At 69.3% G+C, this 230,686-nt stretch carries 204 protein-coding genes and 1 tRNA gene (1 of these 205 cut by a window edge); 70 read left to right on the forward strand and 135 right to left on the reverse strand.

The genetic code is table 11. The annotated features are described in order from the left end of the window. Nucleotides 1-415 (forward strand): HNH endonuclease signature motif containing protein (locus E4M00_RS13365; protein WP_135121017.1); only part of this gene is annotated, 415 nt, incomplete at its 5' end. A gap of 482 nt (nt 416-897) precedes the next feature. On the opposite strand, the gene E4M00_RS13370 is transcribed toward E4M00_RS13365, so the two are convergent. Further along, a complete protein-coding gene (locus tag E4M00_RS13370; protein WP_135121018.1) occupies nt 898-2,352 on the reverse strand; it encodes an NCS2 family permease in 1,455 nt (484 codons plus the stop codon). 133 nt (nt 2,353-2,485) lie between these two features. Here E4M00_RS13370 and E4M00_RS13375 point away from each other — a divergent pair, with 133 nt between their 5' ends. After that, the gene (locus E4M00_RS13375; protein ID WP_135121019.1) at nt 2,486-3,766 is read left to right on the forward strand and encodes a uracil-xanthine permease family protein; all 1,281 of its coding nucleotides are present in this window, start codon (nt 2,486-2,488) and stop codon (nt 3,764-3,766) included. A gap of 7 nt (nt 3,767-3,773) precedes the next feature. Here the strand turns inward: E4M00_RS13375 and E4M00_RS13380 are convergent, their stop codons facing one another. The 6 genes from E4M00_RS13380 to E4M00_RS13405 all read right to left on the reverse strand — a co-directional run bounded on the left by E4M00_RS13380 (nt 3,774) and on the right by E4M00_RS13405 (nt 10,049). Continuing rightward, on the reverse strand, nt 3,774-4,106 hold the full coding sequence (locus tag E4M00_RS13380; protein ID WP_135121020.1) for a peptidase: 333 nt from the start codon (nt 4,104-4,106) through the stop codon (nt 3,774-3,776). Further along, nucleotides 4,103-5,287 carry an inorganic phosphate transporter gene (locus E4M00_RS13385; RefSeq protein ID WP_135121021.1) on the reverse strand — a complete coding sequence of 395 codons (1,185 nt, stop codon included), beginning with the start codon at nt 5,285-5,287 and terminating at the stop codon, nt 4,103-4,105. The genes E4M00_RS13380 and E4M00_RS13385 overlap by 4 nt, the downstream gene beginning before the upstream one ends. A gap of 136 nt (nt 5,288-5,423) precedes the next feature. Then, complete coding sequence (locus tag E4M00_RS13390; protein ID WP_167756898.1) at nt 5,424-5,894, reverse strand: 8-oxo-dGTP diphosphatase; 471 nt, start codon at nt 5,892-5,894, stop codon at nt 5,424-5,426. A gap of 37 nt (nt 5,895-5,931) precedes the next feature. Beyond that, entirely contained in the window at nt 5,932-6,963 is a 1,032-nt protein-coding gene (locus tag E4M00_RS13395) for a 6-phosphofructokinase (RefSeq protein ID WP_135121023.1), read from the reverse strand. A gap of 151 nt (nt 6,964-7,114) precedes the next feature. Beyond that, nucleotides 7,115-9,241 (reverse strand): DEAD/DEAH box helicase, encoded by a 2,127-nt coding sequence (locus E4M00_RS13400; RefSeq protein WP_135121024.1) that lies wholly within the window; start codon nt 9,239-9,241, stop codon nt 7,115-7,117. Between the two features lie 232 nt (nt 9,242-9,473). Further along, the gene (locus tag E4M00_RS13405; protein WP_240037119.1) at nt 9,474-10,049 is read right to left on the reverse strand and encodes a GNAT family N-acetyltransferase; all 576 of its coding nucleotides are present in this window, start codon (nt 10,047-10,049) and stop codon (nt 9,474-9,476) included. Nucleotides 10,050-10,079: 30 nt separating this feature from the next. On the opposite strand from E4M00_RS13405, the gene E4M00_RS13410 reads away from it, so the two are divergent. Then, complete coding sequence (locus tag E4M00_RS13410; RefSeq protein ID WP_135121026.1) at nt 10,080-10,403, forward strand: metal-sensitive transcriptional regulator; 324 nt, start codon at nt 10,080-10,082, stop codon at nt 10,401-10,403. 53 nt (nt 10,404-10,456) lie between these two features. On the opposite strand, the gene E4M00_RS13415 is transcribed toward E4M00_RS13410, so the two are convergent. The 9 genes from E4M00_RS13415 to E4M00_RS13455 all read right to left on the reverse strand — a co-directional run bounded on the left by E4M00_RS13415 (nt 10,457) and on the right by E4M00_RS13455 (nt 19,830). After that, nucleotides 10,457-11,371: a glycerophosphodiester phosphodiesterase gene (locus E4M00_RS13415; protein ID WP_240037147.1), complete on the reverse strand. Its 915-nt coding sequence runs from the start codon at nt 11,369-11,371 to the stop codon at nt 10,457-10,459. 166 nt (nt 11,372-11,537) lie between these two features. Next, a complete protein-coding gene (locus E4M00_RS13420) occupies nt 11,538-12,113 on the reverse strand; it encodes an SRPBCC family protein (RefSeq protein WP_135121028.1) in 576 nt (191 codons plus the stop codon). Beyond that, nucleotides 12,110-13,609, reverse strand: coding sequence for an SDR family oxidoreductase (locus E4M00_RS13425; protein ID WP_135121029.1), 1,500 nt, complete (start codon nt 13,607-13,609; stop codon nt 12,110-12,112). The genes E4M00_RS13420 and E4M00_RS13425 overlap by 4 nt, the downstream gene beginning before the upstream one ends. Further along, nucleotides 13,606-13,839: a hypothetical protein gene (locus tag E4M00_RS13430; protein ID WP_056164057.1), complete on the reverse strand. Its 234-nt coding sequence runs from the start codon at nt 13,837-13,839 to the stop codon at nt 13,606-13,608. The genes E4M00_RS13425 and E4M00_RS13430 overlap by 4 nt, the downstream gene beginning before the upstream one ends. A gap of 65 nt (nt 13,840-13,904) precedes the next feature. Then, nucleotides 13,905-14,765, reverse strand: a complete 861-nt coding sequence (locus E4M00_RS13435; protein ID WP_135121030.1) for an aldehyde dehydrogenase family protein — start codon at nt 14,763-14,765, stop codon at nt 13,905-13,907. Next, a complete protein-coding gene (locus E4M00_RS13440; RefSeq protein WP_240037120.1) occupies nt 14,762-16,315 on the reverse strand; it encodes an aldehyde dehydrogenase family protein in 1,554 nt (517 codons plus the stop codon). Before E4M00_RS13440 ends, E4M00_RS13435 begins: the two co-directional genes overlap by 4 nt. 10 nt (nt 16,316-16,325) lie before the next feature. Further along, nucleotides 16,326-17,330: a deoxyribose-phosphate aldolase gene (gene deoC / locus E4M00_RS13445; protein ID WP_135121031.1), complete on the reverse strand. Its 1,005-nt coding sequence runs from the start codon at nt 17,328-17,330 to the stop codon at nt 16,326-16,328. Between the two features lie 55 nt (nt 17,331-17,385). After that, entirely contained in the window at nt 17,386-18,333 is a 948-nt protein-coding gene (locus E4M00_RS13450; protein ID WP_056164068.1) for a sugar-binding transcriptional regulator, read from the reverse strand. 261 nt (nt 18,334-18,594) lie between these two features. Next, nucleotides 18,595-19,830 (reverse strand): CynX/NimT family MFS transporter, encoded by a 1,236-nt coding sequence (locus E4M00_RS13455; protein WP_135121032.1) that lies wholly within the window; start codon nt 19,828-19,830, stop codon nt 18,595-18,597. A 23-nt stretch (nt 19,831-19,853) separates the two neighbouring features. On the opposite strand from E4M00_RS13455, the gene E4M00_RS13460 reads away from it, so the two are divergent. Then, nucleotides 19,854-20,519 (forward strand): maleylpyruvate isomerase N-terminal domain-containing protein, encoded by a 666-nt coding sequence (locus tag E4M00_RS13460; RefSeq protein WP_135121033.1) that lies wholly within the window; start codon nt 19,854-19,856, stop codon nt 20,517-20,519. Between the two features lie 85 nt (nt 20,520-20,604). Here the strand turns inward: E4M00_RS13460 and E4M00_RS13465 are convergent, their stop codons facing one another. From E4M00_RS13465 to E4M00_RS13485, 5 genes are read right to left on the reverse strand one after another with little or no spacing between them, the layout of a single operon-like run. Then, complete coding sequence (locus tag E4M00_RS13465; RefSeq protein WP_135121034.1) at nt 20,605-21,534, reverse strand: bifunctional riboflavin kinase/FAD synthetase; 930 nt, start codon at nt 21,532-21,534, stop codon at nt 20,605-20,607. Further along, nucleotides 21,531-22,058, reverse strand: coding sequence for a hypothetical protein (locus E4M00_RS13470; RefSeq protein ID WP_135121035.1), 528 nt, complete (start codon nt 22,056-22,058; stop codon nt 21,531-21,533). Before E4M00_RS13470 ends, E4M00_RS13465 begins: the two co-directional genes overlap by 4 nt. 27 nt (nt 22,059-22,085) lie before the next feature. Beyond that, nucleotides 22,086-22,454 carry a hypothetical protein gene (locus tag E4M00_RS13475; protein WP_135121036.1) on the reverse strand — a complete coding sequence of 123 codons (369 nt, stop codon included), beginning with the start codon at nt 22,452-22,454 and terminating at the stop codon, nt 22,086-22,088. After that, nucleotides 22,451-23,368, reverse strand: a complete 918-nt coding sequence (gene truB, locus E4M00_RS13480; protein ID WP_135121037.1) for a tRNA pseudouridine(55) synthase TruB — start codon at nt 23,366-23,368, stop codon at nt 22,451-22,453. Before truB ends, E4M00_RS13475 begins: the two co-directional genes overlap by 4 nt. Next, nucleotides 23,365-24,027 (reverse strand): TetR/AcrR family transcriptional regulator, encoded by a 663-nt coding sequence (locus tag E4M00_RS13485; protein ID WP_240037122.1) that lies wholly within the window; start codon nt 24,025-24,027, stop codon nt 23,365-23,367. The genes truB and E4M00_RS13485 overlap by 4 nt, the downstream gene beginning before the upstream one ends. 83 nt (nt 24,028-24,110) lie before the next feature. Here E4M00_RS13485 and E4M00_RS13490 point away from each other — a divergent pair, with 83 nt between their 5' ends. Beyond that, nucleotides 24,111-25,580, forward strand: a complete 1,470-nt coding sequence (locus E4M00_RS13490) for a DHA2 family efflux MFS transporter permease subunit (RefSeq protein WP_135121039.1) — start codon at nt 24,111-24,113, stop codon at nt 25,578-25,580. After that, the gene (locus E4M00_RS13495; protein WP_135121040.1) at nt 25,577-26,572 is read left to right on the forward strand and encodes a ketopantoate reductase family protein; all 996 of its coding nucleotides are present in this window, start codon (nt 25,577-25,579) and stop codon (nt 26,570-26,572) included. Before E4M00_RS13490 ends, E4M00_RS13495 begins: the two co-directional genes overlap by 4 nt. 126 nt (nt 26,573-26,698) lie before the next feature. On the opposite strand, the gene E4M00_RS13500 is transcribed toward E4M00_RS13495, so the two are convergent. Next, nucleotides 26,699-27,301: a nucleoside/nucleotide kinase family protein gene (locus E4M00_RS13500; RefSeq protein ID WP_135121041.1), complete on the reverse strand. Its 603-nt coding sequence runs from the start codon at nt 27,299-27,301 to the stop codon at nt 26,699-26,701. Between the two features lie 45 nt (nt 27,302-27,346). Between E4M00_RS13500 and E4M00_RS13505 the strand changes: the two genes are divergently transcribed. After that, nucleotides 27,347-28,210, forward strand: coding sequence for an HhH-GPD family protein (locus E4M00_RS13505; protein WP_135121042.1), 864 nt, complete (start codon nt 27,347-27,349; stop codon nt 28,208-28,210). Nucleotides 28,211-28,272: 62 nt separating this feature from the next. Here the strand turns inward: E4M00_RS13505 and rbfA are convergent, their stop codons facing one another. From rbfA to E4M00_RS13535, 6 genes are all read right to left on the reverse strand, one after another. After that, complete coding sequence (rbfA, locus tag E4M00_RS13510) at nt 28,273-28,764, reverse strand: 30S ribosome-binding factor RbfA (RefSeq protein ID WP_135121043.1); 492 nt, start codon at nt 28,762-28,764, stop codon at nt 28,273-28,275. A gap of 69 nt (nt 28,765-28,833) precedes the next feature. Further along, nucleotides 28,834-31,653, reverse strand: coding sequence for a translation initiation factor IF-2 (infB, locus tag E4M00_RS13515; RefSeq protein WP_135121044.1), 2,820 nt, complete (start codon nt 31,651-31,653; stop codon nt 28,834-28,836). Between the two features lie 83 nt (nt 31,654-31,736). After that, on the reverse strand, nt 31,737-32,000 hold the full coding sequence (locus E4M00_RS13520) for a YlxR family protein (RefSeq protein WP_135121045.1): 264 nt from the start codon (nt 31,998-32,000) through the stop codon (nt 31,737-31,739). A gap of 58 nt (nt 32,001-32,058) precedes the next feature. Then, a complete protein-coding gene (gene nusA / locus E4M00_RS13525) occupies nt 32,059-33,054 on the reverse strand; it encodes a transcription termination factor NusA (RefSeq protein WP_056164109.1) in 996 nt (331 codons plus the stop codon). A gap of 197 nt (nt 33,055-33,251) precedes the next feature. Further along, nucleotides 33,252-35,015: a proline--tRNA ligase gene (locus tag E4M00_RS13530; RefSeq protein ID WP_135121046.1), complete on the reverse strand. Its 1,764-nt coding sequence runs from the start codon at nt 35,013-35,015 to the stop codon at nt 33,252-33,254. 88 nt (nt 35,016-35,103) lie between these two features. Continuing rightward, nucleotides 35,104-35,733 (reverse strand): PadR family transcriptional regulator, encoded by a 630-nt coding sequence (locus E4M00_RS13535; protein ID WP_135121047.1) that lies wholly within the window; start codon nt 35,731-35,733, stop codon nt 35,104-35,106. A gap of 171 nt (nt 35,734-35,904) precedes the next feature. Between E4M00_RS13535 and E4M00_RS13540 the strand changes: the two genes are divergently transcribed. Both E4M00_RS13540 and E4M00_RS13545 read left to right on the forward strand, forming a co-directional pair. Further along, entirely contained in the window at nt 35,905-37,587 is a 1,683-nt protein-coding gene (locus tag E4M00_RS13540; protein ID WP_135121048.1) for a sensor histidine kinase, read from the forward strand. After that, a complete protein-coding gene (locus tag E4M00_RS13545; RefSeq protein WP_135121049.1) occupies nt 37,584-38,261 on the forward strand; it encodes a response regulator transcription factor in 678 nt (225 codons plus the stop codon). Before E4M00_RS13540 ends, E4M00_RS13545 begins: the two co-directional genes overlap by 4 nt. 108 nt (nt 38,262-38,369) lie before the next feature. Here the strand turns inward: E4M00_RS13545 and E4M00_RS13550 are convergent, their stop codons facing one another. Then, nucleotides 38,370-39,089, reverse strand: coding sequence for a hypothetical protein (locus tag E4M00_RS13550; protein ID WP_135121050.1), 720 nt, complete (start codon nt 39,087-39,089; stop codon nt 38,370-38,372). A gap of 109 nt (nt 39,090-39,198) precedes the next feature. After that, nucleotides 39,199-39,801, reverse strand: a complete 603-nt coding sequence (locus E4M00_RS13555) for a TetR/AcrR family transcriptional regulator (protein ID WP_167756900.1) — start codon at nt 39,799-39,801, stop codon at nt 39,199-39,201. 25 nt (nt 39,802-39,826) lie between these two features. Here E4M00_RS13555 and E4M00_RS13560 point away from each other — a divergent pair, with 25 nt between their 5' ends. Then, nucleotides 39,827-40,678: an alpha/beta fold hydrolase gene (locus E4M00_RS13560; protein WP_135121052.1), complete on the forward strand. Its 852-nt coding sequence runs from the start codon at nt 39,827-39,829 to the stop codon at nt 40,676-40,678. A gap of 67 nt (nt 40,679-40,745) precedes the next feature. Here the strand turns inward: E4M00_RS13560 and ispG are convergent, their stop codons facing one another. The 3 genes from ispG to E4M00_RS13575 form a co-directional block, all read right to left on the reverse strand. Beyond that, on the reverse strand, nt 40,746-41,900 hold the full coding sequence (gene ispG / locus E4M00_RS13565; RefSeq protein WP_193555589.1) for a flavodoxin-dependent (E)-4-hydroxy-3-methylbut-2-enyl-diphosphate synthase: 1,155 nt from the start codon (nt 41,898-41,900) through the stop codon (nt 40,746-40,748). Nucleotides 41,901-41,953: 53 nt separating this feature from the next. Beyond that, nucleotides 41,954-42,676: a hypothetical protein gene (locus E4M00_RS13570; RefSeq protein ID WP_135121053.1), complete on the reverse strand. Its 723-nt coding sequence runs from the start codon at nt 42,674-42,676 to the stop codon at nt 41,954-41,956. A gap of 122 nt (nt 42,677-42,798) precedes the next feature. Continuing rightward, nucleotides 42,799-43,572 (reverse strand): hypothetical protein, encoded by a 774-nt coding sequence (locus E4M00_RS13575; RefSeq protein WP_135121054.1) that lies wholly within the window; start codon nt 43,570-43,572, stop codon nt 42,799-42,801. A 208-nt stretch (nt 43,573-43,780) separates the two neighbouring features. On the opposite strand from E4M00_RS13575, the gene E4M00_RS13580 reads away from it, so the two are divergent. Beyond that, a complete protein-coding gene (locus tag E4M00_RS13580; RefSeq protein WP_135121055.1) occupies nt 43,781-44,965 on the forward strand; it encodes an acetyl-CoA C-acetyltransferase in 1,185 nt (394 codons plus the stop codon). A 19-nt stretch (nt 44,966-44,984) separates the two neighbouring features. Here the strand turns inward: E4M00_RS13580 and E4M00_RS13585 are convergent, their stop codons facing one another. Together E4M00_RS13585 and E4M00_RS13590 are read right to left on the reverse strand one after the other, a co-directional pair. Further along, nucleotides 44,985-48,803 carry a zinc ribbon domain-containing protein gene (locus tag E4M00_RS13585; protein ID WP_135121056.1) on the reverse strand — a complete coding sequence of 1,273 codons (3,819 nt, stop codon included), beginning with the start codon at nt 48,801-48,803 and terminating at the stop codon, nt 44,985-44,987. Nucleotides 48,804-48,885: 82 nt separating this feature from the next. Further along, nucleotides 48,886-50,313, reverse strand: a complete 1,428-nt coding sequence (locus E4M00_RS13590; RefSeq protein ID WP_240037124.1) for a M50 family metallopeptidase — start codon at nt 50,311-50,313, stop codon at nt 48,886-48,888. Between the two features lie 71 nt (nt 50,314-50,384). Between E4M00_RS13590 and E4M00_RS13595 the strand changes: the two genes are divergently transcribed. After that, nucleotides 50,385-51,305, forward strand: a complete 921-nt coding sequence (locus tag E4M00_RS13595; protein WP_135121057.1) for an NAD-dependent epimerase/dehydratase family protein — start codon at nt 50,385-50,387, stop codon at nt 51,303-51,305. 15 nt (nt 51,306-51,320) lie between these two features. Here the strand turns inward: E4M00_RS13595 and E4M00_RS13600 are convergent, their stop codons facing one another. Further along, nucleotides 51,321-52,403 (reverse strand): 1-deoxy-D-xylulose-5-phosphate reductoisomerase, encoded by a 1,083-nt coding sequence (locus E4M00_RS13600; protein WP_135121058.1) that lies wholly within the window; start codon nt 52,401-52,403, stop codon nt 51,321-51,323. A 67-nt stretch (nt 52,404-52,470) separates the two neighbouring features. On the opposite strand from E4M00_RS13600, the gene E4M00_RS13605 reads away from it, so the two are divergent. Both E4M00_RS13605 and E4M00_RS13610 read left to right on the forward strand, forming a co-directional pair. Next, nucleotides 52,471-53,226 carry a lysophospholipid acyltransferase family protein gene (locus E4M00_RS13605; RefSeq protein ID WP_240037126.1) on the forward strand — a complete coding sequence of 252 codons (756 nt, stop codon included), beginning with the start codon at nt 52,471-52,473 and terminating at the stop codon, nt 53,224-53,226. A gap of 34 nt (nt 53,227-53,260) precedes the next feature. Next, the gene (locus tag E4M00_RS13610) at nt 53,261-54,268 is read left to right on the forward strand and encodes a LasA N-terminal domain-containing protein (RefSeq protein WP_135121060.1); all 1,008 of its coding nucleotides are present in this window, start codon (nt 53,261-53,263) and stop codon (nt 54,266-54,268) included. Nucleotides 54,269-54,299: 31 nt separating this feature from the next. On the opposite strand, the gene E4M00_RS13615 is transcribed toward E4M00_RS13610, so the two are convergent. Further along, nucleotides 54,300-54,803 carry a CGNR zinc finger domain-containing protein gene (locus E4M00_RS13615; RefSeq protein ID WP_135121061.1) on the reverse strand — a complete coding sequence of 168 codons (504 nt, stop codon included), beginning with the start codon at nt 54,801-54,803 and terminating at the stop codon, nt 54,300-54,302. 112 nt (nt 54,804-54,915) lie between these two features. On the opposite strand from E4M00_RS13615, the gene E4M00_RS13620 reads away from it, so the two are divergent. Beyond that, a complete protein-coding gene (locus tag E4M00_RS13620) occupies nt 54,916-55,176 on the forward strand; it encodes a hypothetical protein (protein WP_135121062.1) in 261 nt (86 codons plus the stop codon). On the opposite strand, the gene E4M00_RS13625 is transcribed toward E4M00_RS13620, so the two are convergent. Next, nucleotides 55,146-55,619, reverse strand: a complete 474-nt coding sequence (locus E4M00_RS13625; protein WP_135121063.1) for an OsmC family protein — start codon at nt 55,617-55,619, stop codon at nt 55,146-55,148. The two genes, E4M00_RS13620 and E4M00_RS13625, sit on opposite strands and share 31 nt — an antisense overlap. A gap of 63 nt (nt 55,620-55,682) precedes the next feature. Between E4M00_RS13625 and gabT the strand changes: the two genes are divergently transcribed. Further along, on the forward strand, nt 55,683-57,044 hold the full coding sequence (gene gabT, locus E4M00_RS13630; protein WP_135121064.1) for a 4-aminobutyrate--2-oxoglutarate transaminase: 1,362 nt from the start codon (nt 55,683-55,685) through the stop codon (nt 57,042-57,044). Between the two features lie 2 nt (nt 57,045-57,046). Next, a complete protein-coding gene (locus tag E4M00_RS13635; RefSeq protein ID WP_420813451.1) occupies nt 57,047-58,036 on the forward strand; it encodes an asparaginase in 990 nt (329 codons plus the stop codon). A gap of 141 nt (nt 58,037-58,177) precedes the next feature. Here E4M00_RS13635 and E4M00_RS13640 read toward each other — a convergent pair whose 3' ends face one another. The 4 genes from E4M00_RS13640 to E4M00_RS13655 all read right to left on the reverse strand — a co-directional run bounded on the left by E4M00_RS13640 (nt 58,178) and on the right by E4M00_RS13655 (nt 62,414). Further along, the gene (locus E4M00_RS13640) at nt 58,178-58,996 is read right to left on the reverse strand and encodes an ABC transporter permease (RefSeq protein ID WP_420813455.1); all 819 of its coding nucleotides are present in this window, start codon (nt 58,994-58,996) and stop codon (nt 58,178-58,180) included. An 83-nt stretch (nt 58,997-59,079) separates the two neighbouring features. Further along, entirely contained in the window at nt 59,080-59,994 is a 915-nt protein-coding gene (locus E4M00_RS13645; RefSeq protein ID WP_135121065.1) for an ABC transporter permease, read from the reverse strand. Nucleotides 59,995-60,003: 9 nt separating this feature from the next. Then, nucleotides 60,004-61,200, reverse strand: coding sequence for an ABC transporter ATP-binding protein (locus tag E4M00_RS13650; RefSeq protein WP_135121066.1), 1,197 nt, complete (start codon nt 61,198-61,200; stop codon nt 60,004-60,006). A 2-nt stretch (nt 61,201-61,202) separates the two neighbouring features. Next, nucleotides 61,203-62,414, reverse strand: a complete 1,212-nt coding sequence (locus E4M00_RS13655; RefSeq protein WP_135121067.1) for an ABC transporter substrate-binding protein — start codon at nt 62,412-62,414, stop codon at nt 61,203-61,205. Between the two features lie 255 nt (nt 62,415-62,669). Between E4M00_RS13655 and ald the strand changes: the two genes are divergently transcribed. Continuing rightward, nucleotides 62,670-63,785: an alanine dehydrogenase gene (gene ald / locus E4M00_RS13660; RefSeq protein ID WP_135121068.1), complete on the forward strand. Its 1,116-nt coding sequence runs from the start codon at nt 62,670-62,672 to the stop codon at nt 63,783-63,785. A 75-nt stretch (nt 63,786-63,860) separates the two neighbouring features. On the opposite strand, the gene E4M00_RS13665 is transcribed toward ald, so the two are convergent. The 9 genes from E4M00_RS13665 to E4M00_RS13705 form a co-directional block, all read right to left on the reverse strand. After that, entirely contained in the window at nt 63,861-66,821 is a 2,961-nt protein-coding gene (locus tag E4M00_RS13665) for an FtsK/SpoIIIE domain-containing protein (protein ID WP_135121069.1), read from the reverse strand. A gap of 89 nt (nt 66,822-66,910) precedes the next feature. Further along, nucleotides 66,911-67,585 carry an FHA domain-containing protein gene (locus tag E4M00_RS13670; RefSeq protein WP_135121070.1) on the reverse strand — a complete coding sequence of 225 codons (675 nt, stop codon included), beginning with the start codon at nt 67,583-67,585 and terminating at the stop codon, nt 66,911-66,913. Further along, nucleotides 67,582-69,846: a transglutaminaseTgpA domain-containing protein gene (locus tag E4M00_RS13675; RefSeq protein ID WP_135121071.1), complete on the reverse strand. Its 2,265-nt coding sequence runs from the start codon at nt 69,844-69,846 to the stop codon at nt 67,582-67,584. Before E4M00_RS13675 ends, E4M00_RS13670 begins: the two co-directional genes overlap by 4 nt. A gap of 44 nt (nt 69,847-69,890) precedes the next feature. Beyond that, nucleotides 69,891-71,204, reverse strand: coding sequence for a DUF58 domain-containing protein (locus E4M00_RS13680; protein ID WP_240037128.1), 1,314 nt, complete (start codon nt 71,202-71,204; stop codon nt 69,891-69,893). Next, nucleotides 71,201-72,172 carry an AAA family ATPase gene (locus E4M00_RS13685; RefSeq protein ID WP_135121072.1) on the reverse strand — a complete coding sequence of 324 codons (972 nt, stop codon included), beginning with the start codon at nt 72,170-72,172 and terminating at the stop codon, nt 71,201-71,203. Before E4M00_RS13685 ends, E4M00_RS13680 begins: the two co-directional genes overlap by 4 nt. Before the next feature lie 20 nt (nt 72,173-72,192). Next, nucleotides 72,193-78,087: an Ig-like domain-containing protein gene (locus E4M00_RS13690; RefSeq protein WP_167756901.1), complete on the reverse strand. Its 5,895-nt coding sequence runs from the start codon at nt 78,085-78,087 to the stop codon at nt 72,193-72,195. Between the two features lie 32 nt (nt 78,088-78,119). Further along, the gene (locus E4M00_RS13695; protein ID WP_135121074.1) at nt 78,120-79,550 is read right to left on the reverse strand and encodes a serine/threonine-protein kinase; all 1,431 of its coding nucleotides are present in this window, start codon (nt 79,548-79,550) and stop codon (nt 78,120-78,122) included. A 142-nt stretch (nt 79,551-79,692) separates the two neighbouring features. Continuing rightward, nucleotides 79,693-80,505, reverse strand: coding sequence for a PP2C family protein-serine/threonine phosphatase (locus E4M00_RS13700; protein ID WP_082510051.1), 813 nt, complete (start codon nt 80,503-80,505; stop codon nt 79,693-79,695). 13 nt (nt 80,506-80,518) lie between these two features. Beyond that, entirely contained in the window at nt 80,519-81,736 is a 1,218-nt protein-coding gene (locus E4M00_RS13705; RefSeq protein WP_135121075.1) for an FHA domain-containing protein, read from the reverse strand. Between the two features lie 176 nt (nt 81,737-81,912). Here E4M00_RS13705 and E4M00_RS13710 point away from each other — a divergent pair, with 176 nt between their 5' ends. Genes E4M00_RS13710 through E4M00_RS13720 form a run of 3 tightly spaced genes read left to right on the forward strand, consistent with a single transcriptional unit; the run spans nt 81,913 to nt 85,267 of the window. Beyond that, nucleotides 81,913-82,395 (forward strand): Lrp/AsnC family transcriptional regulator, encoded by a 483-nt coding sequence (locus tag E4M00_RS13710; RefSeq protein ID WP_055903676.1) that lies wholly within the window; start codon nt 81,913-81,915, stop codon nt 82,393-82,395. After that, a complete protein-coding gene (locus tag E4M00_RS13715; RefSeq protein WP_135121076.1) occupies nt 82,392-83,816 on the forward strand; it encodes an aspartate aminotransferase family protein in 1,425 nt (474 codons plus the stop codon). Before E4M00_RS13710 ends, E4M00_RS13715 begins: the two co-directional genes overlap by 4 nt. 5 nt (nt 83,817-83,821) lie before the next feature. After that, on the forward strand, nt 83,822-85,267 hold the full coding sequence (locus tag E4M00_RS13720) for an NAD(P)/FAD-dependent oxidoreductase (protein WP_135121077.1): 1,446 nt from the start codon (nt 83,822-83,824) through the stop codon (nt 85,265-85,267). 56 nt (nt 85,268-85,323) lie between these two features. Here E4M00_RS13720 and E4M00_RS13725 read toward each other — a convergent pair whose 3' ends face one another. From E4M00_RS13725 to E4M00_RS13760, 8 genes are all read right to left on the reverse strand, one after another. After that, the gene (locus E4M00_RS13725; protein WP_135121078.1) at nt 85,324-85,968 is read right to left on the reverse strand and encodes a DUF2510 domain-containing protein; all 645 of its coding nucleotides are present in this window, start codon (nt 85,966-85,968) and stop codon (nt 85,324-85,326) included. 54 nt (nt 85,969-86,022) lie between these two features. Continuing rightward, a complete protein-coding gene (locus E4M00_RS13730; RefSeq protein WP_167756902.1) occupies nt 86,023-87,174 on the reverse strand; it encodes a DUF4192 family protein in 1,152 nt (383 codons plus the stop codon). A gap of 128 nt (nt 87,175-87,302) precedes the next feature. Further along, nucleotides 87,303-88,058, reverse strand: a complete 756-nt coding sequence (locus E4M00_RS13735; protein ID WP_167756903.1) for a class I SAM-dependent methyltransferase — start codon at nt 88,056-88,058, stop codon at nt 87,303-87,305. A gap of 101 nt (nt 88,059-88,159) precedes the next feature. Continuing rightward, nucleotides 88,160-90,229, reverse strand: coding sequence for an ABC transporter ATP-binding protein (locus E4M00_RS13740; protein WP_135121081.1), 2,070 nt, complete (start codon nt 90,227-90,229; stop codon nt 88,160-88,162). Then, the gene (locus E4M00_RS13745; RefSeq protein ID WP_135121082.1) at nt 90,226-91,962 is read right to left on the reverse strand and encodes an ABC transporter ATP-binding protein; all 1,737 of its coding nucleotides are present in this window, start codon (nt 91,960-91,962) and stop codon (nt 90,226-90,228) included. The genes E4M00_RS13740 and E4M00_RS13745 overlap by 4 nt, the downstream gene beginning before the upstream one ends. An 11-nt stretch (nt 91,963-91,973) precedes the next feature. After that, nucleotides 91,974-92,633 (reverse strand): TetR/AcrR family transcriptional regulator, encoded by a 660-nt coding sequence (locus E4M00_RS13750; protein WP_135121083.1) that lies wholly within the window; start codon nt 92,631-92,633, stop codon nt 91,974-91,976. A gap of 121 nt (nt 92,634-92,754) precedes the next feature. Further along, complete coding sequence (locus tag E4M00_RS13755; RefSeq protein ID WP_135121084.1) at nt 92,755-93,738, reverse strand: aldo/keto reductase; 984 nt, start codon at nt 93,736-93,738, stop codon at nt 92,755-92,757. Between the two features lie 91 nt (nt 93,739-93,829). After that, the gene (locus E4M00_RS13760; RefSeq protein WP_135121085.1) at nt 93,830-94,657 is read right to left on the reverse strand and encodes an MBL fold metallo-hydrolase; all 828 of its coding nucleotides are present in this window, start codon (nt 94,655-94,657) and stop codon (nt 93,830-93,832) included. Nucleotides 94,658-94,838: 181 nt separating this feature from the next. On the opposite strand from E4M00_RS13760, the gene E4M00_RS13765 reads away from it, so the two are divergent. Together E4M00_RS13765 and E4M00_RS13770 are read left to right on the forward strand one after the other, a co-directional pair. Further along, nucleotides 94,839-95,429, forward strand: coding sequence for a methylated-DNA--[protein]-cysteine S-methyltransferase (locus E4M00_RS13765; RefSeq protein ID WP_135121086.1), 591 nt, complete (start codon nt 94,839-94,841; stop codon nt 95,427-95,429). Then, nucleotides 95,426-96,031 carry a DNA-3-methyladenine glycosylase I gene (locus E4M00_RS13770; RefSeq protein ID WP_240037130.1) on the forward strand — a complete coding sequence of 202 codons (606 nt, stop codon included), beginning with the start codon at nt 95,426-95,428 and terminating at the stop codon, nt 96,029-96,031. The genes E4M00_RS13765 and E4M00_RS13770 overlap by 4 nt, the downstream gene beginning before the upstream one ends. A 42-nt stretch (nt 96,032-96,073) precedes the next feature. Here E4M00_RS13770 and E4M00_RS13775 read toward each other — a convergent pair whose 3' ends face one another. The 15 genes from E4M00_RS13775 to E4M00_RS13845 all read right to left on the reverse strand — a co-directional run bounded on the left by E4M00_RS13775 (nt 96,074) and on the right by E4M00_RS13845 (nt 108,982). Continuing rightward, nucleotides 96,074-96,823 (reverse strand): YaaA family protein, encoded by a 750-nt coding sequence (locus E4M00_RS13775; RefSeq protein ID WP_135121087.1) that lies wholly within the window; start codon nt 96,821-96,823, stop codon nt 96,074-96,076. Nucleotides 96,824-96,829: 6 nt separating this feature from the next. Beyond that, the gene (locus E4M00_RS13780) at nt 96,830-97,387 is read right to left on the reverse strand and encodes a P-loop nucleotide/nucleoside kinase family protein (RefSeq protein ID WP_235483182.1); all 558 of its coding nucleotides are present in this window, start codon (nt 97,385-97,387) and stop codon (nt 96,830-96,832) included. Between the two features lie 26 nt (nt 97,388-97,413). Next, a complete protein-coding gene (locus E4M00_RS13785; RefSeq protein ID WP_056164225.1) occupies nt 97,414-97,674 on the reverse strand; it encodes a F0F1 ATP synthase subunit epsilon in 261 nt (86 codons plus the stop codon). Nucleotides 97,675-97,676: 2 nt separating this feature from the next. Next, nucleotides 97,677-99,140, reverse strand: a complete 1,464-nt coding sequence (atpD, locus tag E4M00_RS13790; protein WP_056164228.1) for a F0F1 ATP synthase subunit beta — start codon at nt 99,138-99,140, stop codon at nt 97,677-97,679. Between the two features lie 44 nt (nt 99,141-99,184). Further along, complete coding sequence (locus E4M00_RS13795; protein ID WP_055817608.1) at nt 99,185-100,081, reverse strand: F0F1 ATP synthase subunit gamma; 897 nt, start codon at nt 100,079-100,081, stop codon at nt 99,185-99,187. Nucleotides 100,082-100,131: 50 nt separating this feature from the next. Next, nucleotides 100,132-101,769: a F0F1 ATP synthase subunit alpha gene (gene atpA / locus E4M00_RS13800; protein ID WP_135121088.1), complete on the reverse strand. Its 1,638-nt coding sequence runs from the start codon at nt 101,767-101,769 to the stop codon at nt 100,132-100,134. A 98-nt stretch (nt 101,770-101,867) separates the two neighbouring features. Next, nucleotides 101,868-102,665 (reverse strand): F0F1 ATP synthase subunit delta, encoded by a 798-nt coding sequence (locus tag E4M00_RS13805; protein ID WP_056164235.1) that lies wholly within the window; start codon nt 102,663-102,665, stop codon nt 101,868-101,870. A 4-nt stretch (nt 102,666-102,669) separates the two neighbouring features. Further along, nucleotides 102,670-103,230, reverse strand: coding sequence for a F0F1 ATP synthase subunit B (locus E4M00_RS13810; protein WP_056164238.1), 561 nt, complete (start codon nt 103,228-103,230; stop codon nt 102,670-102,672). A 26-nt stretch (nt 103,231-103,256) separates the two neighbouring features. After that, nucleotides 103,257-103,496, reverse strand: a complete 240-nt coding sequence (gene atpE / locus E4M00_RS13815) for a F0F1 ATP synthase subunit C (protein ID WP_056164241.1) — start codon at nt 103,494-103,496, stop codon at nt 103,257-103,259. A gap of 49 nt (nt 103,497-103,545) precedes the next feature. After that, nucleotides 103,546-104,343, reverse strand: coding sequence for a F0F1 ATP synthase subunit A (atpB, locus tag E4M00_RS13820; RefSeq protein WP_135121089.1), 798 nt, complete (start codon nt 104,341-104,343; stop codon nt 103,546-103,548). A gap of 189 nt (nt 104,344-104,532) precedes the next feature. Beyond that, a complete protein-coding gene (locus E4M00_RS13825) occupies nt 104,533-104,997 on the reverse strand; it encodes a Cg1360 family ATP-synthase-associated protein (protein ID WP_135121090.1) in 465 nt (154 codons plus the stop codon). 84 nt (nt 104,998-105,081) lie between these two features. Further along, complete coding sequence (locus tag E4M00_RS13830; protein WP_056164251.1) at nt 105,082-106,350, reverse strand: MraY family glycosyltransferase; 1,269 nt, start codon at nt 106,348-106,350, stop codon at nt 105,082-105,084. A gap of 3 nt (nt 106,351-106,353) precedes the next feature. Beyond that, on the reverse strand, nt 106,354-107,109 hold the full coding sequence (locus tag E4M00_RS13835; protein WP_135121091.1) for an L-threonylcarbamoyladenylate synthase: 756 nt from the start codon (nt 107,107-107,109) through the stop codon (nt 106,354-106,356). A gap of 113 nt (nt 107,110-107,222) precedes the next feature. Then, on the reverse strand, nt 107,223-108,044 hold the full coding sequence (locus E4M00_RS13840) for an ABC transporter permease (RefSeq protein WP_135121092.1): 822 nt from the start codon (nt 108,042-108,044) through the stop codon (nt 107,223-107,225). Then, a complete protein-coding gene (locus E4M00_RS13845) occupies nt 108,041-108,982 on the reverse strand; it encodes an ABC transporter ATP-binding protein (protein ID WP_135121093.1) in 942 nt (313 codons plus the stop codon). The genes E4M00_RS13840 and E4M00_RS13845 overlap by 4 nt, the downstream gene beginning before the upstream one ends. 133 nt (nt 108,983-109,115) lie before the next feature. Between E4M00_RS13845 and E4M00_RS13850 the strand changes: the two genes are divergently transcribed. After that, entirely contained in the window at nt 109,116-110,030 is a 915-nt protein-coding gene (locus E4M00_RS13850; protein WP_240037132.1) for a TetR/AcrR family transcriptional regulator, read from the forward strand. Between the two features lie 175 nt (nt 110,031-110,205). Beyond that, nucleotides 110,206-112,380: an RNA polymerase recycling motor ATPase HelR gene (gene helR / locus E4M00_RS13855; RefSeq protein WP_204773015.1), complete on the forward strand. Its 2,175-nt coding sequence runs from the start codon at nt 110,206-110,208 to the stop codon at nt 112,378-112,380. Here the strand turns inward: helR and E4M00_RS13860 are convergent. Both E4M00_RS13860 and prmC read right to left on the reverse strand, forming a co-directional pair. After that, complete coding sequence (locus E4M00_RS13860; protein ID WP_135121094.1) at nt 112,377-112,778, reverse strand: hypothetical protein; 402 nt, start codon at nt 112,776-112,778, stop codon at nt 112,377-112,379. The genes helR and E4M00_RS13860 overlap by 4 nt on opposite strands. Nucleotides 112,779-112,869: 91 nt before the next feature. Then, complete coding sequence (gene prmC, locus E4M00_RS13865) at nt 112,870-113,745, reverse strand: peptide chain release factor N(5)-glutamine methyltransferase (protein WP_135121189.1); 876 nt, start codon at nt 113,743-113,745, stop codon at nt 112,870-112,872. A gap of 118 nt (nt 113,746-113,863) precedes the next feature. On the opposite strand from prmC, the gene cysK reads away from it, so the two are divergent. Both cysK and epsC read left to right on the forward strand, forming a co-directional pair. Beyond that, on the forward strand, nt 113,864-114,799 hold the full coding sequence (gene cysK, locus E4M00_RS13870; RefSeq protein ID WP_135121095.1) for a cysteine synthase A: 936 nt from the start codon (nt 113,864-113,866) through the stop codon (nt 114,797-114,799). Between the two features lie 44 nt (nt 114,800-114,843). Next, nucleotides 114,844-115,416: a serine O-acetyltransferase EpsC gene (gene epsC / locus E4M00_RS13875; RefSeq protein WP_135121096.1), complete on the forward strand. Its 573-nt coding sequence runs from the start codon at nt 114,844-114,846 to the stop codon at nt 115,414-115,416. A gap of 12 nt (nt 115,417-115,428) precedes the next feature. On the opposite strand, the gene prfA is transcribed toward epsC, so the two are convergent. The 6 genes from prfA to lysA all read right to left on the reverse strand — a co-directional run bounded on the left by prfA (nt 115,429) and on the right by lysA (nt 123,802). Then, entirely contained in the window at nt 115,429-116,508 is a 1,080-nt protein-coding gene (prfA, locus tag E4M00_RS13880) for a peptide chain release factor 1 (protein ID WP_135121097.1), read from the reverse strand. Nucleotides 116,509-116,619: 111 nt separating this feature from the next. After that, nucleotides 116,620-118,767, reverse strand: a complete 2,148-nt coding sequence (gene rho / locus E4M00_RS13885; RefSeq protein WP_135121098.1) for a transcription termination factor Rho — start codon at nt 118,765-118,767, stop codon at nt 116,620-116,622. A 240-nt stretch (nt 118,768-119,007) separates the two neighbouring features. Beyond that, nucleotides 119,008-119,958: a homoserine kinase gene (gene thrB / locus E4M00_RS13890; RefSeq protein WP_135121099.1), complete on the reverse strand. Its 951-nt coding sequence runs from the start codon at nt 119,956-119,958 to the stop codon at nt 119,008-119,010. Further along, nucleotides 119,955-121,055, reverse strand: coding sequence for a threonine synthase (gene thrC / locus E4M00_RS13895; protein ID WP_056164287.1), 1,101 nt, complete (start codon nt 121,053-121,055; stop codon nt 119,955-119,957). The genes thrB and thrC overlap by 4 nt, the downstream gene beginning before the upstream one ends. 6 nt (nt 121,056-121,061) lie before the next feature. Next, entirely contained in the window at nt 121,062-122,381 is a 1,320-nt protein-coding gene (locus E4M00_RS13900) for a homoserine dehydrogenase (RefSeq protein ID WP_135121100.1), read from the reverse strand. Further along, nucleotides 122,378-123,802: a diaminopimelate decarboxylase gene (gene lysA, locus E4M00_RS13905; RefSeq protein ID WP_135121101.1), complete on the reverse strand. Its 1,425-nt coding sequence runs from the start codon at nt 123,800-123,802 to the stop codon at nt 122,378-122,380. Before lysA ends, E4M00_RS13900 begins: the two co-directional genes overlap by 4 nt. Nucleotides 123,803-124,068: 266 nt before the next feature. Here lysA and E4M00_RS18190 point away from each other — a divergent pair, with 266 nt between their 5' ends. The 3 genes from E4M00_RS18190 to E4M00_RS18265 all read left to right on the forward strand — a co-directional run bounded on the left by E4M00_RS18190 (nt 124,069) and on the right by E4M00_RS18265 (nt 128,577). After that, nucleotides 124,069-126,447, forward strand: a complete 2,379-nt coding sequence (locus E4M00_RS18190) for a helix-turn-helix transcriptional regulator (protein WP_135121102.1) — start codon at nt 124,069-124,071, stop codon at nt 126,445-126,447. Nucleotides 126,448-126,581: 134 nt separating this feature from the next. Next, nucleotides 126,582-128,417 (forward strand): glycosyl hydrolase family 18 protein, encoded by a 1,836-nt coding sequence (locus E4M00_RS13915; RefSeq protein ID WP_135121103.1) that lies wholly within the window; start codon nt 126,582-126,584, stop codon nt 128,415-128,417. 91 nt (nt 128,418-128,508) lie between these two features. Continuing rightward, entirely contained in the window at nt 128,509-128,577 is a 69-nt protein-coding gene (locus E4M00_RS18265; protein WP_135121190.1) for an excalibur calcium-binding domain-containing protein, read from the forward strand. Between the two features lie 28 nt (nt 128,578-128,605). On the opposite strand, the gene E4M00_RS13925 is transcribed toward E4M00_RS18265, so the two are convergent. Together E4M00_RS13925 and E4M00_RS13930 are read right to left on the reverse strand one after the other, a co-directional pair. Beyond that, nucleotides 128,606-129,385, reverse strand: a complete 780-nt coding sequence (locus E4M00_RS13925) for an LmeA family phospholipid-binding protein (protein WP_135121104.1) — start codon at nt 129,383-129,385, stop codon at nt 128,606-128,608. Nucleotides 129,386-129,423: 38 nt separating this feature from the next. Then, the gene (locus tag E4M00_RS13930) at nt 129,424-131,097 is read right to left on the reverse strand and encodes an arginine--tRNA ligase (protein ID WP_240037133.1); all 1,674 of its coding nucleotides are present in this window, start codon (nt 131,095-131,097) and stop codon (nt 129,424-129,426) included. Between the two features lie 71 nt (nt 131,098-131,168). Between E4M00_RS13930 and E4M00_RS17880 the strand changes: the two genes are divergently transcribed. The 6 genes from E4M00_RS17880 (at nt 131,169) to E4M00_RS13960 (ending at nt 135,511) form a co-directional block, all read left to right on the forward strand. After that, a complete protein-coding gene (locus E4M00_RS17880) occupies nt 131,169-131,792 on the forward strand; it encodes an iron ABC transporter ATP-binding protein (protein ID WP_167756897.1) in 624 nt (207 codons plus the stop codon). 67 nt (nt 131,793-131,859) lie between these two features. Continuing rightward, nucleotides 131,860-131,932, forward strand: a tRNA-Arg gene (locus tag E4M00_RS13940). 86 nt (nt 131,933-132,018) lie between these two features. Next, nucleotides 132,019-132,696 (forward strand): protein-L-isoaspartate(D-aspartate) O-methyltransferase, encoded by a 678-nt coding sequence (locus tag E4M00_RS13945; RefSeq protein ID WP_240037134.1) that lies wholly within the window; start codon nt 132,019-132,021, stop codon nt 132,694-132,696. A gap of 94 nt (nt 132,697-132,790) precedes the next feature. After that, nucleotides 132,791-133,624 carry an arginase family protein gene (locus E4M00_RS13950; RefSeq protein ID WP_240037136.1) on the forward strand — a complete coding sequence of 278 codons (834 nt, stop codon included), beginning with the start codon at nt 132,791-132,793 and terminating at the stop codon, nt 133,622-133,624. A 40-nt stretch (nt 133,625-133,664) separates the two neighbouring features. Next, nucleotides 133,665-135,119, forward strand: coding sequence for a dihydrolipoyl dehydrogenase family protein (locus E4M00_RS13955; RefSeq protein ID WP_135121107.1), 1,455 nt, complete (start codon nt 133,665-133,667; stop codon nt 135,117-135,119). Nucleotides 135,120-135,151: 32 nt separating this feature from the next. Then, nucleotides 135,152-135,511, forward strand: a complete 360-nt coding sequence (locus E4M00_RS13960) for a Fe-S oxidoreductase (protein ID WP_135121108.1) — start codon at nt 135,152-135,154, stop codon at nt 135,509-135,511. 133 nt (nt 135,512-135,644) lie between these two features. Here E4M00_RS13960 and E4M00_RS13965 read toward each other — a convergent pair whose 3' ends face one another. The 6 genes from E4M00_RS13965 to E4M00_RS13990 all read right to left on the reverse strand — a co-directional run bounded on the left by E4M00_RS13965 (nt 135,645) and on the right by E4M00_RS13990 (nt 142,202). Continuing rightward, nucleotides 135,645-136,667: an iron-siderophore ABC transporter substrate-binding protein gene (locus tag E4M00_RS13965; RefSeq protein ID WP_135121109.1), complete on the reverse strand. Its 1,023-nt coding sequence runs from the start codon at nt 136,665-136,667 to the stop codon at nt 135,645-135,647. Between the two features lie 48 nt (nt 136,668-136,715). After that, nucleotides 136,716-137,579: an ABC transporter ATP-binding protein gene (locus tag E4M00_RS13970; protein ID WP_135121110.1), complete on the reverse strand. Its 864-nt coding sequence runs from the start codon at nt 137,577-137,579 to the stop codon at nt 136,716-136,718. Next, a complete protein-coding gene (locus E4M00_RS13975) occupies nt 137,576-138,646 on the reverse strand; it encodes a FecCD family ABC transporter permease (RefSeq protein ID WP_240037138.1) in 1,071 nt (356 codons plus the stop codon). The genes E4M00_RS13970 and E4M00_RS13975 overlap by 4 nt, the downstream gene beginning before the upstream one ends. Then, nucleotides 138,643-139,695, reverse strand: coding sequence for a FecCD family ABC transporter permease (locus E4M00_RS13980; RefSeq protein WP_135121111.1), 1,053 nt, complete (start codon nt 139,693-139,695; stop codon nt 138,643-138,645). The genes E4M00_RS13975 and E4M00_RS13980 overlap by 4 nt, the downstream gene beginning before the upstream one ends. A 1-nt stretch (nt 139,696) precedes the next feature. Then, a complete protein-coding gene (locus E4M00_RS13985) occupies nt 139,697-140,632 on the reverse strand; it encodes a siderophore-interacting protein (RefSeq protein ID WP_135121112.1) in 936 nt (311 codons plus the stop codon). A gap of 142 nt (nt 140,633-140,774) precedes the next feature. Beyond that, complete coding sequence (locus tag E4M00_RS13990; protein ID WP_135121113.1) at nt 140,775-142,202, reverse strand: amidase; 1,428 nt, start codon at nt 142,200-142,202, stop codon at nt 140,775-140,777. Between the two features lie 95 nt (nt 142,203-142,297). Between E4M00_RS13990 and E4M00_RS13995 the strand changes: the two genes are divergently transcribed. After that, nucleotides 142,298-143,122, forward strand: a complete 825-nt coding sequence (locus E4M00_RS13995; protein WP_135121114.1) for an SDR family NAD(P)-dependent oxidoreductase — start codon at nt 142,298-142,300, stop codon at nt 143,120-143,122. 17 nt (nt 143,123-143,139) lie between these two features. On the opposite strand, the gene E4M00_RS14000 is transcribed toward E4M00_RS13995, so the two are convergent. The 7 genes from E4M00_RS14000 to E4M00_RS14030 all read right to left on the reverse strand — a co-directional run bounded on the left by E4M00_RS14000 (nt 143,140) and on the right by E4M00_RS14030 (nt 147,759). Beyond that, the gene (locus E4M00_RS14000; RefSeq protein ID WP_135121115.1) at nt 143,140-143,625 is read right to left on the reverse strand and encodes a VOC family protein; all 486 of its coding nucleotides are present in this window, start codon (nt 143,623-143,625) and stop codon (nt 143,140-143,142) included. Between the two features lie 27 nt (nt 143,626-143,652). Then, nucleotides 143,653-144,231: a GNAT family N-acetyltransferase gene (locus tag E4M00_RS14005; RefSeq protein ID WP_135121116.1), complete on the reverse strand. Its 579-nt coding sequence runs from the start codon at nt 144,229-144,231 to the stop codon at nt 143,653-143,655. A 23-nt stretch (nt 144,232-144,254) separates the two neighbouring features. Continuing rightward, on the reverse strand, nt 144,255-144,989 hold the full coding sequence (locus E4M00_RS14010) for a uracil-DNA glycosylase (RefSeq protein WP_135121117.1): 735 nt from the start codon (nt 144,987-144,989) through the stop codon (nt 144,255-144,257). A 52-nt stretch (nt 144,990-145,041) separates the two neighbouring features. Then, nucleotides 145,042-145,767, reverse strand: coding sequence for a Type 1 glutamine amidotransferase-like domain-containing protein (locus E4M00_RS14015; protein ID WP_135121118.1), 726 nt, complete (start codon nt 145,765-145,767; stop codon nt 145,042-145,044). A 234-nt stretch (nt 145,768-146,001) separates the two neighbouring features. Then, on the reverse strand, nt 146,002-146,505 hold the full coding sequence (locus E4M00_RS14020) for a phosphoribosyltransferase (protein ID WP_056164350.1): 504 nt from the start codon (nt 146,503-146,505) through the stop codon (nt 146,002-146,004). Nucleotides 146,506-146,515: 10 nt separating this feature from the next. Beyond that, nucleotides 146,516-146,863, reverse strand: a complete 348-nt coding sequence (locus E4M00_RS14025; protein WP_135121119.1) for a DUF1294 domain-containing protein — start codon at nt 146,861-146,863, stop codon at nt 146,516-146,518. Between the two features lie 113 nt (nt 146,864-146,976). Continuing rightward, a complete protein-coding gene (locus E4M00_RS14030; protein WP_193555591.1) occupies nt 146,977-147,759 on the reverse strand; it encodes an SDR family NAD(P)-dependent oxidoreductase in 783 nt (260 codons plus the stop codon). 63 nt (nt 147,760-147,822) lie between these two features. On the opposite strand from E4M00_RS14030, the gene E4M00_RS14035 reads away from it, so the two are divergent. The 6 genes from E4M00_RS14035 to E4M00_RS14060 all read left to right on the forward strand — a co-directional run bounded on the left by E4M00_RS14035 (nt 147,823) and on the right by E4M00_RS14060 (nt 154,928). Then, nucleotides 147,823-148,953 carry an acyltransferase family protein gene (locus tag E4M00_RS14035; RefSeq protein ID WP_135121120.1) on the forward strand — a complete coding sequence of 377 codons (1,131 nt, stop codon included), beginning with the start codon at nt 147,823-147,825 and terminating at the stop codon, nt 148,951-148,953. Nucleotides 148,954-149,068: 115 nt separating this feature from the next. Next, nucleotides 149,069-150,403, forward strand: coding sequence for a bifunctional o-acetylhomoserine/o-acetylserine sulfhydrylase (locus E4M00_RS14040; RefSeq protein WP_056164358.1), 1,335 nt, complete (start codon nt 149,069-149,071; stop codon nt 150,401-150,403). A gap of 155 nt (nt 150,404-150,558) precedes the next feature. Next, on the forward strand, nt 150,559-151,773 hold the full coding sequence (gene metX, locus E4M00_RS14045; protein ID WP_135121121.1) for a homoserine O-acetyltransferase MetX: 1,215 nt from the start codon (nt 150,559-150,561) through the stop codon (nt 151,771-151,773). A gap of 42 nt (nt 151,774-151,815) precedes the next feature. After that, nucleotides 151,816-152,979: a sensor histidine kinase gene (locus E4M00_RS14050; RefSeq protein WP_135121122.1), complete on the forward strand. Its 1,164-nt coding sequence runs from the start codon at nt 151,816-151,818 to the stop codon at nt 152,977-152,979. After that, a complete protein-coding gene (locus E4M00_RS14055; RefSeq protein ID WP_135121123.1) occupies nt 152,979-154,226 on the forward strand; it encodes a hypothetical protein in 1,248 nt (415 codons plus the stop codon). Before E4M00_RS14050 ends, E4M00_RS14055 begins: the two co-directional genes overlap by 1 nt. Before the next feature lie 48 nt (nt 154,227-154,274). After that, complete coding sequence (locus E4M00_RS14060) at nt 154,275-154,928, forward strand: response regulator transcription factor (RefSeq protein ID WP_268765590.1); 654 nt, start codon at nt 154,275-154,277, stop codon at nt 154,926-154,928. A gap of 182 nt (nt 154,929-155,110) precedes the next feature. Here the strand turns inward: E4M00_RS14060 and E4M00_RS14065 are convergent, their stop codons facing one another. After that, complete coding sequence (locus E4M00_RS14065; RefSeq protein ID WP_135121124.1) at nt 155,111-156,391, reverse strand: MFS transporter; 1,281 nt, start codon at nt 156,389-156,391, stop codon at nt 155,111-155,113. 379 nt (nt 156,392-156,770) lie between these two features. Between E4M00_RS14065 and E4M00_RS14070 the strand changes: the two genes are divergently transcribed. Beyond that, nucleotides 156,771-158,363 carry a cell wall-binding repeat-containing protein gene (locus E4M00_RS14070; protein WP_204773014.1) on the forward strand — a complete coding sequence of 531 codons (1,593 nt, stop codon included), beginning with the start codon at nt 156,771-156,773 and terminating at the stop codon, nt 158,361-158,363. Nucleotides 158,364-158,408: 45 nt separating this feature from the next. On the opposite strand, the gene E4M00_RS14075 is transcribed toward E4M00_RS14070, so the two are convergent. Both E4M00_RS14075 and E4M00_RS14080 read right to left on the reverse strand, forming a co-directional pair. Continuing rightward, complete coding sequence (locus E4M00_RS14075; protein ID WP_135121126.1) at nt 158,409-158,717, reverse strand: thiamine-binding protein; 309 nt, start codon at nt 158,715-158,717, stop codon at nt 158,409-158,411. 16 nt (nt 158,718-158,733) lie between these two features. Beyond that, nucleotides 158,734-160,149: a glycosyltransferase 87 family protein gene (locus E4M00_RS14080; protein ID WP_167756904.1), complete on the reverse strand. Its 1,416-nt coding sequence runs from the start codon at nt 160,147-160,149 to the stop codon at nt 158,734-158,736. A gap of 152 nt (nt 160,150-160,301) precedes the next feature. On the opposite strand from E4M00_RS14080, the gene E4M00_RS14085 reads away from it, so the two are divergent. From E4M00_RS14085 to E4M00_RS14095, 3 genes are read left to right on the forward strand one after another with little or no spacing between them, the layout of a single operon-like run. Beyond that, on the forward strand, nt 160,302-161,147 hold the full coding sequence (locus tag E4M00_RS14085) for an ABC transporter substrate-binding protein (RefSeq protein WP_135121128.1): 846 nt from the start codon (nt 160,302-160,304) through the stop codon (nt 161,145-161,147). Nucleotides 161,148-161,173: 26 nt separating this feature from the next. Continuing rightward, entirely contained in the window at nt 161,174-162,037 is an 864-nt protein-coding gene (locus E4M00_RS14090) for an amino acid ABC transporter permease (protein ID WP_135121129.1), read from the forward strand. Next, nucleotides 162,034-162,834, forward strand: coding sequence for an amino acid ABC transporter ATP-binding protein (locus E4M00_RS14095; RefSeq protein ID WP_135121130.1), 801 nt, complete (start codon nt 162,034-162,036; stop codon nt 162,832-162,834). The genes E4M00_RS14090 and E4M00_RS14095 overlap by 4 nt, the downstream gene beginning before the upstream one ends. A gap of 23 nt (nt 162,835-162,857) precedes the next feature. On the opposite strand, the gene E4M00_RS14100 is transcribed toward E4M00_RS14095, so the two are convergent. The 4 genes from E4M00_RS14100 to E4M00_RS14115 all read right to left on the reverse strand — a co-directional run bounded on the left by E4M00_RS14100 (nt 162,858) and on the right by E4M00_RS14115 (nt 166,704). Beyond that, nucleotides 162,858-164,357 (reverse strand): ferredoxin--NADP reductase, encoded by a 1,500-nt coding sequence (locus tag E4M00_RS14100; protein ID WP_135121131.1) that lies wholly within the window; start codon nt 164,355-164,357, stop codon nt 162,858-162,860. Next, nucleotides 164,354-165,220, reverse strand: coding sequence for an FAD:protein FMN transferase (locus E4M00_RS14105; RefSeq protein WP_135121132.1), 867 nt, complete (start codon nt 165,218-165,220; stop codon nt 164,354-164,356). The genes E4M00_RS14100 and E4M00_RS14105 overlap by 4 nt, the downstream gene beginning before the upstream one ends. After that, a complete protein-coding gene (locus E4M00_RS14110) occupies nt 165,210-165,698 on the reverse strand; it encodes a hypothetical protein (protein WP_135121133.1) in 489 nt (162 codons plus the stop codon). Before E4M00_RS14110 ends, E4M00_RS14105 begins: the two co-directional genes overlap by 11 nt. A 157-nt stretch (nt 165,699-165,855) precedes the next feature. Continuing rightward, nucleotides 165,856-166,704: an ADP-dependent NAD(P)H-hydrate dehydratase gene (locus E4M00_RS14115; RefSeq protein ID WP_135121134.1), complete on the reverse strand. Its 849-nt coding sequence runs from the start codon at nt 166,702-166,704 to the stop codon at nt 165,856-165,858. A 23-nt stretch (nt 166,705-166,727) separates the two neighbouring features. Between E4M00_RS14115 and E4M00_RS14120 the strand changes: the two genes are divergently transcribed. Then, the gene (locus E4M00_RS14120; RefSeq protein WP_135121135.1) at nt 166,728-167,372 is read left to right on the forward strand and encodes an HAD-IA family hydrolase; all 645 of its coding nucleotides are present in this window, start codon (nt 166,728-166,730) and stop codon (nt 167,370-167,372) included. 61 nt (nt 167,373-167,433) lie between these two features. Beyond that, nucleotides 167,434-168,531, forward strand: a complete 1,098-nt coding sequence (locus E4M00_RS14125; protein ID WP_135121136.1) for an NADH:flavin oxidoreductase/NADH oxidase — start codon at nt 167,434-167,436, stop codon at nt 168,529-168,531. Nucleotide 168,532: 1 nt separating this feature from the next. Here E4M00_RS14125 and E4M00_RS14130 read toward each other — a convergent pair whose 3' ends face one another. From E4M00_RS14130 to guaB1, 4 genes are all read right to left on the reverse strand, one after another. Next, nucleotides 168,533-168,910: a VOC family protein gene (locus tag E4M00_RS14130; protein WP_135121137.1), complete on the reverse strand. Its 378-nt coding sequence runs from the start codon at nt 168,908-168,910 to the stop codon at nt 168,533-168,535. A 47-nt stretch (nt 168,911-168,957) separates the two neighbouring features. Further along, complete coding sequence (locus tag E4M00_RS14135; protein WP_135121138.1) at nt 168,958-170,007, reverse strand: hemolysin family protein; 1,050 nt, start codon at nt 170,005-170,007, stop codon at nt 168,958-168,960. Further along, nucleotides 170,004-171,392, reverse strand: coding sequence for a hemolysin family protein (locus E4M00_RS14140; RefSeq protein ID WP_135121195.1), 1,389 nt, complete (start codon nt 171,390-171,392; stop codon nt 170,004-170,006). The genes E4M00_RS14135 and E4M00_RS14140 overlap by 4 nt, the downstream gene beginning before the upstream one ends. A 172-nt stretch (nt 171,393-171,564) precedes the next feature. Next, a complete protein-coding gene (gene guaB1 / locus E4M00_RS14145) occupies nt 171,565-173,004 on the reverse strand; it encodes a GMP reductase (protein ID WP_135121139.1) in 1,440 nt (479 codons plus the stop codon). A gap of 177 nt (nt 173,005-173,181) precedes the next feature. On the opposite strand from guaB1, the gene E4M00_RS14150 reads away from it, so the two are divergent. Beyond that, a complete protein-coding gene (locus E4M00_RS14150) occupies nt 173,182-177,027 on the forward strand; it encodes a multifunctional oxoglutarate decarboxylase/oxoglutarate dehydrogenase thiamine pyrophosphate-binding subunit/dihydrolipoyllysine-residue succinyltransferase subunit (protein ID WP_135121140.1) in 3,846 nt (1,281 codons plus the stop codon). Between the two features lie 90 nt (nt 177,028-177,117). Here the strand turns inward: E4M00_RS14150 and E4M00_RS14155 are convergent, their stop codons facing one another. From E4M00_RS14155 to E4M00_RS14170, 4 genes are all read right to left on the reverse strand, one after another. Continuing rightward, on the reverse strand, nt 177,118-177,765 hold the full coding sequence (locus tag E4M00_RS14155) for a Pr6Pr family membrane protein (RefSeq protein ID WP_135121141.1): 648 nt from the start codon (nt 177,763-177,765) through the stop codon (nt 177,118-177,120). Between the two features lie 10 nt (nt 177,766-177,775). Continuing rightward, the gene (locus tag E4M00_RS14160) at nt 177,776-179,986 is read right to left on the reverse strand and encodes an MMPL family transporter (protein ID WP_240037140.1); all 2,211 of its coding nucleotides are present in this window, start codon (nt 179,984-179,986) and stop codon (nt 177,776-177,778) included. Between the two features lie 84 nt (nt 179,987-180,070). Continuing rightward, complete coding sequence (locus tag E4M00_RS14165; protein ID WP_056164416.1) at nt 180,071-180,313, reverse strand: zf-HC2 domain-containing protein; 243 nt, start codon at nt 180,311-180,313, stop codon at nt 180,071-180,073. Then, on the reverse strand, nt 180,310-180,924 hold the full coding sequence (locus tag E4M00_RS14170) for a sigma-70 family RNA polymerase sigma factor (RefSeq protein ID WP_056164988.1): 615 nt from the start codon (nt 180,922-180,924) through the stop codon (nt 180,310-180,312). The genes E4M00_RS14165 and E4M00_RS14170 overlap by 4 nt, the downstream gene beginning before the upstream one ends. A 141-nt stretch (nt 180,925-181,065) precedes the next feature. On the opposite strand from E4M00_RS14170, the gene aroA reads away from it, so the two are divergent. From aroA to E4M00_RS14190, 4 genes are all read left to right on the forward strand, one after another. Further along, nucleotides 181,066-182,493: a 3-phosphoshikimate 1-carboxyvinyltransferase gene (aroA, locus tag E4M00_RS14175; protein WP_135121142.1), complete on the forward strand. Its 1,428-nt coding sequence runs from the start codon at nt 181,066-181,068 to the stop codon at nt 182,491-182,493. Further along, nucleotides 182,490-183,542 carry a ribosome small subunit-dependent GTPase A gene (rsgA, locus tag E4M00_RS14180; protein WP_135121143.1) on the forward strand — a complete coding sequence of 351 codons (1,053 nt, stop codon included), beginning with the start codon at nt 182,490-182,492 and terminating at the stop codon, nt 183,540-183,542. Before aroA ends, rsgA begins: the two co-directional genes overlap by 4 nt. 30 nt (nt 183,543-183,572) lie before the next feature. Continuing rightward, the gene (gene bcp / locus E4M00_RS14185) at nt 183,573-184,049 is read left to right on the forward strand and encodes a thioredoxin-dependent thiol peroxidase (protein WP_135121144.1); all 477 of its coding nucleotides are present in this window, start codon (nt 183,573-183,575) and stop codon (nt 184,047-184,049) included. 129 nt (nt 184,050-184,178) lie between these two features. Next, entirely contained in the window at nt 184,179-184,604 is a 426-nt protein-coding gene (locus E4M00_RS14190) for a hypothetical protein (RefSeq protein ID WP_135121145.1), read from the forward strand. Nucleotides 184,605-184,628: 24 nt separating this feature from the next. Here E4M00_RS14190 and E4M00_RS14195 read toward each other — a convergent pair whose 3' ends face one another. After that, on the reverse strand, nt 184,629-184,994 hold the full coding sequence (locus E4M00_RS14195; protein ID WP_240037142.1) for a hypothetical protein: 366 nt from the start codon (nt 184,992-184,994) through the stop codon (nt 184,629-184,631). Nucleotides 184,995-185,267: 273 nt separating this feature from the next. Here E4M00_RS14195 and E4M00_RS14200 point away from each other — a divergent pair, with 273 nt between their 5' ends. Further along, entirely contained in the window at nt 185,268-185,516 is a 249-nt protein-coding gene (locus tag E4M00_RS14200; RefSeq protein WP_055817493.1) for a WhiB family transcriptional regulator, read from the forward strand. 64 nt (nt 185,517-185,580) lie between these two features. Here the strand turns inward: E4M00_RS14200 and E4M00_RS14205 are convergent, their stop codons facing one another. From E4M00_RS14205 to E4M00_RS14215, 3 genes are read right to left on the reverse strand one after another with little or no spacing between them, the layout of a single operon-like run. Beyond that, nucleotides 185,581-187,074 carry a sensor histidine kinase gene (locus tag E4M00_RS14205; protein ID WP_135121146.1) on the reverse strand — a complete coding sequence of 498 codons (1,494 nt, stop codon included), beginning with the start codon at nt 187,072-187,074 and terminating at the stop codon, nt 185,581-185,583. Nucleotides 187,075-187,097: 23 nt separating this feature from the next. Then, on the reverse strand, nt 187,098-188,378 hold the full coding sequence (locus E4M00_RS14210) for a CpaE/TadZ family protein (RefSeq protein WP_193555592.1): 1,281 nt from the start codon (nt 188,376-188,378) through the stop codon (nt 187,098-187,100). A 2-nt stretch (nt 188,379-188,380) separates the two neighbouring features. Then, nucleotides 188,381-189,004, reverse strand: a complete 624-nt coding sequence (locus E4M00_RS14215; protein WP_135121147.1) for a hypothetical protein — start codon at nt 189,002-189,004, stop codon at nt 188,381-188,383. A gap of 130 nt (nt 189,005-189,134) precedes the next feature. Here E4M00_RS14215 and E4M00_RS14220 point away from each other — a divergent pair, with 130 nt between their 5' ends. Beyond that, entirely contained in the window at nt 189,135-189,437 is a 303-nt protein-coding gene (locus tag E4M00_RS14220; protein WP_056164435.1) for a helix-turn-helix domain-containing protein, read from the forward strand. A gap of 7 nt (nt 189,438-189,444) precedes the next feature. Here E4M00_RS14220 and E4M00_RS14225 read toward each other — a convergent pair whose 3' ends face one another. After that, nucleotides 189,445-190,047, reverse strand: coding sequence for a hypothetical protein (locus tag E4M00_RS14225; protein ID WP_135121148.1), 603 nt, complete (start codon nt 190,045-190,047; stop codon nt 189,445-189,447). Nucleotides 190,048-190,202: 155 nt separating this feature from the next. Between E4M00_RS14225 and E4M00_RS14230 the strand changes: the two genes are divergently transcribed. Next, nucleotides 190,203-190,688, forward strand: coding sequence for an Rv3235 family protein (locus tag E4M00_RS14230; RefSeq protein WP_240037144.1), 486 nt, complete (start codon nt 190,203-190,205; stop codon nt 190,686-190,688). A gap of 72 nt (nt 190,689-190,760) precedes the next feature. Here E4M00_RS14230 and secA read toward each other — a convergent pair whose 3' ends face one another. From secA to mtrA, 6 genes are all read right to left on the reverse strand, one after another. Further along, complete coding sequence (gene secA, locus E4M00_RS14235; RefSeq protein ID WP_135121149.1) at nt 190,761-193,562, reverse strand: preprotein translocase subunit SecA; 2,802 nt, start codon at nt 193,560-193,562, stop codon at nt 190,761-190,763. A gap of 160 nt (nt 193,563-193,722) precedes the next feature. After that, entirely contained in the window at nt 193,723-194,394 is a 672-nt protein-coding gene (gene hpf, locus E4M00_RS14240) for a ribosome hibernation-promoting factor, HPF/YfiA family (protein ID WP_056164447.1), read from the reverse strand. Between the two features lie 122 nt (nt 194,395-194,516). After that, entirely contained in the window at nt 194,517-195,248 is a 732-nt protein-coding gene (locus tag E4M00_RS14245) for a ComF family protein (protein WP_135121150.1), read from the reverse strand. A 95-nt stretch (nt 195,249-195,343) separates the two neighbouring features. Next, nucleotides 195,344-197,035 carry an LpqB family beta-propeller domain-containing protein gene (locus tag E4M00_RS14250; protein WP_135121151.1) on the reverse strand — a complete coding sequence of 564 codons (1,692 nt, stop codon included), beginning with the start codon at nt 197,033-197,035 and terminating at the stop codon, nt 195,344-195,346. Next, nucleotides 197,028-198,713 (reverse strand): MtrAB system histidine kinase MtrB, encoded by a 1,686-nt coding sequence (mtrB, locus tag E4M00_RS14255; protein ID WP_135121152.1) that lies wholly within the window; start codon nt 198,711-198,713, stop codon nt 197,028-197,030. The genes E4M00_RS14250 and mtrB overlap by 8 nt, the downstream gene beginning before the upstream one ends. Before the next feature lie 6 nt (nt 198,714-198,719). Continuing rightward, nucleotides 198,720-199,400 (reverse strand): MtrAB system response regulator MtrA, encoded by a 681-nt coding sequence (mtrA, locus tag E4M00_RS14260; RefSeq protein ID WP_056164459.1) that lies wholly within the window; start codon nt 199,398-199,400, stop codon nt 198,720-198,722. 133 nt (nt 199,401-199,533) lie between these two features. Here mtrA and E4M00_RS14265 point away from each other — a divergent pair, with 133 nt between their 5' ends. The 7 genes from E4M00_RS14265 (at nt 199,534) to E4M00_RS14295 (ending at nt 207,104) form a co-directional block, all read left to right on the forward strand. After that, nucleotides 199,534-200,802, forward strand: coding sequence for a hypothetical protein (locus E4M00_RS14265; RefSeq protein ID WP_135121153.1), 1,269 nt, complete (start codon nt 199,534-199,536; stop codon nt 200,800-200,802). Then, complete coding sequence (locus tag E4M00_RS14270; protein WP_135121154.1) at nt 200,799-201,479, forward strand: DUF4129 domain-containing protein; 681 nt, start codon at nt 200,799-200,801, stop codon at nt 201,477-201,479. The genes E4M00_RS14265 and E4M00_RS14270 overlap by 4 nt, the downstream gene beginning before the upstream one ends. After that, nucleotides 201,476-202,762 carry a DUF4350 domain-containing protein gene (locus tag E4M00_RS14275; RefSeq protein WP_135121155.1) on the forward strand — a complete coding sequence of 429 codons (1,287 nt, stop codon included), beginning with the start codon at nt 201,476-201,478 and terminating at the stop codon, nt 202,760-202,762. The genes E4M00_RS14270 and E4M00_RS14275 overlap by 4 nt, the downstream gene beginning before the upstream one ends. Continuing rightward, nucleotides 202,759-203,748 (forward strand): AAA family ATPase, encoded by a 990-nt coding sequence (locus E4M00_RS14280; RefSeq protein WP_135121156.1) that lies wholly within the window; start codon nt 202,759-202,761, stop codon nt 203,746-203,748. Before E4M00_RS14275 ends, E4M00_RS14280 begins: the two co-directional genes overlap by 4 nt. 3 nt (nt 203,749-203,751) lie before the next feature. Further along, entirely contained in the window at nt 203,752-205,083 is a 1,332-nt protein-coding gene (locus E4M00_RS14285; RefSeq protein WP_135121157.1) for a DUF58 domain-containing protein, read from the forward strand. Between the two features lie 85 nt (nt 205,084-205,168). Continuing rightward, entirely contained in the window at nt 205,169-205,615 is a 447-nt protein-coding gene (locus E4M00_RS14290) for a Fur family transcriptional regulator (protein WP_135121158.1), read from the forward strand. Then, on the forward strand, nt 205,608-207,104 hold the full coding sequence (locus E4M00_RS14295; RefSeq protein ID WP_135121159.1) for a catalase: 1,497 nt from the start codon (nt 205,608-205,610) through the stop codon (nt 207,102-207,104). The genes E4M00_RS14290 and E4M00_RS14295 overlap by 8 nt, the downstream gene beginning before the upstream one ends. 56 nt (nt 207,105-207,160) lie before the next feature. Here E4M00_RS14295 and E4M00_RS14300 read toward each other — a convergent pair whose 3' ends face one another. Continuing rightward, nucleotides 207,161-208,156 (reverse strand): stage II sporulation protein M, encoded by a 996-nt coding sequence (locus tag E4M00_RS14300; RefSeq protein ID WP_135121160.1) that lies wholly within the window; start codon nt 208,154-208,156, stop codon nt 207,161-207,163. Nucleotides 208,157-208,172: 16 nt separating this feature from the next. On the opposite strand from E4M00_RS14300, the gene E4M00_RS14305 reads away from it, so the two are divergent. Next, the gene (locus tag E4M00_RS14305) at nt 208,173-209,024 is read left to right on the forward strand and encodes an RDD family protein (RefSeq protein ID WP_135121161.1); all 852 of its coding nucleotides are present in this window, start codon (nt 208,173-208,175) and stop codon (nt 209,022-209,024) included. Nucleotides 209,025-209,138: 114 nt separating this feature from the next. Here the strand turns inward: E4M00_RS14305 and ahcY are convergent, their stop codons facing one another. Continuing rightward, the gene (ahcY, locus tag E4M00_RS14310; protein WP_420813453.1) at nt 209,139-210,614 is read right to left on the reverse strand and encodes an adenosylhomocysteinase; all 1,476 of its coding nucleotides are present in this window, start codon (nt 210,612-210,614) and stop codon (nt 209,139-209,141) included. Nucleotides 210,615-210,691: 77 nt separating this feature from the next. Continuing rightward, on the reverse strand, nt 210,692-210,910 hold the full coding sequence (locus E4M00_RS14315; RefSeq protein WP_135121163.1) for a DUF3499 family protein: 219 nt from the start codon (nt 210,908-210,910) through the stop codon (nt 210,692-210,694). A 46-nt stretch (nt 210,911-210,956) separates the two neighbouring features. Between E4M00_RS14315 and E4M00_RS14320 the strand changes: the two genes are divergently transcribed. Beyond that, nucleotides 210,957-211,400 carry a metallopeptidase family protein gene (locus E4M00_RS14320; RefSeq protein ID WP_056164491.1) on the forward strand — a complete coding sequence of 148 codons (444 nt, stop codon included), beginning with the start codon at nt 210,957-210,959 and terminating at the stop codon, nt 211,398-211,400. A gap of 55 nt (nt 211,401-211,455) precedes the next feature. Here E4M00_RS14320 and E4M00_RS14325 read toward each other — a convergent pair whose 3' ends face one another. From E4M00_RS14325 to E4M00_RS17885, 5 genes are all read right to left on the reverse strand, one after another. Next, nucleotides 211,456-212,907 (reverse strand): DUF5719 family protein, encoded by a 1,452-nt coding sequence (locus E4M00_RS14325; protein WP_135121164.1) that lies wholly within the window; start codon nt 212,905-212,907, stop codon nt 211,456-211,458. Continuing rightward, entirely contained in the window at nt 212,897-216,163 is a 3,267-nt protein-coding gene (locus E4M00_RS14330) for a glycosyltransferase family 2 protein (protein WP_135121165.1), read from the reverse strand. Before E4M00_RS14330 ends, E4M00_RS14325 begins: the two co-directional genes overlap by 11 nt. 110 nt (nt 216,164-216,273) lie before the next feature. After that, the gene (locus E4M00_RS14335) at nt 216,274-216,594 is read right to left on the reverse strand and encodes a WhiB family transcriptional regulator (RefSeq protein ID WP_082510074.1); all 321 of its coding nucleotides are present in this window, start codon (nt 216,592-216,594) and stop codon (nt 216,274-216,276) included. Between the two features lie 301 nt (nt 216,595-216,895). After that, nucleotides 216,896-217,867, reverse strand: a complete 972-nt coding sequence (gene galE / locus E4M00_RS14340) for a UDP-glucose 4-epimerase GalE (protein WP_135121166.1) — start codon at nt 217,865-217,867, stop codon at nt 216,896-216,898. Between the two features lie 86 nt (nt 217,868-217,953). After that, on the reverse strand, nt 217,954-218,112 hold the full coding sequence (locus E4M00_RS17885) for a hypothetical protein (protein ID WP_167756905.1): 159 nt from the start codon (nt 218,110-218,112) through the stop codon (nt 217,954-217,956). 88 nt (nt 218,113-218,200) lie between these two features. Between E4M00_RS17885 and E4M00_RS14345 the strand changes: the two genes are divergently transcribed. Next, complete coding sequence (locus tag E4M00_RS14345; protein ID WP_135121167.1) at nt 218,201-219,160, forward strand: GlxA family transcriptional regulator; 960 nt, start codon at nt 218,201-218,203, stop codon at nt 219,158-219,160. 120 nt (nt 219,161-219,280) lie between these two features. After that, a complete protein-coding gene (locus tag E4M00_RS14350; protein ID WP_135121168.1) occupies nt 219,281-221,314 on the forward strand; it encodes an acyltransferase family protein in 2,034 nt (677 codons plus the stop codon). A gap of 8 nt (nt 221,315-221,322) precedes the next feature. Here the strand turns inward: E4M00_RS14350 and manA are convergent, their stop codons facing one another. After that, the gene (gene manA, locus E4M00_RS14355) at nt 221,323-222,555 is read right to left on the reverse strand and encodes a mannose-6-phosphate isomerase, class I (RefSeq protein WP_135121169.1); all 1,233 of its coding nucleotides are present in this window, start codon (nt 222,553-222,555) and stop codon (nt 221,323-221,325) included. A 130-nt stretch (nt 222,556-222,685) separates the two neighbouring features. Here manA and E4M00_RS14360 point away from each other — a divergent pair, with 130 nt between their 5' ends. Further along, nucleotides 222,686-223,864, forward strand: a complete 1,179-nt coding sequence (locus E4M00_RS14360) for an acyl-CoA dehydrogenase family protein (RefSeq protein WP_135121170.1) — start codon at nt 222,686-222,688, stop codon at nt 223,862-223,864. A gap of 127 nt (nt 223,865-223,991) precedes the next feature. After that, nucleotides 223,992-226,082, forward strand: coding sequence for an acyltransferase family protein (locus E4M00_RS14365; protein WP_240037153.1), 2,091 nt, complete (start codon nt 223,992-223,994; stop codon nt 226,080-226,082). A 167-nt stretch (nt 226,083-226,249) separates the two neighbouring features. Here E4M00_RS14365 and E4M00_RS14370 read toward each other — a convergent pair whose 3' ends face one another. The 3 genes from E4M00_RS14370 to E4M00_RS14380 all read right to left on the reverse strand — a co-directional run. Continuing rightward, nucleotides 226,250-229,489 carry a glycosyltransferase gene (locus E4M00_RS14370; protein ID WP_135121172.1) on the reverse strand — a complete coding sequence of 1,080 codons (3,240 nt, stop codon included), beginning with the start codon at nt 229,487-229,489 and terminating at the stop codon, nt 226,250-226,252. Continuing rightward, on the reverse strand, nt 229,489-230,544 hold the full coding sequence (locus E4M00_RS14375; RefSeq protein WP_135121173.1) for a glycosyltransferase family protein: 1,056 nt from the start codon (nt 230,542-230,544) through the stop codon (nt 229,489-229,491). Before E4M00_RS14375 ends, E4M00_RS14370 begins: the two co-directional genes overlap by 1 nt. Nucleotides 230,545-230,655: 111 nt before the next feature. Then, a protein-coding gene (locus E4M00_RS14380) for a glycosyltransferase family 2 protein (protein WP_135121174.1) crosses the window boundary here: on the reverse strand, nt 230,656-230,686 show its final stretch. Its footprint extends 1,337 nt past the window's final position; the window shows 31 of its 1,368 coding nt (coding positions 1,338-1,368); its start codon lies off the right edge, out of view — the gene reads right to left on this strand; the stop codon is at nt 230,656-230,658.

A 230,686-nucleotide genomic window follows, 5' to 3' on the forward strand; every position in this document is an offset into this window, starting at 1 on the left:
CCTGCCCGTACTGTTCTCCTCGACCGGGCAACCGTTGAACCTCGGACGCGACGAACGCCTCTTCACCCGGGCACAACGCCTCGCGATCAGCATCCGCGACGGCGGCTGCATGGAACCCGGCTGCGACCGACCACCCTCCTGGACCGAGATCCACCACATCAGGCACTGGAAACGCGACCACGGGAACACGAACGTCGCCGACGGAATCCTGCTATGCCGCAGAGGTCACCTCCGCGTGCACAACGAGGGCTGGGAGATCACCCGCGACCAGCACGACCAGTACTGGCTCATCCCACCACCCCAGATCGACCCCACCCAGACTCCGCGCCTGATGAAGCCGAACACCCGGACGCAGATCACCCACCCCGTCACCCTCCCCGACGAGCTCGAACCCGCTGCCACCGCCACGGGGTAGAACTCCGCCCGCGCTCCGACCGCGCTCCGCCTGCGCTCCGTCTGCGCTTCGACCGAGCTGCGTCTGCGCTTCGACCGCGGACTCCGTCCGGGCCTCAGCGACCGGAACCTCCGCACCACTCAACGTCTACCCGCTCGCTGAGAGCCGAGCGAAGCGACCGCCCGAAGCGCGCGCCACGGCCACCACATCCGAGCCCGCACAGCCCATCTGGGGTCCCTCCCGACGTTCCCTGCCCCCGGAACCTGAAGTCTCGATTCAGTCCCCAGCACTCTGGACCCACGCAGCAACCAACGCAGGCCGCACGGTCCAACGTGACCCACATGTCAACAAGCGTCGGAACCCTCCACACCTCGGCGAACGTGCGCCCCTGCGAACGGGCGCCTGAGACGCAAGAAACCCCACTCCCGAAGGAGCAGGGGCTTCTCGACACCAACGCCGCACCCAGCGGCCCAGCGACCAGCGACCAGCGACCAGCTGACCGTCTACGCGAAGAGCGCCTCGATCGGCCCGCGCGCGAAGTAGATCAGGAAGCCGATGGCCACCACCCACAGCAGCGGACTGACCTGCTTCGCCTTGCCCGACAAGGAGCGCACGACGACCCAGGCGAGGAAGCCGGCACCGATTCCATTGGCGATCGAGTAGGTCAAGGGCATGATCACGACGGTGAGGAACACCGGCAGCAGCACCGAGAACTCGCTGAGGTCGATGCCCCTGATCTGGCTCATCATGAGCGCACCCACGATGACGAGAGCGGCTGCGGCGACCTCCTGCGGAACGATCGCGGCGATCGGGGTGAAGAACATCGCAGCGATGAAGAGCAGACCCGTCACGATGTTGGCGAAGCCGGTACGCGCTCCCTCACTGATGCCCGAACCCGACTCGATGAACACGGTGTTCGACGAGCTCGAGGTGAAGCCACCGGCGACAGCGCCGACACCCTCGACGATGAGCGCGGAACGAAGCCGCGGGAAGTTTCCCTTGTCGTCGGCGAGTCCGGCCTCCTTCGAGAGACCCGTCATCGTGCCCATGGCGTCGAAGAAGTTGGTGAAGACGAGAGTGAAGACGAGCATCAGCACGGTGAGGAATCCGACCTTGCCGAAGTCGAAGCTCACAGCACCGACGAGGCTGAGGTCGGGAAGGGCGAACCAGTTGCCCGGGATGACCGGAACCGACAGACCCCACCCGATCCCCGGGTTGGTGACGGCGCTGCCGAGGTGCCCGATGGCCTCCACGATGACGGCCAGCACGGTTCCGCTCACGAGACCGATGAGGATGGCGCCCTTGACCTTGCGAGCCATGAGAACACCCGTGAGAAGCAGAGTCACGACGAAGACGATCGCGGGCCACGTGGCGATGGAACCGCCGATGCCGAGGCCGACGGGCGGTGATGCGTTTCCGGTCGAGGTGACGATGCCGGCGTCGACCAGACCGATGAAGGCGATGAACAGACCGATACCGACCGTGATGGCGATCTTCAGCTCGTAGGGCACCGCGTTGAAGATGAGACGGCGCAGACCCGTGGCAGCGAGCAGGACGATGACGAGTCCGTTGATGACCACGAGGCCCATCGCCTCGGGCCAGGTGACCACTCCGACCACGCTGAAGGCGAGGAAGGAGTTGATACCGAGCCCGGCAGCGAACGCGAACGGCAGACGAGCGATGAGACCGAACAGGATCGTCATCACACCGGCGGTGAGCGCCGTGACGGCACCGACCTGACCGAAGTCGAGGGTGTTGCCGAGCACGTCGGGCTTGCCCGACAGGATGATCGGGTTGAGGATCACGATGTAGGCCATCGTGACGAAGGTCACGACCCCGCCGCGCACCTCGCCGCCGAAGCTGGAGCCACGGGCCGAGATCTGGAAGTAGGAGTCGAGACGGCCCTTGAGGCCGCCCTTGTCAGTCTGCGGCTCAGCCGTCTGGGTGCTCGAATTCACAGACCGATCCTAGAGGCAATCCAGACTGCTGGTGTACGTGGTCGCCGCAGCGGCTGCGGCATCCGTCCCCTCGATCTTCAGTAGCATCACAGCAGGCCTCTCGGGGCCCTCGGAAAGACGAAGAAGGAGCGAGATGGCCCTCCCCTGGACCCTGCACGGCGACGGCACGACGATGGGACCGACGGATGTCGTCCTCCCGGGTGAACGCCTGAGCTGGCCCCGCACAATCGGCCTCGGCATGCAGCACGTCGTGGCGATGTTCGGCGCCACCTTCCTGGTTCCGATCCTCACAGACTTCCCGCCATCGACGACGCTGTTCTTCTCGGGCATCGGCACGATCCTCTTCCTGCTGATCACGCAGAACCGACTGCCGAGCTACCTCGGGTCCTCGTTCGCGTTCATCGCCCCCATCGTCGCGGCCACGGCGACGGCCGGCACCGGCAGCGCCCTGTTCGGCATCGTGGTGGTCGGCGCCCTTCTGGCGATCATCGGCGGCATCGTGATCGTCACGGGCTCAGGCTGGATCGACGCCCTGATGCCTCCCGTCGTGTCGGGTGCGATCGTCGCGCTCATCGGGTTCAACCTGGCCCCCGCCGCCAAGGCGAACTTCACCGAGGCTCCCGTGACGGCACTCATCACGCTGGCGGCAGTCGTGCTCTGCACGGTGCTCTTCCGCGGACTGCTCGGCCGCCTGTCCATCTTCATCGGCGTGGTGATCGGCTACATCGCGGCCGTCGCCTTCGGCCAGGTCGACTTCTCAGCACTCGAGAAGGCGGCCTGGATCGGCCTGCCCGACTTCCGTTGGGCCGCGAATCCCTTCACCGATGCCGCCGCGACCTTCGGGGTGCTTCCGGCGTTCCTTCCTGTGGTGCTCGTGCTCATCGCCGAGAACGTCGGCCACATCCGCGGAGTCGCCCAGATGACCGGCGACCCGAAGGTCAACGCCCTCACCGGACGCGCACTGCTCGCCGACGGACTGTCGACGATGCTGGCCGGCTTCGGCGGCGGCTCGGGCACGACGACCTACGGCGAGAACATCGGCGTGATGGCGGCGACCCGTGTCTACTCCACCGCCGCCTACTGGGTGGCCGGCACCTTCGCCGTCCTGCTCGGACTCTCCCCCAAGATGGGCGCCCTCATCAACACCATCCCGGCGGGAGTGCTCGGCGGCGTCACGACGGCTCTCTACGGCCTGATCGGCATCATCGGCGTGAAGATCTGGGTCGACAACAAGGTCGACTTCTCCCGCCCGATCAACCAGATGACGGCCGGTGTGGCGCTCATCATCGGCATCGCCGACTTCACGCTGCACGCCGGCGCATTCACCTTCAACGGAATCGCACTCGGAACGATCGCCGCCATCGTGATCTACCACGTGATGAAGGCCATCTCGCGGGTGCGCGGAACAGGCTGATCGGCGCCTAGTGGTGGAAGTACGGGATGATCAGGTAGATGCCGTACAACACAGCGGCACCGGCGACGGCGAAGCACGCGTATGCAGCCCACAGGGCGAGGCGCTTCTGGCCGTCGGTCAACGGGTTCTTCTTCGCTGCCTTCTTCTGGCGCTTGGCCGCGGCCTTCGACTCCTCCGGCGTGATGACGGTGATGGCATCGGTGAAGGAAGCCGGCTCCACGAGCGGCGCGCGCCCTGAGGCGGCGAGCAGACGAAGGCCGAAGGAGTACGCGCTCACGACGATGGACGTCACGAGCAGCGAAGCCACGGCGACGAGGAGGAATGCCGACCAGTCGATCACAGGGACACCTTCTTGATCGGCTTCGGGTTGCGTTTGATCTTGACGGCCTCACCGGATGCCGCGACCTCGCTGGTGACGTTGTTCGCCGTGACGGCACCGTTCCGACGCGACTGCCAGAAGATCCCGAGGATGACGATGACGCCGACGACGGTGTCGATCACGATGCCGACGGTGCCGAGCTTGGTGATGGCTGCGGCGATCCCGCCGACGATAGCCGCGGACGGGAGCGTCAGCACCCAGCCGATGCCGATGCGTCCGGCTGTCGCCCAGCGCACGGTCGAGCCACGGCGACCGAGTCCGGATCCGATGACGGATCCTGAAGCCACCTGCGTCGTCGACAGCGCGAAGCCGAGGTTGGTGGAGGCGAGGATCGTCGTCGCCGTGCTGGTCTCGGCTGCGAATCCCTGGGCCGGCTTCACGTCGGTCAGGCCGGTGCCGAGGGTCTTGATGATGCGCCAGCCGCCCATGTAGGTTCCGAGAGCGATCGCCAGACCGCAGGTGATGATGACCCACGGCTCGATCACGCCGGTGTCGGTCTGGATCCCGGCGGCGATGAGGGTGAGAGTGATGATGCCCATGGTCTTCTGGGCGTCGTTCGTCCCGTGGGCGAGGGCGACCAGGGAGCTGGAGAAGATCTGGCCATACCTGAAGCCGTCTCGCCCGTCTGGCCGGGAGTCGTAACGACGGGTGATGGCGTAGGCGAGCTTCGTGGCCGTGTAGGCGACCAGTCCGGCGATGACCGGGGCCAGCAGCGCGGGGATGATCACCTTGTCGAGCAGCACGATCCAGTCCACGGGCTCGAGGCTCCACGCACCGACGATGGCAGCTCCGATGAGACCACCGAAGAGCGCGTGGCTCGAACTCGACGGCAGCCCGAACAGCCAGGTCGCCATGTTCCAGACGATGGCGCCGATGAGGCCGGCGAAGATGAGTTCCGGCGTGATGAGCACGCCCTCGGAACCCTCCTTGATGATGCCGCCCGAGATCGTGAGGGCGACAGCGGTCGAGAGGAACGCACCGACCAGATTGAGGATCGCCGCGAGACCGACGGCGACCTTCGGCTTCATGGCACCCGTGGCGATCGGCGTCGCCATCGCATTCGCGGTGTCGTGGAATCCGTTGGTGAAATCGAAGAACAGAGCCAGCACGATGACCAGCACGACGATCAGGGTGAGATCCACCGGCGTCTTTCTTTCAGGAGGAGACCCGATGAAGATTTCACCGGACGTTCACCGCTTCGCGGTTGTTGTCGATCATGAGCGCGATACCCACGACGATGCTCGCACCCTCGCGCGCCGAGGTCAACCTGAGCGACTGTCAGCTCTCCCCGACCACGGAAGACAGATCGGAACCGAAGGTGAAACTGCGTCGCACCGTGCCGCCCGCGAGCACGCCGGGCAGCCAGAATCGTGCGTCATCCCACATCAGATCGAGAGGAACGGCGTCCAGATCGAACCATTCCGGATCGAGCTCGTCGGATGCCGCCGGCTCACCCGACCACGATCGGCAGACGAAGACGGTCGACTCCTGGCTCCAGGCCTCGCGGTGCGGGAAGGAATAGCTGAGCAGGCCCCGCTCCTCGAGGGAGGCCGGATCGACGACCAGTCCGACCTCCTCGAGCACCTCGCGGACGATGGCTTCGGCGGCTGTCTCCCCCGGCTCGAGCTTGCCGCCGGGGCCGACGTACTTACCCTGACCGAGGCCGATCTTCTTGCGCCCGAGAAGCACGCGCGTGACGCCGTCGGCATCGGTGCGCAGGAGATAGCAGACGCAGACCTGGGGCAGCACGCTCAGTCGAATCAGGGAGTCGGACGGGTCGGCTGGCTCAACCGAAGAGGACGGCGGCCTCGTCGTACCGCGACGGCGGGACGACGTTGAGGGCGCCCGTGGCCTCGCGGATCGAGACGCGAGCGATGTCGGTGCCGCGCAGGGTCACCATCTCGCCCCAGGCCTCGTCGTGGACGGCATCCACGGCGGCCATGCCGAGGCGGGTGGCGAGAACGCGGTCGTAGGCCGACGGAGCACCGCCGCGCTGGATGTGGCCGAGCACCGTGGCGCGCGACTCGATGCCCGTGCGCTCCTCGATCATGGGCGCGAGGATCTCGGCGATGCCGCCGAGACGCGGACGGTTGAAGGCGTCGAGGCCCTTGTGCGAGTGCTCCGACTCCATGTCGCTGAGACGGAAGCCCTCGGCGACGACGATGACGGGTGCACGTCCGCGGTCGCGCACGCTTTCGACCCATTCGCAGATCTGCTCGATGGACTGCGGCTGCTCCGGTACGAGGATGGCGTGGGCGCCACCCGCCATGCCGGAGTGCAGGGCGATCCAGCCGACGTGGCGTCCCATGACCTCGACGATCATGCAGCGACCGTGCGAGTCGGCCGTGGTGCGGAGGCGGTCGATGGCCTCGGTCGCGATCTCGACGGCCGTGTCGAAGCCGAAGGAGTAGTCGGTGGAGGCGAGGTCGTTGTCGATGGTCTTGGGAACGCCGACCACCTTGATGCCACCCTCGTCGACGAGGCGCCGGGCCGCCGTGAGAGTGCCCTCGCCGCCGATCGCGATGATGGCGTCGATGCCGTTGGCGTCGAGCATCCGCTGGATGTTCTCGGGGCCGCCGCCGTCACCCTCGAAGGGGTTCGTGCGCGAGGAGTGCAGGATGGTTCCGCCCTGACGGGAGAGACCGCGCACCTCCTGGCGGGGAAGGGGGACGATGTCGCCCTCGACGACTCCGCGCCAGCCCCAGCGGAACCCGACGAACTCGGCTTCATGCGAGATGACTCCCCGCAGGACGGCGCCGCGGATGACGGCGTTCAAGCCGGGGCAGTCGCCCCCGCTCGTCAGAATCCCGATCTTCATAGCTCTCTGAGGCTCCTTGAATCAAACGTGTGCAGACGCCGCTTCATCGGGGCGAGGATGTCGCTCCGGAGTCTATCTGTGACCTCGCACCCGGCGCGAAATCAGCCGGGGGCGAGGCCGCAGACGTGTCTGAACCGTGATCGTGGGTCGGCTACAGCGTGCCGTCGAGCGCCTGGCGCAACAGGTGCTGCAGGGCGTCGAGCTGCACCGAGTCCGCACTCACGATCTCCTGGTCCGACCCGTCGAGCGCTCGGGCGGCGAGGCCCTGCTTCGCATCGATGAGTTCGGCGATCTTGGAGTCGATGGTGTGTGCCGCGATGATGCGCCAGGCCGTGACGGGCTCGTCCTGGCCGATGCGGTGCACCCGGTCGATCGCCTGGGTCTGCTCGGCGGCCGTCCAGCTGAGCTCGGCGAGCACGACGTTCGACGCCGCCTGGAGGTTGACGCCGACGCCGGCCGCCGTGAGCGAGCAGACGGCGACAGCCACCTCGGGGTCGTTGTTGAACGCGTCGATGGCAGCCTGGCGGGCGAGCGCCGACTGGTCCCCGCGCAGGGAGACGGTCTTGAGGTCGGCCTTCGCGAGGATCTCCTCGGCCGTGTCCATAACGTCGATGTGCTTCGCGAAGAAGACCACCTTGCCGACCGAGCGCGCGAGCTGGGCGGCGTAGTCCGCCGCCAGCGCGGCCTTCGCCTGACCGATCTTGCGCACCATGGTGAAGACGTTCTCGCCGCTCTTGGCCGACTTCGACTCCTCGAGCTCCGCCGTGGCGACGGCACGCACGAACGAGTCGTACTGGTCGTCGTCGAGCTGCCCGCGGGTGAGCTCGCGCGTGCGGAGGAGGGCGTCGAACCTGTCGCGCAGTCGGTAGCCCAGCTCGCGCTCCGCCTGACGGATGCTGCGACCCAGGTCGTCGTCGAGCTCGACAGGGAGATCGGCGATGCGCTTGGCCGGAAGGTCGGCTGCGACGTCCACCTTGCGACGACGCACGATGCCCATGTCGATGACGGCGGCACGGGCATCCGCGTAGAAGCCGAAGTCGGCGGGAGTGAGCCCCGTCTCCTCGAGCTTCTGCATGAGCTTCGGGGCCGGCTTGTCGCCGTCGATCCATCCGAGGAACTGCCAGATGGCCCGGAAGTCGTCGACGTCGTTGATGAGGGGGGTACCCGTGAGGGCGAGCAGCAGCGCTTCGCCTCCCGGCGCCTTCTGGCGGATGTGCTGCGCGAGCGCCAGCACGTTCTTCGAACGCTGCGATTGCAGGTTCTTGATGAAGTGCGCCTCGTCGACGACCATGCCCTTGAAGCCGAGCGTGGTGAGCCACGCCATGTGGCGGTCGAGCACGTCGTAGTTGACCACGACGACGTCGGCGAAGGCGTCGAGGGTCTGACCGTCGCCGTGGATGACCGTGGCGCGGCGGTGCGGCGTCCAGCGCTCCACCTCTCGGGCCCAGTTCATCTTCACGACGTTGGGAACGACGGCGAGCAGCGGATAGGCATCGGCGACGGATGCCGCCAGCACGCTCTGCGCCGTCTTGCCGAGTCCGGGCTCGTCGGCGAGCAGGAAGGTGCGGTGACCCTGGCGCACGCTCTCCACGAAGCGTGCCTGGTGCTTCATGATCTCCATGCCGCGCGGTGACAGGCGATCGATCTTCGGGGCCTCCGGCAGCGCCATCGTGGCGGCCTGGCCTCCCGAGCCGTACTCGAACGACTTGAACAGCGGCCCGAGGAGCTCCCAGTTCGCGAGGCGACGCACCGGCACGGCCGGGGCGGTCGGGCGCGAGAAGTCCGGGGCGAGGAACGGGTTGGCGAGCTGACGCGCCTTCACGGACTGCGGGATGACCTGGTTCGCCGCGGGAACGGGCTTGACCTCGGCCTCGCGGGTGATGATGAGCTCGTCGGGGCTGAGCTCGGCTCCGGATTCGAGGAGCCAGTCGCGGCGGAAGCGCTGCGCGACGGTCGAGACACCGGCATCCGGTTCCAACAGGGTGATCAGACTGGTGTCGCGCGCGGCGGTCTTCGCGAGGATCTGCGCGATGCCGTCGAGGCGCTTGAGCAGCTCGGCCCTGGCGGTCTCGTTGAGCTCCTTGTCGGCCTTGACTCGGGCGCGCTCCTCGCGCATGAGCAGCGCGATCACCTGGTACTTGGTGCGGTTAGTCGGTCCGAGCTTGCCGCCCTGGGCCTTCGCCTCGACCTCGCGCACCTTGCGGGCGAGGATGGGGATGATCGGGGCGTCGTCGTCGCGCGACCTCGTTCGGGTGCGCGTCGTTCGCTGATCGGGCATGTGTCCTTCCGTGGTGTCAGGTTCTCGTCATCAGGCCTGCCTGCTCGAAGGAGCCTGCTGCCGGCTGAGGAACGCCTGCGTGAGGAACCCGGACTCAAGCAACGCGCTGATACGCGGTCGAGACGGTGACGGGGTTCGTCGACGCGCGCCTATTCTACGCCGATCCGCGCAGGCATGGGCATCTCGGATGCCGCGCGTCGCCGGAGGCACCCCTCGAGTTCGGTCCTCGAGCTCAGTCCTCGTCGTGGAGGATGCGCTGGAACAGCAGGTGGTCCTGCCAGCGGCCGGCGATGCTCAAGTATCGCGGCGCCAGGCCGAACTGCTCGAAGCCCGAGCGGCGCAGCACGGTCTGCGAGCCGACGTTGTCCAGCAGCGTGCTGGCATCGATGCGGTGCAGGCCGCTGGCCCTCGCGGCCTCGCAGACGTGCCCGACAGCCGCCGTCGCAACGCCCCGGCCCGTCAGCTCACGATCGACCCAGTAGCCGAGGCTGCCGCTCAGGAACGGCCCCCACGTGATGCGGTTCACGGTCATGGTGCCGACGATGCGCTCGCGTTCGGGCTCGTGCTCGTCGCCGGTGCAACGCTCGATGAGCAGCCACGGCACGGCAGCGCGGGTGCTGTACTGCTCGATGGACGTCTGGATGCGCGCCTGCGCCGCCTCGACGGTGAAGAAGTCGTCGGTGCGAGCCGGCTCCCATCGGGCGAGGTGCTCGCGATTGCGGACGTACGCGTCGGTGAGGGCGACGGCATCCGTCTCGCGAAGCAGCCTCAGGAAGATCGAGCGTTCGGGGATGTCGAGAGGGATCACCCGATCGATTCGAGGAAGTAGCCTGATCGGGTGATCGACGACATCAAGAAGCGCGCCCTGCATCGCACCCGCATCCTCGAGGGCCAGTTGCGCGGACTCGAGAAGATGATCGAGAACGAGGACTACTGCGTCGACATCCTCACCTTGTCGCTGTCGATCCAGAAGTCGCTCGGCTCGCTCAACAAGCTGATCGTCGAGAACCACCTGCGCACACACGTCACCGACATGTTCGACGCCGGCGGAGACCAGCGCGAGGCCGCCATCGTCGAGCTTCTGTCGATCTTCGAGCTGCAGGCGCGATCGGCGGCCGCTGATGCCGCATCCGTCACCGGCGAGGGCACCGCGACCGCCTGATCACCGCCGGTCGCCCCTGGTCACGACTGTGGAGGAGCCGACGTCGGGGCCGCTCAGGTTCCACGGGCCGTCGAGGCGAACCAGGCGTCGAGCTCACTCGGCACGTCGGTGATGATGCCGTCGACGCCGAGAGCGCTGGCCTCGGCCCAGGTGTCATCGGAATTGAGCGTGTAGCAGAGCACCCCGAGGTCGGCTCCGTGCATGCGCGTCACGGCCTCGGGCTGCGCCGCGACCGACTTCGCCGTCGTAGCGATGGCGAGCACGCCGAACTTGCGTGCCATCGGCACCGGGTCGGCCGGGAGTTCACGGGCGAGCATGAGCCGCGGATACTGCGGTGCGACGAGCTGGATGTTGGCGAGGGTCTCGAGGCTGAACGACTCGAGCATGATGCGTCCCGACAGCGGCCGGCTCTCGAGCAGGTCGATCACGGTGCGCACCTCGTCGGCGCTCCAGATCGCCTTGAGTTCGATGAGCGCCGACTTCTCGGTCTTCGCGAGCGCGTCGAGGAAGGCCTCGAGGGTCGGGATGCGGGTGCCCGCGTACTCCCGGGCGAAGAACGATCCGGCATCCAACCTCTGCAGCTGCTTCAGCGTGCGGTCGCCCACGCTGTCCTTCTTCCCGGTCACACGCTCGAGGGTGGTGTCGTGGAAGAGAACGGGCACGCCGTCGCTCGTGAGCTGCACATCGGTCTCGACGAAGGCGAGGGCCGGATTGGCGAAGGCGGCCTCGAAGGCCGGCATGGTGTTCTCGGGGGCGACCGAGCGATCGCCACGATGCCCGGCGATGAAGGCCGCCTGCCCCGGAGCCCTGAGGCCACCGAAGACGTCGGCCGCATAGACGCCGCTCACCGACGGGACGACCGCGACGACGAGGGCGAGCCCCAGCACGGCGGAGACGGAGAGGAGGCGGAACCAGTGGGCGGCAGAGCGGATTCCGCGACGCGCGTTCGGGTCGCGGCGGGGGTGCACGGTCAACGGATCGGGTCCTTCCGGCTGCCGAGCGCCTCGTTGCGCCATGCAGGTGGATCGACCCTAACCCATTCGTTACCGTTTCGTTACCCGTCGTTCACCGCGGTCGGCGCCCCATTTCGGGGGTGCGACTGCATGCGCATCATCCGCTCGCAGAGGGCCGAGCTCAGCGGACGACGCGGGCGGCGTACTCCGCGTGGCGCTCCTGCCAGGTGGGCAACCAGCGCTCGAGCCAGGCATCCCAGTCCTGGCCCGTGCCATCGAGGGCCTCGGCGAGGTGGTCGAGGTGCAGGTGCCAGCCGGCGAGTGACATCGCGACGAAGCGCTCTTCCGCGGGGCGGATCAGGTCGATGAATCTCAGCCGGGTGCCGGCATCCGTCGCCCGGAGCTCCCAGCGCAGCAGTCCGTGCTCGGAGTTCGTGAACTCGAGAACATGCGGCGGTTGCCACACCGTCACGGCCCCCGGCCACCAGGCGCCGGCCTCGGGAGAGTTGAGCCAGCGCAGGTCGAACCGACCGCCGACCCCGGGCTCGATCCTCGCGTCGGCCCACCACAGGCGAGTGAGGGCAGGATCAGTGAGCATGGACCAGACTGCGTCGACCGGATGCCCGTAGTCACGCACGAAGCTGATGCGCCAGTCCTCGTCGACCCTCTCGACGGAGCCCAGGGTACCGACCGGATCGAGGGAGCCGACCGTTCCGTCGTCAGCGCCGTCAGGCTCCGACAGGTGTCGCCCGCTCATGTCGGTCTCCTCTCGGACCTCGGTCCCAGCGCCGCCTCGGTGATGCGGTTCGTCATACCCGAGAAGATGACGCCGTGGAACGGCCAGACCGCCCACCAGTACAGACGACCGGTCAACCCCTTCGGGAAGTAGATGGCGCGCTGGCGGTACACCGATCCGCCGCCCTCGGCGGGCTCGGCCGACATCTCGAGCCAGGCCCTGCCCGGCAGGCGCATCTCGGCACGCAGGCGCAGCAGGTGCCCGCGCTCGATCCGCTCGACCCGCCAGAAGTCGAGGGCGTCGCCGGTGTTCAGCGTGCCGGCATCCCGGCGTCCACGGCGCAACCCCACTCCCCCGACCAGCCAGTCCATCCAGCCGCGGATCGCCCAGGCGAGGGGGAACGAGTACCAGCCGTTCTTGCCGCCGACCCCCTCGATGACCCGCCACAGATCGGCCGGCGCTGCTGCGGTGCGCCGCTCGCGCACGTCGGTGTAGACGAGGGTGCCCGCCCAGTCGGGGTCACTCGGCAGCGGGTCGCTCGGCGCGCCCTCGACCGCGGAGTCGCGCCAGCTGGTCTCGACCTCTCCGTCGCGTTCCCGCTGCAGGGCCAGGCGAACAGCACGCCGGTAGCCGGTCAGCCCCTCGGCGGGCGGCGGGATGACGGCGTCGATGTCGTGTTCACGCACCACGCAGTCGACCTGCAGCGACTCGATGATGGGCACGGCGAGCGAACGCGGAATGGGCGTGACGAGGTTGACCCACTGCGAGGCCAGCCAGGGGGTGAGAACCGGGAGCGCCGCGATGGGCCGCTGGTGCAGGCCGGACTCGAGGGCGTAGCCGTTCATCATCTGTCCGTAGCGCAGCACATCGGGCCCGCCGATGTCGAAGGTGCGATTGACGCGGGCATCCACGGATGCCGCCTCGATCAGGTAGTGCAGCACGTCGCGCACGGCGATCGGCTGGATGAAGTTGCGCACCCACTTCGGCGCCGGCATGTAGGGCAGCACCTCGGTGAGGTGGCGGATCATCTCGAAGGAGGTCGAACCGGATCCGATCACGACTCCCGCCTGCAGCACGATCGACGGCACCCCCGATCCGATGAGGATGCGGCCGACCTCGACCCGCGACCGCAGGTGCTTCGAGAGCGGAACGCCGTCGGGATGCAGGCCACCGAGGTAGACGATGCGTCCGACGCCCGCCGCGAAGGCCGCATCGGCGAGGGTCGTGGCGATGGCGCGTTCCCGCGCCTCGAAGTCTCCGCCGCCGCCTCCCATGGAGTGGACGAGGTAGTAGAGCACGTCGGCGCCCTCGGATGCCGCACGTGCCGTCGCTGCATCCGTCAGGTCGCCCGTGACGACCTCGACCTGCTCGGACCACGGGACGTCGGAGAGTCGGTCGGGGTTGCGCACGACGACGCGCACCCTGAAGCCGGCGTCGATGAGGCGTGGGACGAGGCGTCCGCCGATGTAGCCGGTCGCCCCCGTGACGACCGCGAGTCGTGACGCGGCGGTCGTCACCGGCGCTCGTTGCCGCGCTTGTAGTTTCCGGTGGCCTTGGCGAGCAGCAGCTGCGCCGACAGCTCGTCGGCCGACGCCAACGAGGTGACGAGTCTGGCCGCCGACGGTCCGCTCACGGTGACGACGGTGCGACCTCCGCGGGCGACCAAGACCCGGCCGCCGCTCGTGACGCGATAGTCGAACGGGTCGCTCTCGAGGCGACCGCGAGCATCAGTTCCTCCGTTGGACATGATTCGAGCCTAAGCGCAGAACCCCCGAACGTGAACCCCGTTCGGGGGTGCGGCGAGGCAGGCCGCTAGATCAGGCCCTTCGTGTGCCAGACGGTCTTCGTCTCGGTGAACGCCGTGATGCGCCCGAGCGACGGAGCGGCGGCATCGGGACCGTTCTCGGGCTGGAGCACGCGCTTCAGAGTGTCGGCGGCCGAGATCTGCAGGTCGATCCACTCGAGGTCACCGGCGCCGACGAGGTCGAGCGCGTTCACGTCGGCGTGGCTGGCGAGCCACGGAGCGATCTCGGCGGGCGACCCGGTGAGGATGTTCACCACTCCCCCGGGAACATCGCTCGTGGCGAGCACCTCGGAGAGGCTGATGGCCGAGAGCGGCAGCTTCTCGCTGGCAACGACGACGACGGTGTTCCCGGCGACGAGCGCAGGAGCGACAGCCGACACCAGGCCCAGCAGGGACGAGTCCTGCGGCGCGATGATCGCGACGACTCCCGTGGGCTCGGGAACCGAGATGTTGAAGTACGGACCGGCGACGGGGTTGCCGTTGCCTGCGACCTGGGCGTACTTGTCGGCCCAGCCCGCGTACCAGACCCAGCGGTCGATCGCCGTGTCGACCTGGGTGGTGGCCACTGCCGTCGTGACGCCCTCGGCGTCGACGATCTCGGCGATGAACTGGGCGCGACGGCCCTCGAGCAGTTCGGCGATGCGGTAGAGCACCTGGCCACGGTTGTACGAGGTCTGTCCCGACCAACCGCTCACCGCGGCTCGGGCGGCCACGACGGCGTCGCGGGCGTCTTTGCGCGAGGCCTGCGCCGCATTCGCGAGGAACGCGCCCTTCGCGCTCACGATCTCGTAGACGCGACCGGACTCGCTGCGCGGGAACTTGCCGCCGATGTAGAGCTTGTAGGTCTTCGGCACGGCGAGGCGGGTCATTTCGCGGCTCCCTTGATGGCGGCGGGCGATCCCTGACGCTTGGGTCGGGTCGCATTTTCGAGGCTTCCGGAGTCCGTCGGCCTGCCGGCCGGCGGGGCTACCGCCTTTCTTGTCCCCTGCGGGGCCAAGTAGGCAGCGAGGCCGTGGCGACCGCCCTCGCGGCCGTAGCCCGACTCCTTGTAGCCGCCGAACGGCGACGCGGGGTCGAAGCGGTTGAAGGTGTTGGCCCAGACCACACCGGCGCGCAGCTTGTCGGCGACAGCGAGGATGCGGCTGCCCTTGTCGCTCCAGATGCCGGCTGAGAGTCCGTACGGCGTGTTGTTCGCCTTCGCGATGGCCTCGGCCGGAGTGCGGAAGGTCAGAACCGAGAGCACCGGTCCGAAGATCTCGTCGCGAGCGATGCGGTGGCTGGTGGAGACGTTCGTGAAGATCGTCGGCGCGTACCAGAAGCCGTTCTCGGGGATGGCGCAGTCGGCCTGCCAGCGCTCGGCACCCTCCTGCACGCCGATGTCGCTGAGCTCGCGGATGCGTTCCAGCTGCTCGCGCGAGTTGATGGCGCCGATGTCGGTGTTCTTGTCGAGCGGATCGCCGAGGCGCAGCGTCGAGAGGCGGTCCTTGAGGCGGTCGACGACCTCATCGTGGATCGACTCCTGCACGAGCAGACGGCTGCCCGCGCAGCAGACGTGGCCCTGGTTGAAGAAGATGCCGTTGACGATGCCCTCGACGGCCTGGTCGATGGGGGCGTCGTCGAAGACGATGTTCGCGGCCTTGCCGCCGAGCTCGAGGGTGAGCTTCTTGGGCGTTCCGGCGACCTGCTTGGCGATGGCGCGGCCCACGGCGGTCGAGCCGGTGAAGGCGACCTTGTCGACATCGGGATGCGCGACCAGCGCGGCTCCGGTGTCACCGGCGCCGGTGATGATGTTGACGACTCCCGGGGGCAGGTCGGCCTGCTGCACGATCTCGGCGAACAGCAACGCGGTCAGCGGTGTGGTCTCCGCCGGCTTCAGCACGACGGTGTTGCCCGCGGCCAGTGCCGGGGCGATCTTCCACGCGAGCATGAGCAGCGGGAAGTTCCACGGGATGACCTGTGCTGCAACGCCGAGCGATGCGGGGTTCGCGCCGAGTCCGGCGTGGTCGAGCTTGTCGGCCCAGCCCGCGTAGTAGAAGAACCACGCGGCCACGAGGGGCACGTCGACGTCGCGGCTCTCCTTGATCGGCTTGCCGTTGTCGAGCGACTCGGCCACGGCGAGCTCGCGGGCACGCTCCTGCACGAGGCGGGCGATGCGGAACAGGTACTTGCCGCGGTCGCTGCCCGACATGCGCGACCACACCTTGGTGTGGGCGCGGCGCGCAGCGGCGACGGCGGCGTCGACATCCGTCTCCGAAGCCGTCGCGATGGTGGCGATGTGCTCTTCGGTGGCCGGGGAGATGGTCTGGAACGGGGTGCCGTTTCCGGCTCGCCACTCGCCGTCGATGAACAGGCCGTAGTCGCTGCGGAGGTTGAGGACGGCGCGGGATTCGGGCGCCGGGGCGTAGTCGAGGAATGTCATGTCGCTTGCCTTAATCGATCGTCACGTAGTCGGGGCCGGAGTAGTGGCCTGTCGTCATCTTCTGGCGCTGGAGCAGCACGTCGTTGAGCAGGCTCGAGGCTCCGAAGCGGAACAGGTGCGGCGTGAGCCACTCCTCCCCGACGGTCTCCGCCACGGTCACGAGGTACTTGATCGCGTCTTTGGACGTGCGGATGCCGCCGGCGGGCTTGACGCCGATCTTCTGCCCGGTGAGCTTGTGCCAGTCGCGCACCACCTCGAGCATCGACAGGGTCACGGGGAGCGTCGCGGCCGGAGCCACCTTGCCCGTCGAGGTCTTGATGAAGTCGCCGCCCGCGAGGATGGCGAGCCAGGACGCCCGGCGCACGTTGTCGTAGGTGTTGAGCTCGCCGGTCTCGAGGATGACCTTGAGGTGGGCGTAGGTGCCGTCGGTACGGCGGCACGCCTCCTTCACGGCCACGATCTCGTCGTAGACGTCGCCGTAGCGGCCCATGAGGAACGCGCCCCGGTCGATGACCATGTCGATCTCGTCTGCGCCGGCCGAGACGGCGTCGGACGTGTCCTCGAGCTTGATCGAGCGGGAGGACCGGCCGCTGGGGAACGCCGTGGCGACGGCGGCGACCGAGATGCCACCGGCATCCGGGTCTCCGTGTGCCGAGCCGAGAGCCTCGACGGCGTGGGGAACCATGTCGCCGTAGACGCAGACGGCGGCGACGCGCGGCGTGCTCAGGTCGCTGGGGTCGGGCGTGAGCGCCTTGGCGACGAGCGAGCGCACCTTGCCGCGGGTGTCAGCACCCTCGAGGGTGGTGAGGTCGATGAGCTCGATGATCCTGTCGAGCGCCCACTTCTTCGAGGTGGTCTTGATGGAGCGGGTGCCGAGGCCGGCGGCCCGCTGCTCGAGGCCGACGGCGTCGACTCCGGGGATTCCGTGCAGGAAGCGGCGCAGGTTGGCGTCGGTGGCTTCGCCGCCGATCACTGAGAGCGCCTGCTCCCTCTGGACGATCTGGGTTCCGGTCATGGTGTTCCTTGCTTGTTGTACGTCGATGCTCTGAGTACGGGGATGCTCACTGTGGTCAGTGCTCGTCGAGCAGGCTGAGGGCGGTGGCCTCATCGGTGACGAGCACGGTGCAGAGGCCGCTGCGCACCACGGCGTTGGCGACGGCGTGCTTGCCTGCTCCGGCTATCACGGCGATGCTGCGGTCGGATGCGCGGAGCCTGTCGTGCGAGAGGCCGACGGTGCGCGCGTCGAGGCTGGGATCGACGATGTTGCCGTCGGCGTCGATGTATCGGCCGACGACGTCGCCGACAGCGCCCTTGCGGACGAGTTCGTGCACGTCGTCGACGGTCAGGTAGCCGCTGTCCACCAGCACGGAGTGCTCGTCGGCCGTGCCGGCCGAGTAGAGGTAGGCGTTGGCGGTCGCCGCCATCTCGAGCACGGCCGAGACGGCGCGGTCGCCCTCGATGGCGAGCTTGGTCTCGAGCCGCTCGAGAATGGCGGGGCTCGGCAGCAGGGTGGCCTGGCCGCCGGCCTTCTGGGCGATGGTGACGGCGGTGGTGGCCGCCGTGCCCGCTCGCCGGTTGAGGCTGACGCCGCCGTTGATCTGCACGACGTTGACGCCGGTCGACCAGCCGTCCTTGAGGTGCTCCGAGACCTCGTACAGGGTGCGACCCCACGAGATGCCGAGTGTGCGCGGGATCGGACGGATGGAGGCGAGGTAGTCGGCGGCGGCCTGGGCCGTGCGCGCCTGCAACTCCTCCTCGCCGGTGATACCGGCCGTGGAGACCACGATGGCGTCCTTGAGGCCGCGCTCCTCGCGGAGGCGGCGCTCGATGGGGAGCCGGCGGGCGCGCGGATGCACGATCTCGATTCGGATGAAGCCGTTGGTCTTCGCCTGCGCGAGGAGCCGACCCACCTTCCAGCGGGTGAGGCGGAGGATCGACCCGATCTCGTCCTGGGTCTTGTCCTCTTCGTAGTAGAGCTCGGCCGCACGGATGCTGAGCAGTTCGTCGGACTCGATCATCGGCCACCTCCTGCACTGCGTTGCCGTCCCCTCCAGCGTAGGCACGGCGGGTGCGCGTTTCAACACTCGTAGGCATGTTTGCTCATATGAGCAGGGATCGCTGGTTGAGTAGGCCGCGAGCGCAGCCCCCACCTGCTCGGTGAGGGCAGAGCGCAGCGACCGCCCGAAGCGCGTGCGGGAGGCGCACCGATGCGCTTCGACCGCGGACTTCGTCCGGGCCTCAGCGAGCGGGTCGGGCGGAGAGGCTGACGGCCGGGCGCCCTACGCGGAGCGACGACGCTGGCGACGCTCGTGCGCGTCCTCCAGCAGGTGCGGGCGCGCGACGACGACCCCGGCGAAGGCTCCGGCCACGGCCGTCGCCATGAGGAACACCAGCGGTACGGTCCAGCCGCCACTGGTCTCATGCAGGATGCCGACCACCAGGGGGCCGACGGCACCGATCGTGTAGCCGACACCCTGCACGAAGCCGCTGAGGGCCACCGATCCCGCGTGAGTGCGGGTGCGCAGGTTGATGAGAACGAGGGCGAGTGGGAACAGGAGCGGGCCGGCGCCGGCGAACGCCACCCAGAGCCACGTGGCCGTGGCCGGGACCAGCAGCAGCCCGAGGTACCCGACGATGAAGAACACCACGCCGGCGTAGACCAGGATGCCGACGTTGCGCATCCGTGTCGCCAGCCAGGGAATCAGCAGCCCGGCCGGCAACCCCATCGCGGCGAACAGCGAGAGCAGGACGCCGGCCTGTGCGGGCGTCGTGCCCGCTGTGTCGTCCAGCAGGCTCGGCAGCCAGGCGAACATCGCGTAGGCGTTGAGCGACGACACCGCGAACACGACAGCGAGCGCCCAGGCGATCGACGAGTGCCAGACCCGGCCCATGAGCGCCGACTCGGAGTGCTCGGCCTGCGGGTCGGCCGACCCGGTGCGGTGCCTGATGACGAGGGCCACCCACGGGATGAGGGCCGCGAACGCGAAGATGGCCCACATGCCGAGCGAGACCCGCCAGCCGGCGGAGTCCGCGACGGGCACGGCGACGAGCGCCGGGATGAACGTGCTGAAGCTCAGCAGCGTCACGTACACCGAGGTGACGAGCCCGACCCTGTCGGGGAAATACTTCTTCACCAACGGCGGCAGCAGCACATTGCCCACCCCCAGACCGGCGAAGGTGATCGCGCTGCCCACCAGCAGCAGCACCGCGTTGGGCGCGAACCCGCGCGCCAGGTGGCCGACCACCATCGCAATGATGGCGGCGATGAGCACGGGTTCGAGCCCGAAGCGCCTGGTGAACGCGGGCGAGAGGATGCCGAACACGGCGAAGCAGACCGGCGGCAGCATGCCGAGCACGCCGATGATGGTGGGCGTGAGCGCCAGTTCGGCGCTGATCTCGTCGACGATGGGCGAGAGCGCCGCGACAGCGGTGCGCAGGTCGAGGGCGACGAGGAAGATGCCGAGCAGGGCTAGGGTGCGGCCGGCCCAGAGCGGTCGCTGCTGGGTCGTCGTCACCGATCCAGTCTAGGCTGGCGGTCATGGCGGACTTCGCACGATACCTTCCGCTCAGCGCCAGGCCCCCGCAGGACGAGACCGGTGTCTCGAGCCACTGGGGCGCCGACATCGCCGCCGTTCTCGAGGCTGTCGCCGACCTTCTCGCCGTGCACTCGCCTGCAGCGCTCGACACCCCGAGCCTGCATCCGGGATGGAGTGTCCGCGAGGTCGCAGGCTACCTGTCGTGGCGTCTCGCGGTGCCCACGGGCGAACTGGTGCGCGCCACGTCGCTGGCCCTCGTCGAGAACGGCTTCAGCCAGCGCCGTGTGTCCGAGTCGTTCGCCCGTCGCGGTGCCGACCTCCCCGCCGACGAGCTCATCGCGGCCCTCCGCGCCATCGCCGTCGACAAGCGCGCCGACGTCGGACGCACGAGCATCCGCGAGCTCGCCATCGCCGTCGTCGGAGGCCTCGACATCAGCGGACCGCTCGGGGCCGTGCTGCCGCTCCGCCCTGCGGCATCCGGAGCCGTCGCCCTGCGACGAGCCCTGAACGGGCCCACCGAGATCAAGGCCGTCATCCGCGACCGCTCCCTCACGGCGACGGATGCCGAGTGGAGCTTCGGCCGCGGCCCGGCCATGCGCGACACGGCCGAGGCGATCCTGCTGTTCCTCTACGAGCGCAGCGACAGGGCACCGGGTTCCGGCGCCTGACGTCACCGTCGGCCAGTCCGACCGGCCGACTCAGCGCCAGTCAACTCGGCTCGGCTCGGCTCGGCTCAGCTCAGCTCAGCTCAGCTCAGGCCAGCAGTTCGCGGGCCGCGTCGACGTCGGACTGAATCTTCTCGATCAGCGCGTCGATGCCCGTGAAGGCCCACATGCCCCGGATGCGGTGGGCGAACTCCACCGTCACGACGTGGTCGTAGAGGTCGATGTCCTCGTCGATCACGTAGGCCTCGACCTGCTTGTGCGGTACGCCCTCGAAGGTCGGGTTGTTCCCCACCGAGATCGCGGCGGGGTAGCGAACGCCGCCGTCGATCAGGTGGCCGGCGTAGACGCCGTCCGCGGGGATGAGCCCCTCCGACTCCGGCGACAGGTTGGCCGTCGGGAAGCCGAGCTCGCGGCCGCGCGCCGCGCCGTGCACGACGACGCCGCGCACCGACGGCACGTGGCCGAGCAGGGCTTCGGCAGCCGCGACATCGCCCTCGTCGAGCAGACTGCGGATCCAGGTCGACGAGACGCGGTGCTCGCCGTCCGGACGCACGTCGTCGATCACGTCGACGGTGAATCCCGAGGCCGCTCCCAGCTCGCCCAGCAGAGCGACATCGCCGGCGCCCTTCGCTCCGAACCTGAAGTCGCTGCCGACGAGCACCCGGCGGGCACCGAGTCCCTCGACCAGCACCCGGCGGACGAACTCCTCGGGGCTCTGCGCGGCGAAGGCCTCGTCGAAGGCGACCAGCAGCGTCGCGTCGACGCCGGTCTCCCCCAGCAGTTCGAGCTTCTGATCGGTGCTCACGAGCGAGGCCGGGCACTTCTCGGGATTCAGCAGGGCCAGCGGGTTGCGGTCGAACGTCACCACGACGGCGGCGAGGCCGTCGCTGTCGGCGGTCGCACGAAGTCGATCGATGACGGCGCGGTGGCCCGCGTGCACGCCGTCGAACTTGCCGATGGTGACGACGGATGCCGGCCTGTCGGCCGGTACGGCGCCCAGGCCGTCGTAGACGATCACGCGGCGGCTCCCGACGCGCCCGGCGTCACTGCCGTCGAGGTCGCGGACGCCCCGGTCGTCTCGGGCGCCGGCCGGTGCTTCGCCAGCCACCACAGGCCGAGGATCGGGAGCACCAGCGGGATGAACAGGTAGCCGGCGCCGAACAGCGTCCAGACCGTGGAGGTGCGCCCGAACGGGTTCCCGGTGCCGGCGCCGAGGAGGTCGGGGGCGACGAGGGTGATGGTGCCGATGACGAGCACGCCGATGAGCTCGAAGCTGATGGCGATCCACGCGACCCGGTACCAGACGCGTCCGGGGGCGACGAGCGAGATCGTGGCGACGATGTACACGAGCGCGGACAGCCCCGACAGGGTGAATGCCACGGGAGCCTCGTCGTACCGCTCGATGATCTGCACGGCGGTGCGTCCGGTGGCGGCGAGCGCCAGGATGCCGTAGACGGCGACCAGCACGCGACCGACTCCGCTCATACGCGGCGTGGGCGGGGTGGCGGCATCCGCGCTGCGCGGGGCGATCGTGTCAGGCATGTCGCCTCCAATTATTGCAAGCGAAGACTACAGACCCTGCACGAACCAGATCTGGGTCATGCGGTAGACCATGATCGCCACGGCCAGGCAGACGACACCGATGACGACGGTGCTCCACCGCGAGCGCTCGATGAGCGCCCAGAAGCCGCCGGCTATGGGCAGCAGCGCGGCCGAGATGAGGTAGACCCAGTACTCGAGCAGGCTGCCGCTGGGCTCGTTGCCGACGAGCGGCGCCACGATCGAGATCACGACCTGCACGATGAGCAGGAGCTCGACGAGGATGAGAGGGCCCATCGTGAGGTCGCTGGGCTTGCGTCCGAGCAGGCCCAGGATGATCGCGAGCAGCGCACCGACCACGGCGACGGCGATCTGCACGCCCGCGAACCAGGCGATCACGAGGCGTCCGTCGGGGACGCGGCATCCGTCGGGAAGTTCACGATGCTCTTGTACGAGGCTCCGCGGAACTCGATGAGACCGACGAGGCGTCCGTCGGGAGCGATGGCGGCGAGGGTTCCGGATGCCGGTGCCACGTCGCCCTCCGGGGCGATGCGCTTGCCGTGGCCGAGGTCGATGGCCTGCTGCTCGGTGAGGTCGAACACGGGTAACAGCTGCCGCGCGGCATCGGCCGGCGGGATGAGCGCCGACGCGACGTCGACGGTCTCGAGCTCCCCGGCATCCGTCACCCGGAACGGACCCACCCGCGTGCGTCTGAGCGCCGTGAGATGACCGCCGATGCCGAGACCCATGCCGAGGTCGCGCGCGAGAGCGCGGATGTACGTGCCCGACGAGCACTCGACCCGCACCTCGAGGTCGAGGTAGCCGTCGACGGGCGTCGTCGAGAGCAGCTCGAACGCGGAGACCGTGACAGGACGCGCCTTCAACTCGACGGTCTCCCCCGCCCGCACCCTGGCGTAGGCGCGCTTGCCGTCGACCTTGATGGCGCTGACGGCGCTCGGAACCTGCTCGATGTCGCCGGTGAGGATTCCCATCACCCGACGGATGTCATCGGCCGTGACGGCGTCGACGGCTGAGGGTCTGGCCCGGCCGAGCTCCTGGCCCTCCGCGTCGTCGGTCGTCGTCGATGAACCCAGCCTGATCGTGGCCGTGTACTCCTTGTCGACACCGACGATGTAGGTGAGCAGTCGCGTCGAGCTCTCGATGCCGAGGATCAGCAGCCCGGTGGCCATCGGGTCGAGGGTGCCCGCGTGCCCGACCTTGCGCGTGCCGGCGAGGCGCCGCGTGCGGGCGACGGCGTCGTGGCTGGTCCACCCCTGCGGCTTGTCGAGGAGCAGGATGCCGCTGGAAGTCACGCCTTCGAGGGTATCAGCGCGGGGGTGCCTGCCAGCCCGTCGCGCACGAGGGCGAGCTTGTCCCCGAAGGTGCAGGCCAACAGCTCGATCGCGTCGGCGTCCTCGTCGAGACTCTCGGTGAGGCCGGTGGCGAGCAGGGTGTTGATGAGCATGCCCTCGGCGAGGAACTCGCGGATCTGTTGGGGTTCGAAACCGCCCTCGTTGCGGAGGGCCTTGTAGATGCGCATGAAGCCGGAGCGGGCGACGGGCCCGATGCGCGGATCGGAGCCGAGCATGAAGCCCTGCATCAGCGAGAGCATGATGCCGCGGTCCTCGATGAGGTCGACGTAGGCTGCGCCGATGCGGGCACTGACGGGGCGCGGGTCGTCGGTGTCTGCCATCGCGGCCCGGAACACCTCGAGGATGCGGTCGCCCGTGCGCTCCATCACCTCGACGAAGAGGTTCTCCTTGCTGCCGAACATGCGCACGACGTAGGGCTGGCTGATGCCTGCGGCCTTCGCCACCTGGTCGGTCGTCGCCCCCGCGTAGCCGAGCTCGCCGAACACGTTCGTCGCCGCGTCGAGGATGAGCTCACGACGTTCGGCGGCCGGGATGCGGCTGACCGGGAGCCGATCATCGACGGACGAGGACACGGGGGCTGAGCGGATCATGCTTGACATGTTATCAGTCGATAACTAATGTCCATCTTGTAATCATTCGATTACCTCTTCCGAATCCATCATCGCTCGAAGGACGACTCCCGATGTCTTCGCTCTCCGCAACCGCCCGTCGCGTGCCGACGTGGCTCGCCATCGTCGCCGCGAGCCTGCCCATGTTCATGGCGACCCTCGACAACCTCGTGATCACCAACGCCCTCCCGGCCATCCGCCTCGACCTCGGTGCCTCCATCGAGGAACTGCAGTGGTTCGTGAACGCCTTCACCCTCGCCTTCGCGACGTTCATCCTCGCGGCGGCCGCCCTCGGTGATCGCATCGGTCGCCGCACCGTCTTCGTGGCCGGCATCGTGATCTTCACTCTCGCCAGCGTGATGGCGGCCCTCAGCACCGAACCGTGGCAGCTCATCGCCGCGCGCGCCGTGCAGGGCTTCGGGGCCGCCGGCATCATGCCGCTCTCGCTCACCCTGCTCGCCGGATCCGTGCCGGCCAGACTGCGCCCGGCCGCCATCGGCATCTGGGGCGGCGTCGCCGGCCTCGGAGTGGCCGCAGGCCCGCTCGTCGGCGGCGCCGTCATCGAGGGCTGGAACTGGGAGGCCATCTTCTGGCTGAACATCCCGATCGGCATCATCGCGGTGCCCCTCGCGCTTCTCGCCCTGCCGAACACGCTGGGTGCGCGCCTGCGCGTCGACGTGGTCGGCGTTCTCCTCGCCGGCCTCGGCGTGCTCGGGATCGTCTTCGGCATCGTGCGCGGAAACGACGCCGGCTGGGACAGCGCCGAGGTGTTGGGCTCCCTGGGCCTCGGAACCGTCCTGTTCGCGGGCTTCCTGTTCTGGGAGTCGCGAACCGCAGCTCCCCTGCTGCCGCTGCGCCTGTTCCGCGACCGCAGCTTCTCCGTGGCCAACATCGTCGGCTTCGCGTTCAGCTTCGGCATGTTCGGCACCATCTTCATCCTGATCCAGTTCCTGCAGATCGTTCAGGGGGACTCCCCGTTGGTTGCCGCGGTCAAGACCATGCCGTGGACCCTCGCTCCCATGGTGGTCGCGCCTCTCGCCGGCCTGTTCTCCGCCCGCGTCGGCACCCGCGCGCTCATCGTGACGGGGCTCGCCTTCGAGGCGATCGCGCTGACCTGGCTCGGGCTCACCCTCTCGGCCGACGTGTCGTACGCCACCCTCGTGGCGCCGTTCATCGTCGCCGGTGTGGGCATGGGACTCGTCTTCGCCCCCAGCGCCACGGCGGTGCTGGCGTCGATGCCCGAGGCTGACACCGCCAAGGCGTCCGGCACGAACTCGACCCTGCGCGAGGTCGGCATCGCCCTCGGCGTCGCGGTCCTGACGGCGGTCTTCGTGGGTGCCGGCGGCGAGCTCACCCCGACCGGCTACGTCGACGCGGCCGTCCCGGCCGTGTTCACCGGGGCCGCGGTACTGCTGCTCGCCGTCATCGCGGCGCTGTTCCTCCCCGCCGGGCGAGCCACCCACGCGGCATCCGAAATCCCGGCGACGCCGACCGATGCCGCGTTCGAGACCGTCGTTCGAGAGGCCGTAACCTCGAAGGCATGAGAATCGGGATCATCGGGGCCGGCGCGCTCGGAGGCACCTTCGCGGTGCTGCTCGAACGGGCCGGCCACGAGATCCAGGTGACCGCCCGCGGGTCGGGGCTCGCCGCCATCCGGGCCGGGGGCATCCGGCTCTCGGGTGGTTTCGGCGATGGCCACGGGCATCCGGATGCCGCCCCGACGCTCTCGGGCGCGTTCGACCTCGTGCTCGTCAGCACGAAGGCGCAGGACGCTGAGGACGCCATCGCCGCGAATGCCGCCGCCGTCAACGGCTCCCCTGTGATCGTGGTGCAGAACGGCCTCGACGGCGTGCGCACGGCGAGCGGTCTGCTGCCGGACTCCGACTGCTTCGGGGCGCTGTCGATCATCGCGGCGAACTACACCGAACCCGGCGCCGTTCGGGTCACGACCCGTGCAGCCACCTATCTCGGGCGCGGCTCGGGGCCGGCCGACGCGGCATCGAAGCGCTGGGCCGCCGTGCTCTCGGAGGCCGTGCCCGTCATCGCCGTCGACGACTTCATCGGATCGCAGTGGACGAAGCTCGTCGTCAACATGCTGAACGGCCTGCCCGCCATCACGGGTCTCAGCGTGCAGGAGATCATCGCCGACAGGCATCTGCGACGCGTGCTCACGGCCAGTATGCGCGAGGCCGTGCGCACGGGCATGGCCCGCGGCATCCGGTTCGGATCACTGCAGGGCCTCAGCGACTCCAGACTGCGCTTCTTCTCACGACTGCCGCTTGCTCTCGGGCAGGCGTTGCCCCGCTCGATGGGCGTGCGCATGGGATCGGTGCCGAACCTCGGGTCGACCCTGCAGAGCCTGCGACGCGGACAGCGCACCGAGATCGACTTCCTCAACGGGGCGGTTGTTCGGGAGGCGGATGCCGCCGGCACGACGGCGCCGGTGAACGCCGCGATCGTGGAGATGGTCCACGAGGTCGAGGCGTCGGGCGCCTCGATCGGTCGCGACGAGGTGCTGCGGCGCATCGCCGTCTGACGACCCGCGTCACGGGGCCGCTCGCTGAGGGCCGAGCGAAGCGACCGCCCGAAGCGCACCGCCGGGCGAACACCAACTGCGCTTCGGCCGCGGACTCCGTCCGGGCCTCAGCGACCGGGACCCGCCTCAGCAGCTGTCGAGGAACAACCGGCGCGGCCTCGACCGCTCCGTGTTGTCGATCACGGCGGTCGCGAAGCGCCGCGGATGCTCCTTCACCGAGTACAGGATGTCGGCCTCGTCCGTCGGCTCGACGTCGAGGTAGGCGCTCCAGTTCCACAGCGGCCGCAGCTCGGGGCGGAGGGCGAAGCGTCCGTCGACGATGAGAGTGGCATCCGGAGGCCCCGTGATCCACTTCGGGATGATGCGGTCGTCGCGCGTCGGATCGAAGGCCTGGGTGACGAAGCCGGTGCTGCCCGCCAGGCGGAACGGCTCCAGCAGCACACGGCGCAGCAGCGAGTAGTCGAAGCCGTAGCTGTAATAGCGCTCGGCCGTCTCGGGCCCGAACGCGGCCTGCTCCTCACGCGAGCGGTGGAAGTGCTCGAGGCTCGCCCGGAACACCGGGTGCCCGCGTTCCGTGAAGACGGCGGCCAGGTCGTCGCCGAACTCGGTCTTGCCGCTGCGCACCGGCCCGTCGATCGCCACGACAGTGCGACCGCGCCCGTAGTTGTGCAGGATCTCGTCGGCGAGCGAGCGCAGATACCTGATGCGAGGGGTGGTGACGAGCTCCATGACCCGAGCCTAGTTCCGCTCGGGGGTTCACCTAGGCTGAAAGCGATGCCTCCCCTCGCGACCGCCGTCAACGACTGGTTCCGCAGCACAGCCCGCGACCTGCCGTGGCGCCGGCCGGAGTTCACAGCGTGGGGAACGCTGGTGAGCGAGTTCATGCTCCAGCAGACGCCGGTGAACCGCGTCATCCCGCACCTCGAGGCCTGGCTCGAACGCTGGCCCACCCCGGCCGATCTCGCCGCCGTCCCGCCCGGCGAGGCCGTGCGTGCGTGGGCGACCCTCGGGTACCCGCGCCGGGCCCTCTGGCTTCATCAGGCAGCCCAGCAGATCACGGAGCGGCACGGCGGGATCGTGCCCGCCGACGTCGCCGACCTCATCGCACTCTCGGGCATCGGCGACTACACCTCGCGGGCCGTGGCCGTCTTCGCCTACGGCGAGCGGCATCCCGTGGTCGACACCAACACCAGACGGGTGATCGCACGGGCTGTCCACGGGCGAGCGGATGCCGCTCCCCCGGCGAAGCGCGACCTCGCCGACATGGAGGCGCTCCTCCCGACGGACGACGCCGAGGCGCGCGTCTTCAACGCCGGGATGATGGAGCTCGGCGCCCTCGTCTGCGTGGCGCGCACGCCGCGCTGCGACGCCTGCCCCATCGCCGATCTCTGCGCCTGGCGCGCGGCCGGGTACCCCGAGTACGACGGCCCGCGCACGCCCGTGCAGAAGAAGTTCGCGGGTTCGGACCGCCAGGTTCGGGGGCTCATCATGCGCGAGCTGCGAGCCGCCCACGGTGCGGTGACGGATGCCGAGATCGCCACGCTCTGGACCGATGAGGTGCAGCTCGCCCGCGCCCTCACCGGCCTGCTGGCAGACGGCCTCGCGGTCTCGACGGCGAGCGGATACGTGCTGCCGTAGCGCCCGGAGACGACAGAAGCCGCCGACCCGATGGGTCGGCGGCTTCTGTACCTGCGCTGGGGCTAGCGGGCCTCGTCGGCGACATCGGCCTCGACGGTGGCGTCGGCCACGTCGAGATCCTCGTCGTCCTCGAGCTCGCGCGGCTTGACGTACGGGTCGGCGTCGCCGGCGTACTCCGCCGTGCTCGCCTGCTCCGTCGTCGCCGTGTCGCGCTCGCGGGCCTCCTTGAGGAGGCCTTCGATGAGCGCAGCGTTCTCAGGGATCGCGTCGAGCTGGAACTGCAGGCTCGGCGTGAGCCTGGCCGTGATGTTCCGGCCGACCTCGCTGCGCAGCATTCCGGTCGCGGCGGCGAGGGCCGCTGCCGTGTCGGTGCGCTCCTCGTCGGTGCCGTAGACCGTGTAGAACACCGTCGCGTGCTGCAGGTCGCCCGTCACCTGGACGTCGGTGATGGTGACGAACCCCATGCGGGGATCGCGCACGCCGCGCTCGAGGCGCTTCGCGATGATCACCTGGATGCGGTCGGCCATCTTCCTGGCGCGTGCCGGATCAGCCATGTCGTACTCCTCTCCACGGAAGCCACAGGGTGGGGGCCGGATCGAGGTCCGGCCCACCACGCACTGAGACTAGACCCGCGGCTTCTCCTTGAGCTCGATCGTCTCGATCTCGTCGCCGATCTGGATGTCGTTGAACTTGCCGAGACCGATACCGGCCTCGAAGTCCGTGCGCACCTCGGTGACGTCGTCCTTGAAGCGACGCAGCGACTCGATCGCGAGGTTGTCCCCCACGACGACGCCATCGCGGATGACGCGGGCCTTGGCGTTTCGGGTGATCGTTCCCGATCGCACGATGACACCGGCGATGTTGCCGAACTTCGAGGAGCGGAACACCTCGCGGATCTCGGCCACACCGGACTGGACCTCTTCGTACTCGGGCTTGAGCATGCCCTTGAGCGAGCTCTCGATCTCGTCGATCGCGTTGTAGATGACCGAGTAGAAGCGGATGTCGACGCCCTCGCGAGCGGCGCGCTCGCGCGCCTTCGTGTCGGGACGCACGTTGAAGCCCACGATGATCGCGTTGTCGATCGTGGCCAGGTTGACGTCGGACTCCGTGATCGCACCGACACCGCGGTGGATGATACGGAGCTGAACGCTGTCGTCGACCTCGATCTTGAGCAGCGACTCCTCGAGTGCCTCGACGGCACCGGAGACGTCACCCTTGATGATGAGGTTGAGCGACTCGACCTTGCCCTCTTCGAGTGCACGGGTGAAGTCCTCGAGCGAGATGCGCTTGCGGGCCTTGGCCAGCTGGGCGTTGCGCTCTGCGGCTTCGCGCTTCTCGGCGATCTGACGCGCGGTGCGGTCCTCCTCTGTCACGAGGAAGGTGTCACCGGCGCGGGGAACGCTCGAGAGGCCCTGCACCTGCACCGGACGCGACGGGAAGGCCTCGAGCACGGCATTGCCGTCCTCGTCTGCCATCGCACGAACGCGACCGTAAGCGGTACCGGCGACGATCGAGTCACCGACGCGGAGCGTACCCGACTGGATGAGCACGGTCGCCACGGCGCCGCGTCCCTTGTCGAGCTTGGCCTCGATGGCCACACCGCGGGCGTCCTTGTTCGGGTTCGCGCGCAGGTCGAGTCCGGCATCCGCTGTGAGCAGCACGGCGTCCAGGAGGTCCTGGATGCCGATGTCGTTGCGGGCCGACACGTCGACGAAGATGACCTCTCCGCCGTACTCCTCGGCCACGAGGCCGAACTCGGTGAGCTGCTGGCGCACCTTCTGCGGGTTGGCGTCGGCCTTGTCGATCTTGTTGACCGCGACCACGATCGGCACGTTGGCCGCCTGGGCGTGGTTCAGGGCCTCGATCGTCTGCGGCATGATGCCGTCATCGGCCGCGACCACGAGGATCGCGATGTCGGTGACCTGCGCACCACGAGCACGCATGGCGGTGAACGCCTCGTGACCCGGGGTGTCGATGAAGGTGATGGCGCGCTCGTGGCCCTCGTGCTCGGTCCAGACCTGGTAGGCACCGATGTGCTGGGTGATGCCACCGGCCTCGCCTTCGACGACGTTCGCCTTGCGGATGGCGTCGAGGAGGCGCGTCTTACCGTGGTCGACGTGACCCATGACGGTGACGACGGGCGGACGGATCTCGAGGTCCTCGTCGCCTTCGCCGTCGAGCTCGGCATCGAGGTCGATGTCGAAGCCCTCGAGCAGCTCACGGTCCTCTTCCTCGGGCGAGACGATCTGGATCTTGAAGCCCAGCTCCTCGCCGAGCACCTGGAAGGTGGCCTCGTCGAGCGACTCGGTCGCCGTGGCCATCTCACCGAGGTGGAACAGCACGGTGACGAGTGCACCGGGGTTTGCGTCGATCTTGTCGGCGAAGTCCGAGATGGATGCTCCGCGACGCAGACGAACCGGCGTGGTGCCGTTTCCGCGGGGAACGCTCACGCCGCCGAGCGACGGGGCTTCCCGCATCTCGAATTCGGCCCTCTTCGTACGCTTCGACTTGCGAGCCTTGCTCTTGCCGCCACCGCGACCGAACGCACCAGCGGTTCCACCGCCGGGGCCACGGCCACGACCGCCGCCACCCGCGGGACGCGGGCCGCCGAAGCCGCCACCGGCACCGGGGGCGCCGCCGCCACCGGGACGCTGGAAGCCGCCACCGGCCGGACGAGCGCCGGCACCGGCACCAGCGCCGCCGGGGCGCTGCTGGAAGCCGGGACGCTGGCCGAAGCCACCGGGACGCGGGCCCTGGCCGGGTCCGCCGGGGCGCGGTGCGCCGGGACGGGGAGCCGCGGGACGCGGGATGTTGCCCGGGGTGGGCGCGGGTCGCTGACCCATGCCCTGGGCGCTGGCGAACGGGTTGTTGCCCGGACGCGGGATGTTGGTGGGTCGCTGACCCATGCCCTGGTTCGACGCGAACGGGTTGTTGCCCGGACGTGCCGCGGGGGGCTTGGGGGCGCCGGGACGCGGAGCCGATGACGCGGCGGCCTCGGGTGCAGCCTCGGCTGCAGCCGGAGCAGCAGTCTCGGTCTTCGCAGCAGCAGCGGCGGCCTCGGCGGCAGCCTTCTCGGCAGCAGCCTTCTGCTCCGCCTCGGCCTGACGCTCGGCGACGGTCTTCGGCGCCGTCGGCACGGGGCCGGCGGGAGCGTCGGTCGCAGCCTCGACGGGAGCCGGGGCAGCGGGAGCCGGAGCCTTCGGGGCGGCCGGAGCCGGAGCCTTGGGGGCGGCCTTGGCAGCGGGGGCTGCCGGGGCGGGGGCGTCGTGCTTGGCGACGCCGGCAGCCTCGAGGGCGGCCTTCAGTCGGCGAGCGACCGGCGGTGCGATGCTCGACGACGGTCCCTTGACGTATTCGCCCATTTCCTTGAGCTTGTCAAGGGCGATCTTGCTGTCCACTCCGAGTTCGCTTGCGATCTCGTGGACGCGTGGATTTGCAGCCACAATTCTCCTGTTCTGGGCCTGCGCCCGAACAGGGGCAGACCATTAAAGACGGACGGGTCTCATTTCGAGCCGCTCATTAGTTGTCACTCATTAGTGATCACTGTGCCGTTCAGCCTGTTCTCTAAAGGGGATGCATCCAGGTTCCCGCTCACGCGCAGTGCACGCCCGAAAGCCCGCTTGCGGAGTGCGAGTTGGAAGCACGAGTCCGTCGGATGCAGCCACGCTCCTCGACCGGGCAGGACGGCGGTCTCATCGACCACGAGTTCTGATTTCCCGGCGACGATCCTCAGAAGTGAGGACCTCGGGGCGCGCGAACGGCATCCGATGCACGTTCTAACGGGTTCCACTTTACACCTATGGGCTGGGGGTCCGCCGTACCGGGACGACGGGCTCGGTCGAGGAGGACTAGTCCTCGAGGATCGAGTCGGGCTGGATGTCGATCTTCGCGCCCGTCAGCTTGGCGGCCAGGCGGGCGTTCTGGCCCTCCTTGCCGATCGCGAGCGACAGCTGGTAGTCGGGCACGAGAGCGCGCACGGCCTTGAGCGAGGCATCCACGACGTAGGCGCTGGTGACCTTGGCCGGGGAGAGCGCGCTGGCGACGAAGGTGGGCAGGTCGTCGGAGTAGTCGACGATGTCGATCTTCTCGTTGTTGAGCTCCGCCGTGACGGCGCGGACGCGCTGGCCGAGCTCGCCGATGCAGGCGCCCTTGGCGTTCACGCCGGGCTCCATGGCGCGCACGGCGATCTTCGAGCGGTGCCCGGCCTCGCGGGCCAGGGAGACGATCTCGACAACGCCGCTGGCGATCTCGGGAACCTCGAGCGCGAACAGCTTGCGGACGAGGGAGGGGTGCGTGCGCGACACCGTGATCTGCGGACCCTTGAGGCCCTTCGACACGCTCGTCACGTAGACGCGGATGCGGGAGCCGTGGGCGTAGTCCTCACCCGGAACCTGCTCCTCGGGCGGCAGGATCGCCTCGACGGTGCCGAGGTCGACGTGGATCATGCGCGGGTTCGGTCCCTGCTGGATCACTCCGGCGACGATGTCGCCTTCGCGTCCGCGGAACTCGCCCAGGATCGCGTCGTCGGCGATGTCGCGCAGACGCTGGTTGATGACCTGCTTGGCTGCGAACGCTCCGATGCGACCGAAGTCGTCGGGGGTGTCCTCGGCCTCGCCGATGATGTTGCCCTCGTCATCCGTCTCGGGGATGAAGATCGAGACGTGACCGCTCTTGCGGTTGAGTTCGACTCGCGCACCGGCCGGGTCGATGTGGCCGTGCGCGTTGGGGTTCACGTGCTTGAGATAGGCCGTGAGGATCGCCTGCTCGATGATGGTGACCAGTTCGTCGAAGGGGATCTCCTTCTCACGTTCCATCAGACGCAGTACGCCGAGGTCGATGTCCATCTCCGGCCTCCTCTATTCAGATCTCGTATTCATTTGTGGACACGACGTGGATGCGTCGAGCCGATCTTCTACGCTACCGGATTCCGGGGGCACTCGTCACCGTCTCCTCCGACCCGCACGCGCGCGGAACGGGACCGATGCGATCGCCCGCACGGTCCCGTTCCGGTCTCGCTCGTCATTGTCGACGAGCGGATGCCTCAGCCCAGGGCGTCGGCCACCTCGGTGATGGCGACGGGAGTGCGCTCCCCCGTCACCCGATCCCACAGCTCGACGACGCCCTCGGCGACGCCGCGGCCGGCGATCACGATCTTCGGGATGCCGATGAGCTCGGCGTCGCCGAACTTCACGCCGGGCGAGACCTTGGGGCGGTCGTCGTAGAGAACCGAGCGACCCGTGGCCTCGATGGCGGCGCAGACCTGCTCGGCTGCGGAGAACGCGGCCGGGTCCTTGCCCGTCGCGAGCACGTAGACGTCGAACGGCGAGACTGCAGCGGGCCAGACGAGGCCCTTGTCGTCGTTGTTGCCCTCGGCGATGATCGCGAGGATGCGGGTGACTCCGATGCCGTAGGAGCCCATCGTGACCGTGACCAGCTTGCCGTTCTCGTCCAGCACCTTGAGCCCGAGGACGTCGGCGTACTTGCGGCCGAGCTGGAAGACGTGGCCGATCTCCATGCCGCGCGCGAGCTCGACGGGGCCGGATCCATCGGGGGCCGGGTCACCCGCACGCACCTCTGCCGCCTCGATGGTGCCATCGGCGGTGAAGTCGCGGCCGGCCACGAGACCGAAGACGTGCTTCTGGTCGAGGTTGGCTCCGGTGATCCACTCGGTGCCGTCGACGACACGCGGATCGAGCAGGAACCGGATGCCTGAAGCCGACTCCTCGCCGAGCACGGCGCCGAGGGGCGACCATGGGCCGATGTACCCCTTGACCAGGGCGGGGTTCTTGGCGAAGTCGGCTTCGGTGGCCTGCTCGGCCTCGGCCGGAGCGAAGGCCACCTCGATGCGCTTCATGTCGACCTCGCGGTCGCCGGGCAGGCCGATGGCGACGAGCTCACGCGTGCCGTCGAGGTGCGTGAGCGCCAGCACGACGTTCTTGAGCGTGTCCGCCGCAGTCCACGCCCGACCGTCGGGGCGCGGGTACTCGGCGTTCGCGAGATCGACGAGGGTCGCGATCGTGGGTGTGTTCGGGGAGTCGAGCACGACGGCGGCGGGCAGGCCGTCGATGGGGAGAGCATCCGGAACCTCGGTGACGTAGGCCTCGACGTTGGCCGCGTAGCCTCCGGCCGAGCGCACGAAGGTGTCCTCTCCGACGACCGTCGGGTGCAGGAACTCCTCGCTCTTCGAGCCTCCCATGGCTCCGGCGTCGGCCTTCACGATGACGTACTCGAGTCCGAGGCGGGTGAAGATGCGCTCGTAGGCGTCGCGCTGGGCCTGGTAGCTCGCGTCGAGGCCGGCATCCGTGTAGTCGAAGGAGTAGGCGTCCTTCATGGTGAACTCGCGACCGCGGAGGAGGCCGGCGCGGGGGCGCGCCTCGTCGCGGTACTTGTCCTGGATCTGGTAGATCGACAGCGGCAGGTCCTTGTAGGAGTTGTAGAGGTCCTTGACGAGCAGGGTGAAGACCTCCTCGTGCGTGGGCGCGAGCAGGTAGTCGGCGCCCTTGCGGTCCTGCAGGCGGAACAGGCCGTCGCCGTACTCGGTCCAGCGCCCGGTCGCCTCGTAGGGCTCGCGGGGCAGCAGGGCCGGGAAGTGCACCTCGTGAGCACCGGCATTCGTCATCTCCTCGCGGATGATGCGCTCGATCTTCTCCTTGACCCGCAGGCCGATCGGCAGCCAGGCGAACACGCCCGGGGCCTGGCGGCGAATGTAGCCCGCCCGCACGAGCAGGCGGTGGCTGGTCACCTCGGCATCGGAGGGGTCTTCGCGGAGGGTGCGGAGGAAGTAGGTGGTGAGACGTGTAGGCACCCGGTCAGTTTACGCAGGCGCATCCGTTCGCCAGAACGACCCGGCCACCGCCTTGATGGCGGCGACCGGGTCGCGGGATCCCTCCGACTCAGTCGGCGAGGATCAGGTAGAGGGCGCGGCGCGCCTCATCGAGCTTCTCGATGGCGGCGGTGCGCTGGGCATCCGTCGCGCCGTGCCGGAACTGGCCGACGACGCCCATGAGGCGGCCGACGGTCTCGAAGAGCTCGGTGGCCGACTCGCTCGGGCGAGGAACCGAGGCCCACGCCTTCTCGAGGTCTTCGGTGTTCTCGGTGACGTAGGTGCGGCCCTCGTCGGTCAGGCCGAACTCGGTGCCGCGGCCCTCGCCCTTCGGGACGATGAGTCCCTCGTCGACGAGCTGCTGCAGCGTCGGGTAGACCGAGCCCGGGCTGGCACGCCAGCCTCCGTCGGTCTTCTCGCCGATCGCCTTCATGATGGCGTAGCCGTTCAGGGAGTCGTTCTCGCCGAGGAGCGAGAGGATCGCCGCCCTGACGTCGCCCTTGGGGCGGCGACGACCGCCGCCCGGACCGCCCCAGGCGCCGGCAGCGCCCCAGGGACCGAAGCCGCCGGGACCGAAACCGCCGGGGCCGAAGCCGGAGCCGCCCCGGCCACGGCCGCGGGGATCATCGTGGTGGAACCGAGCGCCCTCGTGGAGCTGGCGGCCGGTCGTGAATGGGTGTTCGAAATGTTCGCGTTTCATGAGCGCTGACATCCTTTCTCCCGTTGTCGGGAAAGGGTGGCTCTGTGAAGAGTCATCGCTGAACTTCAACGATGGGTTAACGATATATCGATGAATGATCTTTGTCAACTCCCCCCGATCATGTGAGGTCTCTCATCAGCGCGCCGAGCCGCGGGTCACGATAATTGGCGGATGGAGTCGATCCGACTGCGCGATGTCGCGCGCTCGGTGCGCATGCGCATCGTCGTGTCGATCCTCGTCGTCACGGCCCTCGGGATGACCGTCGCCGGCGTGGTGACGATCTTCGTTCAGCGGGAGCGGGTGCTCGCCCAGATCGACACCCGTCTCGCCGGAACAGCCGACGACATCAGGCTGGCCGCGACGACGGGCGATGCCGACGGCGAGCTGCCGTCGAGCGTGCGCGACCTGTTGAACACGGCGATGGCCCGCGTCATCCCCGACACCAACGAGAGCACCGTCGGGGTGATCGACGGGGCCGCCGCCCTGGTGCCGGCAGCCGATCTGCCGTTCCGACTCGACGACGACCCTGCATTCCTCGCCCGGGTGCTGGCCGATGCCCGGGGTGGCGAGGTCGTCGTCGGGACCATCGACGCCGACGCCGGGACCCTGCGTTACGTCGTCGTGCCGGTGTCGATCGAGGGCGACCCGCAGACCGGCCTCTACGTCTCGGCCTACAACGTGAGCGCTGAGCTGGCCGAGGTGCGCGACGCCTTCACCACCTACGCCATCGTCGCTGCAGGAGCCCTCGTCGTGATCGGCCTCGTGGGATGGTTCGTGTCGGGGCGGCTGCTCCGCCCCATCCGTTCCCTGCGCGAGACCGCCGCCCGCATCTCGGTCTCCGACCTCTCGGAGCGCATCCCGGTCTCGGGCACCGACGACGTCTCCGACCTCACCCGCACCGTCAACACCATGCTCGACCGCCTCGAGAACAGCTTCCTCAGCCAGCGCCGTCTGCTCGACGACGTGAGCCACGAGCTCAACACGCCGCTCACCATAGTGCGCGGCCACCTCGAGCTGATGGACGCCGATGAGCCCGACGAGGTGCGGGCCACCCGCGACATCGCCATCGACGAGCTCGATCGCATGGACAACCTCGTGGTCGACATCGGGCTGCTCGTGAAGAGCCGCAACCCGGACTTCGTGCGCGTCTCCCCCACCGACATCGCCGAGCTCACCGAGATGGTGCACCAGAAGGCGTCGATGCTGAGCGGGAACCACGCCTGGCTCCTCGGCGACGTGGCCGAGGTGGAGGCATCCGTCGACGCAGCCCGCCTCACGCAGGGTTGGCTGCAGCTGGCCGAGAACGCGGCGAAGTACTCCGCCACCTTCACCCCGATCGAGATCGGATCGTCGGTGGTGACGGATGCCGCGGGCCACCCGGCCGTCGAACTCTGGGTGCTCGACGAGGGCGAGGGCATCGCCGACGACGTGCAGGACCGCATCTTCTACCGCTTCACCAGGGTGCAGGAGGGTCGGGGAATCGACGGCTCCGGGCTCGGCCTCGCGATCGTGGCCGCGATCGCGGAGGCTCACAACGGGTCCGTGCAGCTCGAGAGCACCCTCGGCTCCGGGTCGCGGTTCGCCATCAGGCTCCCGCTGGCCTCGGTAGACGCACCACGGCGGGACGAGGACGCAGAGGACGACGAGGTGGTGTCCGCCGTCGCGGAGGTCGACCCCGTGCCGCCGCGCGCCGCCGAGGCCACATCCGTCGCCGTCGCCGTCGCCGAAGACGCATCGGAGCACGACACTGCTCCTCGGGACCACGCCCCCGTTCCGCACGAACACGATGACGGCGTCGACTTCGACGCCATCATCGGGCCGGGCACGGGATCCGGGAAGGGGCGTCGCCGATGAGCCGCATCCTGGTGGCCGAGGACGAGCAGCGCATCTCGTCGTTCGTCGAGAAGGGACTGCGCGCGGCCGGCTACGACGTCGTGACCGTCGCCGACGGCGAGTCCGCCATCGCCGAGGTGCGCAGCGGCGGCTTCGACCTGGTGCTGCTCGACATCGGGCTGCCCCGCCTCGACGGCTTCGAGGTGCTGCGGATGCTGAGGGCGGAGGGCATCGGCGTCGCTGTGATCATCCTGACCGCGCGCGACTCGGGCTCGGACACCGTCGCCGGCCTCGAGGGCGGGGCGAATGACTACATGGCCAAGCCGTTCCGCTTCGACGAGTTGCTCGCCCGCATCCGTGCACGCCTGCGGGATGCGATGCCGACGACGGATGCTGCCCTCGTCGTGGCGGGCGACCTCGAGCTCGACGTGCGCGCGCGGCGCATCACCGTCGGCGGCATGAGAGTCGAGCTGTCGGCGCGGGAGTTCGCGCTCGCCGAGGAGTTCCTGCGCAATCCGAATCGGGTCCTGAGCCGCGACGAACTGCTGCACACGGTCTGGGGCTACGACCACGACCCCGGAACCAATGTCGTCGACGTCTACGTGCGGTACCTGCGCAACAAGATCGGGGTCGCCTACTTCGAGACCGTGCGCGGGCTCGGCTATCGCTTCGCACCCTCGGGCGGGCGGCAGTGAACGCACGGTGCTGAGCGGTCGCCGACACGGGTGAGGGCCCGACACCGCAACCCGAATGCGATGCCGGACCCTGTGCAGCTCTCCGAGCGGGTCTCCCAGGACCGAGGCTCAGTCGCCGCTCCCATCGCGGCCCGTCTGGCCGCGATCATCGCCGCGGTGATGGCCGCCGTCTCGGCCCCCGCGGTCGTCTCGTGCGCCGCGATCGGAATCGCGGTCTCTGCTGTCGGCTCCGTCGCGATCCCGGTCACGATCTCCGTCGCGATCCCGGTCACCATCTCCGTCGCGATCGCCCCGTTCGAGTCGATCGCCGTCACGATGACGGTCGACGCCGGAGGAGTCCTCGTCGGCCGTCGGATCGGGAGCCGGTGCCGGGCTGCGGTCGGCCGTCCTGTCGGGGGGCTCGCTCTCACCGCTCGGCGGCACGGCGGCGACGGGCTTCGGCGGTGCTGGTCGGGCCGGAGGCTCCGTGACGGGGGCCGATGTATCGGGCGAGGCGTCGGGAAGGGAGCCGGCGGACGGGGCCACCACGTCGCCGCTGCCATCCGGCGGGATCACTCCGTCATCGACGGGGGCGACCTCATCCACGGGAACCGGATCGGCCACGACGGGAACGACAGCCGGCGAGTCGTCCTGCACGGCATCGGGGGTGGGCGTCGGCGTGGGCTCGGCGACGGGCTCCGCACCCGACACGGCGTCGACGCCGATCGTGTGGGCCGGAGACTCCCCCACCTGGAAGGCGTTCTGCAGCGCGACGACCCCGGCGGACAGACCACTCACGACCAGCACGGCGCCGGCAGCGAGCGCGACACCCATCGCCGGCTTGAACACTGGTGGCCTCCTCGTCAGAACGCAGTGCGTCCAGCTTGGAGGGCGAGCTCTCCGCTCGACAAGCCCCGGCGGTGAGAGTGTTCTCATGGCCGCGATGGGCCCGATGAGCTCACCCGACGAGCGGAGCGAGCAGTTCACGAAGGGCGCGCTCGGTCTCGTCGGGCGTGAGAGCCCCATCGAAGCGCAGGATGCGCCAGGTCGTCGCATCGCAGATCGCCACGACCTGAGCCAGTCGAACCCGGCGGGTCTCCTCGTCGGCCTCGGGGTCGAGATGGTCCTCGAACGCGCGTCGGCACCAGTCGACGTGGTAGGCACGTCCCCGGGCCACCAGCTCAGCGAGACCGGGGATCTGGGGCGCCTCGGAGTAGGTCTTCAGAATGAGCGAGCCGTACACCTCGTAGTGCTCGACGAGCGCGCTCACGGTGCTCGCCACCGACCTCTGGTCGCCGGCATCCCGAGCAGCCACGATGCGCCCGAACTCGCGTTCGACCACCGACGTCATGAGCCCGGCCTTGCCGCCGAAACGGCGGATCACGGTCTGAACCGTCACGCCGGCGTCGGCCGCAACGTCGTCGAGCCGGATGCGCTCGTAGGGCGTGCCACGCAGCCGGGCGAGCATGGCGTCGACGATGCGCTCGCCGGTGAGTTCCGCCGAATCCGCCCGGGCCGACATGCGGTACTCCCTGGATCCGGCCGACTCTCGCGATTTCATGTGATTCAGGCTAACATCAACTTTCATGTCAATCTCACTAACCCCGAATTCCCGTCTCCTCGAGATCCCGACCCGACTCGGTCGCCTCTCCGTGCGCCGCACCGGCCCCGATGACGGTGCACTCACGGTGCTCTGGTCGTCGATGTTCGTCGACAGTTCCACCTGGGACCGGATGCTGCCCCTCCTGCGACGCGCTCGTCCCGAACGATCGTTCATGTTGATCGACCCGCCCGGACTGGGCAGGAGCGAGCCGCTGAACCGTCGCAGCACCATCGCGGAGGCGGCTGCCGCGGCCCACGACGCCCTCGAGGAACTGGCGGCCGGCCGGCCCGTCGACTGGGTGGGCAACGCGTTCGGCGGGCACGTCGGCTACGAGCTCGCGGTCGAGCCAGGAGTGCTGCGCTCGCTCACGGCCATCAGCTCTCCCGTGGAGGCCATCTCGCCCGAGCTGCGGCGCCGGATCGAACTGCTCGCCCCGCTGCTGCGCCACGTCGGCCCCGTGGGTCCGGTGCGCTCGGCCGTGATCGACGCGATGCTGACAGAGCAGTCAGCCGCCGATCCGCGCCTCAGGAAGGTCGTCGTCGAGAGCCTCGGGCGCCCGGGACGGCGCAGCATGAGCTTCGCCCTCCGATCGTTCATCCTCGATCGCGTCGACGTGTCGCACCTGATGCCCCGCATCCAGGTTCCGAGTCTCTTCGTGGCCTCCGACGACCGCGGCGACTGGAGCCCCGCCGACGCGGAGCGCTCTGCGGCGGCGGCTGGACCGATGGTCCGCTCGGCCACGGTGAGAGCCGCACGCACTCTCGTTCCGCTCGAACAGCCCGAGGCCCTGGCCGCTGAACTGCTCGCGTTCTGGGATGGACTGCCGACGCCCTGAGCGCTGGCTCTGCGTCTGTGCGCGGGTCGGTGCCGACGACATGGCCGGCGACACCGAGGATCGGGAGTCAGCCCACGGAGACGACGGGAGCACCCGTCGAGGTGTCCGTCGCAGGCATCTCGGCGGCGAGGCGGTTGGCCTCGGCGATGAGGGTCGCGACGATCTCCGACTCGGGAACGGTCTTGATGACCTCTCCCTTGACGAAGATCTGACCCTTGCCGTTGCCGGATGCCACTCCGAGGTCGGCCTCGCGGGCCTCGCCCGGTCCGTTCACGACGCAGCCCATGACCGCGACGCGCAGCGGAACGCTCATGCCCTCGAGGCCGTCGGTCACGTCGTTGGCCAGCTTGTAGACGTCGACCTGGGCGCGGCCGCAGCTCGGGCACGAGACGATCTCGAGCTTGCGCTCGCGGAGGTTGAGCGACTGCAGGATCTGCAGCCCCACCTTGACCTCCTCGACCGGCGGCGCGCTGAGAGAGACGCGGATGGTGTCTCCGATGCCCTCGCTCAGCAGGATGCCGAACGCCGTGGCGCTCTTGATCGTGCCCTGGAACGCCGGGCCGGCCTCGGTCACGCCGAGGTGCAGCGGCCAGTCGCCGCGCTCGGCGAGCATCCTGTAGGCCTTCACCATGATGATCGGGTCGTTGTGCTTGACCGAGATCTTGAAGTCGTGGAAGTCGTGCTCCTCGAAGAGGCTGGCCTCCCAGACGGCGCTCTCGACGAGAGCCTCGGGAGTCGCCTTGCCGTACTTCTGCAGCAGGCTCGGCTCGAGCGAACCGGCGTTCACGCCGATGCGGATCGAGACGCCGGCCGCCTTGGCCGCTGCGGCGATCTTGCCGACCTGATCGTCGAACTTGCGGATGTTGCCCGGGTTCACACGGACCGCCGCGCATCCGGCGTCGATGGCCTGGAAGACGTAGTTCGGCTGGAAGTGGATGTCGGCGATCACCGGGATCTGGCTCTTCTTGGCGATGATCGGCAGTGCCTCGGCGTCGTCACGACTCGGCACGGCGACGCGCACGATGTCGCAGCCCGATGCGGTGAGCTCGGCGATCTGCTGCAGGGTGGCGTTGATGTTGGGCGTCGGAGTCGTGGTCATCGACTGCACGCTCACCTGGGCGTCACCCCCGACGAGCACCTTGCCGACCTTGATCTGGCGGGACTTCCGTCGCGGGGCCAGGACTTCGGGGACTTTGGGCATTCCGAGATTCACAGCGGGCACGATGCAATCCTACGCGGCGCTCGCTGGACACCCGCTGCGCGATGGTGCCGGTCTCAGACGCAGCCGTCGGTGTAGAACGGGACCGGGGCTGAGATGAACAGCACGGACTCTCCGCCCTCCTCGTGGGCGAGCTCCACCGCGAGCTGCGTCTCACTGCCGGGATCGTCGGCGAGCTCGGCAGCCGGGCCCGTGCACAGGGAGGGGTTCGCCGTGACGTCAGCAGCGGCCGAGACCGTGGCCCAGTCATCGCCGGCCGAGTAGCCCTGCACCGTCGTCAGGGCGATCTCGCCGTTGTCCGCGGCGTCGAAGTAGACGGCGACATACGGCAGGAACTCTCCGTCGGTGGCCTCGTTCTCGGCGCGCTTGGCCTCGTCGTAGTGCCGTTCATCGAGGGTGAAGGCACCCCAGGTGTGCAGGATGCCGCCGGGCGAGTGATTCGTCGCCGCATAGGTCTCGTCGACGGGATCGGAGCCGAACAGGGACGTCAACGTGGCGATGGCCTCTGTCGGCTCCTCCAGGTAGTCGATCTCGGCGACGACCGCGGCATCGGCCGAGCGCAGTTCGAGCACAGTCGGGCGCGCCACGAGAGCGACGACGGTCTCGAGCGGGTCGACGGCGGTGGGCTCCGGGGTCGGGGGGATCGTCGTCGGGGGCGGCGTCGTGGCAGCCGTCGATGTGCTCGCACCCGTCGGCGCTCCAGGTTCACCCGCGCACCCGGCGAGGGCGAGCGTCGCCGCCAGGATCGAGCCGATCAGCAGCGTCCGCCGTGCGGGCATGGGCCGTCCCCCTGAGTCAGCGGATGCTGCAGGTGTGGCATCCGTCGATGAATGATGACAGACCGCAGACTTCCGCTGCGCCACAGCCCTGATCTTAATGCGCCGCACGGGCCGATCGGTGCTCACGGGCATCCTCGGTCGCCGCCGAAGAGCTCCGGTGAGACGAGCCACAGGATGCCCGCGCCATCCTCGCTGAGCCGCGCTCCCACACCGGCCGTGATCGTGCGCTCGTAGCCCTCGTGCACGACGTCGTACCTGACGACCTCGACGGAGACGGCGTCGCAGCCCTCGATCCCGACGTCGGCCTGGTCCGAGATGGTCGACCAGTCGTCGCCCACATGGCTCCCCTGCACCGTCGTCAGATCGATGTCTCCAGTGGCCGGGGAATCGAAGTACACCGCGAAGCGGGGCCAGACGATGTCGTTGAAGTTCTTCGCCTCGCGGGCCACCTCGTCGTAGTGGCGCTCCTGCACCTCGAGGGCACCCCAGACGTGCGTCGTGAACGGCGGGAAGTGGCTGTTGCCGTCGTGGTCCTCCACGACCGGCGGCGCGCCGAACACCGCTGTCAGGGCGGCGACAGCGTCGGCGGGCGAGGCCATGTAGTCGAGGGAAGCCACCACGATTCCGTCGGGCGACCTCAGCTCCAGCGCCTCGGGGCGCATCACGATGGCGGTGACAGTGGTGAGAGGGTCGACCGGTGCAGGATCCGGAGTCGCCGTCGGAGTCGGAATCGCAGCCGGAGTTGGCGTCGACGTCGGCGTCGAGGACGCGACCGGGGTCTGCCCGGCCGCGGCCGATGTCGTCGGCTGCCCTCCCGAAGGCAGTCCCGCGCATCCGGCCAGGGCGAGCGCCAGCACGACCAGCACGCCCGCGTGCAGCGAACCCCTCGTGCGCATCCTGATCTCCCCCGTCGGCATGACTTCTGGGAGAATATTCGCAGGTCGGCGGTGAATTCTCGAGCAGTCACGAGTAACGATTCGGCGACGGCACCGACCTTCGTCCGATCGACCGACGCTCCTGATCGCCGGCGTCGATGTCGCCCCGGATCCGGGCTATCGTCGAAGGAGGCCGCACACCGGTCTCACAACGAAGGAGTTGCGATTCATGACCACGACCCAGGTCGTCATCCTGTCCGGTTCGCGTACCCCGCAGGGCCGGGTGAACGGCCAGTTCGCCGCCCTGTCTGCGGTGCAGCTGGGCACCATCGCCATCCGCGATGCCATCGAGAAGTCGGGCGTCGACGTGGACGACATCGACCAGGTGCTGATGGGCCAGGTGCTGCAAGCCGGCGCCGGCCAGAATCCGGCCAAGCAGAGCGCCGTCGCCGCCGGGATCCCGTGGCGGGTGCCGGCCATGACGCTCAACAAGGTCTGCCTCTCGGGGCTCGCCGCCGTCATCGACGCCGCCAGGCTGATCCGCCTGGGCGAGGCATCCGTCGTCGTCGCCGGAGGCCAGGAGTCCATGACGAACGCCCCGCACCTGCTGCCCGGATCCCGACGGGGCTGGGCCTACGGCGACGTCACCATGATCGATCACGCCGCGTTCGACGGACTGACGGATGCCTTCGACAGATTGTCGATGGGCGCATCGACCGAGGAGCACAACGGCCCACTCGCGATCAGCCGCACCGACCAGGACACCGTGGCTGCAGCCTCGCACCAGCGTGCCGGCGCCGCCATCGAGGCCGGCGTCTTCGCCGACGAGATCGTCGCCGTGAGCGTTCCGCAGCGGAAGGGCGACCCCGTGGTCGTCGCGACGGACGAGGGGGTGCGTCCCACCTCGACGGTCGAGACGCTCGCGGCCCTGCGTCCCGCCTTCTCCTCCAGCGGCACCATCACCGCCGGCAACTCCTCCCCGCTCTCCGACGGCGCGAGTGCGCTGGTCGTGGCGAGCCGCGAGTACGCCGAGGCGCACGGCCTCAGCTGGCTCGCCGTGATCGAGGCGTCCGGTCATGTCGCCGGACCCGACAACTCCCTGCACTCGCAGCCGTCGAACGCCATCGCCGCTGCCCTGACCAGGCAGGGGTGGGATGCGTCCGAGCTCGACATCGTCGAGATCAACGAGGCCTTCGCCGCCGTCGCCGTGCAGTCCACTCGCGACCTCGGCCTCGAGGCGGAGATCGTCAACGTGCACGGCGGAGCGATCGCCCTCGGCCACCCGATCGGAGCCTCGGGCGCGCGGCTCGCCCTGCACGCCGCCCACGAGCTGGCACGTCGGGGCTCAGGACGTGCAGCCGTGGCGTTGTGCGGCGGCGGCGGTCAGGGAGACGCCCTGCTGCTCTCGCGCTGAGGGTCCGGCGGGGCCGGGCTCAGGTGAGGTCGCGCATCCGCGCTGCCACACCCTTGTCCGACCCCTCACGGCGCTCGGACCCGACGGCGATCACGAGCAGCACGGCTCCGGCCGTGGCCAGCGTGATCCACCACGGCAGCGACTGGATGTCGCGGCCGAGCTGCACGGCGAACACCAGCACGTTCTCGACCGGGAGCACCACGAGCCCGATGATGAAGGGCGCGGCGAGCCTGCGGCGTGCTCCCACGAGGATCGCCGCCAGCGCGAGCGCGATCACCAGGATGGCGCGCCACGTCGTCGGGTCCGTCACCGTCGCCATCATCGACGGGACCAGCAGGACGATCAGTCCGGGGCCGAGCAGGCGCCACGATCCGCTGAAGCCCGTCGGCCAGGCGTTCAGGCGGCCGAGGACCGACGTCGATCGGGGTGGCGCCGACGCCGGGTCCGCAGCATCCGTCGCCCCATGCCCCATCGCCACGATGCCGGCGAGCAGCAGCCCCAGGGCGAGCGGGATCGAGAAGCCCTCCACCCGGAGGATCTCCCGTTCACTCCAGCCGGCGACGGACGTGCACCACGCCACGGCCCAGAGGAACCAGACCGGCGGCAACGTCGTCGCGTGCGATTGCGCGCGCACCGCCGTGATCACGACGAGGGCCAGCAGGAGTACGGCGAGGGTCCACAGGGTCCAGATCGAGAACGGGTCGTCGCGCACGGCCGTGATCGGGCCCGCGACCAGGTAGACGGATGCCGCGGCGTAGCCCCAGCGCGATCGGGCGCCGGCACGCACCAGAAGCCTTCCCGCCGTCGCGGCCAGCAGGCACGCGGCGACGGCGTAGCCGAGCACCGTCACCATCAGCGCGGCGTCGGAGATGCCGGGAAGCAGGTCGAACTCGAGGCCGTAGCGCATGCCCTGAACGGCGCCAGCGCCCGCGGCCGCGATGGCGATGACGGCCACGGGCAGGCCGAGAGCGGCGAGTCGCGTGCGGGGTTCACCCGACGGACGGGTGATGAGAGCCAGGAGGACCAGAAGTGCCGCTGCGGCACCGAAGAGGGCGAGCGTGCGCCACGGGGCTGCAGCATCGACTCCGGAGCCCGAGACGGCCAACGCCACGAGCGACGGGACGACGGCACTGGCCAGGCCCGTGGTGGCCAGAGGGACCCCGCGTCGGCCTCGTGCCACGAGGATCGTGCCGACGAGCGCCGCGACCAGTGCCGGAGGAAGGACGTAGGGTTCGACGACGTCGACACCCGCGATGGCCCAGCGGCACCAGAGGGCGCCGGTCCAGGCCGCAGCGGCGATCCACCAGCCGTAGCGACGTACCCACATCCCCGTGGCCGCGGCGCCGATGCCGATCACGAGCAGCACCACGAACGCCGTCTCGAGTCCGGCGACGCCGACGAGGGCGATGAGCACGGCGAGGGCTCCGGTGAGCAGCGCCGACCCCTCGATCGCCAGCCTCACCGCGCGGGCCTCGCGCGGGGCTGATCCCGCCCTCTCGAGAGCCGACTGGATGACGCCGGTGCTGGGCAGGACGGCGGCGACGATGACGGCGATGATCGGAAGGGCGACGGGAGATCCGCTCGTCGGGAGGAACGCGGCGCAGAGGCACACGACCACGACGGCGAGCGACGGAACGATCACGGCAGCGGCCACGGCGCGCACGAGGACGGTCAGGCCGGGACGCCGGGTCGTGGTGAGGGCGAAGGCGAGCAGCGCCGTCACTCCGGTGGAGAGGGCTGTCCAGGCGCTCCGCTCCTGCAGCACACCGGCGATGCCGACGAGGAACGGCACGCTGGTCACGATCAGCACCGCATACCAGGTGCCGGGCCGCAGCCACCGGGTGAGGGTGGCCGCGAGCGCCGCGAGGGCGGCGACGGTGGTGGTGAGGCAGAGCACCGGGACAGTGTCGAGGCCGGCGAGGTCGAGGGCCAGCCCGGTCACCACGAGGGCGTAGGCGAACCCGACGCCCATGTGCGCCGGACGGAGCACCACGGGCACGGTGTGGGCGAGCAGCACCGTGAGAGCGACCGCTGCGGCGCCGGCCACGACGGCGAGCCGTTGCTCCGGCCAGGACAGCACGACGGCGAGGACGAGCACGGCATGGGCGCCGACGATCCCCGGCAGGCGCAAGGCGAGTCTGGAGTCGCGCACGCGCGGCACGACCAGGAGTACCACTCCGGCGAGGGCGGCCAGCGCCAACGCCTCGGCCGAGCGCGCCCAGGGCTGCAGCTGCGACCAGGCGGGGAACGTCACGACGCCGACGGCGGCGATCCAGCGTGCGGCGACGAGGGGATCGGTCAGGATGCGCCACGGCTCGGCGGGCGAGAGCCGTGCCGCGGCCCAGATCGCCACGCCGACGGCGACGAGGCCGACCACCGCGGCGAGCTGCTCGGTCGCGTAGCCGCCGAAGAAGGTCCTCCCGAAGACCGCGTAATCGCCGTCATCGGAGGCCGCCCCTCCGATGACGGTCGCGATGGCTCCGCCGACGGCGACGGCGAACGCCGGGACGGCGAACAGCAGCGTCGTGACCAGCGTCCCTGTGCGGAGCGCCGTGCGGTCGACGGATGCCGCCGTCGGCACGACACTGATCGCGACGAGCACGAGGCCGGCGGCGACGGGAACGAGGGCGGGCCACCAGCGGCCGTCGCCGAGGTCGGGCGCCTGCACCAGTACCGCCAAGGCTCCGGCGCTCAGCACGCCGGCCAGGGCACTCCAGAACCTGGGCAGTCCCGAGCGGGCGCTGAGCAGGGCCAGTGCGGCGAGAGCGGCATAGGCGGCGGCGATGCCGACGGCCTCGGCAGTCGCCGTCGCGTTCCTCACGAAGGCGACCCAGGGCGCCTGGACCACGACGAGGAACACGACGAGCACCTGCAGCACCTGGAGCGCGATCCGATCGGCGGCGAGCGCACTGGTGAATCGTGCACGCAGGCGGCGGACGACCCGGTGCAGCACGACGGCGGCGAAGCCCACTCCGAGATGGCCGACGACGGCCCAGGCGCCGACGTCCACGACGGCGTTCACTCCGGTGTCTCCGACATCCGTTGCCGCATAGCCGAGGAAGGCCGGAACGACGGCCAGGCCCAGGAGACCCGCCCAGAGCCAGGTGCGCAGTCGCACGATCGCGGCCACCACGACCATCGTTCCCGACGCGACGAGCAGGCCGAGGGCAGCGAACCACCAGCCGCTCACGTTCTCGGGCGCGAGTTCGGAGAACGACCAGACGTCGAGCGCGACGAACACCATGCCGAGGCCGCCGATCGCCTCGGACGAGAACGTGAGGCCGCGCCGGGCCAGCAGCCAGGCTCCCCCGAGGAAGGCCGCAGTGCAGACGGCGATGATGACGGTGCGCGCCCCGAAGTCGAGGTCGGGGTTGAGGAAGGTGAACACGATCGCCGCGACGGCGACAAGGCCGGCGCCGGCGACGGCGAGAACCGACTGCAGGCTGATCTGGGAGTCGAAGCGGGCTCCGGATGCGGCGACTCGAGGAGGGACGACTCCTGGAACGACGGGGGCCGTGGCCCCGGACGCCACCGGAGGCGACGCGGCGACGGCGCTCGCGCTGGCGCTGGCGCTGGCGACGGCGCCCATGGCCACAGGCACCGGCGCACGCCCCGCGGCCGGCGCGGGCGCGGCATCCGGGATCTCCGCGATCGACGCCGCACGACGCTCGATGGCGAAGGCGGCCTTCTGCGACCAGCTCCAGGCGTTCTGCGCTGCGGCACTGCCGAGGTCGGCCCCGCAGGACGGGCACACGGCGACGCCGACGACCGAGGCTCCGCATCGCGGGCAGATCGTCGTGTCGAGCAGATATCGTGCGGCGTCGTCGCTCCAGGCCATGCCGGCGAGCCTATCGGCGGCGGGTGCCGCGGACCGGTGGCGACACCGCTCCGGTGCACGGACTCGGGGCGAGCCCTGAGGATCAGCCGAAGATGTTGATGGGCTTGACGATGTCGGCGTAGACCAGCAGCAGGCTCATGCCGCCGAGGATGATGACGACGGCGAAGGTGAGCGGCATCAGCTTGGCGATGTCGACAGGACCCGGATCGCGGCGCCCGGCCAGCTTCGCGAAGCCGCGACGGATCGCCTCCCAGAGGGCGCCCGCGATGTGACCGCCGTCGAGCGGGAGCAGAGGCACCAGGTTGAACACGAAGAGGGCGATGTTGAGCGAGGCGATGAGCCCGATGAGGCTCGCGGCCTTCGACTGGAGGGGGATGGTGTCGATGCTGGCGATCTCGCCGGCCACCCGGCCGACGCCGACCACGCTGATCGGGCCGTTCGGGTCGCGCTCCCCCGTTCCGAAGGCGGCCTGGGCGATGCCCACCATGCGCTCGGGCAGGTTGATGATGATGTGGGCGACCCCGGCGATGTTCTCGCCGACGGCGGGCAGCACTGCCGACGCCGGCTGCGGCACCAGCTCGCTGGCCGGACCGATCCCTACGAAGCCGTAGGTGGCCGTCTCCGGCTTGCCGTCCGCATCGAGAACGTTCTTGCCTGCGTCGTCGTAGACGTAGCGCTCGGCCGGCAGCGGCGTGACGGTGAGGGTCTGCTCGGAGCCGTCGCGCTCGACGACGACCACGAGGTCCCGGCCGGAGGACTCGCGGATGACGGCCGTCGACGCGTCCCAGCTGGTGACAGGCTCGCCGTCGATGGAGACGAGGCGATCGCCGGGCAGGAGGCCGGCGGCTGCGGCGGGAGAGGGAGCATCCGTCGACTCGCAGGTCTGCCGCTCGCTGGTCGCGGGGAGCACGCAGGCCGAGACGCTGCCGACAGTCGTCGACGCCTGCGCCGTGCCGAAGCCCATGAGCAGGACCGCGAACAGCACGACGGCGATCACGAGGTTCATGAACGGGCCGCCGAACATGATGATGATGCGCTTCCACACGGGGAGCAGGTAGAAGGCGCGGTGCTCGTCGCCCTCGGTGATGGTCTCGGCGCTGGCGGCCCTGGCATCGGCCGCCATGCGTCCGAAGTAGCCGCCCTTCTCCGCCTCACGGGCGTCGATCGAGTCGTCGAGGGCCGAGGTGACAGGCCCGGAGTCCGTGCGACCCTCCTGCACCAGCGTCTGGAAGAAGCCGGTGCCGCCCTCGCGCACCTTCTCACCCTTGTGCGGCGGGAACATGCCGATCATCGAGATGTAGCCGCCGAGCGGGATGGCCTTGAGGCCGTACTCGGTCTCGCCACGGCGCTTCGAGAAGATGGTGGGCCCGAAGCCGATCATGTACTGCGTGACCTTGACCCCGAAGAGCTTCGCCGGAACGAGGTGCCCCACCTCGTGCAGTGCGATGGAGACGGCGAGGCCCAGCGCCACGATGACGACGCCGAGGATGAAGGGCAGCACGGTTTCCACTCGCTCAGAGTAGCCGCGCGAAGCTTGGAAGGGGCTGGTGGCCGGCTGGACACCTTCGCTACGGTCGACGGATGCGTCACCTCGTCGTCGGACACGGACTGATCGGCTCTCTCCTCACGCAGGAACTCGTGGCGAGGGGGGACAGCGTCGTCGTCGCGACCCGCGACGGACGGGCCGTACCCGGAGCGACGTCGGCCACGGCCGATGCCTCAGATGCCGCGGCCCTCGGTGCCGCAGCCGTGGGCGCCGACACGATCTTCCTGGTGACGAATCCGCCCTACGACCGCTGGAGGGAGCAGTGGCCGCCGATCTTCGAGGCCGCGATCACGGCGGCAGCGGCATCCGGAGCCGCCCTCGTGGTGATGGGCAACCTCTACTCCTACGGCGTGCCGTCAGGGCCGATGACCGAGACGTCCCCTGAGACCACGACGGAGACGAAGGGGCTGGTGCGCCGCGACGGCTGGGCCCGGGTGCGCGAGGCCACGGAGCGCGGCGAGATCCGCGGGGTCGAGGTGCGGGCGAGCGACTACTTCGGGCCCGGTGCCGGGCGCAACGCCCACCTCGGAAGCGATTTCCTCGGCCCTGTGCTCGCCTCGAAGACGGCGCGCATCATCGGCGATGCCGACGCCGTGCACAGCTGGAGCTTCCTGCCCGACATCGTGGCGACGCTCATCGCGGCAGCGCACCACACCGGGCAGTGGGGCCGGGTCTGGCACGTGCCCAGCGGAGAGCCCCGCACGCGCACGGCCATCGTCGCCGAGGTGAACGCCGGCTGGGGCTCGAGCGGCAGCATCCGGCCGTATCCGACGGCGATGCTCAAGGCCCTCGGGCTGGTCAACGGCGAGATCCGGGAGATCGTGGCGTCGAGCTACCAGTTCCGCACGCCGTTCGTCATCGACTCCACCGAGACCGAGCGGCTGCTCGGGGTGTCGGCGACGCCGTGGTCGGAGGCGCTGCGCACGACGGTGGAGTCCCTGCGCACGGCCGGGTGAGTCGGGCCTGCCGGGTCAGCCTGCGATGAGCGCGTCGGCCGCGGCGCGGGCGTCGAGCTCGGCCTGTGCCAACGATTCGCGCGTGAGGCTGCCCGATTCCGGAGCGTGGGCGTCGACCACCCGCTCCACGGTGTCCACGATGTCGAGGAAGCCGATGCGGCCGGAGTGGAAGGCGTGCACGGCCTGCTCGTTCGCCGCGTTGAAGACCGCGGGATAGGTGCCGCCGGCGCGCCCCACCCTCTTCGCGAGCGCGACGGCGGGGAAAGCGACCTCGTCGAGCGGGGCGAACGTCCAGGTGTGAGCCTGGGTCCAGTCCAGCGGGACACCGACTCCGGCGACCCGGTTCGGCCAGTCCAGTCCGAGCGAGATGGGCAGCCGCATGTCGGGCGGCGAGGCCTGGGCGATGGTCGATCCGTCGACGAACTCGACCATCGAGTGGATGACCGACTGCGGATGCACCGTCACCTCGATGGCGTCGTACGGCACGTCGAACAGGAGGTGCGCCTCGATCACCTCGAGCCCCTTGTTCACGAGGGTCGCGGAGTTGGTGGTGACGACGAGGCCCATGTCCCACGTGGGGTGGGCGAGGGCGTCGCGAGGAGAGGCATCCGTCATCTCGGCACGAGAGCGACCGCGGAACGGGCCGCCGGACGCCGTGAGCACGAGGCGGCGCACCTCGTTCGGCGCACCGGCCAGGAGGGCCTGCGCGATGGCGGAGTGTTCGGAATCGACGGGCACGATCTGCCCCGGAGCCGCGATGGCCTTCACCAGTTCGCCGCCGACGATGAGCGATTCCTTGTTGGCGAGGGCGAGGGTGCGCCCGGTCTCGAGCGCCGCGAGGGTCGGACCGAGGCCGATGGACCCGGTGATGCCGTTGACGACGACGTCGGCGTCGACAGAGCGCACCATCTGCTCGGCCTCGATCTCGCCGAACGCCGTGTGCTCGACGCCGAAGGCCGCGGCCTGTTCTGCGACGCGGGCGCGGTTCGATCCTGCTGCGAGACCGACCACCTCGAACCTGTCGCGATGGGCGCCGATGACGTCGAGCGCCTGCGTGCCGATGGAGCCCGTCGAGCCGAGGATGATGATCCGCTTCACCTGCGTCACTCTACGCGGCCCTCCGTGCATGCTCACCGGCGCATGTAGTTCGGACTACGGTGAACGGATGGCCGACGAGGACACGACGACACCGCAGCCGATCCGTCGGCCGGGCTTCGTGTACGCACTCTGCAAGGCGCTGCTCTGGCCGATCGTGTGGCTCTACTTCCGTCCGCGGGTCAGCGGGCGCGCCAACGTGCCGCGCACCGGCCCGGTTATCTTCGCCAGCAACCATCTGTCGTTCATCGACAGCATCGCCATCCCGAGCGTCGCACCGAGGCGCCTGCAGTTCATGGCCAAGTCCACCTACTTCGAGGGCACCGGCATCGGCGGCGCGATCACGCGCTGGTGGTTCACCTCCATCGGCGTGGTGCCCGTCGAACGCGGAGCCGGAGCCGCCGGGCAGGAATCCCTCGAGATCGGCACCCGCATCCTCGAGAGCGGTGGGGCTTTCGCGCTCTACCCGGAGGGCACCCGCTCCCTCGACGGCAGGCTGTACAAGGGGCGCACCGGCGTCGCGTTCCTCGCCCTCACGACAGGGGCGACCGTCGTTCCCGTCGGCCTGCTCGGCACCGACAAGATCCAGCCCGTCGGGACGAAGTTCCCGCGTCCGCACCGCTTCACCGTGGCCTTCGGGGAACCGCTCGACCTGAGCGTGCACGGCAATCCCGATTCCGGACGGGCCCGGCGCCACGCGACCGACGAGATCATGGCGGCCATCCACTCCCTGAGCGGTCAGGAACTGGCGAACGCCTACAACGAGTCGCCGCAGCACGGCGTCGCGAAGCTCGTCGACCGCGTGCTCCCCCGCGAGCGTCGCTGAGGCATCCGTCAGGCGTCGCCGTTAGGGTCGAACGGTGACCAGCCCGACCCGCCCCCTCCTGCGCCGCATCTGCGCGGCCGTGGCCGCCGTCGTCCTGGCGGGTGTCGTGATCGCGGGCTCCCCCGCCCCCGACGCTCGGGCCGGCGGGTTCACCGCCGCCGGCGCCGTGTCCGGGCTCGGGGCGTCGACGCTCGCGGCTGTGCAGTCGCATCCGTTCTACGCCGCGGCCGTGGGGGCCGAGCAGACCGACGGAGACGACTTCGATCCCGGGCTGATCATCAGCGACTACAACTTCTTCAACAGTGCCGCCATGACCGAGGAGCAGGTGCAGGACTTCCTCGACTCCGCGCCGTGCAAGCCGCGCGACGAGTCGCCGTGCCTGCGCGACTTCAGCCAGGACACCACGTTCCAGGCCGCCGTCGAGCGCGGCCACTGCGACGCCTACCTGCCCGGGAAGGACGAGTCGGCCGCACGCATCATCACGAAGGTGGCTGCAGCCTGCGGCGTCAGCCCGCGCGTGCTGCTCGTGCTCCTGCAGAAGGAGCAGTCGCTGGTCACCCGGCCGAACGCCTCGGGTTATCTGCGGGCGACGGGGTACGGATGCCCCGACACGGCCGACTGCGACCAGAAGTACTTCGGCTTCTTCAACCAGGTCTACAACGCGGCCTGGCAGTTCCGGCAGTACACGCAGCATCCCGATCGCGCCTACAGGATCGGGGCCGTGCCGGTCGGCTTCAACCCCGATGCCGCATGCGGGTCGACCGTGGTGAAGGTCGCCAACCAGGCGACGGCGAACCTCTACAACTACACGCCGTACCAGCCGAACAAGGCCGCCCTGGCGGACCTGAAGGGCGAGGGCGACGACTGCTCGACCCACGGCAACCTGAACTTCTGGCTGCTGTACTCGAAGTGGTTCGGTTCCCCCGACACCGAGCCGTATCCGACGATCTTCGGACCGTGCGCGAACCTCGTCGGCGGGCAGCCCTGCGACGCGCCGCGCTGGGTGCTCGACGACGTGGAGGATCAGCGGCTGCTCGGATAGGTCGTCCGAGGGTGACCTCAGCGGGTCTTCATCAGCGGGGCGGCCCCGGGTTGTTGGCCCGGTACGTGCGCACCTTGGCCCGGTTCCCGCACACTCCCATGTCGCACCAGGTGCGCGAGCCGTTGCGGGACCTGTCGTAGAACGCCCAGGCGCAATCGTGCGCGTAGCAGAGCTTCACGCGCCGCAGCCGTCCCTCGATGCCGAGAGTGAGCGCGCTGGCCAGCACCGCTTCAGCCACCGTCGACGGCGTGAGCGTCACCGACCGAGCCGTGATGGCGACGCGTACGGGCAGGTCGGGGAGCTCGGCCTCCTCCCCGCTGGCCAGCGCACGCAGGGCGTTGCGCACGGCGAGCACCTGCTCGAGTCCGCCGGGGACGAACCCGCGTGCCGTGGCCCAGGTCGCCAACTCCCCCTCGGACGCGAGGGTGTCGGTCAGTTCCTCCACATCGAGGGTGTTGAGGAAGTCCACGAGGAGGTCCTCGTGCGCCGTCGCGCCGGAACCGTCACTCGTCAGCACATTCCCGCCATCCGTCATATAACCACTGTACATCGAATAGTGGTTACGGTACCGTGTAACTACCAATCAGGAATAGCTGGTTATCAGACCGAACCGACTCAGGGTCGGATACAGCAATGGAGCACTGATCATGAATCCCCTCACCCTTTGGGCCACTCGCGACGTGCGCGTGCTCGACCACAGCAGCGACGACGAGAACCTGCGTCACCAGCAGGTGAACGAGGCGGCCGAACTGGAACCCCTCGAGCGCGACGGCCGGTGGGCCGCCGCCATCCACCGCTGGGCCATGCAGGACGAGGCTGCCGCCCTCGCCGATCAGGCCGATGCCGCCCACGAGGTCACTCGGGCACGGCACTCCTCTCAGCTGCGGGCGCGCGTCTCCGGCTCGTGAGCCACCGGGAAGTTGACCGACGCCGCGATGAAGCACTTCTCCGACGCCTCGTGATGCAGGCTCGAGGCGAGCTCGATCATCGAGGCGTCGGCGACCTCCACTCGCGGGCGCAGAGTGACGCCCGTGACATGACCGCCGCCGTCGTGCGTCTGGCGCATCGTGCCGACGGCGGCATCCGAGTACCCCGTCACGACGACGCCATGGGTGACGGCGACGTGCAGGTACGACAGCATGTGGCACTGGGCGAGAGCGGCGAGCAGCATCTCCTCGGGATTCCAGCGGGCCGGATCACCGCGGAAGGCCGGGTCGGCTGAACCATCGATGGCCGGCTTGCCGGATGCCGTCACGAGATGCTCGCGACCGTACTCCCGGTACCCGCTCGTGCCGGTCCCCCGGTCGCCCTGCCAATCCACCGCAACGGCGTAGTGGTGGTCGAAATCCATGGCGTGAGCTCCGTTCTGCGTGCCTGCTGGCTGTCTCCTCGTCGAGGATAAGCTGGAGGCACCATGACTTTCACCTCTCTCGACGCCCCCGTCACCTCAGTTCCTCAGGAGCGCAGCATCGTCACGGCCGTTCCCGGCCCGAAGTCCCGGGAACTGCACGAACGACGCCTGGCGGTGGTCTCCTCCGGGGTCTCCTCCACGCTCCCGGTGTACATCGAGAAGGCCAATGGCGCCATCCTCGTCGACGTCGACGGCAACAGGTTCATCGACTTCGGTGCAGGCATCGGAGTCACCACCGTCGGTCACACCGAGGCGAGCGTCGTCGCCGCTGCAGCCGGCCAGCTGCAGGACGTGATCCACACCCTCTTCACCATCACGCCCTACGAGCAGTACGTGCGCGTCGCCGAACTGCTCGCCGAGCACACGCCCGGCGACTGGGCGAAGAAGAGCGTGCTCGTCAACTCGGGTGCGGAGGCCGTCGAGAACGGCGTCAAGATCGCCCGCAAGTACACCGGTCGCAGGGCCGTCGCCGTGCTCGACCACGCGTACCACGGCCGCACCAACCTGACGATGGCGATGAACTACAAGGCCATGCCCTACGCGACGGGGTTCGGCCCGCTCGCCGGCGACGTCTACCACGCTCCGAGCTCCTACCCCTATCACGACGGCCTCAACGGCGCCGAGGCCGCAGCCCGCACCACGACTTGGCTCGAGAAGGTCGTCGGAGCGAGCGACCTCGCCTGCCTCGTCGTCGAGCCCATCCAGGGTGAGGGCGGCTTCATGGTTCCCGCCGACGGCTATCTGCCCGCCCTGCAGGAGTGGTGCACGGCGAACGGCGTCGTGCTCATCGCCGACGAGATCCAGTCGGGCATGGCCCGCACCGGCCGCTACTACGCCAGCGAGCACTTCGGCCTCGAGCCCGACCTGGTGCTCACGGCCAAGGGCATCGCCGGTGGCCTGCCCCTGGCCGCCGTCACGGGACGTGCCGAGATCATGGACGCCGCCCAGCCCGGCGGACTCGGCGGCACGTTCGGCGGCAACCCCGTCGCCTGCGCCGCGGCCGTCGCCGTGTTCGAGGCCATCGAGGACAACGGTCTCCTCGCCGAGGGCGAGCGCATCGAGAAGACCCTCACGGCCGGGCTCGAGAAGCTGGCCGCCACCTACGACATCATCGGCGAGATCCGCGGCCGCGGAGCCATGATCGCGATCGAGCTCGTGCAGCCGGGCACCGGGTCCACGACCAAGGAGCCGAACGCCGCGGCCGTCACCGAGATCACGACGTGGGCCGCCCAGCAGGGCGTGCTGTTCCTGAGCGCGGGCACCTACGGGAACGTGCTCCGCTTCCTGCCCAGCCTGGCCGTCACCGACGAACTCATCGCCGACGGGCTGTCCGTGCTCGACGCCGCCCTCGCCCGGCTGTCCTGATCGTGACGGAGACATTCCACGTCGAGGACTCGGTCGAGATGGCCGTGGTCGAACGCAGCGGTTTCATCGAGTCGCGTCACGCCGGTTCGGCCGTCGTGATCTCCCCCGCCGGTGACATCGTGCGCACCCTGGGCGACATCGCGTCGCCCGTGTTCCCGCGTTCGGCGCTGAAGCCCTTCCAGGCCGTCGCCGTCATGTCGAGCGGAGTCACCCTGCGGGGCACCGATGCCGCCATCGCCACGGCCAGCCATTCCGGCACCGCACGGCACGTCGACCTCGTGCGCGGAGTCCTCGCGCGCGCCGGCGTGCCGGAGTCGGCCCTCGCCTGCCCCGAGGCCTACCCGCAGGACACGGCCGCCCGCGACGCCGTGGTGCGTGCCAACGGCGCGAAGTCGCCGCTGTACATGAACTGCTCCGGCAAGCATGCCGCCATGCTCGCGGCCTGCGCCGCCAACGGCTGGCCGCTCGAGGGCTACCTCGACATGGAGCATCCGCTGCAGAAGCGCATCCTCGACATCGTCGAGCGCTTCACCGGCGAACGGCCGGCCGCCACCGGGATCGACGGATGCGGGGCTCCCGTGCACGCGATCTCCCTCACCGCCCTCGCCCGCGGCATCCAGCGCGTCACGACGTCGACCCCGTCGTCGCCGTTCGCGATCTACCGCGAGGCCGGAGCACTCACTGAGGCCGTGCGGGAGCATCCGTGGGTCATCGCCGGACCGGGTCTCGGCGACTCCATCGCCATCGAGCGTCTGGGCGTGTTCTCCAAGTACGGAGCCGAGGGCAGCATCGTGATGACGGCGCCCGACGGGACGACCGTGGCCGCGAAGGTGCTCGACGGGAACATCCGTGCCGTGCACGCCGTCGCGCTGCGCCTGCTGGTGCAGGCCGGTGCTCTCGACGCCGAGGCCGTCGCGCCCGTGCTGGAGGAGCTCGATCTCTGGGTGACGGGCGGAGCCGGCCGCGTCGGACGCATCCGCGCGACGGTGTAGTTCCCTACCCGTTCCACCCGTTCGCCGAGGCCCGGACGGAGTCCGCGGCCGAAGCGCCTGGGGCGCCGCCATGGATGCGCATCGAACGCCGACTCCGTCGGGTTCTCAGCGAGCGGGTGGAGGATCAGCGAGCGGTGCGGGCTACCCCTGCTTCGCCAGCTTCCGCCGTCTGGCCGCCTGGGAGATCTGGGCGACGAGCACGAGCGCGATCGCGAACAGGAACACGGCCGACGCGATGACGTTCGCCTCCGCCGGGATGCCGCGCGACGCCGAGATGTAGATGTACTTCGGGAACGTCATCACCGAACCCGAGTTGAAGTTCGTGATGATGAAGTCGTCGAAGCTGAGCGCGAACGACAGCAGGGCTGCGGCGATGATCCCGGGAAGCAGCAGCGGGAAGGTGACCCGCAGGAACACCTGCGTCGGTGACCCGTAGAGGTCGCGGCCGGCCTCCTCGAGCGCCGGGTCGAGGCTCGCCACGCGGGCCTTCACCGTCACCACGACGAAGCTGATGCAGAACATCGTGTGGGCCAGGATGATCGTGAGCATGTCCTTCGGAACCCCGAAGGCGAGGAACTGCGCGGCCAGGCCCGCACCGAGAACGACCTCGGGGGTCGCCATCGGGAGGAACAGCAGCAGGCTGATCCCGGACCGTGCGCGGAATCTGTACCGCACGATCGCGATGGCGATCATGGTGCCGAGGATCGTCGCGACGACAGTGGCGACGACGCCGATCACGATGCTGTTGGCGAAGGCCTCGCAGACGGCGCCGTTCTGCACGGCGCAGACATTGAGCCACTTGTCGAAGGTGAACCCGCGCCAGGAGATGTTCGACTTGAGGGAGTCGTTGAAGCTGAAGATGAACGTGTACGCGATCGGGATCAGCAGAAAGATGAACGCCAGAATGGCGTAGGCCGGAAGGATCCAGCTGCTCGGCGACCAGCGTCGCGGTCGGGGCAGCGGAGCGCGCGACCCTCTGGCCGTCTCGGCGTTCTCGGTCTCGAAGAGGCCCGCGACGACGGTGCCCGCCTGTCCCTCACCGCTCACAGCAGTTCCTCCGTTCCGCTTCGCTTCACGTAGACGCCGACGATCACGAGGATCACGGCCATGAGGATGATCGACAACGCCGCCGCCGCCGGATAGTTCTGCAGCACCAGGAAGTTGGCCTCGATCACGTTTCCGATCATCTGCGTGTCGGCTCCTCCGAGGAAGTCGCGGCTGGCGTTGACGTAGTCGCCGGCGGCCGGGATGAACGTCAGCAGCGTTCCTGCCACGATGCCGGGCATCGAGAGCGGGATGGTCACCTTGCGGAACACCTGGAAGGGACTGGCGTAGAGGTCGCTTCCGGCCTCGAGGTAGCGGGTGTCGAGTCGCTCGAGCGTCGTGAACAGCGGCAGTGTCATGAACGGGATGAAGTTGTACGTCAGTCCGAAGATGACCGCGGCCGGCGTGCCGGTGAAGTGCGCATCCGGGGCCATCAACGACAACGCCTTGAGGCTCGTGATCACGAACGACTCATCGGAGAGCAGCTGCTTCCAGGCCAGGGTGCGCAGCAGGAAGCTGATGAAGAACGGGGCGATGACGAGCACCAGCATGAGGCTCTGCAGCAGCGGCCAGCGCCGGGCCTTCACCCCGATGAAGTAGGCCAGCGGATAGCTGAACGCGAGCGCGAAGACCGTCGCTGCGAGGGCGTAGCCGAAGGAGCGCAGGATGTGCGGCCAGTAGGCGTCGACCACCTGCACGTAGTTCTGCCAGTTGAAGGCGTAGTCGTACTGGCCGATGTCGCCGAATTCGCGCGGCGCCTGCAGCGAGGTGAGCACCAGCGACACCAGGGGCGTCAGGAAGAACAGCACCAGGTACAGGATGCCGGGCAGCAGCAGGAACAGCGCGATGCGGCTCTTCTTGCGCGGCGCGGGCTCGGCGACGACCGATGTGCTCGAGAAGGCGGCGAAGGCCACGGTCGCCCCCTAGTCCTCGAGTTCGGCGATGAGCGCCTCGCGACGCTGCGCCGCGATGGACTTGGTGTCGGTGTCGCCGGCGAACCGCTGCACCTCGTCTGGGACATCCGCCAGCCCGAAGGAGTGCTCGACGTTCCAGCTGATCCAGACGTCGTCGCCGACGTGGCTGATCGGGCCGAACTCGCGGTTCTGCGAGAACACGACGATGGTTCCGGCGCCGGGGATGGCCACCAGGTACTGGGTGCTCACTCCGGAGAACGACACGTCGATGACGCGACCGGGCCCGAGGACGTTGGTGCCGGAGTCCGCGGGAGGGGCATCGCGGTGGATCGCCAGCTTCTCGGGCCGGACGCCGACGGTGACGGCGCCGGCGTGACGCTGGGCCCGAGCGACCGGAACTGCGACCCGGATGCCGGCGACATCGACGGCGACGACGGCCGAGGTCGACTCGACGACCTCGCCCGTGAACAGGTTCGACTGCCCGAGGAAGTTGGCCACGAACGCGGTGTGCGGCAGCTCGTAGAGCGCCTCGGGGGCGCCCATCTGCTCGATCTGACCCTTGTTCATCACGGCGACGGTGTCGGCCATGGTCATGGCCTCCTCCTGATCGTGCGTGACGTGCAGGAAGGTCAGGCCGACCTCCTCCTGGATCGTCTTCAATTCGAGCTGCATCTGGCGGCGCAGCTTCAGGTCGAGGGCGCCGAGGGGCTCGTCGAGGAGCAGGAGCGCCGGACGGTTGACGATGGCGCGAGCGAGGGCGACCCGCTGCTGCTGGCCTCCCGAGAGCTGCTGCGGCTTGCGCGCAGCCAGGTGGTCGAGCTCGACGAGCCGCAGGGCCTCGTGGGCCCGGTTGACGGGGTCGGAGACCTTGCGGCGACGCAGCCCGAAGGCGACGTTCTCGAGGATGGTCATGTGCGGGAACAGCGCGTAGCTCTGGAACACCGTGTTCACGGGTCGCTGGTGCGGCTTGGTCGACGTGACGTCCTTGCCTCCGATGAGGATGCGTCCGGCCGTCGGCTCCTCGAGGCCCGCCACGAGCCGGAGCGTCGTCGTCTTGCCGCATCCGCTCGGTCCGAGCAGAGCGAAGAAGGACCCTGCCGGGATCTCGAGGTTGAGGTCCTCGATGGCCGTGAAGCCCGGGAACCGCTTCTGGATGCCGACCAGGGTGAGATCGGCGCCACTGTCGGCGAACTGCGATGCCGCCATGCTCAGGCGCCCAGCAGGATGGCCTGGAACTCGGCCTGGTACTTCTGCTCTTCGGCGCCCGTGAGGGTGCGGAACACGTGGGCCTTCGACAGGGTCGTCTCGTCGGGGAAGATGAGCTGGTTGTCGGCGAGCTCGGGGTCGATGGCGGCGGCGGCTTCCTTCGCACCGACGACCGGCGTGATGTAGTTCACCCACGCGGCGACCTCGGCTGCGACCTCGGGCTCGTAGTAGTAGTTGATGAGCTTCTCGGCGTTGGCCTTGCGCGGCGAGCCGATCGGGATGAGGAAGTTGTCGTTCCAGAGCGTTCCGCCGTCCGTCGGGATGGCGAACTCCCACTTGTCGCCCGCCTCGGCGTTGATCACGGTGATGTCACCCGACCAGCAGATGGCCGCCAGGGTGTCCTCGCTCTTGAGGTCCTCCAGGTAGGCGTTGCCCTTGATGTTGCGCACCTGGCCGTCGGAAACCTGCTTCTTGAGCTCGTCGATGGCGGCCGAGAACTCCTCGTCGCCCCAATCGCCGCTGATGTCGACGCCCTGCTCCAGCATGATGAGGCCCATCGTGTCGCGCATCTCGGAGAGCACGCCGACGCGGCCCTTCAGCGACGGATCCCAGAGGTCGGCGACCGAGGCCAGTCCGCCGGGCACCTTCTCCTTGTTCCAGCAGATACCGGCGAAGCCGCCCTGCCACGGCAGGCTCATCTCGCGGCCCTTGTCGAAGTCGACGTCCTTGAGCGCCGGCGTGAGGTTCTTCATGTTCGGGATGTTGGCCTGGTCGAGCTTCTGCGTGTAGCCGAAGCGGATCCAACGGGCGACCATCCAGTCGGTCAGGCAGACCGTGTCGGCGCCGATGTCCTGGCCGAGGGCGAGCTGGTCCTTGACCTTGCCGTAGTACGAGTTGTTGTCGTCGACGGCCACGTCGTAATTGACCTTGATGCCCGTCTCGGCGGTGAAGGCGTCGAGCGTGGGGTAGTTGCCCGCGTCGTCCTCGTCGATGTACGCCGCCCAGTTCGCCCAGTTGAGCGTCTTGTCCGTGGCCGACTCGTCGGGTGCCGCCGTCGGCTTCGCGGATCCCCCGGTCGAGCACGCGGCGAGGGCCAGCGCGGTCGCTCCCGCACCGGCGCCGGAGAGCAGCGCTCGCCTGTTCAGTTGCGAGCTCTTCGCCTGGGCGATGAGGGATTGGATCATCGGATCAGCGGGCAGCTCACGGGGCTTCACGGGCGGACTCCTTCACGGGTGGCACAGAACTGGTGGTACTCGTCTCGCGGCCCGCATTCTTCGCGGGTGGGTCGATATTCGCACACTGCGCGCGTGTAAGCACGGTTTGGTGATCAAATCGTTGGATTCGGCGCGGATTCCGTACGAAATCAGCACCTGCAGGGAGGTTAAAAGCATGTTTCCGATAGTTCGGCGCGCGTGTCGCTGGGTAGGCTGATCGGCGGGACAAGGGCGTCCCGTCAACGAAGGAGCGGTATGAGAGTCGCAGTCCCCACAGAGATCAAGAACAACGAGTTCCGGGTCGCCATCACCCCGGCCGGTGTGCACGACCTCGTCGCGCACGGCCACGAGGTGTTCATCCAGAGCGGTGCCGGCGCAGGTTCCTCCGTCCCCGACGAGGAGTACAGCGCCGCCGGAGCCCAGCTCCTCCCCGACGCCGCGAGCACGTGGGCCATCGCCGAGCTGCTGCTGAAGGTGAAGGAGCCGATCGAGAGCGAGTACCAGTACTTCCGCGACGGACTCGTGCTCTTCACATACCTGCACCTGGCCGCCGAGCCCGAGCTGACCGAGGCGCTGCTCTCGAGCGGCGTCACGGCGATCGCCTACGAGACCGTTCAGCTGCCCGGCCGTCAGCTCCCGCTGCTCGCCCCGATGAGCGAGGTGGCCGGCCGGCTCGCCCCCATCGTCGGCGCGAACGCGATGCTGAAGCCGAACGGCGGCCCCGGGCTGCTGGTGCCCGGCGTTCCCGGCACCGCCCCGGCACGCGTCACCATCCTCGGTGGCGGCGTCGCCGGCACCAACGCCCTGCAGATCGCGATGGGCCTCGGAGCCGAGGTCACCGTCCTCGACACCAACCTGTTCCGGCTGCGCGAACTCGACGCCCTCTACGGCGGCCGCATCCGCACCATCGCGTCGAACAGCTTCGAGATCGACAAGGCCGTCGTCGAAGCCGACCTCGTGATCGGCTCGGTGCTCCTGCCCGGGGCGAAGGCGCCCAAGCTGGTCAGCAACGAGCTGGTGTCCCGGATGCGCCCGGGCAGCGTGCTCGTCGACATCGCCATCGACCAGGGCGGATGCTTCGCCGACTCGCGCCCGACGACGCACGCCGACCCCACCTTCACCGTGCATGGCTCGCTGTTCTACTGCGTCGCGAACATGCCGGGAGCCGTGCCCCGCACCTCCACCTACGCCCTCACCAACGCGACGCTGCCCTACGTGCGCGCCGTGGCGAACGCCGGCTGGAAGGCCGCCCTGCTCGCCGACCCGGCGCTGGCGCTCGGACTCAACATCCACGCCGGCGAGGTCTACAACGCCGGAGTCGCTGCGGCGAACGGCCGCGAGGCCCTCGCTCCGGCGGACGCCCTGGCCTGACGCGCCCGGGCACAGGGTCCCGGGTCGAGGCCCGGTCCTGTGCGCGGCCGTCGCTCCAGGGTCCGGCCTGCGAAGTCACTCGTCGAGCCTGGCGCGACGGATGCCGCCCTCCGGTGCCTGCACCCACACGCGCCCCGCTCCGGCACGAAGTGGAGGAGGCAGCTCGCGCACGCGCGTGAGCTGCCTCACCTCACTCGTGCTGCAGCCGTCGAACACGAGGGTCGCCCGGGCGGCCAGAGCGGCGAACAGCGCGGGCTGCGCCTGCCACCCGTCTGGTCGCCCGACCAGTACAGGCCCCATGGCCGCCGAATGCACGGCGAGATCGGGGCGGGAGGCGCCCTCCAGCTGCCTGATCTCCCGATCCGGCACCAGTCTGCCGAGTCGCCGTGCGAACCGGTCGGGTCGGGACGACACAGCCAGCATGGGCCCGGGACCGACGGCGAGCAGCGGAGGCTCGGCCGGTGACAGCGGTGACAGCAGCAGCGATGACGGCGTCTCCGCCGCCGGATCGGGTGCCAGGACCTGCAGCCGAGCTCCTTCCCACACCCCGCGCCCGGGAGGAGCGGCCGGATCCCAGAGGTCGGCGCCGGCTCCGGCGAGCACATGCTCAGCACGATCGTCGCTGCGCAGCACGATCGTGCTGCCGAACAACCCGGCGACGGATCCGAGTGCGCCTGATCGCCGAACCGCCACGGCGATGCGGGCGGTGCCGCCGTGCAGCAGGTCGGCGAGGCGGTCCGAGGCCGCCTGGCGGTACTCGGCCGGCCAGCGGCCCGACACGGCGTCCCAGTCGTCGAGCAGCAGCATCCGCAGCTCTCCGCGTTCCGCCAGGTCGAGGGCGTCCCACGTGCCCTCGACGTCGGCCGGAACGACGTGCGCCCCCGGGCACTCGGCCGCGATCCGGGCGAGCACGCTGGTACGCCCCGACCCCCCGCCGCCCTGCACCAGGAGCGCGGGCCCCGACCAGCGGGCGACGGGCTGGGTCTGGAGCTCCGGGCGGTCGAGGAGGCCGATGACGACGCCGGGCGATGCCGCCGCGCCTCGTGCCAGCGCGTCGGCGAACGCCGGATGATCAGGCTGGAGCACCGGAGGGAGGGGCGGAAGCCAAGGGCGCTGCGGCTCGGGCGAGCCCCGTCGGGCGGTTCGGCGCGCGATGACGGCCAGGTCGCCTGGAGTCGTCGTCGCGACCTGGGCCTCGTCGAGGCGGCCATGGCGCGCGATGAGGCAGCGACCGGGCACGGCGACAGGGATCAGTGCCGCGGCCGGCGATCCGATCACCGCTGCACTGTCGGCGCCGTCGATGACGCGCAGGCTGATGCGCAGCGCGCAGTTCGCCAGCACCGACTCCCGCACGACGCCGGCCGGTCGCTGGGTGCAGAGGATGAGGTGCAGGCCGAGCGAGCGTCCGCGGGCGGCGATGTCGCTGAACAACGCGTGCATCCCGGGTTCGGCGCCGAGCAGAGCGGCGAGCTCGTCGACGACGATGACGAGCCGCGGGAGCGCGCGATCCGGCGGGAGTCCGTCGATGCCGGCCACCTTCGCGTCGGCGAGCACGGCCTCCCTGCGCCGCATCTCGGCGAGGAGGCTCTCGAGCACGCGTCGGGCGAGCGGAGCGTCGAGGTCGGTCACGACTCCGGCGCAGTGCGGCAGCGCACCGAGGATGGTTCCCGTCGCCCCGCCCTTGAAGTCGACGAGCAGGAAGGTGAATTGCGCGGCCGTCCGTCCCGCGGCCATGGCGGCGATCCAGGTGACCAGCAGTTCGCTCTTGCCGCTGCCCGTCGTTCCCCCGACGACGGCGTGCGGGCCGTCGGCCACGAGGTCGAGCACCAGCGGACCCGTCGGGCCCACGCCGATCACGCCGGCGAGCCCCGGGCCCGTCGGATGCTCGGGAGCCACGAACGGCAGCATCGTCGGCAGCGCCCTCGGTGCCGAACGCCGGGCGGTCAGCCCGAGCAGCCGCGCGTGAGCGCCGGCCTGCTCCGCTCCGACGAGTTCGGGCACCAGCCGCACCCTGCGCTCGGCGGGCGACCGCACGACCTCGGCGTCGACGGCGCTGCGCACGACGACGATGACGGCGCATCCCGGGGGAAGGAGGGCGATGCTGGGTGCTCCGGCGAGCACGACGGATCGCGCGGTCCCGCGCGTGCCGTCGTCGGTGGACGGAGGGATGCCGCGCCCCACGCCGGCATCCGATGCCTGCACGACGATCAGCAGCGGAACCCCGGCCGCCGCCGCGCCGTCCGCCCTCTCGGCGAGCGAGTGAGGAAGCTCGGCCGCCCAGCCCCACTCGGGCGTCGCCGGCGTCGCGACGCCCAGCCTGCTCGGCGGAACGGCATCGACGACCTGGAGCAGGAGTCCGCGGAGCACGGCACGCACCAAAGGCTCCGCCCCGACGACGCCGATGCCGCCACCGACGTCGACGGCGACAGGCATGTCGTCGATGGACCGCGAGGCCGCCACGGCGACAGCACGTTCGCGACTCACCGAGGCTCTGGAGCCGCTGGCGTCGCGTCGCCGACCGGAGGTGCCGAGGGCACCCGGATCGACGTCGGATCCGGCGTCACCCGCATCGTCGGGCAGCGCGCTCGTCTCGTCCCAGGCGATCGCGTCGGGGCTGGGCACCGTTCCGCAGCCGAGCACCACGGAACCAGGAGCCGCGGAGCGCCACCGGCGAGCGTCGTCGTCACCGGCGAAGAAGGTGTCGGAGGCGCTCGGATGCCGCTGCCAGGCCGAGCGACGGATGTTCCGTTGGCGCCGCGCGATCTGCTCGGTCAGCTCGCCGAGGGCGGCGTTGTGCTCGGCCAGCGCCCGTCGAGACGATCTCCGCCCCGAGCGGAGGGCGTCCGCGAGGCTCGCGAGGGCGATGACGGGCCCGAGCACGGCGAACAGCAGTGCGAACGGCGAGCGGGTGACGCCCCAGAGCGCCAGGGCCACGACGACGGGGGCGATGCTCGCGAGCAGGGGGAACGGGGCTCGTTCCCGCTCGGTGGGGCGAGGAGGCAGCCGCAGGGTGTCGGACGGGTGCAAATCGGTCACCCGGTGATGGAATCACCCCGGCACCGCCCCAGGACGGGGAGGGCTCCATCAGTGCATCGACGGAGTGTTCGAGGCGTGCGGGGAGGACGCTACGCCACGGTGAAGTGCTGCTCGCCGATGTCGACGCGAGAGCCCCGCGGCACGAGGTAGCGTCGCCCGGGATCGCAGCGCATCGGCGCCTCGCGCGGACGACGGATGATCGTGCCGTTGCCCGAGAACCTGTCGCAGACCCAGAGCTCGCCGTCGTGTTGGCCGAACTCGAGGTGCGTCTTCGAGACCGACAGTCCGCGATCGGCGACGGCGATGATCTCGTCGTGGTACTCCGTGGGTTGCGGCAGCGGGCGTCGCCCGATGAGGCCCGTTCCGGAGACGGCCCACTGCTCCCCCGTGCTGAAGACGAGCACGAAGGTCGCGGGCGGCGGGTCCGCCGGTGCCGGGTCCACCGGTGCTGGTTCGTGAGCACCTGCGGATGGGGTCGGAGGAACGGATGCCGCACTGCCGGCATCCGCACTGTCAGCAGAGGCGGGGGGTCCGGGGGCGAACGCGGAGTCCGCCGACACGGGAAGGGGGACGGGAGCCACGGGCGGGCCGACGACGACCTCGGGCGCGGCACCTCGTGGCCGCAGCGGCTCGATGATCGTCGTGTCTCCGGGGCGGGGATCCGGCCTGGTGCGGCTGCGTGGAGTCGCCGTCGTCGAACTGCCGCAGTCACCGCAGAACATGGCGCCCGGCGGGAGGACGGCACCGCAGATCAGGCAGTTCACTGGTGCTGTCTCCGTCCTTCACCCGGCAAGCGGAACGATCTGAGCGAGATCTTCGCGCGCAGCCGCTGCCAGCGCGAACGTCCCGCGTCGAGAGTACCGCGCAGTTCGTCCACCTCGTGCCAGACGCGATCGGCGTCGGCTGACGGAGGGGTCTCGGGTGCGAACACGGCCCTGTCGACGTCGCCGGCGAGCAGCAGCGGCCTGCTGCCTCCCACCACGGCGGCGTTCTCGGACCGGGTCGCAGCGGGCGACAGGGCGAAGCCGTGGTCGACGGCGAGATCGGTGAACTCTCGCCAACCGCCGGCGATCCGATCGACGGGGTCGCCCGCGCGGCGCCGGTACCGCCGTCGACGCACCTTGGCGGCGACGATGGCGAGGAACGGACTCACCAGCAGGGCGAGCGCCAGAGCGGTCCACGCGGCGATCCGACCGATCAGCAGAATGAGGGCGAGCGTCGGATCGGCCGGCGGATCGACATCGGTGGGGGCCGACTGCGGATCAGGTGCCGGCTCGGACACCTGCGGCTGTTCGAGCGGCGGCGGCAGCACGACCTGCGGGCGAGATACCGGAATCGGCTCGTCCTGCTCCTTGGGCGGCACCTCGCGGGGCTCCGGATTGGGGTCGAGACTCACCCACGAACCCGTCGAGTCCTGCACCTCGATCCACGCGGCGATGTCGTCGCCCGTGACGGCGACGGACCCGGTCGTGGACGTGATGCTGGGGGCGAAGCCGATCACGGCCCTGGCGGGGAAGCCGAGCATGCGTGCCATCACTGCTGCGGCTGCGGCGTACTGCTCCCCGTCGCCCAGCATCGGGATCTCGGTCGCCAGCTGCGTGAGCCTGTCGGCCGAGTGACCGGAGCGGCTCGGCGGCTCGCCCTCCAGTCCGTGGCTCACGTAGCCGTCGCGACGAATGCCCTCGAGCATCTGGGCGAGCTGCGTGCCCGGGTCGGCGGTCTCGTCGACCCAGTCCGAGAGCAGGGGCGCGAGGCCCTCGATGTCGGCCGGGAGCGGAGGGAGCACAGCCGTGCCGGGCTGGAGCGTCGTGAGGTCGGCCGGGGCTGGGGGGACCACGGCGTCCGCCCGATACTCATCGCCGTCCTCGAGCCCGCCGAGCACGGCTCCGGTCGCGGCGTTGTCGTTGTAGTAGAACGAGTCGGTGAGCCTGCCCGCCCGGTCCGAGGTGAACCTGATGCTCTCGAGCTTGCCGACGCCCGGCACCCAGACGCCCGTGTAGTCGCCGACGGTCACGTCGATGGAGACGGGCTCCCCCTCCACGGCACTCTGGTCGATGCGGAACGGAAGCCGGGTGAAGGAGCCTGAAGCACTGGCCACGGTGTCGCTGCCCACCGAGTAGACGATCCCGTCGTAGCTGTCGAGCGCGGCGATGCGGATGAGGCCGCCCGGCGGCAGCCCCGAGACGGTGAGCATCGTGCTGGAGGCGGCATCCGCTTCGAGGAAGCTCCTGAAGGCGGCGAGCGGACTCGGGTAGTCGCGAGGGTCGAAGGGCTGCTCGGTGTGACGTCGGGGCACCTCCCGCGCTGCCGCAGCCGGGTAGGCGACGGCGGCGAGAGTGCCACCGGCGACGGCGACGGCGACGATCACCGCAGAGCTCAGGACGGTGCGGGTCACCGCGATCCTCCGTCGGGCGGCGCTCTCCCGCACGCCGGATCCGCCCTGGGTCACCCGCGCGATGGCCTCGGCGCGGCGGCGGCGGTGCACCCACGCCGCCCAGAACACCAGCACGATGCCGAGGAGGAGGGCCGTCTCCACCGGTGCGAGCGCCGTGGTCGGACCGAGCAGGATCGCCAGGACGAAGAGGCCGAGAGGGGCGAGCACGGCGAACTCTCCCCGTCGGGCTCGCAGGGCCACGGACATTCCGACGGTCGTGGTCGCCAGCACGATCACCACCACGGGTACGAGCAGCGCCTGGTAGGAGCCGACGGGCGTCACGATCGTGAGCAGCTGCTTCCAGCTGAGTGCTGTTCCCGCGAGCAGGTCGATCAGTCCCTGCCACGACGGCAGCACCCAGAACAGTGCCTGGGACGGGACGCCCAGGGGCACGCCGATCACCAGGAAGGCGCCGACCGCGACCAGGAGCACGATCAGGGACGACCACCGCAGGACGGCGCCGAGGGTGCCGACGAGGCAGCCGACCAGCGCCGAGATCGCGACGGCGACGATGAAGGCCGCGCTCTGGTAGACGGGCCACAGCGTCGCCATCGCCACCCCCGTGGCGGCGAGCAGCATGAGCGCGTTCACCACGACGAGCTTGACTGGAGGACGAGGCCCCGCGGATGCCGCCATCACACCACCGCCGCCCTGGCGAGCGACTTCTGGAGGTCGTCGAGGTATCCGATGCTCAGCACGGTGAGTTCGGCGACCCGGCGCATCGCAGGCAGAGCACCGGGTTCGCAGATCACGGCGATGACGTCGACGCCGGACGGCAGCCCGGCCGCGGCCTGTCTCAGCTGGGCGACGGTGGTCGCCGACCCCGTGATGAGGAAGGCGACCGACGCGTCGGCAGCCCTCTCGCCTGCAACGCGGGTGAGCGCGACGATGTTCGTCGCGCCCGGGGATCGCTGCACGACGGTCAGGTCGTCGAGCAGGCGGATGCGGCTCGACGTGCGCAGCGCCCTGGAGGCGGGGTCGAGCCGCGTGGAGGCTGCGGCCCTGTCTCCGCTGGCGATGACCGAGACCGAACGCGCGTCGCGGATGGCGTGCACCCCGAGGGAGCCGGCCGCGCTCACGGCCAGCTCGAACTCCTCGTCGTCGGCGTAGTCGGATTCGGCGAGGCCGAGGACCACCATGATGTGACTGCGCCGGGTCTCCTCGAACTGGCGCACCATGTAGACGCCCGTCTTCGCCGAACTGCGCCAGTGGATGAAGCGTCTGTCGTCTCCCGGCGTGTACTCGCGCAGGGCGTGGAAGGAGACGTCGCTCGAGGTGATGGTGCGGGTCGCGGCTCCCTCCAGGTCCCGCACGAACCCGGTCGAGATCGCGGGGATGGCGATGGTGCGCGGATGCACGTAGAGTTCTGTGCGCTCGGCCCAGGTGAGCTCCCGCCGGAACAGGCCGAGTGGATCACCGCGGATGGTGCGCACGGGCCCGACGGGGATGACCCCGCGGCGCTCTGCCGCCACCAGGAAGATCTCGCTGGCCTCTGCTCCCCGCGGGATCCCGGGGATGTGGAACTCGGCCAGACCGTCGCCGATCGGCACTTCGACCCCGACCCCGGCGAGATGCCTGCGGGTCGGGTTGAACACCAGGACCTCGCCGGGGGCCTTCTCGCCGACGACGACCCGCCGAAGCGGCAGGGCCAGCCCGATGCGGAAGGAGTTGCGGCCCACGAGGTAGAGCGCCGAGAGGGCGAGAAGCACCGTCCCGGCCCAGGCCAGCGCGACGAACTCGGCCCAGCCGAGCAGGTAGCCGCCGACGAACCCGACGATCACGGCGATCACGACACTCCAGCCGAAGACGGTCATCGTCGAGACGAGGGCACGCCAGGACGCTGAGACTCCGCGTCGAATCGCGGCCAGTGCTGCGACGACGGCTGTGACCGTCTCGGCGAGCCTGCCCTCCCGTGGTGCGGTCCCCCGCGGTTCGGCGGACTGGCTCACACGGCGAGCCTGTCGCTCGGCGGCGGCGTCTCGATGAGCAGCTGGGAGATCACGTTCGAGGCGCTGACACCGTCGAACTCGGCCTCCGGGTCGAGGATGAGGCGGTGGGCGAGAACCGATTCGGCGAGGGACTTCACGTCGTCGGGGACCACGTAGTGCCTGCCGTTCGCGGCGGCGAGGGTCTTCGCGCTGCGGAGGAGGGCGAGCGCACCGCGCACGCTCACGCCGAGACGCACCTCCTGGGCATGCCGGGTGGCCTGGGCGATCCGCGAGATGTAGTCATTGATGCTCGGATCGACATGGACCGTGCGCACGGCCGATGCCATCTCGATGATCGTCGTCGCGGACACGACGGGCGGCACGACGACGTCGTGCGCCCGCTGGTCTGCGCCCTCGAGGATGCGCAGTGTCGACGCGTGGTCCGGATAGCCGATCGAGGCGCGCATGATGAAGCGATCGAGTTGCGCCTCGGGCAGGCGATAGGTTCCGGCCTGCTCGACCGGGTTCTGCGTCGCGATGACCATGAACGGCTGGTCGAGGACGTGCGTGATGCCGTCGATGGTGATCTGGCCCTCCTCCATCACCTCGAGGAGAGCCGACTGGGTCTTCGGGCTGGCTCGGTTGATCTCGTCGGCCAGCACGACGTTGGCGAACACGGGGCCGCGGTGGAACTCGAACGCACCCGACCTCTGGTCGTAGACGCTGACACCCGTGATGTCGCCCGGGAGCAGGTCGGGGGTGAACTGCACCCGCGAACTCGTGCCGTCGACGCTCTGTGCCATCGCCCGCGCGAGCGAGGTCTTGCCGGTGCCGGGCACGTCCTCCAGCAGCAGGTGGCCCTCGCTGAACAGCGCCGTGAAGGCCAGCCTGATGACGTGGGTCTTGCCGAGCAGCACCTGCTCGACGCCGGATACCAGACGGCCGAAGGTCTCGGCGAATGCGGCCGCGGCATCCGGGGTCATGGTCACAGCTGGTCCTCGCTCCGTCGTCACTGGGAATACGTCCTGGTCAGGCCGTCGATGGTGATCTCCAACCTTACGGGGACGGGCGGATCCGCGGCCGGGTCCAGGCCGGGAATCCGACACGTGGTCGGGGAATCCGCCGCGAACCACTCGGCGCCGTCAGCGTCGACGCCGCACCTGTAGCTCGCCGGATGGCCGTCGCCGTTCGCCGGGTCGTTCGTCCACGACCAGGTACCGTCGGTTCCGCCGTTCTCGGCGTCGGGCCGCGCGTAATCCCGTCCGGGGAGTTCCCAGGTCAACGAGGGCTGGGCGTCGGAGGGGGCGACGCCCGACCACGGGCCGCAGGTCCCCCACGCCGAGCATCCGCGCACCTGGAAGCGCAGGGTCTCTCCATAGGAACGGTCGAACAGCCTGCGCGGGACGCCTCGGCCCGAGAAGTCCTGCGCCGCCGTGACAGGCTCGCCCGCGGCATCCACCAGGCGGATCTGGAACGTGCTGGTGCTGGAACCGGCGCCGACACCGCGGATGACCAGATCCTGGGTGTACTCGAACGGCTCGACCGACGCGTCGATCGAGGAGATGGCTCCCGGTCCGGGGCGTACCACCGAGCCCGCCACCGCTGTCGCGGCGCAGCCGGCCCTGTTGTAGCCCCACACCACGAAGTTGTAGCTCGTGTCGTCGGCCGTCAGGCCCTCGAAGCGCGCAGAACCGGCATCGGCCGGCAGCGCCTGGACGGCCCCACGCGGCGGAGAGACCGTGCCGGGCGCCGGAGAGCTGACCGAGCACCCCGCCGAGCCTGTCGGCACCTCGGGCAGGGCAGCGCCCGGCGCCGTGTCGGCGAGACGCTGCACGTAGTAGCCCTGGATCGCGTCGCCGTTCGCCGCGAACGGCGCCCAGGTCACCGAGACGGCGCCCGAGCCCGCGTCGGACACCACGTCGACGGATACCGCCATCGGGGCGCCGAACGGCACGCCGGCACCCGATGCGCTGGTCCAGCTCGACAGTGCCGGGTAGGCGCCGTTGCGCGCACTCACGGTGAACGCGACCGTGCTGCCGTTGGAGAGGCCGCCCTGGTCGATGCTGCAGCGCCCTGCCGAGCAGATGTCGGCGGCGGCGAGCTCGCCGAGTTCCACTCCGCCTACGGCGACGACATAGCTGCCGACGGCCGTGCCGCCGCCGGGAACTCCGACGGCGTCCCAGCCGATGCGCAGGCCGCCGTCGAGCGGCGCGGCCGTCAGGCCCGTCGGTGCCGGCGGGACGACGTCCGACCAGACGGCCGTCGAGGTCTCGGCGGCGTCGGAGGAGCCGATGCCGTTCCGGGCCGTCACCCGCACCCGCACGGCGTTCGCCTCGCCGTTGCCCGGTGTCGCCAGCGTGCAGGTCGTGGCCGCGCACGCGGTCGACGACACGACGTCGCCGGTCGCGGCGCTCAGCAGCGACACGTCGTAGCCGCTGATCGCCGAGTTGTTGAATCCGGCCGCAGTGAAGGTCGTCGTGAGCACCCCGTCGCCGAAGCTCGTCACGGAGAGGCCGGTCACCGGGTCGGGCCGATCCTGCACGGAGATGCGGATGGTTCCCCACGCGTAGCGTGACGGATCGTCCGTCGCGTCGGCGATCTGGTACTGCAGGTTCGTGTCCACGGGCGCCGCCTGCTCGCTGACGCTCACCTGCAGGGAGGACTTGTCGGCGCTCGGCACGATCGTGACGCCGTCGGGCAGCGTCGACGAGTCGAGACCGGAGACCCTGAGTACGCGGAGCGGAGTGTCGGGGAACGGGTTCGTCGCCTCGTCGTTCTTCAGCACGTCGACCGTCGTCGTCGTGCCGCGCGGAGCGACGGCGGTGTCGGCCGCGGGAACGGCGATCGGAAGGGTGGACGGCACGACGCGCAGCACGATGCGGCCGGAGCTTCCGTCGTTCACGTCATCCCTGACGGATATGGTGACCGAGGTCTCGCTGCCGGTGTCGGCGCCCCTGTCGGCACGCAGTGTCAGCTCGTCGCCGTCGATGGAGGGGGTGGCGAAGCCGACGGGGGCGGGGTCCTCGACCGAATAGCGCAACTCGTCGAGATCGTCGGGGTAGGGGTAGCTCGTGAGGCCGGTCAGGCGGATCGTCTTGGACTGTCCGGGCTCGAACTCGATCGTGCCCCCGGCGAACGAGGGCGGCTGGTTCTCCCGGGGCACCACCGTGATCGGCAGCACGATCGTCGCGACGCGAGTCTTGTCGTCATCGCCGGCGACGGCATCCGTCACCTCGAACGAGACCGAGGCGGGTCCGAAGTACTTCTCGGCGCTGCGGAACCGGATCGTGTCGTCGTCGACGACCAGTTCGGAGCCGTCGGCGTGGGTGGCCCGCACGGTTCCCGAGTCGGTCAACCGCACCTGGCGTCCGTCGACGGCCACGACGTAGTCCTCGATGTCGATGGTGACGGATGCTCCACTGTCGACCTCGATCCGCGGTGCCGTGCGCTTCAGCTGCGGCAGGGCGTCGCCGTAGCCGGGGACCCAGATGAAGGCGTAGGCGGTGATGGTCGGGTCGTCGGGATGCGTGACGGAGAACGGGATGATCTGGCTCCTGGTGCCGACCTCCACCCGCACCCGCTCCGACCTCGTCACCGCCGCCGACGAGCCGAAGCCGGGGAGCACCCGCAGGGTGAGGTCCGTGGCCGGGCCGTCTGCGAAGAACACGTTCGCGAGGACGTCGACGTCGATGGTCTCGTGACCGAGCACGTCGGAGAGGGTGAGCACGGTGTCGCGCGCGATCGGACGCGACAGCGGGGCATCCGTGCGCGCCTGCACAGTGAGGAAGGTCGAGCTCGTCCCTCCGCGCGGGTTCTCGATCGAGTAGACGAAGCCGTAGCTGCCGGGATCGGCTGGGACGTTCACCTCGACGATGTCGTCGTCGATGCTCGCCGTGGCTGCGGCATTCGTCGAGTTCGGCTCGACCGCCGTCACGGCCAGGGCGCCGCCGTCGGGATCGGAGTCATTGGCGAGGACCCGGACCAGGACCGTCGATCCCGGCCTGGCCGCGACGACATCGGGAACCGCGATGGGGTTGCGCGAGCCGTCGAGCCTGGCGCTGATGCCGACACGCACCGGGCCCGTCGCCCTGGCTCCGAGGGAGTCGATGACGGAGTAGGTGAAGGTGTCGGTGCCGGTGCTGTACTCCCCCGACGTGTACTCGAGCCAGTCGGCTCCGGCATCCGTCACACTGCCCTTCTCCGGATTCGAGTCCTCGCCCAGAAGCTGCACGGAGTCGCCGTCGGGGTCGACGCCGACGAGGGGGACGGTGATGCGCACAGTGTCACCGGCGAGCACCCGCGCCGTGACGACCCGCGGAACCGGCGCCCGGTTCGATGCGCGATCGATCTCGCGGACCGAGATCGTCACCTCGCCGTTCGCGAACTGCCCGTCGGGGGCGTTCACCCTGTAGACCACCGTGTAGTTGCCCGGGGTGTCAGGCGCCAGGTAACGCAGAGTCTGCCCAGACGCGAAGGCGAGGCCGCTGCCGCGCGGTCGCTTCTGGATCTCGGCGTCGAGGGTCAGCGGATCGCCGTCGGGCTGTTCGTCGTTGGCCAGCACGGGGATGTCGATGGCGTCGCCGACCCGCACCGATGCCGTGTCGGGGTTCGCGATCGGCACCTGCCTGCGCTCCGGTTGCGGAACCTCGATCACGGTCACCCGGCCGTCGGCGTCGGCCAGGCCGTTGCTCACCCTGTAGCCGAACGACGCCGTCGCGTTCTCGAGAGGGCGTGTCAGCGTGATGCGCAACAGCCGCTGCTCGAGGATCTCGACCCGCATCCCGCTCTCGCGCGGGAGGTCGAGCACGCCGGTGAGCAGGAGCACACCGCCTCCCGGATCGATGTCGGTCGCCAGCACGTCGATCGTCGCCTCGCTCTGCGCCCTGACGAACGCGGTGTGCGGAACGGTGATGGGCACGAGGGAATCCGTGGGCCGGAGGGTGACATCGATGCGCACGATGCCCGATGCCGTCTCGACCCCGTCGGTGACCCCGTAGTCGACGTAGAACGTCCCGGCGGTCTCCGACGTGAACTGGAAGCTGCCTGCATCGAAGTCGGGCACGATGTCGACACCGGGCTTGGCGGGCACGCTGGCCAGCCGCACGGTGCCGGTACCGCCGTGGACGTGCGGAAGCGGCAGCACGGTCAGGCTCTCGCCGACGTGGCCGGCCGCCACGAACGGGTCGGCGATGATCGGCACGGTACCGGCCGGCATGACCTTGACGACGAGGGTGCCCGACCCGGTCTCCCGGCCGTCGGAGACCGCCAGGCCGACCTGCACCTTGCGCGTGCCTCCCGTGAGGTCGGTGAAGATGACCGTGCCGTCGGGTTTGAACGCGACGCGGTCGGATGCCGGGGCGATCGCCTCGGACAGGAACATGGCGTCTCCGTCGGGGTCGAACCAGTCGGTCAGCACCTGGGTCGAGACGCGCCCCTTGTCGGGCACGGCCGCCCGGGTGTCGTGGAGCTGTCGCGGGGGCGAGTTCTCCTCGTCGCTGCGCACGGTCACCGTGACGATGGCCTCGGCCCGGCCCCCGCGGCCGTCGGTCACCGTGTACCCGAACGTCATCGTCCCGGATGCCGTGGCGGGCAGAGTGAGCAGCAGCTGCTGGTTGCTGCTCACGATGTCGACCCGTCCGGCGTCATCCGACGGTTGGGTGACGTCGCTCACGGTCAGGACATCGCCGTTGGGGTCGTAGTCGTTCGCCAGAACGGGAAGGGTGGTCGACCGTCCCGGCCTGGCTCCGAACTCGTCGTCTTCCGCGACGGGCTTCTGCTGGTTCTTCTCGAACTCCGGCTCGATCTCGGGATCGTTCTGCTCAGTGGTCTCCTGCTTCGGAGTCTGGTCGATCAGCTCGTCCCAGTTGTCGATCAGCCTGTAGTCGTCCTGCACGGCCCAGGTGTCGCCCGACGCCGTGTCGTTGAGCACGACGACGCCGGCGTTCTCGCGGAATCGCAGGGTGAGACCGCCGGAGGCTCCGCCCAGCTCGCGGGTCGGCGCCGTCGTCGTGCCGCAGGCGTTCCAGGCGATGGCATCGGACCAGGCCGCGTAGCTGCATCCGCCCGCCACGATCGGAACACTCGGTGCTCCGGCCCTGTCGGTGACGAGCGACGACGGATTCCCGCTGCTGATCGGGATGGACAGCAGGCCACCCCGGTGGGCGAGCAGGATGGAGGTTCCCGCGCTCGATGCCTGCTGCAACTGAGCCTCGCTGCCGCTGGCCATGTAGGGCGCCAGATCGATCGTCCCCGTCGCCAGGACGATGGACCGCGACGAGCGGTCGAGAACGGCCCACGCGCCGCCGACACTCGTGACGGCGACGTCGGCCTCGGCGTCGATGCCCGACAGCAGCTCGGACTGCACGACGGTGCCGCTCGCCGTGTCGACGACGGACAGCGTTCCCGTGGCCGGAGTGAACGCCGTCATGCGACCGGAGTCGTCGACGCTCGTCACGGTGCCTGGCCCCAGGGAGAGCTCGGGCTCGGACGACGCGTCGAAGTCGTCGAGATCGCGGACGGGCTCGGTCCAGACATCGCCTCCTGCCGAGATCACGACGTCGTCGCCGGCGATCCGCACCTCGGAGTCCTCGGCCGGCGGGAGCGGGACCGTCTCGGCGACCGTGCTCGTGGCCGGGTCGATGATGTCGACGGCACTGGTGCGCCGATCGGTGACCAGCACCGTGGTGCCCGACTGCACGACGTCGATGTCGCGGTTCGCCGCTCCGATGACCGTGTCGAGCTCGAACACCTGCGTGTTGGCCCGCCCGACGACCTCATCGGAACTGTTGCTGACCCAGACCGACCCGTCACCCAGGTCGATGCGCTGGGCGGAGTACCCGCCGGACATGATCGCGACCGTCGTGATGAGGGCCGTGACGACGGTCCCGCTGGTCGCCGCGATCACCCCGGAACGGTGTGCGCCCAGCCACGATCGGATCATGGCGAATCGACCGCCTCGACCGCCACGCACTTCTCCGAACTCGGCGAGCCCGTGCGACCCTCCCGGCTGACGGTGACGGTGATGCAGACCTGGTCTGCTCCGGCTGCGGCATCGGCACTGAAGCTCGTGCCGCTCTGAGCGCTGGACTCGCCGCCGGTGACGGTGACGAGGTAGCTGTCGCCCGTGCGCAGGCCCGGGTCCTCCCAGGAGAAGTCGACGGTGCGGTCGGATGCCTGACCGGCGATGTTGCTCACCGTCGGGATGTCGGACGACGTCGAGCGCACGATGGCGATGGTGGCCGTGACGGCGAGGCCGAGCACCACGACCGAGATGGCGAGCATCGCCCAGACCAACCTGCGGCTCCTGCGCTCGGCGGCGGCCTTGCCCGGTGTGTCGCCGCTGGTGCTGCCGCTCCGCCCGATCGAGGTCGGCGTCGCGGTCATGGTGCGACTCACCGATTGCTTGCGGGTGCGCCTGCCGGCTCCGGCGGCGATCACGTTCGCCCCGCTGATGCGGGTGCGCTCCTCCATGTCGACCGCCGTCGCGATGGCCCAGTCGTCCATCGCCACCTCGATGGCGGTCTGCGGCAGGTCGAGTTCGGCCTCGACGGCCTGCAGTTCGCGGATGAACTCGAGCACGCTGCGCTGACGGTTCTCCGGGCGCCGCGACATCGCCCGCGACAACGTGAGTTCGAGTCGTTCGGGAACGTCGGCTCGTCCGATCGGCTCATAGCGGGCCTTCGTGATGCGGGCCATCAGCTCGGCGGCGGTGTTCTCGGTGCCGGGAACCTCGAACGGCGACCGTCCGGCGAGGAGCGAGTACAGGGTCGCGCCCAGCGACCACACCTCGGACGCGACGGTCCCCGACACGTCGTCCTGCAGGACCTCCGGGGCGGACCACGGGATCGAGAGCCCGACGGCCTCGGTCGTCTCGGCCTCGCCGAGCGTCGCCGCGATGCCGAAGTCGGACAGCACGGGATGCCCGTAGGCGGTCATCAGGATGTTCGACGGCTTGATGTCCCGGTGGAGCACGCCGGCGCGGTGAGCCGTCTCGACGGCGCTTGCGATCTTCACCCCGATCGACAGCACCTCGGGAACGGGGAGCGGGTCGGCACGGTAGCGCGTCGTGAGCGTGGCCGAGCAGTACTCCATGACGAGGTAGGGACGGCCGTCGCTGGAGACGCTGGCCTGGTACACCGTGAGGATCGACGGATGCGAACTCAGCTGGGCCATGAGGTTGGCCTCGGCCTGGAACATCTGCCGCACCTGGTCGTTCACGACCTCGCTCAGCAGCACCTTCACTGCGACCTGTCTGCGCGGCATCGACTGCTCGTACAGGAACACGTCGGCGAAACCGCCGGAACCGAGCACATGCACGTAGGAGAAGCCGGGAAGCGTGGGGGGCGTTGACGGAAGGCGTCGTGTCATAGTGGCCCCCTTCCTCCGTGCCCACGTCGGCAGACCATGGACGCCGCACCCCCACTGCGCATGCGCCCGCTTCCCCCCAATTGTAGGCACCTGCGCGTTGCGGCAGACCCCCTCGAACGGGGCGCAAGACCCGGGCGCATCGTCAGTGGTCGTGCGGGTTCGGGGCCGCCCCGGTCACTCCGATGACGTCGACCACGATGACGGTGACGTTGTCGCGGCCGCCGTTGGCCAGTGCGGCGTCGACCAGCTGTTTCGCGGCATCCGCCGGCGTCTCCGTCGACATCAGGAAGTGGCGCATGCCGTAGGGCGTGAGCTCCTTGGTGAGCCCGTCGGAGCAGACCAGGATGCGCGAGCCCTCCTCGACGGCGATGAGCCTGTAGTCGGGGATGGGCGCCTCGTGGAAGCCGACGGCGCGGGTGATGACGTTGGAGTGCGGATGCGTCTCGGCCTCTTCGCGCGAGATGTGGCCGGCGTCGACGAGCTCCTGCACGATCGAGTGGTCGGTGGTGAGCTGCTCGAGCACGCCGTGCGAGAGCAGGTACACGCGAGAGTCGCCGATGTTGAACACCAGCCAGGCGAGACCGGCCGTGGTCTGGGTGAGGGCGACACCGGTGACCGTGGTCCCCGTGCCGGAATCCGTGACGCCGCCTCCGCGGCCCATGTCGTCGACGGCGAGCCGCAGCGACTGCTCGATACCGGCGGTGTCGGCCGTCGGACGCCCGCCGTGCTCGGCCAGACGCGTGACGACGGCCGCGCTGGCGAAGTCGCCCGCCGTGTGCCCGCCCATGCCATCGGCGACGGCGAAGACCGGCGCCTGCGCCATGTAGCTGTCCTCGTTCGCCTCGCGGCGGTGCCCGGTGTCCGTGATGGCGGCCCACGCCAGCGTCACCGCGGCATCGACGGCACCCGGGATCTGCGCTGTGAACTCGGGCGTGCCCTGACCGATCTGCGTCACGTCCTCGGCCTTCTCATCGTCGGGGGTCGGTGGAGCACTCTCGGGAGTCCTCCAGCGCGGATATCGTCACGATTGTACCGTCACCGATGTGCACCATCGTTCCGACGCTCACCACCATCGACTGCCCGGGGCGCAGACGGATGCGCTCGGCATGGGGCGGAACGATGAAGGTTCCGTTGGTCGAGCGCTGGTCCGTCACCACGACGACGTCGCCCTCCCGACGGATCTCCACGTGAGTCGCCGACACCTCGCGGCTCGGAGACGGCACGTCGACGAGCCGTACATGCTCGCCCACGGCCGGCACGCGGCCGAGACGCGGACGCCGACCGATGAGGTAGACGGCGTCGAGTTCACGTTCATCGCCCTGGCCGATCCGGAGGCCGAAGCGCGGACGCGGGCGGGGCGGCTGCTGCGGCGTCGGCTGAGTCGGCTGCATCCCGCGCGCTTCGAGCAGCGCGCCCGGCTGGTGCTCGGGGCCAGGCTGGTGCGCCGCGGGCGGCATGTCCTCACCGACCTGCGGCTCCGCGGCGATCACCGGGGGGCGGGTTGCGGCATCCGGCGCCAACTCACGACGACGGGGGCGCAGCACGGTGTCGTGCTCGGCGAGTCTGCGGGGCCGGAGCACGGTGTCACCGACCGGTGCGGCAGCGGCAGCGGCATTGTCGGAGGCAGCGGCATTGTCGGCGGAATCGTCTTGCAATAGGCCCTCGACTCCGGCATCCGATCGGCCACCGGCCTCGACGGCCGGCGGCTCCCCCGGCTGCCAGTCCAGTCTGGCCGCGCTGCTCGGGCCGAGCCCGACCGGCTCCCCGATTCCGATCTCGGCGGGCCGGGGCACCGCGGAGCCGTCCTCGGCGATGACGATGGCCGTCACAGCGCGGAAGTCGGCCAGCAGCCAGGGCCTGATGCCGCGATCGCTGAAGCGGCGCGAACCGCCGACGGAGTACACGTCGACGACCACGTCGCCCCGGACGACCCCCGAGACGGGAACGCCGTCGCCGTCCGACGGGGCGCCGGCGACGACGAGGGCGAAGTCTGCGACGGCGCCCTCGCCCCCCAGCGGAACCAGGGAGACGAGCTCCTCCACGGTCACGGCACGCGAGGCGCGTTCGTTCAGGGCCGCGACGACGGCGGGGTCCGTTCCGGTGGGAATCGCGGCGACGAAGTGCTCACCGACGATGAAGATCCAGCGGGAGTGCGCGGCATCGCGCACGACATGGGCTCGACCCACCTCAGCCCTCCGCCCGGTGGTCGACGACGACCCTCTTCTGCGCACACACGCTCATGTCCCCATGCTAGCGGGCGCGTTCTTCCCGGATTCGGCGGGAAGCATGGAATCCGCAGCAACTCTCGGCCATATCGACGGATTCCCTTGCCGTCGGCCCACCACACTGCCAGAATCGAGCAATGAGCACCCAGCCCCGTGCGACGCCGCCGAAGCCCATGCATCTCGACGACGTCTCCAAGGCGATCATCGAGCAGCTGCAGACCGACGGGCGCCGCTCCTATGCCGAGATCGGCAAGGCCGTGGGCCTCAGCGAGGCCGCCGTGCGCCAACGGGTGCAGAAGCTCACCGATTCCGGTGTCATGCAGGTCGTGGCCGTGACGGATCCGATGCAACTCGGGTTCTACCGTCAGGCCATGGTGGGCGTTCGCGCCTCCGGCGACACCCGTGACCTGGCCGACAGACTGGCCGCGCTCCCCGAGGTCGACTACGTCGTTCTCACCGCGGGGAGCTTCGACATCCTGGTCGAAGTCGTGTGCGAGAACGACGAGGAGCTGATATCCCTTCTGAACTCGAGGATCCGCAGTCTCGAAGGGGTGCTCAGCACCGAGACCTTCGTCTATCTCAAACTCCACAAACAGCTCTACAACTGGGGAACACGATGACACTCAACACCTCCACCTCCGCACCGACCTCCTACGACGAGGCCGACCTGCAGCAGAAGGCCAAAGACCACCTCTGGATGCACTTCTCCCGGCAGTCGACCCTCGAGGAGTCCGGCGTGCCGATCATCACGCGCGGCGAAGGCCACCACATCTGGGACTCGAAGGGCAAGCAGTACATCGACGGCCTGTCCGGCCTGTTCGTCGTGAACGCGGGCCACGGTCGTCGGCGCCTCGCCGAGGTCGCCGCCAAGCAGGCGGAGGAACTGGCCTTCTTCCCGATCTGGTCGTACGCGCATCCGTCGGCCATCGAACTCGCCGACAGGCTCGCCGACTACGCTCCGGGCGACCTCAACCGGGTCTTCTTCTCCACCGGTGGCGGCGAAGCCGTCGAGACGGCGTTCAAGCTGGCGAAGTACTACTGGAAGCTGCAGGGCAAGCCCACCAAGCACAAGGTGATCTCCCGTGCCGTCGCCTACCACGGCACCCCGCAGGGTGCGCTGGCCATCACCGGCATCCCGGCCATGAAGGCGATGTTCGAGCCGCTCACCCCGGGTGGGTTCCGCGTTCCGAACACCAACTCCTACCGTGCCGAGGAGGCCGGCTTCATCGCCGTCGACTCCGGTGTCGACCCGCAGGAGCAGTTCGGCGTCTGGGCGGCGAACCGCATCGAGGAGATGATCCAGTTCGAGGGCCCCGACACCGTCGCGGCTGTCTTCCTCGAGCCCGTGCAGAACTCGGGCGGATGCTTCCCTCCTCCCCCCGGCTACTTCCAGCGCGTGCGCGAGATCTGCGACAAGTACGAGGTCCTGCTGGTCAGCGACGAGGTGATCTGCGCCTTCGGACGCATCGGCCACATGTTCGCCTGCGACGAGTACGGCTACGTGCCCGACATGATCACCTGCGCCAAGGGCATGACGAGCGGGTACTCCCCGATCGGCGCGACCATCATCAGCGACCGCATCTACGAGCCCTTCCGTCATGGCGACACGGCGTTCTACCACGGCTACACCTTCGGCGGTCACCCCGTCTCGGCGGCCGTTGCACTGGCCAACCTCGACATCTTCGAGGAGGAGAAGCTCAACGAGAGGGTGCGCGAGAACTCGCCGCTGTTCCGCGCGGAGCTCGAGACCCTGCTCGACCTGCCGATCGTCGGCGACGTGCGCGGTGACGGCTACTTCTTCGGCATCGAGCTCGTCAAGGACAAGGCCACCAAGGAGACCTTCGACGACGACGAGTCCGAGCGGCTACTGCGCGGCTTCCTGTCCAAGGCACTGTTCGACGCCGGGCTGTACTGTCGCGCCGACGACCGCGGCGATCCCGTCGTTCAGCTCGCTCCCCCGCTCACCACGGGGCCGGCCGAGTTCGCCGAGATCACCGGCATCCTGCGCGGGGTCCTCAGCGAGGCCTGGACGCGGCTCTGAGCCCGATGCCGACCGACCACAGGCAGCTGAGCTTCTGGTTCGACTCCCTCGCCGAGTCCGGGATCGACACCCTGGTGCCGCGTCCCGGGCTCGGCCGGGACGCCCGATACGACGTCTGCATCGTCGGCGGCGGGCTGACCGGACTGTGGACCGCCTACTATCTCGCGAAGGCCGATCCGTCGCTACGGATCGCCGTGCTCGAGAAGCACATCGCCGGCTTCGGAGCCTCCGGCCGCAACGGCGGATGGTGCTCGGCCCTGTTCCCGCGGTCGGCCGCGTCGCTCGAGCGCACGCACGGTCGTGACGCCGCCATCGCGATGCGCCGGGCGATGGTCGACACCGTCGACGAGGTCGGCCGGGTCGCGGCATCCGAGGGCATCGACTGCGACTACGTGAAGGGCGGCACCGTCGCCTTCGCCCGCGATGCCGTGCAGGATTCCGCTGCGCGTGCCGAGGTCGCCGAGGCCCGCGAGTTCGGTGTCGACGAGCTCGTGTACTGGGACGCCGCCACAGTGCGTTCCCGTTTCGGCGCCACGGCTGCTGCCGCGTCGGCGGGAACGGAGCGCGCCGGGGCGTCTGGCGCGTCCTTCGACCCCGCGTGCGCCCGGGTGCAACCGGCCAAGCTCGTGCGCGGCCTCGCCAAGGTCGTCGAGGAGCTGGGCGTCGACATCTTCGAGAACACCGAGGTCGACGACTGGGCGGCCCACAAGGTGCGATTCACATCGACGGATGCCGCAGGCGAGGCGTTCGACGGAACCGTGATCGCGCCGACGGTCGTCATCGCCGTCGAGGGCTACGGCGCCGGGCTGCCGCGCGTCGGGCGGCGGGTGCTGCCGCTCTACTCGCTCATGATCGCGACGGAACCGCTGCCGGATGCCGTCTGGGACGAGATCGGCATCGAACACGGCCAGACGTTCACCGACTACAGGCACCTGCTCGTGTACGGCCAGCGCACGGCGGACAACCGCTTCGCCTTCGGCGGGCGGGGAGCGCGCTACCACTGGGGAAGTCGGATCAGCCCCGACTACGACAGGGTCGACAGGGTCTTCACGCACCTGCGCGACACCCTCGTCGACCTGTTCCCCCAGGCCGCCGAAGCACAGGTGACCCATCGCTGGGGTGGCCCGCTGGGGGTGCCCCGAGACTGGCACGCCACGGCGTCCTTCAACCCGCGCACGGGCGTCGCGTTCGCCGGCGGCTACGTCGGCGACGGCCTGTCGACGACGAACCTCGCCGGCCGGACCCTCAGCGACCTCATCCGCGAGGAGACGACCGACCTCACCGGCCTGCCCTGGGTGAACCACCGCTCGCCGCTCTGGGAACCGGAACCCCTGCGGTTCGTGGGAGCGAACCTCGGCCTCGTGGGCATGGAGGTCGCCGACATCGAGCAGCGCACGACCAGGCGCCCATCGCTGGCGGCCAGGCTCATCGCTCCGCTCACCGGCCACTGACGGTGCACCGTGCGGTCGGCGCCGGTCGCACCGCCGCCGACCGCATCGCCGTGGCCCTACAGAGCGCTGGAGAACGTGGTCGAGTAGGAGTCCTGCATGACACCGACGACGACCGAGATCACGTAGCCGAAGATCACCACGAACGAGACGACGGTCACGGCGATCGCCGCCCACATCGGCGCGGTCCCCCGGCCGATCGCACGCTTCACCAGCACCGATCGGCCGATCACGTACACGAGCGAAGACAGGAATGCCCACGCCCAGTGGAACGGACGCGGGTACCCGTCCGCCACGAGCGAGCGGTGATCGAGATAGGCGAAGACGACGGTGACCCCGTAGAGCACCCAGCCGAACAGGGTCATCAGCAGGTAGGCCGGCGACGCGATCATCAGCATGGGAGACCCCGTGCCTGCGCCGGTCGTGCCCGCCTGCATGCCCGCCTCGATGTACGAGCGGAAGTCGATCAGGAAGAACGATGCCGACGACAGCACCGGCAGGAGCACGATCGCCCAGATCCAGATCGTGTACGCACGGGCTCCCTCTCGCGGGGCCCGCGCCGTCTCGGCGGCAGTCCCGGCATCCGGCCGGTGCGTCGCGGCGGTCCACTGGGTGCCGTCCCACCAGCGCAGCACGAAGCCGGACGGGTCGTAGGGGTCGGCGAACCAGCCCGGGTCGATGGACGACTGGGGGTGCGAAGTCATGGGGCCTCCTGATCGGACTCCGCACAGCCTAGGGTCCACCGGGCCGTCGGCCGGTCAGGGTGCTGCGGTCCGCGTGGCGTAGCGCACGGTCGACTCGTCGACGATGGGCACCTCGAAGGCCCACTCGGGAAGTCGACCGCCGTCGATCATGGCACCGATGAGAGACGCCAGTCCGTACTCGCGGTCGATCTCGAGGGCTGCAGCCACGAAGACCGAGGCCCGGGAGCTCTGCCCGAGCGCCCAGGTGAGCCAGGCGAGCATGGTGAGCGGAGCCACTCGCGCCGAGCGGGGGGCGCTCGCGGCGAGAACCCGCAGCAGGGCGATGGCCGCGTCGACGCGCTCGGGATCGGGTCGCGGCCCTTCCCCCCAGAGCAGCAGGCCGGTCGCAGCCTCCTCCGCGGGATCATCGAGGGTGCTGCGCAGTTGGTCCTCGAGGGCCTGCAGGCCGGCGAGGCGGCCGAACGCCCAGTGGATGATCGCGACGTCTCGGAACACGGGTCGCTCGAGCACCCAGAGCACGGCGGCGACGATGTCGGGCGAGAGCGAGTCCGGGCTGTGGGCCAGCAGGTACTCGAGGAACTCCGACAGCGCGAGGTCGGCGAGTTCGTAGGCACCGGCAGCCACGGCCCCCGCACCCGCGGGGTCGTCGCGCAGGCGACGCAAGCGCGTCGCGACCCGCTCCGAGCGTGCGAGGTCGACGGTCGGCAGCTCGGTGTCGCCCCGCACATCGGAGCGCACATCCATGCCCTCTGCGTCGGCGAGCCCGTTCACAGGCGATGCCGCAATGGCTCCCAGGGGACGCCCGCCGGCGGGCACGTCGGGATCGAGGAAGGACGCCCAGCCGTCTGCCGCCACGCAGAGCGAGTCGCGCACGTGGAAGTCGCTGATCTCGGCCCTGTGCACCAGAACATCCATGAAGAGGGCCTGCGGAACCGCATCCGTCGCACCGAAGCACTCGTCGGTGTAGGCGACGGGAACGACGGCATCGACCTCGGGGATCTTGCAGAGCATGCCGATCATCGAGGTCGCGAATCGCCTCAGCACCGCCAGCGGAGCAGCATCGGGAAGGTCGAACCGGATGGCCCCGCAGGTGCGCTTGCCACGGAAGGCGACCAGCACGACGCTGTTGCGGGGCTGGTAGCCGGTGAGCCGCGGGAGGAGGGCGAGGAAGTCCTGGCCGGCATCGGCCTTGATCACAGTGGGCATGCGCTCGAGCATCGTCGGATGCGGCTGGCGCATGCGCAACGCCCGCCGTGCTGGGAGGGGCGCTGAGAGCTTCCGAGCGTGGGGAGGAACGGCGGTCGGTGACCGCTCAGCGACCGATCAGCGACCGGTCAGTGACCGCTGACGCTCGCGCCCGTGCTCTCGACGGGATCCAGAACGCACACGACGTTTCCGGCGGAGAGCACGACCCGCAGGTCGGGGAAGTAGATCGCCTTGGCGACGGCCCCGGCGGCTCGGGCGAGGACACCGGCCGTCATGGCGTGAGCCCCGTGGACGAACGAACTGCGGAACCCGCGACGGATCGGGGCCCGCAGTGAACGGATGCCGAGCCCGACCTCGCCGGCGTAGTACTCCATCTTCAGGGCACCGATGGCGTTCACGTGCGTCGGGTCGCCGTTCTGGAACGGGTTGCCGAGCCAGGTGTCGGCGTTCGGATAGCGCAGGATCACCGTGCCGCCGGGACGCACCTTGCGGCGCAGGTCGGCGAGGAAGGCGATCGAGTGCTCCGGAGGAACGTGCTCGAACACGTCGAAGGCGGCCACGACGTCGAACCCGGCATCGGGGACCGAGTCGAGATCGTCGGACTGATGGGCCGCGAACCCGGCGCTGCGCGCGTGCTCTACGAGTTCGGGCAGAAGCTCGACGCCCGTGGCGTTCCAGCCCTGCGAACGGCAGTAGCTCAGGAACTCGCCGTTGCCGAAGCCGACCTCCAGCACGTCCTTGATCGGCGTGGTCGGTCTCAGGCGCCGCATCTCACGCGAGAAGTAGTCGACGTCGGCCGGGCCGATGCGGCCGAACGACCCTCCAGACCAACCCTTCCAATCCGTGTATCCCTCGGCCTGCTGTTGGCCGTTTCTTCTGGGCACGCATCCTCCGGCTGGATCTCGAACGCCGGGCGATTCCGGACGACACCATGCAACCATAAGTGCGCGGCGGGAGCCCGCTGGGCACCCCGCCGCGCACGGATTCAGGCCTCCTGCTCGACCGGGGCCTCGAACTGCGCGTTGTACAGCCTGTAGTACGCGCCCTGCGCCTTCAGCAGCTCGACGTGAGAGCCCTGCTCGACGATCGATCCGTTCTCCATCACGAGGATGACGTCGGCATCGCGGATCGTCGAGAGCCTGTGGGCGATCACGAAGCTGGTGCGATTGCTGCGCAACGCCGACATCGCCTTCTGCACGAGCACCTCGGTGCGGGTGTCGACCGAGCTGGTGGCCTCGTCGAGGATGAGGATCGACGGTGCGGCGAGGAAGGCCCGCGCGATGGTGATCAGCTGACGCTCGCCACTCGAGATGTTGCCGGCCTCGTCGTCGAGCACGGTGTCGTAGCCATCGGGCAGCGAGTGCACGAAGCGGTCGACGTAGGTAGCCACGGCGGCGTCGAGGATCTCCTCCTCCGTGGCATCCGGACGCCCATAGGCGATGTTGTCCCGGATGGTCCCGCCGAACAGCCAGGTGTCCTGCAGCACCATGCCGACCCGGCCGCGCAGGTCGTCGCGGGTCATGAGCGCGGTGTCGACGCCGTTCAGGGTGATGCGTCCGGAGTCGAGTTCGTAGAAGCGCATGATCAGGTTCACGAGGGTCGTCTTGCCCGCGCCGGTCGGCCCGACGATGGCGACGGTCGATCCCGGCTCCGCGGTCAGGTTCATGTGCTCGATCAGCGGCCTGTCGGCCACGTATCGGAACGACACGTCCTCGAACTCGAGCCTGGCGCCGCCCTCGTCGTCGGCATCCGTCGTCGTCAGAGCGTCGACGGGGTCCGGCTCCTGCTCGTCGGCGTCGAGCAGGGTGAAGATGCGCTCTGCCGATGCCACGCCGGACTGCAGCAGGTTGGCCATCGACCCGAGCTGGCTGAGTGGCTGGGTGAACTGCCGGGAGTACTGGATGAACGCCTGCACGTCGCCGAGGCGCAGGGTGCCGCCGGCGACCATGAGTCCGCCGACCACCGCTATGGCGACGTACACCAGGTTTCCGACGAACATCATGGCCGGCATGATGATGCCCGACACGAACTGCGCCCCGAAGCTCGCTGTGTAGAGCTCGTCGTTCTTCGCGTCGAACTGCACGTCGACCTCGCGCTGGCGGCCGAAGACCTTGACCAGCGAGTGCCCGGTGAAGGTCTCCTCGATGCGGGCGTTGAGCTCGCCCGTGTGCTTCCACTGCGCCACGAACAGCTTCTGCGAGCGCTTCGCGATGACGACGGTGATGAGAGCCGTCAGCGGGATGGTCACGAGAGCCACGAGCGCCAGCAGGGGCGAGATCGTGAACATCATGACGACGACGCCGACCACGGTGAGGATGCTGGTGAGCATCTGGCTGAGTGTCTGCTGCAGGGTCTGCGACACGTTGTCCATGTCGTTCGTCACGCGGCTGAGCACCTCACCCCGCTGCATCCCGTCGAAGTACTTCAGCGGCAGGGCGTTGATCTTGTCCTCGACGTCCCCGCGCAGCCTGTAGACCGTGCGCTGGATTGCCCCGTTCAGCACGTAGCCCTGCAGCCACATGAAGACGCTCGAGAGCAGGTAGAGCGCGAGCACCCCCAGCAGCACCATCCCCAGGGCCGAGAAGTCGATGCCCTGACCCGGCGTGAGGGTCATGGCGTTCACCATGTCGGCCTGCTGGGTGTCGCCGGATGCCCGGAGCTGGTCGACCACCTGGGCCTTCGTCGCGCCAGCCGGCATCTGCGACGACACGACCCCCTCGAAGATGATGTTCGTGCCCTCGCCGAGCAGCTTCGGGCCGAGCACGCTGAAGACGACGCCGATGATGGCGAGGATCGTGACCGTGATGACCGGCACGCGTTCCGGCCTGAGGCGCCCGATCAGGCGCTTGGCCGACGGCCAGAAGGTCATCGCCTTCTCGACCGGCATCCCGGCTCCGCCTCCGAACGGCCCCCGGCCGGAGCCGGGGCCGCGCTGGGGCGGCAGGGCCGGGCCGGGCGCAGCCGTCTCCTCCTCGGCGAACTCCACCTGCAGGTCGACGGGGATGCGTTCCACCTCGGGCTCGCCGGCAGCTGTCACGTCTCGGTTCTCGGTCATGCTGCTGCCTCCGCGGCGCTCAGCTGGCTCGACACGATCTCCTCGTAGGTGGGAGAGGTCTCGAGGAGTTCGGCATGGGTGCCGCGGTCGACGATGACGCCGTCCTCGAGCACCAGGATCTGGTCGGAGTCGATGATGCTCGTCACGCGCTGGGCGACGACGAACATCGAGGCGTCGCCGATGTCGTCGCGGAGCGCCCGTCGCACCCGGGCGTCGGTGGCGACGTCGAGCGCCGAGAACGAGTCGTCGAAGATGTAGATCTCCGGCCGTTTCACCAGCGCCCGGGCGATGGCGAGGCGTTGCCGCTGCCCACCTGACACGTTCGTACCGCCTTGGGTGATGGCGGCCTCGAGTCCGCCGGCCATCCGCTCGACGAAGCCCCGGGCCTGCGCCACCTCGAGGGCGTGCCACAACTCGTCGTCGGTGGCGTCGGGCTTCCCGTACCGGAGGTTGGAGGCCACGGTGCCGGAGAACAGGTAGGGCTTCTGCGGCACCAGGCCGATGCGGCTCCAGAGCAGGTCGGGTTCGAGCTCGCGTACGTCGACTCCGTCGATGCGCACGGTGCCCTCCGTCGCGTCGAACAGCCGCGGAAGCAGGTTCACCAGCGTGGTCTTGCCTGCGCCGGTGCTGCCGATCACCGCCGTGATCGTGCCGGGCTCGACCCGGAAGGTGATGCCGCGCAGCACGGGCTGCTCCGCTCCCGGGTAGGAGAACGAGACGCCGTCGAGCTCGATGGCGCTGTGCGCTGAGAGCTCGGTGACCGGATGCCGCGACACGACCACGCTCGATTCCGTGCCGAGCACCTCGGCGATGCGATCGGCGGAGACCGAGGCCCTCGGGATCATCACCGCCATGAAGGTGGCCATCATCACGGCCATGAGGATCTGCATGAGGTACTGGAGGAACGCCATCAGCGTTCCGACCTGCATCGAGCCGTCCTCGACGCGGAAGGCGCCAAACCAGAGCACGGCGACGCTGGAGACGTTGAGCACCGCCATGACGATCGGGAACATCAGCACCATCAGGCGTCCGGCCCGGGTGGCCGTGTCGGTGATCTCCGCGTTGGCCTTCTCGAAGCGCTGGGACTCGAGGGGCTCGCGCACGAAGGCCCGGATGACTCGGATGCCGGTGAGCTGCTCCCGCAGGACGAGGTTCACCCGGTCGATGCGCTTCTGCATGACCCTGAACAGCGGCACCATCCGCCTGACGATGAGGGCGACGGCGATGAGCAGCACGGGAACGCTGACGGCGATGAGCCACGACAGCTCGAGGTCCTGGCGCATGGCCATGATCACCCCGCCGATGGCGAGGATGGGGGCCGACACCAGCATGGTGCAGGTCATGAGCACCAGCATCTGCACCTGCTGCACGTCGTTCGTCGATCGGGTGATCAGCGACGGGGCGCCGAACTTCGACACCTCACGCTCCGAGAACGCCCCGACCTGGCGGAACACGCCGCGACGCAGGTCGCGTCCGACCGCCATGGCGGCACGGGCGCCGAAGTAGACGGCGGCGATGGCGCAGACCACCTGCGCGAGCGTGATGAGCAGCATCCAGCCACCCGTCGACAGGATGTAGGCGGTGTCGCCCGTCGACACGCCTTGGTCGATGATGTCGGCGTTGAGGGTGGGCAGGTACAGCGACGCCATGGACTGCAGGAACTGGAACACGATGACACCGGTGAGCAGGAGCCAGTACGGCTTCAGGTACTGCCGGAGAAGACGGAGGAGCATGCTGGTGCTTTCTAGGCGGAGGCCGGTGCGGGTGCGGGTGCGGGTACGGGTACGGGTGCCGGCGCCTCGGCGACCCGCTCGGGACGATGCCCGACGGTGATGCCGTGAAGCAGGAGGTCGGTGATGTCGCGGGCGGTGAAGGTCTCCCCCTCCGACAGGATCGGGTGGGTCATGGAGAGCGTCGTCAGCCTGATGAGGCTGGCGGCGCGGCGTGGAGCGATGCGCAGTTCTGCCCGGTGCGGCTCCAGGAGCGCGACGACGACGGGCACGACCGGATCGTCATCCGGGCTGCCCATCCGACGGGGCTTGTGCTTGTGGGGCGGGCCGAAGCCGATCGCCGCCATGAGCGAGAACATCTCGCGCACCCGGTGCTGAACGAGCTCGACGATCGCTTCGATCGTGGAGTCCAGGGAGAGATCGACCGGGATGGTCGAGATGGCCTCGACGATGGAGGACGTATCCATGTGCCGCTCGACGGCGGCGTCGATGATGGCCTCCTTGTCGTCGAACACCGAGTACACGGTTCCCTCGGCGATGCCAGCGGCCTCGGCGATCTGTCTGCTCGTCACGGAGCGGCCGTGCTGCAGCAGCAGGGGGACGACAGCGTCGAGGATGGCGGCTCGGCGCTCGTCGCGGGAGAGGCGTTTCGCGCGGCTCGACTTCTCGGTCATGGAGATGAGCGTAACTGAGTGAGTGCTCACTCAGAACCGACATCCGTTCGCTCTGAGCGAACAGGTGGCCCGGCCGTCGGATGCCCGGCACCGGGAGGTGCCGAACCGGACTGCGAGTCGCTCAGGCCTGCAGCGCCGCCGGATCGAACAGCGCCGAGATCTGCGCGAGGTCGTCGGGGGTCGGCTTCCACGACGTCGCCGCCTCGGCGTTCTGCACGATCTGCTCGGGACGCGTCGCTCCGGCGATCACGCTCGTGAGCGCCGGCTGCGCCAGCATCCAGCCGAAGGTGGCCTCGAGCATCGTGATCCCGCGCTCGGAGCAGAACTCCTGATACCTGTCCATGGTTCCCCACGGAGCGGAGTCTGCGAGGTGCTTGCGGATGCGCATGATCCGGCTGTCCTCCGGGCCGCCGGCGCGGGTGAACTTGCCCGTCAGCAGGCCGTTGTAGAGCGGGAACCAGGGCAGGAAGCCCAGGCCGAAGTGCTCGGCGGCCGGGATCACCTCGGCCTCGGCGGCCCGCTCGAGCAGGCTGTACTCGTTCTGGGTCGAGATGAATCGCGGATGCGAGCCCATCCGCGCCGTGAACTCCGCTTCCGCGATCTGCCATCCGCTGAGGTTCGACGATCCGATGTAGCGGACCTTGCCGGCCGTCACGAGGTCGTCGAGGGCCGAGAGAGTCTCCTCGATGGGAGTGCTCGGATCTGGCTGGTGCAGTTGGTAGAGGTCGATCCAATCGGTCTGCAGGCGGCGCAGGCTCGCCTCGACCGCGAGGCGGATGTAGCGCCGCGATCCGCGCGCATTCCAGTCGGGACCGTTCAGGCCGCCCATGTCCATGCCGAACTTGGTGGCGAGCACGATCTTCTCGCGCTTGCCTCCCCGGAGCGCCTGGCCCATCAGGGTCTCGCTGAGCCCACGCTCAGCACCGTAGATGTCCGCGGTGTCGAAGAGCGTCACCCCGGCATCGATGGCGGCATCGATGACCGCGGCCGTTCCGGCCTGGTCCTCACTGGCCGTCCCGGTGCGCCCGAAATTGTTGCAGCCGAGCCCCACGGTCGAGACGACGAGGCCGGATGGTCCGAGTGTGCGGTGTTCGATCGACGCCATGTCCCCAGCCTAGGCGGCGCCGCAGCCGGACGGGCGGGGTGCCGACGACGCCAGGCGTCGGGAAGCTGCGGGCGTCAGGAAGCCGCGGGGGTCAGGATGCCGCGAGCTGCGTGTAGCCGCGGATGACGGCGGGCTCGACCATCTCGAGCGGCATCCGCGAGGCACCGGCGGCACGCTCGGCCACGTACTCGACGGGCTCCCGATGGGCGAAGCCCACGCTGATGGCGTCGGCGACGGCCTGCAGCCTGTGCGCCTGCTCGTGCACGAAGGCGCGGTCGACGACGGCGCCGTGGCCGGGCACGACGAGGTCGGACTCCCCCATGTGCTCGGCCAGGTCGGCGAGCACGCGCGGCCAGCCGAGCGGGAACGACCCGGAACCGTACATCGGCGGCCCGGACTCCTCGACGACGTCGCCGACGATCCAGGTGCCGGCATCCGGAACGTGCACGACGACATCGGTGTCGGTGTGGCCGGGGGCGAGAGCGATGATCCGCACCGAGCGTCCCCCGAGGTCGAGGGTGTGCTCGTCGGTGACGAGCACGTGCGGAGGGGTGAGCTCGACGCCGGTCCAGTCGTACTGCGGGGATGCCGACGGGTCCGCCGTCCAGGCGGCCAGCCTTGGGGCCTCGAACTCGGCGTAGTGAGCGGGGATCCGGTGGTGCCCGATGATCGTCGCGGTGCCGGCGAACACCTGGTTGCCGAAGCTGTGGTCGTAGTGGGCATGGGTGTCGACCACCCAGCGGATGTCGCCGATGCCGAGGGCTGCGACGTCGGACGCGACCTCGGCCGCCTCCCGCGGGTTGCAGCGGGTGTCGACCAGCAGCAGGCCGTCGCTGCCGCGCACGAGCGTCACCGAGATGTCGAGGGGCTCGTAGCGGGCGACGAACAGTCCGTCGGCGATCTCGTTCCAGGAGGGCATGGTTCGATCCTACGGACCCGGCCCGACCTCGAGCCGGGGCTCCGCGCTCGTCGGGCGATCGTAAGTGTGATCGTGCGTGCGGTCGTCGGCACTCCTCCCCAGGAGCCGTCGTCGCGATCACTCTCCCCGCCATGTCTGTTTCCCGCGAGAGGGGCACGGATGCCGCGGGTAGATTCGTCTCATGACCACAGACACCCTCTACATCGAGCGCGTCGAGAGCCCCATCGGCCGCATCGAGATCACGAGCGACGGCGAGCAGATCACCTCGCTCTCGATCGAGCGCGACGGCAGGCTCCCTCACGACCTCGACGACGCGGAGTCCACCGCCGTCCTCGCGGAGGCCGCCCGCCAGCTCGGCGAGTACTTCGCCGGAGACCGCACCGAGTTCGATCTCCCCGTGCGCCTGGACGGAACGGAGTTCCAGCGGGCCGTGTGGGCCGAGCTCCAGCAGCTCGACTTCGGCCAGTTCACCTCCTACGGCGAGATCGGCGCGGCCATCGGGCGACCGGGATCCGGTCGTGCCATCGGTGGCGCCGTCGGCGCCAACCCCGTGCCCATCATCGTCGGCTGCCACCGGGTTCTCTCCAGCACCGGGCGGATCACGGGCTTCAGCGCCGGGGAGGGCATACCCACGAAGGTGTGGCTGCTCGATCACGAGAGCATCGGCCACACCGAGGTGGCCGGGGCGCCAGCGCCCCTGCCCGGAACCGAGCCGATCGCCCTGACCACGGCTCCGGAACCGGCCGCAGCGGCATCAGCGGTGGCATCGTGACCTTCGGCGCCTCCCCTGTGCCCGTCGTGCCGCCCACGGTCGTGGTCGGCGACGACGGCCTCGCGCGCTGCTCCTGGGGTGCGAACGACGCTGAGTACCGCCGGTACCACGACGAGGAGTGGGGCGTCCCCCGGCACGACGAGCGGCGCCTGTTCGAGAAACTGTGCCTCGAGGGCTTCCAGGCCGGCCTGTCGTGGATCACGATCCTGCGGAAGCGCCCGGCGTTCCGCGCGGCCTTCTTCGACTTCGACGTCGAGAAGGTCGGCGCCATGGGCGAACCCGACATCGAGCGTCTGCTGCAGGATGCCGGCATCATCCGTCACCGTGGCAAGATCCAGGCCACCATCGGCAACGCCCGCGCCACGCTTGCACTCGGCGAGAGCCTGTCGGAGTTGATGTGGGGGTTCGCACCGGATGCCACAGGCAGACGGCGCCCGCAGTCCTGGAGCGACGTGCCCGCCGTCACCGCGGAGTCGACGGCGATGAGCAAGGAGCTGCGCCGGCGCGGCTACAGGTTCGTCGGTCCGACGACGATGTACGCCCTCATGCAGTCGACGGGCATGGTCGACGACCACATCGCCGGCTGCTTCCGCGCTGCATGACGCACTCGGCCTCCGAAGTCGGGGCTCAGCGACCGTCCGGAGCTAGACGATCAGGGCGAGTTCGCCCGGCTTGCCCTCGATGAGCTCGAGCCTCCACCCGGCGCCCGACGCCCACTCGCGCAACTCGTCGACGGTCGCGAAGTCTCTGCCCGCCTGCATCAGCGCCCGGGTGAACGCACCCTTGGCGTGCTTGTTGAAGTGGTTGAGAGCGCGGCGCCGACCGTCGTCTCCGTCGGTGAGCACCCGCAGGTACACCGAATCGGGTCGCACCGGAGCAGGTCCGAGGGCTGCGTAGCCCTCACTGCGGAGGTCGAGGATCAGCCCGCCGACGGGCTTCAGTGCCCGGGCGATGGCGTCGCCCCAGTGCTTCTTGAGCGAGAGTTCGGGCAGGCGCGAGTCGTGCGACATCCTGTAGGCCGGAACGCCGTCGAGGGCGGCCACGGGGCCGAGAAGGGCGGAGTGCACGAGGAGGTGCTCGTGCGCGAAGGCACGCTCGGCCTCGCTCAGGCTCGGTGCGTCGAGGGCGTCGTAGACGACTCCCGTGTAGCGGTCGATCACGGACATCGTCGCCGACGTCGTGATGGTGCGGTTGCGGGCGACCTCACCGAGCTGCGTGCGCCCGAGCTTGAGGGCGGCGACGCTAGCCTCGGTGTCCCGGGCGAGGGACTTGAGTGCGCGAATCAGCGCGCGCCGCTGCGGCGCGAGCCGGGGGAACGCGAGGGAGGTCACGTCGAGGGGCGCGCCGGTGCCGCCGTCGCGCTTGGTCTCCGACGGGGGAAGAAGGATCAGCACCCGGGGTCAGCCGTGGATGAACGCCACTGCAGCGTCGACGTTCGAGCCCAGCGACTGGACGCTGTCGACGGTCACGCGCGGCATGGCGGCGCTGTGCCCGGTCCAGGACTCGTAGCCCTCGACGCTCTGCTCGACGGCGCGCCAGGTGAGCTCTTCGACGTGCGGGAGGTTGCGCACCCGCTTGGCGAGACGCTCCCTGTGCAGCTCCTCGTCGGAGCACACGACCTCGATGACCCGCAGTACGGCCTCGGTGCGGGCGGCGAGGTCGCGCCACTGCATCCGTGCCGGCTCGACGGCGTTGACGGCATCGATGATGACGCTGCGACCGGCGACGAGCACGGACTCGGCGATGGCCTCGGCGACGAGGTAGGCGGCGAGGCCGGTCGGCTGGTCGGCGTCGATGCCCGCGGAGAGGATGGCCGACTCGATCGGATCGACCGAGACCACCGTCGCGCCGATGCGGGCTCCGATGATCTCGGCGATGGTGGACTTGCCCGAACCCGGAAGCCCTGCCATCACGACGAGCTGCGCGACACTGAGGTCGCCGAACTGGCGGTCTGACACCGTCTCTCCCCCTGGAGCTCTACGACCTAGACGAGCGCAGCGCGCCGGGCGACGACCTGAACGGCGTTGCCCTCGACCGAGAGGAATCCGTCAGAGGCGTCGGCGACGAGCTTCTCGCCACCGACCAGCGTCAGGCGCACCTCGCCGTGAGCGAGGATCGCGAGCAGCGGCTCGTGACCCGGGAGGATGCCGATCTCGCCCTCGACGGTCTTCGCGACCACCATGCTCGCCTCGCCGGACCAGACTTCCTGGTCCGCCGAGACGAGACTGACGTTGAGGACAGCCATGGTCAGCCGTTGTCCTTCTGGATCTGAGCCCACTTCTCTTCGACGTCGGAGATCGAACCGACGTTGAAGAACGCCTGCTCGGCCACGTGGTCGAACTCGCCCTTGGCGATGGCGTCGAACGACTCGATGGTGTCCTTGAGCGGAACCGTCGAACCCTCGACACCGGTGAACTTCTTCGCCATGTAGGTGTTCTGCGAGAGGAACTGCTCGATACGACGTGCGCGCGAGACCGTGATCTTGTCTTCCTCGGAGAGCTCGTCGACACCGAGGATGGCGATGATCTCCTGGAGTTCCTTGTTCTTCTGCAGGATCTGCTTGACCGTGGTGGCAACGCGGTAGTGGTCCTCGCCCAGGTAACGGGGGTCGAGGATGCGCGAGGTCGAGGTCAGCGGGTCGACGGCCGGGTACAGACCCTTTGACGCGATGGCACGGGAGAGCTCGGTCGTGGCGTCGAGGTGCGCGAACGTGGTCGCGGGAGCCGGGTCGGTGTAGTCGTCGGCGGGAACGTAGATCGCCTGCAGCGAGGTGATCGAGTGTCCACGGGTCGAGGTGATGCGCTCCTGGAGCACACCCATCTCGTCGGCGAGGTTCGGCTGGTAGCCCACGGCGGAGGGCATGCGGCCGAGCAGCGTCGAGACCTCGGAACCGGCCTGCGTGAAGCGGAAGATGTTGTCGATGAAGAGCAGCACGTCCTGCTTCTGCACGTCGCGGAAGTACTCCGCCATCGTGAGCGCGGAGAGGGCGACGCGCAGACGCGTTCCCGGCGGCTCGTCCATCTGGCCGAAGACGAGGGCGGTCTTGTCGAAGACGCCCGCCTCCTCCATCTCGTGGATGAGGTCGTTGCCCTCACGGGTGCGCTCACCGACACCGGCGAACACCGACACACCACCGTGGTCCTGCGCGACGCGCTGGATCATCTCCTGGATGAGCACGGTCTTGCCGACGCCGGCTCCACCGAAGAGGCCGATCTTTCCACCCTGCACGTACGGGGTGAGGAGGTCGATGACCTTGATGCCGGTCTCGAACAGCTGGGTCTTGCTCTCGAGCTGGTCGAAGCGCGGGGGCTTGCGGTGGATGGGCCAGCGCTCGGTGATCTCGATGGTCTCGCCGGGCTCGCCGTTGAGCACCTCGCCGATGACGTTGAAGACCTTGCCCTTGGTGACGTCGCCGACGGGGACCGAGATGGCCGCTCCGGTGTCGGTGACCTCCTGGCCGCGCACGAGGCCGTCGGTGGGCTTCAGGGCGATGGCACGCACGACGTCGTCGCCGAGGTGCTGAGCGACCTCGAGCGTGAGGGTCGTGGTCTCGCCGTCGAGCGTGATGGTGGTCTGCAGAGCGTTGTAGACCGAGGGGATCGAGTCGTGCGGGAACTCGATGTCGACCACGGGGCCGGTGACGCGGGCGATGCGCCCGACGGCGCCGCCCGTGGCCTCAGCCTGGACTGGCGCGGTAGCGGTGTCAGTCATTGTTCTCTTCCTTCTGGGTACGTGTTCGTAAGAGTGTGGATGCGTTACTTCGAGGAGAGCGCGTCGGCTCCACCCACGATTTCGGCGATCTGCTGGGTGATCTCGGACTGACGGGCCTCGTTGGCGAGACGCGTGTAATCGCGGATGAGGGAGTCGGCGTTGTCGCTCGCGGCCTTCATGGCCTTCTGCGTCGCAGCGTGCTTCGCGGCCGAGGACTGGAGCATCGCGTTGAAGATGCGGCTCTCGATGTAGACCGGGAGCAGGGAGTCCAGCACCGTGGCGGCATCGGGCTCGAACTCGTACAGGGGCAGGACGACACCGTCATCCGGCTCCTCGACGCCTTCGACGACCTCGAGCGGAAGGAGGCGCACGATCTGCGGGACCTGGCTGATCATGCTGACGAAGCGGTTGTAGACGACGTGGATCTCGTCGACACCGCCATCCTCGGCATCCCGCAGGAACGCCTCGAGCAGCGCTTCACCGATCTCCTGGGCCACCTCGACCTCGGGGCTGTCGGTTCCACCGATCCACTGCTGCTCGAACGAGCGGCGGCGGAAGGCGAAGTATCCGACGGCCTTGCGACCGATGAGGAAGTACGAGACCTCCTTGCCCTGGCTGCGGAGCAACTCGGAGAGCTGCTCGGCCTCGCGGAGCACCTGCGAGTTGAACGCGCCGGCGAGGCCGCGGTCGCTCGAGAAGATGACGACGGCTGCGCGCTCGATCTTCTCGGGCTCGGTGGTCAGCACGTGGTCCACGTTCGAGTGGGTCGCCACGGCGGAGACCGCGCGCGTGATCGCTCGCGAGTACGGCGTCGATGCAGCGACGCGCGCCTGTGCCTTCTGGATGCGTGATGCGCTGATCAGCTCCATCGCACGGGTGATCTTCTTGGTCGTCTGGGCAGACTTGATCTTCTGCCGGTAGACCCGAAGTTGCGCTCCCATGTCTCTCCTGGTTTCTAGGGTTCGTCAGTCGGTCGGATGGAGGGTCAGCGTTACCGCTTGACCTTCACGATCTTCTCCTGGTTGACGTCTTCCTCGGCGGCGGCCTCGAACTTCTCGCTCCCGACCGAGGCGAGGGGCTTGCCCTCACCGGTCTGGAACTCGAGCTTGAAGGCGTCGACGGCGGACTCGAGGGCTGCGGTGGTGTCATCCGAGAGCACGTTGGTGTCGCGGAGCGTCGAGAGCACCTCGGTGTTGCGACCGAGGTAGTCGAGCAGCTCGCGCTCGAAACGCAGGATGTCCTCGACGGGGACCTCGTCGAGCTTGCCGTTGGTTCCGGCCCAGATCGACACGACCTGGTCCTCGACGGGGTACGGCGAGTACTGCGGCTGCTTGAGGAGCTCGGTGAGGCGGGCGCCACGGGCGAGCTGACGGCGGCTGGTCGCGTCGAGGTCGGATGCGAACATCGCGAATGCCTCGAGCGAGCGGTACTGCGCGAGCTCGAGCTTGAGCGTTCCGGAGACCTTCTTGATGGACTTGACCTGGGCGTCACCACCGACGCGCGACACCGAGATGCCGACGTCGACAGCGGGGCGCTGGTTGGCGTTGAAGAGGTCGGACTGCAGGAAGATCTGGCCGTCGGTGATCGAGATCACGTTGGTCGGGATGTAGGCCGAGACGTCGTTTGCCTTGGTCTCGATGATCGGCAGGCCGGTCATCGAGCCGGCACCCAGCTCGTCGGAGAGCTTGGCGCAACGCTCGAGCAGACGCGAGTGCAGGTAGAAGACGTCACCCGGGTAGGCCTCGCGTCCCGGCGGACGACGCAGGAGAAGGGAGACGGCGCGGTAGGCCTCGGCCTGCTTCGACAGGTCGTCGAAGATGATGAGGACGTGCTTGCCGCCGTACATCCAGTGCTGGCCGATGGCCGAACCGGTGTAGGGGGCGAGGTACTTGAAGCCGGCGGGGTCGGATGCCGGAGCGGCCACGATCGTGGTGTACTCCATGGCTCCGGCGTCTTCGAGGGCGCCCTTCACCGAGGCGATGGTCGAGCCCTTCTGGCCGATGGCGACGTAGATGCAGCGAACCTGCTTGTTGACGTCGCCCGACTCCCAGTTGGCCTTCTGGTTGATGATCGTGTCGATCGCGATGGCCGTCTTACCGGTCTGGCGGTCGCCGATGATGAGCTGGCGCTGGCCACGGCCGACGGGGATCATGGCGTCGATCGCCTTGATGCCGGTCTGCAGCGGCTCGTGCACGCTCTTGCGCTGCATGACGCCGGGCGCCTGCAGCTCGAGTGCGCGACGGCCCTCGGCCTCGATGTCGCCGAGGCCGTCGATCGGGTTGCCGAGGGGGTCGACGACGCGACCCAGGAAGTTGTCACCGACGGGGGCGGAGAGGACCTCACCCGTGCGGGTGACCTCCATGCCCTCCTCGATGCCGGAGAACTCGCCGAGCACGACGACGCCGATCTCGTCTTCGTCGAGGTTGAGCGCGAGGCCCAGCGTGCCGTCCGCGAAGCGGATGAGCTCGTTGGCCATGACGCTCGGGAGGCCCTCGACGTGCGCGATGCCGTCTGCGGCATCCGTCACGTGGCCGACCTCGGTCGCTGCAGCAGCGCCGGGCTCGTAGGCCTTGACGAAGTCCTTGAGCGCGTCACGGATCTCATCGGGGCTGATGGTGAGTTCTGCCATGATCTTCCCTTTTCTGCACGAGGCGTACAGGTTCTTGACTGTTCGACGTTCTGAGGAGAGAGCGTCGTTGTTCTGTTGTTCTTCGACCGGCCCGAGGGCTAGCCGGCAAGCTGGAGTCGCACGTCGTCGAGACGCTTCGCGACGCTGCCGTCGATGATGTCGTCGCCGACCTGCACGCGCAGGCCTCCGATGACGCTCGGGTCGACGACCTGGTTGATGCGCAGGTCCCGGCCGTACTTCGCCGACAGGCCGGCGGCGAGCCGCTCGACCTGAGCGTCGCTGATGACCGTGGCCGAGGTGACCGTGGCCACCGCGTAGCCGGATTCGGCTGCGACGACGGATGCCGCGTAGCGAACGAGTTCGCCGATGCGACGGCCGCGAGGCTGCTGCACGAGGTGGGAGAGGATCACGACGGCCTGCGTCGACGCCTTGCCCGCGAGCAGGGTGTCGACCAGGGACGCCTTGGCCTCGTTGGAGCCGAGCTTCGAGCTGAGAGCCAGCTCGAGTTCGGCGTTGGAGGAGACGGTACGGCCGAACGCGAACAGCTCGGCGTCGACGTCGGTTCCCGCAGGGCTCGATGCGGCGACGACGCGGAGCCCGAGGTCTTCGATGCCCTCGAGCACGTCGTCGGCGTCCGACCAGCGCGCAGCGGCGACCTCGCCCAGGAGGGCGAGGGCGGCCGGCGTCACGGTCGATGAGAACACGCTCGAGACGAGCGCCTTCTTCGCCTCGGGCTCCGCTCCGTTGTCGGAGAGAGCCGTGAGCAGCTGCGGTGATGAGCCGATGACGCGGGCGGCCGCGAGCAGCGCCTCACCCGTCGCCAGGTCGGCTGTTCCGCCCTGAGCGGTCAGGGCAGCCCTCGCCGAGACGAGGGCCTCTCTGGTCGCTGATCCCATGGGACTACTTCTTTCCTGCCGAGGCGGACTCGCTGGACTCGAGGTCCGCGAGGAAGCGGTCGACGACGGCGCTGGCCTTGGTGTCGTCGGCCAGGCTCTCGCCGATGACGCCGGAGGCCAGGTCGATCGCGAGCGTTCCGACCTCGGTACGCAGCGACACGACGGCGGCCTGACGCTCGGCCTCGATCTGCGCCTGGGCAGTCGTGGTGATGCGCGTGGCCTCGACCGTGGCCGAGTCCTTCGCCTCTGCGACGATCTTCTTGCCGTCCTCGCGAGCGGACTCGCGGATCTTGCCGGCCTCGGCGCGGGCGTCGGCGAGCTGGGCCGTGTACTGCTCGAGAGCAGCCTCGGCCTGGCGCTGCGCCTCGTCGGCCTTGGCGATGTTCCCCTCGATGGCCTCGGCACGCTCGTCGAGAATCTTCTTGACGGTGGGGAGGATCTTCACCCAGAAGAACACCAGGATGATCGCGAAGCAGACAGCCGACCACACGATGTCGTACAGCTCGGGGATGAACGGGTTGACCGTTTCGCCTTCTTCAGCAGCGCGCAGGAGCAGCGAGTGCATTCCTGACTCCGTTTCGATTAAGGGGATTACGCCGGGAACGGAATGAACGCGACGGCGATGGCGATGAAGGCGAGCGCCTCGGTGAACGCGATGCCGAGGAACATGAGGGTGCTGAGGCGACCCTGGAGCTCAGGCTGGCGCGCGACGGACTCGATCGTCTTGCCGACGACGAGACCCACACCGATGGCCGAGCCGATGGACGCGAGACCGAAGGCGATCGGGGCGATGCTGCCGTTGATGTCGGCGAGGATGGATACGGGGTCCATGTGTGGAGTTCCTTCCGGGAGTGGAGAAGTCGACGGGTGTCGGCTTCGGTTAGTGCTCTTCAGCCAGAGCGAGCTGGATGTAGACGGCGGTGAGAAGCGTGAAGACGTAGGCCTGCAGCACACCGACGAAGAGTTCGAAGATCGTGAAGGCGAAACCGAACGCGAAGGTTCCAACGCTGAACAGGCTGTACCAGCCGCCCGCGGTGAAGAGGAAGAACGACGTCGCCGAGAAGCAGAGCACGAGCAGCATGTGCCCGGCGATCATGTTCATGAGAAGTCGGAGCGCCAGGGTGACCGGCCGGAGGATGAAGGTCGAGATGAACTCGATCGGCGTCACCACGGCGTAGATCGGCCACGGCACTCCGGGCGGGAAGAGGGAGTTCTTGAAGAACGACGCCGGGTGCTTCTTCACGCCGGCGTAGATGAACGCGACATAGGCGACGAGCGCCAGAAGGAGCGGCAGACCGATCACGCCGGTTCCGGCCATGTTGAGGCCGGGCACGATGCCCGTGAAGTTCATGGCGACGATGGTGATGAACATCGCCGTGAGCAGGGGAAGGAAGCGAGTGCCGTCCTTCTTGCCCAGCAGGTCTTCGGCGATGTTGACCCTGATGAAGCCCAGGAGCATCTCCACGATGCTCTGGCCACGTCGGGGAACGACGGTCATCTTGCGAGTCCCGAGCCAGAACAGCACGAGGATCACGATCGTGACGAGAATGCGGATCGCCATGATCCGGTTGATCTCGAAAGGCGTTCCCTCGAACAGGAAGCCGGGCGGGAAGAACTCGTCCAATGACGGACCGTGGAATCCACCATCGTCGGTGGCTGACGGAACCAGCAGGTTCACAGCGGTAACTAGCAGCGCTATCTCCTGTTTCGGGGCGTGGAGCTCGGCTCTCGCGACGACGAATGATGGGGGTGATCCCGAACGACTCCGGTGCCATGCAGGCGAAAGGAGTGGGAGAAGCGGAACCGTTCTCTACTCTAGCAATACTTCGGCGATCCCTCGAACCGCTCGGCCCTATGGGACCGCCAATCAGCGCCGGAGTTCGGCTTCTCCGACGTATGGGATGCGACCGCGCACGAAGACGACGACGTCGACGATCAGCGACCCGAGCACTCCGGCGATGAGGCAGAACGCGAGGGTGACCGGCTCCAGCCACGGCTGCGTGCGGAGCGAGTAGACCAGCACCAGGAAGGTGACGAACTTCACCATCCATCCGCCCATCACGATGCCGAAGTACAGACCGATGAGGTCGGGCGCGGAGGCGTAGCGGTTCGCGACCAGGATCGTGACGATCGTGATGCCCATCAGCAGGAGCGCCAGGACGCCTCCGAGGATCGCGCTCCACACTCCGATCGGACCGAAGATCAGGCCGGATATGAAGGCCCCGACCACCGCCACCGTGGCCGCGACGGCCACTCCCCAGACCAGCGCACGGCGGAGCACGGAATTCGGCGTCGGCGAGACGAAAGCGGGCGCGGGCGTTGAATCACTCATGGCATCCTCGGGGGAATCGGGGGTCGGTCCAGTGTACCGGCGGGTTCCTGGGCGTCCCTCGGCGAGGGACCCGGGGTCGGCGCCTCAGGAGGAGGCTGTCGGGGTGCGGAGGGATGCTCCGTCGAGCTCGGCGGGAGTGATCGCATCCGCAGCTTCGTCGAGCGGATCCTGAGGCGCGAGCTCCTCGGCCTCGGGGGTGTCGGCCTCGGCCGACTGGCTGGCGGCCTCGATGGCCTTGCGGCGGCTGAGCGGGGCCAGCGTGAACAGCGTGCAGGCGAAGAAGCCGATGATGAGGAACATCGTCGCCCAGAGGGTCGAGAGCCCGAAGAAGGTCGGGAGCACGAAGTACAGCAGGCAGCTGATCGACGCGACAGCGGTCCAGCTGTAGAAGATCAGCACGGCGTGCAGGTGCGAGTGCCCCATGTCGAGCAGGCGGTGATGCAGGTGCTTGCGGTCGGCGCTGAACGGCGACTTCCCGGCCCTGAGCCTGCGGATGACGGCGAGCCCGAAGTCGAGCAGCGGGATGATCAGCACGGCGAACGGCAGGATGATCGGGATGAACGCCGGCAGGAGCTGGGCGCTGCCGAGCTGGGCCGGATCGATCTGCCCCGTGACGGCGACAGCCGAGGTCGCCATGAGGAGTCCGACCAGGAGGGCGCCGGCATCGCCCATGAAGAGCTTGGCCGGATGCCAGTTCAACGGCAGGAATCCGGCGCAGACGCCCACGACCAGCACGGCGATGAGTGAGGCGAGGTTGAAGTAGTTGAGCGGCGACGTCTGCTGCACGAGCAGGTAGGAGTAGAGGAAGAAGACGCCGTTGGCGATGAGGGCGACGCCCGCGACGAGGCCGTCGAGCCCGTCGATGAAGTTGATGGCGTTCATGACCAGCACGATGGCGAAGATCGTGATGATGACGCTCATCCAGCTGGAGCCGACGGTGATTCCGCCCCCGATCGGCAGCGAGTAGATCTGCACGCCCTTCCAGGCGACGAGGCCCGCGGCGATGAACTGCCCGGCGAGCTTGGTCATCCAGTCGAGGTCCCAGATGTCGTCGGCGACGCCGATGAGCACGATGAGCAGGGCTGCACCCAGGATCGCGAGGATCTGCTCGGGGTTGGCGAACACGATGCGCAGCGTCGGGAACCGGGCCGAGACCAGCCAGGCCGCACCGAATGCAGCGACGATGCCGATGAACATCGCAACACCGCCGAGCCTGGGGGTTGGCCTGGTGTGCACGTCGCGTTCACGGATCTTCGGGTACAGCCGGTACTTGTGGCTCAGCCTGTAGACCACGATCGAGAGGGCGAACGTGACGATGGCCGCCACGAGCGCCAGCACGATGAACAGGGTCACGGGCTACTCCGCCGGCTCGGCGGAAGCGGGAGCGGGCTCGGACCCGGATGCCGCGTCGGGGGCGGTGGCCGCCTCGGCCAGGGCGTCCCCGACGATCGACTGCACGGCCATCCGCGAGATGACGCCCTCGCGCACGATGTGCAGCTTTCCGCCGCGCTGCAGTGCCGTCGCGTCGACGATGGTCGACCCGGCTGCCGCTGTCGCGATCCCCTCGGTGCCGTACGCGGTGCCTGCAGCGCCGCCGTCGAGGTACACGTCGATGGAGTCGCCGAGGGACGCGGAGGCCGTGGCAGCGTCGAGCGCCGAGGGCTCCCCCGTGCGGTTGGCCGATGACACCGCCAGCGGACCGGTCTCGCTCAGCAGTTCGAGCGCGATGGTGTTGGCCGGCATCCGGAGCGCGACGGTGCCCCTCGTCTCTCCGAGGTCCCAGTTCAGTGAGGGCTGGGCGGTGAGGATGACGGTGAGTCCGCCGGGCCAGAACGCCTCGACCAGCGCGCGCACCTCCTCGGGGACATCGGCGGCGAGGGCATCGAGCGTGGGGATGCCGGGGATCAGCACGGGCGGAGGCGAGGTGCGGTCGCGCCCCTTCGCATCGAGGAGTTTCTGCACGGCCTTCGGATCGAAGGCGTCTGCCGCGATGCCGTAGACGGTGTCGGTGGGGATGACGACGAGACCGCCGCGACCGATGGCAGCGCGCGCGAGGCGCATACCGGTGAGCAGTTCTGAGTCGACAGAGCAGTCGAAGAAACGTTCAGGCATTTGGCACTGATTCTAGGACGTGCCGCTGACGGGTGCCGACCCGACGCTCCCCCGGCGAACTCACGGCCGCGATCCGGGAGATCCCGGAGCGCGGCCGTGGGTTCATCGGCCGATCAGTGCCGGCGCGCCCGTCGGGTGAACAGCCAGGTGCCCCACACGTACGATCCCGCGATGATGAGCGCGCACCATCCGAGAGCCCACCAGGGGTCGGTGCCTAGATCCGTGCCCATCAGCAGGCCACGGATGGTCTCGATGATGGGCGTGATCGGCTGGTTCTCGGCGATCCACTGCAGCCACTCCGGCATCGTGTCGGTCGGCACGAACGCGCTCGACAGGTACGGCAGGAACAGCAGCGCGAATCCGTAGCCGCTGGCCGCCTCGACGTTTCCCGCCGCCAGGCCGATCGCCGCGTACAGCCAGGTGATGGCGAGGATGAACAGCGCGATCACGCCGACCGCCGCGATCCACTCGAGCACGTTCGCCGTCGGACGGAACCCGAGGGCCAACGCGACGCCGATGACGACGGCCGTGGCGAGGAGGTTGCGGGCCAGGCTCGCGACGACATGACCCGTGAGCACGCTGATGGCGCGCAACGGCATGGCCCGGAACCTGTCGATGATGCCGTTGGTCATGTCGTTCGCCACGTCGACGGCCGTCGACGACGCCCCGAATCCCGCGCAGAGCAGGATGATGCCCGGCACGACGTAGTTCACGTAGTTCCCGTCGGGCTCGATGGCGTTGCCGAACACGAAGGTGAACAGCAGCATCAGGATCGTCGGGAGGACTATCGCCATGATCAGCGCGTCGATGTTGCGCATGGTGTGGCGGAGGCTCCGCACGATCATGGTCGTGGTGGTGACGGATGCCGACGGTCGGCGCCCCGCCCGCGCGGGGACCTGCTGTCCCGTCGTCCTGGTGATGGTCGCGGTGCTCATGCCGCCACCTCCTCTCGGTTGTCGGTTCTGTCGGCGGTGCTCGTCGGGTCCTCGGCATCCGTCGCCACCCGGTGCCCGGTGAGGGCGAGGAAGACGTCGTCCATGCTGGGCTTCCTCACGACGATCCGCAGGGTCGCCGACGCCGGATCGGCCGCGATCACGGCGAGGGCGGCCTCGAGCCCTGCGACAGTTCCGTCGGTCGGGAGCTCCAGGAGCAGGGAGTCGTCGAGGTCGCGCAGTTCGACGACCTCTCCCCCGACGCGGGCCTTGAGCTCGGTCGGAGTGCCCTCGGCGACGATGGTGCCGCCGTCGAGCACGAGGATGCGGTCGGCCAGGGCGTCGGCCTCCTCGAGGTACTGCGTGGTCAGCAGGATCGTCGTGCCGCGCTCGGCGAGTTCTGCGATCATCCGCCACAGCTCCTGCCGGCTCCGGGTGTCGAGTCCGGTCGTCGGTTCGTCGAGGAACACCACCGGTGGATCGGCGACCAGGCCGAGGGCCAGGTCGAGCCGTCGGCGCATGCCGCCCGAGTAGCTTCCGACGCGTCTGCGTGCGGCATCCGTCAGGTCGAAGCGATCGAGCAGCTCGCTCGCGCGCTGCCTGGCTCCGGCCGAGGTGAATCCGGACAGCCGGGCGAGCATGCGCAGGTTCTCCTCTCCGGTCAGCACCTCGTCGACGGCCGCGTACTGGCCCGTCAGGCTGATGGCCTCGCGCACGGCTTCGGGATCCGTGGCCAGATCGGCTCCGGCCACGACGACGGTGCCCGAGTCGGCTCCGGTCAGGGTCGCCAGGACGTTGATGAGGGTGGTCTTGCCGGCGCCGTTCGGCCCGAGGAGGGCGACGATGCTGCCCGTCTCGATGCTCAGGTCGACGCCGTCGAGGACGGTGGCGTCGCCGTAGCTCTTGCGCACGCCACGCACCTGGATGGCTGGTGCAGTCATAGTTCACAACCTTTCGGTGTAGCGGATAAACTCTGGTGTACGGCGTATGTTTGTGTGTATGCCATACACGTCTGTTTAAGTGATACACAGTTCTAGGATGAGTGTCAACCCTCGAGTCGAAAGGCGGCGCATCGTGGCCGATGTCGAAGAAGCGCTCCCCCGCGGGATCGCGCTGACCTGGGGCGTGGCGGAGAACCCGCAGCGCGGACCCAAGCGCGAGCTCTCGATCGAGCGCATCGTCGAGACCGCCATCGAGATCGCGGATGCCGAGGGGCTCGGCGCCGTCTCCATGAGCCGCGTCGCCACCACCCTCGGCTTCACGACGATGTCGCTGTACCGCTACGTGACCAGCAAGGACGACCTGCTCGTGCTCATGGAGGACACGGCGTCGGAGATGCCGATCCCTGCCGAGGACGACACCGTGCCGTGGCGGGACGGCGTACGCCGCTGGGTCCTCGCCGTTCGCGGCGTGTACCGCGATCACCCCTGGATCGCGCGGGTTCCCGTGCGCGGGGCGCCGATGACGCCCAACAACCTGCTCGCTGCCGACTGGCTGCTGCGGGAGCTCCGCCCGCTCCCTCTCGACGACTCCGAGAAGATGTCGAGCCTGCTGCTCCTGACCAGCTACGTGCGAGCGACCGCGGCACTGGAGGCCGACCTCACGGAGGCGACCGCAGCCGGCATCGCCGAGACCGCCGGGATGCAGGCGGCGCTCACCGCCCTCGTCACTCCCGAACGCTTCCCCGACCTCAGTCGCATCGTGGCAGGCGGCGGCTACACCGGGGCGCCGGTGCCCGGGGTCGCCGACGACTTCACGTTCGGTCTCGAGCGCATCCTCGACGGCATCGAGTACCACGTGGGGAATCCTGATGCCCCGCTCGCGGACACCGGCGCCGTTCCGTCCCTCGACACTCTCGAGATCCCCCGCGACAAGGCCGTGCGCGAGGCGGCGAAGGCCCGGCGGGAGGCCGAGGCGAGGGTTCGCGAGGCGAAGAAGCGCGAGCGCGAGGAGATCAAGCGGGCCCGGGAGCGAGCGGCCAGGGGCTAGGGCACCGACGCCCGGGGCGGCATCCGTTCGCCCGCATGACGGCGTGAAAAAGGAGTGCGATCGAACCGCTCTCCACTTTCAGAATATACGGGGCAGGGGGCCTTGCCGCAAGAGCCCCCTGGCAGCGCATACTGGTCGACCGAACGCGAGTCCACCCGAACCTGGAGCTGCCCTGATCGAGACAATCCGCCCCGTCTTCGACCTTCCCGACCACCTCTCCCCGAAGGCCGATCCGGCCCTCATCGCCGACGACGAGCGACACTTCGCCGCCATCGCCCGGACACTCGAGCAGTCGATCGCCGAGCTCTCAGCCAGGCTCGACGAGACGCGGCTGCGCCCGGGCGGCGGAGGCGAGGCCGCGCTGGAACGCGATCTCGAGATCCACCGCATCACGGCGCGGCTGCGCACCCTGCGCCGGTTCGGGCTCGACCTGTGCCTGGGGCGCATCGTCTCCGCGGAGCATCCGGAGCCCGTCTACATCGGTCGGGTCGGGCTCACGGATGCCGACGGCCGCCGCCTGCTCGTCGATTGGCGATCGCCGGCGGCCGAGCCGTTCTTCGGCGCCACCCACGCCACACCGATGGGGCTCGCCAGCCGGCGCCGGTACCGCTGGGCGAACGGCCGGATCGGCGACTACTGGGACGAGGTGTTCACGCCTGAGGAGCTGGCCGACCACGCAGGGGCCAGACGCGCCGCCCTCGACGACCAGTCGGCGTTCATCGCCAGCCTCGGCAGCGACCGATCGAGCCGCATGCGCGACGTGCTCGGCACCATCCAGGCCGACCAGGACGCGATCATCCGCGCCGGGTCGCGCGGCGCCCTCGTCGTCGACGGCGGTCCGGGCACCGGGAAGACCGTCGTCGCGCTGCACCGATCGGCGTACCTGCTCTACTCGGATCCGAGGCTGGCCCGCCACCACGGCGGCGTGCTGTTCGTCGGTCCGAGCCTGCCCTACCTCGACTACGTCGCCGACGTCCTCCCCGGCCTGGGCGAGGACGGTGTCGAGACCTGCACCCTGCGCAGCCTCGTGCAGGAGGGGGGTGATGCCGGCATCGAGAACGACTCCCGGGTGGCAGCGCTCAAGGCCTCGGCGACGCTGCTGCGGGCCGTCGAGGCTGCCGTCGACCACTACGAACGGCCCCCGACGCGGGCGATGACGGTCGAGACGCCGTGGGCGGACATCCACCTCTCTCCCGAGGACTGGGCCGAGGCCTTCGCCGCACCCGAGGCCGGCACCTCGCACAACGACGCGCGCGATCAGGTCTGGGAGGAACTCCTGGGCATCCTCACCGACAGCCACGGCGACGACGAGATCGCTCCCCACCTCGTGCGCCGCGCGCTCGAGCAGAACAGCGGGCTGCGCGGAGCGTTCACCGCGGCCTGGCCACTGCTCGATCCGGCCGGTGTCATCGGCGACCTCTGGAGCGTTCCGGCGTACCTGCACGCGAGCGCCCCGTGGCTCACCTCTGCCGAGGTCGGCGCGCTTCAGCGACCCGAGGCGAGGGCGTGGACGGCATCCGATCTCCCGTTCCTCGACGCTGCCCGGCGTCGCATCGGCGACCCGGAGGCATCTCGGCGTCGGCATCGGCGCGACGTCGCCCTCGCCTCGGAGCGCGAGTACCGCGACAGGGTGATCGACGACCTGATCGCCGCCGACGACTCCGAACTGAAGCTCATGACGATGCTGCGCGAACAGGATGCGCAGAACAGCCTGGTCGACGAGTCAGCTCTTCCGGGCACGGATCCCGACCTGCTCGCCGGCCCCTTCGCGCACATCGTCGTGGACGAGGCCCAGGAGCTGACGGATGCCGAGTGGCAGATGCTGCTGGCCCGGTGCCCGTCGCGCAGCTTCACCATCGTCGGCGACCGCGCCCAGGCCAGGCATGGATTCGCCGAGTCGTGGAGGCAGCGGCTGGAACGCGTCGGCATCGCCCAGGTCACGCTGGCCTCGCTGAGCATCAACTACCGCACGCCCGCGGAGGTCATGGCCGAGGCCGAGCCCGTCATCAGGGCCGCGCTGCCGGACGCCAACGTGCCGACGTCGGTGCGCAGCACGGGCATCCCCGTGGCGCACGGCGCACTCGCTGACTTCGATGCGATCCTCGATGGCTGGCTCGCGGAGGGCGGCGACGGAATCGCCTGCGTCATCACCCGCGACCTCGACGAGGCCGCCGTCAGGCCGACTCCCCGCATCCGTTCCCTGACGCCGGAGCTGGCCAAGGGCCTCGAGTTCGACCTGGTGGTGCTCGTCGACCCCGACACCTTCGGCACGGGCATCGAGGGCGCCGTCGACCGCTACGTGGCGATGACCCGCGCGACCCAGCGGCTCGTCATCCTGACGAGCGCCTAGCCGGCGAGCGAGTCCGGGCCCGGGAGGACGTGAGCATCGCCCTGGAGCGGGCGCAGCCTGTCGGCCACGGGGAACGGGGCGCTGTAGTACACGGCCGTCGCCGTGACATCGCCCCAGTCCTCCTTCTTGACCAGCACGTGTTCGGTGGACACCTCGACGATGCGCACCCGCAGCCAGTGGGCGTCGCCGTCGTCGTCGAGAAGCAGCTCGAACGGCTCTGCGAGGTAGCCGAGGCCCGTCGACTCGAGCGTCTCCTCGGCGGTGAGCCAGTCGACGGCATCGGTCACGACGCGACCGAGGAGGTCGATCACGACGAAGCCGTCGCCGTCGGGGCGCATCCACCCGAGCAGTTCCCTGTCGCCGCGGCGGTGCTCGATCCAGTCTGAGGGAGAAGGCATGGAGTCGAGGCTAGCAACGGCGGATGTCGATCATTCACGGCGGCGGGCGGCGGGCGGCGGCGTGGTGTCGCATACCGGCGGCCCCGCGCGTCTAGCGCAGCGCCGTCGTCGCGCGGTCGCGGAAGGTCAGGTCGCGGTGATGGGTGATCGAGCGCCAGCCGTCGGTGGCCAGGATGGCGGCGATCGCGGCCGACTGGTGCTCGGCATGCTCGATCACCAGCACTCCCCCGGACCTGAGCAGGCGCAGGCCGGTGCGCGAGAGCGCCGGGATGACCGAGAGTCCGTCGTCGCCCCCGTAGAGCGCCTCATCGGGATCGTGCAGGGCGACCTCGGGGTCGGTGGGGCGCAGGCTCTCGGGGACATAGGGCGGATTCGACGCGACGACGCTCACAGCGCCGTCGAGCTCGGGAAGTGCGTCGGCCAGGTCCGCGGCCACGAGCGTCGTGTTGTCGCCGCCGAAGTCCCGGATGTTGCGCTCGGCCCAGACGCGGGCCTCGGCCGAGCGCTCCACGGCGTAGACCCGAGCGTTCGGCACCTCGGTCGCCAGGGCGAGGGCGATCGCGCCGCTGCCCGTTCCGAGATCGACGGCGATCGGGGCCGGGGCGGCATCGGCACGCAGGGCGTCGATGGCGAGCTGGGCGACCATCTCGGTCTCGGGGCGCGGGATGAAGACTCCGGGTCCGACGTGCAGCTCGAGGGCTCGGAACGGCGCCAGGCCGGTGATGTGCTGCAGAGGTTCCCGGGTGGCCCGGCGAGCGATGAGCGAGCGGATGCTGCCGGCATCCGTCGCCGACACCGTGCCGCCCGTGATGAGACGGGCCTGCAGACCGCCGCGGCTGAGCTCGAGCACGTGGCCGAGCAGAAGCTGCGCGTCGATCTCGGGCGAGACGACGCCCGCGGCATCGAGCGTGGCGACGGACTCCTCGAGCAGTTCGCTCAGGGGAAGGCCCTCGTCGCTTTTCGTCATATTCACGTGAAGGAATGTAACGCACTCGCCTGAGCGCGACCGGCGGACGTAGTCTGAACGAAGCCGCGCTTCGTTCCTTCGGCGCCGTCGATGCGCCAGTGTCGTGAAAGGTCACCCCATGTCGCAGATCTACTCGAGCATCACCGACGTCGTCGGGCGCACGCCGCTCGTTCGCCTGAACCGCATCACCGAGGGCGCAGGCGCCACAGTGCTGGCCAAGCTCGAGTTCTACAATCCGTCTGCCAGCGTCAAGGACCGCCTGGGCGTCGCGATCGTCGACGCCGCCGAGGCATCGGGCGACCTCAAGCCCGGCGGCACCATCGTCGAGGCCACGAGTGGAAACACCGGCATCGCCCTCGCGATGGTCGGTGCCGCACGCGGATACACCGTGATCCTCACGATGCCCGAGACGATGAGCACCGAGCGCCGCGCGCTGCTCCGCGCGTACGGAGCCGAACTCGTCCTGACCCCGGGCTCCGAGGGCATTCGCGGTGCCGTCGCCAAGTCCGAGGAGATCGCCGCTGGCATCCCCGGCGCGGTCCTCGCCCGCCAGTTCGAGAACGAGGCGAATCCCGAGATCCACCGCCGCACGACGGCGGTCGAGATCTGGGACGACACCGACGGCGAGGTCGACATCTTCGTGTCGGGCATCGGCACTGGCGGCACGATCACCGGCACCGGCCAGGTACTCAAGGAGCGGAAGCCCACGGTGCAGGTCGTCGGCGTCGAGCCCGAGGAGTCGGCGCTTCTCACCGGCGGGAGCGCCGGCCCGCACAAGATCCAGGGCATCGGCCCGAACTTCATCCCGGAGATCCTCGATCGCGAGGTCTACGACGAGATCATCGACGTGAACATCGCCCAGTCCGTGGCCATGGCCCGCCGCCTCGCGGTCGAGGAGGGCATCCTGGGCGGCATCAGCTCGGGAGCCACGGTGCACGCCGCTCTCGAGCTGGCGAAGCGCCCCGAGAACGCCGGCAAGACCATCGTCGTCATCCTGGCGAGCTATGGCGAGCGCTACCTCTCGACCGTGTTGTTCGAGGGTCTCGTCGACTGAGCGGGTCGCCATCGGACATCCTTCGGCGGCCGTAGGCTGGGGCCATGGGATTCTTCGCCGCGCTTCGTGAGGATGTCGCGACGGCTCGCTCGCACGATCCGGCTGCGCGCAGCAGCATCGAGGTGTTCCTCGCGTACTCCGGCCTGCACGCCGTGTGGGGCTATCGACTGACGCACCTGCTCTGGGTCGCCGGCTTCCGTCTGCCGGCCCGACTGCTCTCGCAGCTGCTCCGGTTCCTCACCGGCGTCGAGATCCATCCGGCCGCCACCATCGGACGCCGGCTGTTCATCGACCACGGCATGGGCGTCGTGATCGGGGCGACAGCCGTGCTCGGCGACGACGTGATGCTGTATCACGGCGTGACCCTGGGCGGGAAGAGCCGACACCACCGGCGCGATGAGAAGCGGCATCCGACCCTCGAAGACGGCGTGACAGTCGGCGCCGGCGCCAAGGTCCTCGGCGACATCACCCTCGGAGCCTGGTCGACCGTCGGCGCGAACGCCGTCGTGACCAAGGACGCGCCGCCGAACTCGCTGCTGACCGGGATCCCGGCGACCATCAGGCCGGCGGATCCCGACGCCACCGAGTCGGCCCGAGGCGTCGTCTACGACGTCTGAGCGACCAGCGACCTAGCTCTGGTCGCCGATGTCGGCGAGCCTGGCCTCTTCATCGGCCTGAATGGCCGACTCGATGATCGGCTCGAGCGCGCCATTCATGACCGAGTCCAGGTTGTAGGCCTTGTAGCCGGTGCGGTGATCGGCGATGCGGTTCTCGGGGAAGTTGTAGGTGCGGATGCGCTCCGAGCGGTCCATCGTGCGGATCTGGGTCTTGCGGGCCGCACTGTCGAGCTCGGCCTGCTCCTCCTGGCGACGCGCGAGGATGCGGGCGCGCAGCACGCGCATGCCGGCCTCGCGGTTCTGCAGCTGGCTCTTCTCGTTCTGCATCGCGACCACGATGCCGGTGGGAAGGTGCGTGATGCGCACGGCGGAGTCCGTGGTGTTGACGGACTGGCCGCCAGGACCGCTCGAGCGGTACACGTCGATCTTCAGGTCGTTCTGGTTGATGTCGACCTCTTCGGGGGCGTCGACCTCGGGGAAGACGAGAACACCGGTCGTCGACGTGTGGATGCGTCCCTGGGACTCGGTGGCCGGAACGCGCTGCACCCTGTGGACGCCTCCCTCGTACTTGAGGTGGGCCCAGACCCCCTGCGACGGGTCGGTCGCATTGGACTTGATGGCGACCTGGACATCCTTGTAGCCGCCGAGATCGCTCTCGGTGCGCTCGAGGAGCTCGGTCTTCCAGCCCTTGGACTCGGCGTAGTGCATGTACATGCGCAGCAGGTCGGCGGCGAACAGCGCGCTCTCAGCTCCGCCCTCTCCGCCCTTGATCTCCATGATCACGTCGCGGCCGTCGTCGGGGTCGCGCGGGATGAGGAGACGACGCAGCTTCTCCTGGGTCGTCGCGAGCTCCTCCTCGAGGGCGGGGATCTCCTCGGCGAAGGCCTCGTCCTCACGGGCGAGCTCGCGGGCTGCGGCGAGGTCCTCGCCGGCCTGGATCCACGCCGTGTTGGCCGCGGCGATCTTCGAGAGCTCCGCGTAGCGGCGGTTGACCTTCTTGGCGCGCGCGGCGTCGGCGTGCAGCGCCGGGTCGGCCAGCTGCTCCTGCAGATCAGCGTGCTCGTCGAGCAGTACCTTCACCGAATCGAACATCTCGAGACTCCTGTTGTTTCACCTGCGTGAGAGTGGACGTTGTCGGGGGAAAAGCCGAAGGTCCTGCGCGTCGGCCACTCTCGTTCCGATGCGCAGGACCCTCTGAAGACGCTAGTGCTCGCCCGTGTGCCCGTTGGTGCCGTTCTTGCCGACCTGCATGAGGAACTCGACGTTGGACTGGGTCTCCTTGAGGCGCCCCAGAACGGCCTCGAGTGCCTGCTGCTGGTCGAGACCGGCGAGGGCGCGGCGCAGCTTCCAGGTGATCTTGACCTCATCGGCGCTCATCAGCATCTCCTCGCGGCGGGTGCCGGAGGCGTTGACGTCGACGGCCGGGAAGATGCGCTTGTCGGCGAGCTGGCGCGAGAGGCGCAGCTCCGAGTTTCCGGTGCCCTTGAACTCCTCGAAGATGACCTCGTCCATCTTGGACCCGGTCTCGATGAGCGCCGTGGCGAGGATCGTGAGCGATCCACCGTTCTCGATGTTGCGAGCAGCCCCGAAGAAGCGCTTCGGCGGGTAGAGCGCCGAGGCGTCGACACCACCGGAGAGGATGCGTCCTGAAGCCGGAGCCGCCAGGTTGTAGGCGCGGCCGAGGCGGGTGATCGAGTCGAGCAGCACGACGACGTCGTGGCCCAGCTCGACGAGGCGCTTCGCACGCTCGATGGCGAGCTCGGCGACGGTGGTGTGGTCCTCCGCCGGGCGGTCGAAGGTGGAGGCGATGACCTCGCCCTTCACCGTGCGCTGCATGTCGGTGACCTCTTCAGGGCGCTCGTCGACGAGAACGACCATGAGGTGGACCTCGGGGTTGTTGATCGCGATGGCGTTGGCGATCTGCTGCAGCACGATCGTCTTGCCGGCCTTGGGCGGCGCGACGATGAGGCCGCGCTGGCCCTTGCCGATCGGCGACACCAGGTCGATGATGCGCTGGGTGAGCTTGGTGGGCTCGGTCTCGAGGCGCAGGCGCTCCTGCGGGTAGAGCGGGGTGAGCTTCTGGAAGTCGACGCGCGCTGCGGCCTCGTCGACGGACTGGCCGTTGATCGAGTCGACCTTGACGATCGCGTTGTACTTCTGGCGGCCGTTGCCGTCGCCCTCGTGCGGCTGGCGGATGGCGCCGACGACGGCGTCTCCCTTGCGCAGGTTGTACTTCTTGACCTGGCCGAGCGAGACGTAGACGTCGCTCGGGCCCGGCAGGTAGCCGCTCGTGCGCACGAAGGCGTAGTTGTCGAGGACGTCGAGGATGCCGGCGACAGGGATGAGCACGTCGTCGTCGTTCAGCTCGGGCTCGAACTCGTCGCCCGCAGCACCGCCGCGACGCTTGCGGTCGCGGTAGCGGCTGCGGCCGGAGCGGGAGTCGCCCTCTGCCGCCTGACGCTGGCTGTCGCGCTGGCTCTGCTGGCCGTTGCCGTTGCCGTTCTGGCGCTCGTCGAGGTCGAGCTTCTGGCCCTGCTCTGCAGGCTGGTTGCCCTGCTTCTGCTGGTTCTGGTTGCCCCGGTCGTTGCTGTTCTGGTTGCCGTTCTGGGCGTTGGCGTTCTGGCCGTTGCCGTCCTGGGCCTTCTCGCCACGGCCACCGCGGTTGCGGTTGCGGTTGCGGCCCTGACGCTCGCCCTGCGGCTTCTCGTCGGTGGACTCGGCGGCCTCGGTGGACTCGACGGCAGCGGGGGCCTCGGTGGCCTCAGCGGTCTCGGTGGCCTGAGGGGCGACCTTGACCTGCTTGCGGCGCTGGCCGCGCGGGGCCTCGCCGTCCTGGGCCTTCTCGGGGTTGTTGTTGCGGGCTGCGACGGCGTCGAGCGCCGGAACCAGGCTGTCGAGGCCGGTTCCGCCTGCGGTGTTCACGTGGGCGCCGGCGGCCGTCGAGGCCGTGGTGGCGCGGCGCGAGCCGCGACCACGGGTCACGGCGGGGGCTCCGGTCACGGTGAGGGCTGCGGCCGGAGCCGGGGTCTCCTCGGTGAAGGAGACGGGTGCCTGCTCGGCGGCGGGGGCCGCTGACTGCTCGGCGGCCGGGGCAGCTGCGGGCTCGGCGGGGGCATCCGTCGTCGTCGACGAGGCCTCGGGCGCGGCCGGAGCGGCGATCTCGGGGGCAGCGGCGGCGCTCTCGCCGGCTGCGGGCTGGGCGTCGACGATGGCGTCGACGAGCTCGCCCTTGCGGAGCTTGGAGGCACCGGGGATGCTGAGCTGGGTCGCGAGAGCCTGGAGCTCGGCGACGCGCAGCGTGTTCAGCTGGGTGCGGGTTGCCACGGTCTGAGTGGCGTTGACATCAGTCACGGGAGTTGGTCCTTTCGCCTGGCGGGAATCCGTCCAGGGGAGCTGGTCACCGAGCTGCGTGTCGCGATTTCGACATGGAAACGCGACAGGCGGGTGGCGCGATGAGAGCAAATGAATTGCGGGGAATTGCACCGGTCCAGTCGGTTCGCTTTGCTGTGCGGAACCTTGACGGGTACGGGCTCAGTCTAACACCGTGCCGGAGGATGCCCTGACACGCGAACGCGGGTCATCAGGGGATCCTCAGGCCGACGCGTTCACCGAGCCCTTGAAGTCGACGGCCAGATGGAGTGCCTGCCACGGCGTCTCGGACACCGAGGCGACGAGATCGGCCGCACCGAGGCGCTGCCCCGGGTCGCTCGCGAGTACGAGGATCGACGGTCCGGCGCCCGACACCACGGCCGGGTAGCCTGCGGCACGGAGGGCGACGATGAGGGCGTTGGTCTCCGGCATGGCTGCGGCCCGGTAGTTCTGGTGCAGCTTGTCCTCGGTGGCGGCGAGCAGCAGCTCGGGGCTCTGGATGAGGGCGGCGACGAGCAGCGCCGAGCGCGAGACGTTGAAGACGGCGTCTTCGTGCGGAACCGACTCCGGCTGCAGGCTGCGTGCGAGGGCGGTCGACATCACGTGCTCGGGAACGAACACCACGGGTGAGACGCCGCGGTGAACCATGAGCTTCTTGTGCTGCGGGCCCTCGGGCGTGGTCCACGCGATGGTCAGGCCGCCGAAGAGTGCGGGCGCCACGTTGTCGGGGTGGCCCTCCAGCTCGGTCGCGAGGGCCAGGGCGTCGTTGTCGGAGATCTCGACGACGCCCTCGAGGATGCCCTTGGCAGCCATCACGCCCGAGACGATCGCAGCACCGGAGGATCCGAGGCCGCGCCCGTGCGGGATCGAGTTGCGGGCCTCGAGGCGCAGGCCGGGAAGCGCGTAGCCGTAGTGCGCAAGCACGTGGGCGATGGAGCGCACGACGAGGTGCGACTCGTCCGTCGGCACCTCACCGGCTCCGACGCCCTCGACGTGGATGTCGACGCCGGGAGCAGGAAGCACCTCGACGACGAGTTCGTCGTAGAGGGCGAGTGCGAGTCCGAGGGTGTCGAAGCCGGGGCCGAGGTTCGCGCTGGTGGCCGGCACCTGCACCGAGACCCGACGACCGACGAGCTCGGGGGCGAGGGAGTTCAGCGTCACGGCGGCGGTCATGCCTTCGCCAGGCCGAGGACGTCGGCGATCTCTGCGGTGTCGACGGCGACGCTCTCGGGCTGGATGTCGGAGCCGTCCGCCGTGCGGAGGGCCCACTGCGGGTCCTTCAGGCCGTGGCCGGTCACCGTGAGCACGACGGTGGCGCCCCGGCCGATCACGCCGGCCTCGGCCTGCTCGAGCAGGCCGGCCACGCTGATGGCTGAAGCGGGCTCGACGAAGATGCCGACCTCGGAGGAGAGGATGCGCTGGGCCTCGAGGATGCGGGCGTCGTCGATGGCTCCGAAGTAGCCGTCGCTGTTCTCGCGAGCAGCGATGGCCAGCTCCCACGATGCCGGGTTGCCGATGCGGATGGCGCTGGCGATGGTGTCGGGGTTCTTGACGACGTGGCCGAGCACGATCGGTGCGCTGCCGGCGGCCTGGAAGCCGAACATGCGCGGCATCTTGGTCGTGACGCCGCGCTGCAGCTCCTCGGAGTACCCGCGGTGGTAGGCCGTGTAGTTTCCGGCGTTGCCGACGGGGACGATGTGGAAGTCCGGCGCCTCGCGCAGCACCTCGACGACCTCGAACGCCGCGGTCTTCTGACCCTCGATGCGATCGTTGTTGACCGAGTTCACGAGGTGCACCGGGTAGTTGTCCGCGAGCTCGCGGGCGATCTCGAGGCAGTCGTCGAAGTTGCCGCGCACCTGAAGCAGGCGGCCGTTGTGGGCGATGGCCTGGCTGAGCTTGCCCATGGCGATCTTGCCCTCGGGCACGAGCACGGCCGCGGTGATCCCGGCGTGGGCGGCGTACGCGGCAGCCGACGCGGAGGTGTTGCCCGTCGACGCGCAGATGATGGCCTTGGCGCCGGCCTCGACGCCCTTCGTGACGGCCATGGTCATGCCGCGGTCCTTGAAGGAGCCCGTGGGGTTCATGCCCTCGAACTTGACCCAGACCTGGGCGCCGGTGCGGGCCGACAGCGCCGGTGCCGGCAGGAGGGGCGTTCCGCCCTCACCCAGCGTGACGACGGGGGTGGCATCCGTCACGTCGAGACGATCGGCGTACTCGCGGATGACTCCGCGCCACTGGCGGGACTCGCGGATCTGCGGGGTGGTGCTCATGAGGGATTACGCTCCTTCAACTCGGAGGACGGATGCGACGCGGGCGACGACGCGGTTGGCAGCCAGGTCCGCGACGGTCGCGGCGAGCGCGGCCTCCCGGGCTCCATGGGTGCCGATGACGAGGATGGCGGTGGACTCTCCGCCGGGGGTCGCCGTGGCGACGGACTGTTCGACGGTCTCCACCGAGACGCCGTGCTCGGCGAAGACGCCGGCGATGGTGGCGAGCACCCCGGGCTCGTCGATGACGTCGAGGGTGACGGCGTAGCGCGTCGTGGCCTTGCCGATCTCGAGCACCGGGAGGCCGGCGTGCTTCGACTCGGTGAGGCCGGGACCGCCGACGACGTGACGGCGGGCGAGCGAGACCAGGTCGCCGAGCACGGCGGACGACGTCTCGACTCCCCCGGCACCGGCGCCGTAGAACATGAGGGCTCCAGCCGCCTCGGCCTCGACGAACACGGCGTTGTTGGCACCGTGCACGGCGGCCAGCGGGTGGCTGCGCGGCACCATGGCTGGGTAGACCCGCACCGAGACGCCCTCGACCCCGCTGTCGGGATCGATCAGGCGCTCGCAGATGGCGAGCAGCTTGACCACGTGGCCGGAGTGCGCGGCCGAGGCGATCTGGGCCGCGGTGACGGCGGTGATGCCCTCACGGTGCACGTCGTCCACCGAGACCTCGGTGTGGAAGGCGAGGCTGGCGAGGATGGCGGCCTTCTGCGCGGCATCGTAGCCGTCGACGTCGGCGCTCGGGTTCGCCTCGGCGAGGCCGAGCTCCTGGGCTGTGGCCAGGGCGTCCTCGAGGCTGTCACCCTGGGTGTCCATGCGGTCGAGGATGTAGTTCGTGGTGCCGTTGACGATGCCGAGGATGCGCTTGACCCTGTCGCCCGCGAGGCTCTCGCGCAGCGGACGGATGATCGGGATGGCCCCGCCGACGGCCGCCTCGTAGTAGAGCTGGGCTCCCACCTGCTCGGCCGCGGCGAAGAGCTCGGGTCCGTGCGTGGCCAGCAGGGCCTTGTTGCCCGTGACGACGTCGGCACCGGAGTTCAGCGCCTGCAGGATGTACGTGCGGGCCGGCTCGATGCCGCCCATGAGCTCGATCACGACGTCGGCGCCGAGGATGAGCCTCTCGGCGTCGGTCGTGAGCAGCTCGCGCGGAAGGTCGACGCTGCGCTTGGCGTCGACGTCGCGCACGGCGATGCCGATGAGGTCGAGGCTGGCGCCCACGCGGTGCGCCAGTTCATCCCTGTCCTCCAGCAGCGACCGCGCGACCTGTGCTCCGACGGATCCTCCGCCGAGCAGGGCGACGCGCAGTGAACGGTAGGCGATCATCGGGCTCCCTCGAGTGCGTCCGTCCCGGCGGGCGTCGGCAGGGGGATGCCGGCGTCGCGCGAGAGGAGATCGGCCTCGGTCTCACCGCGCACGATGATGCGCGCAGCTCCGTCGCGCACGGCGACGACGGCTGGGCGGCCGAGGTGGTTGTAGTTGCTGGCCAGCGACCAGCAGTAGGCCCCGGTCGCCGCGACGGCGAGGAGATCGCCCGGTCGCACGTCGCCGGGCAGGTAGTCGGCGTCGACGACGATGTCGCCGGATTCGCAGTGCTTGCCCGCGACCCGCACGAGGGTGGGAGCGGCATCCGTCACCCGGCTCGCGATGCGCGCCGTGTAATCAGCTCCGTAGAGCGCGGGGCGGGCGTTGTCGCTCATGCCGCCGTCGACGCTCACGTAGGTGCGCACGCCGCCGTCGACCTCGACGGGCTTGACCGTTCCGACCTCGTAGAGGGTGATGCCTGCGGGTCCGACGATGTAGCGGCCGGGTTCGATGGCGATGCGGGGAACCGGGATGCCGTGGCTCGCGCACGCCGCGCCGACGGCCTCCGCCATGCCTGCGGCGATCTGCTCGATGGGCGTGGGCTCGTCGGCTGCCGTGTAGGCGATGCCGAAGCCGCCGCCGAGGTTGAGCTCGGGCACGTCGCCGTCGGTGAGGAGTTCGGCGTGCACGGCGATGAGGCGCGAGGCCGACTCGGCGAATCCGCCGGCGTCGAAGATCTGCGAGCCGATGTGGCAGTGCATCCCGAGGAAGCGGAGCTCGGCACGGTCGCGGATGGTGGCGACGAGGTCGGCGGCGTCGTCCAGGGGAACGCCGAACTTCTGGTCCTCGTGCGCGGTGGCGAGGAAGTCGTGGGTGTGGGCGTGCACTCCGCTGTTGACGCGCAGACGCACGGCCTGCACGCGACCGGCGCGGGCTGCGGCATCCGCCACCCGATCGATCTCGATGCGGCTGTCGATGACGATGGTGCCGACGCCGACCGAGACTGCCCGCTCGATCTCGGCGATCGACTTGTTGTTGCCGTGGAAACCGAGGCGTGCGGGGTCGATGCCGGCGGCGAGGGCGACGGCCAGCTCTCCGCCCGTGCAGACGTCGATGTTGAGTCCGGCCTCGGCGACCCAGCGGGCGACCTCGGTGGAGAGGAAGGCCTTGCCCGCGTAGTAGACGGCGACGGATGCCCCCACCGCGGCGAACGCCGAGCCGAAGGCGTCGAGCACACGGCCGGCGCGAGCACGCACCTGCGCCTCATCGGTCACATAGAGAGGAGTGCCGAAGCGCGCGGCGAGCTCGGCGGCGTCGACCCCGGCGATGACGAGACGCCCGTCGTCGTCTCGCGCGGCCGAGTCGGGCCAGACGCCGGCGGCGAGCGCGTTGGCGTCCACGGGCACGTCGAGCCACGCTGGGGCGGAGGGACGGGTGGCCACTAAAGGATCCTCGCAGTGGGGATGACAGACGGATGACACTGCGCGGCGAGCGAACCCGGATTGGTCCCTGAAGCCGTGACGGCAGTCGCCCGATCGAGCAGGGCGTCAATACCCGAGGAGTCTATCGAGTCGCCTTCCCGGCCTACGAATCGATGACGGCCGGTGCCGCAATCGTTACGGCGGGACATTGGGGGTGGCCTGTTTTGTAAACCTCACTAACATAAGAGGGGGGTGGCTCAGGGACGGTCGACCCCGGGAGGAGTCCCATGAGCGCAGCGGCACGGATCGACGCTGCGGAGGGGCTCGCGCTCCTGCGCTCCGACGGTCTCCTCGTGGCTCCCCACGTCGCCGGCTTCCTCGTGCGGGCCGTCGACGGCGACCCGGCCGCCCTGCGGGAGTTGGCGTTCGTGCTCGACGCGCGGCAGCTGATCGGGGCGCGAGCCCTCCCCGACCCACTTCCTGTGACCCCGCGCATCGAGCAGCTCCACGGAGCACGACTCGACGCTCTCTCGCCCGCCGATCGTCGCACTCTGCTCATCGCGGCCGTGAGTGTGGTGAGCCGCACCGGAATCCTGCTCGGCGCATCGGGCGCCACGATCGACGGCCTGGTGCATGGGGAACTCGTGGGAGCGCTGCAGCTGGTCTCCGGCCGCTTCGCCGTGGCCGATCCGCGCGTGCGCGCGCTCGTGCACGAGCGCGCGAGCCTCGCGGAGCGCACCGAGGCCCACGCCGCCCTCGCCGTCACTCACGAGTCACGGGCGGACTGGGACCTGGCCGCCTGGCACCGGTCGCTGTCGGCCCTGGCCGGAGACCCCACCCTCGCCCCGCGTCTGCTGGCACTGGGACGCTCGGCCCTCGCCGCGGGCGACGGGGTCTGGGCTCTGGCGATCGCCCGCGAGACCGCGAGCCATGCGCGCGGCGACGACCTCGTGCGGGCCGTCGCGCTGGCCGGGGCGTCCGCACTGCACGCCGGCCACGTCGACGATGCCGTCGAATGGCTCCGGCAGGCCACGGCGTCACCACGGCTGACGGATGCTGCCGCGAGCCTCGGCGCCTACACCCGGGCCGTACTGCTGGCGGAGGGCTTCATCCCCGAGGACGAGCTGCTCGCCTTCGCGGCGAACGCTCGGGCCGCCGCCGACGCGGGCGCGGAAGCGGAATCATCGCGCCGTGTGGCCGAGAGCCTGGCCGAGGCTTTCGATACCGCCGCGTCGCTGTTCGCCGAACGAGGCTCCCGCCGGGGCGTCACCCGCATGCGCCGAGCCGCCCAGGAGACCAGGCACGACGCGGGGATCGACCGCCCGGACCGCACGCGGTCGGCCGCCGAGGACTGGGCCGACGCCCTCGCTCCCCGACCGGCATCCCGTGCCTCCGAGGACGTGCCGGCCGCCCCGGCTCCGGGCCCCGACCACGTCGTCGGCTTCTCGACCCGTGCGTGCGCTGAAGCCATCGGACTCGCCAGGGCCGAGAGATTCGGCGATGCCAGAAGGGTCGTCGCGCGGGCCGTCGTCGGTCAGGCCTCGATCCCGACCCCGTTCCGCGCACGCGCCGACCTCCTTCCGGCTGCTCCTCGCGCCTCGGCGCTGATCGAGGCAGAGCTCGTGGTCGTGCGCGCTCTCATCGACTGCTGGGCTGGCCGGCACGCCCGCGCGGCGGACGACCTGCGCGAAGCCGCCCTGCGCCTGCCCGTCTCCCTCGTCTGCGGCGGGATCGCCGCCGCATTGCTCCTGCGTCTCGAGGCCTTCCGCGCGGCGTCGCCCGGAGCACCCGGAGTCGAACCCGATCCCGTGGCGGCCGCCGTCGCCGAGACGGCTCCGGTCGCCGGGCAGGAGGCCGACCGCGTCGAGCACCGCATCGATCAGGCCGTCACGGCGTGGCTGGCCGGAGACATCGGCTCCGCAGCCTCGCACCTGCTGGTCACGGGTTCGACCACCAGGACCGGACGCGGTGCCGTGTTCCCCCTGCCCGGCATCGACGACACCGTGGTGCTGGCCGAGGCCGGGTGGACCCACGCCGCCCGGGCGAACCTCGCCGCACTGCACGGGAAGTCCGGCGGCGAACGCAGCGCCGACGCCAACGCCGACGCGATCATGGGGTTCGCCCTGCACCGGGCGGCGGCGGTGCTCCGCGCCGAACTCGCCCTCGACGACGTGGCCGATCGCTCCGCGCGGATCCGTCGAGCGGAGGAGTTGAGTGCGCGGCTGCCATCGCCCTTCGATCGCGCACGCACAGAGCTGGCGCTGGCCCGAGCCCTGCTCGAGACCGGCGACGACCACCGCGCGCAGCTGCGCCTCGTGGCGGCGGCCGAGCACTTCCGAGAGGCCGGTCACGAACGGCTCGGCCTGGTGGCGGCCGGGTTGGCGTCGCGGCAGGCCGGTCGCTCGATGCGAGAGGAGCATCCGTCGCCCCACCAGCAGAAGGCGGCGCAGGCCGTCACGATTCCCCGCACCTGGGCGGCCGAGCTGACAGCGCGCGAACGCGACGTGGCCGAACTCGTCATCCGCGGCCGGTCGAATCGCGACGTGGCAGATGAACTGCACCTCGCCGTGCGCACGGTCGAGGTGCACCTGGGACGGGTGTACGCGAAGACCGGTGTGCGCTCACGCACCGAACTCAGCTACCTGGCACTACGTAGTTCCCCGTAGTCGTCCCCCGCCCGGGGGTCGAACCATGTGGATTCTCCCGATCCGCCGACAGCTCGGTCGCTCCTACCGTTGGCTCACCGCTCGCGACCCGAACGCAGCGTGCTCTCCCCACATCACACGACAAGGGACCACGCATGAAAACATCACGTACGACACACCAGGGCCGAGGGCTCCGACGCATCCTGGGGGTGGCAGGCGCCGTCGCCGGGGCCGCACTCATCGCGTCGTCGCTCACCACCATCACGGCCACAGCAGCACCGACGGCCGTCTCGGCCGCAGCCTCGGAACTGAATGGATACCGCAACGTCGGGTACTTCGTGCAGTGGGGCGTCTACGCCCGCGGCTACAAGGTGAAGCAGATCGACACCTCGGGCACCGCAGCCAACCTCACCGCGATCAACTACTCCTTCGGCAACATCAAGAACGACACGCTGAAGTGCTTCATCGCCAACAAGGCCCAGGGCACCGGGCCGACCGGGTCAGACGGGGCCGGTGACGCCTGGGCCGACTTCGGCATGGGCTACAGCGCGGCCGACTCCGTCTCCGGGGTCGCAGACACCTGGGACCAGCCGCTCGCCGGCTCGTTCAACCAGCTCAAGCAGCTGAAGGCCAAGCACCCGAATGTGAAGCCGATCATCTCGCTCGGTGGCTGGACCTGGTCGAAGAACTTCTCGAAGGCAGCGGCGACGGATGCCTCCCGCAAGGCTCTCGTCTCCTCGTGCATCGACCTCTACATCAAGGGAAACCTCCCGGTCATCGACGGACGCGGCGGCACCGGTGCTGCCGCCAACGTCTTCGACGGGATCGACATCGACTGGGAGTGGCCGGGCTCGCCGAACGGCCTCGAGGGCAACTACGTCGACACGGCCAACGACGCCCGGAACTTCAAGGCGCTGCTCAAGGAGTTCCGCACCCAGCTCGACGCCTACGGAGCCACCATCGGCAAGCACTACACGCTGAGCGCGTTCCTGCCGGCGAACACAGCCGACATCGCCTCGGGCGGATGGAACGACCCCGAGATCTTCACGTATCTCGACTACGGCAACATCCAGGGTTACGACCTCTGGGGAGCCTGGGATCCGACCCTCACCGGCCACCAGGGCAATCTCTACAAGGACCCGGCCGACCCGCGCCCGAAGAAGTTCGACGTCGACACCGCCGTGAACGCCTACATCAACGCGGGCATCAAGCCCTCGCAGCTCGGACTCGGCCTCGCCGCCTACGGGCGCGGCTGGCAGGGTGCGACGAAGAGCACACCCTGGGGACCCGCGACGGCTGCAGCCCCCGGAACCTATGAGGCGGGCAACGAGGACTACGACAAGCTGAAGACGCTCGGAACCGAGTACTACGACGCCGCTGTGGGAGCGGCCTGGCGCTACGACGGCAACCAGTGGTGGTCGTACGACAGCCCGCGCACCATCGCCCAGAAGGCCGACTACATCGTGGCCAAGGGGCTCGGCGGTGGCATGTGGTGGGAGCTCTCCGGCAACAAGGACGGCAGTCTCGTCGGCACCCTGGCCACCAAGCTGAAGGCGGCGAAGACGGGTCCGGTGACCACGCCGACGACGCCCACGACACCCCCGACGACCCCGCCCACCACTCCGCCGACGACGCCTCCCACGACGCCGCCGACGGCCTGCTCGGCCCCGGCGTGGAGCGCGACGGCCGTCTACACGGGCGGTACCGTCGTCAGCTACAGCGGCAACGAGTACACGGCGAAGTGGTGGACCCAGGGCAACACCCCCGGATCATCCGACCCGTGGTCGCTGACGAAGTCGTGCACCACGACGACCCCCACGACCCCGCCGACGACTCCGCCGACGACTCCGGGCGCCAACGCCTGGAGCGCGACGGCGGTCTACGTCGCCGGTGCAACCGTCACCTACGGCGGCCTCACCTACAAGGCCTCCTGGTGGACGCAGGGCGACACCCCCGGCACCTCGCCGTGGGGTCCGTGGAAGGTGGTCTGAGTCGCCCGGATGAGCTCGTGATCCAGTGACGACTGTGGGCGGATGCCGGCGATGAGCCGCGGCATCCGCCCACAGTCATGTCCGACCCCAGATCCTCCGTCACGCCAAGAACACGAAGTCTGACCGCGACAAGGACGGCATCGCCTGCGAGAAGCGCTGACCGCACCCGCTGTGCGCGGATCGAGCCTCTAGGAGCAGGTTCCCGTCTGCGCCAGGTCGGCGATGACCAGGTCGCCCGCCTGGAAACGGACGGTCACGGAGTCCGTTGCAACCTCGGCACCGGTGAGGTCCACCCCGGCCGGGATCTGGTCGGCGATGCAGAACGACACGGTGTTGTCGGCCAGGACTGCGTCGATCAGGCCCGAGATGTCGATGGAGGCAGACCCTGCCGCGAGCTCCCCCGAGGTCGGCGTGAAGACCAGGGAGTCGGCCGTCGTCGACGGCTGAGCCGTGAGCGTGAAGGTCAACGGGATGCCGATGAAGGTCTGCGACACCGAATAGGTGACGGTTCCGTCACCCAGGGTGATGTCGGCGTCGGTGCCGTTCTTCTGAAGCAGGCTGTCGAGGCCGGCCTGGTCGAACGCCACGCTGCCCGTGACGGTGTTCACGGGCTTGCTCATGTCGGTCGGCACGCCGTTGGCCTGGATCGTGACGTCGAGCGGGGTGCCGTCGAAGGCGATCCCCTCGGCGTCGACGTGCACGGATTCGAACGATCCGCCGAGGTACTGCGCGATGACGCTCGCCCCGCCGATGGTCACGTCGATGTCGTCGGGCGAGACCGTCGTGCCCTCCTCGGAGCTCAGCTTCTCCGCGAACTTCTCCGCGACGAGCCGCTCCCCCGTGCTGCGCGCGATCGAATCGGCGATGAAGTAGGCGGCGACGAGGGCCGCCACCAGGACGACGAGCACGATGGCGACCACGATCGGCCAGCGCCTCCGGGCCTTCGGTGCGTCGACTGCTGCTGTCATGGAGTCCCCCGTGTCGAGTCGAACGTTGCGTGCCGTCGTTACATGCGATCCGGTGCCGAGACGCCGAGCAGGTCGAGGCCGTTGCGGATCACGATACCGGTGGCGTCATTCAGCCACAGCCTGGTGCGGTGCACGTCCTCGACGGCACCGTCGCCGAGCGGGATCACGCGGCAGTTGTCGTACCAGCGGTGATAGAGCCCGGCGACCTCCTCGAGGTAGCGCGCGACGCGGTGCGGCTCCCGCAGCTCGGCCGACTGGGCGACGATGCGCGGGAACTCCTGCAGCGCGCCGAGCAGAGCCGATTCGGTCTCGTGCTCCAGCAGTTCGGGAGCGAAGACGCTGCGGTCGACGCCCGAGCTCGCGGCGTTGCGCCCCACGGCCGCCGTGCGGGCGTGCGCGTACTGCACGTAGAAGACGGGGTTGTCATTCGTGCGGCGCTGGAGGATCTCGGGGTCGATCGTGAGGGGCGAGTCGGCCGGGTAGCGCGCCAGCGTGTAGCGGAGGGCATCCGTTCCCAACCAGGCCTGCAGGTCGTCGAGCTCGATGATGTTGCCTGCGCGCTTGGAGAGCTTGGCCCCGTTGATGCTCACGAGCTGCCCGATGAGCACCTCGACGTCCTTCTCGGGGTCGTCTCCGGCGGCGCCGGCGAGGGCCTTGAGGCGGTGCACGTAGCCGTGGTGGTCGGCACCGAGGAGGTAGATCTTGTGCGCGAAGCCGCGGTCGCCCTTGTCGAGGTAGTACGCGGCGTCGGCGGCGAAGTAGGTGTAGACGCCGTTGCCTCGACGGATGACGCGATCCTTGTCGTCGCCGAAGTCGGTGGTGCGCACCCAGACGGCGTCGTCCTCGTCGAAGACGTGGCCCTGAGCCCGCAGGCGCTCGACGGCGGTATCGATAGCGCTCAGTCCGTCGTCGTCGACGGCGTGTAGGCGGCGCTCGCTCGTGAACACGTCGAAGTGGACGTTGAAGCGCTCGAGCGACGCACGGATCTCGCCGAGCTGCAGCTCGTAGGCGATCTCGCGGGCCACGTGCAGCGCCTGCGCATCATCGAGCTCGAGCAGCTTCGGCTCGCGATCGAGCACGCGAGCGGCGAGGTCGGCGATGTAGCTGCCCGGGTAACCGCCCTCCGGCGTCGGCTCGCCCTTGACGGCCGCGAGGATGGACAGACCGAAGTTGTCCATCTGGTTGCCGGCGTCGTTGATGTAGTACTCGTTGGAGACGGATGCGCCCGCAGCACGGAGCACCCGGCTGATCGAATCGCCGAGGGCCGCCCAGCGGGTGTGGCCGATGTGCAGCGGACCGGTGGGGTTCGCCGAGACGAACTCGAGGTTGATGGCGGGACCGGCGAGCGCGGTGCTGTGCCCGAAGGACGCGCCGGCGTCGACGATGGTCTGGGCGAGCGCGCCGGCCGCTGCGGCATCCAGTCGGATGTTGATGAAACCCGGACCGGCGACCTCGACCGAGGCGATGCCGTCGACGTCGCTGATGCTCGAGGCGAGTTCCGCCGCGAACTCGCGGGGGTTCATGCCGAGGCGCTTCGCCAACTTCATGGCGATGTTCGACGCCCAGTCGCCGTGGTCGCGGTTCTTGGGGCGCTCGAGGGTGACATCCGACAGCTCGATCGTCACGTCGGCGTCGGAACCCGCCGCGCGTCGTCGTTCGAGCAGGGAGTTCACCTGGTCGAAGAGGGCCTGGGAGAGTTCGAGCGGAGTCACGACTACCGATCTTACCGTCGGGCGCGGTTCGCTCAGCGTCAGCGCAGATCGGCGTTGGTAGGGTTCTGCCCATGCCCAGCCGACTGCACAGCGCCTCCATCGTCGCTCTCCTTCCCGCCGTCCTGGCGGTCGGTCTGCTGGCCGGCTGCACGCCGGACGCCGGAACGCCGAACCCGTCGACATCCGCACCGTCCGATTCGGCGACGGGCGGCGCCTCGGAGGAGCCGACGACCGACCCCAGCCCCACCCCGACGGTCCCAGCCGGCACGCCTATCACCATCGGCTGCGACGAGCTGCTGACGACCGAGGACGTGTACGCCTTCAACCCGAACTTCGGTCCCGCGGCCGACTACACCCCGACGGCGGACTCGGCAGTGGCTGCAGCCGCCGCCGACAACGGCCTCGCCTGCGGCTGGAGCAACCAGAGCAGCGGGGAGCTGATCGAGGTCGCCGTGGCCAAGCCAGACCCCGCCCAGCTCGTGACGGTGAAGCAGAACGCCGCGGCCACGATGAACGCCGTTCCCACCTACGGCACTCCCCCGGCCGTCGACGGGTTCTTCTCGCAGTCGCAGGACACCGGCACCGTGCAGGTCTTCACCGAGTCCGGCTATTGGGTGGTCGCCCGCTCGACGGCGTTCTTCGAGCCGGGCGATGCCGTCGGCATCATCACGCCGGCGCTGTCGCACCTGCCGTAACGGTCGGAACGAGGGCCCCGCGGTCGGCGTCGACGGCGTCGTGCATGGGGTATTCTCGTTCGAGTGCGCCTCCGTAGCTCAGGGGATAGAGCGTCGGTTTCCGGTACCGTAGGTCGGGGGTTCGAATCCCTCCGGGGGCACTGTCGTGAGACGCCCGATCCGTCATGGATCGGGCGTTCTCTCGTTCCCAGGCCGACTCCGGGTGCAGAATCGATGGAGAGCCATCGTGGACGGACGCCTCTCATCCGACGACATGGTGTCGCGGCAACTCGAGGCCCGCGGCATCCGGGATCCCGCCGTGCTCGCAGCCATGCGCACGGTGCCGCGTGAACGGTTCGTGCCGCAGGAGCTGATCGCCCACGCCCACGACGACAATCCGTTGCCCATCGGCTCCGACCAGACCATCTCGCAGCCCTACATCGTGGCGCGGATGCTCGAGGCCGCCGAACTGGACCCGACAGCGAGGGTGCTCGACGTCGGGACCGGCAGCGGGTACGCCGCCGCCGTCTCCGCCGAGCTCGCCTCGGACGTCGTCTCCATCGAGCGCATCCCCGAACTCGCGGATGCGGCCGCTCGGCGCCTGCGGTCGCTCGGCTACGCCGACATCACCGTGCTCGTCGGCGACGGCACGCTCGGTGCGCCGGAGCACGCCCCCTTCGACGCGATCATCGCCGCCGCAGCAGGATCCGACATCCCGCCGGCCTGGGTGGCCCAGCTCGCGCCGCACGGACGGATCGTGCTGCCCATCGAGGCGGCATCCGGCAGCCAGGAACTCATCGTCGCCACGGTCGGCCACGACGGCAGGCTGGTACGCCGCGGCCTGGGAGCCGTGCTGTTCGTCCCGCTGATCGGGGAGGCCGGCCTGAAGCGAGGACGCCCCGGCGGGCGCCATCGGCGGGCATGACGAGTCGCGGTGCAGCGTGGCCCGCAACGGGTGCGCGTGCACGCCTGCCGTCGTCGCTGCGCCGAAGGGCATCCGAAGGGGCATACTGAGGATCGTGCCGGCGACGTTCGTAGTGGTTCCCCAGTGGCAGGGCTCGGTGTCAGCCCGAGCCATGAGACTCATCGACGGCGCGGAAGCGATCCGCGGCGACCTGCCGTCGTCCGCGACCCGCTCCGTCGAGGTTCCGACCGGCGCCGGTGAGGCGCTCGAGACCGGCATCTCGCGGTTCTCCTCCGTGCTGCGGGTGCGCGATCGCCTGCGCGAGACGCTGGCCGAACTCGAGGGCCCCACCGTCGTGATCGGCGGCGACTGCGCTGTCTCGCTCGCCGCGGTCGAACGGGCTGCGGCATCCGGAGACGACCTCGCGGTCATCTGGTTCGACGCCCACCCCGACCTCAACACTCCGGAATCCAGCCCGTCGGGAGGGTTCGGCGGCATGGTGCTGCGCACCCTGCTCGGTGACGGCGCGGAGGAGCTCGTCCCGCCGGAGGGCTCACGCGTGCGCGCCGATCGCCTCGTGCTCGGCGGCGTGCGCGACGTCGACCTGGGCGAGGAGCTGTACATCGCCGGGAACGGCATCCGTTCGCTCACCGTCGACGAGTTGTCGACTCCGGATGCGCTCGTCGCGGCGCTGCTGGCGACCGGCGCGAGCCGCGTGTACGTGCACATCGACCTCGACGTGCTCGACCCTGCCGCACTCAGCGGGCTCGACTACCCCGAGCCCTTCGGCCTCTCCGTCGAGACCCTGACCACGTTGATCGGCGCGGTGCGCGCGCAGGCGACGCTGGTGGGCGCGACGATCGCGGGATTCGCCCCGGCGACGCCGGCGGATGCCGCAGACGACCTCCCCGCGATCCTGCGGATCATCGGGTCGCTCACCCGCGGCTGAGCGCCCTGTCAAGCACTCCCGACCGCACTAGGCTGCCGACATGACGACGCGCGCGTACGACCTCATCATCATCGGAGCCGGGCCCGTGGGCGAGAACGTGGCCGATCGAGCGGCCTCCGGCGGCCTCTCGGTCGTGATCGTGGAGGCCGAACTCATCGGCGGCGAGTGCTCGTACTGGGCCTGCATCCCGTCGAAGGCGATCCTGCGGCCCGGCGCGGCCATCGCCGCGGCCAGGCGCGTGGGAGGAGCGGCCGAGGCCGTGTCGGGCTCGATCAACGTGGCCGCCGTGCTGAAGCGCCGCGACTACTGGGTGAGCGACTGGGACGACAGCGGGCAGGTGGAGTGGCTGCAGGGCGTCGGCGTCGACCTGGTGCGCGGTCACGGCCGCATCACCGGTCCGCGGACCGTGTCGGTGACAGGCCCCGACGGATCGATCACGTCCCTAGTCGCCCACCACGCCGTCGTCGTGAGCACGGGCTCCGCGGCGCTGATACCCGACGTGCCCGGGCTCGCCGAGATCGAGCCGTGGACCAGCCGCGAGGCCACGGGCGTGCAGACCGTTCCGAAGCGCCTCGCGATCCTCGGGGGCGGCGTCGTCGCGGCCGAGATGGCCACGGCCTACGTGTCGTTCGGCACCGAGGTCACGCTGATCGCCCGGAGCGGGCTGCTGGGCGGCCTCGAGCCCTTCGCCGGCGAGGCCGTGCTGGCCGCGCTGCGCGAGGCCGGGGCATCCGTTCACCTCGGACGATCCATCGCCTCCGCGAGCCGCACCGACGCCGGCGAGGTGGAGTACACCCTCGACGACGGCACCGCACTGGTGGCCGACGAGCTCCTCGTCGCCACGGGGCGCACGCCGCGCAGTGAGGACCTCGGCCTCGAGACCGTCGGGCTGAAGCCGGGCAGCTGGCTCGACGTCGATGAGACCCTGCGCGTGCTCACCCATGGCAATCCGCAGCTCGAGGGCGGCTGGCTCTACGCCGTCGGCGACATCAACCACCGCGTGCTCCTCACGCATCAGGGCAAGTACCAGGGCCGGGCCGCCGGAGACGTCATCGTCGCTCGGGCCAAGGGCCTCGCTCAGGACGGCGGTACGTGGGGTGTGCACGCCGCGACGGCCGACCACCGGGCCGTGCCGTCCGTGGTGTTCTCCGATCCCGAGGTGGCATCGGTCGGGCTCACGGCGGATGCCGCCGAGGAGGCGGGCCTGCGCGTGAAGGTGCTCGACTACGACCTCGGCGCCGTGTCGGGCTCCGGCCTGCACGCCGACGGCTACGCGGGCCAGGTGCGCGCCATCGTGGATCTCGACCGCGAGGTTCTGGTGGGCATGACCCTGGTCGGTGCCGACGTCGCGGAGATGCTGCACGCCGCCACCATCGCCATCGTCGGCGAGGTGCCGATAGCGCGGCTCTGGCACGCGGTCCCGGCCTTCCCCACCATGAGCGAGGTGTGGCTGCGCCTGCTCGAGGCCTACGGCCGCCCGACGGCCGAGGACTGAGGTCGGGCCCCAGCCGCGCCTAGGCTGAGGCCATGAAGCGCATCCTCTTCGACTCCCGGTTCAGCCGCCTGGGCTACCTCTACGGCACCACCGTCGGGTTCGCCTGGGGCTTCATCTGGAGCACGGGGCGCGTGGAGAAGCGCGAGGGGCTCTGGGTGTTCCGCGGTCTGCCGAACTGGGCCTATCGTCGGGGCGGCGTCTGCGTCGGCGGCTGCTATCTCACCGGACAGAACGTGACGGATGCCGTTCTCGAGCACGAGGCCGTGCACAAGCGGCAGTGGCAGCGTTACGGATTCCTCATGCCGGTGCTCTACCTGGTCGCCGGCCGCGACCCGCTGAAGAACCGCTTCGAGATCGAGGCTGGTCTCGAGAAGGGCGGCTACCTGCGCTAGGTGAAGCCACCGCTGGTCGAGTAGTGACCGAGCGCAGCGAGGACACGTATCGAGACCACCCTCACGAGTGATCTCGATACGCCGGCTCGCTCCGCTCGCGGGCTACTCGATCAGCGGAGGCTGCTGGAGCAGGTCAGCTCTTGGCGGCCGCTGCGCTCAGCGATGCCACGAGGTCGTCGAGGCCCCACGTGAGCGAGAGCGCCGTGGGCGGGGAGACCGCCGCGATGAACTCGGTTCCGACGACCTGGGCTGCGGCTCCCCGGCCGACGGCCGGCAGGGCCTTCGTCGTCGGCGTGGTGAGGAAGGCGTCAGCCTCCTCCTGGGTGTCGGAGTAGCTCAGGATGATGTCGCTGTCGAGCTTGTCGAGCTGCTCGTAGCTCAGCGTGTAGTAGAACGGGGCCTCACCGTTGTCGAGCTCGTCGACGGACGGCGCGTTCTTCAGGCCGAGGGCCGAGAGGAACTCGACGCGCGGGTCGGCCGACTTGTAGACGTAGAACGTTCCGCCGACGTCCCACACGGCCGCGATCGTCTTGCCGTCGAGCTCGGGGTGGGCCTCGGCCTGGTCTGCCAGCGTCTTGTCGAGGTCGGCCAGCACGGCGTCGGCCTCGGTGGACTTGCCGAGGGCCTCGCCCACGGTCGAGATGACGTCACGCCAGGGGGTGGTCCAGGCGTCGCCGGTGTAGGCCACGACGGGAGCGATGTCGCTCAGGGTGTCGTACTGCTCCTGCGTGACGCCGGAGTACGGCGCGAGGATGACGTCGGGCTCGGCCTCGATGATCTCCTCGTAGGGCACGGTCTCGCCGTCATCGGTGAGGAGCGTGGGCGTCTCGGCACCCAGCTCCTCGAGCTTCTTCGCGACCCACGGCAGAACGCCGTCGGCGTTGGCGCCATAGCTCTGCTGCGCCATCGCGACGGGCACGACGCCGACGGCCAGCGCGGCCTCGGTGCTGCCCCAGCCCCACGTGGCGACGCGGGTGGGAGCCGCCTCGATCTCGGCGGTGCCGAAGTTCGACTCGAAACTGACGGGGAAGGCATCGCTCGACGCTGCAGTGGTCTCGTCGGAGCCCGACGGGGAGGCGGCGCATCCGGAGAGGACGAGAGCTGTCGCTGCAGCTGCAGCGAGGGCCACGTGGCGGATGCGGGGTCTGAAGGGCATGGAGGTCTCCCGGTAGAAAGTGGGGTGTTTAGGGTAGCCTACCCTAATTCAATCGGCGCGATGGTGCCGACCTATGGGGATGACGAGGGGCGACCCGGCGACGGGATCCGTCGTCACGACGCAGTCGAGGTCGAACGCCGCCCGCACGATGTCCGCCGTGATGACCTCGGTCGGAGTTCCCTGCGCCACGATGCTGCCCGACGACATCACGACGAGGTGATCCGCGTACCGCGCTGCGAGGTTCAGGTCGTGCAGCACCATGACGACGGTGGCGCCGCGATCGCGGTTGAGATCGGTCAGCAGGTCGAGCAGTTCGAGCTGGTGGGTCGCGTCGAGGAAGGTCGTCGGCTCGTCGAGCAGCACGATGTCGCTGCGCTGGGCGAGCACCATGGCGATCCACACCCGCTGGCGCTGACCGCCGGAGAGCTCCTCCACCCGGCGGTCGGCCAGCTCGAGGGTCGCCGTCGCTGCCAGTGACTCCGCCACGATGCGGTCGTCGTCGCTGGAGCGCGAGCGGAACCAGCCCTGGTGCGGATGCCGCCCTCGGGCGACCAGGTCCGACACGAGCACTCCGTCGGGGGCGACGGGCTGCTGCGGCAGCACAGACACCACCTTCGCGACGTCGCGCGGCGAGAGGCCGCCGAGGTCGCGGCCGTCGAGGGTGAAGGTGCCTGCGGTCGGACGCAGAAGACGCGCGAACCCGCGCAGCAGGGTGGACTTTCCGCAGGCGTTCGGACCGACGATGACCGTGATGGCGCCGTCGGGCAGCGCGAGGCTGAGACCGTCGACGATGGTGCGGTCGTCGTAGCCGAGCGAGACGGCCTCGGCCCGCAGGTCGTGGGCACGACGCTCCGGCGCCGATGCCGTTCGCCCGGGAACGTCGGGGTCGGGAGTCTGGGGTGCTGACGTCATCCGTCGGTTCCCTTCCGGTTGCCGGCTGCGATGAGCCAGAGCAGATAGGGGGCGCCGATGAGCCCCGTGATGATTCCGACGGGCACGCGCAGGCCGCCCGGGAGCAGGTGCTGGCCGATGATGTCGGCGAACACCACCACGGCGGCACCGACGAGGGCGGACGCGACGAGAGCCGCTCCCCCGTTCCGCACCAGCGACCGGGCGATGGGCGCCGAGACGAGGGCGACGAACGCGACGGGTCCGGCGAGGGCCGTGCCGACGGCGACGAGGGCGACTCCGAGCACGATCATGGCCGCCCGGGAGCGGGTGCTGTCGACGCCGAGGGCCCGTGCGGTGTCGTCGTCGAGCTGGAGCACCGGCATCCGTCTCGACAGGGCGACCACGAGGGCGAGCAGCACGACCAGGCTCGCCGCGGCGGTACCGACCTCGGGCCAGCTGGTGTCTCCGATGCCGCCGATCATCCAGACGAGGGCCTCCGATGCGCCGCGCACGTCTGCACGGGTGAGCAGGTAGCCGAGGGCTGCCTGCACCAGCGCCGCCAGCCCGACACCGATGAGCACGAACCTGTAGCCGACCAGTCCGCCGCGCCAGGCGAGCGCCCACATGAGGGCGGCGATGCCGAGGGCGCCGACGAAGGCCGCGATGCCGAGGGCAGCGCCGGTCTGCCCGAGCACGAGCAGGGTGAAGACCGCCGCGAGGCTCGCGCCCCCGGTGACGCCCAGGATGTCGGGGCTGGCCAGGGTGTTGCGCAGCGTGGTCTGGAAGAGCGCGCCGGCGAGCCCGAACGCGACGCCGGCGACCAGGGCCGTCGTCACCCTCGGCAGGCGCAGCCTGAACACGATGAGCTCCTGCACGCGGGTGCCCTGTCCGACCAGGGTGGCGACGATGTCGGCCGGGGAGAGTCCGGACGCTCCAAGCGAGAGGGCCGTGATGACGCCGAGAAGCACCACGGCCGCCAGCGCCACGCCGACGACGAGGGTGCGGCGGCGTCGCCGCATCCGCCCTCCGACGACCTGAGCGATCCCCCGTTCGATGACTCCGGCGCCGACGCCGGTCACGGCGCTCACATGCCCGCCAGACGCGCACGGCGCACGATGGCGATGAGCATGGGCGCGCCGATGAAGGCGACGACGATGCCGACTTCGAGCTCGGCGGGTGCGACGAGCACGCGGCCGATCACGTCGGCCACGAGCAGCAGGATGGGGCCGAGGGTGAGGCAGTACGCGAGGATCCAGCGGTAGTCGGGTCCGGTGATGCGCCTGGCCACGTGGGGGACGACGAGGCCGACGAGCGCGATGGGACCGGCGAGTGCCGTGGCCGTTCCGGCGAGCACGACGACGGCCAGCGCCGCGAGCACGTGGGTGACGGCCGGTCGCTCGCCGAGACCCCGGGCCACATCGTCGCCGAGGGCCAGCAGGTTGAGCCGGCGCCCCAGCAGCAGCGCGAGCACGAGGCCGACGACGAGGAACGGCCAGAGCGCCCCCGCGGTGGCCAGCTCCCGACCCGCGAGCGAGCCGACCGACCAGAACCTGTACTGGTTCAGGGTGTCGAGATCCGAGATGAGCAGCAACGTGATGAGCGGGGTCGCCGTCGCCATCACGGCGGCACCCGTGAGCGCGAGCTTCACCGGGGTCGCGCCGTCGCGTCCGCTCGACCCGATGACGAACACGACGACCGCGGCGACGGCGGCCCCGACGAAGGCGAACCAGATGTAGCCGTCGGGGTTGGAGATGCCGAGGGCGGAGATGGCCACCACCACGGCGAGGGAGGCGCCGGCATTGATGCCGAGCAGCCCGGGGTCGGCTATCGGGTTGCGGGTCACGCCCTGGATCACGGCGCCGACCAGGGCGAGCGCCGCTCCCGCCATGATGCCGATGACGGTGCGCGGAACCCGGAGCTCGCGGATCACGAGGTGATCGACGTTGCCGGCGACGGGAGCGACCAGGGCGTTCCAGACATCCGTCAGCGAGACCGCCCTCGTGCCGATGGTGAGACTGGTGACCACGACGCCGATGAGGATGACGACGGATGCAGAGAAGACGATCCAGCGCAGGGCTCGTCGTCGGCGCGCGCCGGTGAGGGCGGGAGCGGCCCCCGCGGCGATGGTGGTGGTCACGTCAGTCGAGTTCGGCGCGACCGAGACGCCAGTAGCCCATGAAGGCGACGGAGCGACGGTCGAGCCCGGCCTCGCTCACGAGGAAGCGACGCAGCGTCTTGATGACCGATGCCTCGCCCGCGATCCAGGCGTAGAACTCACCATCGAGGCTGTGGCCCTCCGGCACGTCCCACAGCATCTCGCGGTCGACGTCGATGTCGTCGAGCGGCGTCGGGGCGTCATCGGGGTGGCCCTGCGCCGTGCGCACGGTCCAGTCGCGAACAGCGGGAATGAGGGCGCCGCCCTGCGGGATGCCGCCGCCGCGGGGGTGCCAGCGCACACTGACTCCCGCTGGAGCGACGACGCTCAGCGCGTCGGCCGGGGTCGGGATCTCGATGATCGCGCAGCCCTGCGCATCGGCCGGGAGGCTCTCGAGGATGGCGCAGATGGCCGGAGCCGCCGTCTCGTCGCCCGCGAGCAGCACTCTGCGCACGTCGCCGGGACGCCAGTCGATTCCGAGGGTCCGGCCGGGGCTGAGCTCGTCGGGGCCGACGATGAGCGATTCGTCTCCCACCTGCACCGACGCAGCCCAGGCCGATGCCGGACCGGTCTCGCCGTGCATCGCGAAGTCGACGTCGACCTCGCGCAGTTCGGGTCGCACTGCCCGCACCGTGTAGGTGCGGAAAGGGTTGCGGTGCTCCTCGGGCAGCTCGCGCCAGGCGCCGTACCAGTCGGACTCGTGGGGGAAGTGCGCGAAACCGGACTCGGCGAGCGGCAGAACGATCTTCACCCGCTGGTCGAGGCCGGCAGTGCCGAAGTCGCCCAGGTCGTCGCCCGAGAAGGTCAGGCGCACGAAGTGCGGACTCAGTCGACGGATGCCACTCACGGTGACTGCGAAGGCGCGATACGCGGGTCGCGGTTCGACGACCGCCTCGGCCTGGCTCTGTGAGGTAAGCATTACCTAAGTCTTACACACCCTCAGCACCGCTCGCTGAGCGGTGCACTGAGGGACCGCGTGACGGCCCCGAAGCGGGCCGAGCGAAGGGATCACCCGAAATGCGCTTCGACCGGATTGCGTCCGGGCCTCTGCGGGCGGGATCTCACCAGACCGGCGGATGCCGATCCTGCCAGCGCAGTCGCCGCTCGAGCTGGGTGCCGATCGCCAGAAGAGTCGCCTCTCCCCCGGGGCGGCCGATGATCTGCACTCCCATCGGCAGGCCGGCCTCGGTCTGGAGGACGGGGAGCACGATCGCAGGCAGGCCGGACACGTTGATCATCGACGTGAACGGGGTGTACAGCACCTGCTGCACGAAGTTGCGATCGCCATCGGATTCGTCGTACCAGCCGACGGGCCTCGGCGTCATGGCGAGCGCGGGAGTCAGCACGGCATCGAACGACGACAGCTGCCGGATGAGCGACCGCTCGAAGGCCGTGAGCACGGCGAGCGCCTCGGCCAGCTCGCGAGCCTGCAGTGAGCGGCCCCGGCCGACCAGCCAGCGCGTCAGCGGCTCGAGCAGGGCGAGCTGCTCCGGAGTCTCCGCCGGGATCGACGCGGCACCCGCCTGCCAGAGCGTGCGGAAGGCCGGCGCGTAGCTCTCATCGGGCTCGAGAGCCATCTCCTCGATGCCGTGCCCCATCTGGGCGAGGGTGGCCACGGCCAGGTCGAGGGCGGCGAGAGCCTCGGGTTCGATGAGCACGTCGTGGGCGGTGTCCCACGCCGAGGTGGTCATGACGCCGAGCTGGAATCGGCCTTCACCCCTGGTCGCAGCGGCGAGGAACGGTCCGTCCGGTTCCGGGGCGCGGAGGGCGAACGGATGCTCCGCACTCGAGCCGTCGGGCGTCACCAGGGCGTCGAACAGCAGGGCGGCATCCGTCACGGTCCTGGCGATGGGCCCGGCGACGACCAGCCCGCCGAGCGAGTCGATGCCGCTCTGCGAGGGCACCCGGCCCCGCGAGGGCTTGAGCCCGACCAGGCCGCAGGCCGCAGCGGGGATGCGGATGGAGCCGCCGCCGTCAGAGCCCGGGGCGAAGGGCAGCAGGCCGGCCGCGACTGCTGCGGCGGCCCCGCCGCTGGAGCCACCCGCGCCGAGGGTCGTGTTCCAGGGATTGCGGGTGACGCCCGCCGCCAGGCTCTCGGTATAGGCGGGAAGTCCGAACTCGGGGCTGGCGGTCTTGCCCAGACTCACGCCGCCGGCTGCGTCCATCGCCTGCACCACGGCATCCGACTGCTCGGGCACGTAGTTCGCGAACAACCTGGAGCCGAACCCCGTCGGCACGCCGGCCCGTTGCCAGAGATCCTTGTCGCCGATCGGCAGACCCCAGATGGGAGCTGTGCGGCGATCGGATGCCTCGAGGGCACGAGCACGCTCGAGGGCTGCATCCGGAGTGACCGTGACGAAGGCGCCGACCTCCCCGTCGATGCGCGCTAAGCGTTCGAGGTAGTGCGCGGCCAACTCGGTCGGCGACGTCTCCCCCGACTGCAGCAGCGTCCATTGTTCGATTGCCGTGTACTCATGCAGTTCCCCCACACGGCGAGCCTACTGGGGCTTCTGTGACGGGCTCTCACAGTTCAGGGCACCGGCGCACGACTCGGCGCACCCGGCGGTCACCGTAGGCTCGACCCATGGCACGCCAGCACTTCGACCCCATGGGAACCACAGCCGTCATCACCGGTGCGAGCAGCGGGTTGGGGGTGGAGTTCGCGCACGAGTTCGCCCGACGCGGAGCCGACCTCGTGCTCGTCGCGCGCAGACAGGAGCGGCTCGAGGCCCTCGCCGTCGACCTCGCCGAGCGCTACGGCACGGAGTCCACCGTCATCCCGCTCGACCTGACGGCCCCTGATGCCGTCGACGAGCTGGTGCGCGACATCGAGTCCCGCGGCATCCGCGTCGGCAGCCTCGTCAACAACGCCGGGTTCGCCAGCTACGGACGCTTCGGCGACATCGACCGCAAGCGACTGGACGATGAGGTGCAGCTGAACGTGTCGGCGCTGACCCAGCTCTCCCGCGCGTTCTGGGGTCCGCTCACCGCCCACAGCCGCACCTCGCCCGGCAACGGCGCCCTCGTCAACATCGCGAGCGTCGTGGCATTCCAGCCCGTGCCGTTCATGGGCGTCTACGCGGCATCGAAGGCCTACGTGCTGAGCCTCACCGAGGCTCTCTGGTACGAGGCGAAGGGCACCGGGCTCAAGGTGACGGCGCTCTGCCCCGGCCCGACGGCCACGGAGTTCACGGAGGTGGCCGGCAACGGCGACCTGTTCTTCCGCAACCCGCAGACCGCAGAGCAGGTCATCCAGACAGCCTTCAAGGCGCTCGATGCCCGCTCGACGCCACCGTCGATCGTGAGCGGCGTCAGCAACGCCGCCGGCGCCTCGCTCGTCGGACTGGTGCCCAAGCGATCCCTGCTGACCGCGCTGGGCCGCGCGACGACACCGAAGCCGCGGGTGTAGGCGTCAGGGCTCCCGGCTCAGGGTTCCTCGAAGACCGTGATGTGCAGGTGAGCGGGGGCGTCGAAACGCGCATTGAGCGAGCGCCATGGCGTCCTGACGGGCGGGGCGACGACGGATGCCCCGGCCTCGGCGAGCTCGTCGGCCACGGTGGCAGCATCCGCCACCTCGAACGCCAGCCTGATCTGCGGAGCCACCTGACGGCCGACCTCGACGTCGTCGATCATGCGCTTCTGGGCCGGGTTCGCGATCTCGAGGGTGGCGCGGCCCGCATCGAGGATGACGACCCGCGCTCCCCCGTCCGCTTCGTAGGCCTCCTGCTCGGGCATGCCGAGAGCGTCGCGGTAGAACGCCAGCGCCTGCTCGAAGTCCTCGGCCTCGACCACGACGCGCAGCTGCAGCACGCGACCGGCAGCTGAGGGAGCGGCATCCGTCGCAGCGCCCGGCGTCGTTCCCGGCGTAGCGCCCGTCAGGGCATCCGTGCCGTCATCCGCTGCATCAGGCATGACCACTCACCTCGGATTCTCGGATCGCTACTTGAGGCTCTTCTGCATCATGACGGTTCCGAGCCAGCGGTCGAACTTGTAGCCGACGCGGCCCATGCGGCCGATCTCCTTGAAGCCGAACTTCTCGTGCAGGTGGAGCGAGGCGCCGGCGCCCTGGTCGGCGATGACGGCGATGATCTCCTTGAGACCGGCCGCCTTCGACTTCTCGATGAGCTCGGCCAGGAGCGCCTGCCCGAGTCCTTTGCCCGCGGCCGCCGGGCCCAGGTAGATCGAGTTCTCGACGGTGAACCTGTAGGCGCGCTTCTGCTTCCACGGAGCCACGAGGGCGTAGCCGAGGATGATGCCGCGCGGCGACTCGGCGACGAGGAACGGCATGCCGAGCTTGGCGAGGTAGGCGTACTTGGTCTTCCACGCCCGCAGCGTCATCGGCTCGGTGTCGAAGGTGACCGTGCTGTTGGCCACGTAGTAGTTGTAGATCTCGCGGATGTGCGGAAGATCGGCCGGCTTCGCGTCGCGCATCGAATACTCGAACGGCGGCTCGTCGGATGCCGGTTTGCGCAGGTGCGGCGGGAGGGTGCGCCGGGGCTGGTATTCCTCTTCGAGCATGGTGACAGGCTACCTCCGGAGAGTCAGAACAGCGCCGTGTCGCCGCCGGCGGCGCTGGCCCCGGGCAGGCTCCAGTCCACCGGCTCAGCACCCTGCTCGACGAGCAGGGCGTTCGCCCGGCTGAACGGCTTCGACCCGAAGAATCCGCGGCGCGCCGAGAGCGGGCTCGGATGCGCCGACTCGACGACGGGCGTCTCCGCGAGCAGCGGCGTGAGGCTCGCGGCATCCTTTCCCCACAGGATGGCGACCAGGGGGCTGTGGCGTGCGACGAGGGCGCCGATGGCGCAGTCCGTCACGCGTTCCCAGCCGCGACCCCGGTGCGAGCCGGCCTCACCCGGTCGCACCGTGAGCACCCTGTTGAGCAGCAGCACGCCCTGGTCGCTCCACGCCGAGAGGTCTCCGTGGGGCGGCGTCGCGATGCCGAGGTCGTCGCGCAGCTCGGTGTAGATGTTGCCGAGGCTGCGTGGCAGCGGGCGCACGTGCGGGTCGACCGCGAAGGACAGGCCGATCGGATGCCCCGGCGTCGGGTACGGGTCCTGACCGACGATGAGCACTCTCACCTCGGACAGGGGCGCCCGGAACGCCCGGAGCACGTTCTCGCCCGCCGGGAGGTAACCGCGGCCCTCCGCCGTCTCGGTGCGGAGGAAGTCCCCGAGCCCGGCGAGGTCGTCTGCAACGGGCGCGAGGGCTGCAGCCCAGCCTGCGTCGATGAGCCCGGCCTCGGCCAGTTCGGGGAGCGACAGGGCGGCGTCGGTCATGCGACGGACGCGGGGAGGGCGAGGATGGTCACTCGGTGTGCTCGGTTCGGACTCACGCGCCGAGGGTACTTACCAGCACCCCGGTCTCGGCCGGGATCGCGCGCCAGACACTGCCGGCGCCCGAGACGACCAGACCGCCCTCGCCCATGCCCACGACGAGCACGGTGTCCTCGTCGATGGCGACACCGCCGTCGATCAGTCCGGCCTCGGCGGCGGCGATGAGCCTGGGGACGGTGCCCCACTGGGCAGCGTGCACGTCGATGGAGACGTCGAGGAGCCCGATGCCCTGCTGCACGGTGACCTCGTCGAGGTCTTCGGATGCGTCCTCCGGGCAGACAGCGACGTCGCCGATGCGCCAGCCGCCGACGATCGCACGCTCAGCGGCGATGGCGGATCCGGCGGAGAAGCCGAGGTAGGGAACGCCGGCCGCCACCTGGCGGCGGATCTCGTCGGCGAGCGGCGCGACGGCGGCGTTGTAGGCGGGCGTCAGTCCGCCGCCGATGACGATGCCGTCGACGTCGGTGAGTGCCGTGGCCGGAAGCTCAGCGCCCTCGGCGATGGTTGTGACGTGCGCGTCGAAGGTGCCGCCGGCCGACAGCACGGAGACGAGCTTCTCGGCGTGCTCCTCGGCGTCGCCGGTGCGCACGGCGATGATCGCGATGCGCGGGTGCTCGCGCCCGCTGCCGAGGCCGCGTTCGAGCGCCTCGATGATGAACGCGCCGTAGACCTCGGGCGCTGAATCTGGCGACCAACCGCCGCCGACCAGGTGAACACTCATGCGTCGAGCCTAACGGCGCGGGACCGACCGTCGCCGGTCTCGTCGACTCTGTCGTTCGAGTGGGTGCCGCGGACCCAGACCGAAGTTCTTGCGGGTGTGAAGCCCGCCGCACCCACGGGAACTGCGGGCTCGATGTCGGGAATCAGCAGCTCGATCAACGGCGCGAGGATGCGCGCTTCGGACGCCGACTCCGTCGGGCCCTCAGCGAGCGGGAGCAGGAGCGATCGGGAGCAGCTAGACGGTCACCGGAGGCTCGGCCGACCAGGGGAACGTGATCCAGTGGTCCGTCGCCTTATAGGAGAAGTCGGGCACGAGCACGGTGCGGGGCTTCGTGTACAGCGCCGCGGTGCGCAGGTCGCATCCGGTCTCCTCCAGGATGCCGACGACCTTCGCGAGGGTGTGTCCGGAATCCGACACGTCGTCGACGAGCAGAACGCGCTTGCCCGCGAGTGAGGGCGCATCGAGCATCGGTCCGGACAGGACCGGCTCGGGAAGGCGCTCATCGACGCCGGTGTAGAACTCCACGTTGATCGATCCGCAGTTCTTCGTGCCGAGCGCGTAGGAGATGGAGCCGGCCAGCAGCAGTCCACCGCGGGCGATGGCGATCACGACCTCGGGCTGGAAGCCGCTCCGCAGGATCTCCTCGGCGAGTCCGCGTGATGCCAGGTGGAACGCATCCCACGTGAGCACCTCGCGCTCGATCTGGTCGGTTCCGGCATCGCCCGCATCGAAGGTCATGCACTCGAGACTAGCGACCGAAGACGAGCGGAGTGGTCACGACGACGAAGGCGATGACGTTCACGATCACCGTCGCCCAGAACCGCAGCCTGAAGCTCCTCTTCTGCGTCTTGTGCCTGAACACGGTCTGCGCGACGACGGCCCCGGGCCAGCCTCCGAGCACGGCGACGAGGTGCAGGGTCGCCTCGGGGATGCGGCGTCTGCCTGCGACGGCTGCCCGCTTGTCGATGCCGTAGAGCACGCACGACAGCGCGCTTCCGGCGACATACAGAGCATCGACGTACAACGGCACCGACCACAGCAGGAGCACCACGACGTAGAACACGGCGAAGGCGACGAGCCAGACCCAGCCGGCCACCTCGGGTCGCCGCGACCGGGACGACCTCGATGCAGCCGACCTCGATGCTGACGACCTTCCGGCTCCCGGATGCCGCTCTCCGACGCCGCGCGAGGTCGAGGCGCCCACGCCCCTCAGCCCTCGCGGACGTGAAGCGGACCGCGAGCCACGAGGTGGGGCGCCGACTGGGCGACGGGCTTGATGACGATGAGGTCGAGGTCGACGTGCGCCGGCCGTTCGACGGCGTCGACGATGGTCTCGGCGACGTCCTCCGCGCTCAGCGGGTGCTCGACGCCGGCGTAGACGGCATCCGCTCGCTCCTGGTCGCCGCCGAAGCGCACGAGGGCGAACTCGTCGGTCTTGACCATGCCCGGCGCCACCTCGATGACGCGGATGGGCTCGCCGTTCAGCTCGAGTCGCAGCACCTCGGTCATGGCGTGCGCCGCGAACTTGGCCGCGTTGTAGCCGCCGCCGCCCACGTAGGCCACGTGTCCGGCGATGGACGTCACCGTCAGGATGGTCGCCCCGCCGCCCTCGGCCGCGACGGTGGAGCGGAGAAGCGGGAGCAGCGCGCTGGTCACGCGCTGCACGCCGAGCACGTTGATCTCGAACATCCAGGCCCAGTCGTCAGGATCGCCGTTCTCGACGGAGTCGAGGCCCTTGGCCCCGCCGGCATTGTTGACGAGAGCGTGCACGGGGCCGGTCGCGGCGAGGTGATCGCGCAGCGCGTCGACGTCGGCCTGCTTCGTGAGGTCGGCGACGACGTACTCGGCCCCGGTCTCGGCGGCGAGCGCCTCGAGCCGGTCGGCGCGGCGGGCGACGCCCACGACCTCCCAGCCGTGGGAGCGGAACAGGCGAACCGTCGCCGCTCCGATTCCCGAACTCGCACCGGTGACAACCACTCGCCTCATCTGCATGCTCATATTCTGACAGCTGCATCGACGCCCCTGCGCGGCATCCCACGCTGCAAGAATGAACGGATGACCGTGACTGCTCCCCCGAACCGGAAGCCGCGTGCCCCGCACCGCGTTCCGCTGTGGGACAACGCCCGCTGGCTCGCCATCGCGCTGGTCGTGGTCGGTCACGGCATCCTGCCGCTCATCGCGGATTCGGATGCCGCCTACGCGGTCTACCTCTTCATCTACTCCTTCCACGTGCCGGTGTTCGTGGCCGTGAGCGGCTACATGGCCAAGGCGACGTCGCCGGGCACCAGGCAGATCAAGCGCCTGCTCACCGACATCGTCGTTCCCTACGTCATCTTCGAGACCATCTGGACGACGATCCGCTGGCTGCTCGGCGGGCAGTTCGTGCTGGACTACGCCACGGCCAGCTGGACCCTCTGGTTCCTCATCGCCCTCGCCCTCTGGCGGGTGCTTCTCCCCTACCTCGCTGTCCTTCGCTACCCGCTCATCATCACCATGGCCATCTCGGTCTTCGCCGGCTACTTCGCCGCCATCGACGCGACGCTCGCCCTGTCGCGCACCATCGGACTGCTGCCGTTCTTCGTCTTCGGCTGGGCCCTCCGCCAGCGCCAGATCACCGGTCGCTGGCTCGCTCTCCCGCCACGCGTCATCTGGCGGTGGCGGGCTGGCGCCCTCGCCCTGTTCCTCGCTCTCGCCGTGACGATCGCGGTGTTCATCGAGCCGCTCCGCGACCTGAAGGTGCGCCGCTTCCTGCTCTACGACGAGCCGTATCCCGTCATCGGCTATCCGGAGTGGTGGGCCGGCGGCATCCGTCTCGGCCTCATGATCTTCGCGATGGTGCTGGCCATAGCGTTCCTGATGCTGTTGCCGCGGAAGCCCACGTGGTTCACCGCCCTCGGCGGAGCGACCATGTACATCTACCTGCTGCACTCGTTCCTGCTGTTCCCGCTGCGGGAGACCGGCGTGCTCGATGGACCCCAGCCGTGGTGGGTGCTGCCGGGCATGATCCTGCTGTGCCTGGCGATAGCGCTGCTGCTCTCGCAACGGTTCATCAGGCGCGTGTTCAGGCCGCTGGTGGAGCCGCGGGTCACGTGGCTGTTCAGGCGGGAGGCTCCTCCGGCGTCGACCCCGAAGGAGACGCTGCACCTGCCCCCACCCGTCGCTCCGCCGGGCCCTCCTGCTTCCTGAACGGATGCCGCCAATCCGGTTACCGCGTGTGTCGGGTGCCGTTGCCGGTCGTGGACGCCGCTCCTAGGCTCGCCACGAGCGGTGGATGGACCACCGGCCTCGAAGGAGAAACCCGATGAGCAACGACAAGGCCGCCTGGGCATTCGAGACGCAGCAGGTGCACTCTGGAGCAGCGCCAGACCCCGTCACCAACGCGCGCGCCACCCCGATCTACCAGACCACCTCCTACGTCTTCAACAACGCCGAGCACGCGAAGAACCTCTTCGCCCTGGCCGAGTTCGGCAACATCTACACCCGCATCCAGAACCCGACGCAGGCCGTCGTCGAGGAGCGCCTCGCCGCGCTCGAAGGGGGCACCGGAGCTCTCCTCGTCGCATCGGGCCAGGCCGCCGAGACCTTCGCCGTGCTGAACATCGCGCAGGCCGGTGACCACATCGTGTCGTCGAGCTCGATCTACGGCGGCACCTACAACCTCTTCAAGTACACGCTGGCCCGCCTCGGCATCGAGACGACCTTCGTCGAGAATCAGGACGACGCCGAGGAATGGCGCCGCGCGGTTCGCCCGAACACCAAGCTGTTCTTCGCCGAGACCATCGGAAACCCGAAGATCAACATCCTCGACATCTCGCTGGTCTCCGGGATCGCCCACGAGGCCGGAATCCCCCTCATCGTCGACAACACCATCGCGACGCCGTACCTCATCCGTCCGTTCGAGCACGGCGCAGACATCATCGTGCACTCCGCCACGAAGTTCCTCGGCGGCCACGGCACCGTCATCGGCGGCATCATCGTCGACGGCGGAACCTTCGAGTGGTCGAAGAACGTCGAGAAGTTCCCCGGCCTCACCGAGCCCGACCCGTCGTACCACGGCGCCAGCTACACGGCGGCGGTCGGCGACGGACTCGCCTACATCATCAAGGCGCGCGTGCAGCTGCTGCGCGACCTCGGTTCCGCGATCGCCCCGGCGAGCGCGTGGCAGCTCATCCAGGGCATCGAGACGCTGTCGCTGCGCATCGAGCGTCACGTGCAGAACGCCCAGGAGATCGCGGAGTGGCTCGACAACCACCCCGAGATCGCCTCGGTCAACTACTCCGGCCTGCCGTCGAGCCCGTGGTACGCGGCAGCCAACAAGTACGCCCCCAAGGGCGTCGGCGCCGTGCTGTCGTTCGAGCTCAAGGGCGGCGTCGACGCCGGCCGTGCCCTCGTCGACAACCTCGAGCTGTTCAGCCACCTCGCCAACATCGGCGACGTGCGCTCGCTGGTCATCCACCCCGCGTCGACGACGCACTCGCAGCTCACCCCCGAGCAGCAGCTCACCACCGGCGTCACGCCGGGCCTGGTGCGTCTCTCCGTGGGCATCGAGAACGTGGCCGACCTGATCGCCGACCTCGAGACCGGCCTCGCTGCGGCTCGCAGCGTGACCGTCGCCTCGATCGCCGCCGACCGCTAGGCCGCATCCGACGCCCCTTTTCTGGAAAGCGAGGAGTTTCTCGCCGAACCGGCCCCTGAACGCTCAGGACGGCCCGTTCAGGCGAGAAACTCCTCGCTTTTCAGTACCCCGTAACAAAACCGGCGAACCGACGCGCACGGGGCAGACTGGAGAGCATGGACTGGCAGACCCCGGCGGACTTCGAGACCGCGAGCCTCATCACCGAGGCTCAGGCTCGAGCGCTCGCCGGGAAACCCCCGGTGACCGGGGCCTGGCATGAGAGCGACCATCTCGGGGACCGCCGCTTCGTCCCCGTCGGAAGCCTCGAGCTCGAGCGCGGTGGCACGCTGCCCTTCGCCAGGCTCGCCTACGAGACCTGGGGCACGCTCTCGCCCGCGCGCGACAACGCCGTGCTGGTGCTGCACGCCCTGACCGGCGACAGCCACGTCTTCGGATCGGCGTCGGCCGGCCACGTCACCAGCGGCTGGTGGAACGGGGTCGTCGGTCCTGGAAGACCCATCGACACCGATCGCTGGTTCGTCGTCGCCCCCAATCTACTCGGCGGCTGCCAGGGGTCGACGGGGCCGGCATCCCTCGCGCCCGACGGCACCGAGTGGGGCTCGCGCTTCCCGTACCTCACCATCCGCGACCAGGTCGCAGCGCAGGTCGCCCTCGCCGATGCCCTCGGCATCGAGCGATGGGGCGTCGTCGTCGGCGGATCGATGGGCGGCATGCACGCCCTCGAGTGGGCCATCACCCATCCGGACCGGGTGGAGCGCCTCGCCGTGCTGGCCGTGCCGCCCGCGCTCACGGCGGACCAGATCGCCGCCAACTCGTTGCAGCTCGAGGCCGTGCGCATGGACCCGAACTTCCGCGGCGGCGACTACTACGACGGCGACGAGGGCCCGGCGACCGGGCTCGCGCTGGCCCGCCGGCTCGCCATGCTCAACTACCGCAGCTCCTCGGAGCTCAACGACCGCTTCGCCCGCAGCTGGCAGAGCGGAATCTCGCCCCTGGGCGACGGCGGCCGCTTCGCCGTCGAGAGCTACCTCGACTTCCACGGCAACCGTTTCGTGCGCCGCTTCGATGCCAACAGCTACATCACCCTCGTCGACGCCATGAACTCGCACGACGTCGGCCGCGGCCGTGGAGGGGCGGCATCCGCCCTGTCCGGCATCACGGCGCTCACCCTCGTGCTCGGCATCTCGAGCGACAGGCTCTTCCCCCTCGCCGGCCAGGAGGTCATCGCCCGCGCCGTGCCGAACACCCTCGACGGCGATGAACCCGTGGTGATCGACTCGCCCTTCGGGCACGACGGATTCCTCATCGAGGAGGATGCCGTCGGGCGACACCTCCTGCGCCTTCTGGATGCGACTGCCGCCCGACGATAGGGTGTGGATGTTCCACCCATCCCCCACAGCCAGGCAGGTGTCATGCAGCGCATCCTGAAGGAACGGGATCGACTGCTCCGCAGGACGGCCCGGCTCAGCGGGCTCATCTGCACAGCGGTCGCGATCCTCACCCTGTGCATCCCCGGAGCAGCGGACACCGTCGCGCTCGGCATCGCCCTGTCGCTTCTCGGCGTGATCACCGTCGGGCACTACCTGCTCGGCGTGTCCGGGCGACTGCGCTGGTTCTGGCTGGTGCTCGTCGCCGGCCTCGGCGCCATCTACGCCGTGAACTCGAGCAGCCTCGGCGCGAACGCCGCCTCGCTCACGGCCGTCGCCATCATCGGGGGCGGCGTCATCGCATCGGGCGCGATCGTGCTGCCGGTGAGCGCGCGACGCGTCGTCGTGCTCGTGGTCTCGTTCCTCATCACCTTCGGCCTGGCCGCCATGTCGACGGTCGGGCTCGGCCTCACCCTCCCCTACGTCGAGATCTTCGTCGTGGCCGGCTGGATGAGCGCCACGCTGCTCGGCTGGTGGCTCGGACTCAGCGTGCCGCGCGTCATGCACCGCATCGCGAGCGTCGGCCGCGCCCACCGCAGCGAGCGCCAGGCCAGCGAGCGGGAGGCGCAGCGGCGCCAGGACGCCAGACTGCTGCACGACACCGTACTCGCGACCCTCACCCTCCTCGCCCACTCCGGGGTCGGCGTCAGCGAGAACGCTCTGCGCCTCCAGGCCGCCGACGACGCCCGGCTGCTCAGGCAGCTCAGGCTGGGCGGCAAGCCGATGCCGCGCACCTCGGGCGTCTACACGCTCGAACCCGTGGCCGAGACGGCGCTCGGCACGACACTGGAGTCGGTCAAGCAGCGCTTCAGCCGCATGGGCCTCGAGGTGAACTGGCACGGCCACGGTCAGGTGCTCCTGCCCAGCAACGTGCTCGACTCCTTCCTGGGCGCCCTGGGCGAGTGCCTCGAGAACGTGCGCAGGCACGCCGAGGTCACCGAGGCCGACGTCACCATCACCGACGACGAGACCACCGTGCGAGCGATGGTGACGGATGCCGGTGTCGGGTTCGCCCTCGACCAGGTGGCGGCGGAACGCCTCGGCTTCGCGGAGTCCGTGGTGGCCAGGTTGCAGGACGTCGGCGGGAACGCCCGCCTGTTCTCCTCCCCCGGATCGGGAACGACCGTGGTCCTGGAGGTGCCGAAGTGATGTCCAGCGTCGAAGAGAACACCCTCGGCGTCGTCGTCGGACGCGAGAACCTCCCGCGCCGCACCCGGGCCTTCCGGCGGCCGGAACGCACGGTCAGCACCACGCGCGCGAACCAGCACGCCCTCGGCGGTCGTCACCTCACCGTCGGCACGAGCCTCGGCGCCGCCCTCATCGCACTGTTCCTGCTCGGGCTGTTCCTGACGCAGGTCGGGCGCATGGAGCATCCGAGCTACTCCGTCGTGGCGTGGGGGCTGCTGCTGGTCATCGTCGCGTCGACGACGGCCATCGTGCACGGCCTGTCGCGCCAGATGCCGCACTGGCTGTTCGCGGCCGACCTGGTCGGCGGCGTCGCCGTCATCGGGCTCGACCTCTACGGCGTCTGGGGGTCGGAGTCCGGGTCCATCATCCCCACGGCGGCCCTCGCCGTGCCTGCCCTGCTGCTGGCCATCGTGACGCTGCGCGAGACCGTGCAGATCCTCATCGCCGACGTCGCCATCGGCATCATCCTGCTGCTGGCCGCCGCCGCGGAGGAACGCCCCGACGTGCTCACCCTCGCCCCCGAACTCATGATGATCGCCATCGGTGTCGGTCCGGCACTGCTCGGAGTCGCCGTCGTACGCTCCTACCGCCGCATGGTGCAGCTCGAACTCGACCTGGTGCTCGTGCAGAGCACCGTGCAGGCCCCACAGCTCACCGTCGGCATGCTCGCCTCCGAGGAACTCACCCGCCTCGACGACGACGCCGAGGAACTCTTCGACGACGTCGCCGGCGGGCGCCTGCCCCTGCCCCTCCCCCTCGAGGCGTCCACCCGCGCCGCTTCGCTCGCGACCGAACTGCGCCTGCACCTCATCGAGGGCCGCAAGGAGACCTGGCTGCGCCACGCGGTCTCCGAGAGCGAGTTCCTGGCACCGGCCGTCACGATCGACGACCCGTCGAGCCTCGCCGGCGTGCTCACCCCGCCCCAGCGCGACGCTCTCCTGCTCGTGCTCTGGCTGCTCGTCAGCGACACCGACCGCTGGGGTGCCACGGTGCACCTCATCTTCGGCCCGACGCACCCGCCGAGACTGGGGGCGTACCGCACCGTTCGCTTCCCTCTCGTGCTCGAGACCACGGGCGTGCTGCGTCGGCGTGTGGATGCCGCAGCGTGGGAGGCCATGGGAATCGTCGGTCCGCACATAGACTCCGTTCGCGACGGCAGTCTGCGTGTCGAGATCGACTGCACAGTCGACGGCGCGTCTGACACGTAAGGTAGTGACGGATTCGCCGCGATGCAGGCGAACCATGAGGAGGACACAGTGGGTAGTTCAGGACCGATCCGGGTAGCACTCGTCGACGATCACCGCATGCTGCTCGGAGCACTCACCGAGTGGATCCGCAACGCTGCAGATGACATCGACATGGTCGCCGCCGTGACCACGTGGCCCGAGCTCCTCACCCACTCGGCGTTCCCCGTCGACGTCGTGCTGCTCGACCTCGACCTCAAGGACAACATCCCGATCTCGCTCAAGCTCGCGACCCTGAAGACCACGGGCGTGCGCACTGTTCTCATGAGCACCTACTCGGAGCCCGCCGTCGTGCGTCAGGCGCTCGACTCCGGCGCGCTGGGCTACCTCGTCAAGAGCGAGGAGGCGAACATGATCGCCGAGGCCATCCGCGCCGCGTACGTCGGGGAGTCCTACATCTCCGAGGAGCTCGACCTCGCCATCAACTCCGTCGCCGCCGGTGACGCCCCTCGCCTGTCTGCACAGGAGCGCCGCGTGATGGCCCTCTACGGCGCCGGCGAGCCCGTCAAGGCCGTCGCGTACCAGCTCGGCATCTCCGAGGAGACGGCCAAGAGCTACCTCAAGCGCATCCGCGAGAAGTACCGCCAGGCCGGCTACGACGTGGGCACCAAGGTGGCCCTCCGCAAGCGCGCCATCCACGACGGCATCCTGCTGCAGACCGACTGATCACGCACGGGCCGCACCCCTCACCGGAACAGGCCCGATCCCACGCATTCTCCGAGAGCAGGCCCACTGGGCCTGCTTTCGCCGTTCCGGCCTGTTCTCGGGCGAACGGATGCGGCGAAGCGGCGGATGCTGCGGCGCGAACGGATGCCGCCCGCCATCCATGCGTCGTGACGACGCTGCGGCTACGCGGCCTCGCCGATCGTGCTGAGCGACGCCGTGCCGTAGGGCACCTCGACGCCGCGAGTGCGTCGGACCCGGTCGATGGAGAAGGTCGCGACGGCCAGGAGGAGCCCGGCGACGCTGAGCCCGAGGCCTATCCAGATGGGGGCGACGTACCCGAGGCCCGCGCCGATGGCGATGCCGCCGAGAAGAGCTCCGAGAGCGTTGCCGATGTTGAGGGCGGAGTGGTTGAGGGCTGCTGCGATCGACTGGCTGTCGCGCGCCACGTCCATGAGACGGGTCTGGATGATCGGCGACAGCGCCGCCGACGTGCCTCCGACGAAGAACACGCCGGCGAGGAGCCCGGCGACGCTCGAGACCGTGAAGCCCATGATCACGAGCGCGACGATGAGGATCATGAAGAACAGGTACATCGAGCGTCGGACGCTGTGGTCGGCGAGGCGCCCGCCCACGATGTTGCCGATGGTCATGCCGATGCCGAACACGACCAGCACCAGCGGGACGGCGGATTCCGGCAGCCCCGTCACCTCCGTCGCCATCGGGGCGACGTAGCTGTAGACCGCGAACAGGCCGCCGAAGCCGATGGCCCCGATGGCCAGGGCGAACCACACCTGCAGGCGGGTGAAGGCCTTGAGCTCGTTCTTCATCGTGGCCTTCGGATCGCCCGCCTGCCACGGCACGGCGAGTGCCACGGCCACGAAGGTGAGGGCGAAGATGCCGGCGACCACGAGATAGGCCGTGCGCCATCCGTAGAGCTGGCCGATCCACGTGATGGTCGGAACGCCGACGACGTTCGCGATGGTGAGGCCGCTCAGCACGAAGGCCACGCCGCGTCCGCGTTTGCCCGGCCCCATGAGGCTCGCCGCCACGAGCGAGGCGATACCGAAGTAGGCGCCGTGCGGGAGAGCGGCCACGAAGCGGGCGAGCAGCACGAGTTGGAACGACGGCAGCACGGCCGACGCGATGGTGCCGAGGGTGAAGGCCGTGAGGAGGGCGAGCAGGAGCTGCTTGCGCGGCCAGCGCGCTGCGGCCGCCGCGATGGTGGGCGCGCCGACGACGACGCCGAGGGCGTAGGCCGAGATCAGCAGGCCGGCCTGCGAGTTCGCGGCCGCGGGATCGGCCGCGTAGAGAGTCGGCAGCAGGTCCCCGGCGAGGTTCGGGAGCAGACCCATGGCGACGAACTCGGTCGAACCGATGCCGAAACCGCCCAGCGCGAGAGCGAGCAGGGCCAAACGGGTACGGGCCGGCGACAGAGTCGTCGGCCCGGCAGCATCGAGGGTCACCCGTCAACTGTAGCGCGAGAATCGAATCGATTCGACTCGGGCCCTTCGAGCCGCGCTCGACTGCGGCAACTCCCGCGACTCGCCCACTTTCGTCGCTCTCGGGCGGTACGTGGACGACGGATGCGACGAAGTCGGGCCAGTCGCCGACTGAGGACTGCGGGCGAGCGGATGGGGACCACGTCGGGTCATCCCGGCGCGTCATGGTGAACCCGTCATCTCCGGCGCTCGCTCGCGATAGCATCCAGCGAGTTCACGACGAGGGGGCCGCATGAAGGTGCAGATCGGGTTGTCCGGCGGGGCGGAACACCACGGGTCGGGTGCAGGGTCCCGACCGTCCGGTTTGCGCTGCAGCACTGCCAGAATCCGGCTCACGGCGATCGTGCTCGCCGTGGCGGCCGTTGTCTCCGTCTTGGGACCGTTACCGGCATCTGCCGTCGTCGTGGACGCAGGATCCGGCTCTTCACGTGCAGCGGGCGAGGGCTGGATGCCGGTCTCAGGGACTGTGCGCGGACGGACGACCTCCGGCACCGTGCCCATCCCGGGGGCGACGATCAGCTTCTACGACGGCGCGTACCCAGTTGATTCCGGTTGGAGCGGCGCTGATGGGGCCTTCACGATGTCGGCCCACCGGGGACAGCACCACGTGAAGGTGGAAGTGCCAACCCGGTGGGCGAGCCAGTGGTACGGAGGGGCCGTTCTGCAAGAGGACTCGACTATGGTCACCGTCCTCGATGGGTATGGTCTGGAGGGCCTCAAGAGCCTCGACTTCGTTCTCGAACCCCGCGGCTCGCTCTCGGGATCTCTCGTCGGTGAGCGGGGGAACACCAACGTCTCGGGAACCGCCACGGCCTTCGTGAAGAGCGCCTCCACGGGCAAGTGGACCGCCGCCGCGACTGCCCGGATCGAGAAGCCGCATTATTCGTTCGATAACCTCGCCCCCGCGAGCTACCGGATCGGATACACCTTCTACGCGAAGTTCTCCAACGAATTCTGGCCGAAAGCCCGGACCGTGGGTACGGCTCGAACCATCACCATCGATCCCGGCGAAGCGGTCGAGGATGTGGACTCCGTCCTCACCCAAACGCACCTCACGGTCTCTCGAATCGGCGGGCGCGACCGCTTCGAAGTCGCGGCCAAACTCTCCCACTACTTCCCCGCTACCGCCGGCGGCGCTGTGCTGATTGCGAACGGGCTCGGATACGCAGACGCTCTTGCGGCAGGCGCGGCAGGGGCGCTGCGAAGCGCGCCGCTGCTGCTCGTCACGCCGACCGGTATTCCTCAGTCGACGAGGACCGAGCTGAAGAGACTCGCTCCGAGCAGAATCATCATCATCGGCGGAACGGCATCGGTCTCGGCCGGCGTCGAAGCGGAACTCCAGGGCTACGGTGGCTACGTGTCGCGGTTGAGCGGCGCGGACAGGTATGGGACGTCGAGGGACGTGGCGCGGTGGGCGACGCGAAGCACTCACAGGCTGTATCTCGCCACTGGCCTCGGGTTCGCGGATGCGCTCTCTGCCGGTCCGATCGCCGGCCTGCTCGGCTCACCTCTTGTCCTCGTCAACGGGGCATCGACGACGGCAGACCCTGCGACCCGACAAGTGATGAAGGACCTGGGGGCAGCGCACCTCTCGGTGGTGGGTGGCGCCGGTGCGATGAATCCGGGGATCGCGCACTCCTTGCATGCGTCGACCACGACCGTGTACGGAGGTGCCGACCGATACGAGACGTCTCGCCTCGTCAACGGCATCCTGGGTGCCGACACCGCATTCCTGGCCGTCGGCGACAATTTTCCGGACGCTCTCAGCGCTGGTCCCGCCTCGAACCAGATCTCCGCCGGAATCTACCTCGTGCATCACGAATGCATCCCTCAGGCGACCATGGACATGATCGATGACAAGGGCATCACCAACATCGTTCTCCTCGGAGGCGAAGCCGCTCTCAGCTCGCGTGTCGCCGAACTTGCGAGATGTTAGGGGCGTCCAAAACGCCTTCCGCAGTCGATTGCGGGATTGAACCGTCTACCCGTCGTTCTCCATCGCGGCCTCGAGGCGCTCCACCTTCGCGGTGAGCTCGCCCGAGTATCCGGGGCGGATGTCGGCCTTCAGCACCAGGGAGACCCGCGAACCGTACTCGGCCACGGCATCCGTCGCGTCCTTGATCACGGCGAACACCTCGTCCCAGTCCCCCTCGATCGTCGTGAACATCGAGTCGGTCTGGTTGGGCAGGCCGGATTCGCGCACGATGCGCACAGCGGCTGCGACGGCGTCGTGCACCGAGCCGTCGGCGCGGCCGGTTCCCGATGGAGCGACGGAGAATGCGACGAGCATGATGGCCTCCCGAGCCTCAGTCGGCCGCGTCTGGCGACCGGCTTCCACTCTTCCAGACCTCGGCACCGGATGCCGCTCCCGATGCTGCATCGAGACCGCCGTCCGGATCCCCGTCCGCCTCCGCCTCCCCCACCGCATCCGACTCGCCTTCCGCATCCGACGCCGCCTCGTCATCGAGAGCGACCTCGGCGTGCGAGCCGCTGCGCCACACCATCACGACGGCCCAGAGGAGCAGTGCGACCTCCAGCAGGTTGCGCAGCGTCAGCAGCGCGACGGCCAGCGGATGCGCGACCAGCAGCCAGCCGTAGAAGAACGGGTAGATGAGCTGCGTGAGCCCTGCCAGCACGAGCGCCATGATGGCGGGGACCGCGTAGCGCCGTCCCCGGTAGACGAGGCCGATCACGATGGGAACGGCCAGCCAGCAGATGAACTGCGGCGACCCCACCTTGTTCACCACGATGAAGGCCGTCACGAGGGCCAGGGCGAGGGGCGGGAACAGCGCGACGAACGGCGCCCGCTGCAGCTGGGCCCTGATCCCGATGGCCACGATCACGCCGACGACGAGCACGAGCAGGGGCGTCATCATGGCGCTCGCGAACTCGGTTCCCTGCCCCGTGACCTGGTACGTGAGGATGTCGTGGTCGTAGTACACCCGTGAGGTCGGGCTGCCTGCTGCGGCCTGCCACATCCAGATCGTGCTCACCGGCGACTCGATCTGCAGCCCGCGCCCCGTCTGCTCGGTGATGAAGCTGAACACGTTCCACCCGCTGCCGAGCACGAGGCAGATCACCACGATCAGCACGCTCGTGCCGGCTGCGGCCACGAGGATGCGCGCCCTCTCGCGTGAGGCGATGAGAAGGGCCGCGATGACGGCGGCCGGCCAGATCTTGATCCAGGTGGCTATCGCCAGCAGTACCGAGGCGAGGCGCGGCCGACCGGCGACGAGCAGCACGGCGACGAGGGCTATCGGCACCGTGACGGCGTCGATGCGCCCGACCGCGATCGGACCGAGCAGCAGCAGGAACCCGAGCCACCACCACGCCGGCACGACCCGGGCGACGGCACCACGGCGCAGCCCGATGAGCACGGCGAAGCCGACGGCATTCAGCAGCACGATCAGTCCCAGCCAGGTGTACACGTAGAGGTCGAAGCCGAAGAGCGCGGCCAGCTCCATCGGCAGGATCGCCAGGATCGGATAGACGAACGGCCCGTCGATGCCCACGACGTAGCCGCTGAGGTCCGCGGTCTTCATCCAGGTCGTGTACACGAGCGTCACATCGCCGAGGGGCAGGCCCGGCCCGGTGAGGGCGAGCCACACCAGTTCGGCGTGCACGAGCACGAACGCCGCCCACAGCGCCAGGCGGTTGCCGAGCGCTCTGCGCAGCGTCGATTCGGGAGCCGGCGGAGCGACGGATGCGGGAATGCCGGCCATGGCGCTCATGCTATCCGCAGCATCCGACCGCCCGATGCACGCTGCCGGCGCCCTTCGATATCACTTGTGTCACAGGACGACGCGATTCGTCATCGGGCTCCGACGGATGCGGCAAGCTTGAGACTCCCCCTCGATTTCGCCAGGAGACAGTCATGCCCCGACGCACCATCCGCACCCGTGCTCTCGCACTCGCCGTCGTCACGGCGGGCATCGTCGCGTTGAGCGGATGTGCCGGTGCCTCATCGGATTCGGCGTCCGAGAGTGGCTACGTCACCGACGGCAAGCTCACCATCGGAACGGCCGAGCCCGCGTACTACCCCTGGGTCATCGACGACAAGCCCGAGTCGGGTGAGGGCTTCGAGTCCGCCGTCGCCTACGCCGTCGCCGGCCAGCTCGGCTTCGCCGACTCCGACGTCGTGTGGGTGCGCTCCACCTTCGACGAGGCCATCGCCCCCGGCCCCAAGGACTTCGACTTCAACCTGCAGCAGTTCTCGATCACGGATGAGCGCAAGCAGGCCGTCGACTTCTCCTCGCCGTACTACGAGACCACGCAGACCGTGATCACCATCGCGTCCTCGCCCGCCGCCGGCGCCACCTCGATCGCCGACCTCAAGAAGTTCTCCATCGGCGCCCAGACGGGAACCACCAGCCTGACCGCCGTCGAGGACGTCATCAAGCCGGACTCGCAGGCGCAGGTGTTCAACTCCAACGACGACGCCAAGCTCGCGCTGCAGAACGGCACCGTCGACGCCATCGTCGTCGACCTGCCGACCGCCTTCTACCTGACCGGCGCCGAGCTCGACGGCGGAAAGATCATCGGCCAGCTCCCCCAGGCCGAGGGCACGACGGGTGACCAGTTCGGCCTCGTGCTCGCCAAGGACAGCCCGCTCACGGCGAGCGTCTCCGAGGCCGTCGACGCCCTCCGCGAGGACGGCACCCTCGACGAGCTGGCCACGAAGTGGCTCGGCTCCGAGGACACCGCCCCGGTGCTGAAGTAGTCGGGCGCACCAGTACTCTGTAGCGCATGAGCACCACCGGGATCGATGCCCGGCCGCCGAGTTCGATCGAGCTCGACCGCCGGGCATTCCGTCGTCAGCAGACGACGCGGTCCACGCTGATCGCCATCGTGAGCACCGTGGTGTTCGCCGTCGCGGCGTGGATCTTCGTGATCAACACCCCCGGCTGGAGTCGGGTGCAGCAGACGTTCCTCAATTGGGACGTCGCCGTGGCCGCCTTCCCGCGTGTCATCGAGGGTTTCTGGCTCAATGTGCGCGTGCTCATCTACTCCGTCATCGGCGTCGGCATCGTCAGCCTGGTGCTCGCCACCGTGCGCACCCTGCGCGGCCCGATCTGGTTCCCCCTGCGCGCCCTCGCCGCGGGCTACACCGACCTGTTCCGCGGCATCCCCCTCATCATCGTGCTGTACCTGGTCGGCTACGGCATCCCGGGCCTCGGCGTCTTCCCGCGGATGCCCGCCGAGTTCTGGGGAACCATCGCCCTGGTCACCGTCTACTCCGCCTACGTCTCCGAGGTGTTCCGCGCCGGCATCGAGGCCGTGCACCCGTCGCAGCGCCTCGCTGCGCGCTCCCTCGGCCTCAGCTACAGCCAGAGCATGCGCCGGGTCATCCTGCCCCAGGCCGTGCGCAAGGTCACGCCTGCGCTCATGAACGACTTCGTCGCCCTGCAGAAGGACGTCGGACTCATCTCGGTGCTCGGGGCCGTGGATGCCGTCCGCGCCGCCCAGATCGAGACCGCGGCGTACTTCAACTTCACGCCCTACGTCGTGGCCGGCCTGCTGTTCTTCCTGCTGGCGCTGCCGATGATCCGCTTCACGGACTGGTACACGGCGCGCGTGCGGCGGCGTGAACAGATGGGGAGCATCGTATGAGCCTCATCGAACCCGGCTCGGGGCCCGGCTCGGGACCCGGCTCGGGCGCTGCCACCCCCGATGCAGCGCCGGTGCTCCGACTCGTCGGCATCCGGAAGTCCTTCGAGGGCACCGAGGTGCTCCGCGGAATCGACCTCACCGTGCACCGGCACGAGATCGTCGCGCTCATCGGCGCCAGCGGATCGGGCAAGTCGACCCTGCTGCGCACGGCCAACCTCCTCGAGCAGATCGACGACGGCCAGATCTTCCTGGGCGACGACGACATCAGCGACCCGCGGGCCAAGGCCGACCGCATCCGTTCCCGCATCGGCGTGGTGTTCCAGCACTTCAACCTGTTCCCGCATCTCAGCGTCCTCGACAACGTCACCCTGGCGAGCCGGGCGGTTCACCGAGCCTCCCGGGTCGAAGCCGAGCGACGCGGTCTCGAGCTGCTGGATTCCATCGGACTCGCCGACAAGGCCCGCGAGTTCCCCGACAGGCTCTCGGGCGGCCAGCAGCAGCGCGCCGCCATCGTGCGCTCCATCGCGACCGACCCCGAACTCCTGCTGCTCGACGAGATCACCAGCGCGCTCGATCCCGAACTCGTCGGCGAGGTGCTCGACCTCGTGCGCGAGCTCGGCCGCGGCGGCACCACCATCCTCATGGCGACGCACGAGATGGCCTTCGCCCGCGACGTGGCGCACCGGGTCGTGTTCCTCGACAAGGGCGTCGTCGCCGAGGCCGGCCCGCCTGCCCAGCTGTTCGAGCACTCCGAGAATCCGCGCACCCGGGAGTTCCTGGCGCGCTTCACGGCGTAGGGAGGCCGCTGGGCCCGGCGCGCTCAGTACCCGCTGAACGCGTCCGTCGTCACCGACCGGCCGCCCTGGCGCGCGAGCGCGGAACGCACGCTGTCGACCATGCGCGGCGAGCCGGACACGAAGGTGCGCCGAGTGCGCCAGTCGGGCACGGCGGCATCGAGCATGGCGTGGTCGACGCGCCCGGAGTGAGCACTCCACCCTGCCGGCAGCTCGGACCCCGAAGCTCCGACCACGACGACCGCGGCCGCGGACTCGGCGATGACCTCCCTGTAGGCGATCTCGCTCGACCCCGCCGCATACACGAGCACGACGTCGCGACGGCGACCGGCCGCGCTGTCCGAGGCGAGCTGGCTGGCGAACGGCGTGATGCCGATGCCGCCGGCGATGAGCAGCACGGGCTCCGAGTCGTCCTGAGGCAGCAGGAAGTCGCCGCCGACGGAGGTGGCCCGCACGATCGAGCCTGGGGCGAGGGAGCTGAGGGCGCGCTTGAACGTCGAGGGCTTCTCGGGCATCCGCATGGCGATGGTGATGCGTTCCGCATCGTCGGGCGGGGAGGAGATGCTGAAGACGCGACGCGTTCCGCGGGAGTCTGCACGGCGGTGCGGAACGGCGAGCTCGAGCGACTGCCCGGCCTGGAAGGCCACGGGTCGCTCCGGCGCGAAGACGTACTCGACGATCGTCGGTGTCGGATGCCGAGCCTCGACGAGGCGCAGCCTCACGGCCCGGCGCTGGCCGAACGCGAAGGCGATGGCGTTGCCGACGATGAGAGCGAGCTCCGGCGTCATGGCGAACGGCCCGACGGCCAGCGGGATCGAGAACAGCACGCCGACGACGCCTGCGACCAGCAGCTGCTGCCAGCGCCGCGGCGGCAGGGTGAGCGGCTCGCTCAGCATGAATGCGGCCAGGAAGACCACGGGGAACGAGGCGAGCACGGTCCACGCGGCGGCGCCGGCATCCGTCCCCTCGAGCATCAGGCGCCCGGTGCAGAGCACGCCGGCCACGGCCACGAACACCACGGCGACGGCGAAGCGACGCGTGCGCCACAGCACCAGGAAGCCGCCGATCAACACGATCGGCAGGAGGTACGAATTGGCCACCCACCACACCGACGAGCCCAGCTGCGTGAACGCGATGATCACGGCGGCGACGGCGGCCGGATTGAAGATGTGCCTGCCGCGTACGGCGAGAACGTACTTCGACGCGGTCGCGAGCACCCCCGTGAGGGCGAGCACGCCGAGCTGCGTCGGATCCTCAGACGGCCAGAAGAGGAAGAAGAGCAGCAGTCCGGTGATGACCGAGGACTCGAGGTGGGCCGGCGAGCGCACGATGCGCCCGGCGATCCAGCCCGATGCGGCGACGGAGCCGACGGCGACGAGGAGGCTGAGTGCCAACTGCGTCGGCGTGTAGAACAACAGGCCCGTGGCCGAGAGGATGAACGCCACGACGGCGATGGCGCCGAGGCTCAGCGTCATCAGCCTGTAGCCGCTCACTCGACTGAGCGAGGAATCGAGCAGTCGTCTCATCGGAACAGCTCCCCGGGGAATCCGGACGAGAGCTCGGCTCGCCCGTCGGTCAGCATGCGCACGTGCTCGAAGTCGACGTACCCGGCCAGCTGGTCCGCTGGGGTGAAGAACAACGCCGTCGCGACGGCGTCGGCGACCATCGCGGTCTCGGCCGTCACCCAGGTGGCGACCACCTCGTCGACCGGTTCCCCGGTGCGGGCGTCGAGAACGTGGTGCAGGCCGGAACCCCAGGCCCTGCGATTGCTCGCCGAGGCGCACAGTGCTCCATCGGCGAGAGTCGCGATGCCGATCGCCTTCGTGGTGTCGTACGGATGCTCGAGGGCCACGCGCACCGGCTCGCCGCCGGAGTGCCGCAGGTCGCCACTGGCATCGACCACGATCTGCTCGACCCCGTCCTGCTCCAGCAGGTCGACGATCATGTCGACCAGCAGACCCTTGCCTGCGGCTCCGATGTCGAGTTCGAGAGGCTGCCGGGTGCGGAGCCGCGTGCCGTCCCAGTCCATCCGGTCCCAGTCGGGACTCGCGAGGGTGCCGGCTCCGGGAACGAGCGAGTAGCCCGCCCCGTACCCGAGGTGGCTGAGCGAGGCGCCGACGAGGGGCGACATCGCGCCCGCCGTGGCCGCGTGCATGGCGGAGTAGAGCTCGACGAGCGCCGGCGCCTCGTCGGGGAAGGTCCACTCCCCCGAGCGACTCGCGACCTCGGTCACGAGCGAGTCGGGACGGAAGCGCGACCACGTGCGGTCGAAGTCCTCGATGACGGCGTTCATCCGCCGGACGGTGTCCGCCGCGATCGGGGCGCGCGAGTCGACCTGCCAGCCCGTTCCGATCGCCTCGAAGGCGAGCGTGGCCGACTCAGCTGGCATCGCTGCGGATCGTGTCGAGGGCGGCGTTGAAGCCGCCGCTGGTGAGGGAGGATCCCGCCACCTTCGAGACGTCGAGGCTGTCGATGTCCTTGCCGACGACCTCGGCCGAGATACCCGAGATGAAGGCGCTCTGGTACTGCTTCGAGTTGCCGCTGGTGGCCGAGCCCGTCACGTCGACGGCGGTCACGACGTCGTCGGCGAGCGTGATGGTCACGGTGACGTCCTCTCGCCCGCCGGGAGTGGAGTACTCGCCCGTCGCGGTGTAGTCGCCGTCGGTGTAGGTGCTCGAGGTTGCTGACGAGTCGGTGTCGTTCGCATCGGTTCCGGTCGACGGTGTGGTGGTGGAGGTGTCGCCGGAGCCCGTGGACGGGGCCGCCTCGGCCTCGGCCGACTGGTCGGTGGCGCAGCCTGCGAGCGAGCCGATCACGACGGCTCCGGATGCGATGGCGATCGCTGTTCTGCCGATTCGTGTGTTCATGTTTGTCACCTTCTCCTCACCCCGTCAGGAGCGACATGCTCGGGATCACGCCATCGGTCCCGGTTGTATTCGACCGTATGCATGTTCCCTATGGGTCAGCTGTGACTCCTCGACGAGTCGACTGACAGCTCTCGTCGAGCTGCGGATGCGTGTCGGGTCAGTCGCGCAGCAGCGCCGCGATGGCGGCCGGAACGTGCTCGGCGACGTCGAGTGCCGTGATCGGCCCGCCACCGGACGCGAGATCGGCCGCGCGCGAGTGCAGGAACGACGCCGTCGCGGCGAGCGCCGGCAGGGCGAGAGCCGGGTCGCGGGCGATGCGCTCGGTGTTCGTGGCGAGCAGCGCGCCGAGGATGCCGGCCAGCACGTCGCCGGTTCCGGCGGTGGCCAGCCAACCCGGCGCATCCGTCACGGCATAGCTCGGGGACCCCGGTGATGCCACGTGCGTGGTCGACCCCTTCAGCAGCACGGTCACGGCGAACTCGTCCGCCGCCCGGGCCGCCCAGGTCGCGGCATCCGCCCGGATGGCATCGAGCGTCGCCTCGGTACTCCGAGGGGAGAGCAGTTCGGCGAGTTCACGGGCATGCGGGGTGATGACAGTCGGACCCGTGGCGTCGGGCGCCAGGTCGAGCGCCCCGGCGTCGAGCACCGTCGGCACTCCCTGGGCGAGGGCCTGCTGGATCTCCCCGCCGAGCACGAAGGTGCGCCGGCCGGCATTCATGCCCGATCCGATGAGCCACGCCTGCACACGTCCGGACTGGGTCACGATCTCGGGACGCCGGGCGAGCACGATGCCGCCGACGGCCCTCGGGCCCGTGTACCGCACCATCCCGACACCGGTGCGCGCGGCGGCCTCCACACCGAGCACAGCTGCGCCGGGATAGTCGTGGGACCCCGTGATCACGCCGAGCACGCCCCGGGAGTACTTGTCGTCGTCGGCAGTGGGGACGGCGATCCACTCCCGAGCGTCCTCCGCCGTCCAGATCAGGCGTTCTGCGGAACCGGTCATGCTCTCACGATAGGTTGCAGGGGATGAATGGAACAGCCTCGAACCCCATCCACCTGCCCGGCCGCGTCGTCGTCTTCGACTACGGCGAGGTGATCTCCTTCTCCCCCACGCCCGAGAACCGCCGCGACCTGCTCGAGGTGGCCGGCATCGATCCGACGAACGCCGAGGTGTTCTGGGAGGCGTACGAGGCCGGCCGTCAGGCTCTCGATCAGGGCACGCTGTCGATCGCCGACTACTGGGCCGGCATCGCCGCCGCCACCGGGGCCTCATGGTCGCCCGCCGAAGTGCACTCCATCTGGGCGATCGACTTCGTGGGCTGGCTGAGCGTCAACCCCGGAACCGCCGCCGTGCTCGAGGACCTCGCCGCCGGCGGCACCAGGCTCGCGCTGCTCTCCAACGCCGGGCGCGACTTCTCCAGCTACTTCCGCAACGGCTCCTTCGGCCCCCTCTTCGAGACCGTCGTCGTGAGCGCGGAGGTCCTGGTCGTGAAACCGGATGCCGCCATCTACCGTCACACTCTCGACACCCTCGGAATCACTCCGGCCGAGATGGTGTTCATCGACAACAAGGCGGAGAACGTCGCCGGCGCCGAGGCCCTCGGCATCACCGGCCACGTGTTCACCTCGGCCGACGGACTGCGCAGCTTCCTGGAGGAGCTCGCGGCCTGACCGCATCCGTTCCCCCAAGTTCACCCCTGTCCGACAGCTCGCCTCGACTCCCGGAGTTCCCTTGTCAGCACTGTTCCAGCCCATCACCGTGCGCTCGCTCACGATCCGCAACAGACTCTGGGTGCCGCCGCTCTGCCAGTACTCGGTGACGAAGAAGGATGGCGTGCCGCACGACTGGCACCTGGCCCACCTCGGGGCCATGGCCATGGGCGGGGCCGGTCTGGTCATCGCCGAAGCCTCGGCCGTGGTTCCCGACGGCCGCATCTCCGACGAGGACACCGGCATCTGGAACGGCCAGCAGGCGGCTGCCTGGGCGCGCATCGTGTCCTTCATCCACACGCAGGGCGCTGCAGCCGGCATCCAACTCGCCCACGCCGGCCGCAAGGCGTCGACCTGGCCGGAGTGGGGCCACGAGCAGCACGGCAGCATGGCACCGGCCGACGGCGGCTGGCAGACCGTCTCGGCCTCCGACCTCGCCTTCGGCGAATACGCGGCGCCCGAGGGACTTGATCGCCCCGACATCGCCGTCATCGTGCACGCCTTCGCCGAGGCCGCTGCGCGCTCGAAGCGGGCCGGCTTCGACCTCGTCGAGATCCACGCCGCCCACGGCTACCTCGTGCACCAGTTCCTCTCCCCGCTCAGCAACCTGCGCACCGACGAGTACGGCGGATCGCTCGAGAACCGCGCCAGACTGCTCCTGGAGATCGTCGCAGCGGTCCGTGACGCCGTCGGCGACGACTACCCGGTGCTCGTGCGCTTCTCGGCAAGCGACTACGCCGACGGCGGCTGGGACGAGGAGCAGACCGCCGTGGTGGCCGGCTGGGCGCAGCAGGCCGGAGCCGACCTGTTCGACATCTCCAGCGGGGGCAACATCGCGAAGGTGCGCATCCCGCTCGGTCCGGGGTACCAGGTGCCGTTCGCCGAGTACGTGAAGACGACGGCGGGGGTCCCCGTCGCCGCCGTCGGCCTCATCACCACGCCGCAGCAGGCTGAGGAGATCGTGGCATCCGGGCAGGCGGATGCCGTGCTGCTCGGCCGCGCCCACCTGCGCGACCCGCACTTCGCCCTGCGCGCCGCCGACGAACTCGGCGTCGAACTCGATTACTGGCCGCCGCAGTACGTGCGCGCGAAGCCCGCCGTGAGCGGTGGGACGTGGTGAGTCAGCCGCTCCGCTGACCGAGGGCGATGATGTTGCCCTCGCTGTCGGTGAACCAGGCCGCCTTCTCGCCGTCGAGGTCGGCGATGCCGTCCACGGTCCTGAGGCCGGGCAGGTCGTAGTCGGCGAAGACGACGCCGACTGCGCGCAGCTCGGCGACGGACGACTCCAGGTCGCCCACCTCCACCATCAGGGCGGTGTTCTGAGCCGTTCCGGCGAACGTCGTCTCGTACAGGTACACGGACGTGCCGCCGACCGTGTACATGAGCCCACCGGCGTCCTGGCCGTCGGGCTTCCAGCCGAGCTTGTCCTCGTAGTACTGCCGCGCGCGATCGAGGTCTGAGGCGGGGAGGACGGCGGCAGCGGATTTCGCAGTCAACATGAGCATTCCTTCTGTTGAGCCCCGCTCCATGGTACGCCCGCAGGCGGTCAGCGGCTCCGTCGAGTCGCGTCCTGCACCTCTCCGACGAGTTCCTCGATGATGTCCTCGAGGAACAGCACTCCCGTCGTGCGCCCCTCGGCATCGAACGCCTGGGCCAGGTGCGCGCCCGTGCGCCGCATCGACGCCAGGGCGTCCTCGAGGTCCGTCCCCTCGTACATCGAGGCCAGCTGACGGATGCGCTTCGGCGGAACCGGGCGCTCGGGCTGGTCGTCGCTCGTGAGGTCGAGGTCGATGACGTCCTTGAGGTGCAGGTAGCCCGCCGGCGTCCCGTCCTCGTCGATCACCAGGTAACGGGAGAACCCGTGCTTGGCGACGGCGCGCTCGAGCGCTGTCGGCGTGAGGGTCTCGGGGAGGCTGACCACCTCGTCCAGCGGCACCGCGACATCCCGGACCTTCTTCGTCGTGAACTCGAAGGCGGCGTTCAGCGCACCGTTCGAGTCCTTCAGAACTCCCTCGCGCTTGGACTGGCTCACGATCGTGGCGACCTCCTCGAGGGTGAACGTGCTGTTCGCCTCCGACTTGGGCTCGACGCCGAGCAGACGCAGCGATCCGTTCGCGACGGCGTTCAACGCGCCGATCACGTGACGGAAGATGCGGGCGATGAAGACGAGCGGGGTCGCCAGCAGCAGCACGGCCTTGTCGGGGGCCGTGAACGAGAGGTTCTTCGGAACCATCTCGCCGAGCACCACGTGCAGGTAGGTCACGATGACCAGCGCGATGATGAAGGCGACGGTGCCGATGACCTCCTCCGACCAGCCGGTGAGGCTCAGCGGACCCTCCAGCAGGTGGTGGATGGCGGGCTCGGAGACGTTCAGGATCACGAGCGAGCACACGGTGATGCCGAGCTGGCAGGCTGCCAGCATGAGCGTCGCGTGCTCCATCGCCCAGAGCGCCGTCTTCGCGCGGCGGCTGCCCTTCTCGGCCAGGGGCTCGATCTGGGAGCGGCGTGCGGAGATGACCGCGAACTCCGATCCGACGAAGAAGGCGTTGACGACCAGCAGCACGGCCAGCCAGAGGATTCCGGCCCAGTCGTTCATGAGCGCGCCCCCTTCCTGTCGGCGGCTCGCGCCGGAACGTCGACCACGGCCGGCTTGGCGGGCTTGACGGGCTTCACGCCGTCGACGTCGGCAACGGGGGCCACCTCGGATTCGTCGGGGGTGAAGCGCAGCCTGTCGATGCGCCGGCCGTCGAGACGCTCGACCGTCAGCTCGCCGCTCTCGATGAGCACGGTGTCTCCGACGACGGGGAGTCGGCCCAGCTCGCTCATCACGTATCCGGCGACGGTCTCGTAGGTGCCGTCCTCGGGAACGATCAGGTCGGTGCTCTCGCGCAGCTCATCGGGGCGCAGCATGCCCGGGAAGCTGATGGCACGGCCACGGCGCACGATGCCGGCGCGTGACCTGTCGTGCTCGTCGGCGACCTCGCCGATGAGCTCCTCCACCAGGTCCTCCAGCGTCGCGACGCCGGCGGTCCCGCCGTACTCGTCGACGACGACGGCCATCTGGTAACCGCGGCCGCGCAGTTCGGCGAGAAGCACGTCGAGGCGCATCGTCTCGGGAACGCGCAGTGCCTCGGACTGCAGGGCCGACACGGGAACGTCGGCACGGCGGGAGCGGGGCACGGCCATGGCCTGCTTCACGTGCACGAAACCGACGACGTCATCGACGTCCTCGTCGATCACGGGGAACCGGGAGTGACCGGTCTGCGAGGCGAGCTCCAGCACGGCATGGGCGGATTCGGCGCGCTGGATGCTGACCAGTCGCGGGCGGGGAGTCATGACGTCGGATGCCGTGTGGTCGGCGAACAGCAGCGTGCGGTTGAGCAGGCTGGCCGTGTCGCGCTCGAGCACGCCGGCGCTCGCCGAGCGGCGCACCAGGCTCGAGAGCTCCTCGGCCGTGCGGGCGCCGGACAGCTCCTCCCTGGGCTCGACTCCCACCATGCGCAGGATGCCGTTGGCGCTGCCGTTCAGCACGATGATCGCCGGCTTGAACACCCAGGTGAACGCCGTCTGGAACGGGATGACGAACTTCGCCGTCTTCAGCGGCAGCGCCAGGGCCAGGTTCTTGGGGATCAGCTCGCCGAGGATCATCGACAGCAGGGTGGCGAGGGTCACGGCGACGATGGTCGACGCGACGACGGCGACGGCATCCGGGATGCCCCACCCCTCGAGCGTCGGAGCAAGCAGCGAGCTGATCGCGGGCTCGAACATGTAGCCGGTGAGCAACGTCGTGATGGTGATGCCGAGCTGCGCACTCGAGAGATGCGTCGACGTCTGCGCCAGGGCGGAGATGGTCATCTGCAGCCGGGTCTCGCCGCGCTCGCGGCGCGCCTCGAGATCGGCTCGATCGAGGTTGACCAGCGCGAACTCGCTGGCAACGAAGAAGCCCGTGCCGACGGTCAGGATGAGGCCGATGCCGAGCATGATCCACTCAGACACGGGCGACACCTCCGCAGTTCACGGGCGAGGGTCTATGGCCGGGGGTGCTACTGGGCGGGTCATCCATTGTCAGCCGAGTATATCCGGCTCGGATGCGACATTCCCCTGCGAAGAGGCGCTCTGCGCTGTCGCCTTTCGGCCGCGCGGCGCCATAGGGCTACCAGCTGACCGGCAGCGCCTTGCCCTCCTCGTAGCCGGCGGCCGACTGGATGCCGACCAGCGCGCGGTCGGAGAACTCGGCGAGCGAGCGGGCGCCGGCGTACGTGAAGGAGCTGCGCAGTCCGGAGGTGATCATGTCGAGGAGGTCCTCGAGGGAGGGCCGCAGCGGGTCGAGGTAGATCTTGCTCGACGAGATGCCCTCGGCGAAGAGTTCCTTGCGGGCGAGGTCGAACGCGTCGAGGCGGCCGAAGCGCTCGCGCACGGCCTTGGTCGACGCCATCCCCCAGCTCTCCTTGTACAGGCGACCCCCGCCGTCGACCGCGAGCTGACCGGGGGCCTCGATGGTGCCGGCGAACCACGATCCGATCATGACGGATGACGCTCCGGCGGCGAGCGCCAGTGCCACGTCGCGTGGGTAGCGCACCCCGCCGTCGGCCCAGACGTGGGCGCCGAGCGAACGCGCGGCCTCCGCGGTCTCGAGCACGGCCGAGAACTGCGGGCGCCCCACCGCCGTCATCATGCGGGTGGTGCACATGGCGCCGGGACCCACACCCACCTTGAGGATGTCGGCTCCAGCGTCGACGAGATCCTTCACGGCATCCGCCGTCACGATGTTGCCGGCGACGATCGGCAGGCCGAGGCCGAGGGCCTTCACCGTGCGGATCGCCTCGAGCATGCCCTCCTGGTGGCCGTGGGCCGTGTCGATCACGAGCACGTCGACACCGGCCGCGGCGAAGGCCTGCGCCTTGGTGGCGATGTCGCCGTTGATGCCGAGGGCGACGGCGACCTGAAGGCGGCCGTCGGCGTCGAGCGTTGGCGAGTAGATGGTGCCGCGCAGCGCACTCTTGCGGCTGAGCGTCCCGACGACCGCACCCCGCCTGAGCACGGGCACGAACTCGAGGTCGGCGGCGAGCATCAGTTCGAAGGCCGCCCGGGCGCTGTCGACGTCCTCGGCGTCGATGGCCGTGATGCGGCCGTGCAGCAGGTCGCCGAGTCGGGCGTCGGGCAGCGCGGTCTCGAGGCGAGCTGCGGCGATGGCGCCGAGGTAGGCGCCGTCCGCGTCGTTCAGGACGATGCCGTGCCCCTGCACCGCCGGAACCCTGACGAGGGCGTCGGCCACGGTGTCGTCGGGACTCAGCACGAGGGGGGTGTCGAACTCCACGGGCTGGTCCTTGACCCACCGGATGGCGGCGTCCAGCTCCTGCAGGTTCATGTCCTGGGGAAGGACTCCGAGTCCGCCGCGGCGGGCGAGCGTCGCCGCCAGACGGGGACCCGTGACCGAGTTCATGTTCGCCGACACGATCGGGATCGTGGCGGCGGTGCCGTCATCCGGGGCCAGGGAGACGTCGAACCGGCTCTTCAGCTCAGAATGGCTGGGCACGAGGAAGACGTCAGAGTAGGTGAGGTCGTGGGTCGGCGCGGTCCGATAGAACTCCATGCCTCCCACGCTAGACCTCGGCACAGCCTCCTGCAGCCCTGCGAACGAGCAGATGCCTCATTCGGGGGAACCGAGCCGCCGGTAAAGAGGATTAGGCTTGTCACGGTGCGTGCTCGTCGTCTGGAACGGCGGGTTGACAAGTTGCAGGGAATCAACGGAGAGAGTGGGCGATCGGCTGTGTCGAGCCAATTGACCGGAGCAAGTTCAGACGAAGCGGCATCGGCCGAGTTCGGAGCCAATGAATGGCTCGTCGACGAGATGTACGAGCAGTACATCGTCGACAAGAACTCCGTCGATGAGGCGTGGTGGCCGGTCCTCGAGACCTACCACTCCCAGACGCAGGCCAAGGCGGATGCCGCAGCCCGTGCGACCGCCGATGCTCCGAGCGTCGACGCTCCGACCGGTGAACAGGCTGCCCCCACGGGCGAGGCCCCCGACAACGTGCCGGCGGCATCCGCTGCACCGGCGGCCCCGGAGACCCAGTCGGCACCCGCGGCCCAGGCAGCTCCCGCGGCGGCACCGGCGGCCCAGGACACACCCGCCTCCGAGTCGCGACCGCTCACGGCTCCCATCCCGATCATCGGTTCGCAGCCGGCGGCCCGCACCACGTCGGTCGCGCCGAAGCCGCTGCCCGTTCCCGCGGACGTGCCCATCACGAGCCCGCAGGCGGTCATCAAGGACGGCGCCGTCGAGGCACCGCAGGACGAGGTCTCGCCCCTGCGCGGCATGGCCAAGAGCCTGGCGACCAACATGGACGCCAGCCTCACCGTGCCCACGGCCACCAGCGTGCGCACCATCCCGGCCAAGCTGATGATCGACAACCGCATCGTCATCAACAACCACCTGAAGCGCTCCCGCGGTGGCAAGATCTCCTTCACCCACCTCATCGGATGGGCACTCATCCAGGCCCTCAAGGACTTCCCGAGCCAGAACGTCTACTACGAGGACGTCGACGGCAAGCCGTCCATCGTGAAGCCCGCCCACATCGGCCTCGGCATCGCCATCGACATCCCGAAGCCCGATGGCTCGCGTGCCCTGCTGGTCCCGGCCATCAAGCGTGCAGACACTATGACCTTCGGCGAGTACCTCTCGGCCTACGAGGACCTCGTGTCCCGTGCGCGCCAGAACAAGCTCACGGCCGACGACTTCAAGGGCGCATCGATCTCGCTCACGAACCCCGGCGGCATCGGCACGGTGCATTCGGTGCCCCGCCTCATGCGCGGCCAGGGCTGCATCATCGGCGCCGGCGCCCTCGAGTACCCGGCCGAGTTCCAGGGCTCCAGCGAGAAGACCCTCGCCGGCCTCGCCATCGGCAAGACCATCACCCTCACCAGCACCTACGACCACCGCGTCATCCAGGGTGCCGGGTCCGGCGAGTTCCTCAAGATCGTGCACGAGCTGCTCACGGGCAAGCGCACCTTCTACAGCGACATCTTCGCCGCCCTCCGCATCCCGTACGCCCCCATCGAGTGGGCGCCCGACATCAGCGTCGACATCGCCAGCGCCATCGACAAGACGGCTCGCGTGCAGGAGCTCATCAACGCCTTCCGCGTGCGCGGCCACCTCATGGCCGACATCGACCCGCTCGAGTACGTGCAGCGCTCGCACCCCGACCTCGACATCTCCAGCCACGGACTCACCTTCTGGGACCTCGACCGCGAGTTCGTCACCGGCGGCTTCGGCGACAAGCGCTCCGCGCTGCTGCGCGACATCCTCGGTGTGCTCCGCGACTCGTACTGCCGCACCACCGGCATCGAGTACATGCACATCCAGGACCCCGCCCAGCGTGCCTGGGTGCAGGCGCAGGTCGAGCGCAAGTACGAGAAGCCCACCCACGACGAGCAGATGCGCATCCTGGGCAAGCTCAACGAGGCCGAGGCCTTCGAGACGTTCCTGCAGACCAAGTACGTCGGCCAGAAGCGCTTCAGCCTCGAGGGCGGCGAGTCCACGATCGCCCTGCTCGACCAGATCCTCCAGGGCGCTGCGGAGGACGGCCTCGACCAGGTCGCCATCGGCATGGCCCACCGCGGACGCCTCAACGTGCTCACGAACATCGCGGGCAAGACCTACGGCCAGATCTTCCAGGAGTTCGAGGGCCACATGGCCGGCTCCGGATCGGGTGACGTCAAGTACCACCTCGGCACCGAGGGCACCTTCACCGGCGCCAACGGCGAGGAGATCGGCGTGTACCTCGCCGCGAACCCGTCGCACCTCGAGGCCGTCGACGGCGTGCTCGAGGGCATCGTGCGAGCCAAGCAGGACCGCAAGCCTGTCGGCACCTTCTCGACCCTCCCCATCCTCATCCACGGCGACGCCGCCATGGCGGGCCAGGGTGTCGTCGTCGAGACCATGCAGATGTCGCAGCTGCGCGCCTACCGCACCGGTGGAACCATCCACCTCGTCGTGAACAACCAGGTCGGCTTCACCACGCCGCCCACCGAGGGTCGCACGTCGATCTACTCGACCGATGTCGGCAAGACCATCCAGGCGCCGATCTTCCACGTGAACGGCGACGACCCCGAGGCCGTCGTGCGGGTGGCCCAGCTCGCCTACGCGTACCGCCAGGAGTTCCACCGCGACGTGGTCATCGACCTGATCTCCTACCGCCGCCGCGGTCACAACGAGGGCGACGACCCCTCGATGACCCAGCCGCTGATGTACAACCTCATCGAGGCCAAGCGCAGCGTCCGCAAGCTGTACACCGAGGCTCTCGTCGGTCGTGGCGACATCACCGAGGAGGAGTACGAGCAGGCGCACGCCGACTTCCAGGACCGCCTCGAGCGCGCCTTCCAGGAGACTCACGCCGCGCAGACCACCCCGATCACGGCCATCGGCGAGGACGACCAGAGCGACGCGTCCGGCGAGCCGGAGACCACCGGCGTCTCGGAGCAGGTCGTGCACCTCATCGGCGACGCCTTCAACAACAAGCCGTCCGGCTTCACCGTGCACAACAAGCTCCAGCAGCTGCTGCAGAAGCGCCTCGACATGAGCCGCAACGGCGGCGTCGACTGGGCGTTCGGCGAGCTGCTCGCACTGGGCTCCCTGCTCACCGAGGGCACGCCCGTGCGCTTCGCCGGCCAGGACGCCCGCCGAGGGACGTTCGTCCAGCGCCACGCGGTTCTGCACGACCGGACCAACGGCCAGGAGTGGCTGCCCCTCGCCAACCTGTCGCAGAACCAGGCCAGGTTCTGGATCTACGACACGCTGCTCAGCGAGTATGCGGCCATGGGCTTCGAGTACGGCTACTCCGTCGAGCGGGCGGATGCGCTGGTGCTGTGGGAGGCCCAGTTCGGCGACTTCGCCAACGGTGCGCAGACCATCATCGACGAGTTCATCTCCTCGGCCGAGCAGAAGTGGGGCCAGCGCTCCAGCGTCGTGCTCCTGCTGCCGCACGGCTACGAGGGACAGGGTCCCGACCACTCCTCGGCGCGCATCGAGCGCTTCCTGCAGCTCTGCGCCGAGAACAACATGACGGTTGCGCGTCCCTCGACGCCGGCGTCGTACTTCCACCTGCTGCGTCGGCAGGCCTACATGCGCCCGCGTCGCCCGCTCGTGGTGTTCACCCCGAAGGCCATGCTGCGCCTGCGCGGTGCGACCAGCGAGATCGCCGACTTCACGAGCGGCCGGTTCGAGCCCGTGATCGACGACGTGCGCATCGATGACAAGGCGGCCGTCAAGCGCGTCCTGTTCATGGCGGGCAAGGTCTACTACGACCTGCGCACCGAGCTCGAGAAGAACCCGAACCCCGAGATCGCCCTCGTGCGCCTGGAGCAGTACTACCCGCTCCCGGCCGCGGAGATCAAGGACGTCGCCGCGCAGTACCCGAACGCCGAGCTCTACTGGATCCAGGACGAGCCCGAGAATCAGGGCGCGTGGCCGTACTTCATCCTCGAGACCAGCAAGCTGGGCCCGCGGCCCGTCGGCGTCATCTCGCGTCCGGCATCCGCAGCCCCCGCAGCGGGTTCGGCCAAGCGTCACGCGGTGGAGCAGGCCGAGCTCATCAAGCAGGCGCTCACGCTGTAACGTGCGGCGACGCGTTCACGCGTCGAGCACGAGAAGAGGCCGGTCCCGTCAGGGAGCCGGCCTCTTCTCGTTCCGCCATCGCGCGCGGGATCAGGCGACGGATGCCTCGTCCCGGCGCACGCGCGCGGCTCCGAGGGCGTTGCCCAGCCAGCGGATCAGAACCGCCAACACGAGGAAGCCGACGATCATGACCGCGCAGTACGCGGCCACTCCCCCATAGCCGTTCTGGATCACCGGACTGAAGAACGGGTACGGGTAGAAGTCGGTGATGGCACCGCGGATGAGCGAGTACGCCACGTAGACCGCCGGGAAGATCATCCAGTAGAGCACCGAGCTCCACGGCAGCGGGCGGCGCGGCGGCCAGATCAGCCAGTCGACGACGGCGGCGATCGGCACGATGAAGTGCACGACGGCATTCACCCACGGGATCAGGCCGCCCAGGTCCACATCGCGCAGCAGGGTGTTGAAGACCAGGCCGACGAACGCGATGTAGACGACGGATGCACCCCGCACGGCGACGTCCGACATGCTCGGTGCGACACCGCGCAGCAGCCTGACGGCGCTCACGATGAACACGATGCTGACGATGATGTTCGAGAGGTTCGTGAAGTAGCTGAAGAAGTTCAGGATGCTGTGCCCCTGCGGCACCGTGACCGCGAAGAACTGCACCCCCACGGCCGTCAACGACAGGGCGGCGAAGAACAGGCGGAAGACGGCGGCGACGATCCGAGAACCCATGGCTGAGAATCTATCGCCGCTCGGCCGTCTCCGGCTGCTCGGCGCGCGCCAGCTTCGACGGCCACCAGACGGCGCGCCCGATGTCGTAGGCGAGGGCGGGCACCAGCAGCGAGCGCACCAGGAAGGTGTCGAGCAGCACGCCGAAGGCCACGATGAACGACAGCTGCACCAGGAACAGGATCGGCAGGACGCCGAGGGCGGCGAAGGTCGCGGCCAGCACGAGGCCGGCGGAGGTGATCACGCCGCCCGTCACGACCAGTCCGCGCAGCACGCCCTCGCGGGCGCCGTGCACGATCGCCTCCTCGCGCACCCTGGTCATGAGGAAGATGTTGTAGTCCACCCCCAACGCCACCAGGAAGACGAAGCCGAACAGCGGGACAGTCGGATCGGCCCCCGCGAAGCCGAAGACGCCGTTGAACACCACCGCGGAGACGCCCAGCGCGGCGCCGAACGAGAGCACCACCGTGGCGATGAGCAGCACCGGCGCGACGATCGAGCGCAGCAGCAGCATGAGGATCAGCAGGATGACGCCGAGCACCAGCGGGATGATGAGGTTGCGGTCGTGGATGGCCGCGTTCTTGGTGTCGAGTGCCACGGCGGTGGCTCCTCCGACGAGCACGGGGTCGGCATCCGTGCCCACAGCCGCCAGCTGGTCGCGCAGGTCGGCCACGACGGCCTCGGCCTCGTCGGAGTCGCTGGCGTAGTCGAGGGTCGCGTTCAGCTGGATCTGCCCGTCGACGACGGTCGGTTCGCCGGCGGGGGTTCCGGGAGGGCCGAGCGGCTGGATGCCCTCGGTGGTGACCGGCAGCGAACCGCTCGGCGAGTCCTCGGAGAGCACGGCGACGTCGGAGACACCGTCGGTTCCGAGGGCGATGTCGGCGACCTCCTGCAGGGAGTCCTCGGGGGCGATGATCACGGCGGGGGTGCCGGAGCCGCCGGGGAAGTGCTCCCCGAGCACGGCCTGGCCGTCGCGGGCCTGGGATTCACCGAGCACGAACTCGCTGGTCGGGACGCCGTCGGCCTTCAGCTGGGTGACGCCGAGCGAGAGCACGAGGAGGATGAGCGTCGAGACGATCCAGATGAGTCGCGGTCGCCTGGCCACGAGGCGCGCGACCCACGGCCAGACGCCCTTCGTCGCGATCTCGTCGTCGGCGGCCGTGTGCGCGGCCACCTTCGGGCGCACGGGCCAGAAGGCGACGCGACCCGCCCAGAGCAGCAGCGCCGGCAGCAGGGTCAACGAGCCGAGCAGGGCGAAGACGATGCCGATGGCCGCGACGGGGCCGAGGATCTTGTTGGAGTTCAGCTCGCTGGCGAGCAGCATGAGCAGGCCCGCGATCACAGTGCCACCCGAGGCGAGGATGGGCTCCCACGCGCCCTTGAGTGCGGCGATGGTGGCATCCCACTTGCGCTCGTGCACGTGCAGTGCCTCGCGATAGCGCGAGATGTAGAGCAGCGAGTAGTCGGTGGCCGCGCCGATGACCAGGATGAACAGGATTCCCTGGGTCTGGCCGTTCAGCAGCAGGATGTCGGCCTTCGCGAGCGAGACGACGGCGAGCACGGCCGCGCAGAGCGACGACAGGCTGGTGCCGAGCACGATCACCGGCAGCAGCGGAGAGCGGTACACGATGATCAGGATGATGAAGACGGCCAGCAGGGCGACCCCGAGCAGGATCCCGTCGATGCCCGCGAAGGCGCCGGCGAGATCCGTGGTGAAGCCGGCCGGTCCGGTGACGGATGCCGTGAGCCCGTCGACGGCGGTGTCGGCGATGCGCTCCCGCATCTCCCCCACGACGTCCTTCGTCTCCGCGCTCGCGTCGATCTGCACGAACAGTTCGGCGGCCTCGCCATCCTCGGAGACCACGGCGGGCGAGACGCCGTCGCCGATGACTCCCTCGATCTCCTGGAAGTACTCGGCGTCGGCGTCGATGGCCGAGTCGTCGGCATCCGTCAACCCGCCATCGCGCTGGTAGACGACGATCGCCGGGATCACGTCGCCGTCGCGGAAGCCCTCCTGGAGCTCCTGCACCTGCGTGGCCTCCGAGTCGGCCGGAAGGAACTGGGACTGGTCGTTCTCGACGACGCTGCTGAGTGACCCGAACGAGGCGCCGCCGGCGCCGAACAGGCCGAACCAGACGAGGATCAGGACGGCGGGGAGGGTGACCCTCAGCCATACCGGAACACGGGACGGCGACGCGGCTGCGGGTTTCTGGGAGGAGCTCACCCGCCAATGCTAACCGAGTTAGCTTCTCTGTGACGAAACGAAAATCTTCGGGGTCCGCCGGCGATCAGGCCGACGCGTCCGCTCCTAGTGCGTGGCCTGCAGGGAACGCAGGCTCGCGAGGACCTGCGCGCGCAGCTCCTCGGGAGCAGCCTCCTTGCAGGCACGCTGGACGGCCTCGGTCAGCACGCGTCCGACGTGGTGCTCCGACGTGCAGTCGGGGCAGTTCGCCAGGTGATCGCGGATGTCCTGCGCGTCAGCGCTGCACAACTCGTTGTGCAGGTACTCCTCGAGTTCGGCCTTGGCCTTGTCGCATCCACAGTCGGTCATCTGCTGCTCCTGGTCTGGGCGGGGGGCGTCGTGCCGATGCCCTGCTCCGCCGCGTATTCGGCCAGTGATTCGCGAAGCATTCGCCTGCCACGGTGCAGACGGCTCATCACTGTGCCGATCGGGGTTTTCATGATGTCGGCGATCTCCTGGTAGGCGAATCCCTCGACGTCGGCGAGGTACACCGCCAGCCTGAAGTCCTCGGGGATGGCCTGGAGGGCATCCTTCACCGCGCTGTCGGGCAGATGATCGATCGCCTCGGCCTCGGCGGACCGGCTCGACATGGCCGTCGTCGAGACGGCTCCGCCCAACTGCCAGTCCTCGAGCTCGTCGATCGTGCCCTGGTAGGGCTCGCGCTGCTTCTTGCGGTAGGTGTTGATGAAGGTGTTGGTGAGGATCCTGTAGAGCCAGGCCTTCAGGTTCGTGCCCTGCTCGAACTGCGTGAAGGCGGCGAACGCCTTCACGAAGGTCTCCTGAACGAGATCCGCGGCGTCCGCCGGGTTCTTGGTCATGCGCATGGCTGCTGCGTACAGCTGGTCCATGAAGGGCAGGGCCTGCTGCTCGAACAGTGTTCCGAGAGCGGGCTCGGATTCCTCGGCTGGTTCCGGATTCATCACCGGCCATCCTAGATGCTGACGCTCCGTGAGGGTCGACGGGGAGACGGATACGGCTATCGCCGAATCGCGCTCGAGCACGCCTGTCACACTCACTGATGCCTCCATCCGTCTTTTCTGCACCGACTATCGTGATAACCGATGCTCATCTCGCGATATTCCGCACCGGACTTCAATCCCTACGGCGATGAAAGCCCCGACGACCCCGACGTGCTCTGGGCCGCACCCGTGGCGACCGCCGGCGTGCGCTCCGTCGTCGCCCTGCCGGGTTCCAAGTCGCTGACGAACCGCGAGCTCGTGCTGTCCGCCCTGGCGGATGCCCCCTCCCGCCTGCGGGCTCCCCTGCATTCCCGTGACACCGCCCTGATGATCGAGGCCCTGCGATCGCTCGGCGTGAGCATCGAGGAGACGGCGGGCGGCGGCGATTTCGGTCCCGACCTGATCATCACGCCGGCCGAGGAGCTCACCGGATCCACCACCATCGACTGCGGCCTCGCGGGCACGGTCATGCGCTTCCTGCCCCCAGTCGCCGGTCTCGCCCTCGGCCCGACGACCTTCGACGGCGACGAAGGCGCACGCCGTCGGCCCATGGCCACGACGATCTCCTCGCTCCGCGACCTCGGCGTCGACATCAACGATGACGCCCGTGCCGCCCTGCCGTTCACTGTGCACGGCAGCGGCAGCGTCGCGGGTGGCGCGATCACGATCGACGCGACGCTCACCAGCCAGTTTGTCTCCGGCCTGCTCCTGGCGGCCGCCCGCTTCGAGAGCGGCCTCGACCTGCGCCACGACGGCGAGCGCCTCCCCAGCCAGCCCCACATCGAGATGACGATCGCCACGCTGGCCCGGCGCGGAGTCGTGGTTCGCCAGCCCGAGATCGGCCACTGGATCGTCGCCCCCGGTTCCATCGCTGGCGCGGATGTCGCCATCGAACCCGATCTCTCGAACGCCGCGCCGTTCCTCGCCGCAGCCCTCGTCACCGGTGGCAGCGTCACCATCCCCGGCTGGCCCGCCGAGACGACGCAGGTCGGCAACGACCTGCTCGACCTGCTGCCGCTGTTCGGGGCGACCGTGGAGCGCGACGGCGACAGTGTCACCGTCAGCGGTGGAGACGGCATCCGGGGCGTCACCCTCGACCTGTCGACGGGCGGCGAGCTGGTTCCCAACCTGGTCGCCCTGGCAGCTCTCGCCGACGGACCGAGCGAGTTCACGGGCATCGGCCACATCCGCCACCACGAGACCGACCGTCTCGCCGCCCTGGCCGCAGAGATCAACGGCCTCGGCGGACGGGTGACCGAGCTGGAGGACGGCCTGCGCATCGAGCCGGCGCCCCTGCACGGCGGCGTCTGGAAGAGCTACGCCGACCACCGCATGGCCACGACGGGCGCCATCATCGGCCTCGCGGTTCCCGGGGTCGAGATCCACGACATCGCCACGACGGCGAAGACCCTCCCCCAGTTCCCACAGCTCTGGCACGCGATGCTCGGCACCGGTGGGACGGCGGTGGCATCGGCGACGACGGACACCACCATCGACCTCCCTCCGCTCGGGACGGGTTCCCGGGCATGAGCTGGTGGGAGTCCGACGACGACGAGGACGAGCCCGAGTTCGACGAGGCCGACATCAGGGTCCGTCCGAATCCCAAGGCGAATCGTCCGCGCACGAAGACCAGACCGGCTTACGCGCAGGCCATCACCGCCCGCGTGCTCGGAGTCGACCGTGGGCGCTACACGGTGCTCGTCGACGAGAACCTCGAGACCGAGCACGAGGTAACAGCTGCCCGCGCCCGCGAACTACGCAAGCAACCCGTGGTGAACGGCGACCGCGTCGACATCGTCGGCGACTCGACCGGTGACGACGGCACGCTCGCCCGCATCGTCCGCATCCAGCCGCGCACCACGCTGCTGCGTCGCAGCGCCGACGACACCGACGCCATCGAGCGCGTGGTCGTCGCCAATGCCGACCAGATGCTCATCGTGGTGGCCGCGGCCAACCCCGAGCCGCGCGTGCGGCTCGTCGACCGCTACCTCGTGGCCGCCTACGACGCCGGCATCCGCCCGATGCTCGTCGTCACGAAGACCGACCTGGCCGACCCGTCCGAGTTCCTCGCGAACTTCGCCGGCCTCGGCCTCACCGTCTTCACGAGCCGCAGCGACGACATCCCCCTCGACATCATCACGGCCGACCTCATCGGACACGAGACCGTGTTCGTCGGCCACTCCGGGGTCGGGAAGTCCACGCTCGTCAACGCCCTGGTGCCCGACGCGAACAGGGCGACGGGCGTCGTCAACACCGTCACGGGTCGGGGAAGGCACACCTCGTCGTCGACGGTGTCACTGCGCATCGACGTTCCGGCCGGCCGTGGCTGGGCCATCGACACCCCCGGCGTGCGCTCCTTCGGCCTGGGGCACGTCGACACGGCGAACATCCTCAAGTCGTTCACCGACCTCGACGCCATCGCCCAGCGCTGCCCGCGCGGCTGCACGCACCTCCCCGATGCCCCGGACTGCGCCATCAACGAGGCCGTGGCAGCCGGAGAGCTCGGCGAACAGGGTGTCGCACGCCTCGACTCCCTGCAGCGCCTGCTCACGACGTTCTCGGAGCGGCCGACGTTCTGACCCGTCGCTCCCGTGCGGGAGGATGGAGGGATGACCGAACCGTTCCGCCTGCAGACAGGCGACACCGCGCCCGCCTTCACCCTCCTCGACCAGGACGGCGCACCCGTCTCCCTCGCCGACTACGCGGGTCGCCGGGTCATCGTGTACTTCTACCCCGAGGCCATGACTCCCGGATGCACCACCCAGGCGTGCGACTTCCGCGACAACCTCGCGTCGCTGGCCGGCGCCGGGTACCAGGTGCTCGGCATCTCGAAGGACGCCGTCGCCAAGCTCAAGAGGTTCCAGGAGGAGGACTCCATCCCCTTCCCCCTGCTCTCGGATGAGGATCTCGCGGTGCACGTCGCCTACGGAACGTGGGGCGAGAAGAACTCCTACGGACGGATCGTCACCGGGACGCTGCGCTCGACCTTCGTGATCGACGAGGCCGGCGTGATCAGCCACGCGCTGTACAACGTCAAGGCGACAGGGCACATCTCGATGCTGCGCCGGAAGCTTGGCATCGACTGATCTGCGCCGGGCGGAGATTTCCTCGATGCCGAGGCCGATGTTCTCGCTACGCTGGGGACCAGTCCGGCGCACTGAGGCGCCGACTTCGACTGGATTGCTCGATCGCCCCGGACATGGGAGACACCTGAGATGAAACGACACGTCATCGCCACCACCGGCGCAGCTCTCCTGCTCATCCTCCTGACCGGATGTACGCCGAGCGGCAAGGCGGTGGAGGACTTCTCCGGTGTCCCCGACGACATCACGACGTCCGAGAAGATCCCGGTCGACACCGACGGCGCTCCCCAGGCGTTCTACCTGAACGACGGCGGCGAGCTCGCCGTCATCCTGTGGGGCAGTTCCACATGCCCGTACGTCGGCACGGACATCTCGGTCGTCAAGCCGGCGTACGAGGGCAACGAGGTGGAGGTCACCGTCGCCCCGCTCCCCGACCAGCCCTGCACCATGGACCTCGTTCCGCACACCACGGTGTTCTGGACGCCGACCAAGACGACGACGACCGAGCCGCTCATCGTGCGCGTGCTCGACTCGGTCATCGAGGTGCCGGTCAAGTAGCCGGCGAGTGGGCCTCGTGCAGGCTCAGTAGGCCGGCCGCTCCAGCTCGCGCGTGAATGCCACGCGGACACCGGGCACGAGCAGCAGCACGATGACGGCCACGGACGGCACCAGCAGGGCCCAGCCGATGTCGGGGCGGGCATAGAGACCCTGGAAGCAGCCGACCGCGATGGCGATCTGCAGGACCTGCCAGGTGACGGCCGCCCCGCGGATCCACGGCCTGTCCCGCGCTGCGCCGATGGCGATGGCCGTCACGAAGACGGCCGCGATGACGACGATCACGAAGATGGCGACGGCGCTCGTCAGCGAGCTCGGCTCAGCCGTCAACAGCTCGAGCAGGAACCACACGGCGACCCCGATGACGAGGGCGGCCTCCGCGAACAGGATCACGCGAAGAACCGCGATCAGAGCCCTGTTACGAACCGGCGCACTGGGGGAATCCTCAGGTTCTGACCCCCGAACAGGACGGGCATTCACAGGGTTATCCCATTCAAAACTATTGATCCGATTCTTTTACTATGCGACCATATTTGAGGTCAAGTTTTGCTCACAGGGTCGTGAGCTGTTCACTCCTGAGTTTACTTCCTGCAACTTGACCTTCACCCCCCGTTGCATTCTGAGGCCATACGGCCATGCACCCCCGCAATACAAAGGAGCACCCCCATGGATTGGCGCGACAAGGCCGCCTGCCTCACCGCAGACCCCGAACTGTTCTTCCCGGTCGGCAACACCGGACCCGCCGTCGACCAGATCGAGAAGGCCAAGACCGTCTGCTCGCGCTGCAACGTCACCGAGATCTGCCTGCAGTACGCCCTCGAGACCGGTCAGGACTCGGGCGTCTGGGGAGGCCTCAGCGAAGACGAGCGTCGCGCACTCAAGCGCCGCGCCGCTCGCGCCCGTCGCGCCTCCTAGCCGACCGAAGCACAGCAGAACGCGCCCTCGTCCGCGAGGGCGCGTTCTTGCTGTCACCTCGCCGCTACGGCTTGGTGAGCCAGCGCAACGGGATGTCGATGGTGACCTCGGTCCCACTCCCGAGGACGGTGTGCCAGTCGATGGTGCCGCTCAGCTCACCCTGGATGAGCGTGCGCACGATCTGCGTGCCGAGGCCGGATCCCACCTTGCCCTCCGGCAGGCCGGATCCCGTATCGCGCACCTTGACGCTCAGGGTGTCCTCGGTGCGCGACGCGATGATCTCGACATCACCCTCGCGCCCGGCGAGGCCGTGCTCCACGGCGTTCGTGACGAGCTCGGTGAGCGCCAGGGCCAGCGGGGTGGCGTACTCGCTCGGAAGCACGCCGAAGCTGCCCGAGGACTTCGGATGCACCGTCGTGTTGTGGGCGGATGCAACCTCGGCGATGAGCAGCAGCACCCGGTCGAACACGGCGTCGAAGTCCACGCTCTGGGCGAGGCCCTCCGACAGGGTGTCGTGCACCACGGCGATGGCGGCGACGCGGCGCATGGCCTGGGTGAGGGCTTCCCGCGCCTCGTCGGAGTGAGTGCGCCGCGCCTGGATGCGCAGCAGCGACGCCACGGTCTGCAGGTTGTTCTTCACCCTGTGGTGGATCTCGCGGATCGTCGCGTCCTTCGTGATGAGCTCGCGTTCCTGGTGGCGCAGCTCGGTCACGTCGCGGCTCAGGATGATGGCGCCGATGCGCTCCCCCCTGTTGCGGATCGGGATGGCGCGCAGCGACACCGTGACCCCGCGCGCCTCGATGTCGGTGCGCCAGGGCGCCCGGCCCGTGACGACGAGGGGAAGCGACTCGTCGGCGACGAGCGACCCGCTCAGCACCCGCGTGGTCACCTCGGCGAGGGACTCGCCCTCCAGCTCGTCGGCGAATCCCATGCGGTTGAACGCCGAGAGAGCGTTGGGGCTGGCGAAGGTGGTCGTGCCGTCGACGTCGAGGCAGATCAGGCCGTCCGAGGCACGAGGGGCACCGCGGCGCGGACCCGTCGGAGCACCCAGGTCGGGGAAGTCGCCCGAGGCGATCATCGCCGACAGGTCGTTCGCGCACTCGTTGAAGGTGAGCTCCTGGCGACTCGGCGTGCGTGTCTCGCTGAGGTTGGTGTGCCGGGTGAGCACGGCGATCGGCTCGTCGGTGATGCTCGATCCCGTCGGCGAGAGTCTGCGCATCACGGGCACGGCACGCACCCGCGTCGGCGTCTCCTCGTACCAGGCAGGGGTCGACGAGTCGACGATGCGGGCCGTCTCGAAGGCCTCGGTGACCTGGGCCACCCACTCCTGCCGGATCTCCTGGCCGACGAAGTCGCGGTAGAAGAGCGTCGCGGCACTCGACGGACGCGCATGCGCCACGGCCACGAAGCTGCCGGCCGCCGTCGGCACCCAGACCACGAGGTCGGCGAACGCGAGGTCGGCGATCAGCTGACCGTCAGCCACGAGCATGTGCAGCCAATCCACGTCGGCCTGGCTGCCGCGCCCCTGCGCGAGTACGAGATCACTGAGCGTCGACACGTTTCCAGCGTAGCGGGGATGTCTCAGCGTCCGGACGACGGTGACGATGCCACGACCGTCTGAGTACCGGCTGCTGCTCTGGATGCTGTTCGTGTCCGCCGCCGGACGCGCCGCGGGGCCGCATCCGGTCGCGGCACCACCTGCTCCTCGACGAAGCGCTCGATGGCCAGCCTCGCCGGCGACCGCCGCGACACCTCGCGGAGCGTGCCGCCGGCCAGCACCGCGGCATCGACGCCGCGGCGGTCGTCGGGCACGATGTGCGCCCGCTCGATGCCGCCGAACCGGCGCAGCGTCGCCAGCACGTGCCCTGCAGCCCCGACACCGGAGGCGCTGCTGCGCAGCCGGTTGATCACCACGCTCACCCGCTGCGGCTCGATGGCCTCGGCGAGGTCGGCGTAGCCGCGGAGGAAGCGTGGCAGGGCGATCGGATCGGCGCCCCCGACCGCGATGACGTGGTCGGCCGCCCGCAGCGCGGCGATGGTGGCACCGTTCCGCCGAGGAGCGAACAGGTCGCTCGAGATCTCCTCATCGGACTCGAGGCTGAATCCGGTGTCGACGACCACGACGTCGACCCACCGTCTGCAGGCGTCCAGGACGGCCGTCACGCGGCTGCCCCCGAGCTCCGGCCACCGGGCGGCACGGCTGATGCCGGTGAGCACCCTGAAGGCGCCATCGCGGGTGCCGTGGCGCTGGGCGATGCGATCGAGCTCGGCCGGGGTGAGGCTGTCGGCACCGGCGAGGCGGCAAGCCGCAGCGAAGCCCGGGACCTCGTCGAGGAGGCCCAACGCCGGCGCGATGGTGCCGCCGTACGGATCGACATCGGCGAGCAGTACCGAGTGCCCCCGGGCCGCGACCTCGGCGGCCACATTGACGGCGAGTGTCGTGCGCCCCGGCGCTCCGGTCGGCCCCCACACGGCGATCACGCCCGAGACCGGACTGTCGACGAGCGGGGCGGGCACTCCGACGGGCGGCGGCCCCCTGTGCCCCAGCAGGTTCTCGACGTCGTCCCAGGTGGAATCGGCCGGGAGCACCTCGAACAACCCGAGTTCTGACGCATGCCGGCGCCCGCTGTCGTTCGCCGCGATGCCGATCACCCGCACTCCGCGGCGGTCGCACACGTCGAGGAGCTCGCGGGTGATGCCGGCGGCGGACGCCACGACGGCGTCGAGCTCCAGCCCATCGAGGATGAGGACGAGCTCCCGCGCGGATGCGGCCCTGGCCACGACGGAGTGGCCGTGCTCGATCATGTCAGCGAGCAGGGCGTCCTCCACTGCCCTGTCGAGCAGAAGGGCGATGGCGGCCATCCTCAGCCGCTCCCGGGCACGACGGAGAGCGCATCGTCGTCGGCGATGGCCTCGAGCACCAGGGCGACGTCGTCGCGGGGCACGAGCAGTTCGACGGCCCGGCCGTCTCCGTCGGCGAGGAAGCCGTCGGCCTCGCGCACCACGGCGACGGTCGCATCCGACACCAGGACGACCGGCGGATCGAAGCCGTCGGTCTTCGCGGCCCGTGCGGCCCAGAGATCGACGACGGTCCCAGGTGCAATGCTCTCGGGCAGACGCCCGCTCACCGTCACCACCACGCTGGTGAGTCCAGCCTGGGTCGTGGTCGACACCGCGGATGCCGGGACCATCTCCCCGGCGAGCACGGAGCGGGTCATGACCAGGCCGTCGGTCGGCGGGCCGCCTGCGGACAGGTACACACCGGCGCCATCGCCGAGGCGCACGCTGGTGGCGACGAGGTCGTCGGCATCGACGGTCTGGCCGACGATGAGGGCGTCGCGGGCCACGTAGACCTGCGTCGTGCGGTCGGCGGTCGCCACGACGGCGTAGACGCCGATCACCGAGCCCACCACGAGCACGACGCCGACGATGAATCGCGGATCGATCCAGAACGAGCGGGAGCCGGCCTGCGTCGCTGCGACCCCCATGAGCACCCTCCCCTGACTCCGGCGTCGGAGCCTGCCCCCGATCATGCCGAGTCCCCTTCGCGCGCGCTGGGAGTTATCCACAACGCGGCGCATCCGGTGTCGACGTGACGACGGCGACGATAATGGTCAGATGCCCCCTGTTCCTCCCGATGGCGATGTCGCGCGATTCCTGTCGCTCGCCGACACGGCCGAGATCCTCGCGATCACGGTGGCCGAGGCCGCAGAGCTCGTGCGCACCGGCGAGTTGCCCGCCATCAGGGTCGGCAGCGCCTGGCGCGTCGAGCGCGTCGTGCTCGAGGCCTTCATCGAGGGCCAGTACGAGGAGGCGCGGCGCATGTCGCTCTGGCAGGAGTCCGCGTACGCCGACATCCCCGAGCTGTCGGAGGGCCGCATCCTGCGACCGACGCAGAAGCCGGCACCCGAGTCGGAGTGAGCGCGGTTCAGCCCACCAGGCGCACGAGCCGCACGTGGGCGAACGGCACCACCCTGTACTGACGCACAGCCCGATCGCGACGCGGGGTGCCCGCCTCGTGCACCGCGAGGTCGAGGTGGTCGCGTCCCACCCTGTCGATCGTCCCGTGCAGCGATCCCGTGGCCGTGACCAGCTCGACGGAACTGCGGCGGCGGCCGAGGTCGCGCAGCACGAACGGGAGGCCGATCCGGTCGATCAGGCGATCCTGTGTCGCGGCCGACGACTCGAGGCTGGGGTCGACCTGCGCCCTGTCGAGCACCAGGGCTGCGACGGCCGCGATCGGGACTATGCCCTGCGGATGCCACGGCGACCCGTCGATGAGATCGCCGGCCAGCCAGTCCTTGCCGAACGTCGTCGGCCGCACCACGACGACGGTACCCCCGACCAGCTCGAGCCGCAGCGCCGCGACGGCGTCCGTCGACCGCTCTCGTGCCAGCGCCATCATCCTGTCGCGGAGACCCAGCCTGCCGAGGCGCAGCCGCTCCTCCTCGATGCGCAGGTCGGCCTCCTCGGCGTGCAACTCCTGTTCGAGCTGGCCCTCGAGGTCGTCGAACAGGTCGTCGAAGCGCATGTGCGGAACGTTAGCCAGTCGCTCCAGGGCGGCACGGGAGTTGTCCACAGTGCCGAGACGACTCTGGACAAGTGAGCCATCATCATGATTGAGTCTCCCCAGACACCCCCGGACGGGGGTGTCGCCCCCGGTCCCCGAGTCCTGGAAGCGGCGCCATGAGCCCAGATCCAGCAATTCCCGCGACGCCGGACGAGAACGCAGCACCACCGTCTTCGTCGTCGGCGTCCATCATCGGTGCGAACGCACTCGGTCGCTATCTCGACGACGACTTCTTCGGGGCCCAGCCGACGCCACGCAGCTCGCTCCCCGACCCCCAGCCCCTGCTGTCGAACCTCACCCGCTGCGTGATGGAGGTGCTCGCCGGCGCCCGCGAGCTCGACCAGCTCAGCCGCTGGGTCACCGACGACGTCTACCGGCACCTGTTGAAGCGCGTCGTGCTCGCCTCCAGGGCACGCGCGGTCAAGAAGCAGCAGGCTCAGCGGCCGACGATCTCGATCGGCAGCATCATCGTGACCGAGCCGCGCGACGGCGTCGTCGAGGCCGTCGTCATGGTGCACAGCCGCTCACGCACGCGCGCAGTCGCCATTCGTCTCGAGGGCCTCGACAACCGCTGGCGCGCGAGTAGCATCAACGTGCTCTAGACGCACGAACGCCGCCGGATGCTGCAGGAGCAGTCATCGGGGCGGCGTTCGTCGGCGACGGATGCGGCGGGGTCAGCCCTTGCGCTTGTCCTGGGCGCGTCGCTCGGCGCGGTTGGCCGGGGCGGCATCCGGAGCAGCGGACTTCTGGCCGAAGGCACCACGGGCGGAGGACTCGTCGGCTGCAGGCGCCGGCTGTGAGGCCGCGACCTGACGGCGGGCACGCTCGGTGGCCGCCTGCTGGATCTGGCCGCGCTGGTTGCGCACCTCGACTCCGCCGGAGTCGCTCGGAGCCGAGTAGCTGAGCTTCTCGGCCGGCGCCTCCATGCCGCCGAGGCCCTTGGCCGCGACGCGCGGCGCCGACACCTCGCCGGGACCCTGGTTCACCTCGACGTCCAGGTTGAACAGGAACCCGACCGTCTCCTCGCGGATCTGTCCCATCATCTGCTGGAACATGGCGAAGCCCTCGCGCTGGTACTCGACCAGCGGATCGCGCTGTGCCATCGCGCGCAGGCCGATGCCGTCCTTGAGGTAGTCCATCTCGTAGAGGTGCTCGCGCCAGCGACGGTCGATGACCGACAGCACGACACGCCGCTCGAGCTCGCGCATGGCGGGAGAGCCGAGCTGGGCCTCGCGGTTCTGGTAGGCGATGCGGGCGTCGGAGAGGATCTCGCGGCGCACGAAGTCGCGGTTGATGCGACCCTTCGCCCCGGCCTCGGCCACGACCTCGTCGATCGTGACGCCGACGGGGTAGAGCGTCTTGAGCTCCGCCCAGAAGGCGTCGAAGTCCCAGTCGTCTCCCGTGCTCTCGCCCGTGTGCTGGTCGACGACCTCGTCGATGACCGACTCGAGGAACTTCTGCGTGCGCTCGTGCAGGTCGTCGCCCTCGAGGATGTGACGGCGGTCGGAGTAGATGGCCTCGCGCTGACGGTTCAGCACGTCGTCGTACTTGAGCACGTTCTTGCGGATCTCGGCGTTGCGCGCCTCGACCTGCGACTGCGCGCTGCGGATGGCGCGGCTGACGACCTTCGACTCGATGGCGACGTCGTCCGGAACACCACGCGACATGAGGGCCTCGGCGGCACCCGAGTTGAACAGGCGCATCAGGTCGTCGGTGAGCGACAGGTAGAAGCGGCTCTCGCCGGGGTCGCCCTGACGGCCGGATCGACCGCGCAGCTGGTTGTCGATGCGACGCGACTCGTGACGCTCGGTACCGAGCACGTAGAGTCCGCCGGCCTCGACGACCTTGGCGGCTTCCTCGTCGACGGTGGCCTTGACGCGGGCGAACACCTCGTCCCACTTCTCCTCGTACTCCTCGGGAGTGTCGACGGGGCTGAGGCCCGCTGCGTTCATCTCCGAGACGGCCAGGAACTCGGCGTTTCCGCCGAGCATGACGTCGGTTCCACGGCCGGCCATGTTGGTGGCGACCGTGACGGAGCCGAGGCGCCCGGCCTGGGCGACGATGGCGGCCTCACGCGCGTGGTTCTTGGCGTTCAGGACCTCGTGGCGCACGCCCTTCTTGGCGAGCAGGCGCGAGAGGTACTCGCTCTTCTCGACGCTCGTCGTTCCCACGAGGACGGGCTGGCCCGACGCGTGACGCTCGACGATGTCCTCGACGACCTGCGCGAACTTGACCTCCTCGTTCTTGTAGACGAGGTCGGACTGGTCGATGCGCACCATCGGCTTGTTCGTGGGGATGGCCACGACGCCGAGCTTGTAGGTGGACATGAACTCGGCCGCCTCGGTCTCGGCGGTACCGGTCATGCCGGAGAGCTTGGAGTAGAGGCGGAAGTAGTTCTGCAGTGTGACCGTGGCGAGGGTCTGGTTCTCGGCCTTGACCGCGACCTTCTCCTTGGCCTCGATGGCCTGGTGGATGCCCTCGTTGTAGCGGCGTCCCATCAGGATGCGGCCGGTGTGCTCGTCGACGATGAGCACCTCGCCGTTCATGACGACGTAGTCCTTGTCGCGCTTGAACAGGGCGTTGGCCTTGATCGCGTTGTTCAGGAAGGAGATGAGCGGGGTGTTGGCCGACTCGTACAGGTTGTCGATGCCGAGGTAGTCCTCGACCTTCTCGATACCGGGTTCGAGCACGCCCACGGTGCGCTTCTTCTCGTCGACCTCGTAGTCCTCGCCGGGGACGAGGCGGGTGGCGAGGGAGGCGAACTCGTTGAACCAGCGGTTGGCCTCGCCGGATGCCGGACCCGAGATGATGAGCGGGGTGCGGGCCTCGTCGATGAGGATCGAGTCGACCTCGTCGACGATTGCGAAGTAGTGGCCGCGCTGCACCATGTCCTGCGCCTGCCAGGCCATGTTGTCGCGCAGGTAGTCGAAGCCGAACTCGTTGTTCGTGCCGTAGGTGATGTCGCACGCGTACATCTCACGGCGCACCTCGGGCGTCTGGCCCGCGATGATGCATCCCGTCGTCATGCCGAGGGCGCGGAACACACGGCCCATGAGCTCGGACTGGTAGCTCGCGAGGAAGTCGTTGACCGTGATGACGTGAACGCCGCGGCTGGTGATGGCATTGAGGTAGGCGGCCGTCGTCGCGACGAGGGTCTTGCCCTCACCGGTCTTCATCTCGGCGATGTTGCCCAGGTGCAGGGCCGCGCCGCCCATGAGCTGCACGTCGAAGTGCCGGAGGCCGAGCGTGCGCCGAGCGGCCTCGCGTACGGCGGCGAATGCCTCGGGCAGCAGGTCGTCGAGCGACTCGCCGTTGCCGTAGCGCTCGCGGAACTCGACGGTCTCGTGCTTGAGCTCCTCGTCACTGAGGGCTCGGAAGTCGTCCTCGAGGGCGTTGATCGCCTTCGCGTAGTTCTCCAGGCGGCGGAGCGTGCGCCCCTCGCCGACACGAAGGACCTTTTCCAGGATTGAGGCCACGAATGCACTCCAGATAGTCAGTACGGCGTGCACGCACGCCTCGCATCCGCTCGGATGCGCGGGTCATCACCCAACGGGCAACCCTACCAATGGTAGACGGAGGCGAACTGTGATTCGCCTGACCCACGACCCCCGAACGGATGCCGAGGCGGGCGGTGCCTCAGCTGGCCTCTTCGATGTTCTCGTCGAGTCCGATCACGCCGTAGTCCCAGCCCTTGCGGCGGTAGACGACACTCGGACGGTTGGTCTCGGTGTCGAAGAACAGGTAGAAGTCGTGGCCGACCAGCTCCATGTTGTAGAGCGCGTCGTCGATCGACATCGGTACGGAGGCGAAGAGCTTGCGTCTGATGACGACGGGACTGTAGTCGTACTCGCTCTCGGGCTCGCCGGCCGGCTGAGCGCCTTCGACGACGGGGATCGATCCCGTGCGTACGCGCTCCAGGACCTCCGACGACGCGGGCGCTATGTGGATGGCCTCGAAGCCACCGTCCGTCGCCTCGCGGAGGGATGTGGGGCGGTGCTGCCCCCGGTGGATCTTGCGACGGTCCTTGGCCCGGCGCACGCGCTCGAGCAGTCGGCCGTAGGCGACGTCGAAGGCCGCGTACTTGTCTGATCCGTCGGCCTCGGCCCGAACGACGGGCCCCTTGCCGATGAGCGTCAATTCGACGCGGTCGTTCCCACTCGTTCCGTTCGTCTCGTGATGACGGCAGACCTTCACCTCGAGCGCGACGGCCCTGTCTGCCAGGTGGGCGACCTTGTCGGCCTTCTCCGTGGCGTATTCCCGGAATCGATCCGTGATACCCGCGTTTCGTCCGACGATGTTCAGCTCCATGTCGACCTCCCCGTTATCCGGCGTGTCACCCGGCTGTTGCGAGGGCGAACGTTCACGCCTTTAGGGCCACGGTAGCCCGCCCCGCTGGAGATGTCACCAGTTGTTTCACTCAGGTTCGGCGACTACCCTCGACCACCGCGCAGCCGGGTCTCCGCGAGGGCGGCGCAGCCGACGACGCTCCCGCCTCCGGCCCTGACGGCCCGCACGGCCTCGCGCATCGTCGACCCCGTCGTGAGGATGTCGTCGACGACGACGAAGCGTCGGCCGGCGAGCGGATGCGGCCCGCCCGTCACACCGCGACGCACGGCGAGGCCACCGGCGACGTTCGCCCCGCGCTCCTCCCGGCCGAGGCCGGCCTGATCGGCGTGCGCCCCCACGACGCGCAGCACGGAGCTGGCCCGCAATCCTCCGGACCGGAGCATGGAAGCGACCGGGCTGAAGCCGCGTCGACGGTATGCCGAGCGCGACGACGGCACGGCGACGATCTCGAGGCCGCGGGCATCGGGCGGGGCCTGTGCTGCCGACGCAACGGAGTCGGGGCCGATGTCGGCCACGACGATGGCCGCCAGCACCGCCTCCCGCAGCGCGGGTCCGAGTGCACTGGCGAGGGTGGGTCGGCCACCGTCCTTGAAGGCGCCGATCACCCGCCGCGCGACACCGCCGTAGTCGAGCGCGCAGTGCACGGACATGCCGTCGCGGTCGGCCCGGTGCACGTCGGCGACGACGACCAGCCGGCACGCCGTGCAGAGCACGCGGCCAGGCATGCCGCATCCGGAGCACTCCACGGGCAGGACGAGAGCGAGGGCGTCGCGCAGCGCCTCGGTCACAACGGCGGCTGACGTTCTGGAGGTCATCGAGCAACTCTCGCCCGAGCCGACGAAGCCGACTCACCAGGAACGATCGTCGTGGAGATCGGATGCGGCAGCCGCCAGCCGGGAGGAGGCCGCCCTCAGAGGCCCTGCTGCGTCGCGAGCACCTGCACGTCGTCGATTCGGGGTTGCCAGCCGATACCCTGCCGCTGCTCGAGGGTGCCATTGCCGAGCAGCAACCTCAGGTCGCGCACGGTATTGCCACCGGAGACGTTGACGGCGTCCTCCGTGGCTTCGATCTCCGAACTGGGGCCCCCGATCTGCTGCGTGGTGATCGTGGTGGCCCCGTCGGCCGACCGGGTGAGGGAGGCGACGGTGAGGTCGTCGACCCAGGAGGCGTCGATGGGCAGGCCCTCGGCCGACGGCAGCGGGATCCACGTGCCGAGCTTCACCGGCACCGAGGGCAGCCCGCCGTCGCCGCGGATGATCGCTGCGGCGACGAAGCGGCTGCGCCCCTCGCTCTCGAGTTCGGCGATGAGGCGCGTGCCGTCTCGCGACAGCCTGAGGGCGACGATGCCCGTCGAGTCGGGCCAACTCGTGGCGACCTCGTTCACCGACCCGTCGAGCCCGTAGGCACGGATGGCCGCAGGATCATCGCGCGGCACACTCCAGACGTAGCCGGCGGGGTCGATGGACGGTGCGATGAGGCCACTGCGCTCGTCGCGTGCCACCGGATCGTCGCCCTTGCGCACGCTGTACACGACTCCGTCGGCGAGCGCGGCGGCCGCCGTCCGGCCTGCACCCATCGTGACGGCCGACGGCGAGAGCGAGGCGATGGCGTCGGAGAGGCCGTCGATGGGCACGAGGGTGTCTTCGGAAGCCGGCAGAAACCCGAACACCCCGTCGTGGAGGATCAGCGCGCGCGAGTCGACTCGGGGGATCTCGTAGGGCGCGAGGTCGCGGATCTCCCGCTCGATCCCGTTGTTCAGGATCGTCACGCTGGAGATGGTCGGAACGCCGGCGAGACTCTCCTTGAGCTGCTGCTTCATGTGCTGCAGGGTCTCCTGATCGGCTCGCAGGGCATCGCTGTTGAGCGGCACCTGCGCGTCTCGCGCGAGTACGGTGACGGTGTCCGCCGTGAGCGTCGCACCCTCGGGGAAGGCCGACACCACTGCACCCTGGAGCCACTCGCTCGGGCCCGCGAGCAGCTCCCGCACGATCTGGGTCGGCGTCGAGAGCCGGCGCGGGAACCAGCGCAGGTCGGGCACCATGTCGGTGTAGGTGGGATCCCAGAAGTACAACGGATAGGAATTGAACACCTGCGGGAAGGTGGCCTTGTCGATCAGGGTGCCCTGTGGCGCCTTGCTGATGCGCCACTCCCCCCGCACCTGCTTGAACTCGTACGGCAGCGACACCCGCGCGTCGGGCACGTCCTCGGTGTAATCACCGTGCTGGCCGACAGCGGCCTCCGGCGTCACGGACAGCGACATCGCGAGGTCGCCTGCCGGGGTGAACTGCCGTTCTCCGCCGGCGTCGATCGTCGTGCCGGCATCCGGGTCCCAGACGTCGTCGAACGTGCCGGTCAGGTACTGCCGTGCCACCGCGTAGCGATCCTGCGGAGTCGCTGCGGCGTCGATGAAACCGCGCAGGATCTCCTCCTGCGTCGCGCCCTTCGTCGGACCGCGGGCGATGAGGTCGAGTTCGAGGGCGTTGTCGGTGTCGGAGCCCGTACCCTCCTGCACCGGGCCGGACGTGGGGATGGTGGCGCAGCCCGTGAGCAACGCGATGCCGATCAGGACGGCGACGGCGGCGAGACGCCTGGAGCTACGCATCGGTGCCTCCGATCAGCTGAGGGGACGCTGGCCCGTCGACGGGAGAGACGGGCGGTGCCGGCTCGGTGGCTCCGGCATCCTCCGGCACGAGGGCGAGCGGGCTGTCTCCGCGGGGTGAATCGGCCGTGCGTGGGAGCACGATCAGGAAGTTGCTGCCGGCGTCGGGCTGGGACCACACCTCGATGGCGCCGCCGTGCACGACTGCGTCCTCCAGGGCGATGGCGAGCCCGAGGCCCGTGCCGCCGATGGTGCGCTGGCGCGACGGGTCTGCGCGCCAGAACCTGTCGAAGACGTGCTCGGCCGCCTCGGCGGTCATGCCGACGCCGTAGTCGCGCACGCCGATCGCCACGGCGGTCGCATTGGAATCGACCGACACGACGATGGGGCGATGCTCGCCGTGCTCGATCGCGTTGCCGAGCAGGTTGCGGAGGATGCGCCTGATGCGCCGGGGGTCGACGAGTACGTCGACGTGGCCGCCCGGGGCCACGAGCTGCAGTTCGCAGCCGTTCCGCTCCGCCAGGGTGTGCATGCTGGCGACGGCATCCGCCGCGAGGTGGGCGAGGTTGGTCGGCTCCCGCGCGAGATCGACCGATCCGGCGTCGTAGCGACTGATCTCGAGCAGGTCGGCCAGCAGCACCTCGAACCTCTCGACCTGGGTGTGCAGCAGTTCGACCGTGCGCTCGGCGACGGGGGTGAAGGAGTCGCGCTGGTCGTAGAGCACGTCGCCGGCGAGCCTGATCGTGGTCAGGGGCGTGCGCAGCTCGTGCGAGACGTCGGAGACGAAGCGCTGCTGCACCTCGGACAGGTCCGCGAGCTCCTTGATCTGCAGCTGCAGGCTGTCCGCCATGCCGTTGAAGGACCGCGCCAGCGTGGCGATCACGTCCTCGCCCTTCTCGGGGATGCGCACCTCCAGGTCACCGGCTGCCAGTTGCTCACTGGTCTCGGCCGCCACCCGGATCGGCGTGACGACGAGGCGCACGACCACCCAGGTGACGGCGGCGATGAGCAGCAGCAGGGCGAGCGCAGCGACGGCAGCGGTCTGCTGCACTGAGGACAGTGTCTGCTGCACGTCGGCCAGGTTGTAGCCGATGTACACCTCGTACCAGCCGGCCGACGGCAGAAGCAGCTGCGAGCCGACCACGATGCCCGGCACCGCCTGGCCGTCGACGTCCGTCAGCGTCACGGACTGCCAGAACTGGCCTGCCCGATCCGATTGCACCTGACGGCGCAGTTCGGTGGAGATGACGCTGCCGCGCAGTTCGTTGGTGGTGAAGTCGAGCGGCGCGTCGGTGGACGGGGGCTGGCCCGGCGCCCTCGACATGGCGATGAGCCTGCTCGACGAGGCCGCGCTGATGGAGGCCTGGGCACTGCTGAGGACGGCCTGCACGGCATCGCGTTCCGAGGCGTCCGAGGCATCGAGGATGCGCTGGGCCGACTCCGTCGCACGGCTGGAGTCGGAGAGCACCAGGTCGAGACGGGACTGGAACAGGTTGTTGCTCACGCTCACCGAGAGATAGACCCCGGCGAGCAGGATGGCGAGGCCGGAGAGCCCGAGAGTGATGAGAGTGGTGCGGAACTGCAGCGAGCTGCGCCACAGCCGCACGGTGCGCGTCGGCCACGTGCCCCAGCTCGCCCAGTCGACGCCGAGCAGTCGCGGCTCGGCCGCAGGGGCGGTCATGAGGGGTCAGGCCACGCTGCCGGCCCGGTACCCCACGCCGCGCACGGTCGTGACGATGCGCGGGTTGTCGGGATCGTCCTCGACCTTCGCGCGCAGGCGCTGGACGTGAACGTTGACGAGGCGGGTGTCGGCCTTGTAGTGGTAGCCCCACACCTGCTCGAGCAGCATCTCGCGCGTGAACACCTGATGCGGCTTCGACGCGAGGGCGAGCAGCAGGTCGAATTCGAGGGGCGTGAGGTTGATGCGGCGGTCTCCGCGGCGCACCTCGTGGCCGGCGGCATCGACGGTGAGGTCGCCGATCTGCAGGTGAGACGGCTCCGAGGCCTGCGTCGGGCGCAGACGCGTGCGCACGCGGGCGATGAGCTCCTTCGGGTTGAAGGGCTTGACGATGTAGTCGTCGGCTCCGGCCTCGAGGCCCTTGACGACGTCTGCGGTGTCCGACTTGGCCGTGAGCATGATCACGGGGGTCCCGGATTCCGCCCTGATGAGGGTGCACACCTCGATGCCGTCCAGCCCCGGAAGCATGAGGTCGAGGAGGACGAGGTCGGGTTTCGACGCCCGGAAGGCCTCGAGGGCGAGCGCTCCGTCCGCGCAGAAGAAGGGCTCGAAGCCCTCGCCGCGCAGCACGATGCCGATCATCTCTGCCAGGGCCGTGTCATCGTCGACGACCAGAATGCGTGCGTTCATCGTTCCGTTTTCCACTGAGGCCGATCCGATCCTTCTCATCGCCCGACCGCGCGATCTTCAGTCACACAGTAGTCGAGAGACATGGGTCGCGGCTGGCAACGGCGCGGCTGCCCTCGTATGCGAGCATGGACGGGTGACGGACGGCGCGGAGAAGCACTCAGGACAGAACCAGGTTCCGGCGACTCCGGATGCCGCCCAGCCCGAGCAACCGGCGGCTCCGGCGCAGCCGCCGTACGGCCAGCCGGGCTACGGACAACAGCCTCCCCAGCCGCAGTACGGCGAGTACGCGCAGGCCCCGTACGGCCAGCCGGCGTGGGGCCAGCCCGACTGGCAGCAGCCCGGGATGCAGCAGCCCGTCATGGGCGCCCCCGGCTGGACTCCTCCGCCCAAGCCCGGCATCATCCCGTTGCGACCGCTCAGCTTCGGCACCCTGCTCGGCGCGCCCTTCCAGATGCTCAAGCGCAACCCCAAGGCCACCTTCGGCAGCGCACTGCTCATCCAGGGCATCGTGGGCGTGGCCACGATCGCCGCCATCGTGCCGTTCACCCTCTGGATCGTCGGCAGGGTCGACAATGCCTCGGTCGCGGACCAATCAGAGGTGATCGCGGGCTCCGTCGGCCTCGGCATCCTGGTCGGCGTCGTGCTGTTCGCCGTCTCGCTGCTCGCGTCAGCGCTGCTGCAGGGAGTCATCGTGCTCGAGGCGGCGCGAGCCACCCTCGGCGAGAAGCTCACCCTGGGAGCTCTGTGGAAGCGCGTGCTGCCCCGCGTGCTCCCCCTCGTCGGCTGGCTCCTGCTGCTGGGCATCGGCTTCACGCTCGCCCTCGCGTTTCTCGTGCTCATCGCGGTGCTGATCTTCGCCCAGGGTGAGGGATTCCTCGGCCTCGGCATCGCATACTCGGTGCTGGCGGGCATCGGTCTGCTCGTGCTCTCGGTCTGGATCTACACCAAGACCCTGCTCGTGCCGTGCGCCATCGTGCTCGAGCGACTCGGCATCTTCGCCGCCGTCCGGCGGTCGTGGGTGCTGGTGCGTGGAGCGTTCTGGAAGGTGTTCGGCGTGAACCTGCTGGTCGCGGTCATCGTCAACACCATCGCGCAGATCGTCACGGCGCCGCTGTCGATCCTGGTCGGCTTCGGCACCACGATCCTCGACCCGAACGGTTCCGGCGATCAGGTGGCGTTCCTCATCATCACGAACGGGCTGGTGCTCCTCGTCACCATCATCATCGGGGCCGTGGCCTCGGTCGTGCAGTCGGGAACCATTGCGTTCCTCTACATCGACCGGCGCATCCGCACCGAGGCTCTCGACCTCGATCTGCAGCGCGCGGTCGAGGCGCGCGAGTCCGGCACCGAGGCTGCGGACCCGTATCTCCCGGCCGACCGGCTCTCTCCCGCGACAGCATGAGCGGTGGCCTGCACCAGGCGTTCGAGGTCCCCGTCGACCCGAGCGCCGATGAGGCCAGGCGACTGCTGCTCGACGAGCTGTCCAAGGCCGAGTACCAGGCCGCGCGTCCGACTTGGTTCGACCAGCTGTCGCAGGCTGTTCGTGACTGGTTCGTGAGCCTGTTCTCCGACGGCGGCGACGGTGCCGGCCCCGTGCTTCCGGCCATCCTCCTCGTGCTGGTCGTGGCGGCTCTCGTCAGCGCCCTCCTCATCTACGGCCTGCCCCGCCTCAACCGCCGTGCGCGACAGGACGTGAGCGCCCTGTTCGGCGACGAGGACTCACGCAGCGCCGACGACATCCGCCGTGCCTCGGCCGCTGCCGCCGCCGGCTCCGACTTCGCCACGGCCATCGTCGAGCGCTTCAGGGCCATCGCCCGCACGGCATCCGACCGCGCCGCCGTGTCGGTGCACCCCGGCACGACGGCCGACGACTTCGCCAGGCGCGCCGCCCTCGCCTTCCCCGACGCCCGGACCCGGCTGGATCGCGCGGCCCGCGTCTTCGATGGCGTGCGCTACCTCGGTGCAGCGGGCACCTCGGAGGACTACGTCCTGCTCGTGGACCTCGACGACGAGGTGCGGGCCGTGCGCCCGGCCACGACATCCGTGCAGAGTCCCGTCTCGGCGGAGGCTCCGCGATGACTCTGACGGACTTCTCGACTTCTTCGACGCAAGCGACTCCCGAGGCCGACCCCGGCACGGCGTCCGTGACCCCGACGGTGCGCCAGGCCGCCCGTCGCGGGGTGTTCTGGGTGGTGCTCGGCATCATCGCCGTCGGCTTCGTCATCGTGACGGCTCTGGTGCGCGGCGACGGCGGAGCGGCCGGCATCCCGCTCGCGGCAGACAGTCCCGGACTCGCCGGAAGCAAGGCCGTCGTCGAGGTACTGCGCGACTCCGGGGTCGACGTGGTGCCCGTCGGATCGCTCGAGGCCGCACGCGACATCGCTGGAGACAGCACCAACGTCACCCTGTTCTTCTCGGACCCCGGCGGCTACCTCGAGGCCGACCAGCTCGACGCGGTCGTCGACCTGGCCGTCGACACCGTCGTCGCCGACCCCGACTTCGCCACCCTGCAGGCCGCTTCGGCCGGCGCTGTCAGCGCCGGGGGAAAGCCGGACGACGACACCGCGGCGGCCGCATGCAGCGTTCCCGCCGCGGAGCGAGCCGGTACGGCCACCCTCGGCCAGAAGTCCCTCGCCGTCGATGCGGCGACTGCCGACTGGACGGGCTGCTTCGCGAGCGGCGACGACTCCTGGGCCATGCTGCAGCAGCAGGCGGATGGCTCGACCCTCAGCCTCCTGGCCGACGGCTCGCAGCTGCGCAACGACACCATCGCGGCCGAGGGCAACGCGGCGCTCGCTCTGTCTCTGCTCGGGCAGCACTCCACCCTGATCTGGTACCAGCCCACCCTCGCCGACGTCGTGGGCGGCGCGGCTCCCACTCTCGGCGAGCTCTCGCCGGACTGGGTCACGCCCGTCGTCGTGCTGCTCGCGCTGGTCGTGGTGGCCGCGGCCGTCTGGCAGGGCCGCCGCTTCGGGTCGCTCGTGGTGGAGAACCTGCCGGTGACCGTGCATGCCGGCGAGACCCGCGAGGGCCGCGCCAGGCTCTACGCCCGCACCTCCTCCCGGCTTCGGGCGGCGGATGCTCTCCGCATCGGCACGATCGGGCGCCTCGCCGCGCGACTCGGGCTGGCGCGCACGGCGTCGGTCGACGAGATCGTGGGGGCGGCGGCATCCGTCACCGGCCTTCGACTCGCAGACGTGCGCGACACTCTCGTCGACGCCCGCCCCGAATCCGACCGGGCCCTCGTCGATCTCTCCGGCCGGCTCGTCGACCTCGAGCGGGCCGTGACGGCCGCCACCGAGGTCGGCGCCGCAGGCTCTCCGGCGTCCGCTCCACCCTCGACAGAAAGAATGGGTTCATGACCGATCCGTCCTCCCCCGTCTCCGACCAGCCCGTGGCGCAGGACCTGCGCCACGCGCTCGCCCGCGTTCGCACCGAGGTGGGCAAGGCCGTCGTCGGCCAGGACGGTGCCGTCACCGGCATGCTCATCGCCCTGCTCGCCCGGGGACACGTGCTCCTCGAGGGCGTGCCCGGCGTGGCGAAGACCCTCCTGGTGCGCAGCCTCAGCACGGCGCTCTCGCTCGACACGCGCCGCGTGCAGTTCACGCCGGACCTGATGCCGGGCGACGTGACCGGGTCGATCGTCTACGACCAGAAGGCCGGCGACTTCGAGTTCCGGGAGGGCCCGGTGTTCACGAACATCCTGCTCGCCGACGAGATCAACCGCACGCCCCCGAAGACGCAGTCGGCCCTGCTCGAGGCCATGGAGGAGCGCCAGGTGAGCGCCGACGGCGTCTCGCGGCCCGTGCCGGAGCCCTTCCTGGTCGCGGCGACGCAGAACCCCATCGAGTACGAGGGCACCTACACGCTGCCCGAGGCGCAGCTCGACCGCTTCCTGCTCAAGCTCGTCCTCGAGGTGCCCGACCGCGACGTCGAGGTCGAGGTGCTGCGGCGGCACTCCGCCGGGTTCGATCCCCGAGACCTCGCCGCGGCCGGCGTCACGCCGGTGCTCGGGGCGGCCGAACTCGCTGCTGCGCAGCACGCCGTGGCCTCGGTCGGCGTCAGTGCCGACGTGCTGGCCTACGTCGTCGATCTCGCTCGCGCGACCAGGCGCAGCCCCTCGGTGAAGCTCGGTGTGAGCCCGCGTGGAACAACCGCGCTGCTCGCGTCGGCCAAGGCGTGGGCCTGGCTCTCGGGCTACGACTCGATCACACCCGACCACGTTCAGGCGATGGTCGTGCCGGTCTGGCGGCACCGCATCCAGCTGCGACCCGAGGCCGAGCTCGAGGGCGTTGCCGTCGACGCCATCCTGGCCTCGATCGTGCAGCAGGTCCAGGTTCCGATCTGATCCATGACTCTCTCAGGTCGCTTCGTCGCGCTGCTCGCCCTCGGGGTGCTTCCGATCATCCTGATCGACAGCGTCACCCCGGGCTCCGCCGCGCTCGTCCTCGCCGGATGGGTGCTGCTGGCCGTCGTGCTCGCCGGCATCGACCTGGCGACGGCAGCATCGCCGCGTTCGGTCACCGTCGCGCGCGATCTGCCGGCCCGCGTGCGGCTCGGTGAAAGCGTCGCGGCCGAACTGTACCTGACGAACGGCGGCACGCGGCGCCTGCGCGGCGTCGTGCGCGACGCCTGGCAGCCGTCGGCCGGCGCATCCGTCACCCGCTCCAGAATCGACATCCCCGCCGGGGAGCGTCGGCGGGTCACCGTCGTTCTCACGCCCTTCCGCCGCGGGGAACGCCGAGTGGAGACCGTGACCGTGCGCAGCTTCGGCTGGCTCGGCCTCGCCGCTCGCCAGGCGAGCCTCGTGGCGCCGGGCCGCATCAGGGCGCTGCCGCCGTTCACGGCTCGCAAGCACCTGCCGTCCCGTCTCGCCCGCCTGCGCGAGCTCGACGGGCGGACGGCCGTCATGCTGCGCGGCCAGGGCACGGAGTTCGACAGCCTGCGCGAGTACGTGCGCGGCGACGACGTGCGCTCCATCGACTGGCGCGCCACGGCCCGTCAAGGCGTCTCGGGCGCCGCGCCGCAACGACTCATGGTGCGCACCTGGCGACCGGAACGCGACCGCCGCGTCGTGGTCGTCGTCGACTCGGCACGAACCGCGGCAGCCCGCATCGAGAACGAGCCTCGCATCGACACGGCGTTCGAGGCATCACTGCTGCTCGGCGCCCTGGCCTCCCACGCCGGCGACAGGGTCGACTTCGTCGCATGGGACCGGCGGGTGCGCGGCCGCGTGCAGGGGGCGGCCGGCGCCGAGCTGCTCTCGCGCATGGTCGACTCGATGGCCGTCATCGAACCCGAGCTGATCGAGGCCGACTGGGCCGGCGTGCCCGCGCTCGTGCGCGGGATCACCAACCGGCACGCCCTCGTGGTGCTGCTGACCTCGATCGACGCCCCCGGCGCGTCGGGGGCCCTGCTGGCGATGCTGCCGCAGCTCACCCGTCGGCACACCGTGCTGGTGGCATCCGTCACCGACCCGGCGACGCTCGCCGCCGTGTCGGACCGCGACGACCTGGAGGCCGTGTACCGGGCCGCTGCTGCCGAGCGCGCCCTGCTCGACGTCGCCAGGGTCTCGGCCGCCATGCGGCGCCTGGGCGGCGAGGTCGTCACGGGAGCGCCTGCCGACCTGCCCCCGGCGCTGGCCGATCGCTACATCGCCCTGAAGGCGGCCGGACGGCTCTAGGGGTGCCTGATCCGGCCGTCGGATGCCCGAGTTCCAGCGTTGGCCTTATTTTTAGTCGTTCACGATAAATGCTAGGGTCGATGGAATGCGGTCGAGTGCGGAACACGAGATCCACCGGGCCGGTCTGCGCGTCACGGCGGGTCGGCTCGCGCTGCTCGAGGTCCTCGACCGGTTCCCCCACAGCGACGCGGCCACGCTGCACCGGCACCTCGTCGAAACCGACGCGAGCATCTCCATCCAGTCGGTGCACAACGTCCTCTCCGACCTCACCGCCGCCGGGCTGCTGCGCAGGATCGAGCCGGCCAACTCGGCCGCGCTGTTCGAACGCCGCGTCGGAGACAACCACCACCACATCGTCTGCACGTCGTGCGGCGCCGTGGCCGACGTCGAGTGCGTGGTCGGCCACGCTCCCTGCATCGCTCCCTCCGACACCGCGGGCTTCACACTCGCGACAGCGGAAGTGACCTTCTGGGGCCTCTGCGCCCCCTGCCAGAAACTGCACGTAGTACCCACAAAGGAGATCCATGACTGACAGCCAGTACACGACGAGCCAGACCGGTTCCGCGATACCCAGCGACGCCCACTCGCTCACAGCAGGCGCCGACGGCGTCACCGCGCTGCACGACCGCTACCTCGTCGAGAAGCTGGCTCAGTTCGCACGCGAGCGCATCCCGGAGCGGGTCGTTCACGCCAAGGGCGGTGGGGCCCACGGCGACTTCGTCGTGACGGGCGACGTGTCGGCGTACACCCGCGCTGCCGTGTTCCAGCCCGGCGCCTCGACCCCGACGCTCACACGCTTCTCGTCTGTCGCCGGCGAGCAGGGCTCGCCTGACACCTGGCGCGACGTGCGCGGCTTCTCGGTGAAGTTCTACACGTCCGAGGGCAACTACGACATCGTCGGAAACAACACCCCCGTCTTCTTCATCCGCGACGGGATCAAGTTCCCCGACTTCATCCACTCCCAGAAGAGGCTCCCCGGCTCCGGCCTCCGCGATGCCGACATGCAGTGGGACTTCTGGACCCTCTCCCCCGAGTCGGCCCACCAGGTCACCTACCTCATGGGCGACCGCGGCCTCCCGCGTTCATGGCGCGAGATGCCCGGCTTCGGATCGCACACCTACCAATGGATCAACGCGGCAGGCGAGCGCTTCTGGGTGAAGTACCACTTCACCTCGAACCAGGGCAACATCGAGATGGGAGGCGCCGAGGCACAGGACATCGCCGGTGCCGACGCCGACTACTACCGTCGCGACCTCTACGAGGCCATCGAGGCCGGCGACTTCCCCTCGTGGGACCTCCACGTGCAGATCATGCCGTACGACGACGCCAAGACCTACCGCTTCAACCCGTTCGACCTCACCAAGGTCTGGCCGCACGCGGACTACCCGCTCGTCAAGGTCGGCACGCAGACGCTGAACCGCAACCCGGAGAACTTCTTCGCCGAGATCGAACAGGCGGCGTTCTCGCCGGCCAACACGGTTCCGGGCATCGACATCAGCCCCGACAAGATGCTGATGGCTCGCGTGTTCTCCTACCCCGACGCGCAGCGCTACCGCGTGGGCACGAACTACAACGAGATTCCGGTCAATGCGCCGAAGTCGCCCGTGCACAACTACTCGCAGGACGGTGCGGCCCGCCACGGATTCAAGCCCGCATCCGCCCCCGTCTATGCTCCCAACTCCTTCAGCGGCCCCGTGGCCGACCCCGCGATCGCGGGAGCCGGCAGCTGGGAGTCGGACGGCGAGCTGATCCGAGCCGCTGCGACCCTCCACACCGAGGACAGCGATTTCGGTCAGGCGGGGACGCTCTACAGGGAGGTCTTCGACGATGCGGCCAAGGCCCGCTTCCTGGAGACCATCACCGGAGCCGTCGGCGGCACGACGGTGCCCGAGATCCGCGAACGCGCCATCCAGTACTGGACGAACGTCGACGCCGCGCTGGGAGCCGCCCTGCGCGCCAACCTCGCGGCGCCGGTCGAGACGGCGAACGAGGCCGCCGAGTACGTGGGCGTCGGAGAGTAGCCACCCGTCATCACGTCGAAGCCGCCGCGCCCCTTCGCGCGGCGGCTTCGCCGTTCCTACGCGGCGATGATGCGCCGGGACCCCGCCTCGTACTCGCCGAGGTCGCCGGTCTCTCCAGCTCGCGCCGCGCGCCCGCCGAGGACGAGCATGTAGGCGTAGAACGCTGCAGCCGCAGCGATCCCGATCGAGATCTTCACGGCCCACGGCCAGGGGGCCGGCGTCACGAAACCCTCGATGATGCCCGAGATGAACAGCCAGATGGCCAGGCCGATGGCCACCGTGAACAAGGCCCGGGCGTCCTCGGCGAGAGCCTGACCGCGCGTGCGCGCGCCCGGCGCGATCCACGCCCAGAAGATGCGCAGACCGGCGGCACCGGCAACGAAGACGCAGGTGAGCTCGAGCAAGCCGTGCGGCAGGATGTACTCGAAGAACACGTCGCCCTTGTCGTAGGAGAACATGATGGCCGCCGAGACGCCGACGTTCTGGGCGTTCCCGAGCAGCGCATACGGCACGAAGACGCCGGTGATGCCGAGCGCGATGCACTGGGCGGCGATCCAGGCGTTGTTCGTCCACACCATGCCGGCGAACGAGGCCGCCGGGTTCTCGGAGTAGTAGTCGACGAAGGCGCCGTCGGCCAGAGCCTGTCGCTGAGCGTCGGTTCCGTACGACGCGAGCACCTGCGGGTCGGCCAGCGCCCAGACCGCGTACAGGGTGGAGACGAGCACCGTGGCGAGGATGACGCCGAGGGTGATCCAGCGCAGCCTGTAGAGCGCGGCAGGAAGCTGAAGGATGAAGAAGCGCGGCAGCATGGCGAGGGCGTTGCCGCTCGCTCCGGTGAACCGCAACCTGGCGCGAGACAACGTCACGGAGAGCCTGTCACCGGGGATCGTCGACCCCGACGCGGTGCTGAGCACCGAGAGCTGGGTCGCGCCGGCCTGATAGCCCGCGATGAGCTCGTCGGCTTCCTCGCCCGAGAGCCGCCGCGTGCGGGCCAGCTGGGACAGCCTGTCCCACTCCGCGCCGTGGGCGGTCGAATATGCGTCGAGATCCATCTGATTAGATGATCGCATGGCAGACCCCGTCGTGCAGCGCACCGCGTCGAACGATCGTGAGGATTCCGGTCTCGTCACCGGCGAGGCCGTCGCACTGGACGTTCGACCGGCCAGTGTCATCCTGAGGGGAGCCGGCACAGCGATCGATGCCGTCGTCTACGTCGGCCTGCTGCTCGGTGTCGCCTGGCTCGTCGTGCAGTACGGCTCCGCCGGGATCGATCAGGCGGCGCTGCGGGCGCTCGGCGTCGTCGGTCTCGTGCTGTTCCTGCTCGTCATCCCCATGGTCGTCGAGATCGCGTCGGGCGGTCGGTCGCTCGGGCGTCTCGCCATCGGCGCCCGCATCGTGCGTGACGACGGCGGTGCGATCGCGCTCCGGCACTCCTTCGTGCGTGCGCTCACGGGCGTCATCGAGATCTACCTGACCTTCGGCGCCGTCGCCGCCATGACAGGCCTGCTCAACGAGCGTTCGAAGCGCCTCGGGGATCTGCTCGCGGGAACCCGCAGCCAGATCGAACGCGTGCCGCGCTACGTGCCCCCGCGCCAGGGCATGCCGCCCATGCTCACCCAGTGGGCGCTGGTGGCCGACGTCGCCCGCCTGCCCGAGACGCTCTCACGCCGCATCGCGCAGTTCCTGTCGCAGGTCGACGCGCTCGTGCCTGCAACCCGCGCACGGACGGCGGAGCAGCTGGCGCGCGAGGCATCCGTCTACGTCTCTCCGCTGCCCGAGGTGCCCGCCGAGACCTTCCTCTGGGGCGTCGCGGCGCTGCGGCGCGAACGCGAGGCCACGGCGCTGCGTCTCGAGCAGGAGCGCCTCGACGCCCTGGAGCCGGTGCTCGCGGGACTGCCGCACGGCTTCCCGGAGCGCTGAGGGCGCTGCCGCTCGGCGATCTGCTCGCTGAAGACCGGGCGAAGCCCGCGGTCGAAGCGCGCCTGCGATGGCGCTTCGACCGCGACTGCGTCGGGCCCTCAGCGAGCAAAGGGCTCAGTAGCGGTAGTGGTCGACCTTGTACGGCCCGTCGACGGGCACGCCGATGTAGCCGGCCTGCTCGGGGGTGAGCTCGGTGAGCTCGACGCCGAGGGCGTCGAGGTGCAGGCGGGCGACCTTCTCGTCGAGGTGCTTCGGCAGCACGTAGACGCCGATCGGGTACGCCTCCGGACGGACCCAGAGCTCGATCTGCGCGAGCACCTGATTCGTGAACGAGTTGCTCATCACGAAGGACGGGTGTCCCGTCGCGTTGCCGAGGTTCATGAGGCGTCCCTCGGAGAGGACGAGGATCGACCGACCCGTCGGCAGGCGCCACTCGTGCACCTGCGGCTTGATCTCGATCCGCTCGGCGCCGGCGAGGGACTCGAGGCCGGCCATGTCGATCTCGTTGTCGAAGTGGCCGACGTTCGAGACGATGGCGAGGTGCTTCATCGCGAGCATGTGCTCGAGGGTGATCACGTTCATGTTGCCCGTGCCCGAGACGAAGATGTCGACCTCGCCGACGACGGACTCGATGCGCGAGACCTGGTATCCGTCCATCGCGGCCTGCAGGGCGCAGATCGGGTCGACCTCGGTGACGATCACGCGGGCACCCTGGCCGCGCAGGGCTTCGGCAGCACCCTTTCCGACGTCTCCATAGCCGGCGACGAGGGCGACCTTGCCACCCATGAGGACGTCCGTGGCACGGTTCAGGCCATCCGGGAGCGAGTGACGGATGCCGTACTTGTTGTCGAACTTGCTCTTGGTGACCGAGTCGTTCACGTTGATGGCCGGGAACAGCAGCTGGCCTGCGGAGTGCAGCTCGTACAGGCGGTGCACGCCGGTGGTGGTCTCCTCTGTCACTCCCTGCAGCTCGGCTGCGATGCGGGTGAACCTGTCGGAGGACAGGCCGAGCGAGGTGCGCAGGGTGTCGAGCACGACACGGTACTCGTGGTTGTCGGCATCCGTCGCCGCGGGGACAGCACCGGCCTTCTCGAACTCGAGACCCTTGTGCACGAGCATGGTGGCGTCGCCGCCGTCGTCGAGGATGAGGTTCGGTCCGACCCAGTCGGCACCGGCCTCAGCGGCCTCGGCGCTCCAGTCGAAGATGCGGTCGGTGCACCACCAGTACTCCTCGAGGCTCTCGCCCTTCCAGGCGAAGACCGGAACGCCGGCCGGGGCATCCGGGGTCCCGGTCGGTCCGACGGCGATCGCCGCAGCGGCCTCGTCCTGGGTCGAGAAGATGTTGCAGCTCGCCCAGCGCACCTGGGCGCCGAGAGCGGTCAGCGTCTCGATGAGCACGGCGGTCTGGACCGTCATGTGCAGTGAGCCGGCGATGCGGGCTCCGGCGAGGGGCTGTGACGGGCCGAACTCCTCGCGAAGAGCCATGAGGCCGGGCATCTCGTTCTCGGCGAGACGCAGCTGGTGACGGCCGGCTTCGGCGAGGCCGAGGTCACGGACCTTGAACGGGAGTGCGGTGGCAGTGGAGGTCATGAGAGACATTCTGTCATTCGCGGCGCTCGGATGCCGCCCCTGGACTCAGGGGACGAATCGCGCTCGTCGCGGCGGGCTCAGGCGCCGAATCCGGCCTCGCCCAGCACCGCGTGCCTGATGACCTGCCAGCCCTGCGGTGCGGAGAGTCGCTCGGCGTGGCGGACGCAGAGGTCGTAGCTGTGCGGCTCGTGGCTCATCGAGAGGGGGCCGAGCACGGCCATCGAGTCGGCGTACACGTAGGTGAGCGTGGCCACCGCGTCCGAGGTGCACGCCACCCGCGAGCAGGATCTGTTCATGTCACCATCAGATTACCCGCGCGCCCGCGCGAACTAGGATGGCGACATGCCCCGATCACGACGCACGCCGCGCACAGCGCCCTCGGCGCGGCGGGGCATCATCGACCGCCACGGCCGGGGTCTGCGCTCGGCGGTGACCGGGCCGTACCTGCCGATGATCCGCGGCCGCATCGACCTGTTCGAGTCGACTGTGGCGTCTACCGCCGAGTACCTCCGCGGCATCTGGCCGGAGCTGGACGACGTGCGATTCGAGATCGCCGCCGCCCCGGCTGAGGCCCTGCACGGCGACCACGTCGACCGGTGGCACGTGAACCTCGAGGAGCGCCGGGTGGTGCTGTACCGCATCCCCATCCAGCGAATGGCGAAGCTGCATCGCAACGACGACCTGCACCAGCGCATGATGGTCGAGAGCTGCGTGTTCCGGGCTGTCGCCGACCTCATCGGCAAGGATCCCTGGGACCTCGATCCCGACCGCTACCGCGGCCTCTGAGGCCGGCGGGCATCCGACTGCTCACACTCCCGGCACGGCCCCTCGCGAGGCGTGCTCAGCGCGTGTAGACGATGACCGGCGCCGCGAGGCCGCCGACGGGGTTGACGGCGAAGGAGGCCAGACGGGTGGAGGTCTCGTAGCCGATCGAGGCGATGATGCCTGCGGCGTCGCTGATCTCGTAGCCGGCACCCGCATCGATCTCGAAGGACAGCGCCGTCGCGGCCGGCAGGTCGAGCTCGCGGGTCGTGCCGCGTTCCGAGGTGAGCACGACCGTCGCGTCCTCTCCGCTCGGGTTCCAGGCGTGCAGCACCGGCGATGCGCCGCGGGCCGCGGCCACGAGGGTCGGCTCGTCGGTGAGCGGTGACGACGCGGTGAACCACCCGAAGTCCCGACCGCTGTTCCCGCTCACGGCGGAGCGGGCCGCTGCCACGACGGGCTGGTCGGCTTCGACGCGCACGGTGTAGGCACCGGAGCCGAGGTCGGTCAGCGGAGCCTCGATGCTGACTCCGGGCTCGAGGTCGACCGTGAACGAGGTGCCGGGCGCCCCGTCCTCCCCCACGACGCTGACCGTCGCCTGCGTGCCGGTGTCACCGGGCACGAGCAGGCGCAGTCCGGGCTGCTCGTCGGAGTAGCCTTCCTCGGCTCCCGGTTGGGCGTCAGGGTCGGCTGCGGTCGATGACGAGACCGTCAGGCCCGCGATAAGGGCCGTGGTGTCGGGGTCGGCCGTGGGCCCGACGATGTCGACGCCGCCGGGCTCGAGGCCACGCACTGTGCTCTGCTGCAGGGATGCCGCCACCTCGCCACCGCTCGCCGTGACGTGCACGACGGGAGATGCGACATCGGGGGCGAGACCGGCGAGCGACACGACGCGCTGCGACTTCGGCTGGACGAGGATGCCCGTGGATCCCGGCGCATCGATGGGGCCGGACTCCCCGTAGACCGCGAGGTCGACGGTGGCGAGGACGCTCGACGAGTTCGTCAGCAGCACGAGGGTGGTGCGGCCGATCTCGGTGGAACCTCCCACGAGCCAGGCGTCGGGGACCGCCTCGGTGCACGCTGCGACGGCGAGGCCGGACTGGGTGTCGGTCGAGGCGACCTGCGACTGGCTCGCCGCGACCAGGGGCGGTTCGGTCGCATCCGCGGCGGCCGGTACCGTCACCAACGTCGGGCCGCCATCAGAGTCGGCGGCGTCGTTGTCGGGCGCGTCCAGGCTGGATTCCTCGGGATCGGGCTCGCCGGATGCCGCAGCAGCCGTCACGTTCGCACTGCCGATGGACGATGCCGCCGTCGCCTGGGTCGCATCCTCCGCCAGGGCGAGGATGGGGCCGGGGCAGACTCGTTGGGCGTCGGTCGGGACCGGCACGACCCTCTGGGCGACCGGAGTGACCGAGTAGCTGGGCCACGGCACCAGGACGGCAGCCGTCACGGCTCCCACGGCGATGGCGATCCCGGCGAGGCCGGCGATCGAGCGGCCGCCGACCACGGCGATCCTGCGCTTAGTCGACATCGCGCTTCTCCTCGGTCGGGTCCGTCTGTTCGGCCTGTTCGGCCTGTTCGGCCTGTTCGGCCTGTTCGGCCTGCTCGGTCTGGTCGGTCTGGTCGGTCGGTTCCGGAGAGGGTTCCTGATCGGAGTCGGGCACGGCATCGGAATCCGATCGTGCCTCAGCCTCGGGATCGGGCACCGGGTCCGGCTCGGCATCAGCCTCGCCGGCATCGCTACCGGCCGGCGACGCTGAAGCACCGTCGGGCCCCGACGTCGCCGCGGCATCCGCCTCGGCATCCGCTTCACCGGCTTCGACAGCTTCAGCTGCCGCTGCCGCGTCTCCCGTCGACTCCTCGGTCACGCCGTCCTCCGGCAGGTCGTCGTCGGCGACGATGACCCCGGCGGCAGCCCGACGGGGCGAACGGCCGGCTCGCCGCTCACGACGCTCTCTGGCCGCGCGACGCCGCGCCGATTCGGGCGGACGTTCACGGCCGACGCCCGTGGGGATGGAGAGCAGCAGGGTGGCCCCGAACACGACGGCGGCGACGATCAGGGATGCCGTTCCGATCCACCCGCCGGCGTTGGAAGGAATCGCAGCCGATGCAGCGTCATCCTCGTCGGTGTCGACCCGCCAGAGCATGCCGTAGTCGGTGCGCCCGACGGGGACGAGCGTCGAGTTGCCGTCCAGGGCCGCCGTGGCGCGACGGGTCACCTGCACGGCGGCGGCGGACGGCTCGGCGCCATCGACGCGCACGGCCGGCTCGAGCAGCACGAAGCGGATGCGGTTGGCGTCGAAGGCCGCGGCGGCGTCGAATGCGCTGCGCGACGTCAGGTTGCCGGCGAGGGTGGCGATCTCCTTCTGCGCGGCGCTCATCTCGAGATCCGTCGACGCAAGGACGGACTGGTCGTCGAGTGTCGTTCCCGACCCGCGCTGGAGGTCGGCGAGGATGCCGCCGTCGGGCTGTGGCACGATGGCCAGCGTTCCCGCACGGGGGTCGCCCGCAGATTCCGCCGACACGAAGGCCGGCAGGATGCGGTTCGTCGTCGCGTCGACGGCCGACTGTCCGAGCGGAACCTCGAGGGCGAGAGGAGCCGCGACGGCCACGAAGCACACCGCGGCCACGATCGCCGGAATGATCGAGTAGCGCGGAATGGCGTTGAGGCCGATGGTGACGGCGCCGACGATGCCGAGCCAGTACAGGCTGATGCCCGTCCCCGCCCACACGGGCACGAGCTGCGAGCCCGTGGTGGCCACGACGATGAGGGTGGCGGCGAGGGCCGTGGCGAAGCCGAGCAGGGAGACTCCGAGCGCGAAGGCCGCACTGCGGAAGCCGGGCAGGAACAGGGCGAGCAGTCCGAGCACGGCCAGGGGTGCGAGAAGGATCGGCACCACGACCTGGGGCAGCAGGCCGTCGATCGGGATCAGGCCGAGAGCCTGGTCCCAGCCGCCGAATCCACCGCCGGGGAAACCGAGCAGGAGTTGCCAGACGGATGCCGGCGTGCCTGCCAGCGGCACCCCGGGGTCGGCCACCAGGGCGATCCAGTTCGCACGCAACGCCTGGTCCAACACCAGCGGGGCGGCGAGGGCGACGGCCGGGATCGGGATGCCGATGACGCGGAAGAAGCCGCGTCCACTGATTCCGAGCAGCACGAGCCAGATGATGAGCAGCGCAGGGGTCAGCGATGGGGCGCAGGCGACGATCGCCGCGAAGAGCAGGGCCGTGGTGGCGGATGCCGACCAGGACCTGGCCGCGGCGAAGCCCGCGAACACGAGCCACGGCAGCAGGAGGTGGGTGACCACGGCGGCCGGGCGACCGTCGGCGACGGCCGTCATGAACGTCGGCGCCAGCATCCAGAGCACGGCGGCGACGGCGCGCAGGCCCCCGCGGTCGGTGAGGCGGGTGGCGGCGAACCAGGCGCCGAGGGCCGCGAGCGGCACGGCTGCCACCCAGAGGGCGAGCATGACGGCGGACGGAGACCAGAAGGCGAGCGACCCGAGCACAGCGAGCACGGCGGCGAACGGATCGGCGGCTCCGACGAAGCCGGGTCCGAGGTCGCGCCATCCGTAGCCGATGTTCTGCCAGAGCTCGGCCGGAGTCGAGCTCAACGGCAGCAGGCCGCCTCCGCCGACGGCGGCCGACCCCACGAGCGGAGCGGCGACGACGAGGCCGACCACGACGGCGCCGAGTACAGTCCAGGCTCCGCCCGAGGTGAGGAAGCCGATCTCGTGCCTGGCCCCACGGGCCCTCGCGATGCGGGCCTCCCTGGCGAGGGCACGTCTCCGACGCATCTCGGCCGGGGTGACGCGCAGCGACGCTATGACCGACCAGGGGTTGCTGCGGGTGCGCGCGATGCTGCGGCGTGCGGCCGTCGTCCGGATTCCGCTGAACGCCGCCGTGAACGCCGCCGCGAACTCCCCGCCGATGCGGCCGGGCTGCTTGCCGAGGAGCGCGATGATCGAGCGCACGATCGCCAGGGGCACGAGCGACAGCCAGTGCACGGGCACGAGAACGGCCGGCGCGTAGACCAGTCGACGGTGCAACTGCGCCGTGCGCTGCTGACGGGCGCGACGTCGACGGATGCGGCCCTTGTGCGAGGTGTTGGCCCCGGCGACGCCGTCACCGGCCGTCGCGACCCGCGCTGCCGGAGCGACGGACACCCTGTGCCCGGCCAGACGCGCGCGCACGCAGAAGTCGAGGGCGTCGTCGACGACGGGCAGCCCCGGGTCGAAGCCGCCGAGGGTCTCCCAGACCGTGTGGCGCACCAGCATGCCGCCGGCCACGACCGCGAGCACGTCGCTCAGCACGTCGCGCTGTCCCTGGTCGAGTTCGTCGGAGACGAGGGCGACGGTCGCTCCCTGCGTCGTCAGCGATTCGCCGAGCGAGCGGATGAACTCCCCGCGCTCCCAGTCGAGCAGTTTCGGCCCGGCGATGGCGACGGAGGGTGCGGTCTCGAGTGCCGCGACGAGCTCGGCCAGCGCCGTCGGCTCGGGCGCCGTGTCCTGGGCGATGAGCCAGAGCAACTCGTTCGGGGCCGTCGGCGGGGTGGTCACGCGGACGGCGGTGGCGATCGCCCCGCCGAAGGTGAGGTCGGAGTCGGCCGTGATCAGGTGCGTGGGGCCGAACTCGGCCAGCAGTGTGCTCGTGGCATCCGTCGACCCGCAGTCGACGGCGATGATCGCGTCGGGGGCCATGGTCTGGGCGGCGAGAGCCTCGAGAGTCCGCGGAAGGTGCTCCGCGCCGTTTCGGGCGACGATGATGGCGGTGACTCTGGGTGACATATCGGGGAAAGCCTAAGTTGCCCTCGCCGACTCGCACGGAGTGCCGCCGGGCGTGGCCGATATCCGATCGGCCGGATCGTGTGGCCCGTTGGGGTGCCACACGTCAGTGATCAGACGGCGCGCTTGCGCAGCTTCCGACGCTCGCGCTCGGACAGGCCGCCCCAGATGCCGAACCGTTCGTCGTTCGACAGCGCGTACTCCAGGCACTGGGTGCGGACCTCGCAGGAGGTGCAGATCTTCTTCGCGTCGCGCGTCGATCCGCCCTTCTCCGGGAAGAAGGCCTCAGGGTCGGTCTGGGCGCAGAGCGAGTCGGACTGCCACGCGAGTGGGTTGTCGTCGTCGACATTCTGACGAACACCGGGAACCCCCAGCGTGATCGGATCGACGAACCAGTCGTCGGGTACCCCAGCACGATAGTCATTGGCTGCCATATCGTCACCCGCCTTATTTCTTCCGACCTGCGAACCGCGTGTCTGAAGTAATTACACCGGTGTAACTCTCAGGAGTCAAGTCGCAAATCGTAAACCCTCAACGAACCCTCGAGAGTTGCGACGCGCCGCGGAAAACTCGGCATCCTCGCCCGCGCCACAACTCCCCAGAGAGGGTTATCCCCGTTGAGGGGTCAATTCCGTTGCGGAGCGCCGCCGCGGCTCGCCGGGCGCGTCGCGGCGGGTCGCGCGGACGGGGATGCAGCTCCATACCATCCCGAGATCGCTGGAGCTTGGAAGTCGCTCAGACTCCGGATGCGGCCCTGCGCCGAGAGTCCCACGCGCTCTGCACCATCTCCTCGAGGGTGTGGCGCATCCGCCAATCGAGATCGCGGGCGGCCTTCTCCCCCGAGGCCACGATGCGGGCGGGGTCGCCGGGGCGCCGGGGCGCGCGCTCCGGCTCGAAGTCGATGCCCGTGACGCGGGCGATCGTGCTCATGATCTCGCCGACCGAGACGCCGTCGCCGCTGCCGAGGTTGTAGACGGCCTCGATGGCCTCGCCTGCGTCGAGCCGCTGGGCCGCGACGACGTGGGCCTGGGCGAGGTCGGCGACATGGATGTAGTCGCGCACGCAGGTGCCGTCGGGCGTCGGGTAGTCGGTGCCGTTGATGCGGGGGGTGCGGCCATCGAGGAGGGCCTCGAAGACCATGGGGAACAGGTTGTGCGGGCTCGAGTCGTAGAGGTCGCTCGCGCCCGATCCCACGACGTTGAAGTAGCGCAGGGAGGTGTGGGCCAGGCCTGTCGCGACCTCCTGGTCACGCAGCAGCCACTCGCCGATGAGCTTGGACTCGCCGTAGGGCGACTGCGGGTCCTTCGGAGTGTCCTCGGTCACCAGGTCGGTGTCGGGCGTGCCGTAGACGGCGGCGCTCGACGAGAACACGATGTTGCCGACACCGGCATCGGCCATGGCGCCCAGAAGCACGGCCGTCGCGGTGACGTTCTGCTCGTAGGTGTGCAGCGGCCGCTGCACCGAGACCCCGGCGTACTTGAAGCCGGCGACGTGCACCACTCCGGTGATGTCGTTCTCGATGAAGATGCGGGCGAGCAGTTCCCCGTCGAGGATCGTGCCCTCGTAGGACGGCACCGAGTCGGAGACGAAGCTCCGGTGACCGCTCGACAGGTCGTCGATCACGACGACGTCGGTACCGGCATCCGTGAACGCCCGCACCACGTGCGACCCGATGTAGCCCGCTCCACCCGTGACCAACCACGCCATGGGGCGCCTCCCTCGTCCTGAGTTCCGGTGCATCCGACCGGGATCTCCAGACTATCGGCGCACGGACCCCCGCGCGTCGACGGGTGTCACTCCCAGCGGGCGTCCCAGCTGTCGCCGTGGCCGGCGTGCCGGGTGCGGTCGCGGATCTCGGGTCGGCCGTAGCCGTCGTTGTCGAGACCGAGGATGGTGGCCAGCGCGCCCCAGAACACGAGGGCGACCAGTGCGATGAGAAGAATGATGGACATGGCAGTAAATCTAGGGTTTGCGAGTTACCGCCACGAGTGGCAGAGTGGACAGTGTTCGGTACATTCCTGCCAATCGAGAGAAACTGACATGGCCCTGAAGAAGATCGTCTGCCTCACCATCCCCGGGATGGCGCCGTTCGAGTTCGGCGTGATCTGCGAGGTGTTCGGCATCGATCGTCGCGAGCACGGCGGCCCCATCTTCGACTTCCACATCGTGGCGGCCGAGCCCGGCCCCATCCCGATGAAGATGGGCTTCGACATCGTCGTGCACGAGGACCTCAGCGCCGCGGCCGACGCCGACCTGATCGCCGTGCCCGCCTACCTCGGAGACGGCAGCGCCCACCCCGAGATCGTCCGGGTGCTCCGCGAGGCCGAGGCCCGTGGCGCCTGGGTGATGAGCGTGTGCAGCGGGGCGTTCCTGCTCGGCGAGGCCGGAATCCTCGACGGACGTCGGGCGACCACGCACTGGATGTACACCGACAGGCTCTCAGCCGAGTATCCGTTGACGGATGTCGACCCCGACGTGCTGTTCGTCGAGGACCGCCGGGTGGTGACCGGGGCGGGAACCGCTGCGGGCATCGACGCCGCCCTGCACATCGTGCGCAAGGAGCTCGGAGCATCGGCAGCCAACGTCGTCGCCCGCCGCATGGTCGTGCCTCCGCAGCGCGACGGCGGCCAGTCGCAGTTCATCCAGACGCCCGTCGTCGAGTGCCGCAGCGACTCCTTCGCCCTCGTGACCGAGTGGATGCTGGAGAACCTCGACCAGGATCTCACCGTCGACCAGCTCGCCCGCAAGTCGCTGATGTCGAGCCGCACCTTCGCCCGCCGCTTCCGCGCCGAGCTGGGCACGACCCCGACGGCCTGGCTGAACCGCCAGCGTCTGCTGCGAGCGCAGCAGCTGCTCGAGGAGAGCGACCTCAGCCTCGAGGAGATCGCCGGCGACTGCGGCTTCGGCGGGGCGGCCGTCATGCGGCACCACTTCGTGAAGGTGCTGCAGACCACGCCGACCGCGTACCGGCGCACCTTCGGGGCCCGCCAGCTGGCCTGACGCATCCGCTCGCCCGAGTCGTTCCGAGCCGTCCAGCTCCTCACCCACCCCCGAACAGGTGACACCCGATGCTCACGCGACGGACACGGGGAGGAAACACCGGCTCCCTAGCGTTGAGGCATGGCAGGTCGGGGGCAGCGCACGGACATCCAGGGCATGCGTGCCCTGGCTGTGGGCATCGTCGTGCTGTTCCACTGCGGCGTACCGTGGCTGCCCGGCGGATACGTGGGCGTCGACGTGTTCTTCGTCATCTCGGGTTTCCTCATCACCACGCACCTGCTGAGCTCGCTCACGGGTGACGGCGGCATCCGCTTCGCCGACTTCTATGCCCGACGGGCACGGCGCATCCTGCCGGCCTCCCTCGTCGTCGTCGCGCTCACGGTGCTCGCGTCCATCCTCTGGGTGCCGCCGCTCATGCTGCGCCAGATGTTCACCGCGGCCATCGCGACTGCGCTCTACGTGCCGAACGTGCTGTTCGCCGTGCAGGGCACCGACTACCTCGCCGAGACCACTCCCTCGGTGTTCCAGCACTACTGGTCGCTCGGCGTCGAGGAGCAGTTCTACCTGGTCTGGCCGGCGGTGCTCGCCCTCGCCTTCCACCTGTGCCGCCGCTCGACGCGTGGCCTGTTCGCGGTGATCGCCGTGATCGTGGCCGCCTCGTTCGTTGGCGGCCTGGTGCTCACGTTCACGAACCCGCCGTGGGCGTTCTTCTCGCTGCCGACCCGCGCGTGGGAACTCGGCGCCGGAGGGTTGCTGGCGATGGTGATGCGCACGGATCCGGCCTGGGTGCGCTCTCGCGGGGCGGGCATGGCGGCCTGGCTCGGCCTCGCGGCCATCGTCGGCGCCTCGCTGCTGTTCGACGAGACTACGCTGTTCCCCGGCTACGCGGCCCTGCTCCCGGTGCTCGGCGCCGTGCTCATGATCGCCGGCGGCGACGTCGCCACATCCTGGTCGCCCGGTCGCGCCATGAGCCTGAAGCCCCTGCAACTGCTCGGCCTCATCTCCTACTCGGTCTATCTCGTGCACTGGCCGCTCATCGTCATCCCGCAGCAGGCGGCCTCGCCGTCGGCGCCGCTGCCGCCGTGGGCGCTGCTGGCGCTCGGCGCCGCCAGCATCCCGCTCGGGGCGCTGCTCTACCGCTTCGTCGAGACCCCGTTCCGCAATCCGCCGGCGCTCGTCAGGGCCAGGCCGCGCCGCAGCCTGCTGTTGGCGGGAGCAGCATCCGTCGTCATCGTGGTGTTCTCGGCCACAGCCGCCCAGGCGAGCTCGGCGCAGCGTCTCGACTCGGGAACCGCGGCCCCTGTGAGTGCGCCGCGAGCGCACCCCGTCGGCACGGCCTTCGTCGCGTCGAACATCAGACCTGCTCTGCGGCTCACCTCCGACGACAACCCGGCGATCTACGACGACGGATGCCACCGCGACATCCCGAGCACCGACGCGAGTGCCTGCACCTTCGGCAGCGACCCCGATGCGCCGAGGGTCGTGCTGTTCGGAGATTCCCACGGCGCCCAGTGGTTCCCGGCGCTGCTGCCTCTCGCCGAGGCCGGAACCATCCTGCTCGAGACTGACACCAAGAGCGACTGCCCGTCGGTACTGGTCGACCCCGAGACTGTCGAGCCCTATCCGCAGTGCGAGCGCTGGCGGAGCGACGTGATCGAGAGACTGAACGCCGCCCCTCCTGCGCTCATCGTGCTCGCCAGCTACTCCGAGCACTACCGGCCACCGGCTGCCTCGGCCGAGAGCTACGGCGAGCAGTGGCGCGCGGCGCTCGAGAAGACTGTGGCAGCACTGCCCGCCGTGCCCGTGGACTGGATCACCGACACCCCGCACCAGGAGTCGACGCCGTCGATCTGCCTCTCCGCCCACCTCGACGATGCCGACGCCTGTGCCGTCGATCGGGACGACGCCATCGACACCGCCCTGCAGGAACAGGAGCGCACGGTCGACGGCATCGGCTGGATCGACATGAACGACTACGTCTGCGGACCCGAGAAGTGCACGGCCGTCATCGGCTCCTACCTCGTGTATCGCGACAGGGACCATCTCACCGCCACGTACTCCCGCGCCCTGTCCGAGCTGCTCGCGGAGAAGCTCGACCTCGCGTCGCTCGACGGCGACGCCGACGGCGGCGAAGGCGGCGACGGCGCCCGCTGACCGGGCTGCTACTCCCCGACCGTCGCCAGGTAGAGCCTGCCGGCTCCCGTGACGGCCAGGGTTCCCTCGTCAGGGGTCACGTAGACGGCGTCGCCGCGCGCGATGGTGACGGATGACCCCGCACCGGCGATCGTCACGGTTCCCGCGGTGCAGAGCGCAATCGCCGCTCCACTGAGGGGAACGGACGCCGACGTGTCCGCCGAGGCGTCGACGTCGTAGAGCACGAAGTCGGGGACGTCGGGCCTGAACACGTGCACGCCCGCTGAAGGCGTCTCGGGGGCGAGCAGGGGCTCGTCGACGGGGGTGAAGTCGAGCACGTCGAGCAGTTCCTCGACGTCGATGTACTTGGGCGTGAGGCCGCCGCGCAGCACGTTGTCCGACGCGGCCATCAATTCGATGCCGAGACCGGAGAGATAGGCGTGGATGTTCCCGGCCGGAAGGTACAGCGCCTCCCCCGCACGCAGCGTCACGTGGTTGAGCAGCAGCGACAGCACGATGCCGGGATCCCCCGGGTAGCTGGCCGCCAGAGAGCGCACCGTCGCGTAATCGACCGCGAAGCGGCTGGTCTCGGGCGCGGAGCCGGCGATCTGCATGACGCGTTCGACCAGGGCGTCGACGGCGCCGCTCTCCCGGCCCGAACGCAGCAACCACTCCACGGCGCTCCGCAGCGGGTCCGGCCCCGAGAGGCGCTCCCAGAACGGGTCGAAGATCGTCGGGTCGGGGGCGTCGGCACGCCCGAGGACGGTGAGCTCCTTGACGATGTCGCGCGACTCGGCGAGCGGGCGGAAGCCGCACAGGGCGTCGAAGGTTGGGCTGACGGCGACGACGAGCTCCGGCTTGTGGAAGGCGTCCTTGTAGTTGCGGTTCGGGGCCTCGAGCGGGATGCCCGCCGCGTTCTCACGTGCGAACCCGGCCTGTGCCTGTTCGGGCGACGGATGCGCCTGCAGCGACAGCGGTCCCCCGGCGGCGAGCACCTTCAGCAGGAACGGCAGCCGGGCTCCGCGCTCTGCGACGTTTCCGGCGCCCAGTGCCGTGGCGGCATCCGACTCGATCCATTCGACGAGGTCACCGGCTCCCCCGGCCTGTGCCGGGTCGTCGATGCGGCTGGGTGAGCCGGAGTGGGCACCAAGCCAGAGCTCGGCCTCCGGCGCTCCGGATGCCGGGGTTCCGAGCAGGCCCGCGATGGCCGTCGTCGAGCCCCAGGCGTAATCGCGCGGGGTGTTGCTGATGGCTACAAACATGCGGCGTCCTTCTCGGTGGCGGTTGCCTCAAAACTACCAACGGGTTTGGGTGGTCGAACGCCGGGCGTATCGTGGCCCGAGGATTCCAGACCCCCGTCCCGCGGGGGTCGCCGTATGCACTGGAGCAGACATGACGTTCGACATCCTCGCCAGCGACTTCTACAGCTACGAGAGCCTTCTGAGCCCGCAGGAGCAGGAGGCGCTCGCCGCCATCCGCGCCTACCTCGAGACGGAGGTGCAGCCCATCGTCGGCGACTACTGGAACCGTGCCGAGTTCCCCATGCAGATCGTGAAGCCCCTGGCCGAGCTGAACACCTTCCGCTTCGGCTGGGCCGAGACGAAGCCGTTCGAGAACTCGGCCGTGTTCCGCGGCTTCGTGGCCCTCGAGCTCGCTCGCATCGATGCATCCGTCGCCACCTTCGTCGGCGTGCAGAACGGCCTCACGACCGGAGCCATCTCGGTCGGCGGATCGCAGGAGCAGAAGGACGAGTGGATTCCGAAGCTGGCCAGCGGCGAGGTCATCGGCGCCTTCGCCCTCACCGAGCCGCTCTCGGGCAGCGACAGCGCCCAGGGCCTGCGCACGACGGCCACTCGCGATGGCGACAGCTGGACCATCAACGGGTCCAAGCGCTGGATCGGCAATGCCACCTTCTCCGACATCACGGTCGTCTGGGCGAAGGACACGGCCGACGGCCAGGTGAAGGGCTTCATCGTCCCGACGACGACTCCCGGCTACAGCGCCACGAAGATCGAGAACAAGATCAGCCTGCGCTCGGTGCAGAACGCCGACATCACCCTCGAGAACGTGGTCGTTCCCGAGAGCCTGCGCCTGCAGAACGCCAACTCCTTCAAGGACACGGCCAAGGTGCTGCGCCTCACTCGCGCCGAGGTGGCCTGGGCCGCCGTCGGAACCGCCGTCGGCGCCTACGAGGCTGCCGTGAGGTACGCCGGCGAGCGCGTGCAGTTCGGCAAGACCATCGGTTCGCACCAACTCATCCAGGACCTGCTGGTCAAGTGCCTCGGCAACATCACGGCCTCCATCGGCATGGTCGTGCGCGTGTCGGAGATGCTCGACCGCGGCGAGCAGCGCGACGAGCACTCCGCCCTCGCCAAGGCCTACACGACGGCACGGATGCGCGAGACCGTTGCCTGGGCGCGCGAGTCGCTCGGCGGCAACGGCATCGTCGTCGACTACGACGTCGCCCGCTTCTTCGCCGATGCCGAGGCCATCTACTCCTACGAGGGCACTCGCGAGATGAACACCCTCATCGTCGGTCGCGCCATCACGGGCAAGGCCGCGTTCGTCTGATAGACGCTGGTTCGGTCGATGGCCCTGCTCCGGATGGAATGGGGCCATCGTCGATTGATCGAGGCGCATGTGCGCACCGCACGCCGGGGACATCGGGCGTCTCCGCCACTCGTATACTTCACTGGTGATGGTGACGACAGCGGTTCAGACAGCCGAACCGCGTCCACGGCTGGACTCCCCTCGTGATGGAGGGCACAGGCCGGACATCCAGGCCCTGAGAGCCCTCGCGGTGATGCTCGTCCTCACCTACCATCTGTGGCCGAGCCGCGTGACGGGCGGGTATGTCGGCGTCGATGTCTTCTTCGTGATCAGCGGATTCCTCATCACATCGCATCTCCTGCGCGAGCTCACGTCGACGTCGCGAATCAGACTCGGCCGCTTCTGGGCGCGTCGCGCGACCCGTTTGCTTCCGGCCTCCCTGCTCGTACTCGCGGCAACCGCGATCGCAGTGATCATGTTGGCGCCGCGATCTCTCTGGAATCAATTCCTTGGTGAGATCACAGCATCCACGCTCTACGTCCAGAACTGGAAACTCGCAGCCGACAGCGTCGACTATCTGGCGGGCGGATATCAAGCGTCGCCCGTTCAGCACTTCTGGACCCTGTCGGTGGAGGAACAGTTCTACGTCGGTCTCCCCTTACTTCTCACAGGCGCCGGATTGATCGGGCTCAGGTGGGGCATCCGCCGTGCCGTCTTCGTCACGATCGCCGGTGTCACGTTGCTTTCCTTCGCGTACGGCATCTGGTCGACGAATTACTACGAGGGCGTCAGCTACTTCTCGACCCTGTCCCGTGCCTGGGAGTTCGGCTTCGGAGCGCTGCTGGCCTTCGCCCCCACGCGATTGGTTTCGCGATTTTCACGCTGGCTTGCGGTTGGCGGAGTTCTCCTCATTGTGATCGCGGGCCTCGCGTTCACAGCCAACACCCCGTTTCCTGGGGTGGGAGCACTGCTTCCGGTCGTCGGAACGTCGCTGGCGCTGTGGGGCGGTCGAGGATCTCTGCTCTCCTCCGCCGGGACGCTGCAGCCGGTTGCGGGGGTGGGAAGGATGTCTTACTCGCTCTACCTATGGCATTGGCCTCTGATCATCATGCTGCCGTTCGTCTCGGGGGTACCGCTGCGCACTCCGGACAAACTGGCGATCTTCGTCGCCGCGATGGTGCTGGCATGGTTGACCACACGATTCGTCGAGGATCCCGTTCGATTCTCGCCGCGCCTTCTCGCCGGGAGACGACCGCGTACGGTCGCTATCGCGGCGGTCGCTGGAATGGGGGTCGTCCTCGCCATCCTCGCGGGCGCCGCCTTCTCTTCCGCGACGGCGAGTGCTCGTTCAGCGTCAGCAGCCAATGAATTGACCGTCGACGATGTCGCCTGTCTCGGTGCGGCGCAGCTCGCGAATCCAGGCTGCGTGAACCCCGCGCTCGACGAGGTACTGACCCCAGATCCGAGCGCGCTCGATGCCGACGACGCCAACAGGGCCGAATGCTGGTCGACCGGCACAGACGCGACATTCCGATCGTGTTCCGTTGGCCCGGATTCGGGATACGAACGCCATCTCATCGCGGTGGGCGATTCGCACAACAACACGCTCATCGGCGCGTACGAGAAGATCGCGATCGCAAGGAATTGGCGCATCGATGTTGCGGGTAGAGCAGGCTGCTACTGGACTGACGCCGATCTGCGAATGGACACTCAAGCCGCTACGGAGAACTGCCGGCAATGGCGCAGAGACCTGGTCGAGTTCATCGACAGTCAGTCAGGACTAGACGGAATCATCACCACGAAAGCGCGGATAGCTTTCGGGGTGGAAGTCGTCCCGGATGCCGGGGATTCAGTATCGTCGGCAGCTGTCGACGGGATGACGACAGCATGGTCCCGGCGCCCTGATCTCAGCGTTCCAGTCATCGCACTCGTCGACAACCCGGCCATACCGAAGGAATCCGTGCGCTGCACAGAGACCCGCGGGTTGGCCGCGGAGAACGAGTGCACTATCCCTCTCGCCGACGCGCTACCCGACGATGGCATCCAGATGGCCGCCGAGAACACGCCCAACAGCCGGGTCATCGATCTCACCGCGCTCTACTGCACTGAGGTCTGCGCACCGATCGTGGGACACGTCGTCGTGTATAGGAATGATGGCCGGCACCTGACGGCGACCTACGCCGATACCATCGCTCCTTACCTCGGTGCCGAGATCGAGCGGTCGCTGGTCTCGGGTTGACTTCCCGATTCAGACGGTTGGGCGCAAGGTGTGACGAGGTCGGCGGAGGCTCCGGCCAAAGACCTCGGCGGCCTGACAGTCGAGCAGAGTCGCACTGAACGACGGCCCTCCAGCAACGATCGTCGCGTGAAAGTCGACCAGTCCAAGACATGAGGAACTCGCGATCCCTAGACCCGGCTCCTCGACAGGCGCTCGACGGCTTGGACCAGCGCGCGGGCTCGCTCTTCGAAGGAATGCTCCGACCGAACGCGGCCGGCCTGGCGGAGCAGCTCGTCTCGAGGAGGGCGGGCAGAAGGGTCGTCGAGAGCGGTACGGAGTTCCTCCCTGCTACCCACGATTCGGACGGCATCCCCGAAGAGTTCACCCATCCCCTCGACCGCATCGCTGACGACCCAGGCACCTGATGCGACGGCATCGAAGAGCCGATTCGAGATGAAGCCCTCCGCGGCCATGTCTGCCCAGTGATCGTTCAGCACGACGCGAGCCGAAGCGTAGTGCGTCCCCACCTCGTCAGGGCCAAGGGAGAGGCCCTTGATCCGTTCGGGAGCGACGAGGCCATCCCAACCCGGACCGAAGATGCTGAGATCGGCATCGACGTCATTCGCCCAACGCACGATGGGGCGATATGTCTTCCGAGTGGATCCAACGAAGAGGACATCGGATGCGGCCTCGTCGGTGCGAAGTTCGGGATCGAAGCGACGGACGTTCGTTGCCTGGAGAAGGGGCAGCACCTCCCGACCGTACTTGCGGGTCGCCAACTCCGCCCACGGTGCGCTAGCGGCGAAGACGAGATCGAATGCCGCGATCTCTTCGGCCGTGACGAGCTCTGGATGGCTGATCAGCCACAGGATGTTCGTCGCGCCGGGCTGCGGCGCGACCCTGTCCAGGCCCCTGAGCACAATCACGACGTCATCAAGATGGGCACTGCGTCGCCCGACTCCTTCCCTGCGATCCACGAAGGCGCGCTGGGAGTGGGATCGAAGCGCCGCAGCCAGATCTTCGGCGAAGAGCGTGTCACCCCACCGGTCACCACGTGGCCCAGCCGGGGCGGCGGTCTTGATGGCCCACCGCAGACAGGTGTCAGATGGATCCCTGACGATGATCGGCTGTCCGATCCGCGCCAGAGCACTGGACAGCACGCTGCTGGCCTGATAGCCGCGGATCTCCGCGCCGATCGACCGATACATTTCCTGATCGGGCTCAGGCAGGGTCGGCCCGAACTCGTTGAGCAAGCGCGCTGCCCCGACCTGGTCGATCGAGCGTTCCCACTTGTATCCAGGCCGGATTCGCAGGCGGGACTCGCTTACGAGCCCGGATCCGAATCCCATCTGCCGTAGTCTCAGGCAGAACTTCGAATCGCCATAACCATCCCCGTAGAGTACGTCGAATCCTCGTGCAGCGATGAAGGTACTCGCGCGCACGAGCATGGCGCGCCAGGAGACGGCCGCCACGCGTCTGGGAAGGGCCGCCGCTTCGGCATCCTCGACGGGGTGGCCGTCGAGGTTGTCCCACGGCAGGATGTGCGATCCACCGAAGGCGAGGCCGGCAGAGGCGACAGTCTCGTCGGCACCGATGATAAGGGGCTGCACCGCACCGAGCGTGTGGTCTCCGTCGAGATGTGAGACCAATGGTTCGAGCCAGTTCGATGATCCGGCCACGCCGAGGTCCACGAAGCAGACGAACTCGCCCGTCGTGTTGCCGAATGCGACATTCGCCTCCAACCCGAAACTGTGTCGCCTGAGTAGGGGAACAATGGTGACGCGAGGATTGGCCCCGAGGGCGGCGACGATCGAGGCCGAGACACCTCGACTCGCGCCCGACACGACAACGACGACCTCGATGTCCTTATCGGGGTTGGTCGCGAAGACGTCGCTCACGGCCTCGATCGTGCGCCAAGTGTCAGCGTTGGAACGAATGACAACGCTGATCCGCCCGTCGACCCGGGAAGCGCCCTCTACCCGCGGCCAATCACACAGGTACTTCTCGAGGACGGCCTTCTCCCACGTCCCGGCCTCAGTAGTGCTGATCCGGCCCTCGTTGCCGACGGCGTCGTCGTAGTGCACGCCGATGTACGGGAGGAACGTCGGAACTTCGTGCAGGCTCAGTTTCAAGACAAGGTCGTAGTCGACCCAACGACGCAGGCGGTCGTCGAATCCGCCCACCGCTCGCACCAATTCGGCGCTCGCGACCAGGGCGTTCAGATCGACGGAGTTACCTGCCTGGAGCAGCTGCTCATGGCCAAGGACCTGAGATCCCTGATAGAGGATGCGCGAGCTCCCGACATGGCGAAGAATCGCGGTGTGAACGACACGGTCGTTGTGGGAAGTCATCCACGCCATCGTGAGGGCGAGGAACTCCGGTGCCCACGCGTTATCGGAGTCTAGGAAGGCGATGTAGACGCCCTCGGCTGCGCTGATCGCGCGGTTCCGCGCCGCGGAAACCCCTGACGGCTCTTGGGTGAGGACTCGTATCCTGGGTTCGATGGCAGACCACTCGCGCAGCACATCCGGCGTCGAGTCGACAGACCCATCGTCGACGATGATCAGCTCCCAGTTCTCGTAGGTCTGGGCGAGCACAGACCGCACGGACTCATCCAGGCGGTGGGCGCGATCGCGCGCCGGCATGACGATCGAGACCATGGGCCTCTCGACTGCGCCTGAGAGGGCACCAACATGAGCACGCAGGAATTCGGATGATTGTTGGAGGTCAGAGGCGGCGGCCGGCCGCAGGCGCGGGCCACCGAACGCCTTCAGCCGTGCGTAGCGCCTGGCTTCCTCGATGAGAAGCTCGCGCTTCTCGTTGTAGCTTTCACTGGTCTCGACTTCCGCGATCCGCTCTGACGTCGGAGCCATTGTCGACTCCGTGGTTGCTGCGAGGAAGTGCTGGAGAGCGCCGAGAGACGAACGGATACCGCTGCCGGTCTCTCCCGCGTAACGTTTCGCATCAAAGAGGGGGCCGAGCTCGGCGAGTCCGATCGTGCCGTCGAACAGGAGTGTGTTGGCGGAAGCGACTCCCCTGTTGGCCGCCCGCCGGAACCATTCGTCTTCGATGAGAGGATTGACAGAAAGTCCTGCTTCCGCGCCCACGGAGACGAAATGTTGTGCCACATCGGCGTCCGATACGAACTGCCGCCCTGCTTGCGCTTCATAGTAGGTGCGATCGATGATGCGACTCGACAGCAGGGCGTGGATGAACTGCCGGCCCCGGACCGTCTCGGCTATGGTCGGCCACCGATCGAGCGAGGAGGCGAAACGCTCGAAGCTCTCGCGCACTGCGGGCTTCAGCTTCTCGGGAACCTTCACCAGTGACCGGACCCGTGTGACCACGCCAGATACATTCTTGTCGTCGATGTCCGACGCTCCCTTCATTCGATCCACCGGGATCTCGTCACGCGATTTCTCGCCCATCAGCGATCTCGTCCCATGATCGCGTTGATCCAGCGGTGGGAGTCGGTGAGCGTGCGATTGGCCTCGACGTACTCACGGGCGTTGACGGCCTGGCTCAGGTACACGGATCTGTCGCCGAGAGCCTCTGAGAGAGCTGCGTGCCAGTCCTCTTCGGTGCGCGCCAGACGGAGGCCGTGTGCAGCCATGGGCTTATAGGGTCCGACGTCGGAGGCGATGGTCGGCAGACCCAGCATGGTGTATTCGAGGAACTTCAAGTCACTCTTCTGGGCGTTGAACTCAGTGTCCTCTAGCGGCGCAACGGCGATATCCCAACGATGGCGGTTGTCCATGAGCCACGACACGAACTCCGGATAGTTGCCCCTTCCCGCCGGGATATCGAGACGTTCGAACCAGCCTTCGTCATGGTCTGCGATGCCGACGGTCTCCAGAGCGATCGGTCGCCCCTCAGCGATGAATCTCGCGAAGACCGGCCGAAGGAGGTCCAGATCGCCCGCGTGCGTCCAACTGCCCATGTAGAGGACTCGGAGCGACTCGTCGCTCGACTCGCGCACGAGCATCGGCCGGGGACGCGTCCAGAGTTCGGGATCGACCACGTTCGGAACCACGACGATGCTGCGATTGACCTCCCGGACGGACGTCGCCAATGTCGGGGTGCTGACGATCACCCTGTCGGCGAACTTCACCAGCCGCTTCATCGTCTCCAAGCGAACATGGTCGTACCCCTGGCTGACCAATCGGTCGACTGCTGCGTCTGTGAGGAGGTCGTCGTCGAGTTCCGCCACGAGGCGAGTCTTGGTACGCCGAACGGCGCGCAGGAACCCGTCGACCTTCCAGGGCTCGATCGCGTCGCGTTGCACGACGATGGCATCGAACTCGGCGGGACTTGTGCCAGCGATCACCTCGTCGACGTTGAGTTGGACCACCCACGCGTCGCCGTCTCGGAGCGCCTTGCGGGCTCTCCGCACGATTCGGATGTGCGCCGAACCCGGGTGCTTGCCGTCTTTTCCGTGTACTACATAGGCGATGCGAGGAATTGCGCTGCGTGAGTTCGTCATCAGTTTCCGTCGTGGCGTGAAGATTCACCCGACCCTATCATCGCCCTGCTCGACGGCCCGACCAAGCTCCCGGCCCGATCTCGATGAGTACAGATCAGGTCGAATGCAGGATCAGGATGGGTTTCCCGACGCCTGTCCTTCG

It is taken from the genome of Orlajensenia leifsoniae (assembly GCF_004570845.1).
GTDB lineage: Bacteria > Actinomycetota > Actinomycetes > Actinomycetales > Microbacteriaceae > Orlajensenia > Orlajensenia leifsoniae.

Bases quoted from the DNA above. Each gene is read 5' to 3' on its own strand.
- E4M00_RS13375 (WP_135121019.1), top strand. From the start codon at position 2,486: ATGGCCCTCCCCTGGACCCTGCACGGCGACGGCACGACGATGGGACCG.
- E4M00_RS13395 (WP_135121023.1), bottom strand. From the start codon at position 6,963: ATGAAGATCGGGATTCTGACGAGCGGGGGCGACTGCCCCGGCTTGAAC.
- E4M00_RS13400 (WP_135121024.1), bottom strand. From the start codon at position 9,241: ATGCCCGATCAGCGAACGACGCGCACCCGAACGAGGTCGCGCGACGAC.
- E4M00_RS13420 (WP_135121028.1), bottom strand. From the start codon at position 12,113: ATGAGCGGGCGACACCTGTCGGAGCCTGACGGCGCTGACGACGGAACG.
- E4M00_RS13430 (WP_056164057.1), bottom strand. From the start codon at position 13,839: ATGTCCAACGGAGGAACTGATGCTCGCGGTCGCCTCGAGAGCGACCCG.
- E4M00_RS13435 (WP_135121030.1), bottom strand. From the start codon at position 14,765: ATGACCCGCCTCGCCGTGCCGAAGACCTACAAGCTCTACATCGGCGGC.
- E4M00_RS13440 (WP_240037120.1), bottom strand. From the start codon at position 16,315: ATGACATTCCTCGACTACGCCCCGGCGCCCGAATCCCGCGCCGTCCTC.
- deoC (WP_135121031.1), bottom strand. From the start codon at position 17,330: ATGACCGGAACCCAGATCGTCCAGAGGGAGCAGGCGCTCTCAGTGATC.
- E4M00_RS13450 (WP_056164068.1), bottom strand. From the start codon at position 18,333: ATGATCGAGTCCGACGAACTGCTCAGCATCCGTGCGGCCGAGCTCTAC.
- E4M00_RS13460 (WP_135121033.1), top strand. From the start codon at position 19,854: ATGGCGGACTTCGCACGATACCTTCCGCTCAGCGCCAGGCCCCCGCAG.
- E4M00_RS13470 (WP_135121035.1), bottom strand. From the start codon at position 22,058: ATGCCTGACACGATCGCCCCGCGCAGCGCGGATGCCGCCACCCCGCCC.
- E4M00_RS13485 (WP_240037122.1), bottom strand. From the start codon at position 24,027: ATGTCAAGCATGATCCGCTCAGCCCCCGTGTCCTCGTCCGTCGATGAT.
- E4M00_RS13490 (WP_135121039.1), top strand. From the start codon at position 24,111: ATGTCTTCGCTCTCCGCAACCGCCCGTCGCGTGCCGACGTGGCTCGCC.
- E4M00_RS13495 (WP_135121040.1), top strand. From the start codon at position 25,577: ATGAGAATCGGGATCATCGGGGCCGGCGCGCTCGGAGGCACCTTCGCG.
- E4M00_RS13500 (WP_135121041.1), bottom strand. From the start codon at position 27,301: ATGGAGCTCGTCACCACCCCTCGCATCAGGTATCTGCGCTCGCTCGCC.
- E4M00_RS13505 (WP_135121042.1), top strand. From the start codon at position 27,347: ATGCCTCCCCTCGCGACCGCCGTCAACGACTGGTTCCGCAGCACAGCC.
- rbfA (WP_135121043.1), bottom strand. From the start codon at position 28,764: ATGGCTGATCCGGCACGCGCCAGGAAGATGGCCGACCGCATCCAGGTG.
- nusA (WP_056164109.1), bottom strand. From the start codon at position 33,054: ATGGACATCGACCTCGGCGTACTGCGTCTGATGGAACGTGAGAAGGAG.
- E4M00_RS13535 (WP_135121047.1), bottom strand. From the start codon at position 35,733: ATGAAACGCGAACATTTCGAACACCCATTCACGACCGGCCGCCAGCTC.
- E4M00_RS13540 (WP_135121048.1), top strand. From the start codon at position 35,905: ATGGAGTCGATCCGACTGCGCGATGTCGCGCGCTCGGTGCGCATGCGC.
- E4M00_RS13545 (WP_135121049.1), top strand. From the start codon at position 37,584: ATGAGCCGCATCCTGGTGGCCGAGGACGAGCAGCGCATCTCGTCGTTC.
- E4M00_RS13555 (WP_167756900.1), bottom strand. From the start codon at position 39,801: ATGAAATCGCGAGAGTCGGCCGGATCCAGGGAGTACCGCATGTCGGCC.
- E4M00_RS13560 (WP_135121052.1), top strand. From the start codon at position 39,827: ATGTCAATCTCACTAACCCCGAATTCCCGTCTCCTCGAGATCCCGACC.
- E4M00_RS13570 (WP_135121053.1), bottom strand. From the start codon at position 42,676: ATGCCCGCACGGCGGACGCTGCTGATCGGCTCGATCCTGGCGGCGACG.
- E4M00_RS13575 (WP_135121054.1), bottom strand. From the start codon at position 43,572: ATGCGCACGAGGGGTTCGCTGCACGCGGGCGTGCTGGTCGTGCTGGCG.
- E4M00_RS13580 (WP_135121055.1), top strand. From the start codon at position 43,781: ATGACCACGACCCAGGTCGTCATCCTGTCCGGTTCGCGTACCCCGCAG.
- E4M00_RS13585 (WP_135121056.1), bottom strand. From the start codon at position 48,803: ATGGCCTGGAGCGACGACGCCGCACGATATCTGCTCGACACGACGATC.
- E4M00_RS13595 (WP_135121057.1), top strand. From the start codon at position 50,385: ATGCGTCACCTCGTCGTCGGACACGGACTGATCGGCTCTCTCCTCACG.
- E4M00_RS13605 (WP_240037126.1), top strand. From the start codon at position 52,471: ATGGCCGACGAGGACACGACGACACCGCAGCCGATCCGTCGGCCGGGC.
- E4M00_RS13615 (WP_135121061.1), bottom strand. From the start codon at position 54,803: ATGACGGATGGCGGGAATGTGCTGACGAGTGACGGTTCCGGCGCGACG.
- E4M00_RS13620 (WP_135121062.1), top strand. From the start codon at position 54,916: ATGAATCCCCTCACCCTTTGGGCCACTCGCGACGTGCGCGTGCTCGAC.
- E4M00_RS13625 (WP_135121063.1), bottom strand. From the start codon at position 55,619: ATGGATTTCGACCACCACTACGCCGTTGCGGTGGATTGGCAGGGCGAC.
- gabT (WP_135121064.1), top strand. From the start codon at position 55,683: ATGACTTTCACCTCTCTCGACGCCCCCGTCACCTCAGTTCCTCAGGAG.
- E4M00_RS13650 (WP_135121066.1), bottom strand. From the start codon at position 61,200: ATGGCGGCATCGCAGTTCGCCGACAGTGGCGCCGATCTCACCCTGGTC.
- ald (WP_135121068.1), top strand. From the start codon at position 62,670: ATGAGAGTCGCAGTCCCCACAGAGATCAAGAACAACGAGTTCCGGGTC.
- E4M00_RS13695 (WP_135121074.1), bottom strand. From the start codon at position 79,550: ATGACACGACGCCTTCCGTCAACGCCCCCCACGCTTCCCGGCTTCTCC.
- E4M00_RS13710 (WP_055903676.1), top strand. From the start codon at position 81,913: ATGAGCACCCAGCCCCGTGCGACGCCGCCGAAGCCCATGCATCTCGAC.
- E4M00_RS13715 (WP_135121076.1), top strand. From the start codon at position 82,392: ATGACACTCAACACCTCCACCTCCGCACCGACCTCCTACGACGAGGCC.
- E4M00_RS13720 (WP_135121077.1), top strand. From the start codon at position 83,822: ATGCCGACCGACCACAGGCAGCTGAGCTTCTGGTTCGACTCCCTCGCC.
- E4M00_RS13725 (WP_135121078.1), bottom strand. From the start codon at position 85,968: ATGACTTCGCACCCCCAGTCGTCCATCGACCCGGGCTGGTTCGCCGAC.
- E4M00_RS13730 (WP_167756902.1), bottom strand. From the start codon at position 87,174: ATGCCCACTGTGATCAAGGCCGATGCCGGCCAGGACTTCCTCGCCCTC.
- E4M00_RS13740 (WP_135121081.1), bottom strand. From the start codon at position 90,229: ATGACCGAGAACCGAGACGTGACAGCTGCCGGCGAGCCCGAGGTGGAA.
- E4M00_RS13745 (WP_135121082.1), bottom strand. From the start codon at position 91,962: ATGCTCCTCCGTCTTCTCCGGCAGTACCTGAAGCCGTACTGGCTCCTG.
- E4M00_RS13750 (WP_135121083.1), bottom strand. From the start codon at position 92,633: ATGACCGAGAAGTCGAGCCGCGCGAAACGCCTCTCCCGCGACGAGCGC.
- E4M00_RS13755 (WP_135121084.1), bottom strand. From the start codon at position 93,738: ATGGCGTCGATCGAACACCGCACACTCGGACCATCCGGCCTCGTCGTC.
- E4M00_RS13760 (WP_135121085.1), bottom strand. From the start codon at position 94,657: ATGCCCTCCTGGAACGAGATCGCCGACGGACTGTTCGTCGCCCGCTAC.
- E4M00_RS13765 (WP_135121086.1), top strand. From the start codon at position 94,839: ATGACCACAGACACCCTCTACATCGAGCGCGTCGAGAGCCCCATCGGC.
- E4M00_RS13785 (WP_056164225.1), bottom strand. From the start codon at position 97,674: ATGGCTGTCCTCAACGTCAGTCTCGTCTCGGCGGACCAGGAAGTCTGG.
- atpD (WP_056164228.1), bottom strand. From the start codon at position 99,140: ATGACTGACACCGCTACCGCGCCAGTCCAGGCTGAGGCCACGGGCGGC.
- E4M00_RS13795 (WP_055817608.1), bottom strand. From the start codon at position 100,081: ATGGGAGCGCAACTTCGGGTCTACCGGCAGAAGATCAAGTCTGCCCAG.
- atpA (WP_135121088.1), bottom strand. From the start codon at position 101,769: ATGGCAGAACTCACCATCAGCCCCGATGAGATCCGTGACGCGCTCAAG.
- E4M00_RS13805 (WP_056164235.1), bottom strand. From the start codon at position 102,665: ATGGGATCAGCGACCAGAGAGGCCCTCGTCTCGGCGAGGGCTGCCCTG.
- E4M00_RS13810 (WP_056164238.1), bottom strand. From the start codon at position 103,230: ATGCACTCGCTGCTCCTGCGCGCTGCTGAAGAAGGCGAAACGGTCAAC.
- atpE (WP_056164241.1), bottom strand. From the start codon at position 103,496: ATGGACCCCGTATCCATCCTCGCCGACATCAACGGCAGCATCGCCCCG.
- E4M00_RS13825 (WP_135121090.1), bottom strand. From the start codon at position 104,997: ATGAGTGATTCAACGCCCGCGCCCGCTTTCGTCTCGCCGACGCCGAAT.
- E4M00_RS13835 (WP_135121091.1), bottom strand. From the start codon at position 107,109: ATGCCTGAACGTTTCTTCGACTGCTCTGTCGACTCAGAACTGCTCACC.
- E4M00_RS13840 (WP_135121092.1), bottom strand. From the start codon at position 108,044: ATGAGCACCGCGACCATCACCAGGACGACGGGACAGCAGGTCCCCGCG.
- E4M00_RS13845 (WP_135121093.1), bottom strand. From the start codon at position 108,982: ATGACTGCACCAGCCATCCAGGTGCGTGGCGTGCGCAAGAGCTACGGC.
- E4M00_RS13860 (WP_135121094.1), bottom strand. From the start codon at position 112,778: ATGCCTTCTCCCTCAGACTGGATCGAGCACCGCCGCGGCGACAGGGAA.
- prmC (WP_135121189.1), bottom strand. From the start codon at position 113,745: ATGACGAAAAGCGACGAGGGCCTTCCCCTGAGCGAACTGCTCGAGGAG.
- cysK (WP_135121095.1), top strand. From the start codon at position 113,864: ATGTCGCAGATCTACTCGAGCATCACCGACGTCGTCGGGCGCACGCCG.
- epsC (WP_135121096.1), top strand. From the start codon at position 114,844: ATGGGATTCTTCGCCGCGCTTCGTGAGGATGTCGCGACGGCTCGCTCG.
- prfA (WP_135121097.1), bottom strand. From the start codon at position 116,508: ATGTTCGATTCGGTGAAGGTACTGCTCGACGAGCACGCTGATCTGCAG.
- thrB (WP_135121099.1), bottom strand. From the start codon at position 119,958: ATGACCGCCGCCGTGACGCTGAACTCCCTCGCCCCCGAGCTCGTCGGT.
- thrC (WP_056164287.1), bottom strand. From the start codon at position 121,055: ATGAGCACCACCCCGCAGATCCGCGAGTCCCGCCAGTGGCGCGGAGTC.
- E4M00_RS13900 (WP_135121100.1), bottom strand. From the start codon at position 122,381: ATGATCGCCTACCGTTCACTGCGCGTCGCCCTGCTCGGCGGAGGATCC.
- E4M00_RS18190 (WP_135121102.1), top strand. From the start codon at position 124,069: ATGAGCGCAGCGGCACGGATCGACGCTGCGGAGGGGCTCGCGCTCCTG.
- E4M00_RS13915 (WP_135121103.1), top strand. From the start codon at position 126,582: ATGAAAACATCACGTACGACACACCAGGGCCGAGGGCTCCGACGCATC.
- E4M00_RS13925 (WP_135121104.1), bottom strand. From the start codon at position 129,385: ATGACAGCAGCAGTCGACGCACCGAAGGCCCGGAGGCGCTGGCCGATC.
- E4M00_RS17880 (WP_167756897.1), top strand. From the start codon at position 131,169: ATGCCCAGCCGACTGCACAGCGCCTCCATCGTCGCTCTCCTTCCCGCC.
- E4M00_RS13955 (WP_135121107.1), top strand. From the start codon at position 133,665: ATGACGACGCGCGCGTACGACCTCATCATCATCGGAGCCGGGCCCGTG.
- E4M00_RS13960 (WP_135121108.1), top strand. From the start codon at position 135,152: ATGAAGCGCATCCTCTTCGACTCCCGGTTCAGCCGCCTGGGCTACCTC.
- E4M00_RS13965 (WP_135121109.1), bottom strand. From the start codon at position 136,667: ATGCCCTTCAGACCCCGCATCCGCCACGTGGCCCTCGCTGCAGCTGCA.
- E4M00_RS13970 (WP_135121110.1), bottom strand. From the start codon at position 137,579: ATGACGTCAGCACCCCAGACTCCCGACCCCGACGTTCCCGGGCGAACG.
- E4M00_RS13985 (WP_135121112.1), bottom strand. From the start codon at position 140,632: ATGCTTACCTCACAGAGCCAGGCCGAGGCGGTCGTCGAACCGCGACCC.
- E4M00_RS13995 (WP_135121114.1), top strand. From the start codon at position 142,298: ATGGCACGCCAGCACTTCGACCCCATGGGAACCACAGCCGTCATCACC.
- E4M00_RS14000 (WP_135121115.1), bottom strand. From the start codon at position 143,625: ATGCCTGATGCAGCGGATGACGGCACGGATGCCCTGACGGGCGCTACG.
- E4M00_RS14005 (WP_135121116.1), bottom strand. From the start codon at position 144,231: ATGCTCGAAGAGGAATACCAGCCCCGGCGCACCCTCCCGCCGCACCTG.
- E4M00_RS14010 (WP_135121117.1), bottom strand. From the start codon at position 144,989: ATGACCGACGCCGCCCTGTCGCTCCCCGAACTGGCCGAGGCCGGGCTC.
- E4M00_RS14015 (WP_135121118.1), bottom strand. From the start codon at position 145,767: ATGAGTGTTCACCTGGTCGGCGGCGGTTGGTCGCCAGATTCAGCGCCC.
- E4M00_RS14020 (WP_056164350.1), bottom strand. From the start codon at position 146,505: ATGACCTTCGATGCGGGCGATGCCGGAACCGACCAGATCGAGCGCGAG.
- E4M00_RS14030 (WP_193555591.1), bottom strand. From the start codon at position 147,759: ATGCAGATGAGGCGAGTGGTTGTCACCGGTGCGAGTTCGGGAATCGGA.
- E4M00_RS14035 (WP_135121120.1), top strand. From the start codon at position 147,823: ATGACCGTGACTGCTCCCCCGAACCGGAAGCCGCGTGCCCCGCACCGC.
- E4M00_RS14040 (WP_056164358.1), top strand. From the start codon at position 149,069: ATGAGCAACGACAAGGCCGCCTGGGCATTCGAGACGCAGCAGGTGCAC.
- metX (WP_135121121.1), top strand. From the start codon at position 150,559: ATGGACTGGCAGACCCCGGCGGACTTCGAGACCGCGAGCCTCATCACC.
- E4M00_RS14050 (WP_135121122.1), top strand. From the start codon at position 151,816: ATGCAGCGCATCCTGAAGGAACGGGATCGACTGCTCCGCAGGACGGCC.
- E4M00_RS14055 (WP_135121123.1), top strand. From the start codon at position 152,979: ATGTCCAGCGTCGAAGAGAACACCCTCGGCGTCGTCGTCGGACGCGAG.
- E4M00_RS14075 (WP_135121126.1), bottom strand. From the start codon at position 158,717: ATGCTCGTCGCATTCTCCGTCGCTCCATCGGGAACCGGCCGCGCCGAC.
- E4M00_RS14080 (WP_167756904.1), bottom strand. From the start codon at position 160,149: ATGGCCGGCATTCCCGCATCCGTCGCTCCGCCGGCTCCCGAATCGACG.
- E4M00_RS14085 (WP_135121128.1), top strand. From the start codon at position 160,302: ATGCCCCGACGCACCATCCGCACCCGTGCTCTCGCACTCGCCGTCGTC.
- E4M00_RS14090 (WP_135121129.1), top strand. From the start codon at position 161,174: ATGAGCACCACCGGGATCGATGCCCGGCCGCCGAGTTCGATCGAGCTC.
- E4M00_RS14095 (WP_135121130.1), top strand. From the start codon at position 162,034: ATGAGCCTCATCGAACCCGGCTCGGGGCCCGGCTCGGGACCCGGCTCG.
- E4M00_RS14100 (WP_135121131.1), bottom strand. From the start codon at position 164,357: ATGAGACGACTGCTCGATTCCTCGCTCAGTCGAGTGAGCGGCTACAGG.
- E4M00_RS14105 (WP_135121132.1), bottom strand. From the start codon at position 165,220: ATGCCAGCTGAGTCGGCCACGCTCGCCTTCGAGGCGATCGGAACGGGC.
- E4M00_RS14110 (WP_135121133.1), bottom strand. From the start codon at position 165,698: ATGAACACACGAATCGGCAGAACAGCGATCGCCATCGCATCCGGAGCC.
- E4M00_RS14115 (WP_135121134.1), bottom strand. From the start codon at position 166,704: ATGACCGGTTCCGCAGAACGCCTGATCTGGACGGCGGAGGACGCTCGG.
- E4M00_RS14120 (WP_135121135.1), top strand. From the start codon at position 166,728: ATGAATGGAACAGCCTCGAACCCCATCCACCTGCCCGGCCGCGTCGTC.
- E4M00_RS14130 (WP_135121137.1), bottom strand. From the start codon at position 168,910: ATGTTGACTGCGAAATCCGCTGCCGCCGTCCTCCCCGCCTCAGACCTC.
- E4M00_RS14135 (WP_135121138.1), bottom strand. From the start codon at position 170,007: ATGAACGACTGGGCCGGAATCCTCTGGCTGGCCGTGCTGCTGGTCGTC.
- E4M00_RS14140 (WP_135121195.1), bottom strand. From the start codon at position 171,392: ATGCTCGGCATCGGCCTCATCCTGACCGTCGGCACGGGCTTCTTCGTT.
- guaB1 (WP_135121139.1), bottom strand. From the start codon at position 173,004: ATGGAGTTCTATCGGACCGCGCCGACCCACGACCTCACCTACTCTGAC.
- E4M00_RS14155 (WP_135121141.1), bottom strand. From the start codon at position 177,765: ATGGGTTCTCGGATCGTCGCCGCCGTCTTCCGCCTGTTCTTCGCCGCC.
- E4M00_RS14165 (WP_056164416.1), bottom strand. From the start codon at position 180,313: ATGACCGACTGTGGATGCGACAAGGCCAAGGCCGAACTCGAGGAGTAC.
- E4M00_RS14170 (WP_056164988.1), bottom strand. From the start codon at position 180,924: ATGAATCCGGAACCAGCCGAGGAATCCGAGCCCGCTCTCGGAACACTG.
- aroA (WP_135121142.1), top strand. From the start codon at position 181,066: ATGCTCATCTCGCGATATTCCGCACCGGACTTCAATCCCTACGGCGAT.
- rsgA (WP_135121143.1), top strand. From the start codon at position 182,490: ATGAGCTGGTGGGAGTCCGACGACGACGAGGACGAGCCCGAGTTCGAC.
- bcp (WP_135121144.1), top strand. From the start codon at position 183,573: ATGACCGAACCGTTCCGCCTGCAGACAGGCGACACCGCGCCCGCCTTC.
- E4M00_RS14190 (WP_135121145.1), top strand. From the start codon at position 184,179: ATGAAACGACACGTCATCGCCACCACCGGCGCAGCTCTCCTGCTCATC.
- E4M00_RS14200 (WP_055817493.1), top strand. From the start codon at position 185,268: ATGGATTGGCGCGACAAGGCCGCCTGCCTCACCGCAGACCCCGAACTG.
- E4M00_RS14210 (WP_193555592.1), bottom strand. From the start codon at position 188,378: ATGGCCGCCATCGCCCTTCTGCTCGACAGGGCAGTGGAGGACGCCCTG.
- E4M00_RS14215 (WP_135121147.1), bottom strand. From the start codon at position 189,004: ATGGGGGTCGCAGCGACGCAGGCCGGCTCCCGCTCGTTCTGGATCGAT.
- E4M00_RS14220 (WP_056164435.1), top strand. From the start codon at position 189,135: ATGCCCCCTGTTCCTCCCGATGGCGATGTCGCGCGATTCCTGTCGCTC.
- E4M00_RS14225 (WP_135121148.1), bottom strand. From the start codon at position 190,047: ATGCGCTTCGACGACCTGTTCGACGACCTCGAGGGCCAGCTCGAACAG.
- E4M00_RS14230 (WP_240037144.1), top strand. From the start codon at position 190,203: ATGAGCCCAGATCCAGCAATTCCCGCGACGCCGGACGAGAACGCAGCA.
- hpf (WP_056164447.1), bottom strand. From the start codon at position 194,394: ATGGAGCTGAACATCGTCGGACGAAACGCGGGTATCACGGATCGATTC.
- E4M00_RS14245 (WP_135121150.1), bottom strand. From the start codon at position 195,248: ATGACCTCCAGAACGTCAGCCGCCGTTGTGACCGAGGCGCTGCGCGAC.
- E4M00_RS14250 (WP_135121151.1), bottom strand. From the start codon at position 197,035: ATGCGTAGCTCCAGGCGTCTCGCCGCCGTCGCCGTCCTGATCGGCATC.
- mtrB (WP_135121152.1), bottom strand. From the start codon at position 198,713: ATGACCGCCCCTGCGGCCGAGCCGCGACTGCTCGGCGTCGACTGGGCG.
- mtrA (WP_056164459.1), bottom strand. From the start codon at position 199,400: ATGAACGCACGCATTCTGGTCGTCGACGATGACACGGCCCTGGCAGAG.
- E4M00_RS14270 (WP_135121154.1), top strand. From the start codon at position 200,799: ATGAGCGGTGGCCTGCACCAGGCGTTCGAGGTCCCCGTCGACCCGAGC.
- E4M00_RS14275 (WP_135121155.1), top strand. From the start codon at position 201,476: ATGACTCTGACGGACTTCTCGACTTCTTCGACGCAAGCGACTCCCGAG.
- E4M00_RS14280 (WP_135121156.1), top strand. From the start codon at position 202,759: ATGACCGATCCGTCCTCCCCCGTCTCCGACCAGCCCGTGGCGCAGGAC.
- E4M00_RS14285 (WP_135121157.1), top strand. From the start codon at position 203,752: ATGACTCTCTCAGGTCGCTTCGTCGCGCTGCTCGCCCTCGGGGTGCTT.
- E4M00_RS14290 (WP_135121158.1), top strand. From the start codon at position 205,169: ATGCGGTCGAGTGCGGAACACGAGATCCACCGGGCCGGTCTGCGCGTC.
- E4M00_RS14295 (WP_135121159.1), top strand. From the start codon at position 205,608: ATGACTGACAGCCAGTACACGACGAGCCAGACCGGTTCCGCGATACCC.
- E4M00_RS14300 (WP_135121160.1), bottom strand. From the start codon at position 208,156: ATGGATCTCGACGCATATTCGACCGCCCACGGCGCGGAGTGGGACAGG.
- E4M00_RS14305 (WP_135121161.1), top strand. From the start codon at position 208,173: ATGGCAGACCCCGTCGTGCAGCGCACCGCGTCGAACGATCGTGAGGAT.
- ahcY (WP_420813453.1), bottom strand. From the start codon at position 210,614: ATGACCTCCACTGCCACCGCACTCCCGTTCAAGGTCCGTGACCTCGGC.
- E4M00_RS14315 (WP_135121163.1), bottom strand. From the start codon at position 210,910: ATGAACAGATCCTGCTCGCGGGTGGCGTGCACCTCGGACGCGGTGGCC.
- E4M00_RS14320 (WP_056164491.1), top strand. From the start codon at position 210,957: ATGCCCCGATCACGACGCACGCCGCGCACAGCGCCCTCGGCGCGGCGG.
- E4M00_RS14325 (WP_135121164.1), bottom strand. From the start codon at position 212,907: ATGTCGACTAAGCGCAGGATCGCCGTGGTCGGCGGCCGCTCGATCGCC.
- E4M00_RS14330 (WP_135121165.1), bottom strand. From the start codon at position 216,163: ATGTCACCCAGAGTCACCGCCATCATCGTCGCCCGAAACGGCGCGGAG.
- E4M00_RS14335 (WP_082510074.1), bottom strand. From the start codon at position 216,594: ATGGCAGCCAATGACTATCGTGCTGGGGTACCCGACGACTGGTTCGTC.
- galE (WP_135121166.1), bottom strand. From the start codon at position 217,867: ATGGCGTGGTTGGTCACGGGTGGAGCGGGCTACATCGGGTCGCACGTG.
- E4M00_RS17885 (WP_167756905.1), bottom strand. From the start codon at position 218,112: ATGTCCATCATTCTTCTCATCGCACTGGTCGCCCTCGTGTTCTGGGGC.
- E4M00_RS14345 (WP_135121167.1), top strand. From the start codon at position 218,201: ATGGCCCTGAAGAAGATCGTCTGCCTCACCATCCCCGGGATGGCGCCG.
- E4M00_RS14350 (WP_135121168.1), top strand. From the start codon at position 219,281: ATGGCAGGTCGGGGGCAGCGCACGGACATCCAGGGCATGCGTGCCCTG.
- manA (WP_135121169.1), bottom strand. From the start codon at position 222,555: ATGTTTGTAGCCATCAGCAACACCCCGCGCGATTACGCCTGGGGCTCG.
- E4M00_RS14360 (WP_135121170.1), top strand. From the start codon at position 222,686: ATGACGTTCGACATCCTCGCCAGCGACTTCTACAGCTACGAGAGCCTT.
- E4M00_RS14365 (WP_240037153.1), top strand. From the start codon at position 223,992: ATGGTGACGACAGCGGTTCAGACAGCCGAACCGCGTCCACGGCTGGAC.
- E4M00_RS14370 (WP_135121172.1), bottom strand. From the start codon at position 229,489: ATGGGCGAGAAATCGCGTGACGAGATCCCGGTGGATCGAATGAAGGGA.
- E4M00_RS14375 (WP_135121173.1), bottom strand. From the start codon at position 230,544: ATGACGAACTCACGCAGCGCAATTCCTCGCATCGCCTATGTAGTACAC.